Source organism: Halobacillus shinanisalinarum (assembly GCF_022919835.1).
In the GTDB taxonomy this organism is placed as follows: Bacteria; Bacillota; Bacilli; order Bacillales; family Halobacillaceae; genus Halobacillus_A; species Halobacillus_A shinanisalinarum.
This window is the reverse complement of sequence record NZ_CP095074.1, coordinates 1,383,550-1,614,235: the sequence shown is the minus strand read 5'-3', so window position 1 is coordinate 1,614,235 and position 230,686 is coordinate 1,383,550. Positions and strand designations below refer to the sequence as shown.

Sequence of the window (230,686 nt, the reverse complement as noted above, 5' to 3'; positions counted from 1 at the left end):
CAAGTTGACTCATGGTTAAGTGGATATTCACCTGAGTTCTCCCAAAAGTTAGGAAAAAAAGGCTGGATTGGGATGACTTGGCCAAAGCAATATGGTGGGAAAGAGAGAAGTTCCCTAGAACGGTATATCGTTATTGAGGAATTATTAGCGGCGGGTGCTCCAATAGCTGCACATTGGTTTGCTGATCGACAGACTGGTCCGTTATTTTTAAAATTTGGAACCGATGAACAAAAGGAGTTTTTTCTGCCTAAAATTGCAGAAGGCACTTGTTATTTTTCCATAGGTTTAAGTGAGCCAAATGCTGGTTCTGATTTAGCAGCCATAAGTACAAAGGCAGAAAGGACAGAGAATGGTTGGGTTTTAAATGGGATGAAGATATGGACTAGTGGGGCACATCTTTCTGATTATATGATCGTCCTCTGCAGAACGTCACCAAAAAAACCAGACAGGAAACATGAGGGGTTAAGTCAATTGGTTGTAGATTTGTCCAGTCCCGGCGTTACTATAAGACCCATCAAATATTTAACAGGAGAAGAGCATTTTAATGAAGTGTTTTTTGAAAGCGTTATCATACCTGAGGAGAACATTGTCGGGCAAGAAGGGAATGGATGGAAGCAAAGCATGGCGGAGCTTGCTTATGAGAGAAGTGGACCTGAAAGAATATTGAGTACATTTCCTTTGTTAGAGGAATTGATCGGAACTTTGAGAGAAAATAAGGATGTTCAAGGCATGGGAGAATCTATGAAACTGCTGTCCCAATTATATAGCTTAAGACATATGTCAATCGGGATTGCCCAATTATTAGAGGAAGGAGCGGATGTAAATACAACAGCTGCTCTAGTTAAAGATATGGGAACAAAGTTTGAGAAAAATGTGGCTGAGGTTGCTCGGTTAATTATAGCTAGTCACCCATCGATGACGTCAGATGTCCGATTTGAAAAGTTGTTGGCTCAGTCGATTTTGCATGGACCAGGGTTTACTTTACGTGGAGGAACCACAGAAATCTTAAGAGGGATCGTTACGAAAGGGGTGGTTGCTGAATGAGTGATATGCAAGAAATTATTCTGGATTCCACCAATAAAATGTTTAAATCTTTATGTTCAAAAGAACTGATTGATCAATTAGAAGAAGGGATATTTGCCGAAGAGCTGTGGTCGGTGTTAGTTGAATCCGGAATCACTTCTGTCGGTGTTCCGGAATCTTTAGGGGGAACCGGTGGAGATTACAATGACGCCCTTCATATCTTACAGTTATATGGGAGGTTTAGTGTTCCACTTCCTCTATCAGAAACTTTAATGGTTCAGTGGTTGCTGGCGGATCATAGGGTACCAGCATCCAGAGAAATTTTCACCCTCTCTGTGAATCTTAAAAACAAGATTGAGATAGAAGAAACAACCAAAGGGTATTCCATACGGGGAAAGGCAGTACATGTACCATGGGCTAGACATGCAAAAAGTTTACTAGTACTAGTTAATTTTGAAGGTGCTTCCAAGGTCGCTTTATTGCCATTAGAGCAAGCCGGTGTTGAATACAATAGCAATCTAGCTGGGGAGCCATCGGACACGGTAAACTTTGAAAGTATTGATGTGGAAAATATTTTCTTAGAGGATGTTGAGGAAGAGAAATTCAGGATGAAAGTCACCAATCTAGGAGGGTTAATAAAGACCGCAATGATGAGTGGTGCTATGGAAGCTTTATTGGAATTAAGTGTTCTTTACTCTAAGGAACGTGAACAATTTGGTCGACCGCTCCATCGCTTACAAGCTATTCAACAGCACATTGCTGTATTATCTGGTGAAACAGTTGCCTCTGTGACCATTGCAAATAAAGCCATTCAAGCTTTTGGCAAAGGAATGGTAGATCATGAAATTGCTGCAGCCAAACTAAAGCTAAGTGAATCGGCAGGGAAAGTAACTGAAATTGCTCATCAGCTCCATGGGGCCATAGGAGTTACCCATGAACATCGATTGAATCAAGTGACACGAAGGCTTTGGGCCTGGAGAGATGAATTTGGAAATGAAAATTATTGGGCAGATCAATTGGCTGAAAAAGTCATGAGCTCTAACAAAGAAAGCTTATGGGAAATGATTACGGATCGTCCGGTAACAAAGGTACCTTTAGGGGAGGGAATAAAATGAGTGATTTGATTTTTAACGTGGAGGATCATATTGCAAAAATTACATTGAATAGGCCAGATCGTTTAAATGCTTTTAGTGAAGAAATGATCCATTTATGGATAGAAGCACTGGAAACAGTCCGGGATTCGGATCACATACGTGCCGTGCTGATTAAGGGGAATGGTAAAGGCTTCTGTTCAGGCGGAGATATTAAGGAAATGATGGCTGGAAATGGATTTTACAAAAGTGAAGAGGATATGACAAGTACAGGTTTAGCAAGAAAAAATTCATTGTGGAAAAAGGTGCAAAGAATTCCTTTATTATTGGAAGAAATCGATCAGCCTGTCATTGCTCAAATGCATGGTGCAGCGTTTGGTGCAGGACTTGATATGGCACTAATGTGTGATATTCGGATTGCATCAGAAGAGATCAGATTATCTGAAAGCTATGTGAATGTAGGGTTGGTTCCAGGGGATGGGGCTGCCTATTTCTTACCCCGATTAGTAGGTAAGGATAGAGCGCTAGATATGTTATGGACTGGGAAAGTAATCGAAGCAGAAGAAGCGCAGCAAATGGGCTTGGTGACGTTCGTAGTACCTCGGGATGAGATTGAGACTTTTACAGATGATTATTTACAAAAGATTGTAAATGGGCCTCAGCAAGCCATTCAATTAACTAAAAGAGCGGTTTATCAAAGTGAGAATATGAGTTTACGTTCATCGCTGGATATGATTTCTTCTTCTATGGGATTAGTCACTGAGTTGGAAGATTACCAGCAAGGTGTGCAAGCGGTTAAGGAAAAGCGAAAAGCTACTTTCAAGTAAGATGATGTTAGATGTTGTGCCCTTTAGTATCAATAATTAGTGGAGAGGGAGAGTATATTATGAAAAAGATCAGCAGGTTCGGTTTGGTATTAATAGCTATTGTTCTTATTGTAAGCGGTTGCAGTGGTGCGGCTGGAAACTCGAAAGAGAAACCTCTAGTACTTTCAACAGGAACAACCACCGGGGTCTTCTATTCATTGGGAGCCTTATTATCCACTACTTGGACTAATGAACTGGGTACACAAGTGACGTCACAAGGTTCTAACGGAAGTGTTGATAACTTAAACTTAATGAGCCAAGGAAATGTCACTATGGGTTTTTCAACCGTAAATATGATGTATGAAGCCTATAACGGGACTGGGAACTTTGAAGGGAGTCAGTATAAGGACATCCGTGTATTAGCAAACTTGTACCCAAACGTTAGTCATGTCATAGCGTTAGAGGGCTCTGGTATTGAATCACCTTCTGATATTAAAGGCCATTCATTCGTGTTTGGTGCTCCGGGAAGTGCTACAGCCATAGAATCCAAATTACTATTAGAAGCACATGGGGTAAGTGTTGATAATGTGAATGCGAACTATGTTGGATTTACAGAAGCCGTTGATTTATTAAGAAATGCTCAAGTAGAAGCGGCAAATATTTATACTGGTGTACCTTCCTCGGCTGCAACGGAGCTCATCTCTACTGTTGATTCAAAAGTACTAAGCTTTTCAGAAGATGCGATCAAAACATTAACGGACGAATCAAAGTATCCATGGAATTTTAAACATACCATCGAGGCTGGAACTTATGATAATCAATCAGAAGATGTTATTACGGTTGGACAATTTAGCGGGATCGCTGTTGATGCTAATGTGTCCGAAGAGAAAGTTTATGAGCTGACGAAAGCATTATGGGAAAACCTGGATAAATTGAAAGAGGGTCAGGCTGTTGCCGAGCAATTTGATCCTGAGTTAGCTGTGCAGGGCACCGCAGGCGTTCCGTTACACCCGGGTGCAAAAAAATATTATAAGGAAATTGGCGTCCTTGAATAAGCTCTATTTTGACATGACTATGAGGAGGAGGGGGAAAGGATGAAGTTCCTGCCTAAACGAAGGAAGGTAAAAGACTCTGAAGAGCTTGATCATGCAGTTGATGGTGTGAAACAGGTGAATTATTTAGGTCTTATGTCTAGAGTCATTTTACTTCTATGTATTATCTGGACTGTATTTCAGTTATACACGAGTAGTTATGGAGTTATGGAGACGGTCAAGTTTAGGGCCTGGCACTTAGGATTTTTGCTTGTATTAACTTTTTTACTCTACCCTGCCTCGAAGAAAAGTAGTGGAAATAGAGTGGCGCCGACAGCCTGGGATATCATTTGTGTCATTCTGTCGGTTGGATCTATTGGCTATTTTATTTCCATGTATGACAACTTTATCCTTGAAAGAAATGGTATTAATACAACACTCGATTATATCGTGGGTGGGGTTGCCGTACTCTTATTATTTGAGGCGAGCAGAAGAGTTGCCGGAAAAGGGCTAACCATCATTGCGGCGATGTTCCTCCTGTATAATTTTTTCGGAGCTTATATACCTGGGATATTAGGACACTATGGATTTACTGTCGAACGAGTGATTAATGTCATGTTCTGGGGAAGCCAGGGGATCTTTGGTATTGCCCTGGGTGTGTCAGCGACATACATTTTTGTCTTTGTCCTTTTTGGGGCTTTTCTTAAAAATAGTGGTTTTACTGATTTTATCAACGATCTAGCCTTAACCATTGCAGGACGTTCAGCAGGAGGCCCTGCAAAGGTTGCTATTTTCGGCAGCGGCTTCATGGGGATGATTAGCGGGAGTGCTGTTGGAAATGTTGTCACTACAGGTACGGTTACGATCCCGATGATGAAGAAAACCGGATATAATTCTAAATTCGCTGGAGCCGTAGAGGCGGTAGCATCTACAGGAGGATTAATAGCACCTCCGATCATGGGAGCCGCGGGGTTTATCATGGCCCAATTTTTAGGTGTACCGTATACAGTGGTTATGATGGCAGCGTTAATTCCAGCAATCCTTTATTATGTAACGCTATTTATGGTCGTTCATTTTGAAGCGAAAAACATGGGATTATCCGGTTTATCCAAGGAAAACATCCCCAATGCAGTGGAGGTCTTAAAAAATGGTGGGCATTTGTTAATTCCACTGATTGTACTGGTTGGAGCTTTATTTTCTGGGGTAACTCCATTGTTTGCAGCGATCTGGGCATTAATTTCGACCGTAGCAGCTAGTTGGTTAAGAAAATCAACGAGAATGAACTTTAGAACGATATTACGTTCTATTGAGGAAGGTGCTAAAGGAGCTATAAATGTAGGGATTGCATGTGCCATTGTAGGCGTTGTGATAGCAACAGTAAGTTTGACAAGTTTAGGGCTCGTAGTAGGTAATAACGTTATTAATCTAGCTGGGGATAGTGTGTTCCTAGCGGCGTTATTAACAATGGTTATAAGTATCATTCTAGGAATGGGTGTCCCTGTGACGGCTGCTTATATTATTGTTGCTGCCATTGCTGTTCCTATCCTGATTACTATGAATGTCGCACCGTTAGCTGCCCATATGTTTGCTTTCTACTATGCAGCCTTATCCAGTATCACACCTCCAGTAGCTTTAGCTTCTTATGCAGCAAGCGGAATTGCTGGCACTGATTCTGGAAAAGTATCGATGGAATCTCTGAAAATAGGGTTAGCTGGTTTTATTGTCCCGTTTTTCTTCTTGTTTAACCCTGTGCTCCTTTTTGATGGAGGCTCTACATGGGATAGTCTGCGTGCTGCTGTAACAGCTATTATCGGGGTTATTGCCCTTGCCTCAGTGTTAAAAGGGAGGCTTTTTATAAAAACCAATCTAGTCCAGAGAGTAATTATGCTAGTGGCAGCTTTCCTTTTAATCTTCCCAGGGATCTTGTATGGATTGCTTGGGGCGGCCTTGATCGGAGTCGTTGTAGTGATGCAGAAGCTTAGTATCAAGAAAGATGATGAAACGGCTAAAACAACCTCGGGTAAACGACTTACCTTATAGGGAGAGATGAACATGAACCAACCATTAAAAGATATAAGAATCCTGGATTTGTCCAGGGTATATGCTGCTCCAGCGGGATCAATGATTCTAGCAGACTTAGGAGCGGATGTGATCAGGGTTGAATCGTTAACAGGATCAGATAGTATGAGGGAATGGGGACCTTTTGTAAATGGGGAGAGTACGTATTATTTTTCATCTAACCGTAATAAAAGGTCCATTACGTTAAATTTAAAAGAGGAAAAAGGGAAAGAAATATTTCTGGATTTAGTAAAAAAAGCAGATGTCGTTCTAGAAAATTTTAAAACAGGGACGATGGAAAAGTTGGGGTTAGGCTATGAAGATTTGAAGATGGTTAACGATCAGTTAATTATGTGTTCTGTTACAGGATTTGGTCAGACTGGTCCTGATAAAGGCGCTCCGGGTTTCGATCCAGTGATTCAGGCGATAAGTGGTTTAATGGATGTTACGGGAGATGCTGATGGAGAACCGACTAAAGTTGGTGTGCCTATAGCGGATATTCTAACTTCTAATTATGTCGCGATTAGTATTTTGTCGGCAATTAGAATGAGAGACTTCAATAACCAGGGGCAGCATATTGATTTATCTTTACTGGATGTGCAAATGAGCAGTCTGGCTAATGTATCGAGCAGCTATTTAAATGCTGGGAAAATCTCTAAGCGATTAGGGAATAGTCACAATAATGTCGTACCTTATCAGGTTTTCAAATGTAAGGACGATCCGATTATGTTGTGTGCTGGAAACAATGGTCTGTACGTTAAATTATGTAAGTTATTAAAACATCCGGAGTGGGCTGCAGATCCAAGATATTGCACCAATGATAAGCGCTTAGAAAATGAAGAAGAGTTAGTTTTCATGATTCAACAAGTGCTGAAAGAAAAAACGGCTGATGAATGGATGGAATTGCTCTCCCAGGCAAAAATCCCTGCTGGTAAAGTGAATACAATTGATCAAGCGTTTGATCACCCACAGGTTCAGGCTAGAGAAAGTGTTGAAGTGCTAACACATCCGGTCATTGGGGAGATTAAAATGACCAAAAATCCAATGAGATTTTCAAACTTAAATGTCTCAAGTAAATCTGCACCTCCCCTATTAGGAGAGCACACGGAAGAGTTATTAATGGAGGAATTGGGGTACAGTATAGAAGAACTTGAGGAATTAAGAAAGCAACATGTTATTTCATATCATGTTTTTGATAAAATAGTGGATGGATGATACTAAGCTAAATAGGTGATAAAAATGAATAAAGACAACTTCGAGAAGAATTACTCCATGCAGACTGTACATCGGGCTGTACAGATTTTGAGAGCTTTTTCGAGACACAATAAAAGACTTACCTTAACTGAATTACATTCACTTACCGGAATTGGTAAATCAAGCCTCCAACGGCTTCTTTCTACATTGACTATGGAAGGCCTGCTCCAAAAAAATGAGCAAGATAAACGGTATCAGCTTGGATTGGATTTTATCTTTTTTGCAGAGTTAGTAGAAAAAAGCTCAAGTCTCTTGACCATTGCCCAACCCGTGATGGAACGAATTTACTCCGAAACGACAGAAAGCGTTAGTTTAAGTGTAATTGAGGATAATGAAAGAAAGTGTATTCACAACATTGAAAGTAAGCATGAGTTAAATGCGTTAACGTTTGTTGGTCAAACTTCTCCTTTATATGCAGGTGCTTCTGCAAAGGTTTTATTGGCACATTTTAACCAGGATATATTAGAAAATTATCTAAACGATGTTTCCTTAGAGGGTATAACTGAAAATACGATATCAACAAAAGAAGCCCTCATCGAGGATCTGATAAAAATAAGAGAAAATGGTTTTGCTACAAGTCATGGGGAGAGAGTAAAGGGAGCGGGTTCGATAAGTGCACCAATATTTGACCCTTTTTCAAATGTTTTTGCAGCATTAACTACCATTATCCCTTCTGCGAGGGTAGATGATTATAACTTTGATGAATTTACAGATAAAATAGTAAAGGGAGCGGAGGAAATTACGAATAAATTAAGAATGTAGTTGATTCTTAGTATCCTAGGTGAAATAAGGGAACTGAGAGGCCTTGTGAATAGATTCTTCACAGGGTTATTTTTTTGCATATTTTCAAGAATACATGTAAAACTTTAGCTAATTGTGGTTAATAGGATAGCAAGGTCTAAACGGCAATGTCTGCTTATTATTCAATCTTACCGCCAAGAACATGTCTTTTTCAAAAATGATCGGTAAATATTTAGATGCTCTTCCACTACTAAATAAACCGTTTTCTACAGTCCATATCTAAAAATATTTAATGTAGAAATTTTAGCCAATGCTAAAATAAATAACTTTTGTGGAGGTACATTAACATTATGGAACAAGAGGAAAAACTGAAAACTGCTGGCATTTCCATGGGGAGCGATTTTCTTAATGGCAAAGCTGTCTCCTACTTAGAGTCAGCCTACCTAGCAGGGGCCTGCCGACTATCACTGTTTGTTAATGAATAATAATGCAACAATAAACCAAAATTGAATAATGCGTTTCTGAATCCTTTAGCGAACATGACGGACACCTCGTTTATATAGGGTTTGGGGTTCTAATCATTATTGCTGAATGTGTTGGTTTTAATACATCGTTCGCCGCGAATCATGATCGTACAAACTACAAGACGTTTCGTTTGTGATGGGACATCATTCATAGTATTATTTTCAGAGAATTACAATATTTAAAAAGTTACTGGAGGGGAGACCATGAGTCAAGATGTCTTGTATCAACAATCTAATATCAACCGGCTTGGGGAGTTCGAGCAGCTCGCACCTGATGCCTTTCGTGCTTTTGTCAATTTTGACAAAAAAGCTTTAGCTGCTGGAGAGCTCTCGGCGAAGGTAAAGGAATTAATCGCTGTTGCTGTGGCACACACGACAGGCTGCCCGTACTGTATTGATCTCCATGTAAAAAATGTAAAAAAGCAAGAGGCATCCAAGGAAGAAGTGGCTGAGGCGATTATGGTCGCGACAGCATTGAAAGCTGGGTCTGCCATTGCCCACGGAGTGAACGCACTAAATACATATGATGAAAATGGCCAAGAAGAACTTTACCGTAAAGCTTATTTTGATAGGTTGAAGGAATTCTCCGATTTGAATGGTGATGCGTTTAAGGCGTTTGTTAATTTTGACCAGCAGTCGATGAAACCTGGATTAATTGGGGCGAAAGAGAAGGAACTCATTGCAGTCGCGGTTGCTCATACGACAGGCTGCCCGTATTGCATTGATATCCATACAAAGGGAGCAAAAAAACAAGGGGCTGCTAAGGAAGAGGTAGCTGAGGCTATTTTTGTTGCCACTGCACTGAAAGCTGGTTCTGCGATGGCTCATGGTGTGAATGCTTTACATGCTTACGATGACGAATAGAACCTAAAACGATAAGGAGAAAAGGTATTTTATAATAAATCCCACTTCATGATTAATGCCTAATCATGAAGTGGGATTTGTACGTCGATGAATTAATTAGGGTCTGGAAATGTTTCCTGACCATATACCAGTTTACCGTCAATGATTGTTGCCATTACATTAATATCTTTAATCTTGATAGGGTCTATAACCGTTGGATCGGCCTCAAGAACCGCAAAGTCTGCTAGTTTTCCAACTTCTATACTGCCTGATTTATCTTCATCAAAATTTAACTTAGCCCCGTCTATAGTCATGGTCCGCAAAGCTTTTTCTACACTAATTGTTTGATCTTCTCCTAACACTTCACCCTTCATCGTTTGGCGATTAACTGCTGCCCAAATTGAAAATAGTGGAGAGATGGGAGTGATCGGGCAATCGGAATGTAGTGTGTAAAGAATGTCCCTTTCTAAAGCATCTGCTAAAGGGTTGATTTGTTCTGCCCTGTCAGGTCCTAAAAAGATTCGTTTATGCCTGTCACCCCAGTAATAAACGTGGTTAATAAAGAAAGACCCTGCCACATCTAATGCTTTCATTCTGTTTAAGTCTTCGGAAGTTCCCGTCTGTATATGCTCAATGCGGTGACGATGGTCCGTGCGCGGTTCAGCTGTTAAAGCATATTCGTAGGCATCTAGAATAGACTCAATGGCTCGATCGCCATTCCCATGGATGGCAATCCGAAATCCTCTTTTGTGCAGATCCAAAATTTCCCCGTTAAAATCCTTTTGGTTATGCAGGAGTTCTCCATAAGTTTCTGGTTCACAGTAGTAAGGTTCCCTAAGGGCAGCGGTAATTCCTTGAATGGAGCCATCCTGAAATAGCTTTGCACTGTCCAATGTAGCACGGTTTTTTGATCGGTTTTGAATTTCTTCCTCTAACTGTTTGGCAGAATAGTGCTGAAAAGGTCCTTCCTGATTCAAGAGATGGTGCAGAACCATAAACCGCATACGTAGAGGATTATTCCCTTGTTCTAGTGCTTTTAAATGGGCATCAAATTCAGCTATTCCTAAATCCAATCCAACACCTGCATCTGAATTGGTAGTAATTCCCTGGGCAAGATAATCGTTGGAAGCCTCTCCTATTAAGGAAGCCATTTCTTCTACGGAAGCGGTCGGGATCGCAGCTTGGACAGGTGCTAAAGCTGGCAGCTCATGTAAGACTCCATTTAATCGTCCCGTTTCATCACGCCCAAAACGTCCGCCCTGTGGATCCTCTATGTCTTCGGCAATCCCGGCTATTTCTAATGCTTTCGAATTCACGGCAGCAAAGTGGGAGGAAATATGACGAATGAATACTGGGATGTCCGGTGCTATCCTGTCTAATTCCTTGCGTGTTGGGTGTCGTTCTTCCGATAATAACGTATTATCGTAACCCCATCCGAGGACCCATTCTCCTTCAGGTGTAGCGGCTACTTGTTCTTTTACTTTTTCCAAAATATCAGGAATGCTTTCGTTTGGTGGTGTACTGCAATTGACTTGTTTTCGAAATAGAGAGTACATTAAAAGATGGTTATGGGTGTCAATAAAGCCTGGAATTAACGTGGCTTCCTTCAAATCAATCACTTTCGTCTCCGAAGTTAGATTAATTTCATCTTGGGGTGGTTCGGGCGCTGTCCAAATTTGACTGATAACGCCGTTTGAAACGGCTAAAGAACGTGCACGGTTATTTTGTTCATCAATCGTTACAATGTTTGCATTTTTTATGAGTAAATCAATTGTGTTCATTTCATGTTCTCCTTTTAAAGACAGTCATTTATTCTTCACTTGGAGGATCTGCAGAATCTAAATCTTCCCAATAAACAGCTCGAACCTGTTCTGTATTGCCATGTTGAGTGAGTAGACTGATGACAAGTAAGCTACTAACGGAAACTAGGAAACCAAAGATGGTGTGGTTGATGCCAATATTGAAAAATGGCCATCCAAGTGTGGCGATTAACGCCAAGGTCATGCTCCAGAGTACGCCAGCTTTTGTGACCTTTTTCCAAAACATAACGGCAAGAAACGGAAAGACTAGGACAGTTGCTGATAACCTAAGAGCCCACTGGTAGGCACTGGCTATATCTGTAACAAAATAAGAGACGACTAAACCTAATACTGAAATAATGGCAACGGTTAGTCGTGAAGTCGTCATGAGTTGTTTATTGTTCGCATGTGGTTTCATTAATCGTTGGTATAAATCTCTCGTTAAGTTGGAACTTCCTTGCAATATAAACGAAGTCGCACCTGTCATTAATGCTGCCAACAGACCAACGAAAACAATTCCACCTATGGCCGGATGTAAAAGTTCTGCGGTTACATAAGAAAACAATAAGTCAGGGTCCGTGTCTGAAGGAACATATTGACGAGCAATTACCCCAATGGAAAAAGGTAAAATAGAAATCGCACCCGCAATAACAAACCCAGTCACACCAGCCCTCTTGGCAACCCGTTCACTTTTTGATGCAAAAATACGCTGCCACGTCGATTGCCAAACCAGATAAAATGGACCAACAGATAAAGCGTATAACAACACTTCCCCTAACCCTTCTGGGCCTAAAGGACTGATGTACTCAATCGGTGTATTAGCCAAAATCATATCAAACCCGCCAGCATAAACGACACTCGTTATACATAAAATGACAATTCCGATAATAACAATAATGGATTGAAGAGCATCTGTAATAATCGTTGCCGGCAGTCCGCCTAATATAGTAAAGCCTAGTATTAGTGCAAACGACAGGGCCACACCAACACTTGTGTCTATCCCTAATGTGATATTAAAAATGGTGGACATTCCGACCATTTGCAGAGCTAGTGTTGGAACAGAATAAATAAAGGCGGAAAGGACAGAAGGAATGATTCCTGATTTCCCACCAAATCTCTCCCCGAATAAATCAGCTAATGTGTACAGCCTTTGTCTTCTTAATGGCCCAGCGAACGCAATGATTAATAAAAGACAAAATAAGATTCCAGGCAATGCAAATTTAAAAAATCCCGATAGACCTACTGTAAAGCCCATTCCAACCCAGCCAATGAAGACGGCAGCACCACACCATGTGCTGATGATGGTTCCGACGATTGGCCAGAACGCGGTGTTCCAGCTTCCGATTAAGTACTCATCGTAGGTTTTTATTTTGAAGAAGTAATAGAATCCCATTGAAAACATGAGAATGAAGTAAATCACTATGTAACTTAAGTACCATGTCATATAAAATATAGTCTCCTCTTTTTTGGATATATTGAGTTTTTAATTGGAGATAATAGATGAAGTAATTTTGGAGGTAATAATAATGATTAGTTAGGAGGTGCCTCCTTGTTTCTTGACTTGGATGATCTAACTTCAATGATGGATGTGTTCATATAATAGTAAAGCAAAATTCTCCGTGATTCAAATTGTTATTAATATAGAATATCTATACAGGGCATTCAATAACTTGTACATATTACTTATGTTTAGATGGTCGGAAATTCATTTAAACCATAAATCCGACTTCACACGGAAGGAATCAATACACCGATTTTCTACCTATGGTGAGGAGATGTTTGTTTCTGACGACAATTAGGGCAAGGCATTATGGGGAAGTGGTCGAATCTGCTAGTTTTGTAAGCTCTCTTAATTATCTAAATAATATAGACAAGAAACCTTTATGAATGCTATCTATCATATTAGCGATTGAAGATAAGCATGAACCACTCTCTGCCTATTCTAAGGAAGGGAGTGGTTTTTTTGTTTATATTAAGTTCATGGTAGTATGGGCGGTCTCGTACTAGGGGAGAAAGTAACCCGTTAGTAGGTTAATATTTACAACCGAACATTAATATGCCTATATTAATAGTTTAATGGAATTATTTTTTGTGATGAATATTGTAACCAATTGCAGGAAATTGTTACAATATTGTGGCGAAGATGGAACAAAAATGTAGGTAAAAAGGAGTGAATGGTCTGTTTAATCTATTTAGAAACTCTATGTTTATGCTAGTTTGCTTCAGCCTAATCATGTCTCTATTCGGGCCGACTCCGACGGTTTCCGCGGAACAAGGTACTACATATCGTGTGGATGCTACGTCTTTACAGGTGCGTAGTGAACCAAGCATGGATGCTTCGGTCATTGGATCTCTTGAGGATGAGACCATAGTTACGGTTTATGAGAATCGGTTTGGTTGGGCAAGAATCAATTACAATGGTCAAAGCGGATGGGTAGCCGCTTATTATTTGCTAGAGTCTGATTCCACCTCTCCCCATAGTCAACAAGTGAAAGTTGCAGGGGATGCTGCCAATATACGGACGGGGCCTGGGACGGGCTATGATAGTCTTGGCCTCGCTTATCGTGGTGATTCTTTTCAACTTTTAGAAAAGGCCAATGATTGGGTGCAGGTGAGGTTGTCGGATGGAGGTACAGGTTGGATCGCAGGCTGGCTTGTCACTAGTGATTCATCTCAGGGCACGAGTCACTCCTCGTTAGAAGGGGTGAACATTGTCCTTGATGCAGGACACGGAGGGTATGATCCGGGTGCTATAGGCTATTTTGGAGGATATGAAAAGAATCTGACATTACAAACGGCTCACACCATCTCTGATCAACTGCAGCAAGCGGGAGCCAATGTGATTATGACAAGGTCAAATGATCGCTATTTAGCTCTTGAGGAAAGAGTAGATATTAGCCATGCTTATGACACAGATGCTTTTATTAGTCTCCATTATAACTCCAGCCTTTACCCAAGTGCTCGAGGCATAAGCACTTATTATTATTCGAATGGTGACAAGGGGCTTGCTGATCAAATTCAAGGACAGCTTATAGCGCACACGAATCTTCAAAATGATGGGGCGCAATTTGGAGACTACCATGTATTACGAGAAAACAATGATGCAGCGGTTCTTGTTGAACTTGGGTTTCTATCAAATCCGAGTGAAGTTGGGAAGTTAAAGACAGGTAGTTATCAATCTAGTGTGGCAGAAGCGATTACCCAAGGTCTTATTGATTATTTTTAGAGGGAAGGTATAAATTGGAGAGCGATTGGAGAGGGCGTAGAGTCCTTGCCACAACTAATACGTGCCTGTCACTCAAATAGGGTTTAATTAGAATTGTTCACAGGGTCTACCCTCACTCCAGAAAAGTTCATGATGCTGTTAATCAATTATCAATTTTAAATACTTTCCACTTCTATTTTGACCGCCAACTTAAAGCAAAAACAAATCCCCTCTAGGGTCCACATTGACCTTTGAGGGGATTTTTTGATCTTACCTTGAGCTTGAGGATCAATATTATTGTTCATAAATATCTGTATTTGGAAATTGTTCTTTTATCAACTTGATAAACGTTAAAACAATTGGAGGTAAATACCGATTTTTATTCATAGTTAAATACACCGTCCGTGAAATGTTGTTTGGCTTCTGTATTTGTTTGATTTGGAAATGATATCTCGGTGCGTTTTTCACATAATTCTCTGGAACAACTGTAATACCTAACCCGTTCTCAACTAAACTGCATGCTGTTTCAAATCGTTCAATTTCAAATTGTAGATTTGGTTTAATACCAGCTTTCCGGAAAGTGTTTAAAATATCTTCTCGTGTCTGAAATCCCTCTCTACAAACTATAAATGCTTCTGTTTCCAATTCATGAATAGTAAGATACTCTTTGTTTGTTAAGTTATGCGACTCCGGTATAAGTGCTACTAGTCTTTCCTCATAGATAGGGATGGATTTGATTTCCGAATTGTCGATAAATTGATTCGTGATAGCAAGATGAATTTTATAGTTATTAAATGAATTTATGACTTCGTGTGAGCTTAGAAGATCGAATATTTTCACGTGTATATTAGGATATTGCTTTTTGAATTCACATAATACCTTTGGTAGCCAAAATTTAGCCGACTCAATTAATCCGATTGAGATATCGAGGGGGCCGTCTTTTTTTAATCGCTCCATTTCATCTAGTACGTGTTCGAAGTGATTTAGTAATTTTCTCGCCTCATAGTATAAAATGGATCCTTCCTTCGTTAGACGTATATCACGTGCACTTCTGTCTAACAAAGATAAACCAACTTTGTTCTCTAGCTTTTTGATTGTTGCACTTAAAGAGGGCTGTGAAATATGCAGTTTAGCTGCAGCCGCAGTGAAAGTGGATTGTTCCACAATTGTTACAAAATAACGTAATTCCCTTATTTCCATACATATTTTCCCTTCCCATAGCCAAAACCTATTGAATTATTAAAAACATGTATTAGTAATTATACACAGTATTGCATTAGTATAAAAATATGCATTATTTTGAAACCTTAACGTGTAAAGAAATGGAGGGGGTTCTCATTTATAGATTGGCGAGTAAGCAACATTGGAAGGGAAGAGTCGATAGTCAACAGGATTTTGAAAAATTTCGTTTTCATCAAGTTGTTCAACTTGAGCAAGTAAATCAATTGGAAAAAAGTAAAAGTGGTTTTAGCATTATCGGATTTGAAAGTGACGAAGGGGTGAAACGGAATAAAGGACGTATTGGGGCCAGAGAGGCGCCAAATGAAATAAGAAAGGCTTTATCTTCAATTCCGTTTACAATTAATAATGAAAAGAAAATATCGGATGTTGGTAATGTTGTATGTGAAGGTGAAGAACTCGAAATAGCACAGCAAGAACTTGGACAAGACCTTAACTTATTATATCAGAACGGTGAGACACCTATCATTCTTGGGGCGGTCATGAAACCTTATATGGTCATTATCTAGGAGCGAGGAATTATATTGGTCCAGATGCGTCACTGGGAATTATTAATATTGATGCGCACTTTGATATGCGGGACGATGAAATTACTTCGTCAGGTACTATGTTTAGACAAATATTAGAGCAGGATCAAAACTCTAAGTATTTATGTCTGGGTATCCAGGAATTTGCTAATACAAAATCATTATTTAAGACTGCTGAATATTACAACTGCAAATATATTTTGGAAGAAAACATCACGTCGGATCATTACAAGAACACATTTAAGATAATTGATGAATTTTCTCAGTTTGATTATGTGATATTGACTTTATGTACTGATTCGATTGTTGCTTCTGCGGCTCCTGGTGTTAGTGCCCCTTCGCCATTTGGACTAGATCCAAAAGTAGTGCGAACATTATTACGATACATTGTAGCTAAGAAAAATGTTATTAGTTTTGATATGTCAGAGGTTAATCCGCAAGTCGATGAGGATGGTAAAACAGTTAAATTAGCAGCTTTTCTGATAGCAGAAGTAATCAAATATTTTAATGCTCAAGAAAAATAATCTAGAAAGGGTGACAAAATGGGCCTGGAAATTAATCAGCTGACTACTATTTTTTTAGCTGTTGCGGTTTTTATGTTGGGAAAGTATCTAAATACAAGAATACGTTTTTTAGATAAATTCTGTATCCCTGCACCTGTAGTAGGCGGTCTTTTGTTTGCAATTATTACTACGGCACTTAGAAGTATGGGCGTCTTGAACTTCACATTGGATACATCGTTACAAGGGCTTTTTATGTTGACGTTTTTTACAACGGTCGGTTTGGGTGCCAGTTTTGGGTTAATTAAATTAGGTGGAAAATTATTAGTTATCTATTGGTTGTCATGCGGGTTTCTTGCGCTTGTTCAAAGTATTATAGGCGTGTCACTTGCTAAACTTCTAAATATAGACCCCTTGATTGGCGTTGTTGTAGGGGCTGTTTCAATGGAAGGGGGGCATGGCGCTGCAACAGCGTTTGGTACTACTATTGAAGAGATGGGTATAGATTCTGCTTTATCTGTAGGATTAGCTGCAGCGACTGTTGGCCTTGTAGCTGGGGGCTTATTGGCGGGCCCATTGTTAAATATTTGGTCAATAAATATAATTTACAACCCACTGAAAAAGATATTGAAGATGATAATCCGCTAATAAATAATAAGGATAATACGACTGTGAATTCCAAAACATTTATGGTGCAGGTGTTTATTATTACATTTTGCATGGCATCGGGTTCTTATTTAGGGGACTTATTCACTCAGTTAACCGGATTTTCTCTGCCTAACTATGTTAGCGCCATGTTTGTTGCTGTTATCGTACGAAATATAATAGATCTGTTTAATGGAAATATAATTCAGATGAAAAGCATTACAATTATTGGAGATGTCACTTTAGGTATTTTCTTATCGATGGCACTAATGAGCATTAAATTGTGGGAAGTTGCAAACTTGGCATTACCATTGCTAGCGATTGTGTTTGTCCAAGTATTGTTTATTGCTTTATTTGGCATATTTATTTTGTTCCGTTTACTTGGAAAGAATTACGACGCTGCTGTTATGGTAGGTGGATTCACGGGGCATGGTCTAGGGGCAACACCAAATGCTATAGCTAATATGGATGCTATCGTAAATAAATTCGGCCCGTCACGTAAAGCATTTTTAGTCGTGCCCATTGTCGGCGCTTTCTTAATTGATGTATTTGCGATGCCTATTATTATTACCACTATTAATATGTTCAGTTAAAAAAATCGACCCACAATACTGATAATAGTACAGATCACCAAAACTAGATATTGGGGTCTGACCCCAGATGTGGATTATTTTTAGGGAAAAGGTAGTGAGGGTCTTTGAGTTGGGCTGTGCAGTCATGAAATGGAGTATGTTTGGAGAGTTCGTAAAATCCTTACACAACTAATAAGTGCCTGCCACTCAAATAGGGTGACAGGCACAGATAGAATCAGGGAAATGATCATGATTAGAAAGAATATGAATTTTATCAGGCGGAACACTGGATTAACTATGGTCCTTCTGCAAGATTTACATCTGAAGCGATTCACCTTTTTGCAGACTGACGTCTACAAGGCTGGGATCAAGCTCTTGATCCGAGTGAAGAAATCGAGATGTAACTAGGGCAAGGCTATTCGTAAAAATAGACACCCCCGTTTTTTGTCAGACAGGGTGTCTATTTCTTATGTGTATGCTAAAGGCTATAGTAACCATCAATGCTTCATAGACACTCGTGCCATCACCCTCTTTTTATCTGGCATGGGGATTAGCCGACCTAGTAATACTTCCAAGGTATTGAGAAAATCCAGCAATACAAAGCTATTATAAAAGTACCAAAGGCAGAAGTTTTAAATATAGGTAGGTAAACGTAAAATAGCCCTTATCTATGAGTAAGGTGAGGGAACGTTTATGCTTTATAATTAGTTGGATTTGGAGCACAGCAAATCTGAGGTAATGATAAGCCAATTTCCCCATAAGCAATATCAAAGAAAAAGCCAGGTTTCATCAGCTAATTTTTAGCATATGCATTATGCTTTATATTCTTCTCCAGATTCAAGGTAGTAAGAGACGAACTCGAACGCTTGCTTAAGAGTGCGAACGTTGTAATTTTCTTTTCTTTTTTTCCTATCAGTTGGATCGTAATGATGATGATGGGGTTCTGTTTCGATTTTATATTCGTCAGGTGTCCATTCTGCATTATGTGGATCATTCCCCCACCCTGAAATGTGATTTAGCTTTTACACCAGTTTTGGGCAGAATTATCTTCCAATGGTATTGGTAACGCCTGACATAACCCGCTTCATCATAATTTTCTAGTGCATGTAAACCCGTAACTCCATGGACAGGATGCTCTACTAAAGGGAACAAAACTTCCATTCTCTTTACCGTTCTTTTATAATTGGCGAAAATTGATTCTTTGTCTCTCAATTGGGAGTAGGCCTTCAAAAGATGACCGTAATCATCGAGGATAGCGTCTACATCAGCTGGAAGTAATATTTTAGATCTATTCGTAGACAAGTTTGAGTGTCTCTTTCTCAAAATTAACTTCCCCCAATGTGCTTTAAAATCTCCTCTTTGTCATCTTCTAAATCTCGCCATAAATAATAATCAGCTGGATCGTCAAGGTTGTCTCCATTTAGATGGCCAAATGCTTCTTTAAAATTAGGTTTTTTATATTTTATTTGTAATTTAGAAAGCTCATTATTTATTTCTTGTAATCGTTCTAAAGGGGTCTGTTTTCCCATTTTCCTTTGTTGAGCAATCATTTGCATCCGAATACAATATACGGGGTCATTCCATAAATCAATAACATACAAGGGGATTTTGTGATGAGACGAAGTATCTAAAGACTCTAATCCCTGTTGTATATATTTATTTAAGGTAACTCTAGACACGCCCAAGCGCTCTGATGCTTCTTTAGGAGTTAAAAGATAATCATCATGATAGTGGAAGTGAATCTCTTCTCCTCCCATTTTATAGTACCAGTTCTCAAGATCTACTTTTAGTTTGCCAAATTCTATATCTGAGGAAGGGTATTCAATTTCCATTAACCGCTTAAGCCACTTCAGTAAATTCTCTTGATGTTTTTCTGAAAGCAAATATTCACTTTTTAAAATTACACCATAATGATCAAAGGTAATCCCTTCAATTTTGTCAGAAAATACTGTGAGCATCACTGTTACAATCTTGTTTAAAATGAAATCAGTTTCTTTTTCAATAAGGTGGTGATCTTTTTCTTGAAAGCCTAAATTAATTTGTTTTGCGGTTAGATCATATACGGCTTTACTCATTATTCTCATCCTCCTACCTCCATTATAGACAAAGTTAACGATTTGTCAATATTGTTAATTTATATTTTATCCATATCGTTAATATTATATTCATTGAGTGTGCTGTGATGACTAAACTTAGGGGGAATTCTATATACTTTGAGATAATATTCTGGAGGGGTTTAACTATTGCAGGGCTAATGATGTTTGGCGAAGAAAGATCTATAGCTGATTTATTTCCAAACTACTTTTTAGATAATAGGGAAATACTCTCTGAAATTCCTGGCGAGCGGTGGTCCAATAGAATTACCTCACAAGATGGAACTTGGTCTGGAAACTTATATGACTTATATTTTAAAGTTATTGGAAAAATAATATCAGACATTGATATCCCATTCCAAATACAAGGTAACGATTTTATACGCCAGTCTGTGAGTCAATCGTACATAAAGCTCTTAGAGAAGCAGTTCTTAATACGTTAATTCATGCTATTTATTCAGGTGATGTAGGTATCGTAATCGAAAAAAGGAAAAGTTTTTTCCAGTTCTCTACCCCTGACATATTAAGAATGCCTTATGACAAGGCTATCGAGGATGAGAACAGCGATTGATCCACTAAATCCATTTATTTTCAAGATGTTTGCACAAATTGGTCTGGGTTGGGATAGAAGTATCCATACTACATGGAAACGACAAAAATGGAAAAACACGGCATTAACGGAAGGGTTCCAACCGGGAAGAACTACTCTTGTTACTCCGCTTCAAGAGAAGGGTGTTACAAATGCCGTTTGCAGGAATTAACTATTGGTTCAACTAACCATCAGTGGGATGAAGAAAACTCCCACTGATGGAAGTTCACTTTATGAGAAACGAAAAAGAACCGATAGCTAAGCGTAGAATGCTCAGCTATCGGTTCTTTTAAGGATTTTTGGGGCATCCTTCTGCAAAAATTTCTGTTTCTCCCACCAAGCTCCTTAATGCTGGGAAAAAAATTCTTCTAAAATCAATACACATGCACCATAGGCAGAAGCATTTTCTCCAAGGCTTGATAATACAATCGAGGTGTCCCTGGCTTGTTTCGTCAATCCTTTTGACTGAATGGTTTCTTTTATCCCTTCCATCAAAAAGTCTCCTGCGTTAGCCACTCCACCGCCGATAATGATTCGTTTCGGGTTTAACGTGTGCATGAGGTTGACGAGACCTATGCCCAAAAATCTTCCCGTTTGATTTAATAATTCAACACTGAACTCATCTCCATCACAAGCGGCTTGATAAACCATCTCTCCGTCTATCTTCTCGATATCATTCTCGACTAAGTCTAGAATACGTGATGTTTTGCCCGTTTTTAATTGTTTCTTGGCTCGTTCTGCAATCGCCGGACCTCCGGCTAACGTCTGTAGACAGCCATAATTTCCACAGGTACACTTCGGCCCTGACAGGTCGATGGTGACATGTCCGATTTCTCCTGCAATGTTATTTTCCCCATGAAAAAGTCTGCCATTGATCATGATACCTGCACCGATTCCATGGCCGACGTTGATCCCTACAAGGTTATCGGTATCTTTTCCATTTCCAAACCAGGATTCGCCAAGTGTCATGGTGCGGGCATCATTTTCTATTTTGACAATCATCCGGAACTCTCTTTCCAACTCTTCCTTTATGGGAATATTGTGAAGGTCGAAGGAAGGGGCGAAGAGTGAGATTCCCTTTTCTACATCAACAATGCCGTGCATACCTACGCCAATTCCTAGAAATTTTTCTGTATCAATCGTGCTTGATTGTAACAAGGAGTGGATACCTGTTTTCATCGTAGCAAGAAGGTCTTCCTCAGTCGGATATTCTTTAATTCCTAAGATGGTTGAATCTTTTAATTCACCAAACAAGTTTGTGACCATGAACTTCATCTTGTAGCGTCCGACGTCGATGCCGATGATGTAGAAATGTTCGGCATTGATGGCTAGCAATGTCGGCTTCCTTCCGCCTTGTGAAGCACCTTGTGTGGTTTCGATGACGAATTCGCTGGTAATCAATTCTTTGACGATATTACTGACGGTGGGAGGGGTGAGTTTTGTTTGTTTGGCAATCTCAGCTCGGGAAATCGGGCCATCTTTGCGAATCATATTCAGGATGATGGAGCGATTGATCGATTTCATTAATTGAAAACTTCCCCTATTGTACTTCGAAGACATACTTTTTCCTCCCACAATTATAATACATTTATCATAACATAGGCTTAAAACTAAGGAAAATTATTTAATAAAGATAGCGGGCTGTTTAACGTACTCATTACTTTTTTCAAAAAAATATAGGTCAAAAAAAGTGTTGTTCAAACAGATGAAGGGAGAGCTCAATTCATAATAAAGGGTTTTCATTTTTCTGTTTCTTGTGATAAGTTGTATGTAAATTAATTAATTAATTTTACTAACTATATTGCAAACGCATTCAAACCAACTGTGCAAGGAGAGACAACTATGAATCTATTTACGATTGTATCTTTTCTATTTTTTACTGGACTAGTAGCACTTATCTCATACTTCCTAACTCGTAAAGAGAACTTAGCCACCCAGGATGGTTATTTCCTAGGTGGAAGGAGCTTAGGGGCGTGGACGATTGCCGGTTCTCTCATGCTTACGAATTTATCTACGGAACAATTGATTGGATTAAATGCGCAAGGGTATTCTGATACCCTTGCGGTGATGGGCTGGGAAGTCGGGTCTGCTATTGCGTTAGTGGTTGTTGCCTTATTTCTTTTACCAAGATATTTGAAAGGCGGCATTACGACCATCCCTGATTTCTTAGAAGATCGTTATGACTTTGGGACAAAACAAATTGTCACCATTCTTTTCTTGTTCGGGTATATTTTTAATCTGCTTCCACCGATCCTCTATTCCGGAGCGGTCGCCATTAATGGTTTGTTCGGTATTCCGGAAGCGCTAGGGGTAAGCCGCATGACAGGTTTATTTATTACGGTATTTGCGATTGGAATTGTCGGTTCGATTTACGCCATTTTTGGTGGGTTAAAGGCTGTTGCCGTGTCTGATTCCATTAATGGCATTGGTCTTCTGATCGGGGGATTGATGATTCCGGTTATCGGGTTGTTTGTCTTAGGGGATGGTTCGATAACAAATGGGTTGAGTACAATCGTTCAAGAATCTCCGGAAAAATTGAATTCAGTCGGCGGTTCCGAAAGTCCGGTGCCCTTTGGAACCATGTTTACAGGGATGCTTTTAGTCAACCTATTTTACTGGGGAACGGCCCAGCATATTATGCAGCGGGCGATTGCGGCGAAGAATTTGAAGGAAGGTCAAAAAGGGGTGTTGATTGCCGCTTTTTTGAAACTGTTAGGACCTGTCTTCCTGATTCTTCCGGGAATTATCGCTTTCAACATGTTCGGTCCGGGGCTTGAGCCGACGAATGCTTATCCCAGACTGGTCAAAGAAGTATTGCCAACGCCTTTGGTAGGTTTCTTTGCCGCTGTCCTGTTCGGTGCGATCTTATCCTCCTTTAATTCAGCATTGAACTCATCCGTTACGTTGATTGCACTCAATATTTATAAGCCGTATTTCAAGCCAGAGGCACCTGATCGTGAGGTTGTCCGTAAAGGGAAATATATTGGTATCGTACTCGCTTTGTTTGCGATGTGTATCGCACCACTGATTGATCTGGTGCCTCAAGGTTTCTTTCAATACTTACAAATCGTTAACGGTTTTTATAATGTGCCAATCTTCACGATTCTTATTGTTGGCTATCTGACTAAACGTGTTCCAGCTATAGCAGCGAAAATATCGTTGTTTGTATTTATTTCGATTTATGCCGTCACTCAGCTAGTTTGGGACACAGGAATCCACTTCCTTCATATATTAGCGATTCTTTTCGTATTATGTTCAGGGTTAATGCTGCTAATCGGCAAGCTTCGCCCTCGCGAGAAAGATTTCACTTTAGAAGAAAAGTCGAAGGTCGATATGACCCCGTGGAAACTTGTATTCCCTGTCGGAGTGGCTGTGACATTGGCGATGATCATTATCTACACGTTGCTATCTCCAATAGGTATTCTATAAATCTTATAAGGGTAAGGTGAAAAGATGGAACAATTGAAAAAGGAATTTATGCATCAGTTTGGGGATCATGGAGAATGTGTATCTTTTTTTGCTCCAGGACGTGTCAACCTCATAGGGGAGCATACCGATTATAACGGAGGCCACGTTTTCCCGTGCGCGCTTAGTGTGGGGACGTATGTTGTCGTCCGCAAACGACAGGATCAAAAGGTTCGACTGTATTCCAAGAATTTTAACGAATTAGGAATCATCGAAACCAAAGTAGACGGTCTGACTTATGAACAAGTTCACGACTGGGCGAACTATCCGAAAGGTGTGGCTGCTGTATTCCGGCAAGCTGGTTACAAGATCCCCACTGGTTTCGATGCCGTTTTTTATGGAAACATTCCAAACGGGGCAGGTTTGTCCTCGTCAGCCTCGGTTGAATTGGTTACAGCTGTTATGCTGAAGGAGCTATTCCAGCTTGAGATCGATCGGATCGAGATGGTGAAGCTGGCTCAAAAGGCGGAGAACGAATTTGTCGGTGTAAATTGTGGAATCATGGATCAATTCGCTAGTGGAATGGGGAAGAAAGATCATGCGATTCTATTAAACTGTGATACATTGGATTATCAACACACTCCGATTTCCTTAACGAATGAGCAGCTGATCATAGCCAATACCAATAAACGAAGAGGTCTGTCTGAGTCCAAGTATAATGAAAGAAGGCTGCAGTGTGAAACAGCCGTAAGTGATCTGCAAGCCAAGCTCGATATTAGTCAACTCGGTGAATTGACAGGAGATGAGTTTGAGGCTTATAAAGGTTTGATTCATGATGAGATGGTGCGAAAACGAGCGAAGCACGTGGTCTATGAAAATCTCCGTACAATCAATGCGGTGGAAAAATTAAAAGCTGGCGATGTTGAAGGCTTTGGTAGGTTAATGAATGAATCCCATGTGTCATTACGTGATGATTATGAAGTGACTGGAAAGGAACTGGATGCCTTAGTCGAGGCAGCATGGGAAGAAGGAGCCATTGGATCGAGAATGACTGGGGCTGGTTTTGGCGGCTGTACGATAAGTATTGTACCAAACGAGATGACTAGTCGCTTTATTGATCGCGTCGGCCAAAAGTACACAGAAGCTACTGGTTTAGAAGCGGATTTTTATGTAGTCAATATTGGAGATGGCGCAAAAAAATTATAACAGGAGGGTACACAATATGGCGGTATTAGTATGTGGTGGAGCTGGGTATATTGGAAGTCATGCCGTAGCTCAATTGTTGGATCGAGACGAAGAAGTCGTGGTGGTGGATAATCTGCAAAAAGGTCATTGTGAAGCTGTAGTAGAAGGAGCTGCCTTTTACCAAGGTGATCTTCGTGATGAAGCGTTTTTAAACGACGTCTTTGAATCAAACGACATCGATGCGGTGATTCACTTTGCAGCCGATTCACAGGTTGGGGAAAGTGTCGAGGATCCATTGAAATATTACGATAACAATGTGTACGGGGCTGTATGTTTACTGAGGGTTATGGCTGCCCATCAGGTGAAGAAAATCGTTTTTTCATCGACTGCCGCAGCCTATGGAGAAGTGGAACAGGTACCGATTCAGGAAACGGATCCAACCATGCCGACGAATCCATATGGAGAAACGAAGCTTGCGATTGAAAACATGCTGAAATGGGCTGAGCAGGCTCACGGCATTCAATCGGTAGTCTTACGTTATTTTAACGTGGCTGGGGCGGATCCCAAAGGCCGGATAGGCGAAGACCATGATCCGGAAACTCATTTAATTCCAATCATCCTGGCAGTAGCCTTAGGAAAACGAGAGAAAATTCTCATCTTTGGTGATGATTATCCTACCAAGGATGGGACATGTATCCGAGATTATATCCATGTATCTGATTTGGTCGATGCCCATTTGTTGGCTATTAAAAAATTGAGAAGTCAAAGCGGCAGTGCTACTTATAATCTGGGTAATGGCCAAGGTTTTACAGTCAAAGAAGTAATCGATGCAGCAAGAAGGATAACAGGCCGTGACATTCCGGCAGAAATAGCTCCCAGACGGGCAGGAGATCCAGCACAACTCGTTGCCTCTTCTGCAAAAGCGATGAATGAACTAGGCTGGGAACCGCAGCATTCTGACTTGGATAACATGATTCAAACGGCCTGGACCTGGTTTCAAAATCATCCGGACGGCTACGGTAATTAATTAGAAATGAGGTGAATGATCATGACCGTTAACATATATAAAGAGATTGATCGTTTGATTCATTATGGTTTGCATAAAGAAATGATGGCTGTGTGGGACATCGATTATGTTCGTAATGCTTTGTTAGAACTCTTCCAATTAGAGGAGTATCAGCCGACAAATCTGCCAGAGGAGCTGCTTGAGACTCCGATTGACATGTTAGAAAACATGCTTGATTATGCAGTCGAGAATCAATTAATCCCTGATAATACCGTCATACAACGAGATTTATTTGATCCGAAAATCATGGACAAACTGATCCCCCGTCCTTCAGAAGTGATTCGAACCTTTTACCATCTCTATCAGTCGGAAGGACCGGTGGCAGCAACGGATTATTTCTATCAACTAGCTAAGTCCTCTCATTATATCCGGACAGATCGTGTGGCCAAGAATGTTCATTGGTACAGTCCGACTTCTTATGGCGATTTGGAAATCACGATCAACCTGTCCAAGCCAGAGAAAGACCCGAAAGCGATTGAAGCAGCCAAAGCCAAGGGGCCTGTTTCTTATCCGAAATGCTTGCTATGCAAAGAAAATGTTGGCTACGCAGGCCGGATGGATCACCCAGCCCGTCAAAACCATCGGATCATCCCGATGGAACTGCAAGAGGAGAGGTGGTTTTTACAATACTCCCCTTATGTTTATTACAATGAGCATGCGATTGTCTTTTCTGGTGAGCATCGGCCCATGAAAATCTCATGGGCAGGCTTTGAGCGCCTCCTTCACTTTGTTGAACAGCTGCCCCATTACTTTGTCGGTTCGAATGCGGATTTACCAATTGTGGGGGGCTCGATTCTAAGTCATGATCACTTTCAAGCCGGCCACCACGAATTTCCCATGGCGCAAGCACCAATGGATGAAACATTCAACGTAAGTGATGACCCTGAGATGACTGTCGGTATCGTAAACTGGCCGATGTCCGTGATACGGCTTCAAGGAAATAACCGTGAAAAATTGGCAAGACTAGGCGAAAGAATTTTACAGACGTGGAAAGGCTACAGTGATGAACGTGTGGGCATTTTTGCAGAAACAGAGGGGACGCCGCACAATACGATCACGCCGATTGTCCGCATGAGGGATGGATTATTTGAGCTTGACCTCGTGTTGAGAAATAATCGCACGAATGAGCAGTATCCCATGGGCATTTTCCATCCTCATCAAGAAGTTCACCATATCAAGAAAGAAAATATCGGTTTGATCGAAGTCATGGGGCTTGCTGTATTGCCTGGACGCTTGGTAGAAGAAATGGATGTGCTTAGTGAATACATGCTTCAAGATGCCCTGGATACGAAAGGGACTGACGATGATCGTACCGCTAAACATGTGGATTGGGCCAAGCAGATCAGAGCCCGTCATGAACAGTTGAACAAACAAAATATAAAGCAGCTATTAAAAGAGGAAATTGGAAGAACGTTCTCAACGGTGTTAGAACATGCCGGCGTATTCAAACGAACGACAGAAGGACAGGAAGGGTTCCGGCGCTTTCTAAGTGAGATATTGTAATTTGTATTGTAGGAGAGGTCTTGATGATCAAGTATGGCACATTCAAAGGGATAGATTCTATTATTTTGGAAAATGAACACATTCGGTGCACGATCCTGCCTGCTTATGGTGGTAAAATGGCAAGTTTGTTTGATAAAAAGGCAGGCTATGAATGGCTGTATCAAACAGAAGCCGACAAGATGACCATTCCTACTTATGGGCAAGATTTTTCCAAATTTGATTCCAGTGGGTTTGATGAAATGTTCCCTGGAATAGATGAAGGACCGCACCCTCATGATTTTTTGCGCATTCCTGATCATGGGGAAGTATGGGCGATGCCCTGGCAAGTGACAGAACGTTCGTACGGACTGGATTTAGAAGTGTCCAGTCCGGTTTTTCCTTATTCTTTAAAAAAACAAGTATCTCTTAAGGAAGACCGTGTTGAACTGAATTACCAAGCGATCAACTTGTCCAATCAACCGTTTCCTTTTATTTGGGCGGCCCATTCCCTGCTAAATATGAATCAGACGACAACCATTCGCGTGCCATCGGATCTGAGTGAAGTCATTAATGTGGAACAAGCATCTGATCATCTTGGAGAGTGGGGAACCGTCCATCGTTATCCAGTCACCCAATCCAGGCGAACAGGGGACTCCATCGATTTATCAAAAATGGAAGACGAAAAAGCGAACAATATAGAGAAGTTTTATTTTACAAAACGGCTAAGCCAAGGATGGTGTCAGGCTGTTCAGAATAACATCGGAAGGACGTTAACGTATACGTTCCCTTCGGATAAAGTGCCTTATTTAGGAATATGGAAGACGCAGGGCGGCTATCGCAGTGAGTATAATTTTGCTTTAGAGCCCTGTACGGGGATGTATGATGATGTATATGTCGCAAATAAAATCAATAAGGTATCAAAAATCCCTGCACGAGGAACGTACTCATGGGATTTAACGATGCAAGTAGGAGGTTTGTAAGATGACCTATCTTGGGGTAGATTATTATCCGGAACACTGGCCAAAGGAAATGGTGACAGAAGATATTCAAGGAATCAAAGAGATGGGGGCCAATATCGTACGAATCGGCGAGTTTGCCTGGCACCTGATGGAAAAGAAAGACGGACAATTTAATTTTTCTTATTTTGATATGGTGATTGACTCATTGAAGGAGAAGGGGTTGGATGTGATGTTCGGTACGCCGACTGCAACCTTCCCCGCTTGGCTGGCGGATAGAGACCCTTCGATATTATCTGAAGATGAATATGGCCATAAGCGAGTGTTTGGCGGCCGCCGCCAATATTGCTTTCATTCGGATACCTACAGGGAACATAGTGCCCGCATCACGAAGGAATTAGTCAAACACTATCAACATGAACAAGCGATTGTGGTATGGCAAGTCGATAATGAGTTCGGCCATGAGGGAAGTGACCAATGCTACTGTGATCAGTGTCATGCTAAGTTCCATGAATTCCTGGCTGAGAAATACCATGATATTTACAGCTTAAATGAGCGCTGGGGAACGGTCTTTTGGGGACAGACGTACAATGATTTTACTGAGATTCCCGTTCCAAAACCAACCATCACGACACATAATCCCGGGTTAAAATTGGATTGGGCCAGGTTCCGTTCAGCTTCCCTCAATCGCTTCGCCCATGACATGACAAATATCGTAAAACAATATAAAGGAACGCATCAGCGCGTGACCACGAACGTCGCAGGAGGATTTTTCAACAAATGGTTCGATCATGCGGAAAATCTTCGCCCCATGGACTTTGTTTCCTACGACAATTATCCGGTGTGGGGTGGACTGGAGGAACCCATTCCACCAGCTGAGATTGCGATGACACTTGATTTCAACCGGGGCTTATTAGATAAAAACTTTTGGATCGTCGAGGAATTGATGGGAGCTCAGGGACACGATGTGATTGGTTACTTGCCGCGTCCGAACCAAGCTAAAATGTGGTCTTATCAGGCATTTGCCCATGGTTGCAATCATATGCTTTATTTCCGTTGGCGAGGAATGACAAAGGGAGCGGAGCAGTTTTGTTATGGAGTAATTGATCAAGATAACCAGTATGGAAGGAAGTATAAAGAAGTCCAATCGTTATTCCATGAGATTTCTTCATATGAAGATGTGCTTGAGTCACCTATCAAGTCCGAGATTGCCGTCATCTATGATTACGACAATATTTGGTCTTGGCGTGCACAAAGTCAGAGTAAAGATTTCGATTTTAAAGAAGAACTGATGCGTCTGTATCGGCCGTTTTATTCCTTGAATACCCATATAGATGTTATTCCTTGCGACAGAGACCTTTCAACATACAAAGTTGTCCTTGTACCGGTTATGCAAATCATCGATCAAAGATTGGCAGATCAGTTAGCTGCCTTTGCGGAAAAAGGGGGAACAGTAGTCTTTTCGTTTCGAGCTGGCTTAAAGAATAAAGATAACAACATTCATTTCAAACAGCCACTCCCAGGCCCGGTCCGTTCATTAACAGGAATAAAGATCGAAGAAGTTGAATCTTTAACAAAGGAAAGAACCGTACCCGTCGAAGGAACGGGCGACTATAATGGAGAAACTTCGCGCGTAGCGGTTTGGAGAGATTTAATTGTTGCTGAAACGGCGGAGGTTCTTTTTCGATATCAGGACGGGCTCTATGGACAATATGCTGCCGTAACCCGAAATACGTATGGAAAAGGGAACGTCTATTACATCGGCGGAGGACTTGGGGAACAGACGATGGATGGTGTAGCCATGGAGATTATTGGGTCTAACGATCTTTCATTTGTTGAATCGGATGAAGACGTTGAAGTTTATCGCCGTCATACAGTGGAAGAGACTTTTACTTTTATTATGAATCATAGTGATCAAATGAAATCCTTTCAAGAGATTTCCCTTCAACCTTTTGAAAGTCGAATTATTAAACACTGACTGCTGTTTCTGTACGTCTTAGATAGCTAATCCAAAACCTCATCTTTCAGAAGGGGTAAGTAAAACAAACCATACGATAACCGAGGGGGGATACATGCCCCAATTATCGTATGGTTTTATGTTTCCTTCTCTATAATTCTAGGAATTTCATTTCTTTAATTCTTAAAAAACTCTACGTCGTCCACATTAATCCAATTATTTGTATTTGCATCCGTCCAAAAACCGAATTCAGCTTGCCCGTTTGTAACATGAATATCTGTTATACAAAGGTCATTTCCCAATAGGGTTAAATTACCAAAAATATACAGAAACAAAGCCCGTCAAACTTCTGAGGAAATTAAAAAGCTCGGAGTAAGCTGTATGATTTACTAGGCAGGAGTAAACGATGGTAAGCGATATGGACAAGCGGAACTTGCTTACAACTAGCACAACGCCATTTACAATAATTCCTTAAAACATGGGTTTATAGACTCCTTTTTGGTTTCGAATCGCTGGGCGATATACTCTTGCCAAAATATCGAATAACCTTCATATTTAGTAGAGAAGGAGGATCGAAATGCGACACGATATAAAACCCAATGAACGAGCTTTCTCTACCAAAGAGGTGGCAGAAGAATTGAACATTGCAACACCGACAGTCCGAAAATATGGACAAGTCTTAGAGCGAAATGGATATGAGTTTTTCAAGGATGGTCATCGGCGTATATTTGTGCGATCTGACATAGAAGCGCTTATAGCGTTACGCGATACGGACAATCCCTTTGACGATACAGCTAAAGACCTTGCGAATCAACAAAAAGCAAGATTAGAAGGGTTTAGTGAAACACAAGTGGCAATACCCGATACATATGACAACTCATTCCATGATCCTCATCAATTAAAAGACTTCTTAATGTTTATATCCCAAGAACTTGCAGCCTCACGTGAGATGAATGTCCAACTGACAAATAATGTTTCTGAACTTCAATCAACCGTTGCCCGACTACGGCAAGATCATCATGCTATCAGTTCTGGTGTCGGAAATTCTACGCAAAAAATGAATACCAAACTTGAGAAATTAATGGAACAACAAAAGACTCAATATGAAAATTTGCTGCAACAAGAAAAAGAGAAAAACGAATTCTTACATAGTGAAATACAAAATATGCGGGACGAACAGAAACAAGAATGGCGGTCACAAAATGAGTTTAACAAGCGTTTAGAAGAATCGGTGAAAAAACCTAAAGGAAATTGGGGCTGGCTTTTCTCCATTTTCCGTAAGTAGGTGCTTTTTATCTTTTCCTAAAAAGAATTTCGGTGACTTACCCCCAGTACGAATTCAGAAATATGCGATACCACACTAAAGATTTCTACAAACCCTAAAAAGCTTCTAACCCATAAGGACCAGTAGGTTGTTGAGAATGATAAATACATACTCGATGCTGCCAAAAACTCTGGAACTATTCTTTTGTATGGGGAGAAAAATACTGTTCGATTAGAGCAGAAGTTTTGGAAATGTTGAATGAAAAACGAAAAATGGCAAACATTTTCGTCATCCTCTTTATCTTAAGAAAGACCTCAATCCCATCATAAAAATGGACACTCTTTTGCGTGACGAAGGAGTGTCTGTTTTTTGTGCCTTAAAGATCAACTATGTAGATTGACTTATCCTGTGTTTTCCATAAAAAGGTATATGTCATATGTGATAAAAAGTTGACGTTGGCGCTACCGCAAGTACAAAACCTATAAAATCCCATATAGAGTTCCACAGGATTTGATCGTAATAATATACAGTTTTTCGCAAAGAATAAATCCATACCTATTCTTTGGAGGAATTTAATTATGACGGAAAATCGTACAAAGCTAACTTCTTCTGAATTAGCTTCTATTTGGAGTTCGTATATGAATGATAGTATGTCCAAATGTGTATTAAGTTATTTTCTCAAACATGTAGAAGATGATGAAATTCGATCTATTGTTCAGTTTGCTTATGACATTTCATCTACTCACATAAAGAAGCTAACAAGTATCTTCCAGCTTGAAGAGCTACCGCTGCCGACAGGTTTTACAAAAGAACATGATTTAAATGGAAATGCCCCTAAACTTTTTACTGACATGTTTATGCTACATTACATCAATCATATGGCTAAGGTGGGATTACTTGCCTACAGCAGCTTTATGGCTATGAGTGCTCGAAAAGATATAAGAGCCTATTTCATGGAAGGACTGCAAGAAACGTCTGATTTGTACGATAATAGTTCAGACGTACTCCTTTCAAAAGGCTTATTTGTTAGAGCGCCATATATTGCCTATCCCACAAGAACGGATTTTGTAGATTCAAAGAAATATTTAAATGGGTATTCTGTTGTCGGTAAGCAACGGCCATTAAACACAGTTGAAATATCTCATTTATTCATGAACATTCAAACCAACATGATAGGAAATAAATTAGCTCTTAGTTTTGCTCAAACTTCACCGAATGAACAGGTTCAAAAATGGATGTTGAGAGGAGCAGATATTTCAAAAAAACATGTTGAGATCTTTATGAAGGCGCTTATGAACAACAACATACAGCCACCTGCTTCATCTGATGTGAGTATAACAGATTCAACCACGCCACCATTTTCAGATAAACTAGCTCTTTTTCATATGGGTTTATTAAGTGGGGCAGGGACTGGGAATTACGCAACCGCAGCAGCTGCAAGTCAAAGAAACGACCTTATGGTAAATTATGAACGGCTCTCTTTAGAGATCGCTCGCTTTGCGAAAGATGGGGCCGATCTCATGATTAGTAATGGATGCTTAGAACAACCACCGGGAACGATAGATAAACATAAACTCGCTAAAACAAAAGATCCGGAATAAGTTTCACTTTCACTTCTTACACACCTTATAGCCGTACATTTACTAATTCCTGATGTTTTTATTATTCCGTATTTTCCCATTTTGAAAGGGGTTTGTTACTCCATGGTATAACTTAACGTCGTATTTTACTCGTACCTTGGAGTAACCCTAAGGAGCAACTATAAGTGATCTCTACTCCTATGACATTTTCAAAAAAACGTTAAATACTTCATCAGGTGAAAACCAGTATAAAAGCCATCATTGATTTGGAGGATTCCTTTAATGGACAAGATGAGGCGATTCGAACGTTTCCATGAATCAATACATTGAATCCGTTGCTTTCCAGTTCGGGGCTTGATGGTATTCGTATTGACGGTTATCAAAGGGGGCAGCTTCAATCAAATACGGAATGGAATCTATCAAACAAGTGATGTGATGTCAGTTTCCTCGGGTGAAGTGAACCGTTTTATGTAGATTTGGAATAAAGTTGCGATGCTTTACCTCTTTGGATGTAATTTGTCTAAGGGGTTTCTTGTGGTAAAGGTAATATACGGTTATACCGCAAGCGGGCCAGATTCTTGAGTAATGCATTGTGAGAAATGACGAAAATATGGTAATAACGCTATTCCATAATACCAGCTAATAGCTGTCAACATTTAAAGGCTTCGTTTGTCAAAATAAGCTAGACAACCTGCCTACATCCATATAGCTCATAAATACTTCCAACGGTGTCTGGTAGTCCAAGGACTTTTTGGGTACGTGGTTCCGCCTGTCGGTTGCTGAAGTAACGAAATGCTGATCTACCCTGTTGAAATCCATATGCTTGGGGAAGCTTTATTTCCGAAACAGACCATTGGAATGCTCGTTCAGTCTTGCGCCCCCTGATGGCGAAGTAAAATAGAGACATCATTGCGATTGCTCATTGCTCGCCAGTTCGAAAACTCTTTTTATGCTCTAATTTGTGCCGGCTCGAATGTATAAAATGATTTATTACGAAGAGGTCCTCACTCCATCAATCAGTTACGATTAGTGGTGTAGGATTTTTTTTAATTGGGTATATTAATTATGGACTTCTCAGTTAGAGATGAAATGAAACACTGTAATGTGATTGAGCTTGACGATTGACCGGCAGCTACTTTAACCGGGACCACTGTTTGGTGAAGACAGCCTGTTGGTTTTATATTGGCAGACGTGAAGGAAATATCTTTTTCTATCATTATCAACTTACATTATAAAGGTTTTAAAGGAGATGTGACTTTGACTATTGGTAATAACAGTTTTATTCTAAATGATGGCTCAGTGCTTCCACTTGTGGGATTAGGCACGATCGGCATTAACGGTGATCAGGGTACATTTGAAATTTTAAACGCCTTAAACACAGGGTATCGTTTAATCGATACTTCAACAAACTATGATAATGAAGGTATTGTCGGTGAAGCTGTGCGTCGATCCGCACTGCCCAGAGAAGAAATTTTAATCAGTACGAAATTGCCTGGCTCTTACCATGAATACGATAAGGCGTTTATCTTTATTCAGGAATCTTTACGCCGCACTGGATTAAAATATTTTGACAAGTATTTAATTCATTGGCCTAATCCCAAAGACGGCAAATATGTAGAAGCTTGGAAGGCTTTAGTGGATGCTCAGAAACAAGGATTAATCAGAACTATCGGTGTTTCAAACTTTGAACCAGAACATCTGGACAACATTATCGCAGAAACAGGTGTGACTCCTGCTACAAACCAGGTGGAGCGTCATCCGTATTTTAATAATAACCGTATGGTTGAAGAAGATGAAAAACGGGGTATTCTTACTGAATCCTGGAGCCCTTTTGGTCGGGGTTATCTGAATGATGTGCTGCAAAATGCCACAATTAAAGAAATTGCGGATAAATACGATAAAACTCCGGCACAGATCATTTTAAACTGGAACTATCAGGCCGGCGTATTTGCTGTTCCAAAATCGAGTAATCCAAAGCATCAAAAAGATAATATCAATAATACCAACTTTGAATTAACCCCTGAGGATATTGAAACAATTGATTCATTGGATAAAGGGGAAGCCGGCCGTGTAGAAGGGCAGGACCCCAACGAATATCACGAATATGTATAGACAGGCCACTATATGAAACGGGGTCTGGTAGTCCAGGGACTTCCTGGGTATTTACGGTGGGATGCTATAAACTTAAAAACACACTATCAGAGTTAGATATTTTTGAGCAATAGATAAAAGGCGGGTCTGTTTTAAGCAGACCCGCCTTTTATTTTTAAAAATTGTTCCGTTACGGGCGCTTATCTGGAATAAGGATCGGCGGTCATTCTTGAGGAATAAGGCGATCATCTAGAAAAATACTTTTGAAAGTAGATTACAAAAAAATGTTGATTACGAAAGAGATAGTGGTTTTGCCGTTCCTGAATTATCTGAAATAATCAATCCGTTTAATTGAGAATTGTTATCACTTATTGTATATTAGATAGTAACGATACATATAATTGAGTAAGGAGAATATATAATGCAAATATACTGGACTAAAATAAATAAGATTATTGAAGAAACACCTGAGGTTAAAACGTACCTGCTCGACTGTCCGGAAGACTTTACATGGGAAGAAGGTTCCCACACCCACTTCGCACTGGAAGGCTTTAATGCCGGAGATAAACCAAACCGCAGCTTGATTCGCCATATGTCAATCTCCACTTTACCGCACGAAAATTCAATCGGTATCACAACACGTATCAGAGAGCAGTGCTCTGAGTTTAAAACGATTTTAAGAAATCTTGAAGTCGGCAATGAAGTTGCAATATTTAAAACTCATTCGAATGTACCGCTTAAAAGGGAAGACAAAAATGTTTACCTGTTGTCATCAGGTGTCGGCCTGGCAACTTTCAGACCGCTTGTACTTGATTATTTCGAACGTGATGACAACGTCAATCAAATTCATTCCCTGAACATCGATTCATCAAAAGATTTCTTATTCACTGATATTTTTGAATCCGCACCTGACAAGAAGTTCGTATCACAGTTCGTCGATAACCGTAAAGACTACTATGAAGAAGTGAAAAATCTTGCTGCAGACAAGGATGGACTCTTCTATGTTGTCGGCAGCGACGAATTCCTCGTGCAGAACATTGAAGTACTGCGTGAGCAGGGCATCAAGCCGGAACAGATTATGCTCGACAAGCATGAACAAGAACTGCCTGAGTTTTTATCATTTGATTTGTCAATTTAAGTGAGACAAAATATTATCTTGGTAAATACTAAATAGATGTTCCGTTAAAGGGTGCTTTCCTTGAATATAGGTAAAGCGCCCTGTTTGTGGTTACAAAAGTTATTCAGTAAACGTAAATGTTTCTTTTAAAGGCCTGCCTTCGCTACCCTTTTCGGTCCATACGATTACAACTTCTAGTTCCGTAGCCTTTTTCTCATGCGGTATACAAAGCATGCTCATAATAATTGGGTTGCATTGTCCATTATGAGCATGAGTGCTTGTGCTATTTCACTATTTTTCCAAATTTTCAATAGCTATAATCGTGTAAAGATTGAGGATTGGTCTGCTCTTATGGACATAATGGGTGTTAAGGTGTTCGTCGCAGCAGTTCTTCTCATCGTTACTATTATTCTAAATGTAATTACTCTGATTGTATATTGTAATTTTGCAGAAACAAAGTCACAGGAAAATGTACAAGGCTTAAATAAAAAAGATCTGTTAAAGTAGATGTTATAAGACTATTTTCAATTATCGGAGCGCAATTCTGGGGCAAAGGATTGCGCTTTTATTAATGTATACGATCGGGCCATATAATGGAATAAGACTTCCAAGCCGAAATGGTTATTTATGTTAAGGTTGGTATGGTATTGTGAGGAGATATAACCTATAGGGCAGATAAAGATAAGAAAGGGATTCAAACAATGATGAAAATAGTTCCTCCCAAGTCTTTTTACTATAAAGGTGGAGAGAAAGCCGTACTACTATTACATTCGTTTACTAGCAATACGAGTGATATGAAAAAGTTAGGGAGATATTTACAAGAAAATAAATATTCTTGCCATGCACCGTTATATCGTGGACATGGTTTAACAGCAGAAGAACTTATCACATATGGACCTTCAGATTGGTGGAAAGATGTACTAAATGGCTATCAATTATTGAAAGACGAAGGTTTTAAGAAAATAGCTGTGATTGGCCTTTCTCTCGGTGGCGTGTTTGCACTAAAGGTTGGACAAGAGTTGAACGTAAATGGTGTTGTGACAATGTCTGTCCCAACCCATCGGGAAGTTGCTGTATTACAAGAGCGCGTTTTCCATTACGCAAAGAGATACAAACAAATTGAGGGGAAAAATGGAGAACAAATAAATCTAGAAATGACACAGATTCAAAATATGTCTGTAGCTTCATTAGTCGAGTTTCAACAGCTAATTGATGCGACAATAGCTAAATTAGCTCGTATTACTTCACCGATCAGTATATTTTATGGTGAATTAGATGAATTACTGTACAAAGAGAGTGCAAATTTTGTATATCGAAGTGTTACATCGAGTCAAAAATCGATTAAAGGTTATCCTAATTCCACCCATTTGATGACAATAGGTTCAGACATCGAAGAAGTGAACAAAGATATTCTTACATTTTTAAATAATTTAATTTGGTAATTAAAATAAATATTCAATTAACGGGCATTTTCGCGGAGTAAGAAATGCGTCCATTGATGTGATTATTCATCTCAAATAACAGAAGTGTAGTTAAATTACCAGCAAAAAGGGGTAGGTGATTTTTAAAAATGGATATGAAAGAGTTTATAGATTTTTGTAGAAAAGGAAACCCAATTTCTGGCGAGGATAAAGAATTACATGGGCTATTAGTTCAATGTAGTTTTGAAGCCCAAAGAATAACTATGGAATTGAATACATCTTATCATTCTAAAGGGAAAATCGTAGAGATTTTTAGTGAATTGACAGGTAACAAAATTGATTCATCTTTTATGTGTTTTCCGCCATTTTATACGGACTTCGGCAAAAACATCACTATTGGGAAAAACGTATTTCTTAATACAGGTTGCTCCTTCCAAGATCGAGGCGGAATTAGTATAGGCAACGGTTCACAGATCGGTATGAATGTCACGATCAATACACTGAATCATGGATTATCTTTAGAAACAAGAAGCACAACATATCCCTCACCTGTCATAATCGGGGAGAATGTATGGATTGGGTCAAGCGCTACTATTCTACCTGGGGTGACTATTGGAGATAATTCTGTTATAGCAGCAGGGGCAGTTGTCACTAAGGATGTCTCAGAGAATACTGTGGTTGCAGGAGTGCCTGCCAAAGCTATAAAAAACATTAATGATAATTCAAGGTGATTTTGATTTGATTGGGTAAAACATAGGCAGTTGAACAATGGTGATTTTTCCTCAGCTTGATTGTAAAGAAATGTATTTAATCAAAAGGGGCGCGTTTATCGAATAACGCGTCTTTTTTACATTAAAGGGACATTTAACTTAATAAGGTATTTCTTAGAACTCAAAACAACTTCAGTTAAGATATTCGTCTAGATAATCCTGTGTATCAGAAAATGCTTAAAGGTCAAGTCTTGAAAAGGAACGTGTGTTCCTTTATGTTTGTATCCAGAGACCTTATAAGTGAATTAAATTCCTTTGAAAGTAGGTAGGTATACAGTGAAGATTGACACACCCAAGATCCCTGAAAATCTAACGGAGAGAAAATTTACAGATATTTTTTATGAAGAAGATCCAGAATTTGAAGTGTACCTCGTTACAGATTCTCAATTTGATAACGAGTCCATAGATCGATTACAACTTTATCGAACGGTTATCAAAAACTGTAACTTTGTTAATACCGACTTTAGCAGGATTGATCTTACCGATGTGCGCTTTAAGAATTGTGATTTATCCAATGCTAATTTGGGTAATGCCTCGATGAATCGAGTTGAATTTCTTAATTGTAAGTTGCTAGGCAGCAACTTAACAGAGTCTTATATCGGTAATACAAGATTTAGGGGATCGATTCTTAATATGGTTATGTTCGGTAACTCAAAACTTGAAAAGGTGATTTTTGATGATGCAGCGTTAGAAAGCGCTGACCTTTTTGACTGTAAGCTTAAAAAAGTAGAATTTCTTTCATGCAATCTTAATGGCGCGAGCTTTGAAGAGACACCATTAAAAGGAATTGATATAAGCTCATCCAATTTTGATTCTTTAACTGTTTCAATAGAGAACTTAAAAGGATGTATAGTATCAACGTCTCAAGCGATACAATTTGCTTCGTTATTAGGTCTGAAAATTCGACAGTATTGATACCGTTTAATCCTCTTTAACTTCGTATTTTGATCTTAAGTGGCTTAAAATGACTTATGAAGGCTTTGTTTATCATAAAAGGCAAAATTAAATTTTGATGATATTTATGCAAAGTTTTATACATGCTGTAGCTGGTAAGACAGCGCTAAAATGCTGTCTTACCAACAATGTAGTGATATTATAATTGAATATATTAAATGAGAGGTTGAAATAGGTGACAACTTATCAAGTCATTGATTTAGAAAGTTTTCCAAGAAGAAACTATTATGATTATTTTATGGCGACAGACACAACGTTTGAAATGACAGTAAAAATTGATGTTACTCGAGCAGTTAAAAAATGCAAAGACGAATCTATAAGTTTTTATGCTTACTCTATTTTTAATTTGACTAGATCGGTTAACAAGATTCCGAATATGAGGTATGCCCACATAGATAAGCAATTAGTAGAATGGCAAGAATTAGTACCAACGTTTACGAACTTTAATCAAGAAACAGAATTATTTTATAGTTTATGGTTGGAAGGATTAACAGATTACAAATCAGTTGACCGTGAGTACAAAAAGCTTATAAAAGAGTATGCAAACACAACAGATATCGCACCAATGGGAGTTGTTCCACCCAACGTGGTTAATATTTCATCAATTCCTTGGATGCATTTTGAACATTTTTCATCTCAACCAGGAGCTAACAAAAATAAACTAACACCAATGATTACCAGTGGAAAGTACGAAAAAGTTGGTTCACAGTTGCTGATGCCAGTGAATATTAAGGTTCATCATGCAACAGTAGATGGCTATCATGTGACGTTATTTTTTGAAATACTGCAACGTGAAATGAACCGCTAACTTTTAGGAGAAATAGGGCTGTAGGGCAAGTAACTGGAGTGTGCTCTCGCTATAAACGTTTTTATAATTTACTTCTTTGAACGCTATTTTATCAGGGGTTTAGAAAAGTGCATTTTCCCCATACAGGTGCATAGTTTGCATTTCCTAAGAAACATTTTGGAGGTTAATTGGTAAATATATTAATAGTTTTGAGGGAGGTGAAAATATAAAACTAGAAATTGAAGTTAGAGCATTTAGAGAAGTTCAAGGTACAGAAGATGCTTATAAAGGTGTCGAATTTAATGCGTGTACATAATGAGATTCTTATCGATTATATAAATGGGTGTTACAGAGTCCAAGCGAAAAAAAGAAAGTTTTTCAAAAATGAAAGGCTTTAAGCATAGAATTTATATGGAATTGTTTGTCGCCTAAGTAGACAGAAAGAATTAAAATATGGCTTCTAACAAAAATGCTTGTTCCACTATACCAGCTAATAGAAGCTTGATGCTCATTCTTAGATAATTTATCTTGAAATCAAGTCTTCTGTATAAGGGCGCGTTTGTGGAATTAAGAGTTAGCGATGTTTAAAAAGGAAGTGACCCAGTAATGGTTCGAAGTTTCCCTTGGATTGGAATAGGTCTACAAGGATTTTTCTTAATCTTATTCTTTGGAGCTCTTCTACCAAAAATGAATAGTGTTACTGGTGCTGTTATTTGCCTAATGTTAGGATTATCAAGTTTAATTGTTGGTCTTCATTCGTTCAAAAACGATCGAATGCCAACCTTATCTATAGCAGTTATTATTATTGCAGTTCTTATATTAAGTTTTACAGTATTCGCATATTTTTTTGGTGAAGGTGGTAACCCTCCGGCAATAATGCAATAAAATTTTTTTCGTATTTCCTAGATTTAAGATATTCATGAAAGGGCGCAAATCTGGAATAAGACTTGCGCTCTTTCTTTGTGATAAGGGCGACATAACCCTCATAACTTCGCATGGTGATGAAACACAAAAAAACCCATGTTAAGATTTACCTAGTTAAACTATAAAGGAGAGTACATAGTGAGAAACTTAGTGATAATCGTTGGAGTAAGCGTTTTGGTTCTACTGTCCGCTTGCAGCGACGGAGCAACGAAAGTGGCGCCGGAGAAAGATCCGAAGATCAACAGCGAAAAGGTCAACAAGATAATGAAAAACGGCATACCTCACCATATAGGGGTTTACGATAATCTTCCAGAGGATATTAAAACGTATCTTAAAAAACACCCTGAAATGCTGAAAGAATTGATTGTAGGACCAGATCCACGTTTTATGGGGACTTTGGATGCGGCCGATGAGCATTTGGGCAAAGTTGATAAAAAAGATGTGAAGTTTATATATGAACATGAAAATTTTATGTTTACACATCTAGAGCCGTGTGGAAATGGTGAAGAACCACCTGCTTATAAACCGGTACCAAACAAAGATATAATCAAGAAGTTAAAAAATAATTGATTAGAAAGCCACCTTTCGAGGCAGTTATCACTAAACTCGTCATAATTCGATTGAAAGTAAGTTAAGAATAGTTCCACAATACCAGCTAATAGAAGTTCTCTGCTTGTTAACATGAGGGCTCAATAGTAGGAGAACAGTATTATGTCTTTTAAGATTATCTTGAAATCAAGTTTTCTGCTAAAGGGCGCGTTTTTCGAATAACGGACTGTCTAAGTGCAGTCCGTTTTGCTGTTTTTATTCAGCTTTAGGGCAGGATAGTTATACAAGACTTCCTACCCAAAATTAATTATAAGAAAATGAAATCTTTAAAATCCTTTACTGTTTCAAAGTAATAATTAGACTCTGCTTTCATCCATTGCTTTATTTCAGGGATACTGTGAGACCATCCGGCAGCTGCAAAATCTAAGTTGCAACTTTTGGCCATCAACATTCCTGGCTTAAGATCATCTAGCACAAGGGCATCTGTTTCTTGAAGATCAAAACGGGTTAAAATTTGTTTGATCGGGTAAGGATGTGGCTTTCTCTGATGGTCTTCAAGTTCCCAGCCGAAGATTGCGTCAGGTAAAAACCCGCAATGTACTGAGTAGTCTCTTTCAATTCGGCTTCTTTCTGAATGGGAAACAACAGTCACGATACCACCTTGTTTCTTAAATTCTTGAATGGTTTCAGGAAACATCTCATAAAAATCTGGTACCGTTGATTCGGTGTACTTTTTCCATATTTCCTGCTGATGTTGTTGTTCCATTTCTGTGAATTGAATAATGTCCTTACATAAAGAAGAAAACCCTGGATTAAAACAGTATCCAACGAATTCTTCAAATGTAATGGATTTATCATTAGGTCTTAACTCTTTTAAAGCTTGAACAAAGGATGGATAATGTATATCAGGTGTACTTTTTACTGCTGTGTCATCGTGGTCAAGTATTAAACATTTATATCTTAAAGTCATGTTATCCCCCTATGAATTTGAAAATCCCTTTCATTCTATCACCTTTTTCTAAAAGGCACATTACATTTTCTTCAGCTAAAGGGCGCTTTAGTGGAGCAATGAAAAAAGCCTAATTTCTCAAATTTATTATTACCGGAATGTTATCGGTGATATCATTCGAGATGTAGCGATTGAACAAGACATGTCATTGAAGGAATTCTATAACATCGTTAGAGAATTTAATATGATCATGGACCAAGCCGTACAGATCGTTAGTCGTTCCTATATGAGGGATCACCAGAGTATTGAAACAGCTAAATACGCCATTGATGAGTTATCAGTTCCTGTCGTACAGCTTACAAAAGATACAGGTATTATCCCTGTCATTGGGGAAATTGATACCAATCGTGCTCAACATCTTATGTTTAATGCTTTAGATAAATGTTCTGAAATGAAATTAAAATGTTTAATCTTAGACCTGTCGGGGGTTAGTATCATTGATACGATGGTTGCTGCGCAAATTTTTAAAGTAATGGACTCCTTAAAACTCATTGGGGCCGAAGCCGTGCTCAGTGGAGTAAGACCTGAAGTTGCCCAAACCATGGTAAATTTAGGGATTCAATTCAATGAAAAGGTCTATGCAGGCTTGCAAGCAGTGATTGACAGTAAAGCCCTTTTGAGTCATGGGGCTTATATAGTATAAAATAATTGATAGTTGCAGGAGAGGTGAAGATATGAGCAAATCAACCAAAATGTTAGGATTAATTACAGCACCGGGATACCCGAATAAATTAGGAAAAGATTTAAAAAGTGAACTACCTGATTTGCTCAATTATTATGTGAGTGAGAAATACAAATGGAACGTGGAATATATAGAGGACGCTCTAACTGGGGGAACGAAAAATTCATTGGAAGTACTGGAGTCCACCTTAGATAAAAGGAGAAATAAGGAATGGGATTTTGCGGTCTGCCTCACTGATTTACCGTTATTCAAAGGAAAGAAGCCGATTGTCGCCGAGGCGTATGAAGAGGAGAATGTCGCCTTGATCAGCCTTCCCGGTCTTGGGTCTACCCCGATGTACAAACGCATACGGGAAGCGATTTTACAATTAGTGAATGAGATGTACTATGGAAGTTCAGAAGAGGACCGGGAGCAGGCAGAACAGCGAATTCAGGCTAAAGACAGTGACAAACACGAAGAGTTGAAAAATAAAAAATCTACGAGGCTAGTCGGGAAACGGGCATTTGAGCTTCTGTCTCCCATTCAGCGGGAAACGCCGGCAGAGCATGAATCGAAGATCGATGTTCGATTCACCATAAAGTCACGAGTGAGCGGTGCCTTACGAATTTTGACGGGGATGGTGCGTGCTAACCGTCCATGGGCTATGTTTCCAGCTTTTATGAAGGTCATCATTATTGCGTTTACTACAGGTTCGTACGCCCTTGTTTTTCCGACATTATGGCAGCTCAGTAATAATTACAGCACATGGCGAATGTTCATGCTTTCGGTCATTTCTATATTGGCCATGGTCGTTTGGATCATTCTGGTGCACCGGTTATGGGAAAGAAAGGCTGATGGAGAGACCGATTATTTAAGAAAGTTATACAATGCTGCGACTTTTTTTACACTGTTTTTCACAGTTACCATGTATTATTTCATATTATTCCTCCTGTTTTCTGTCGCCGTCATCCTCCTGATTCCAATAGGTATGCTGGAATCTCAGCTATCCGGAAGTATAGGGTATATCAACTACTTCTACATTGCTTGGACGGCGACAAGTATATCTACCATTATCGGCGCGCTAGGGTCTGCCCTTGAAAATGAAGAGGTCGTCCTGGCTTCCACATATGGCTACCGACAGCGCCAGCGTTATAAAAAGATTAAGGAATCAGAAGAAGAGAAGAAAGAAGCAGAGGAAGAGAAGGAAGAGGCAGTTGAAGAAAAGAAAAAAGCAGCCCAAGCAAAAAGGGAAGCTGAAGAAAAACAAAATTGAACGTTACGCAAAAGCAATTAGAAGATGAAAGTAAATCGTTATTGAAAAATAGACTATATTCCATAATATGAAAAATAGGTCAGCCAGTTATTTACTGGTTGACCTTATAATACGAATGGGCACAAGAACGGAATAAGAAATGTATTTGACAGCGGTTGTCAAGGAGGGGATATCATGATTAACGTTTACAATTACGTGTTGGATGGATTATCAGATTGGGAATTTGGATATGTGACGGCAGAACTTCATTCCAGACGATACTTTAAAAAGCAGAGTTCTAATGTTTCTGTGAAAACTGTGGGTCCAACAATGGAATCCATAACAACGATGGGTGGTTTAACAGTTACGCCTGACATAACTGATGATGAAATTATTTCTGAGCCTTCAGCTGTTTTATTGTTACCTGGAGCAGATACTTGGGATGATCAGAAGCATACTCCGATTATTGAAAAGGCTATGGAATTGTTAGAATGTGGGGCAACAGTCGCTGCAATATGTGGAGCAACAACTACTCTTGCCGAAGTCGGAGTATTGGACGCACGTATTCACACTAGCAATAGTCTTGAATTCCTTAAAATGGTATGTCCAAATTATAAAGGTGAGCAATATTATAAAAATGTGAAGGCAATTGCGGATGGAGGTTTGATTACAGGTAGTTCAGCAGGTGGATTGCTTTTCGCTAGAATTGTATTAGAGAAGTTAGGTGTATTTTCTGAAGATACCCTTGAGGCATGGTACAACTACTTTAATACTGGTGATGCAAAATATTTCTACACCTTAATGCAGACTTTAGAAAATTAAAAGGGGACTCTTCAATACGAACCAGCCTCAAACATGTTTCTACAAGTAGGGGGTGGACAGTATTCATGACGGGATCAAGTCCCACGGGCGCAAACGTCCTACCCCGGCTACCTCAAGAATAAAACCTATTAAACATAGGTCAACCAGAAATATAAAATGTCCTTTACAAAGGGTACACTTTAATAACTGGCTGACCTTATAAAACGAACGAGCGCAAGAGTTGAATAACGGACTGCTTAGATACAGTCCATTTTATTGTTTTTATACGGCTGTCGGGCAGTTAAGCAGAACAAATTAGATCAATCGAGGAGGGGGCTTATGAGTGTAAAAAAGCGTATCACTATAAGCCTTTCAACTGCGACTTTTTTGGCTTCCTTCTCATTTTTACTAAGTACACTAATAAATAATGAGGGAATAAACATAAGCAATTTAGTGGGAAGTAGTATAGCAAGCAGGTATTGTCATAGGGTTTTGGTTAATACCTAGAATTTTAGAGAGGTCCCGACATAATGATAGATCTTCCTGAATATCAGCGATTGTAATCGTACATAAAGGGGTTGATGATGATGTTAATAGATTATCCAGTATGGCAACGAATCGCGAATCACTGATTATATTGTTCAAATTGCTTGACCAAGAAACAGTCTAACGAATTTTCGTTAGTGAACCGCTCCTTTCGCCTGCTGTATCGCTTAATTTTTCTTGTAGTGAAGAAGTCTAGTATAAGATGATTATTTAGAATTTCGGAATTTGTAAGATTGAACCCTCATATGTAGGTTCTGAAAAAGTGCCCAATACACTTGGTAACTTTCCATGGATTCTATTATGGGATGAGTAGTGAAGTTGGAGTGCCCAATGAAATTGAGACACTGCTTATAGCTATACAGTAAACGTAAAAGAATCCCTCCAGTGAAAAGAAGGGATTCCTTTATGATTTTTAAGGTTGGTGTACATCCTGAAGGGGTTTAAATTTAACAACCTACACCTATTATTCTGTTACAAGTTGCAGTTCAACAGGAATGAATTCATCCACACTTTCTCCGTTTGCTACTTTTCCAGCTGTCTCAATCGCTTGTTCACCGATCAGCTTCGGCTGCTGGGCGACAGTAGCATCCATGCGTCCTTCAGAAACAGCTGCCCGTGCATCATCCGTGGCATCAAAGCCTACAACCGTAACATCTTCAAGCAAATTGTTTGATTCTAAAGCTTGGACAGCACCTAAAGCCATTTCATCATTATGGGCAAAAACAGCGTCAATGTCGTCTGTACTCTGTAAAATGTTTTCCATAACCGTTAATCCTTCAGAACGGTCAAAGTTCGCTGATTGATTGGCAACGACCTCAATCCCATCGATGCCATCAATAATATTGTGAAAACCTTTCCCACGCTCACGAGTAGCTGATGCACCAGGGATCCCTTCTAGCTCAACAACGTTACCTTCTTCACCCAATTGTTCTGCAATAAATTTTCCAGCCATTTCTCCGCCGGCTACGTTATCAGAAGCAATGTGTGAGACGACATCACCACCATCAGCACTGCGGTCAACTGTGATGACAGGAACATCAGCGTTATTCGCTGACTCTATGGCAGAAACAATGGCTGCAGAATCCGTAGGGTTTACCAGTAGGACATCAATATTTTGCTGTAATAAGTCTTCAATATCACTAACCTGTGTTGCTGAATCATTCTGAGCGTCTGACGTTAGGAGTTCGAAACCGGCTTCCTTTGCAGCAGCTTGCGCACCATCACGCAATGAAACAAAGAACGGATTGTTCAAAGTTGAAATGGAAAGTCCTATTTTAACTGTGTCATCCTCAGATCCTTGGCTTTCTCCGCTGGAATCATCTGAGGAAGATCCTGGTGGTTCTGTCGAGCAGGCTGTAGCAACGATCAACAATAAAGCTAAGAGTCCAAGTGATTTGATCCATTTACTCATGTGTATTTCCTCCTTGAAATATTTTTATATCATCATGTTCATGGAAGAACATCATGTTTGTTAGTTAGACTTGCGATCAAGCAAGACAGCGAGTAGAATGACGCCACCCTTGACAATTTGTTGATAGAAGGATGATACGTTTAATAAATTCAGTCCATTATCAAGTACGCCAATAATTAAAGCACCGATCAACGTACCGACGATTCGCCCTCGACCACCCGCAAGGCTTGTCCCACCAAGCACAACGGCAGCAATGGCATCAAGCTCGTACATGGTTCCAGCTGTCGGCTGAGCTGAATTTAACCGACTTGTCAAAATGATTCCACCTAAAACGGACAGCATCCCGGTTAGCGAGTACACCCATATTTTCACGCGGTCTGCTTTAATCCCTGATAGGATAGAAGCTTCTTCATTCCCACCAACGGAATATACTTGTCTACCAAAAACAGTGTTACGCAAGATATAGAATAAGATGACGAAAACCACAAGCATTACTATTGCTGGAAAAGGGATGCCGAATACATAACCCCCACCGATCATTTCAAATGTGAAGCTGTCTGATAACCCTGTGATGGGGCGCCCTTCTGTATAAACTAGCGTAGCACCGCGGAAGATCGTCATCGTGGCTAGTGTGGCAATAAAGGGGGCAACTTTCCCTTTTGTAATAACAAACCCATTTACCGCTCCCATAGCAAATCCTGCTAATAACCCAATTAATACGGCAAGTAACGGATCCATGCCACTAGCAAGCATACCAGCTGTTAAAGCACTGCCAAACGCTAGGATGGACCCGACAGAAAGGTCAATTCCACCTGTTAAGATGACGAACGTCATACCAAAAGCAATCAGGGCATTAATAGAAATCTGCCTTAGAAGGTTGAGTAAGTTATCAATGGTAAAAAAGTTATCGCTTAAGAAAGATAAAATGGTTATAATTAACAGTAGACCAATTAACGGGCCAAGCTTAGAAAAATTGCTCATTAATGATTGCTTCATCGTTACTCCCCTCCTGTAGCTGCTGCCATTATTTTTTCTTGATCAGCCTCATCGCTGTCGATGATACGTGCGACTTTTCCTTCATGAATCACCATAATCCGGTCACTTACCCCTAGAACCTCTGGAAGTTCTGACGAAACCATAATGATAGCGACCCCCTGTTCAGTGAGTTCATTCATAATATGGTAAATTTCTTTTTTAGCACCAACATCTACACCGCGTGTAGGCTCATCTAGGATGAGAAGCTTTGGTTTAATACCGAGCCATTTGGCGATGACGACCTTTTGCTGGTTTCCACCACTTAATGAGCGAACCTCTTGCTCGCGCCCTGTCGTTCTTACGTGAAGCTTTTCAATCAACTCGTCAATCAACTTCATTTCATTAGAAGAAGAAATCCAGCCACCATTCGAAATCGCTTTCGTATTTGTCAATGCAATATTCTCCCGTATCGACAAATTAAGCACAAGCCCTTCATCTTTTCGATCCTCAGTTATAAAGCCAATACCTGAACGAATCGCATCCCGTGGGTGTTTAATCGTTAATGGTTCGCCGTTTAAGGAAATACTGCCATGCGTTTTCTTACGTGAACCAAAGATGGCTTCCATAATTTCAGTTCGGCCAGCCCCCATAAGTCCAGCTACACCGAGAATCTCTCCCTGATGCACGGAGAAATTGACATCAGTGAAAAGGCCCGTTCTGGCTAAATGCTTTACTTCAAGTACCACATCTCCGCGTTCGCCCGTTCGCTCAGGAAAACGTTCACCAAGTTCGCGGCCAACCATCATTTTTACAATCGCTTTAAAGGAGGTCTCAGAAATATTTTCTGTCCCGACGTATGAACCGTCACGAAGTACTGTAATTCGGTCACATATTTGAAAAATTTCCTCCATCCTATGGGAAATATAAATGATGCTGACGTTTTGTTCTCGTAAAGAGTTAACGACATCAAAGAGACGTTCGATTTCACGTTCAGTCAGCGCCGCTGTCGGCTCGTCCATAATGATCATTTCCGCATTTGTGGAAACGGCACGGGCGATCTCGACCATTTGCTGTTTACCAACGGAAAGATGGCCAGCTTCTTCATCTGGATTGATATTCGTTACACCGAGGCGTTCCAAGTTCTCAAGCGTTTGTTGGCGCATTTCTTTCATCTTTAGAATGCCAGACTTCCCGTAGGTCAGCTCTTTTCCAAGAAACATATTCTGGGTGACCGTTAAGTGTGGAATGATATTTAGCTCCTGATGGATGACAACCATTCCTTTATGTTCGGCTTGTTTGGGATTGGTAAACGTAACTTCTTCACCTTTTAACTGAATAGTCCCGCCGTCTCTTGGGTGAATGCCAGTTAACACTTTGATTAAAGTTGATTTTCCAGCACCATTTTCCCCCATGAGCGCATGCACTTCCCCTGGGTGAACAGTGAAATCAACATCCTTTAACACCTGGTTGCCAGCGAACGATTTATTAATCTTACTCATCTCAATAAAAGGTGTAGCCACCATATTTCTCCCCTCCTTCGTCTAGAAAATGACCCCTGACTGCAGAATGGCATTCGCATAAGGAGTATTTTCCCCTGTTCGAATCACTGCCTTGGCGTTTTTGGCTTGAGTTTTTAAATCTTCATGACTTGTATAATGGATCGACTTCGAATAGCTCAGAACGTTATCATGGATAGAGGCATTATGCTGTTTCATTTCTTCTGCTAGAGTAATCGCTTCAATTTCCATATCATCTGCTATTACCTGTAGGATCGATTCAAAGCTTGGCGATCCAAGAGTTACGGAGAGGTCAACACATTTTGTATCCTCGGGGATGGGCATACCGCAATCTGCAATGATAATGGTATCCGTATGTCCAAGTCTTGCTAGAATAGAAGCTAGCTCACGATTTAATATGCCTGTTTTCTTCATTGGTGATCAGACCTTTCTTGCAAAAACTGTTCGACCTCATCCTTGATTGGCATGCCGCTTTGAGCACCTAACTTCGTAACAGACATGGCTGCAGCTGCGTTAGCATAATTCACAGCATCCTCTAAACGTTTGCCGCTGGCTAATCGTGTCGCAAGCGCGCCATTAAAGGTATCACCCGCACCGGTAGTATCTTGAAGAGGCACATTGTATCCAGGAATCGTCATGTCTGAGTCGTTCCGGTGAATGACAACACCCGATCACCTTGTGTGATAATCATTTTCTCACGAAGAATATCAAGCACTGGATCTTTAGTTAAAGACTTCGCTTCGGTTTCATTTGGCGTTAAGAATTCGACTTGACTTAACAAAGCAGCTGGGAGCTTTTGATAGGGAGCAGGGTTGAGTATCACGGGCACCCCCAGGTCGTAAGCTAAGGCTGCTACGTAACTAATTGTCTCTATCGGAATTTCCAATTGTAATAGGATCACATCACTATTCTTAATGATAGATTTATGACTCTGAACTAACTCAGGAGAGACCATTCCATTTGCACCGGGGGCAACGATAATTCGATTATCTTGTTCAGATAAGATAATCGTCGCTGTCCCAGAAGGAACATGGTCTAATGTGTGCACAGCCGATGTATCGATAGTCTCGTTGTGAAGATGATGAAGTAATTCCCTTCCAAAAATATCTCCACCGACAGCGCCGATCATATTCACGTTCGCACCTAGCCTTGCCGCAGCTACAGCCTGGTTTGCCCCTTTACCTCCAGGGTACGTGGCAAACTTTTTTCCAAGAACAGTTTCACCTTGAAGCGGCATAACATCTGTCGAAACGGCTAAATCCATATTGATACTCCCGACAACGGTTACCGTCGGCTGATGGCTCATGGTGAACACCTCCTAGTGGATTGTCGTTCAACTAGTTTCACAGAGAATTCTTCGTTCGTCGTAGCAAGGTTCTGATTCTCAATTTGTTCAATAAGTATTTCTGCTGCTCTGGCCCCTGCCTGGTAAATGGGCTGTGCCATGGTTGTTAAAGCGGGGGAGGTGGTCTCCCCAAGGCTGATACCATCAAAAGCTATGATCGAGAGGTCCTCAGGTACGTTGATTCCCAGTGACTCGGCTGCCTTTAATGCACCAACACCCATAAGGTCATTCGCTACAAAAAGACCATCGATATCACGATGTTTGTTGAGGAGCTTTTCAGTTGCTGCTTTGGCATTTTCAAAATGATAGTCTCCTTGTTCTATATAGCTAGGGTGAAACCATTGCTCGTCTTGCACTTCTTCAAGATAGCCTTTCAAACGTTGTTTAGCGTTACTCACATTCTCTGGTCCTGAAACATGGGCGATCCTCTGACAGCCAATCGCCTTTAAATGTTGGACAGCTTCTCTAGCGCCAACACAATTATTAACAGTAACGGAAGATAGACTAGAACTAAGAATCCTATCGAGAGCCACAATCGGAGTTCCCATCCCGTTGATGTCCTCAGCAGTAATGGTACTCGAAACAATAATGATTCCGTCTACAGACTTTTGCTTTAATGCATCTAAATAAGCCATTTCTTTATCGATATCATCATCGGTATTACATAAAACAAAGGTGAAATTATGTTGTTTGGTCACATCTTCCACAGCCCTGGCAAGTTCAGGGAAGAAAGGGTTCATTATATCTGGGACAAGAAGAGCAATCATTTTTGAACGCCCTTTAAAAAGACTTCGAGCCACATCATTAGGTTTATAGTTTAACTGTTTAATCGCATCAGCAACACGCTTTTCCGTTTCGGTATGGACATAGCCATTCTTGTTTAAAACCCTGGAAACAGTAGCTACAGAAACCTCAGCGAGTTTAGCGACATCTTTAATTGTTGTCATCTTTTAAATCACCTTCTTGCCTTAATGTGTAACCGGTTACACATTAATCAAATTAAAAAGGGTTTTATGTAACCCGTTACACATATAGTAAAACGCTTACATTTGTATGTCAAGGGTGTACTATCAAATTTTAGGGTTGCTAGGCTGAGATAATGCTCACTCATGGAGGGCCCTCGACAAGCAGGGGGCGCAGCCTATTAGTTGTCTGAAGAATTTAGAGTAGCTGAGCAAATTTTAGCTATATTGAAAGACTAGTAAAAAGTGACCTTTAGCAGGTAGCGAAGTTTATGCTCTTTATTGCGATTGCTATCTGTTGTACTTTAGAAGTTATCTTTGGTTTAAGAACGTATCAACAAAACGACAATTTGAAATGTTTAGGGCTCTCCATCTCTGTTGGCAGCCTGTTCGTTGGTGTTTTTGGAGTCTCTTTTTCGGGAGTGGTATGATTTAATAAAAAACAGCTTTCATCTATAATCGGTCTCCTATGATATACAGGCATCCGGTTATTTTTTATTGAAACGGATGGTCGTGATTATCCGTATGTCATAGAAGAGTTTTTACGAAGGGAGAATCTTAGAACTATTCTTCCAGAAGGTCAATATGTTCCTCGTGCTACGGGAAACATGTTGATTTTTTTCTAAGAACATACATCGCAGGGTAGGTTTTGAATTTTGGTATTTGTGGAAATACGAAACATGTAAGGCTGAAAGGCAGATTTTATGGGTGGCTGAGGATGTCACAGTAAATGTCTACAAGGCTTTAGGCCATCCTACCCGTTGCAAATCGTGAAAATGTTGGCCAAGCGTGAGGAACTGAGCTGTACAGAAATGGGGATTCGCTTAAACGTATCAACCGGTTTTAAGTCCCTTGGTGGATTGTGGGCTGCTCGATCTTAGAAAAGAAGGAAGGTTCCAATATTAACGGGGAGTTCTTGTACAATATGCCCCTACATCAAGAATAGAGCAAAAATTTAATTCCGGGTGGTTATGCAACTTCCCGGCAAGTGATATAGAGAAAGGTGTGTTTTGAAATGTCCAACAATATCGAAGGAAAAATTGTCGTCTTAACAGGTGCGTCCAGTGGAATTGGGGAGGCAACCGCGAAGGAGCTTGCTGGTCATGGTGCCAAACTCGTCCTGGCTGCTCGCCGTGAAGAACGACTGCAGGAATTACAAAAGGCTATCGAAAACAAAGGTGGAGAGGCTCGATACAAAGTGACAGATGTTGTTTCCACAGAACAAATGCAGGAACTGGCACAATTTGCGCTTGATACCTACGGGAAAATCGATGTGATGGTGAACAATGCTGGTTTAATGCCGCAATCGCTGTTGCATAAACTGAAGACTGACGAGTGGGATCGTATGATTGATGTTAATATTAAAGGCGTTCTTTATGGAATCGCAGCGGTACTACCGCATATGCGTGAAAGAAAAGCAGGGCATATTATCAATGTGTCATCCGTAGCGGGTCACGAAGTTTTTCCTGGCAGTGCGGTCTACAGTGGAAGTAAGTTTGCCGTCCGTGCAATTACCGAAGGACTGAGAAAAGAGGAAGCAGCGAACAATATTCGAACGACGATTCTTTCTCCAGGTGCGATAGATACTGAATTAACTGAAACCATTACCGACAGTGACGTAAAACAGGGTGTGGACGAGCTTTACAAACAAGCAATTCACCCTGATTCTATGGCTCGAGCAATTCGTTATGCCGTGGCAGAACCTGGCGATGTATCCGTTAATGAATTGATCGTTCGGCCTACTTCGCAAGAGTTATAAATAAAGGATTAGAGAGTGCGAGTGATCATAACTAAACGATTTCACATGTAATTTTATGCTGGCATTCTTAAGTGAATTGAACTAGCTCAGGAACAATTCGTTCAAATAGGAATCGGTTCAAAATAGGATAGTATAAATTGCATGAAGGGGCTGTCCCAAAAGGTGGGGCAGCCTCTAACTTTTTGAAATCAACCATATATGCGAAACGGCCAACTCAAACCGGGGGCGGGACGTCAATTCATTACCTGCTTCAACATCCATCAATATGCAGGGGGACGACCTGTTTACCCGATCACTTTAAGTTGGGGTGAAGGTAGCATCTGTCGATTTTGCCGCCTTTTTCCCTCAGCCATCATTTTTAACAGTATGACCCGGCACAAAAAAGCATTTCAATAAGCTACATACTCTTTACTCTTTCATATTCCTTCATTATTTTATAAAAAGTGTTTTTCTTTAGTTCTAACATTACCATAAACATTACGTCTGTTATGTCTCCGTTTCTCCGTCTTGAATGGTTTTTCTTCTATTATTTGCGGCTATTTCTTGCTCAGCAACATACGAAAGCAAAGATAAAAATTGATCTTCCATTAAACGTCCCATGTCGCCCATTTCACGGAATCTTCGACTGTCAAAAAAAGATTCGTTTTCTAGTACGATGACGCACGCTTTTAATTCTCTTGTGATGTACTTCCATTCTGCAATAACCTCATCATAGTTAAGGCCCATACGATCAAGGGCTTCCATATAGACAATGTTCCCTTCAGTGAGGACCTTACGCAGTAATTGGTATTACGGGCGTTCGAAGTTTTCTCCGCTTGCTCTATCAACAAAAATGTTGTATGCCTCTACACCTCTCTCCATCATTTTGTGTAACTGACGCTGTTCATTCTGATCTTTGGTACTCCCCCGTATGTATCCATAGTTATTTGCCATGTTCATCACCCTATTGCTTTTTCTACATATACCAGCTTGAGTCGGAAAAAAGTACAGTAATCATAAAATAAATATAGCTTCAGGGTTCAATAAATAGAAAATGAATATCTTCCTCAAAAGATAATGCTACATTTCATATATTTATCTCCTATAATTTAATTATCTGTATCTTTATAATTTTAAGTATATTATGAAGAGAGGATTTAGAGGACAGAAGAATAAAACTATTTAATGAAAGCACTATTGTATTAAATACTGCCACTTTTTTTATTAAATAGTAGAAGGAGGAATCGAAATGTCATTGGCAATGAAGGAAGAGACTGAACACCAAAAAAGTCCAAAGAAGAAAACGCGTAGAGGAGTATTTATCCCTGCATTTGTTATTGTCGGAGGAGGGGCCCTTCTAGGGATTGTAAACAATAAGTTGTTGACTGATATATCTATGAAAGGATTTATTGGTTCTTTACAAGGACTTGGATGGCTTTATCAAATCATATCCATTGTTGCGTTAATTACTGTAAGCATTGTGACATTTTCTAAAATCGGAAATGTTAGGTTGGGAGGATCGGAAGCAAAACCTAAATTTCCATTTGCTTCTTGGTTCGCGATGGCCCTAACGGGTGGAATTGCAACTGGAGTCATTACCTACGGGGTAAACGAGCCAATTATTTATTTTGGTAGTATCTATGGGGAAATGGCGCAAACAAGCATTGAGCCAGGGACTTCCATGGCTGCAATCTTTGCGATGGGACGTTCTTTATATAATTGGACGTTTATCCCGTATGCTATGTATTCGTTAAGTGGATTGGTAGTTGCTTACATGTATTTTAATCGAAAACAACAGTTATCTGTTTCGGGAACCCTGACTCCGTTGTTTGGAAATAAAATAACAAAGGGGATATGGCCTAGTATTATAGATACACTTGCTGTTTTAGCAATTGCGCTTGGCTTAGCCTCCTCTTTAGGTGCAGGATTGGCATTGATAGGATCGGGTATTGAAACAATTTATGGTATTAATCAGGGACCTGTAGTTTGGTTAGTGTTAGTCTTCATTATTACTGGTATGTTCACGCTTTCTGCTTTAAAAGGTTTAGACAAAGGGATCCGTAAAATGGCAATCTTCAATGTAAATATATTTTATATACTATTAATTTTGCTATTGGTTATCGGTCCAACCTTATATATACTACAATCTACCACTACAGGTTTTGGATATTGGCTACAGAATTTCTGGGTATGGGGTCTTGATTCAGGTACTATTGGCGGGGATGCCCTTGTTATGTGGTGGACGTTGTACGACTGGACAATTTGGGTTGCATATGCACCATTAATGGGGATTTTTCTTGCCATAATTTCATATGGTCGTACGATTCGTCAATTTATGTTAATAAATTGGATTTTACCGGCTGTATTTAGCATCCTATGGTTCGGTGTCTTTGGAGGTACAGCTTTACACTGGCAGCAGAACAACACTGTTGACTTAGTGTCGACTATTAAAGAGAGTGGGGCAGTGGCAGCATTATGGACATTCTTAGCCAATTTACCTTTGGCAGCAATTATCATTCCTGTGGTGATGATTGCTCTAATTCTATCTTTTGCTACTGCTGCGGATTCAATGGTTCGTGCAATTGCAACATTATGTACTGTTAACATTCGTTTTGATGAAGAACCACAAAAATGGAAGATGCTTCTTTGGGCCATATCAATTGCAATTATAGCATACGTTATGGTTGCTTTCGCTGGAGGAGCGCAAGGCGTTGATGGTGTTAAATATCTGGCAGCACTTGGTGGATCTGCTGTTCTATTGGTCTTTGTTCTTCAGGTGATTTCTGCGATTAAAATGTTTTTTATAGATAAAATTGAAAAATAATCTTAATAAAAATGAGGGAAGTTATATGGCGGATCAAATGGGAGAAAAGGTAATTCTAGGTAGTACGATTACCCTTGATATGTTTGTTTCGGTTGCGCGTAACAATGCTTATGTAGATTTTTCAACTGACTACTGCGAACGTGTGAGTAAATCCTGTCAACTTGTAAATAAGGGAATAGAAAAAGAAAAGGTAATGTACGGTGTCAATACAGGTTTTGGTGCTCTATCTACACAATTAATATCCTCAGATCAAACAAAACTCTTACAAAAAAATATTCTTCTATCCCATGCTACATCAGTGGGAGAGCCACTAGAAGAGGAATGTGTACGAGCAATCATGTTGATGGTCCTACAAAATTTAGGCCAAGGATATTCAGGGGTGAGGCTTGAGACTTTGGAAATGTACCGTCAACTTTTAAATCATCGTATAACTCCTTATGTTCCTAGAGAAGGTTCTGTCGGATATTTAAGTGTGGAGGCTCATATAGCATTAGTTTTGCTAGGTGAGGGGAAAGTCTATTTAGATGGTGAGTTACTTCCCTCTTCGGAAGGTCTATCAAATGTGGGACTGGAACCACTCAAACTTGCTGCTAAAGAGGGGTTGGCTCTCATAAATGGGACAACTAGCCCTACGGGTATTGGAGCGTTAGCACTTTACGACATGCTGAGAGCTGCTAAAACTGCTGACATTATTGGTGCTATGTCTCTTGAGGTCCTAAGAGGAACCCTGCGGGCGTATGACGATCGTTTGATGAGTGTTCGACTACATGAGGATCAAAGGAACACCGCTGCAAATGTAAGAAACATCTTATCAGACTCTATGATTGCCAAACAGTCTATTGATTATCGCCTACAAGATGCTTTATCTTTACGTGCTATTCCCCAACTTCATGGAGCAGCAAAAAAAACACTCCTTGACGCGTTGAGAACCTTTGAAATTGAGGTGAACTCTTGTTGCGATAATCCTATTTTGTGGCCAGATGAAATAGATGGTGGTGCCCTATCAGGCAGTAATTGTGATTCTTCATACCTAGGCATCGAATTAGACTCGGTTTGCATTGCCGTAACGGCAATAGCAAAAATGTCAGAACGTCGGAATAACCGCCTTATCCACAATCAGCATTCAAATTATCCTTATTTTCTTATTCAGAGAGCAGGATTAAATTCAGGACTAATGATTCCGCAGTATACGCAAGCAGGTCTTTTAAATGATATGAGAATGTTGTCTCACCCTGCCACGATTGACAGTATTCCAACCTGTGCTGACCAAGAGGACTATGTTGCAATGGGATATAATTCGGCTAAAAAAGCGAGGGAGGTAGCGAACAAACTCGAATATATATTAGCGATAGAGTTATTGTCCGTGTACACTGCCCACCAATTCGTGGAGGATAACCTTTCACCTGGGTCTGCTTCAAATGCTGTAATTGAATTTATGGCTCAGTCTATCCCTGTAATGGAAGAAGATATGTATTTGTACCCTTTTATAGAAAAAATACAGGATATGATCCACTCAGGTGAGATTATCCAAATTGTAGAGACTAAAATAGGAAAACTTCTGTAGTACGCTTATGGGGTCTCTTTCGTAAGTAAGTGAGGGGTTAAAGTATAAATTTAAAGTGTAACCAAAAGAAAAGCAAGCAGTCTCTATGAGAGGGAGCTTGCTTTTTTGGATACGTCTTAGATGGGGAGTTTTATTGTTGTTTTATCTTGTTTCTAGTGCCATTCTTCTGAGTCGACTCTCTCTCTATCAGCTTCGCCGGAAGCAGAACCTCCTGGTGAGGCGCCTCCGGATTCCCCATCCGCGAGAACAATTTTTCTACAGCATTCTGTCCAAAAGCCTTGAAATCAATATCCATCGTAATAATAGAAGGAGTTGAAAGCTGAGACAGCTGGCCATTGTCAAAGCCGCAAACGGAAGCATCATTTGGGACCTTAAAGCCTTGAGCCTGCAAGCCGGATGTTACCAGGTAACTTAACCCGTCGTTCACACAAAACCAGGAAAAGATGATTCCCGAGGATTTACGTGCACTTTCTCCTTAAATTATAACCATTTTACCCCTTATGGACGATTTGAGGTGGATTTGGATAAAAGACTGTCACTATGATGTAAGCCTGTCTTTAAGGCGGGCTTAATTATGTTTAACGACAAATGGCGACAAAATCGACAGATGCTACCTTTACCCCAAGTTCTTTATTTGAGTCAGACACCTTTAAAGTAAATACCAGGCTTTTAATGTATCTGTTGCAGACATTGGAGACTATCTTAACCAGCATCAAACATGTTTCTACAATTAGGTGGTGTACAGTATAATGGGCGGGATCAATGTCCCAGGGTGCATAGTTGAAGATCAATGAGCTGTTCCCCGGCTATTTTCTTATTCAAGACTTGGGCAGTTTAGTTCTGTGGTTCTTTATTTTTATACCAATAATACTTAAAGGAACACATGCTATACTCATAAGTCATTGCGGCTTCCTTTAAATTACTTGTGCGCAAATTACTTGTGTACAAATCATCTTTAATATGCTATATTCACATTGATCGGAAAATTCTGAATAATAATAGTGGGTGGGGGATCATGGAAAAACTCGATATCTGTGTACAGTTTCTTCTAAGAACAGCTTTGCAAAAAGTAAATCAAATAAGTAAATCCAAATTATCCTCGTATGGAGTAACACCCGCTCAATATGCGCTACTTCGTTTTCTGTGGAAAAAAGATGGGCAATTTAGTTCTGTATTAGGGGAGAAAGTTCAACTAGACAGTGCTACTGTAACGGGCATCATTGACCGAATGGAACAAAATGGATTTATTGAACGGCGGTTTGATCCAAAAGATCGCCGCAACAGGCTAATTTTTCTAACTGAAAAAGGGAGATCTATGGAGGGGCCTTTATGCGAGAAGATGGATGAAATGAATGAAGAAGTAATGTCTAACTTTGATGGTGAGGAGTTTCAGCAATTTAAGAAAGTGCTTTTCGACATTGGCATCAAAAAATAAGAGTAGAGGGGGTGGATTAGAATGATTGTTTCTCAAGAAGGGTTAGATTTGTATGGGTGAAGGGTGAGGAGGTTTTTGTGGAGCAAATACAGTCTCGCAGCAAACTTAAAATTGAGTATGTGGAGCATGGCGGCTGCTGTCAACATAGATCCCCAAAGATTTAGCCCGGTGGGGATGGAAATTAATGCAAACGATATCCGGAGTAAGAGCGATGGCGTCGTCACCCTTTGGACTATGGAAGTTATTGGTGAAAGGTGAAAATCATGACTAAAAGGTGAAAGGAGAGTGAACGAAAGACCATGATACATGTGTATGAGAAAGAGGACGTTATTTGTGTAAAGGGGAATATCGAAGGATCAGGCAGAAAAGGACGCACCGTATATGTTTTTTTGGTTGACGGCATGTTAATTGATACCGGACCCAAATGCCTTGAGTCCGATCTTATTCCTTTCTATGAAGATCATTCGATTGAGCTTGTCACATTAACGCACAGCCATGAGGATCATACGGGAACAGCTTCATGGATTCAAGAGAACCGAGAGATTCCAATTTATATTCACGAAAAAGGGATCAATATATGTGCTCAATCATGTCCATATCCAAAGTATCGCCAGATGGCTTGGGGGATAAGAAAAGAATTTACAGCTTTGCCGCTTGGAGAGACTATTCAATCTCGAAGTCAGAAGTGGAAAGTGATTTATACACCAGGCCATGCAGATGACCACATCTCCCTTTTCCATGAAGAAACAGGCAGATTATTTTCAGGTGATTTATTTGTGGATCCGAAGACAAAGGTCATTATGGATAGTGAATCAATCCCGGTAATTATGAATTCAATCCGAACGCTGCTCTCCTACGATTTCGAATCAATGTTTTGCTGCCATGCGGGATACATACAGGATGGAAAAAGGATGTTGAAACAAAAGTTGACTTATCTTGAGAACCTTTGTAGTGAGGTGAATAGTCTACATAAAGAAGGGCTCTCAATTGATGAAATCAATAAAAAGCTGTTCCCGAAAAAGTACCCAATTGTCGCAGTTTCCGGAGGAGAATGGGACTCTTTGCATATTGTCTCTTCCATTATTTCTGATGAAAAGCTTATTCAGTACCAGTAAATGGATAGATTACACTGGATTTGTTCCAATGCGTTCTTAATATCCAGGATTTTATCGATCTACAAAATGTTGATTCATATCGTTAAGGGGGTAAGACCATGACTAAAGGTGGCGGGCGTACATACTATGGGTGGTACATTGTTGCTTCGGCATCCGTGATTGTTCTACTCACCATGGGGTTACGGATGGGGGTCGGTCCGTTTGTTAAGCCGATCATGTTAGATTTGGCAATGTCTAGAACAGAGTTTTCACTCATCGTCGCAATTGGGATGATTGTTTATGGATTAGGAATGCCTTTAGCTGCGTCTCTTTTAAAACGTTACAACACCTGTTTCGTCTTGTTAACCGGCTTGATTACCGTTAGTGCATCGATATTATGGACAATAAGCTCAAAAGGGTTTTTTTCCTTTCTCCTTTCTTTTGGTGTTTTTCTCTCCCTAGGTCTTGCATTTTTAAGCAATATTACTTTGGCACCTATTATTAGCAAGTGGTTTGTTCAACAAAGGGGAAAAGCGCTCTTTTACTTGTCTACAGGTGGGATGGCGGGGATCGCTATTATGACACCGGTTTCAACCCTGCTCATTCAATTGGTCGGGTGGCAACAGACACTTTTACTATTTGCAGGGGTGTTCATTTGTGTCGTACTTCCGTCCGCAATTTTTGTCATGCGGGAACACGTACCGGAGGGGGCGGATGGTGCAACAGCTCTTCAGGGTAAAATCAAACAAGATATCCAACTGGAAATTTCATGGAAAGATGCTGTTAAGACACGAGCTTACTGGCAAATCGTCATCGGAATGTTTGCCTGCGGTTTTGGTATGAATCTAATAGGATCCCACGCAGTCCCTATGTTGGTGGATCATCATTTTGAGCCTATGACTGCCTCATTCGGCGTTGGGGTAATTGGAATTGTAGCGATATTTAGTACTTTATTCTTGGGATCAATCTCAGATCGCTACCCTCGAAAAAACATTCTCTTTTTAGTATATTTTGTCCGGGGTATGGGGATTCTCGGCTTAGTTTTAGTGATAACTCCCTGGCAACTTTATTTCGTGGCAGCTGCCGGAGGATTGGTATGGGCAGGGTCAATTGCCATGTCTTCTGCAATTCTGAGCGATTTATATGGGGTTCGTTTGCTTGGGATTTTGAATGGATGGGCTTTTTTCGGGCATCAGATCGGGGGAGCAATAGGTTCATTCATAGGTGGATGGGGATATGTGACGTTTGGAACTCATGTATTAGCATTTGGGCTAGCAGCTTTTATTTCTCTTATTGCTAGTGGTGCGTCCTATTACTTGCCTGAAAGAATTACATTTCCCAAGCCTATTAAAATAGGTCATGGGCGTTCTCTATAAAAGATAAAGTATTTTTGACTCTATCTTTATAGAGGGGAAATAAACGTATGACTATAAAAGGAGAAGATATCGTGAATCATGTAAGTTTTCGTTTAGACGAAAAAGTAGCATTGGTGACTGGGGCAAGTCGTGGCATCGGAAAAGCGCTAGCTGAAGGGTCAAATCATAAGGCTTTCCAAAAAAGTATTACGAATTAAACCAATTAAAATGAATGATTTTACAGTTTCTGCAGCATGCATTTACTAAAATTGAGAGTACATGTTCTTTTCAAATAATATGAGTACAAACTACTTGAATGGAGGAACAATGAATGTCAATACTTCAGAATTTGCGTATCCCTGTAATCGGATCACCGATGTTTATTATTAGTAATCCTAAGCTAGTGATAGAGCAATGTAAGGCAGGGATCGTTGGATCAATGCCTGCACTGAATGCTAGACCCGCCTCCTTACTTGATGAATGGTTGGCAGAAATCACAGAGGAGCTCGCAGCTTATAACGCAAAAAATCCAGATCGTCCAGCTGCACCATTTGCTATTAACCAAATTGTTCACAAGTCAAATAAACGGTTAGAACAAGACATGGAATTGTGTGAAAAGTACAACGTTCCCATTATTATTTCATCCTTAGGTGCCCGTGAGGAGATATTTGACACAGCGCATAGCTACGGAGGAATTGTTCTGCACGACGTAATCAATAACACTTTCGCGCACAAGGCAATCGACAAAGGTGCAGATGGCTTAATTGCAGTTTCAGCAGGAGCTGGCGGTCATGCTGGTGTGAAGAGCCCTTTTGCTTTCATTCAAGAAATTCGACAGTGGTTCGACGGTCCGCTTGCTTTGTCCGGATCGATTGCTACGGGAAATTCAGTTTTGGCTGCCCAAGCGATGGGGGCTGATTTTGCCTATATTGGCTCACCGTTCATTGCAACGAATGAAGCACGTGCTTCTGAAGAGTATAAGCAAGCAATTGTTGACAGTACGTCTGATGATATTGTTTATAGCAATCTTTTCACGGGTGTACATGGAAATTATCTGAAATCATCAATTCGAGCAGCAGGCTTGGATCCTGACAATCTTCCTGAAAGTGATCCATCCAAGATGAATTTTGGAGAAGAGACCGCCAAGCCATGGAAGGATATTTGGGGAAGTGGTCAAGGCGTTGGTGCTATTAAAGAGGTTACGAGTACAGCAGAATTTGTAAACAAACTTTATAAAGAATATTTTGAAGCAAGGGACAGTCTAATCGGCAGTAGTGGAGTTAGAAAGATCTGAATCTGATTTTAGCCTTAACATGAATAGCCGTGGTTTCGCTTGTGTGGTTTTTTGTCTAAATTATGTTAGCCAGTCAGAATAATCATTCATACACTTCTCTAAGTTTAAAAGATAAACTATTACACCTCTTGATGGATTTGGTCTACTGTGACCGGCGATGTTCCAGCATCGTCGTCCTAATCATTAACGGAGAGCGTGACCTTCAAGTAACAGTTCAGGAGGCTAAAGAGCTTCACGAAGCCAAAGCAGAGGCTAAACTGTTAGTGATGGATAAGATGAATCATGTCTTTAAAGAGGCTTCTGAAGACCGAAAAGGAAACGTAGAGACGTATTTCAATTCAGATCTGCCATTAGCAGATGGATTGGTATAAGGAATAGTAAGCTTTTTTAGGAATACTGAATTTTCAGAATAGGAGAAGAATCATGGAAAAATGCTAAGATTGATCAGGGTATTGCAAAGTCTCTAATATCTAGACGTAAAGCCACCAACCTTTGTGAGGTAAAAGAAAAGCTGTGTTATGATAAAAAAATCAATAGATCAGCTTCACGTGAGGGGTTAGGTAGCACCTGTTGGCTTGTCATTAGTCGCTTTTAGGAGACTTCCCAGGTCGGAGGTGTTGCCAGTGGATAGTGCTATGTATTACACCTTATCCTTAATTTAATTACTACTATAAGAAGTAGGTGATAACGTATCCAACGTTAAAACCTACTTCTTTTTAGTATCTTTATAAGCTATATAAATGTACTATAAATTTATAGTTTACAACGTTAATAAAGAATTTATAAATAGGGGGTAGCTTGGATGAAAGTTAAGGGAATTAAAGTTGAAGATAAGGAATGCTATATGCTTATTGATTCTTATGGGGAGCCTATTAATCCAGTAATTAAATACCTTAAATACCTGGATTTTACTGGGAAAGCAGAAAACACATTAAAGGCTGTAACCGCTAAGTAGAAATGAACACTTTCTTACCTGAAAATGCTGAATAAGACTGAACACTAATTTCCAGTAGAAACGTGCACTTTATTTGGAGAGGCGGGCATGATAGCCTACATCGGCTGAGCCAGATTCCTTGTAGCATCTGGCTTCATGGCTCATCATCTTTCCCGCAGAGGCTCCATGTAAAGTGACTTCGTACATGTTCTAATTTCCAGTAAAGTGTTCATTTCAATTTAGCAAAAAGTGTTCAAAGTTATCTGACGGTTACAGAAGTTTGAACAACATTTAAAAGCTCATTTAAGTAAGCTATATCAGGAGATCTAAGAGATATAAGTTACATATTCGAGTGACAATAAAATCACTGGGGAAAGTTGATCTTCAACAAACGGGCCATTATCTTGAAGACTTGATTTCGAGATAATGTTAAAAAATATTATTCCGACGGGCGCAAATCTGAAGCAAAAGGTTTAGCCCTAATGTATATTACTACGAGGCACGTAGTAACTCTGTTTAATCACTTAATTAACATTTAAAGTGAGTATGATTCTCCGTCTTCCGGCACCAAAATATTAGAGGAGATTCCTTTTTCAATTATAAAGTTTTTTAGTTCTTCTCTTGATAGTGTCCAATGATTAACAGCTTCCATATGACTAGCAATAATTTTTGCGTTAGGGGCAGCATTATGCACTTCATAAACATCATCTTTGCCCATTACTAGAGAACCCCCTTCTAGGAATTGATTATCTCCAGCATTTACTACAATGATTTCTGGTTTGTGTGTTTGGATTTCTTTCTGAACTTCATCATACCAAACAGTATCTCCACCTATATATAAAGTTTTCTCGTTTGAGTGTTTAAAGACAACTCCACATACTAGACCAGCAAGTTTTAGTATTTCCCCTCTGCCATGTTCGCCTTTTGTTTTAATTAACTGGATATCTTCAAAGACGGTGTCTTCTTGTAAAACTTCCACGTTTTTAAAACCACCGTTCTGGATTTCTGAAGCATCGTCTTCATTTTGGGCAAACAATTTTATATCTTTTGGAAGTACCTCTTTGGCAACATCATCCCAGTGATCTAAATGAAGATGAGTAACAATGACGGCATCAACATTATTAATAATATTATCAATGGAAGTCGGTAAGCTAACTAAAGGATTATTTTGATCTTGTCTTGCGGAATCCGGAAAAGGAGGGTACGTACCCTTTTCCGCTAAAAATGGATCTATTAAGAATTTTTTCCCCGCATATTTAACAATCAGAGTTGCATTGCGAATTTGTTGTATATTCATGGTTATAACTCCTTTGCTTTCATTTACATTTTATTTTATATTATCCTCAATGAAGAAATACATGGATGAAATCAAGTCTTTTTGCCGTTCGACTTGATATCTGAAAGGATTTGAAAAATGTTAGATAGCACAGATATGCGTGTCCTAGATGAACTATCCATTAACAGTCGTATCACCATGAAAGAATTGGGTGAGAAAGTCCATTTGACTGGACAAGCTGCTTCAGATAGAGTAGCCAAACTAGAAGACAATGGTGTGATTGAGGGGTATACGATAAAGGTTAACCAAGTCAAATTAGGGTGTTTTGTACATGCCTTTATTACGATCATTACACAAAGTATTCATCATCAACCTTATATCTCATTTATAAAAACACAAGAACAATACATTATAAATAACTATAAAATTAGTGGAGATGGTTGTTACCTTCTTGAATGCAAATTTCCATCTAATGAAATATTAAATAAATTTTTGGAAGATTTAAATGAGCATGCAAACTATAAACTATCTATTGTTATTAATAAATAGTATTTCTAATAGAGTTTGTGAAGAAATACACTTAAACTATAGGGCGCGATCGTATTCTAAAACGCGTCTTCCTGTATTGGGCCAGACAATTGAATAATCAAGTTCTCTTTTATGAAAAAGAAAATAAAGGATTTAAGAGACTCATTAAAGAACCTATTATAAGGTCAAAGTTGTCTAAAAAGAATGGTGGAGGTAACATTGTTATGCTGAAATTATTTGAATACAATTGGCAAGTCAGAGCTGACTGGTTTACATGGTGTGAAACGGTTCCAGAAGAAGAATTATTGGAAAAAAGGGGAGGTGGAATTGGCAGCATTCTATATACCCTGTTTCACATCGTGGAAGTCGAGTACAGTTGGATTTGCGGCCTACAAGGCAAGTCAGAACCTGAAGAACCACCGTTTGAAGCCTATGCAAGCTTATCCAAAGTGAAGGCTCTTTCAAGCCAATATCATAGAGAAGTAGAATCATTTGTGACATCCTGGACGGACGAAATGGAAGAGCTGAAACTTGCGGAAACTGATTCCAATGGTGAAACATTCAGCTTCAAATACGGGGAAATTATGCGCCATGTCATCGCCCACGAAATCCACCACATCGGTCAATTATCTGTATGGTCACGAGAAATAGGACGCAAGCCTGTTACAGCGAATCTCATTGACAGAGGACTATTTGGATAGATGATCACTGAAACTTGTTCAAAAAATGGCGCAGGGACTGTTTTAAACAACCGGTAAAGCTGCTATGAAAGTTTACCTTGTTATCTCGCTAAAGGGCCATATTGTGGAACACCGGCTACTGGGTCAGGAGCTGTTTGTTTGTTAAATTAAGACAGGTTCGATGAAGAAGCGTATTTTTATTTCCAATCAAAAAAGGTTACCAATTTCGGTAACCTTCAAATAACTACTAATTACTCTAAAAACGCTTATTCAGGTTGCTGTTTCCCAATGAATCTAGCCCTATCTCCACGTTCTAATGGTCCATTTTTCATGATGAGGTAAGAGAGCAGCATGAATAATACTGCGATCCCTGCAAGAATGTGGACAAATAAGAGATGATCAACAATCACAAATTCTATAAATGGGCTAAGGTCAGCAAAAGTGTATGTTGTAATTAATACGATCAACAATATGGCTCCACAAATTAAGGTTCTTACATTGCCGAGGTTAAACCAAATGGTTTTAATCATTATCCCAACGCCAAAGAGAAAAAGCATCCATAATAGATCAATCCAGATATATAATAGCGGATGAGAGCCGTTAACGAGGTCGGCCATATGAAAGATTTGCCCTTGATCGATAAAAAATTGGCTTAATAGATGTAATCCATTTAGAATGAGCACGCTTAGCACCATATAGATGCTAACAGATGCAAAGGTTGCCATCATAAACTGTCTTCTCGTTCCGCCCAAGGAAAGAATATATTTGTACCCTTGAAAAAGAATAAATGGATAAATGAGAAAAACGGCATAAAAAGGGCCGAAGATTGAACCTAAATTTCCGTTCTCACCAGTTGAGTAACTTAAAAAAATATACAATGCCATTAAAGCGATCGTTATTCCAAAGTTGATATAAAAAGTCATCCGCATCTCTTTAAACATGAGTAGAAACGGTCCTTTAAGCGTGTTCATATTTTTTGCCCTCCTTTTTTGTTAGATTAACGAGATAATCCTGAAGTGGTGCTTTTTCGATGTTAACTCCAACCTCTTTTGCCCGTCTCTCCCAGTCTGCATTGAAAGGCTCATCAATCATGACATTCATTTGCTTCCCAAGTTTACGTTTGTCAATGATCTTGCTATTTCCAAACAGTGATTCCACTGACTCTACTGATCCCGACAAGTGAACGCCATAATTCTTCAATTTCTCTATTTCTTCATACCGAATAATCGTTTGCTGATCAACCACTGCAATTTTTTCACAGAGTGGTTCAAGTTCATCAATGTGGTGTGTTGACAGCATAATTAATCGGGGATGTTCCTCGTAACTATCGAGCAGTACGTCATAAAACTGCTTACGCATATGAGCATCTAGGCCGTTGGAAGGTTCATCCATGATCGTTACTGGTGATTTACTGGCTAGCCCAAGTGTAATCTTAATCATTGTCTGCATCCCTTTTGAAAATTGCTTGATTTTCTTTTTCCTTGGTAATTCAAACATATCAATTAATTCGTCGCCTAACTTCTGATCCCAGTTTTTATTGAAAAATGCACCAAAACGAAGGGCATCTTCTACGTCCCATAAGTCTGAAAATGGGTGGTTTTCTTGCATAAAAGTCACATGATTCATCGCCTCTTTGTTGTTATAGGGATTGATCCCGTTCACATTAATCTTTCCTTGATTGGGTTTTTCTAGTCCGGAAATCAATTTCATCAACGTTGTTTTTCCAGAGCCATTACGTCCCCACAATCCTGTAATAATCGGTTTGTCCTCCTGTAACGTAACCTTTTCGAGCGCTGTTACATCCCCATATGAAAACGATAAGTTGTGAATATCAATCATCGTTGTCCTCCTCAATAAATCGAATAATTTCCTCTTTCGTCATCTGAATTCGCTTTGCTTCTTCCAGCAATGGTTTGAGATATTGAAGGTGAAAATCTTTTTTACGTTCAGCAAGCAACCGGCTTTTAGCCCCTTTAGCTATAAACATCCCAACGCCACGCTGTTTATATGCATAACCTGCATCAACGAGCATTGATAAGCCTTTTTGCACCGTTGCGCGGTTCACTTGATAAAATTTAGAAATCTCTGTTGTTGAGGGAATTTGATCTCCTTCACGCAACTCACCATCAACAATATCATCAGCAATCATTTCTGAAATTTGCTGGAAGATTGGCCTGGAGTCATCAAAAACAGCTTTCACAAAAACCTCCTTCCTCCCATTTCGTTGATGGGTTGATTAGTTGTGTAATCAACTATATATTAATGAATCGATATTGTAAACAGTTATTTTTTTGTTTTCTTCTTATCATTTGTTTAAAACGCCTAGGCATCAAGGACATAAGGGGGCAGGAATTATGTGCTTAAAAACCAAGCAAAGTCTGCCAGCTATACAGGAATAGGGCGCATTTCCGGAATAGAGGATTTGCGCGAAAAGGTCCAATGGAATAAGGGGAAGGACTTTTCGAAAGTAAATAGAAATAGCATAAAGATATGAATTTTGTTCTGAAGAAGCCCTGTTTTGATGAAGGGAGTGAAAAAATGAGTACACCGATAAATATCTATCGTATTGCTGGAATTGTATTGATGTTCATATCCCTTTTACTGTTTTTTAAGAGATAGAAATAGTTCCTAGGGACGATATCTTATTCCGGAATACGAACGGGTGTTTTTGCGTTAAGAACATATTGGATTATCTTGAAATCAAGTCTTCCTGAAAAGGGCGCTATTCTTTAATAAGGATTAGCGCTTATTTTTCATTTATACGATAGGGCCATTATCTTGAAGACTTGATTTCATAATATTAAAAATTCCAAAATTAGATTCTATTGTTTCAAAGGATTGTAGGAAGCAGGGCACTTGTAAGAGTCAGGTGCCCATTTTTGTTTTAGGAGCTGTTTATGAAAATAAAAGTACACTTATTATGAAATAGATGTTGTTAACTGTTTATCCGTAATCCATCCTAGTGTCCCACCGTAGATGAGGTGTAAAATAAGAGTGGCTATAGCAATTTTTAAAGTCATTCCACTTCCAAATACACCCCAACCTATGAAGGGGAGGAGGATGATTTGCATCACAAACCATAGAATGATGCCTAACCCGATTCCTTTTTTAATCGTTACGGGCTTAAACAATTGAGTCAGCAAGGCTCCGAATATACCCCCATAAAAGAAATGGGAAAAGATCCCTAACAGGATGAGTAGTGGCTTGGGCCCTCCTCCAAAGATGTTTTTAACAGTAGCAATAGGTATTGGCTCCGGCATAGGAGCTAAACCAGTCGCTTTTCCGATAATCATCACTATAGACATCACAAAAGTTGCTACAATCCCCCAACCGAATCCTTTCCATAATCGTTTGGTTTTCATGTTCCAACCCCCATTAAGATTTCTTCTTTGTATTTCATGAACTTGAGCAATTACAACTTGAATTACTCTTACAGTTTTTATTCCTGCTTGTGACTAGAAATATAATAAAGGATAAGAAAAGGAGTAGAACTCCCCATTTCCAAAATCCAGTACTGATTCCTATCATTCCTGCGAGTCCTATAAATATGGTAGGAAACGCACAACATAACACGCACAAACTTGCGCCACTTACGCCTGCTATTGTTCTCTTCAAATGTAACTCCCCCTTTTCTTTTGCTAAAGCATAATACTTAAAGTAAACTTTAAGTCAAGAGGTGATAAAAAAATGAAATCTAAACTGTCTATTGGGGAGCTTGCAAAAGAATCAGGTGTTAGCTCTTCAGCTATTAGATACTACGAGTCTATAGGGGTCCTACCTGAACCTGAGCGCTTAAGTGGTAAAAGGCGTTACATCCCAGATGTTGTTCATCAATTAAAATTCATTAAAACAGCCCAATTGGTTGGCTTTAACAATAAGGAGATTGCTGCGCTAGTAGAGGGGTTTAGTGACCAACATCCACCATCAGAAAACTGGAAACGCATGGCGGAATGGAAACGTTCAGAGTTAGAGGAAAAGAAGAGACAAATGGATTTAATGATCAATATTTTACAAAAGGGACTATCCTGTAAATGTCTAACATGGTCCGATTGTTATGATAAAATTCAGGAAAGTGGTACCTGTAGTTAAGGGAGGTGGGGTGACGAGTTGTTTACTAGAGAGAAACTTGAAAATAATCAAGTGTGGCTATATATTGGGATGTTGATTATGGCAACCATATTTGGTTTTCTCATGCCTGGCTATGCCGAAAATTTAGGGTCGGTCATTTCTATGATTATTGCCTTGTTGATGTATAGTATGTTTTCTCAGATTCCATTTACATCATTGAAAAAAGTATTTGGAGATCCAAAATACTTTAAAGCCTTACTAACGATTAATTTTATCATTGTACCCATTGTGGTCTGGCTGTTAGCTCAATTTTTGCCTGGGAATCCAACGCTGCTGATCGGATTTTATTTGGTATTATTAACTCCGTGTATTGACTACGTCATTGTGTTTACATCCTTAGGTAAAGGAGATGAGAAACTAGTTTTAACATCTACTCCCATTTTGTTTGTGGCGCAAATGTTACTTCTACCCTTGTATTTGTGGATGTTTATGGGTAGAGACGCTGTCGGAATAGTGGAGCCTACTCCATTTTTTGAAGCGTTTTTTGGTTTGATTATTATACCTCTTGTGGTTGCGTTGTTATTACAAATCGTAGCGAAGAGGGGGGCTTTCGGAAAAAAGATATTGGATGGCTCTGCTTGGTTACCTGTCCCATTCATGGCATTAACCCTTTTTATCGTCGTGGCTTCTCAAATTATTAAATTGCCTACTTATGTAGATCAAATTATAAAAGTGATTCCTTTATACATAGTTTTTATGGTGATTATGCCGTTTATAGCTAAATATGTAGCAAAATGGTTTAAATTAGGAATGAAGTCAGGTAGGGCTCTTATTTTTAGTGGATCAACAAGGAATTCGCTAGTTGTACTACCACTTGCTTTAGCTTTACCTGAGATAGGGAATGTGGTTGCAGCTGTTATTATTACCCAGACGATCATAGAGCTAATAAGTGAACTTGTTTACATACGCGTTGTACCCAATTTTTTGTTGCGTGATAAATAAAGAATAGATGTACAATCCTTTAGAAGGGAATAGGGGTTTGATTTCCCAATAACAAGTACAACACTTTTGTTATTTTATCTTGATATCGAGTCTTGAAGAATAGGGCGCTTTCCGGAATAAAGGATTTGTGCTTTTTATGCATGAATAGGGCCATTATCTTGAAGACTTGAATTCGAGATAAATGTGAAATTTATTCCAGATAAGGGCAGGTTTATTGAAGACATGATTTCGAGATAAAAGACAACTTATGTAGTATACCGATTTAATTATCTCTTTAATTTGAAAACATTAAATTATGTTACTATTAGAGTTGTTATTGATTACATAATTCTGTAAAAGGGAGAAGAGTGATGATTGATATTTTAGTGCCTATTGCGGCGTTGGCTATGGGTTACTTATTAGGCAGCCTTAATACAGCGGTGATTGTAGGGAAAATATATGGTAAAGACATAAGAAGCCATGGAAGCCAAAGCGCAGGGCTTACTAATACTTTGAGGGTACTGGGGAAATCGGCTGCGACGTTTGTTCTCGTGGGAGATATAATAAAAGGGGTAATTGCTTGTTATATTGGGTTGTTCCTTGATGTAAACTTTTATTCGGGAGAGGCTAAAGATTCCTTATGCCTTTTAACGGCAGGTGCAGGAGCAGTAATAGGGCATAACTGGCCGGTATATTTTCGGTTTGAAGGGGGTAAGGGAGCTCTTACAGCGGTGTCAGTGGTGTTTATGGCTGACTGGTTTATAGCCCTTTTAGGTCTAGGTTTTTTTGTGATAATAGTCGTTTTAACACGTTATGTTTCTTTAGGTACAGTATGTGCTACATTGGGTATTGTGGCTATTTCGTTTATTCCTGTTTTTGGGCATTCTGTATATTTTAATATATTTGCCTTCCTAATGGCGATTATGGTTATTTTCAGGCATAGGAAAAATATACAAAGGATACTCTCAGGTACAGAAAACAAACTCACTTTTTGATTCTTAACTGTTAAAACAGAAAGTCACATGAAAACAAACATGATTGAATACTTGCTTTTTATATAAAATTCGAAGGTGAAATAGAAAAATGACGATGAGGTTAGACGAAATGAATTCAGATGAATTCCAAGCATTTTTAAGTTTTGCAATTAAACATTTTGCAGACGAACAAATCAAGTGTGGTAATTGGAAGCCGGAAGAGGGAATTAGCAAGGCAACAGAAGAGTATGAAAAGTTGCTCCCAGAAGGAAAGAACACGGAAAACAACCACTTATTTACAATTCGGGATGAAAACCAAGAAGTTGGCATGATTTGGCTCGCGAAAGTAACTGATGAAAAAGGGTTCATTTATAGTATCAACATTTGGGAAGGAAACCAAGGTAAAGGTTATGGTAAAAAAGCTATGCAAGAAATTGAAGTCTTAGCTAAAGAATTTGGATTGAAAAATATAGGCCTACATGTCTTTGCCCATAACCAATTGGCACGAGATTTATATGAAAAGTTAGGATACATAGAAAAGAATATTAAAATGGAAAAATCGTTATAAGCCAAAAAAAATTTTCAACTAGAGTACGATATATCTCGAATGCAAATCTTCAATTATTGGATGCGTTTTATAAGTTTATTGGTGGTTCTGGAGACATAACTAATATAGTACATCCAGTCGGACTAATAGGAGAGTGTTCGCTGTTTGGAGGATAGTATAAGTAAGTACCAGGACCATATTCAGTGTCCATATCCTTATACACTCCATCAAGTACGAAAACTTCCTCACCGTCAGGATGGCGATGAGGAGCATAGCCTTTACCTGGAGCAAATCGTAGTAAAGTACGTACTTCGCCAGGTTCAAAACGTAGAACAAACATTTCAACCCCGTCACCTACTGTTTTCCACTGAATGGATTTCGTATCAATATGATTGACTGTATTCATAATATCCCTCCATCTTATTATCTGGTACTAACACCTTATACTAAATATTAATTCGAGGTTTAATAACAAATTCCTTCCATAAACATAAAAAAAATATTTCTTGAATTAACGAAGCACTTATTATACTTTGTTAAGCAAACGGGCGCTTTTATCCAATAAGGATAAACGACAAATCGGAGGGATTTTAATGGCATTCGATTTAAAAGGTGAATCAAATATGGAATCAGTTGTTGGGATCTTATATTCAACTGTCAAGGAAAATTTTCAACGATTAAAATCTGTTACTGAAGAGATGGAGCAAGAGGAATTAGATTATCATGGCACAGATGGAAAGTTTAATAGTGCCGGACAATTGATAAGACATTTAGCTTATGTTGATCTTAACTGGGTTTATAGAATTAAGGATGAACCTTTACCAGGTGTTTTGGAAGAGAAGTATGGACCAGCTTTAAATGAAAATGATCAACTTCCAATGGTTAAAGGAGTCTCTCTACAAGAACTTTTATCTGATTATGAGAAAGTGTATGAAATGTTTAGATCTGAATGTACTTATCTAACTGACAATGATCTAGATAAAGTTGTCACTTTTGGAAATGAAAACGAAAAGCAAGCAACCATTCGCTGGGGAATATGGCACATCTCAGATCATAATAGGTACCATCAAGCCCATATAAACCAGCTGCGTAAATGGTATAAGGGAGAACATTAATATTCCATAATACCAGCTAATAGAAGTTCTCTGCTTGTTCAATATAAGGGCAATAGTAGAAGGTCAGTATTATTGTCTTTTAAATATTATCTTGGTACCAAGTCTTCTGCTACGAGGGCGCGTTTATCGATTAACGCGTCCTTTTGAATAGGGCCATTTTCTTGAAGAAGAGATAAACAAAGAACATGTCAAAAAAATTTTAGATTAAACTTGACAATAAGAAGATGATATTATACATTAGTGACAGTCACTGATGACTGACATTAATTTAAGAGGTCGAGGTTATTCAAATGAATTTTAATAAAAAACAGGACACTGCTGATAAAATTATGACGGCTGCCATAGATCTTATGGCAGAAAGAGGCTACAAAGGCGTAACGACTGAAGAAATTGCAACAAAAGCTGGATTTAGTGAAAAAACGTTGTTTAGACACTTTAAAAGCAAACAAAATTTGTTAGAATCAGCTTTTCATCGTTATCATTATGCGGAAGAGATGAAAGATCTCTTTGACAAGAAAATAACATGGGACCTTCACACAGACTTGATGATGATTAGTCAAAACTACCATCGAATCATGTATCAGAATCGAAAACTGATCCAAATTAGTGGAAGAGAGCGTGAGAATCTTCCTGGCTTTCAGGAATCTACCCACAAACACCCTGAGCAGTTAAAAGCATTCTTAACCGAATATTTCGATGAGATGTATAAAAAGGGAAAGATTATTCAAACCGATTCCGAAAGAAAAGCTGTTGCCTTTCTGTACTTGAATTATGGTGCGGCTATGGGCGGGATAAACAATGATCCAATACTCAATACCTTTTCGATCGAAGCCTTTATTGAAGAAAGTGTTTCGATTTTTACTAGGGCTTTAACCCCCTAGTTATTTTTTAAAAGTATAATGTCAGTCAGTGGTGACTGTATATAACTTGGAAGTTACCACTATCTTAACTGAAAGGAGAAATAAAAATGGAGCAGGAAGTACAAGAACAAACGGGAGAAAAATTAATGCGTATTTTGATGTTCACGCTTGTCCTATCCGTCATGAGTGCAACGATGTTTAATATCGTGCTTCCCGAGGTCGCTTCGGATCTTGACCTTTCTTTTGCCCAAGTGAGCTGGGTTTCAACAGCCTATATGCTGATTTATGGAATCGGAGCGGTCATCTATGGAAAGTTGGCCGACACCTGCAAGCTCAAAAATTTGTTGACGTTCGGACTGATCTTTTTTTCACTTGGTTCAATAGTTGGTCTGATCGCTCAAGCCTATTGGATGGTGCTTCTTGGCCGTATCTTACAGGCTGTGGGGGCATCAGTCATTCCGGCAACGGCTATGATCATCCCCGCCCGCCATTTTCCGCCGGCGAGACGCGGTAGCGCTTTGGGGATGGTCGCTGTCGGGTTGGCGCTTGGAAGAGTATTGGGTCCGATTGTTTCTGCTTTCATTGTCAGCATTGCTGATTGGCGATGGTTGTTCTGCCTCCCTCTTTTAACGCTATTCCTGCTGCCGTTTTACCGTAAATATTTGGATGACGAACAGATGCAAGGAAGTAAAGTCGATTGGCTTGGCGGTGGGCTATTAGCCGGGACAGTAGCGCTATTGCTTTTGTCTGTTACGAGAGGGGGATGGATGTTTGCCATCGGCTGCCTGACTTTGTCTGTCTTGTTCATGATACGCATTCGCTATGCAGCAGAACCATTTATTAAAGCTCGTCTGTTCCAAAATAAGCGCTATTCTTTTGGGTTAGTTATTACTTTTCTTGTCAGTGGGACCAGTTTCTCGTTCGTTTATCTAAGTCCGTTGTTGTTATCCGATGTCAGTCATTTGGATCCACAGCAGATTGGCATAGTGATGGTTCCAGCCGCCATCATTTCGGCCATTCTCGGGAAAAAAAGCGGAAAATTAGCGGATGCGAAAGGAAATCCATTCTTATTCTACTTGTCATCCGCGTTAATGTTCATCGCCTTTCTTTTATTATCTACCTTTGTGGGAAGTTCGCCGATTTTCATCGCTGTCTTTTTAACCATCGGTGATGCCGGGGCAGCGTTCATACTCATTACACTGTCGAACACGATTTCCCAAACATTACCGAAGGAACAGATTGGGGTTGGCATGGGCATTTTCTCGCTGTTGAACTTTATGGCAGGCAGCGTTTCAGGAGCCGTATACGGCAAGGTGGTTGACCTGGGGGCTGTTTTGAACTGGAATCCCGCCAGATTGTTTTCGAACGGGATTGTTTACAGTAATATTTACATCTCCCTTGCTCTTTTGCTTGTGAGTATTATATTGCTTTACTACTTTCAGTTTCAGAGAGCGACAAGCACGCGCTTTAAAATGACGTATAAACCAGGTCAGACTGAGCAGAGTCCATAATACGATTCATTGATAAGTAAGAAACAGCCACTAAGTGTCAGCAACAATAATCTAATTGATCTGAGGAGGAGTAAAAAATGCCGACAATAGATGAAAACCGATTCTTTACGGTAATGGTTGAGTTCGATGTTGAACCACAATACCAACAGGTATTGATTGATGAAATTACCGATCAAGTTGAACAACACTTCACCCATTTTACTGGATTTGTATCCGCAAGTTTTCATGCGAGTGATAATGGACGCCGGGTGGTGAACTATGGTCAATGGCTGTCAAAAGAGGCCTGGATGGGAAGTTCTTCGGCAACTGGTTTTGACGCAGCCAAAGCGACAATCGCTGAGGTTATTAAGCGCTGTGGGGCAAGGACCACGAAGGTCGATTTCTTTCAAGTTGCACGAGTGATCGAAGGCGCATAAAGGGGTGTGAGGCTCCTTATTTAAATATTTAAGTTAAGTTACTTTTGAGGGCGTTGCCCTAATGATCCCACAATATATTTTTACTAGGAGGAATGTAACATGAGTATGATAGCAATTATTATTGGAAGTACACGTCCGGGTCGCAATGGCGAGGCTGTTGCCCATTGGGTATACGAGATAGCCAATCAACGCAGTGATGCTGAATTCGAAATCGTAGACATTGCAGACTACGATTTGCCACTGCTTGATGAACCAAAGGGGGCAGCCTCAGGGGAGTACACGAAGCCGCATACGAAGGCTTGGTCCAAAAAAATAGATACTTTTGATGGTTTTATTTTCATCACGCCAGAGTATAATCACGCAACGTCACCTGCCCTTAAAAACGCCATTGATTTCTTGTATAAGGAATGGAACAATAAATCGGCTGGTTTTGTCGGATACGGGGCTGCCGGGGCTACGACAGCAGTTGAAAATCTTAGGATGATTATGGCCGAATTGGAGGTTGCCGACGTGCGTGCTCAGGTTCGACTTTCGCTCTTCACCGATTTTGATAATTTCAGCGAGTTGAAGCCAGCTGCCTTTCAAGAGGAATCGGCTAATGCCATGATTGATCAAGTCATCGCCTGGGGCGATGCATTGAGTGTAGTTCGAAATAAATGATTAGGGCCGATGAAATTTTTGGTATCGAGATATTTGGAGAGTCGTCATGCCCTGTGAAAGATTCGTAAATTTATAACTTAACGAAAACCACCTCTTAAAACGAAATTCAAAACACTTGTGCTATGCTTATCTCTTGCGTTGTAATGCCGGTTAAGGCGATTAAAAGTTGTTTTTCACAAATAAGAGTGTCTTCAAGTATACGATCGGGCGCTTTCTTTGAGTAAGGGTGAGCGCCCTTCTTTCGTATTTGTATGATTTATCATATTGACATATCGGGAAAAACCGATTAACATAACAGTATGGAGCATATTGATTTTTTTAAAGCGTTATCCAATGAAACTAGATTAGAGATATTGAGATGGTTGAAGGAACCAAAAAAACACTTTGACAATCCTCCTGGGAAGGGTCCAGAAAATATTGATGAGAAAGGTGGTGTCTGTGTAGGTGTTATTCAAAAGAAAGCACAATTGTCACAATCAACGACGTCTCAATATTTATCCATGATGCAAAAAGCAGGTTTGTTGAAAGCTGAACGCAAAGGGAAATGGACTTATTACCGAAGAAATGAAAAAATGATTCAGGATGTATCCGAATACTTAAAAGAGGAGCTATAAGCCTTTTTTTGTCTATTCATATCGTCATATCCCGATATGAAGATTTGTTGTTTGGTTTAGTCTATTTTTCAATAATTTAACAAAAACGCTATAATAAAGGGAGGAGAATTATAATGAACGTATTGACAGTTGTTACGCATCCAAGAGAAAATTCTTTGACTTTTAAAGTATCGGAACATTTTATTCAGGGGCTTAAGGATGCAGGTCATGAAACAGAGATATTAGATTTATATCGCAGCAGTTTCAGCCCTGTACTTTGGGAAGAGGATGAGCCCGAATGGTCTGCTGATTATCAACAATATTCTTCTGAGGTCGAGATGGAGATGGAACGAATGAAAAGACACGATGCGTTGGCTTTTGTTTTTCCTCTATGGTGGTGGAGCATGCCGGCTATGTTAAAAGGATATATAGACCGCGTTTGGAACTGGGGATTTGCTTACGGACCTAAAAAGCTTGATCATCAAAAAGTGTTGTGGCTTAGCCTGGCCGGGGCTCCAGTCGAACGTTTTGAAAAGAGGCAGTACGACAAGATGATGATGCGGTATTTCAATGTTGGCTTAGCGGATTATTGTGGAATACCGAATTCACAATTCGAACTTTTTTATGAAACCATAAATGAGCAGCCAGGATATATGGAAGAGTGGTTAACTCGAGCTTATAATTTGGGATTGAACTATGCCAAATAGTGAATCTAGAGGCTTGACTGTTTTTCCTGATTACAAGTTAATAGAAGCTTGATTATCATTTTTAGATAATTTATCTTGACATCGAGTCTTCTGCAAACGGGCGCATTTCAGGAATAAAGGATTTGCGCTTTTTGCATGAATGGCAGTATTCTGGAGTAACATATTGTGCAATTGATAGGAATTTGAAATAATTGTTATTAAGAAAAAATAAGAAAGAGTGAGATTATTACATAATTTCAGCAGGATTAGTTAGGGTGATTTTTATTGAATTGATTATTAACGTATTGATAGGTGTTGGTATTGTTATATTCTTATTATTTTCCTTTGCGGTCTTTATTACTTTTAAAGATAGAAAATAAAGGGGTACGGAAACGATTCGAAGAATGAAGGCCACTATGGAAAAACGAAAATCAAGAATTACATGTTTAATGTCAAATGGAGTTGTTCCAGAAAAGGGGCGCATATCTCGAATAATTACGAAGGTCAAAGACGTTTTGGCTAACTAAGGCTTAAGATTTTCATAAAGTAGGAGGGAAAATAATATGACTAACGATGAAAACATTGTACTTATGAAAGCAGACCTAGATCAAATAGATTTAGTTGCCGACCTTTTTGACAAATATCGGGTCTTTTACGAACAACCATCAAACTTAGAGGAAGGAAAAAAGTTTATTCGTGAAAGAATGGAAAATCAACAATCTGTGATTTTTTTAGCAATCGAAAAACAAGCAAGCTCTGTAAGACCATTAGGATTTGTTCAGCTTTATCCATCCTTTTCATCAGTCAATCTAGCAAAAATATTGATATTAAATGACCTGTATGTTGATCAATCTGCGAGGCGAAGTGGAGTAGCTAAGAGCTTAATGCAAAAAGCAAAGGAACACGCCTTAGAAACAGGTGCAAAAGAATTAACACTTGAAACAGCTAGCGACAATCACAAGGCACAACATTTATATGAATTAATTGGGTATGAGAAAGACGCGGAACATTTTTATTATAATTTATTACTCAATTGAAGATTATCGTTTATGAAACGACCTACCTACTGGAAATAATACCAGCTAATAGAAGTTTGGTAATTGCTTTGAGGAAAATTATCTTGAAACTGAGTCTTCATGATAAGGGCGCAATTCTGGAGCAAAGAATTGCGCTTTTATTAATGTATCGGGCCATTATCTTGAAGACTTGAATTCGAGATAAATGTGAAATTTATTCCAGATAAGGGCAGTTTAGTGGAAGACTCAGTTTCGAGATAATATCTTATTTTGAAACGATATCCGTTCACAGTTCGTAGGTAAATTAAAGTACATTTTAGGAGTGGTAGTCATCTTGGACCTTGGGATATTTGGTGTATTTGCTTTTGGGGATGGAATCATTGCTCTATTGGGGTTTTTGGCCATATTAGGTAGAAGAGTTACCGAACCTAATGAGGAATTACAGCAAAAAGTCGAGGGATACTTCTTCTATTAACATTCAGAGGGGAAGAAAGAATTATCCCCTCTGATTGAAGTTTCATTTTACTTCTTCCAGCGCCTGAGATAAATCTTCCTTTAGATCATCCACATGCTCGAGTCCGATTGATAGACGCAGGAGATTAGGCGGAGCCATCGTTGTGCTTCCTTCAACTGAAGCACGGTGCTCTATGAGGCTGTGCGTTCCACCCAGACTTGTAGCACGGGTAACCAATTGTACTTTTGCAGCAACAGCCATCGCTTCACGTTGACCACCTTTCACCTGAAAGGACAACATACTACCGAATGAGCTCATCTGCCGTGCTGCAATATGATGTCCTGGATGGTTAGAAAGACCAGGATAATGAACGGCTCCGACATTCGGATGATAATCTAAAAAATCTGCAATTTCCGATGCATTTGCACAATGGGTCATCATACGTTGGGCAAGTGATTGTACGCCCCGTAGTGCAAGCCAACAGTCGAAAGGGGAAGGCACCGCACCTTTTGAATGTTGCCAAGCTCGTAGATTAGTCAACATAGGACTATCTGATCTTGCGACAACTGCACCAATCATTAAATCACTATGTCCCCCAATATATTTCGTCACGGAATGGATTGAAAAATCAACTCCAAGAGTGAGGGGACGTTGCAGAACTGGAGTGGCCCACGTATTATCAGCAACGGTGTATGCCCCGGCCTGCTGTGCAATTTTGGTAACAGCTTCAAAATCAATAACTTTCAGTAGTGGATTAGATGGCGTTTCGATCCAGACCAGACCGGTTGGTGCGCTTTTTATCGCTTTCTCAACCTCATGAAGATTTGTCATGTCAACAATCACAATGTCAAACTTTGACCCAATATCCGTTTCCGAAAGAAGGGAACGAATACCAAAATACATATCGTTTGGCATAATAACCCGTCGTGGTTTATCGGCAGGAAGTGCCTCGATTAATGAAGTGATTGCTGCCATCCCTGATGCGAAAGTGACGCAATCATACCCTTCCTCGAGCGAAGTGAGGCAGTCTTCTAGAGCATGGCGATTGGGATTGCTTTCACGGCTATACACGAATTCATTTGGGTATGAACCATCTGCAGCTCGTTCGAATGTTGTAGAGAGATGGATTGGCATGGTAACCGAGGACGTTGATTTGTCAATTGAACGCCCGGAGTGAATGGCTTTTGTTTCAAAACGCATACATATTCCTCGCTTTCAAAGATTTTTGAAATGATCTTTTATCCATAAGCTTTGTCTGCTTTGATTGAGATATTTTAATAAGTTTTGTTCATCAAAGAGTACATTTGAGTACCTTCAAGATTTCTTTCTAAGAATTGTTTTCATATGAGATGCAATTTCCCTCTCATCTTCACTTGGGGATTGTTCAAGTTGTGAAATAACAAGCTTTAGTCGTTCAGGGGAATGATTTTGACTCAACTTTGCCTTTCCTTCAATTTTATCGATCTCGATTTTGAACCCAACAATGCCTTTTGCCTGTCCTTCTAAAAAATGGGCATCCAAGTGGTCCCATTGATAAGAACTATTTGGATCTTCATATTTCGATACCATATGATGAAGGGAATCCATCATTTGTCTCCCGTCTATGATCTCAACCTTTCCGTATACATGAGCAGCTACGTAATTCCATGTCGGAACGGCTTTATTCGTTTCATACCAGGAAGACGAGATATAACAATGCGGCCCCTGAAAAACGGCAAGTACCTCCTGTTCTTCTATATCTCTCCACTGCTTATTCGGTTTTGCAAAGTGACCGTACAAATATCTTTTTTCTTTATCTAAAATCAAAGGAAGGTGGGTCGCATACGGGTGACCCTGATGTTGGGAAAATAGCGTAGCGAAGCTGTTTTCCTCAATAATCTCATAAATCGCTTTTTCATCTTTGATTTCAAAGTGCTTTGGAATATACATTATTATCACTCCTCATCTAATTTCGTGCTTGAAAAAATGTTAACGTTCATATAAAAATATACTATGATATAAACTGACATTTAAAAAGATACAATATGAAATAATCAAGCATGTCAGGAGGGATATAATTATGAAGAATTATCTTTTTGCCTTAAACGAAAGCTCTCCCAAATACAAACAAATCTACGAGCAGTTTAAATCATTTATTGAACAAGGCAATATGAAAGCTGATGAACAACTACCCTCTATTCGAAAACTTGCTGATTCTCTTCAAGTAAGTCGTAATACAACCCTAATGGCATATAACCAACTTGTAGCGGAGGGTTATATACGCGGAGAAGGACGAAAAGGTTATTTTGTCAATTTATTAGAGCCATCTTTATACCAGGAATCACCAATCCTCCCTAACAAAAAAAGGGGGAGAAAGAAAGAATCCGTTCGTGTCGATTTTAGGACAGATGCTGTTGATCAATCCCATTTTCCCTTAAAAATATGGAGACGAATAGCGAATCAGGTCTTAACGTTACCTGAGAGCTTTCGGTATGGAGAATCTTTTGGAGAGGTGAGTCTGCGTGAACAAATTGCCGCATACTTACTACAATCACGTGGGGTAAAAACCGATGCAGATGCCATTATTATAGGTAGTAGTACACAACAAATGCTTATTCATCTAGGCCATATATTAAAGGAAGATTACTCAGGTATTATCGTAGAAGATCCAGGGTTCGATGGCGCCAGGGAAGCTTTTAAATTCCATCACTTTTTGCTTGAATATTTGCCAGTATATGCAGCGGGTATAGACCTTTCGCAACTTAACCAACTGGATTCAGCCTTAATCTATGTAACACCCTCTCATCACAGTCCATACGGTGTAAGCATGCCTATTCAACAACGACAAACGCTCATTCAATGGGCAAATAAGGTACAGGGATACATTATTGAAGACGATTATGATAGTGAGTTTCGATATACACAACGGCCTTTTCCAGCGCTCGCTTCTATTGATTCAACAAGGGTCATATATCTGGGGAATTTCTCAAAGTCTTTTCTCCCAGGACTACGTTTAATCTATATGGTGTTACCAAAGCAGCTTTTAAATCGTTATAAAAATCAGTTCCTGAACTTCGAAAGTTCAACTTCACTTTTTAGCCAACTTACAATGGCTAGATTTATGGAAAATGGGGAATGGAATCGGCACATTAAGCGAATGCGCCTTGTTTATAAACGAAAAATGGAACACCTTGTATCTTTATTAAAAAAACATTTAGGGCAAAGTATATCCATTATTGGCGAACAGTCCGGTTTGTACGTATTAATTAAGGTAAATCTGGAGTGTTCAGAAGAATGGCTAGTCGAGCAGGCTTTCCTTTATGGGGTTAAAGTACGGCCAACTTCAATCTATTTCATAAAAAACCAATCGGATAGACCTATGATTAAACTAGGGTTTAGTGGTCTTTCTTATGATGAAATCGAACTTGGTGTAAAACTTTTAAGAAAAGCGTGGTTATAGAGGAGTTTTTATTCTTAAACTAACGTGTATTAACAGGTATTTGGTACCTGTACGTTGTTTTTTTCTTGGTAGTTTTACTGCAAAATCTAAGGGGGAACCTAAACAAAAAAATCATAAAGTGAAGAATTGAAGAAGTAGAGGGAGGTCTATCATTATTTCAATGGTATTTATTCAAGTTATCTTGAATTCGAGTATTATAGAAACGGGCGCGATTACGTAATAAGAAGACCCTGTCGTTATTATTTCAAAAAAACACAGACCAAAATTTTTGTTTGGTCTGTGTTTTCGTGTTAAGTCTCATCTTTAGAAGTGATATAAGTCTTTACTTTTGGCGGTTCATAGGAATAAAAGTGGTCTAACAAACTAGATGGGTTCGGTTCTGATAAAGCTATGGACAGATACTTTTCATTTAGAAATTGCTCTTTAGTCATATGCTTAAATAAAGCTAAAAGAGGATCAAAATAACGATTAACATTCAAAAGACCACATGGCTTTTGGTGAAGTCCTAATTGCGCCCAAGTAAAAATTTCAAAGTACTCCTCCATAGTTCCTGGACCACCTGGTAAAGCAATAAATCCATCGGCTAGATCTGACATTTTTGTTTTTCTTTCATGCATAGATCCAACGACAATAAGTTCAGTTAGATCTTTATGTGCTATTTCTCTTTTTTCTAGAAAGTCAGGCATAACACCAATCACGTGTCCACCTTCTTCTAAGATCGTATCTGCAAGGGCTCCCATCATGCCTACGCTTGCACCGCCATAGACGAGAGTGATATCTCTTTTAACCATTTCTTTCCCTAGCTTTTTTGCCCCCTCTATATAAGCATCAGATGCTCCGGGGCTTGATCCACAGAATACAGCTATTTTTTTCATCTTATCCCTCCTGAAATCATCATGAGTATTATACAAAATTTAGAATCCTTTGGTAAACTATGGCTAATGTAAGGAGGAGTAAAAATGGATGTTACCGAATTTCAACAATGGATTAAAGAATATTATGAAGCCAGAGGGTGGTCTGAGTTAGATATTTTTATACGGATTGGCTTTTTAGCTGAGGAAACAGGAGAGGTAGCTAGGGCCATAAGATCCCTTGAGATAGGGAGAGGTCGTCCAGACGAAAGGGATGAGTCTTATGTAAAAAATAAACAAGAGTTAACGGAAGAATTAGGGGATGTATTAGGAAATCTAGTCATTATTGCGAATAAATATAATATTCCCTTAGAAGACGTGTTCCAAGCACATAAAGAAAAACTTTCAAAACGATATAACGTTTAATATAGAATATTGCATGATATACTTCAGATTACCTTGAATTCGAGTCTTCGGTTATAGGGCGCGTTTATCGAATAACGCGTCCTTTTTACATTTAAGGGCCATATTCTAGAATAACTAATTTATAGGTAATTCCGTACTTGGATGTTAAAATTGATGGAGTTTGTAAAGAGATGTACCTAAACTAACGAAGCGGTTTAGTTTAATAAGCAGATAAGTAAACGGAGGCTTTCTAGTTGAGAACTGATGCAATAATTTTTGTTTCATGTACTATTGTATTTATTGCGATTGCAATATTTTTGTCCAGATACCTTACAAATAAAGGGGCTAAAAAAGGTGCATTAATTATTCCGAGTCTTCTTATGGGGATAGGGTTCGGACTTGTTATAAGCATTATGGCAAACGGAACATTTTTAGAGTCTTTAGTTGTTATTGGGGTAATGATATTAATTTCATTAGGCTACACTTTAGGGTTAGCAAGAATGAGAAAAACATATCAATCATTAAGGAAGAAAGGCAAAAAATAAATAGCTTCTTTCTTCAACTAACGGGGGCAAAATCGAAATATCGTTATTAATATTATCTTGAAATCAAGTCTTCATGAAAAGGGCGCAATTCTGAAGTAAGGATTGTGCTCTTTATTTATGAAAAGGGCCAGGTTAAAGGAATAATGAGTTGGATTAGTTGGAACGCCGTATGCGGTGAAAGTCGCACGCGCGGTGTGAACAGGGGGAAAAGGGGGCGATAACTTCAAATCCTTACCTATTTGTATAACAATAGTCGTTGACTAAACCTATTGCTTTGGATATAATGCTTTATTAATAAATACAGAATATACATACGGCTGTGAAGAAAAGAGTAATTTTGATTTATTATTTCCATATAATTCCGGTAAGTGGGAAGGGGTAATTATTAATTTAAAATAAACAAGGAGAGGGAAAATCAAATGAATCCTTTGTTATCAGATATTCCTTTACAATTAGAAACAGAAAGGTTAATCCTTCGAGCACCACTTCAAACTGGAGACGAAGAAATTGTACACCAAGCAATTAGGGATTCCTTTTGTGAATTAAAAGCGTGGTTGTCACTTTTCCAAGAACTTCCTACTGTTGAAGAAACAGAGATTTTGTTAAAGAATGCTCATATAAATTTTTTAAAAAGAGAAAGTTTTCGCTATCTTATCTTTGATAAAGGTGGCGGCAAGGACTTTATTGGAACTACGAGCCTTCATGGTATTGACTGGGACATTCCAAAATGTGAAACGGGATACTGGATTAATACAAAATATAGCGGTAATGGATATATGACAGAAGCAGTAAAGGAGTTAGCTAACTTCGGATTAAATCACCTCGCATTTAAGAGAATTGAAATAAGATGTGAATCAAGAAACTTTAAAAGTCAATTTATACCGGAAAAGCTTGGCTTTGAATTTGAAGGTACTTTAAGGAATGAGGCTCTATCCGCAGATGGCAGCAAGCTGACTGACACTTGTATTTATTCCAAAGTAAATTAACATTACTTAAATTAAAGGCAGCTAAAAAGAATTATCTCAATTCAAGTCTGTCAAGATAAGGGTGCTATAGTAAAAACAAGGGGTAGCGTCAGGAAAATGCAGATTTACAACGTTAAGGAAGTTAAAAAACCTAATTTCTCAGCATTAAATGAGAAATTAGGTTTTTTCATTAATAGAAAAAGACTTATAAGTATTTATCACTAATCACTTTCATATGGTGTAACTCGTGCCCGACAATGCCATATGCAAAGGTACCTATCGAAACTGGGTTGTTCATTACAGTTCCATTACGATCCCACGCTGCCTCATCAATGGTTGAAATAAGACTTAACGTGTTGGAGCGTACCGTGTCTAAACCAGCTAGTAGCTGCTCCCAGGATAATTTGTTGAAGTTTGCCGCAGAAACGTATTGATCCTGATCCATTGCTGGGAGTGGTGCACTTTCATTTCGTGCAATGGCAAGCATTCGATACGACATCACACGTTCCGAGTCGGCCATATGCCCAATCACTTCTTTTAAAGTCCATTTCCCTGGTGCGTACGCCTTCCTTGCTGACTCCTCTGATATGCTGCTCAAGAGGGTAATGGTCTTAGTTCGTTGCTTACTAAGTATTTCTTCAATATCTCCATCTGGCACAAGACTAACATACCTATCATACTCTGGATTTTCAATAGATAATGGTCGTGGACGCACAAGAATCCTCCTCATCGAAATAGTTAATTATGGTTCTAGGCTAATATTCGACTGTCAAGAAGATATTTCCTTTATTTGAAATTAGGCTATATTATGTCTTATAAGACTTTATATCAAAATGCTTATCGTTGTAAATGCGCATTTTCCTGACGCTATCCCTACACATATTGTAAATAGTGTTGACGAAATCAAAGACATTTTATTAGCAAGTAAAGTTGAATAAATCAAGATATATTTTTATTCAATTAAAGGGGCGCAATTCTGGAGCAAAGGATTGCGCTTTTCTTAATGTGTAGGGCCAAATTGTTGAACATCAAATCGTACACAAAGGGTGAGCATAAACACTTCTCATTGTACAAGCTTCTTCCCAAAAGATTTGAAGCAATGCACTTGTATTCGGTATTAAAGTTGGTTATTATGTAATTGATCAATCAATAATTAACTGAGAGAGGTGTTACGTATGGTTAGACCAAAAAAGGGAAATCGTAAGGAAGATATTCTAGAGGCGGGGTTGGAAGTTTTTGCGAAAAGAGGTTATTATAATACAACTACTGCACTCATTGCAGAAAAAGCCGGCATATCTCAACCTTATGTCTTTAAATTCTTTAAAACAAAAGAAGAGTTGTTTATCGCAGCTTTAGATAGAGCATTTGAACGAATCATTCAAACTTTTGAAAATGTAGAGGCTAGCCAAGACCATCTGGTCACCAAAATGATTGACGCATATGAAGAGTTGTCTGAATCAAATCCTAATGAAATTGCGTTACAGGTTATAGGTTTTTCAGTGACGGAAGAAGCAATACAACAATCTATAAGGAAAGGATTGTCACGTATTAGAAGTTATACACTGGAAAGGTTTCAATCGGCAGGAATTCCAAATGCGGATAGAGAAGTCACGACCTTTTTGGCAAGGGGGATACTCTGTAATATTTCCTTTTTCATAGATTTACCTGAGCTTATTGACGGTGAACAAAGCCGATGACGGATTATCATCGGTTTTTTCACTTAAGTTTATTTATTGATTGATCACTAACTAAAAGGGGGATGAGATTATGAAAACTGCGATTGTATTAGGGGCAACCGGTGGAACGGGTCAGGTTATCGTTTCAGAATTACTGGAGAGGCAGATAGAAGTCATTGCTTTCGGGCGTTCCGAAAATAAATTGAAAACATTAATGGAGGAGCACGATTTTGATCAACGTTTGTCATACAAACTGGGTGATATATTTGATTACCAAACTATTGTTGACGCAGCAAGAGACGCGGATGTTATATTCCAATGTGCCAACGTTAAATATCAAGAGATGGAGGAAAAACTCCATTTGCTTGGAGAAAGTGTAATGAAAGCAGCAGATATTCTGGGGAAGAAGATTGTTATTGTAGATGGTATATATGTTTACGGACATCAAATTGCAAAGGGCGATGAAAATCATCCACAACAGCCACACACGAAAAAAGGTGAGTTACGAGTAGAATTTGAGAAATTAATATTTAGTAATAAATGGGAGGATGCAAAAGCATTAATTGTAAGGCTGCCGGATTATTATGGTGTGACTTCACAGAATTCCTATTTACAGCCCACTTTGGAAGGGATGGCTTCTCAGAAAGTTACCATTTTTATTGGGAATTTAGTAACACCACGGGAATATGTATATTTACCAGATGCAGCTAAGATGATTGTAAATATAGCAGAAAAAGACGATGCTTATGGAGAAAATTGGAATATACCTGGAGCAGGATTGATATCAGGTAATGAAATTACCCAGATAGCTCGTAAGGTAACTGGAAATCGAAAGATGGTCATCCCTTTAAATAAAAGTGCTATTCGTTTAATTGGGTTGTTTGACCCGTTTATGAGGGAAGTGGTTGAAATTATGTACCTCACTAAAGAAGGGTTTGTTTTGAGTGGGGAAAAATATGAAAAACGTATCGGCCCCGTACCAGCAACTCCCTTCCAAAAAGGCCTTGAAGAAACGTTACGACTTTTAATGCATAATAAGAATTAGCGGTTCGATGATATCAAACTAAATATGTTATAGGTTAAAAATGTGAAATGACATCATGTGTTAAACCTTGTTCAAGAATACGATCGGGCGCAAATCACGAAAAAGTATTTAGCGAGTGTAGATAAGAGGGGAGGCACGTTAAACGTGTAAGATCCTTTGCACTTCTCCTCTTGGTGTTCTATTTAATAAGATGAGTCATTTTTTAATCTTTTTTTGATTCAGTTACGATAGTTTAAAATGAGAACTCTTTGAATACTTTCCATCAGAAACTTATTATCTAATATACTGTTACAGATCAATCTCTCCTTGATGTTGATAGGCAAAACAAAGACGTACACGATTCAATCTACTGCCTCACCTTTTATTCTGTTGTTTGTACTGAATATTTGGATTTTAAACCACAACCACAGGTGATAATCTTAAAATATTTCTGAAAGGAGTGGCCGACCATCATAATAAGACGGTTTCACAAATTATTTTGCGTTGGCATTATCAACTGGAACCCATCCCAATTCCTAAATCTTCATCTGTCGAACGCTAAATTTAAAATATATCCATTTTTGATTTTTCATTAGACGAGTCTGAGATGAGTATGATCGCAGAGTTGACCCACCAGGATGGCAGAAATTAAAGATCAAGATCCTGCTACTTATGAAGAGTTTTAACGATTTACAGATACATGAAATAACCAGTATCAAAATTATTCTGACACTGGTTATTAGTTTTAATATAAATTTGAAATTATTAGAGAGGTAACTTTTCGGCAGAAGCCTTATATTCTTCCCATTGCTCCTGTAAAATCCTTTTCCCCTTCGCCACGTCAGGATGAAATTGAATGTAAGCGTTTTTTCTCGTGCTTTCAATAGACTGAATGGACTGCTTGACCTCGTATTCCAAATCCTTTACCCCTGAATTCTTCGCTATCGATAACCCTGCTGTAACCCCTTGAGCTACAGCAACCTTTGCGCCTTCAATGCCAGTAATATTACCGGCAACGTATAATCCACTTACTGTCGTTTCCATACGTGTATTGTGTAAAGGAACATAACCTCCCAATTCTTCAATCAAATAAAATGGACAGCCAGCAACTGCAGCTAACTCTGTTAGAGGATATAGACCGCCAGCGATGCATACGAAATCACAGGCTATATGTTCTTCGCTTCCTTTTAAGACTTCCCCGTTCGTATCAATTGTAGCCAGAGTTACTCCTTCTACTTGACCATTCCCATATATATTAATAACTGCTTTTCTAAGCTGGATTGGAATATCCCACATCTTTACTCCTTTTTTAGGGTAGAAGGTGATCCCTAATTTTTTCATCAATTTATTTTTCATGAACTTACTGCCCATACGTACAAGGGGAGATGGTGCCATATGGGATACATGAAGAAGGGACTCCATGACATTTCTGGGCTGTGCCGCTTCTTCAGTTAGTTGATTGTTCTTTGGCAATGTAAGACAAGCCACGTCAATTCCAGCAAGTTTCAATTCCATAGCAATGGCGGCGGAGAGAACATTGACGCCAATAATGACGCCTTTTTCACCCGGTTTTACACGGTGTACATTTGTCATGACTTGTGCGGCCCCAACGGACATCACGCCAGGTAAAGTCCATCCTGTCACGGGAACAGGTGATTCTGCAGCACCCGTTGCCAATAATAAATGCCTTGTATAGAATGTAGCGTCTTCTGTATAAATAACCCAATCTTCCTGGATTCTTTCGATGTTGTTTACAGGTATGTTCATAAGGAATTGCACACCTTTATTTAGCGATTCTTCATATAACTTAGCTGACTCATGGATCCCATTCCACCATGTTCCATCCGGTTCTTCATAAAGTTGTCCAAGCAGCCTTCCACCTGGCTTTAAGTATTCATCAATGATCAATACGTCTAATCCCTTGTTCGCACAGGTAATGGCTGCTGATAATCCTGCAGGCCCCGCTCCGATAATAATCACATCATTCATGTTCAGCACTCCAATCTTTGACAGGGGTAGGAAGTTTTCCACCGCTTTTAACGATCATTCCTTCCTGAAGGGGGTGAGGCATGCTCGGACCCCCTGCTTTCCATTCACTGTTAATCTGCACTCGAAACAGTGACCGATATTACAATAAATCCCCGTGAGGAGCCGCTTTCTTCATGATATCGAAGGGTACGTATCCCGTTGGCTAAGAGTGCTGCTGCAAGGGGTTCATTTTCCAAACCTTTATAGGCTTTATGATTGAAGGTAAAAGAGACATCATCATTTTCGTTTAATTTTCCGAGTACAGGGTGTTCTAAGATGCGACGGTTCATTTTTCTTGCCCCCTAAATCCTCGAAACGAATCGGACGTATAGGCGGTTGATATTTTAAAGTGATTTGGGTGCGCTTTTGGCTTTCCGCATTTGAAGCCATCTTGTCTACCATACTTCGACACGTTCTGCCACCGCAGTAACCCATGCCTGCTCTAGTTCTAAGTTTTAGTTCTCTAGCGGAGCAATTGTATTTGGCAGCTGTTTCCATGAGATCTTTGTAAGTAACTTCTTCACATCTGCAAACCATCATTTCGTTTTCTGTCAACTGTATCACTCCTGAGCAATATTGTACCTTTTATAGATGCAAGAATGATGCCAGTTATTTTTGATCAGGTTTTAATATCCAGTTTATTTAATCGGTTATATAGGGTTGCTCTTGTAATCTGAAGGTTTTGGGCACACGATAATTTATTTCCGTTTACCTTTTTCAATTCTTTAAGAATGATCTCTTTCTCTACTTCTTGAAGCCTCTTGCTTAATGAACGATCGTCGTCTCTTGAGAGTGTCCGGGAATGGGGGATGGCTGCTTGTGGTTTAGCCGTTTCGAAAGGTATATCATCCACTTTTATTTCTCCGTCTTCTGAAAAAACAACGAGTCGTTCGATCACATTTTTAAGCTCCCTAATGTTTCCATACCATTCATGGCGAAGAAGTGCTTGCATCACGGTTTGCGATATTCCATGGATGGGTCGGTTGTACTTTATGGAAATTTCGTGAAGGAAGTAGTGCGTTAATTCTATGATATCTTCCGGACGTTTTCTCAGTGGGGGAACTTCTATACTTACGACATTTAACCGATAATACAGGTCTTCTCTGAACTGACCATCATGTATAAGTCCTTTTAAATCACGGTTTGTTGCTGCGACTACTCTAAAGTCTACTTCTATTTCTTTGGTTCCACCTACAGGATAAAATCTCTTTTCTTGAAGCAGTCTTAATATTTTTACTTGCATCTCGAGTGGCATTTCGCCAATCTCGTCTAAAAATAATGTTCCACCTTTAGCTAGTTGTGCTTTCCCTTTTTTGCCTTTTTGATCTGCTCCTGAAAAAGCACCTTTCTCATACCCAAAGATTTCACTCTCAAAAAGTGACGATGGTATCGCCCCGCAGTTGATGGCTACAAACGGTGCCTCTTCTCTTTCACGTATATTGTGTACAGCCTTTGCGAAAAGTTCCTTCCCTACACCGCTTTCCCCGTGAATGAGAATATTCGTATTCGTAGAAGCGGCCTTTTTCATTTTTTTGATGGTCTTCTTTAAGGCTGTGCTGCTTCCTCTTATTTTGATAAAAGGATCCTCTGTAGAAGTTAATTTATTCACTTCTTTTTCTAAACGAAAGATCTTTTCCGTCGCGTGATACAGTTCTTTGTTTAATTTGATTTGGCTCGTGATGTCGGTTTCTGATACAACGGCTCCAATAATTGCGTCATTAAAGTAAACCGGGTTTGAGTTAATTAACACTACCTGATTTTCTCTTGCTTTATGTTGTCTATGATGGACTGAAGTACCGTCCTTCAATGTTTTTAATATCTCCAACAGATTGTTATGGAAAAACTCAGTAATGGGTTTCCCGACGATTTCTTCCTGTTTGAAGGAGAAGATTTGTTCCGCACCTTTTGTCCATCCAATGACACTTTCATCACTGTCAATGACTGTGCATGATTCTTCTGTTGTATCCAGAATAGTAGAAATGTATGCCTGCAGATGCTGATAGGCGGTAAATAATTTTATACATAACTCGCTGGAATCTACATAACCAAGAATATTTCCCTTTTTGTCCTTAACAATCAGTAGTTCATAGTCTTTTAATCTGTCTATAAGACTAGAAATTTTTTCATTAGCAGAAACTTCACAGCATGTCAGATGAAAGAACTGGTTGGTCTGTTCGGAAAATCTGATATGGTGGATGTTTTCTTCGTTTATGATAAAAACTTTTCTAGGATGATTGGCCTTTACTAGAGGATACATTTCCTTTTTGGTCAAGTCTTTCTTGTTAAGGACAAGGGCATCTGTATTTATAAATTGTTTTAAGTCTGAAAAAATCGAAAGCATTAAAAAGCACCTCCTGGGATGTAAAAAAATATTGACACTTTAAAAATATCTTTACACATTGGTGTTCTGAATTCAATATTATTCTGAATCTTATCTCTTTTTATTGTTGGCATGGAATTTGCATTATTATTTATGAATTCTTTTTGAAGGGAGGAGGTTTAATGAAACATGCAACCCACCGAGATGTTGTCATAATTGGCGGCGGCATAATGGGAGCGGCCATTTCCTACTATTGTTCGAAAGCGGGATTGGATATAACGGTTCTTGAAAAAAAAGAGCTGGCAAGCGGAACGTCGTCTAAATGTGATGGCAATATTTTGGCGATTGATAAAGATCCTGGTTTTGATAGTCAAATGTCATTAAAAAGCCAACAACTAGTACATCAACTAAGTAAAGAACTTGACCTCTCATTTGAATACCGCAATCCGGGCAGTATTCTTGTTTGTGAAAATGATCGTGAATTGGAAGCGGCGCAAAAGTGGGTGCAACAGCAGCAAAATGCTGGTCTTGACTTTAGGATGCTTGACCGCGCGGACTTACGAAATGAATCGAGATATTTTGCTGATGATCTGTATGGTGGATTGGAGTGTAAAACGGATTCAACGGTTAACCCGTATATGTTGACCTATTCGATGTTTTACAGTGCTCAAAAAAATGGGGCGAAAATTCATACGCATACAGAAGTCAAGAATGTGTACAAGGATTCAGCAAATGAATTTGTAATCGAAACAACCAATGGAGTGTTTACAGCTAATAAGGTTGTCAATGCATGCGGGGTGTGGGCTCCCTATATTGGTGAAATGCTGGGCGTCGATATCCCGATTAAACCTAGAAAGGGGCAACTAATCGTCGCTTCTAGACAACAGCCAGTCGGATTGAGAAAAGTCATGGAATTTGGTTATCTCATTTCAAAGTTTGGTGGGGAGCGGGTAGTGGGTCCGGAAATGGAGAAATACGGAGTTGCCTTAGTATTCGAGCCGACAGAAAGTCAAAATTTCTTAATCGGGAGCAGCAGGGAGTTTAATGGATTTGATACCAAAGTAAGTCATGAAGTTACAAGAAATATCGCTAAAAGAGCTGTACGTTTTTACCCTGAAATGGCGGATATGACTGTGATCCGGACATACGCTGGTTTGCGGCCGTGGACAGAAGATCATCTTCCTATCGTTTCCCATGTTGATGAAGTGCCAGGATTCTATGTAGCTGCTGGTCATGAAGGGGACGGAATCAGCTTGGCGGCGATAACCGGAAAAATGATAGAAGAGATGATATCCGGAAAGGAACCATCTATACCGATTGAACCATTACGTCATGACCGTTTTAAGGAGAGGGTGAAGAGTTGAATGAATTTCCAACGGCTGTTTACAACCATTGATACACATACCGGCGGAAACCCAACAAGAACTGTTTTAAGCGGTCTTCCTGTGCTGAAAGGCGATACGATGTCTGAAAAGATGCTATACATGAAGGAGCATTATGATTGGATAAGAAAGTTCCTGATGAATGAACCAAGAGGGCACGATGTCATGTCCGGAGCTTTAATGGTCAACCCTTGTCATCCTGAGGCAGATATAGGTGTCATTTATATTGAGACAGGCGGCTATTTGCCGATGTGCGGTCATGATACGATCGGCTTTTGCACGGCTCTTGTTGAAGCGGGACTCATTGAAATAACCGAGCCCTATACAACCATTAATTTGGATACGCCAGCTGGTTTGGTCAAAGTAAAGGTTAATGTTAAAAATGGAAAAGCAAAAGAAGTTACTTTCGCCAATGTACCTTCTTTTCTACTAAAAACAATTGAAATCGCTGTAGAGAATATGGGCCATGTCCAATGCGATATTGCTTATGGTGGTAACTTTTACGGAATTATTGATGCCCGTAAACTAGGGTTGAATTTGAGTACAGAGAATGCGTCAACTATTGTTGAACAGGGCATTACGATTCGAAATGCTATCAATGCTTCAGAAGAAGTGGCTCACCCTGAACACCCATTTATTAAAGGGCTTACACATATTGAATTTTTTACCGATCCGGGCCATTCTGAAGCAGATCTTAAAAATACAGTTGTGGTTCCGCCTGGTGGCATTGATCGTTCGCCGTGTGGCACAGGGACCTCTGCCAAACTTGCTGCCATGTTTAGTAAAAATCAGATAGGAAAAGATGAATGGTTTGTCTATGAAAGCATCGTCGGTACGCTGTTTAAAGCTAGGATTTTGGAAGTTACAGCTATTGAGAATTATGAAGCGGTGATCCCGGAAGTGACGGGTTCAGCTTGGGTTATGGGGATGCATCGCTTTTTCTATAACGACAAAGATCCATTAAGAGAAGGATTTTTATTGATTCCACCGATGGAAGGTCATTAGGGCAGGAGGTGTATGAAGTGAATGTTGAGAAAATGTTTACCACCATTGATACGCATGTTGCGGGAGAAGCATTCAGAATGATTGTACACTCTTCAATAACCTTAAAGGAAGATCGTGTTGAATTAAATGGTGCTTTGTTAGAGAAGAAATTTGTTCGCGAGAAGGAATTATTATTAAATGAGCCCCGCGGACATCGAGGAATAAATGGATGCATGGTAATCCCTTCAAAAATAGCTGATTATGGTTTGTTATTTATCACCCAAGAAAATGAGGCTCCATTCAAATATAGTGGGTTAGTTGCATCTATAACAGCCTTATTGGAAACAGGAAACTTGCCAGCAAAGGAAAATAACCTCTATGACATTGAAACCATCCATGGGATCCAAACCGTTTGTGCCACATACGAAAATCAAGAGGTTCATAACGTTCGCTTACAGAGTGGAGAATGCCGGGTTGTTGAAACGACGGAAGATTATAGAGCGGTAGAAATAGATCATTTGCGACGTTATTTCATTTTTGATTTACCTGAATTAATCCCTAGCATTAAAATGGAGAATTTATCATCGATCATGAAGTGGGGAAGGCAGACGACAGAAAAAATGGGTCATAAACGTTTTCTATTTGATGGCATGATCATGATGGAACCTATTAGTGAAAATGAAGTTCGTTCTGTGACATTTGAAAAGGATGGAAATCTGCTGCGGTCTCCTGGCATGGACAGTACGTTTGCCATTTTTACACTGTTAAGAAATGGGACAAAGCTTACCAATCAAAGTATTTTTGCGAGTAAGTTAACGGCACATTTACTAGATGGAACAAATAAAAGCTATTCTGTGGAAACGCAGGGGTTTGTAACAGGGGTGCATCAATTTATCTATGATCAGGAGGATCCATTGAAAAACGGTTTCCTATTAAAATGATGGCGACAAAATGAAACCGTTTTCTCGATGCTTACTATTAAGATGGGGAGAGTGAACTATGGATAAAAGGCTGCCTACATTATCAGAAGTCCTTTTTGTGTTAGTCACATTTACGTTAATCATGTTTTTATTTGTCGTCCAATTTGGTATACCTATTCAATTAGCCTTACTAACGACTTGGTTCATGATCATGTTGGTAGGATGGCGAATTGGATACACCTATAAGGAAATGCAGGATGGGCTGTTGAAAGGAATCTACGATGGGTTAGAAGCTGTACTGGTACTTATATCTGTAGGGGCATTGATTGGAACGTGGATAGCTGGAGGAATTGTGCCAAGTATTATTTACTACGGACTCTCTATCATTCATCCAAGTATATTTCTGTTAGCTGCCTTCGTTATTTGTACCATTACTTCGATTGCTACAGGAACATCATTCGGATCAGCAGGGACAGCAGGTATAGCCATGATGGGGATTGGAGCAAGCTTCGGACTTCCGATTGCTTTAGTGGCCGGGGCAGTGATTTCCGGTTGTTACGTCGGAGATAAACTCTCGCCTTTATCTGATACAACCGTTATGACGGCGTCTTTATCTAAAGTGAATTTAATTGATCATATCAAGTCGATGTTAGTTGTGAGTGGACCAGCGTTCCTCATAGCTGGAACGTTATTTTTGATCACCGGGTTCTTTTTAATTGATGGGAGTGGGAATCTAACCCAAGCGGAATCAACGATGGGGCATTGAGCGAGTACTTTAATATCGGGTGGTATATGTTGATCCCAGCCATTTGTGTCATCATCTTACTGGCTATGAAAATGCCATCTATACCCGTGATTCTGTTTGGAGCCTTATTAGGTTCGGTATGGGCTTTCTTATTCCAAAGTGCAGGTCCATTAGAAGCTTTCAATATTTTGTACACAGGAGGTGAGATTTCGTCAGGGGTAGAATTTATCGATAATCTATTAAATCGTGGCGGTATTACCTTCATGATGGATGTGATTGTGTTAATTCTATTTGCTCTTGGAGTTGGTGGTCTAATGGAGAGAACAGGTATTTTACGAGTTATTTGCCTAACGATGTTGTCCTGGGCAGACAATGCAGGAAAGACAACACTCACAACACTTATGTCAGGGTTTTTTGGGAACTTTTTTGGTGGAGCGGCGTATGTGTCGATTATTACCGCAAGTAAAATTACGGAGGAAAATTATGATCGTCTGAACATTGATCGACGAGTACTTTCTAGAAATACTGAGGCCGGAGGTACGGTTACCACGCCTATGGTTCCATGGTCTGATGGCGGCGTATTTATGGCTGCAACCCTTGGTGTATCCACATTAACTTATTTACCGTTCTTGTGGTTCAACTTTTTGGTTATCATTTTATCCATCCTTTATGGATTTACCAATACATTTATTTGGTACACAAAATCAACCGATGGATCTGACAACAGAACAGATACAAAAAAGGAAGTAGTCAATTAAATAAAATTCAAGGAGGATTTTAAAATGAAACAACTAAAAGGCGCATTTCCGGTTCTTATCACACCGATGAATGAACATGGTGAGATTAATTTTAGTGGGTTAAAGCAAAATATTGAGCATTTTATTAATCAGGGTGTAGCGGGCATTGTTGTGAATGGAAGTACCGGGGAGTTTGTTAGTTTAACGCAAGAAGAAAGATTTAAAGTTACTGAAACAGCAGTTGCGCAAGTTAATGGGCGTATTCCATTGATTGTAGGTACGGCTGCTGAAACAACAGCGGATGCTATAACTTATACCAAACAGGCCGAGGACGCAGGGGCTGATGCAGCGCTTTTGATCAATTCTTATTATGCACACCCAAAAGATGAGGAGATTTATGAACATTTTAAAACAGTTGCCGAATCTGTAAGTCTACCCATCATGATCTATAATAATCCATTTACTTCAGGAGTGGATATTGGTCAGGGCACGATCTTGAAGGTAGCTCGTGATGTTAACAATATTACACACATCAAAGAATCCAGTGGGGAAATTCGTAAAGTACGTGATATTACTAGACAAGGGAAAGGTTTCTTACAAACCTTTTGTGGTGCAGACGATCTCGTATTGGAATCCCTTTTAGTAGGAGCAACCGGCTGGATTTCAGTCGCAGGCAATATTGCGCCACAATTAGCAACAGATTTATTTAATTGTGTACAAGAAGGTCACTACGAGAAAGCATGGGATCTGTATGATAGAATCCTTCCGCTATGTAACTTTCTTGAAGGATCAGGAAAATATGTTCAAATTGTCAAACGGGCTATGGATCTGCAAGGGTTGGCAGGTGGACCTTCTCGTAAGCCAAGACTTTCACTAACAGAAGAAGAAGATGCCACTTTACAAGAAATTTTGAACAGCATGTTTGCCTTTGAAAAGTAAAAAATATAACTTGGGAGGAATTTGAATGATTACTTCACAAACGACTTTAAAACCAAAAGTAAGAGCGTTCTTGGAGGGAAGAAAGGAGTTATATATTAATGGAGAATTTGTTCCTTCCATTAGCGGGAAAACATTTAATGTCTATAACCCAGCTACGGAGGAAGTCTTTGCTGAGGTGAGTGAGGCTCAGGCAGAGGACGTTGACCAAGCCGTAAAAGCAGCTCGACAAGCATTTGAAGAAGGGGAATGGTCGAAGTTAAGCGCAGCTGATCGCTCGCATCTTATTTATAAACTTGCTGATTTAATTGAGCAAAATAGGGAAGAACTTGCTCAATTGGAATCCTTGGATAATGGGAAGCCTTATGCTGTTGCCCTGGAAGACGATATTGATGGGACTGCAGAACATTTTCGATATTATGCAGGATGGGCTACTAAAATTCTTGGCCAGACAGTACCTATCTCTCCCGATTATTTAAACTATACACGTCACGAACCAGTCGGTGTAGTCGGCCAGATCATTCCATGGAACTTTCCCTTGTCGATGGCTTCCTGGAAGTTAGGTGCAGCCTTAGCTACTGGGTGTACAGTTGTATTGAAGCCTGCCGAGCAGACCCCTCTTTCTTTACTTTATGCAGCTAGTCTATTTAAGGAAGCAGGGTTTCCAGATGGAGTGGTTAATTTTGCACCTGGATTTGGTGACATAGCAGGTGCAGCTATTGTAGATCATCGCGACATTGATAAATTAGCCTTTACAGGTTCCACAGCTGTAGGTAAATCCATTATGCGTAAAGCAGCGGAATCTATCAAACACGTCACCCTGGAACTTGGAGGCAAGTCTCCCAATATTATTTTAGAAGATGCTGATATTGAAAAAGCGATAGAAGGTGCTTTTGACGGAATTATGTATAATCACGGACAAAATTGTAGTGCAGGTTCCCGAGTATTCGTTCACCGTAAGCATTATGATCGAGTTGTTGATGAATTGGCTAAACGTGCTGAAGAAGTGAAGCTAGGTAATGGACTAGATCCAGAAACAGATATGGGACCACTGGTTTCAAAGGAACAATTTGATCGTGTACTACATTATATCAGAATAGGTAAAGAAGAGGGAGCTAGACTCGTTGCAGGCGGGGAAAGCGCATTTGATAAAGGATATTTTGTTCAGCCGACCGTATTTGCCGATGTAGAAGACGATATGACCATTGTAAGAGAAGAAATCTTCGGACCAGTCGTGGCCGTTTTTCCATTTGACACCACAGAAGAAGCAGTCAGACGGGCAAATGATAGTTTATATGGGTTAGCTGCGGCCGTATGGACGGAAAATATTAAGAGAGGTCATCAAGTAGCTCATGACCTTAAAGCAGGAACCGTATGGATAAATGATTACAACTTGGAAAACCCGGCTGCTGCATTTGGCGGCTATAAACAATCTGGTATCGGAAGGGAAATGGGAAATTATGCGCTAGATAATTATATGGAAGTGAAGAGTGTGTGGGTGAATTTACAATAGGATGAAAGTGCATTAAAAGGGCTAATAGAACTACTATGTCTTGATGGCAATCACTTGAACGAGTCCTGAAAAATGAGACAAAAAACGCTTAGGCTGCCATGACCTTTTGTTTTGAGATAGATTATGAATATAGTTTTTATGCTATAAAAAGAAGTACAGAGCTATGTATTTGCATAACTCTGTACTTCTTCAACAATATATTCTAATATCAGTCGAGAAAATTAATCAACAGGAATTAACTTAAATTTTCCATGAGTTTCTATAAAATTTCCTTTTTATGTTAAAAACACTTAGTTCCACCTAGTCAGGGGCTAACTTAACAGCTTGGACGTTAAAACTGTTTTTGCTCTTGGCAACGTTCTTACTTCTCAAAAAGAAGTGAGGATGTTTTTTTATTGTGTAAAGAACTGGGCGATGGGTATGAAAAAAAACTTTATTTCTCACATCTTCTGCTAGAATGTAATGATAAATTTCAGATGTACTTGTCCATCAATCCCTCTAGGGTTCTATGCTACAATGAAAGGAAAATGGAAACGGTAAAATAGTGATTGCTATGGCTTTGCGTTACTTTAATTTAAATCCTAAATAAGACGTTCTAAAGAGAGAAACAAAATCAAAGTTTGACATAGATATTGTTGTACTGGGAAAACCGGTCAATATCGGCACTCAAATACATATGAAATCTCTTAACCTATAGCCTATCAACTTCTAACCAGAGGTGAAACATAGTGCGCCAACCACGATTTAAGTTAAGTACAATCATCATGCTATTGGTCTGTCTCGTTGTGTTAGTGTCTTTGTTACTTACTGACCTCCTCATTACAGACTCGACGAGTGAGAATATTCACAATCAATTAGAGGAGAAGGCTTCGATTGTCTCCCGTACGGTTGCGCAATCTCAAATTGTTAAAAAGGGTTTGCAGGGGGAAGTGGATCAGGATAGGATCCAGGAGTATGCCATGACGATACAGGAGGAAACGAATGTCTTATTCGTTGTGGTGATGGATATGAATGGGATTCGCCAATCGCACCCTGAGCCTGATCGAATTGGGAAACACTTTGTAGGCGGAGATGAGGGGCGTGTGCTTCAGGGGGAGGAGTATATTTCTTCATCAACTGGTACGTTAGGAAAGTCTTTAAGGGCTTTTACACCGATCTATGATCAAAGTCAGAATCAAATCGGTGCTGTCGCTGTCGGCATTTCTTTACAGGCGGTCCAGGATTCGATTCAACAAGGTCATAAAAGTGTGATCATTGGTTCGATTGTTGGTGTGCTGGTGGGGATCATTGGAGCGTTTCTATTAGCTGATTATATTAAGAACAGTCTGTTTGGCCTTGAACCCCATGCGATTGCACGTATTCATGAAGAACGAAATCGAATGCTGCATTCTGTTCGTGAAGGAATCATAGCGATTGATAAAGAGGCGACGATTGTCCTTGTCAACAAGTCTGCCCGGCAAATTTTCCAAAAGGCAGGGTTGATGGATCAGGAACCGGTGGGAATGAAAATCAACGACTTTTTACCAGGTACGATGCTGCAGCATGTATTAGAAGAAGAAGTATCTGAATTGGATGAGGAGCAAACGATTAATGGCGTGTCGATCATCACGAACCGTGTTCCCTTAGTGGTGAAAGGTCAAGTGGTTGGCGCGATTGCCACTTTTCGTGATAAAACGGAAGTGAATCAGTTGGCGGAACAACTGACGGGTGTGCAGATGTATGCGGATACACTAAGGGCTCAATCTCATGAATTCATGAATCAGCTCCACGTATTACTCGGGCTAATTAAGATGGAGGATTATGATGAAGTAAACCATTTCATTAGTAAGTTGGTGAATCATCAAGCTCATGAAGTGGGGAGTGTCACGCAGGATATAAAGGATCCAGCCCTTGCCGGATTCATGATTGGTAAAATGAGTGCATCTAGGGAATCCCATGTACTTTTGACGATCGAATGTGAAACCGAGATTCCGCAGCCGAAAGATCTTGAGGTGACTCATGAGCTGATCACGATACTTGGGAACATCATTGATAATGCCATTGATAGTGTATGGGAGAGTACTCAGAAACAAATCCATGTTAGCCTCTCTTATGTGGATGAACTGTTGACCATTATAGTGACGGATACGGGAACTGGAATCGCAGAGGACAAGCATGAGGAAATTTTTCAAAAGGGAGTGTCTACGAAGGAAGGAAATCATCGTGGGTTCGGTCTTTATCTCACCAAGCAAAGTGTTGAGAAGAGGGAAGGCTCGATCGATATGGATTCCTATCCTGAGAAAGGTACAATCTTTACGTTGATTATCCCGTATGAATCAGGAGGTGGGCGAGAGTGATTAAGGTTCTAATAGTAGAGGATGACCCGATGGTAGCTCAATTGAATAAAAATTACATCGAGCAAATCGACGGGTTCACACTTAGTGGAATCGCTGCAAATACGGACGAGGCCATTGAGCAGATGTCCCAAGTAAAAATTGACCTGATGCTGCTGGATGTTTACTTGCCGGGTTTGAATGGAATCGACTTTTTGAAACGTATCCGTGAACAAAATCAGGATATCGATGTGATATTGATTACCGCTGCGTCTGACATTCATCAGATTCAGCAATCATTAAGGCTGGGTGCCGTAGATTATTTAATCAAACCGTTTGAGTTTGAACGTTTTGAGAAATCGCTGACTCAATACAAAAACAGTCATTATAAATTGACGGACATAGACAAAGTCAACCAGCACGAAATTGATCGATTGCTCCATACATCAAGTCCCAGGCCCGAGGGACCGAAGATAGAAGGATTACCGAAGGGCCTTACGAAAAATACATTGGCGACTATCAATCATATTATTCTCTCTAAGGCACCTGATCTTTTTTCGACGGATGATATGGCAGACGCTACCCAGATCTCAAGGGTCTCTGTAAGAAAGTACTTGAAATTCCTTAGTGAAATCGGGTATTTGGAAGAAACATTGACCTATGGTGTCGGGAGGCCAATCTACCAATATAAACTGAATGATACAAAGCGTGATCAAATCGATCACTACCTGTAAAGCAGCCCAGACCGGCTGCTTTTTTTAATTACAATAACATCATTAGTTACGTAATGTGTGAATGTTTTGTGAATTTAATTAAGATGGGATTAAGAAAATGAAAGCGTTTACCGACGCTCTGAGCATTTATCCTTCATTTTTATTACGAACGAAAAGGAGTGGATTAAGATGTCACAAACAGCTCAAGAGCTGAATTATGACAACCAATCAAACGGACAAGCCACAGAATTTCAGGACAGGAAGAAAGGGTTTACGATATTTGAAATTCCTGTTTTATGGTTCGCCATTTTTACGGCGATTACACTGATCAGTCTGTACACAGGGAATCTGCCAGGCGGTATGATCGGCAGCTTGCTCGTGATGATCGTACTGGGAGAGCTATTCGGATGGATAGGAGATCATACACCGATCGTCAAGACATTTTTGGGTGGGGGAGCTATTATTGCCATCTTCGGAGCGGCGTTTATGGTGTACGCAGGTTGGCTGCCGGATTCTTCGGTGACAACGATGACTACATTTATGAAAGATGGAGGCTTCTTAAACTTTTACATTGCTGCACTGATTACAGGGAGTATCCTTGGAATGAATAAACAAATCCTCATGAAAGTAGGACTGCGCTACTTTTTACCTATTTTCGGTGCGGTTATCGGGGCTATGGTTATTGCTGGTCTACTAGGATCTCTAGTTGGATTCTCTTTACGTGATGCCGTTCTTGTCATCACGATGCCCATCATGGGGGGAGGCATGGGAGCAGGTGCTGTTCCGATGAGCCAAATCTATTCAGAAATGATGGGAAATGACCCGAGCTATTATATCTCTATGCTCGTTCCTGCTCTTGCCTTAGGTAATGTGTTCGCTATTGTACTCGCAAGCATGCTCAATCTGCTCGGAAAAAAGGTGCCTTCTCTGACTGGGAATGGTCAGCTGATTCACGGTTTTCAATATAAAGAGGAAAAGCAGACCTATGATATTCAAAAAATGGGGATCGGTTTACTAGCTGCTATTTCATTCTTTGCGGTCGGGACTTTACTCGGAGACTTCATCCCTCTTCACCCTTATGCCTTAATGATTATCATTGTCGCCGTTGCGAAAATTGCTGATGTCATTCCACATAATGTGATTGAAGGGGCGAGCCAATGGTATAAATTTGTGGCCAATAACTGGACACTCGCCTTGTTATTCGGAATCGGAATCGCTTATACCGATTTGAACACGGTCATTGACGCCTTGACCCTGCAATATATTCTGACTGTCTTCGGTGTTATATTTGGGGCGATCCTCGGAGCGGGTCTGCTTGGTAAACTTGTTGGTTTCTACCCGATTGAAGCGGCCATCACGGCTGGATTGTGTATGGCAAATATGGGAGGAACAGGAGACGTCGCTGTTCTTTCTGCTTCAAGAAGAATGGAATTGATGCCTTTCGCTCAAATTTCTTCTCGATTAGGCGGTGCCCTCATCTTATTGTTAGCTGGGCTAATCATCCCGTTTTTTAACTAAGTTTTACGGAAGTAAGAGCTGTCTCCACAAGGATAGATTGACTCTTTACATCTTGAGTCGTCAGGAGCAGCCTTTTTGAAAAGATAGATGACTAGAGAACTAAATCATCTGCGCTGCCATGGCGGATGATTTAGTTCTTTTAACAATCGTGCACATATGGTGCCAATAACAAAGGTAAGCAACTTACTAATATGGAGGTTGATGCTCATGTTGCCATTAGAAGGAATCACAGTCGTCTCGTTAGAACAAGCTGTAGCAGCTCCATTTGCTACAAGGCAGCTTGCTGATTTAGGGGCTCGTGTCATTAAAGTAGAGCGCCCGGAAGTAGGGGACTTCGCAAGGCATTATGATGAAACAGTGCAAGGAATGTCGAGCCATTTCACATGGCTTAATCGATCAAAGGAATCACTTGCTCTTAATTTGAAAGAACAAGAGAGCCAAAAGTTGATTATGATCATCCTTCAGGAGGCTGACATTTTCATCCATAATCTAGCGCCTGGGGCTGTCGATCGTCTCGGCTTTGGATCCAATGAGCTCAGGGGAAAATTCCCACACTTGATCACGTGCAGTATTTCTGGCTATGGAGAGAATGGTTCTTATCGAGATAAAAAAGCGTATGATTTGTTGATTCAGTGTGAGGCAGGAGCTGTCTCCGTCACGGGTACAGAGGACACGCCATCGAAAGCGGGCATCTCCATTGCTGATATTGCTGCAGGTATGTATGCCTACAGCGGAATATTAACAGCACTTATCGCTCGTTCGAAGTCAGGAAAAGGAACGCATTTGGAAATTTCAATGCTGGAAGCCTTAGGAGAATGGATGGGGTATCCCCTATACTATGCCGGTTATGGAGGGGAAGAACCAAAAAGAACCGGAGCGAGCCACGCGACCATTTACCCGTACGGACCTTTTAACACAGCTGAAGGTAAGCCAGTATTTTTAGGCATACAGAATGATCGAGAATGGCAGAAGTTTTGTGAACGAGTAATTGAAAAGCCGGAACTCAAAGACGACCCGCTTTTTCACACGAATGCAAATCGCGTAAAGAACAAGGAGACACTGGCGCCAATTATAGCAAAGGTGTTTGATCAAATGTCGGCCGACAAACTAGTTGAAAAACTGGATGCTGAAACGATTGCAAATGCAAGGTTGAATACGATGAAGGAATTTATGAACCATCCGCAATTAAAGGAACGGAATCGCTGGAGAGAAGTGGATACACCGGCAGGCATGATTAAGACCCTCGTCCCGCCTGTAACTTCTTCAGATTTGGACACCGTGATGAACCCGATCCCGCGTGTCGGAGAGCATACAGAACAGATTCGAAAGGAATTTGCTCAAGAAGTGAAACTTAGATGATTACGGACCGCGATCATTCAATGCAAGCTATCGAAGGGAACCCCGTTCGAAAAGGTGATCAGGAAAGAGATTTTCCCGCATCCAAGCTAACTCAAAATATAGAAAAGAGACAACTTAGGAAGGTGGTGCTTCACTATGAAAAAACGCTCCTATCTTTTTGTGCCTGCACATTCAGATAAAATGATAGAAAAAGGGCTTAGCTCCGAAGCAGACGCTGTCATTTTTGATCTGGAGGACGCGGTAGCCCTTTCCGAGAAAAACATCGCCCGTGCCAAACTTTTGCATCAGTTGAAAACAGAGAAATGCCATCCCCGGCCTTTTATCAGAGTCAACAGTACGGAAAGCGAGTATTTTGAAGAAGATGTGCGTACTTTTGCCGCACTCGATAACATTGGAATGATGCTGCCAAAAGCAGAGACAAAAGGGGATATTGCAAGGCTTGAAACTCTGCTTGAACAGGAAGGTGTCATGAATAAACCGATCCTCCCGCTTATTGAGACGGCTAAGGGAGTGTGGAATGCGGCTGAGATTGCCTCAGCATCCCCAAAAGTTGGGGCCTTGGCGTTTGGTGCCGTTGATTTCTCACTCGACACTAATATCGCCCTCACAGATTCAGGAGAAGAATTGCTGTATGCACGGTCTCAGCTGGTGATTGCTTCTCGTGTAGCAGGAATAGAAGCTCCAATTGACACGGTCTATACAAATTTCAAGAACTCTGAAGGGTTTTTGCGAGAAGCAAGGCAATCCAAGGGGTTAGGATTTCAGGGGAAGCTATTGATTCATCCAGCGCAAATAGCTTTAGCCAGCGAGATTTTTACTCCGAAAGAAGAAGAAGTCGAGAAAGCCAAGCGCGTTATTGATGCCTTCCGTGAGGCTGAAGAAAAAGGGATTGCGGCGATTGAAGTAGATGGGGAAATGGTTGATTATCCTGTGATAAGGCAAGCAAAGAAAATTGTTAGTTCGTACGATGCTTAGTTGGGGGAGATTGGGCAAAAGTCATGGGAAGGATATCGCCGTACCCATGACGGTGTTCCTTTTTCTTGATGACGGCCGAATTTCGAAGGAAACATTGACATGTGAAGGGCACTTTTAGAAGTAAGGCAGCTAACGATTAATAGAGTAGGGTGGGGGCATACCCGGAGCATTTTGGTATGATTCAAAAAGGAACGATTAATGTTATACCAAGAAAGTGAGTTGTTCGCTCATGTACGGAAGCGAATATTCCAACAATAAAAACTGCGAAAGCTAGTAGGATTAGTCAGAATCTAACGCTATAAAGAAATAATTTCCCGTCTATATAGAAGAATAAATAAAGTTATTTTTGGCCAGTGCTCATAAGCATTTTATCGACACATCAGTTTTCCTTTTCTAATCTTTTAAACATGAAAAAATCGTTATTCCAATCCATATTAGTAGGATATTAGATATAATATATATAATGGAGGATAATGTTATATTACAACATACTAAACCCTTTATTTTCCTTAAAAATGGGTTCAAGGCCCAAAGATGTTAAGGATAAATTGTAAATCCAATTGATAATTTCTTAGGTCTAGGTAGTTTTTACCTGTATTTGAAAAATTCTGAAATTTATGTGTAATATATGCTACAATGACAGTGCATGTCCTATGCACAGAATGAGTAATTCTCTCGTAGTGAGGTGATTACTGTGACTCCGTTTGAAGCGATAAGCATAATGTTGAGCTTTGGTATGCTGATAGCGTTTCTACAACAAAAGGGCCGGTAATATCTTTTCAAGCTCATTCTGTTTTTATCCAAGGTGCCCCAACACCTTGGTTTTTTTATTGTCTAGGAAATTATAAAAATATTTGCCTGTGGATAAGCTTACATGAAGTTAGCCACATCTAGCTCCAGCGCCCAGACACTCGAGACATAAGTCAACCGCCTCCGTGGAGAAATACGACTCCACTGCGCCGCTTGTCTTATGCTTGTCGTGTCTACCGCGGCGCTTGCGCTTTTGTTCTTGTTTCAAGATATGTCCTGATTATGTCTGTGGACATTTTGCTCTTCATTTATGTCATGAAGTTGGTTCGGTTACTTTTACATTTATTTTTTCTCATGAATTTAATTACCTTAGTTAAACAAAAGACAACAAATAACAGTATACTGGTTTTTTGAAAAGGTGGGACAGTTTAGTCAAATAAAGTCACCATCTTACAAAAAGTTACAATATAATTCTTTTGGTATGGGGAGCATAACGATTTATAAGTATAAGCTGCAAAAAGAGGCTTCATGTCAAGTTCATCAAAGTAGGATTAACAGCAAAACCAACAATCTTCTGTTTCTTTCACTGGATTGGTTTTCTCACAGAAGAAGACTACTGAAAAATGACCTGTACGGTCCAAGACTTATTGTCCCATGGATAAGCTGGATAGGGGGTGAACTCGTACTTCTTCTTTTAGGGCGAAGCGATTTTCGATGGATTCTGTTACTCGTTGATGCGTGTAAAAGAATGCCTCCAATAATTTGTCTGTTTTATCTTTTCCCTAATAACAAAAGTATTAATCCTTAACTTTTAAGTTGGGTTGCTAAGGCCCACGAGTAGGAACAGAATCCATCCTTCTCTTCCTTTTTATTAAAAGTATTCAATTACAGTACACCTCCCCCGATCCCCCGTCGATGGACCGATAGATTTATGCAGAAAGATCAAAGTTTACAACGTGGGAGCAAACCGAACAAATCGTCAAAATGAATGCCGTATTGGCTACGATAAAGCCGACTTCACGATTACATACGAAGACTGCTTCGAATTAGGCGGAAGGATAAGGAAAAAAGAAAAAGCCATTTTATAAGAAACTTTGGTATGGGCAGTAGCATTATATAGCTGTCGAAGTAAACCTGGAGGCGGTGAGACTGGAACGTCTAGCACCGATTTCGATATATCGGCTTCAGTAATTTTAATCGAGGTTGTTTGGATGGCAAAGTAGTTGTTCCAAATAACGAAATCAAGGTTTTGCTTAAAAAATGATGAAAAATGAGGTCGGATTCCCGGTTTATTAAAAAAAACGTCGATAAATGTAAAACGATTACAGCAGGAATTTTGCTTACTTTGTAGAAATCGATAGTAAAAGGTACTGTATAAAAAACTAGCCACAAATAAGGAAGGTGAATAATGTGTTCAAGATTGGTTTATTCAAGAATGCTCTATTCAAATGGATGCCACACAAAGAGCAATATATTTGTGAAAGAAAGCTTATGAGGGTTATTAAGCGTTTAAAAATTGAAGATTACAATTTTAATTGGGATCGCAATAGTTGCTTTATTGAATTTCATTATCAAACAGAGTCTTATAGGTTGGAACACTCTATTGAAAAAGCAAAAGAAAAAGGGATTATCTTAAGAAACGGATTGGATTGTTTAAATGAGTTGACCCAATCCCTTGAGGATCTGTGTGTAATCATTGATAGAGGAACTTATAAATTTGAAGCGTGGATATCCGGAATGAAACAGTCATCTCCAGAACAAGAGATACAGATACCTGAATTTCACGAAGAGTTTCATATAAGATATAAATCATTGGGGATACAAAATCATTCCAAATATAATAAGAGTGAGGAGTTTATTCCCAATGCTTCCGAATCATCTTTAAGAGATTTTGATCGAAATCAGTTCATCCAACGACCTCAAGATAAATAAAGGCTTATTTGAAAAAGTGTTATGAAGTCATTAGACCTGCCATTATCTTACACCCCGTTAAGAACAGTCAGGGGGTTTCTTACCATAATACATTTTGATAAATGTAGGCTGAATCAAAAATGAGCTTGGGGATACTCCCCAAGCTCATTTCATTTGAGAACCCAACCTTAAATATGGATTTCTCCGCGATATTCCCTTCCATATCAAATCTAGAATCGCCTTCTTGGAATGTTTGTTGAGGTTTAAAACAAATAAATGACTTAACAGTTTCTATCCTAGAGCCCAAGAGTTGAGGACTACACAAACAGAACCGATCGCCATTGCTGCCCTTGTAACCAGGAGATAAGAACCTAAACATCGCAAGAAAGATACAAATAAACGGTGGCTTATCGTTTGAAGATAGATACTATTATTACCGTCTTCGATCTTGTTCAAACTTTGTATTTGATTTATGGAATGAAAGGCTTGTTCTTAATAACATACTGAAAGGGTATATTAAATGCCCTAATATACTTAGGGATAAACAGTACTTTAATGTTTGATGTTATTTCCTTTGTAAACGACCTTCCCGTCAACAATAGTGTAGACCACCTGAGTATCAGAGATGTCCTTAGGATCGGATTTGGTAATGTCTTGATCAAGAATTACCATGTCAGCCTTCTTGCCAACCTTCAAGGAGCCCAAATCATCTTCGCGGAACAATTGATAAGCAACATTCTTTGTGAATGACTGGAGCATTTCCTCAACGGTAAGCGCATAAGCACCATTGCGAATCATATTAGTTTCCTGTTCTTCGGGATAAGGACTATTTCGAGTGATTCCGATCTCTATACCATTAAGTGGGCGGTAGTCAGGAGTTGGAGGATAGTCACTGCTACTAGCAATAGTTACCCCTGCATCCCACAGTTTCCGGGCTGGATACATTTCCAGCGCACGGTCCTCACCGATCATTGCCTTCTCTAATTGATAGTACTGATCCTTGTAAAACCAGAAGGGCTGCAAACTTGCAATGACATTCATTTCAGCCATGCGTGTGATATCGCTATCTTGGATAGATGAGATGTGGGTAATGGTATGACGTGAATCACGTTCCCCGTTAACTTTACGGGCATGTTCAAAGGCATTGAGACTCGTGTTAACAGCTCCATCACCAATTGCATGAATATGCAGTTGTATGCCCTCTTTGTCTAGCGACGAAACCATTTTATTGAATGCTTCAACTTTCCAATTCGCTTCACCATGATGGTGCTCACCCATTCCGGCATCCTCAGTGTAAGGCTCAAGGTAAAGGGCAGTTTTGCCTTCAGTTACACCATCGGCGAATAGTTTCGCGGTATTAATTTGAAGCCAATCCGAATTGTACTTTTTATGAGCATCAAGTACTGTTTTAACTGCTTTACCTGGATCGGTTCCTGGCCTGAATCTGAAGGCGTTGGCAACTCGCATCGTCAATTTTCCTTCCTTTTCTAACTCTTGCATTATACTCATGTTTTCAGGGCTGCCAGACATGTTCAGGATACCAGTTATACCAAAGCTATTCGCTTCTTCTTGATATTTCAAGAAAGCCTTTTTATATTGCTCCTTAGTTAGATCAAATAAAGACTGTACATCGGCGAGTAAATCAGTTGCCCTTCACGTAAAACACCGCGGGGGAATCGTCAGGATTACGCTCAATCATGCCACCTTTTGCAACCTGTGTCTCATCGGTTATTCCGGCCATTTCAAGTGCTTTGGAATTTACCCATACAGAGTGGCCATCAATAGAGTTAAGAATGACTGGAATATCGGAAACTACTTCATCCAGATCCTCTTTCTTAGGACCGGGGTTTGTACCATCCGCCTGTTCATACGGCCCATTTTTCCAACCACGGCCAGTAATTATTTTGGCATCAGGGTGGTCCTTCCTAAAATCAGCAACAGCCTGAATGTAATCTTCATGACTTTTAAGATTTGTAAGGTCGACTTCAAAAAGCTTAGTAGTCCATTGGCCTGGAGGATGTGTGTGCCCATCCATAAAGCCTGGGGAAACCATCTTCCCCTTCAAATCAATCACCTGAGTGTCATCACTTATATATTTTTCTACATCGGTGCTGCTGCCAACAAAGATGATTTCGTCATCACTGATGGCCACTGCTTCAGCAGTGGGACGGTCTTCTTCCATGGTATATACGCTGCCGTTTTTAAGAACTAGAGTGGCCTTTTCTTCAGACAACTCAGTGGTTTTCTCTTTAGGCACTTCCGTATCCTTTTCCTTAGTCACATCAGACTCTTGGGTACAGGCATTTAATAGTAGTAAAACTGGCAAAAGGATTGCTATCAAACATGTTAGCTTAGAATAACGTAAGACACTAGTCATAACATTCGCTCCCTTCATAATGTTCCTTATTAAATTTAATGTTTTCACTTTGCTACTCTCTGTCTCCCTAGTACTTATTTTACATGTAAACATAAGGATCCCGATTCTCCCTTTTACCGATCAACTAGTCCTATAAATCCCCCTTCAGTTTAAAATTCTCTCATCCTCAATTCTGAATTCTCCTAACATTAAAGACTCCACATGTTTCTCCTCGCTAATTTTAAATGCAAGTTCCGTGCCAAGTGAATAAGTGATGCTAAACATATAAAATCGGGTATTAATCAGAAAATTAGTAATATATAAAAAGATTAAGAATTGATTTCGCATCGAAATGAATCAAACTCGATTCGGATTGAAATATGGACTACATCAGTCAAAAGAACAGATTTTTATAGTTCCTATAATAGAGGCTTTCTCCTTTGGATGAATGATAAGAATGCGAAACAGGTGGGGATATCTGGGAATTGACTTCTTCACTTAATCTGGAACATCTACCTAAAGTGAGGGAGTATTTGATTACCGGCAAAATTATCCTTATTTTAAGTACGATATTTAGTGTGATCAGTGCGTGCTGAATAATAAATCGATTCGGTATCAATTCAGAATTAGCCTGATTATAAAAAGTGTACCCTTAAATTGCGCGACTCGTTACAACTTACTTACCTACGTACCTACACCCGAAAGAGTGGTAAAGAGGGTCTGTTCAAGTGATGGTTTGGTTTTGAGGGGTGGATTCGATATATTGAGAATTTGGTTATTTGTTTTATAGGGTGATGACGTGATTTTTATGAGGTGGAGGTGCTTTTTCCGCTGGCGAGGATCAGTCCACGATGACCTTCTAGAATGGCCATCAATGTTGGAAACGAAGGGGGAGGTATTTTAAATCCCCCTTGATTCACCTATAAGCATTGTTCCATCCTCTATAATTAAATCAAAGAGCGAACAATGATCAAAAAGGTACAGGGTATAAGTCAACACCACTACATACTTTGACTTCCACTTAAGCATTTTACTGCTCTTGTTATTGCCTCTTGTTTTCCCATTTGAAAAAATGACTGACCTTTCAGTTCTTTCATTAAACAAATAGGTTTCTATGTTTAGCTACTGATATTGCTTTAGCCATCTTATTTAGCTATAGAAAGCATTGGGTATAAACCCCCTATAGTAGGTCAACAATTCTATTATTGAGGGGGTTTCTTATGTTTTTTCGATCATCCAAAGGAAAAAAACAAAATGATCAGGGGAGTTCAAGTCAAGAAGACTTTTACGTTCGATGAAAGTGGTCCTGCATGCGCGATTATTTATATAGATGGATCGTAATTCATATTGTTCATTTAAAAAGCTATGGGATTCCTTAATCCACTTCCTTTGCTCCAGCAATTAAGGGGGATTGGAAAGACCTGGTCTTACGTGTTCCAGTCACTATGATGAACAGAAGGCCTAGGTTCTTGCAGACAGAGGACGAAAAAGCATCGACAAGGAGGACAAATCATGAAGTCATTTGAATACGCAGATGAGGAGATTGGCGGTAATGAAGTTGGATTTGTTATCCCCTCTGTTGTGATTGGTGCTGGTGTCCTTTCGTTTCCGCGAACCTTATCAGAAGTCACAAAGAATGCAGACGGGTGGGTCTCCATTCTTTTAGGGGGAATGCTGGCGATCATTTTTACTTGGGTGGCCACTACACTGGCAGCTCGCTTTCCAAAGCAAACTTTCTTTGATTATAGTTCCTTACTTGTTTCAAAACCTATCGCTTTTATCATGACAGGATTTATAGGATTGTATTTTACTACTTTTGCTGCCTATGAAATACGCTTCGTTGCCACTGTATCTCAACAATATTTATTCGCTTCGACACCCAAAGAAGTGTTATCCTTAGTTTTTCTCGTTGTGGTGATATATGCGGTTGCAGGGTCGAGGGCAGCATTATTCCGTTTACATCAGTTATTTTTACCGATCATTATAGGTATTTTAATTATTGTTCTGTTAATGACCATACCTTTGATGGATGTAAACCATCTATTCCCTCTTTTTCAAACCGATTGGATGGGATACATGAAAGGGGTAAAGACCACTTTTCAGTCATTTCTGGGTTGGGCGGTTCTGTTATTCTACACAAGCTTAATGAATCAACCTAACCATTCATCTAAAGCGGGGATGATCGGTATGTCCATCCCGATCATCTTATATGTACTTATTTATTTAGCAGCCATTGGTGTTCTGTCAAATGTCGTGACTGCTAACCTCACCTATCCTACCAATGAATTAGCAAAGGTGGTTGAGGTCCCGGGTGGTTTTTTTGAGCGTATGGAAATTGTATTCTTTACCATATGGGTGATGGCTCTCTTTACAACAGCTATTGTATATCTTGATATTACTGTTATGGCCCTAAGTTCACTTTTTAAGAATACAAAAAAAATCACCTTCATTTTTATTTTAGCCCCCATGATTTATCTGATCAGTATGCTGCCTCAAGGTCGATTGCACGTCAATCAGTTAGGTGAGATTCTTGGTTATGTGGGAATCAGCATATCCATGCTTATCCCAACAGTATTATTAATTGTGGCGAAATTGAGGAGGCTTAAAGGGGATGGGTAAGATCTTTTATTTGTTTTTCGCTTGTTTATCGATTGTATTCCTAATATTTGTTAGTGGGAAGAATTTTAGCCATTCCAGTCATATCCATGTCTGAAAAAGGCAAACCTAAGATCGATCGGGCAGCTGTGTATCATTGTCCTTCCCACGAAATGGTGGATGTTCAATTAAGGGATAGGTACAGGGCGGGTCGTTAACCGTCAATGTTAAGGGTTCCTCCGTGGTTTATGAAATTAGCCGTGCGAAAGCGAATGTTAAAGTAAAAGGGAAAGATGATATTCAATTTACCATAACCATCGAAACGGAAGGAAAGGTAGCTGAGTCATTTGCAAATATCGACTATAAGAATCCAGCTAATGTTGCAAAAGTAGAAAAAAGCAGAAGAAGACTACCATTACTGTTCAAATAGATGCTGTTGTGAGAGGTGAAGGATCTGTCATTAAAACATAAAATTGATTGAAATGAGGGAGTGTCATATGTTGGAATATATTTTTGGGCGTTTTCCAACAATCATGATCTTTGATGTGTATAAAGCCGGCCAAATTTTACATCACTATGGATCTCCCCTGAAAGAAAAATAAAGGATCAATAATCGAATTTGAGGAATTTCCCAAGAGTACCTATTAAAGGTCACTCCGAGATACGTGTATCAACATTAGATTTGGTGGGGGAAGTAAAACGCTGTTGTATCAATGGTTTTTGAACGTCCGATAACCAAGACTAGCGGATATCCTATACCTGAATTCTATTAATTAATATCCGAGGCAGAGGGACTTGTAGCAACAGCTGTGCCTTTGGCGGTGTTATTGCTTGTTATGTGTTATTCGACGTATAAAGGCCTTCAAGATGAACTGCGTCAGCCTTTAAAAAGTAAAGAAGTTGAAAAAGAAATAGAGACGGCCGACGAGCGGGCACAATAAATGAATGAGGGGGATTCGAATTATAGGAATTCCCTGTTTTTTGTCTTTTAAAATATAGGGGTTCTCCAATATTGTGTCGGATATAAGTAGTTAAGTAACTTTATATTACTTTGGCAGTCACTACTATTTCTTGAAGTTCAAAAGAGGTTTTAAAACTGAACCCAACCCTTAAAGAACAGATGAAGATAAAAGGTGGCTTGAAATACATCCCTATTACTATCCTTAAGGGATTTTCTCGAACGATTTGTTCGAAGTTCATGGTCATTGGTTATATTCTCTATTTTATACATTTGTATTGCCTGCGTTTCCCTTCTCATGGGAGAAACGCAGGCATTTTTTATGTGATTGAAAATTTTTGAGATTTTTTGACACCTGGATCGATTCCCGAACGATTATAGAACATGAAGGGGGTTATTTTCGGATTAGCTCAGATAGCGAAGCCCTTCGCCACATTCTAAGGAGGAATTTTTTATGAACTATGTTAAGGAAATTGATGCATTCTATGATCAGACCGAGGTAAATCCATTGTCTCATTCAGCGATCGCATTGTGGTTCGCAATGATGAACCTCAATGCCAAAACAGGTTGGACGGAAGAATTTAAGGTGGGCGGCCCGGCATTATGTGTGAAGTCCGGATTAGGAGAGACTACGTTCAAACGAGCACGTCAGGAACTGAAAGAAAAAGGATACATTATTCACAAATCAGGAAAGCCAAAAGAGATCCCCACCTATCAAATGGTCTCCTTGCAAAGAAAGGAGGTGAATTAAAATGAACTATCTAAAGGAAACCATTGCGTTCTATGATCAAGTTGATCTAAAACAGCTCTCCTCATCCGCTGTTGCCCTGTGGGGAAGTCTGATGTATATCAACAATAAGACGGGGTGGAAAAAAGAATTTACCGTACCTGCTTCGGTATTACGGGGGAAATCTGGATTGAGAGATAGTTCCTTCAAACTTGCACGAAAAGAATTGGATCAAAAAGGATTTATTCGTTACAAATCAGGAAATTGGAGTCAGGCTCCCAGTTATCAAATGGTTTCAATAAAGTCGATGATCGACCAGGAAACCGACTACCTTGCTAGCTACTCTACTGACGAGTCACCTGACCACCCAGGTGACCAGCTTGCTAGCCCATTATTTAAACAAAACAAAATAAAACAAAAAGAAGTAGTGGTAGGTGCACGGAGTCCACATGCTTTTTACGAACAAAATATAGGCATGTTGACGCCATTTATTGCTGAGAAGATCACCCAGTGGTGTAAGGAGATGTCGGATGATCTTGTTGTAGAGGCGATGAAAATGGCTATTGGCCGAAATAAGTTGTTTTTCCAGTACTGTGAAGGGATTTTGAATCGATGGCAAAAACGAGGGGTGCGGACGTTACAGGCTGCTAAAGCGGTAGAACGAGATTCGAGAAAAAGACCGCCTCGTCTGTCTAAAAAAGAGGAGAACCGCAGTATTTTTGACAAGCTGAGGGAGGAGGAAGACGTATGGATCACGGAGAAGCATTAGAAGTGTTGGAAACCATCAGTGAACTGTACCCGAACAAGTTCGAGATCACAGAACGGGTTGCGCGTATGCTAATTCCTCAGCTTAGGGAAATGGATTTTTCAGCTGTAATGGACAAACTTTCGAAATTTGCTGTTCGACATCCTTTTCCCCCGACAATTGCTGAAATCGCTGTGTACTTGCCTGAGGAAAACAAGCACTTGATTAAAATGCGTGAATGGGAGAAGGAAGCGGCAAGTGTGTCAGAGGAAACGAAGCACCGTTTTCGTGAGAGGATTCATCAGCTAGTAAAGGAAATGTCTCGTGATTCATAACCGTGAAGCCGAACAGGCCGTGCTTGGAACCATTCTTTTCGAGGGTTCTCTGATAAAAGACATATTCCTACGGGCTGAACATTTTGCTAGCCCGGATCATCAGACGCTTTTCCAAGCGATCAAAAAAGTTTATGAGAGTGATCAACCGATCACGATCGTATCCGTAACGACAGAATTGGGGGAGCTTGTAGGGAAGGTCGGGGGCGTCAGTTACCTGCTCTCACTGGCCGATTCCGTTCCGACAACCACGATGATCAAGCATGATCAACGGATGGTATTGGATGCCTATCGAAATCGAAAAACGAGAGAAGTCGCATTGAGGTATGCCGAAAAACCTTGCGATGAAGCATTGGATGAACTTATGGTTCAGTTGGAGGATCTGCGCAGTGTTGGGATGGAGCAGAGCCTGCCATCCACGTATGATCACTTGATCGAAATTGCCAATGACATGACTGATCCTCCCAAGAATGGTCAAACCGGTTTTTCGACAGGCTACATAGAACTCGATCAGATGACAGGTGGGACACAGCGAGGGGATCTGATCATTGTGGCTGCCCGTCCTTCGATGGGAAAAACGGCCTTTGCCCTGAATATGGCCGCTCACCATTGCAAGAACGGAGGGGCAGTCCAATTGTTTAGCTTGGAAATGGGCACGAAGTCGCTTTTGAAGCGGATAATATCGATGGAGGCGGAAGTCGATGGGCAAAAATGGCAAACGATGATTTTTTCGGACGAGAATTATGAACAGGCGATGACTGCCATTGGAGAGATCGCCTGCTGGTCACTGAACATTTATGAACAGGAGCGCACAGTCCATGACATCCGAGCAAAAATACGCCAATCGATGCAGGAAGACAAGGAACGTGACCATATGGTGATTATTGATTACTTACAGCTCATGACAGCGAAAGGGCGTTACGAACGTCGCGATCTGGAAGTCGGCGCGATGACGAGAGAACTCAAGCTACTTGCCCGGGAGCTAGACGTGCCGATCATTCTGTTATCGCAATTATCGAGAGGTGTCGAGCAGCGACAGGACAAACGCCCGATTATGTCTGACTTGAGGGAATCAGGAAATATTGAACAAGATGCGGATGTGATTGGGTTTTTATATCGAGATGACTATTATAATAAGGATTCGGAGGATCGGGGTCGGGTTGAGATTTTGTTAAGTAAGCAGCGGAATGGGCCGGTGGGGAGTGTGAGTTTGAGGTTTTTGAAGGAGTATGGGAAGTTTGTGGGTGGAGGGGGAGAGGGTCTTAGTATAGATCACTATCATACAGGACAGCTTCAATCGAATGCGAAGTAGAAATCTATCAATCAAGCAACGGACGCGATGTCAGCTTCTCAAACGAAATGAGCCGTGTCTCATCATGGAACAGAAGAATCATGCTCCTGTATCGCTGCAGTATGAATTCACGTCTCTATTATAGGTGGGGGATATGTTAAACTGGCGGGTATAGGTGCTAAGGTATGAATAATACTGATAGACTTATCCCTGCCCCCCCCCCCTTTTTTAGCCTGTGAAATGATAAAATTAAGCAATATAATGTTGCCTTTCTTGCCAGGTTAGTTGTATGAAATAAGTTAAACTTTAAAATTACACCCTTGCAAAAGAAACCGCTATCATATATAATGAAAACCAATTAAAGGATTGTTACTGTTAAGCAGGCAAAACCTGGATTGATTAAGCTTCCATAGAGACACTTCTCTATAAGTTTAGCCAATTCAGGTTTTTTAATTTCTATTTGAAGGAAAAGTGATAAGGATGGAAATCAAGAAAATCTTCAATAATAATGTCGCTTTAACTGAGGACCCCACTCAAACTGAGATGGTGGTTATGGGAAAGGGGCTTGCTTTTCAGAAGAAGGTTGGCGATCAGATCGATGCGGATAAAATTGAAAAGACCTTTATCACGCCTTCTGAAAGCTTTGCGGACAAACTTTATGAGCTGCTAGATGAAATTCCATATGAAATTATATCGCTTTCTAAAGATATTACAGATATGGCAAGCAACGAGTTGGACACTACATTGAATGATTCGCTCTATTTAGCTTTATCCGATCATATCCACTTTGCAGTTGGGAGGTCAAAAAATGGTCTGCCTATCAAGAATGCGCTCATGTGGGAAGTGAAAAAGTTTTATAAAGCGGAGTATCAGGTGGCACGTAAGGCTTTGGACATGATTGAGCATACTACGGGTGTGTCCTTACCCGAGGATGAGGCGGCGTCGATTGCTTTGCATCTTTTCAATGCCAGGCAAGATAGTTCTGGAATGGAAGAGACGATGGCGATGACAGCGATTGTCCATGATGTAACATCCATTGTTAAATACCATTATGGGATTGATTTTGATGAGGGGTCGATGAATTACAATCGTTTTATTACTCATCTCCGTTATTTCGCGTACAGAATACTTCGTGGTGAACTGAATGATGATGGCGGAAATGGCGAATTATATGAGCAGGTGAAAATGCAGTATCCCGAGGCTTATGAATGTTCGAAAAAGGTCCAGGCTTACATGGAGAAACGCTATCAAAAGCAAATGACGAAGGATGAGTTGACGTACTTTATGATTCATATTCATAGGGTTTCGGTCCGGGAGCAAGCCAAATAAATAGAGTTCTTGAAGGATTGTTACTGTAAGGCAGGCAAAACCTGAGGGGAACGGTGAATAGGCATCAGTCTATTTGCGTTCTTTTCAGGTTTTTTTATTTTATAAGGGGAGTTGAACGTGATGGATAATAAGCAATTAGGAGATCAAATTGTTGAATCAGTCGGGGGAGAGGAAAATATTAATTCGCTCGTTCATTGTGCGACACGTTTACGGTTTAAGCTCGTGGACCATGGTGAAGTAGATAAAGAGACCTTACAAGATAACCCTGAAGTTCTGACCGTTGTTGAAAAAGGCGGACAGCTTCAGGTGGTCATCGGGAATAACGTAGGGAAGGTCTATACAGAAATTATGGGTCACCATCATATCCGTACTAGAGAAGACGATGACGGTAAGGGTAATCATGAGAATGTCGGCGTTATAGCTAAAGTGTTTGAATATATTTCTGGTACATTATCACCACTGATTCCTGCACTTGCGGGAGCGGGGATGATCAAAGCGTTACTAGCACTGCTCTCTATATTACATCTAATCGATCCGGAAGGGACCACTTATTCCGTATTAAATGCAGCGGCGAGCGGTTTGTTCTACTTCCTGCCAATTTTTGTAGGGATTTCGGCTGCCAAACAATTGAACGCCAATTTATTCGTTGGTGGTGCAATTGCGGCAGGCTTATTAGATCCAAACTTCACGGCGCTCATGGAACAATCAGGCGACGTAAGTTTTATGGGGCTTCCTTTGGTGGTCACAGATTTTAGTTCGACCGTGTTTCCGTTGCTCATTGCGATGGCGATTTATGCTCCATTGGAACGTCTCATTAAACGATATACACCTGACACCATTCAATTATTCTTTGTTCCGATGCTTGGTATTTTGATTATGGTACCACTGACCGCGCTTATTTTTGGGCCATTTTCAGAATATATAAGTTCGGCGATTGCCAATGGGATTACCTACATGTTTGATGTATCGGCCATTATTACAGGAATTATTATTGCTAGTGCGTGGCCATTTTTGGTTATCCTTGGTGTTCATTGGGGAGTCGTCCCGATCATGATTGCGAACTTCTCACGTGGAGGCGATTTGATTAACCCGATTACAGCGGCTTCTGTATTTGCGCAAATAGGGATTGCGTTTGGTATTTTTCTTCGTGCCGGAAAAGACAAACAGTTACGCTCCCTTTCGTTTGCTGCTACTTTGTCAGGATTGTTTGCGGGGGTAACGGAGCCGATTCTTTACGGGTTAATTTTAAGATATCGAAAACTTATGCCGCTGGTGCTGATTGCTGGTGCGATTGGCGGGGCGATCATGGCCACCTTTGGGGTGAAATTATACACGTTTGTCTTTAATAGTATCTTTACCATTCCGGCCTATTCTCCGATGTTTGGCTATGTTGTAGGGATTGGTATTTCCTTTATTGCGGGTACTATACTAGCCTTTATTTTTGGAACGACCGGTAAGAAGAAGCAAACTGAATCTAAGGAAAAAGAACACGAAGGAGAATCACCTGAAGGAACATCTTCACAGGAAACTGGAAAAAATGACTCGTTGCTAACACCGCTATCTGGTGAAATGATTCCTTTAGAAGATATAGATGATCCCGTATTTTCGACTGGGGCGATGGGAAAAGGTATTGGCATTGAACCAGACGAGGGGATTGTAGTGGCACCCTTTGACGGAAAAGTTTCCACACTGTTTCCTACTAAACATGCCATTGGGCTAGTGAGCGAAGAGGGGGTGGAAGTATTAATTCACATTGGGCTGGATACCGTTCAGTTAGAAAGTAAATACTTTGAAGCACATGTTAAACAAGACGCAACCGTGAAAAAAGGGGATCAGTTGGTCACTTTTGATCCAAAAGGCATTCAAGAAGCTGGTTATCACGTCACAACTCCTGTGATTGTTACGAATACCGCAGATTATTTAGATGTGATACCAGCTGCATCAAGGCATGTTGAAATGGACGATACGATACTCACTATCGTTAAATAATAAATTTGAGGAGAGATAACATGACACAATTTAAAGCAAAATTTCCGGCTGATTTTTACTGGGGTGGTGCAACAGCTGCCAACCAAATTGAAGGGGCTTTTGACGAAGATGGCAAAGGTTTATCGGCAGCCGACTTTGTAGAATATATTCCGAAAGAACAACGAACGAAAGATAATTCCATGGAGATTACGGCGGAGCAAATCAGAAAGACGCTGAGTGGTGAATCGACAGCGCGTCATCCGAAACGTGAAGGGAATGATTTTTACCACCGTTATCAAGAGGATATTGCCTTGCTTGCGGAAATGGGCTTTACTGCTTTCCGGATTTCGATCCACTGGTCAAGAATTTTTCCAAATGGCTATGATGAAACACCAAATGAAGCAGGCTTGCAGTTTTACGACAATGTGTTTGATGAATTGGCTAAGCACAATATTGAACCGGTGGTGACGCTCTCCCACTATGAAACCCCTTATGGATTAACAGAGAAATATAATGGCTGGGTAGGTCGCGAGGTGATTGATCATTTTGTCCGTTATGCGGAAACGGTCTTTACGCGCTATAAAGATAAGGTGAAATATTGGATCTCGTTCAATGAAATTAATGTGATTACAATTAGCCCTTATACAGGGGGCGGAATTTTATCCGATCAGGAAGACAACCCGATGCAGGCAAAGTACCAGGGGCTGCATCATCAATTCGTCGCAAGTGCCCTGGCCACTAAAAAGTTACACGAAATTATTCCGGAGGGGGAAATGGGATGTATGCTGGCCAAAATGACTCACTATCCGCACACCCCTAACCCTGAGGATGTCTTAAAGGCCCAGCAGGACAATCAGAATAATTTATTTTTCACGGATGTACATGTGCGTGGCGAATATCCCGATTACCTGAATTGTTTCTTCAAGGAGCATGAGATCGAAATCGTTAAAGAAACTGGGGACGAAGAAATTATTAAACAGTATCCGGTTGATTATATTTCCATCAGTTACTATATGTCGTTGTTATCTTCTGCTTCACCAGAAGGGGAGCAGACGGAAGGTAATTTAACCAAAAGCTTGAAAAACCCTTATTTGGAAGCTTCAGACTGGGGCTGGCAAATTGATCCGGTTGGGCTGCGTGTTTCCTTAAATGAAATGTATGACCGTTATCAGAAACCGATCTTTATTGTGGAAAATGGGCTAGGTGCCTACGACAAGGTGGAAGAAGATGGCTCCATTCATGATGACTATCGGATTGAGTATTTAAGGAAACACATTGAACAAATGAGAGAAGCCATTGGTGATGGTGTGGAATTGATGGGGTATCTGGCTTGGGGACCTATTGATTTAGTATCGATGTCCACAAGTGAAATGTCGAAGCGATATGGCTTTGTTTATGTCGATAAGGATGATGAAGGAAACGGGACTTTACAGAGAAGTCGCAAGGATTCATTTGCCTGGTACAAAAAGGTGATTGAAAGTAATGGGGAAGATTTATCTTCTTAACAGCAGGATCCCGTACCACCTGGGCAAGGTGGTATGGGATCTTTTATTGGAGCTTATTAAATTTGGAAAATCATATTGATTCCCATTGCTATAACCAGAACAGTCAGTAGCCGAGTAATTGTTGTCCCGTTCATTTTTTTCGATAGAATGGCTCCGGTTTGTGCCCCGATAAGCACACCTATCCCGCTCCAGGCTACAATCGGCCATTGAACAGCTCCATCTGCAATGGAAGGAACCAAGCCAACAAGCGAATACAAGGCGAGAGAAAAGATAGAAGTAGAGGTTGCTGCTTTGATAGAGAGGCTGAATCCATAAGTTAAAATAGGCACCATCAACCATCCCCCTCCAATTCCGAAAAAGGAAGAGACAACTCCAAGAATGCTTCCAACTCCTAACAGTTTCCAATGATTTATTCGATCTTCACTCTGTTTTTGTGGTAGTAACGCGCCACTTTCTGAGGCAGCTGCTACCTCGTTTTTTTCCTGGGATGGTTTTTTTAAGCTTAGAAATAAACCGAGGCCAATGAGAAGACAAGCAAATAAAGAGTAAAATACCCAATCAGGACTGTATTTGACTAACTCACTTCCAATAAATGTCCCTGGAAAAGCCCCAATGGCAAGTAATGTTCCAGTTCGAAGCAAAACACGTCGTTGTTTTAAAAACATCGGTAAACCCGCAGCTGCATTTAAAAAAACAACGGCCAGACCTGTTGCGGCAGCGGATTGTGGGGAAATATCATAAAAGGTCACTAAAACTGGGACAAATAAAAATCCGCCGCCTGCTCCTATGATCGTACCGTACGTACTGGCAGCAAAGCCTAATAAAATGAGTCCTGCAATAATCAACTTATCCCCTCCTTGCTTCTTTATTAGAAGTATTGTTGGCAGAAGGGGACAATGATCCTTACTACCACTCACTTATAACCAAAATGATATTAAGTAATCTCATTTTACACTATATAATAAAATAAAAAAGAATTTATTTCAAATTTAAAAAATCTTTTGACTAAATTGGTTTAAAGATTTATAATTCAACTAATCAAAAAATTAATGAGGGAGAATACATGCTACAAGAAATACTCAATTCCACAACACAAAAAGGCAGTAATTTGAAAGCGCTTTACAATTACGTAAGAAAAGAAGGACCTGTAACAAAAGCTGAAATAGCCAAACAGACTGGTTTGAAGCTTAGTACATGTGCCAGGTTACTTGATGAACTATTGGAAAATAACTTATTGTTTGAAAGTGGTGAAGCAGAGTCTAGGGGAGGGAGGAAACCAAAAAAATACGCGATTCATACCGAAGTGAATTGCATTATCGGGATCGACATTTCGCGCTTCTATTCAAAGGTTCTTTTATTAACGTTGGATTCAAGAATCTTAGAAGAAGAAACATTTAAAATGGATCACACTAGTACTCCCGATAAAATGATCAAAGACTTTATAAACACAATCCATTTGATGTTAGAGAGACAAAATTTCCACTCAGCACTTTTGGGAATTGGAATCAGCTCTATAGGTCCGCTTGATACCAAGGAAGGAATGATCAAAACACCACTCCATTTTCCAGCACCAGGATGGGAAGATGTCCCGATGGTAGAGAGGTTAAAGGAGCAGTTTAATGTCGAAGTGATTCTCGATTATGGGGAAAACACAGCCTTAATTGCAGAAACCCGGCATGGGGCAGCGAAACATCTTAAAAATGTCGTCCATATAAACAAAGGAGTAGGAATCAGACTTGGTCTTATGGTGGATGGACATATTCTCCGTTCCCAAGGCGGGGATAAGGTAGGAGCTTTTGGGCAAGGTCATATGGTAGTGGATATTGATGGAAGGAAATGCGATTGCGGCAGTTATGGCTGTTTGAACGCCTATTCCACCATTCCAGCTTTGATTGAAGAAGTTCAGAGAAGATTAAAGAAAGGACATCCATCGATTTTAAGACAGAAAGTAGAAGACTTTTCCGATCTAACTTTTGCGCATATCGCTTCTGCCCTTGAAGAAGGGGATGAATTGTGTGAATACGTGATAAAAGATACGGCTTATTATTCTGGGGCTGGTCTTTCTAATCTGATTAATATATTCCATCCAGATAAAATTATCCTAAACGGACCCATGTATAGACAAATCGATTTGTTCTATAAAACAGCCATCGAGGAAGCTGAAACGAGATACAAAAGGCTTTTCCCAGATTTAGCAGTATCATTCAGTCAAGGGGAACTAGGTGGAGATGCTGCAGCTATTGGAGCAGGAACCTTAATAGTAGACACTCTTTTATCTTAGTGAAGTGCCAGGAATTCTTTGATATATCAAATATAATGGAGGTTTTACTTATGTTAGATTGGAAAGTCACGATGCTAGGAACGGGGAGTCCACGTCCGGATTTGGATAGATCTGGACCTTCTCAAGTTCTCCATCTAGGTGATGCCCCAGTTTTAATTGATTGTGGGGAAGGAACAACCGCGCAATTACAGAGGGCCGGAATTCCCCCTCAATCTATCACCACCTTATTTATGACCCACCTTCACTCCGATCACTTATTAGGGTATGGCCAATTTCTACTTGGCGGTTGGGGGCTTGGCCGCAGACAACTTCGAATTGTCGGCCCAAAAGGAATGAAGCACTATCACGAAACCATTCTTTCCTTGTTTAAAGAGGACATCGACTATCGTATATCGCTAGGAAGGTCACCAAAAGGCGTCAGGGAAAATGTCGAGATCATAGAAATTGAGGAACCAGGGGAGATTGAACAATTTTCAGAAGATATCCCGGCACGAATCTATACGGAGAAAATGATTCATAACGTTCCGACTTATGGTTTTCGATTTGAAGGGGAAGAGCAGGTTATTGTTCATTCAGGTGACACAGCTCCTACCGAAAACATAATTAAACTAGCAAAAGGAGCAGATATACTTATCCAGGATGCGTGCCTGGCCGTTAACGAAACATATAAAAACATAACGGATCCCGAGTTACAAAAGATTTGGGACAATTTACAAAAAGAACATTGTTCGCCTGCTCAAGCAGCAGATATTGCTGAAAAGGCAGGAGTGAAAAAGCTGGTGATGACGCATTTCCTTCCAAATATAGATGAAAAACGGGCCTATGATGAAGCAGTGGCTGTTTTTGATGGGGAAACGATTGTGGCGCAGGATCTGCAAACGATTGGGCTGTCGGTTTCGGTTACCAAATAATCATTACAATAATTCAGGAAACTTATTAAGGAGGAATCATTTATGGGGTTTAATGTGAAAGAGCAGCAAAGTGTGACGGATCAATTGATGGAGTGGGATCGTAAGCATTTTCTGCATCCAACCTCTTCATTAAAAGTTCAACAAGAGAATGGACCCGAACATATTTTTACCTCCGGAAAAGGAGTTCGTGTAACAGATATTTACGGTAAACAATATATTGATGGTTTATCATCGTTATGGAATGTGAATTTGGGTCATGGAAGAACTGATTTAGCAGAAGCAGCTAGAGCACAAATGGAAACGCTGCCATTCATGTCCTCCTTTAACAATTATTCTAATGAACCTGCTATTAGAGTGTCGCGTAAGATTGCTGAGTTGGCACCTGGAGATTTGAATGTTTCTTTTTTCACATCTGGCGGCTCTGAATCGAATGAGACAGCCTTCAAGATTATTCGCCACTATTGGAAGTTGAAGGAGCAAACGAAGCGTACCAAAGTGATAAGCCTGGCCAAAGCCTATCATGGTGTAACAATGGGGGCGACCAGTGCGACAGGGATGGATACCTTTAGGACCTTTTCTACTGCAAATTCACCAGATTTTATTCAAGCCCAACCTTATTTGACAGCATGTGAACAAGGAGACGAGAATCATCAGGACTACGATCAGTCGATTCGCGGGATTATAGAGCGCGAGGGAGCTGATACGATTGCTGCAGTCATTATGGAACCTGTACAAGGGCGGGTGGTGTAAATATTCCTCCTGATGGATATTTACAAGCCGTACGAGCTTTGTGTGATGAATACGGGATTTTTATGGTTGCCGATGAAATAATTTGTGGGTTTGGCCGGACTGGAAAGATGTTCGGGGTGGAAAATTGGAGCATTATTCCTGATTTTATGACGGTGGCCAAAGGGATAACAAGTGGATATATCCCTTTAGGAGCTGTCATCATGAAGGAGTCGTTTCGTGATGAATTATCAGAATTGTCAGATGGTGTTTTGTTCCATGGATTCACCTATAGTGGTCACCCTACTTCCTGTGCGGTTGCATTAAAAACCTTGGAAGTAATCGAAGAAGAGAATATTGTAACCCATGTCAAAAACATGGAATCTATTGTGCTTGAGGGATTCAATTCTTTAAAAGAACAACATCCACATGTCACAAATGATCGTTCGAAGGGGCTGCTTGGTGCATTTGACGTTTTTAAAGACCCTTCGACACATACACCATTTTCACCGAAAGAAAATGCAGCTGCTATTGTTGCTGAGGAATGTAATAAGCGGGGGCTTATTGTTCGACCTATCATTTATCAAGGAGCTAATTCCATTGTATTTGCCCCGCCACTTGTGATGAATTCGTCTGAAATAAACGAAGCTATGAATATCTTTTCTGATTCACTAACTGCATTTGAAAAGAGAGTTTAATCAAGCTGGTACGGCTCAAATTTTGAATTCTTCACAAAAGATTCGGATCATTACAAGATTTGCATCATCTGCCCTTATTCTCTCTATTAAATCTAGTAAGGAGAGAAAAGGGGTAGCGAAAATACAAAAAAGAACGGGTGAGAGTCAAGGAAAAGATGGATTCTTATATAGTTAAATTTCGGAATATTCCGTCTATGGTTTTGGTGAAAGGGAGTGAAAATAATTAGGAAACCAAGCATTTTATTAGCGGCTGTACCATTGGTAATATTAATAATCGCAGCTATAGGTGCGATTTTCTTCTGGGATGTGGCGATGTTTATCCCGTTAATTATAGGTATTTTTACTACAGGATTAGTAGCAAAATATTTAGGTTATGAATGGCGTGAGATTGAGGAGGCAATGACTGAGGGAATATCGAGAGCACTTCCAGCTGTGTATATATTAATCATTACCGGTACCATCATAGGATCGTGGATTGCCAGCGGGATTATTCCGACGATCATCTATTATGGATTTTCAATAATTGATCCCGCATATTTTGTCCCTATGGTGGCGTTTTTCACAGCATTACTAGCTATGGTTATTGGTTCGATTACCTCCCTTGGAACAATAGGATTAGCCTTTATGGCCATAGGACAGGGGATGGGATTTCCTCTTCCTTTAGTGGCAGGTGCTGTCATTTCTGGTGCTTTTTTTGGAGATAAACTCTCCCCTTTATCAGATACCACAAATGTCGCATCTGCAATTGTTAATGTCCCTTTATACACTCATGTGAAGCACATGTTATGGGATACTCTGCCTGCCTTTATTATCGCCCTTATCTTGTATTGGTTCGTAGGAAATCAATACGTAGGAAATGTGGCTACTCCAGAAGAAGTAAATATCATTTTGGGGGGGTTAGAAGAAAATTTCACTATACATTCAGGGTTACTTACGGTTCCTCTTATAACGATAGTTATGATGATCAAAAGAGTTCCAGCCGTACCTGCTCTTGTGATTACCAGTATTTTGGCTAGTGTATGTGCTGTTATCTTCCAAGGAAGTACTGTTTCCGCCATTTTAAATGCAATGACGGGTGGATTTGTAATCGATTCTGGTATCCAATCAATAGATGCCTTATTAAATACTGGCGGGATTCTGTCTATGCTTCGACCTATTGGAATGTTGATGATAGCTACAGCGTTAGGCGGACTTTTAGAACGGACGTACATCTTTCAGGTTTTTGTTGATTACGTCATTGATTTATCAAAAACAACAGGCTCTCTTATAAGTTCAACATTGTTACTAACGTTTGTGGTTGGATTGTCCAGCGGGGCGCAATATTTGGCTTTAATTCTCCCTGCAAGAAGTTTTCTGAAAACGTTTAAACAAAGAAATTTACATCCGAAGAATTTGTCCCGCTGCGTTGAGGCGACAGGGACTGTAGGGATTAATTTGGTCCCTTGGTCAGTACCAGTCATTTTAAGTTCAGTCATTTTGGGAGTCAGCCCCTATCAATTTATACCATTTGTGTTTTTTGCAATCCTCGTTCCTGTCATAAATGTCATTTACGGATTTACTGGCTTTACAATTGCTAAGTTAGAAAGCAGCAGTGGAGATGATGAGGTAAGGAGTAGCAGGAGTGTATCGTCCTGACTTATCTAATTACTTTTTTGAAAGCGGTTTCTATTTGAACCCTATAGCTTGAATGATGAGGATTTATCGATCACCAAAGGAGGCTTTCTATGAGCTTGAAAACAGGATTTATATATGATGAAAGTTATTTTTGGCACGATACAGGTAACGGAGCATTGGTTATTCAGTCAGGCGGTATGGTCGAGCCAGATACTCATGCAGAAAATGCAGAGACAAAACGGCGTGTTAAGAACCTTTTAGAACGAAGTGGGTTTATTAAAAATTTACATTCCATCTCCCCAAGGCTCGCAACAGAGAATGAGATTGAGTTAAATCATACTTCCCACTATGTCGAGAAGATCAAGGAACTGAGTGATACAGGTGGTGGAGATGCAGGCAAAATGGCTGTAGTTGGCCCTGGTTCATATGAAATTGCCTTGTTATCGGCTGGTGGGGCATTGACTGCCGTTGAGGCAGTGATGGAGGGGGAAGCCCAGAATGTATACGCATTAACGAGGCCCCAGGACATCATGCGGAAGAAGAACTTGGTATGGGGTTTTGTTTATTTAATAATGCTGCTATTGCTGCTAACTATGCAAAGGAAAAATATGGTTTAAACCGTATCATGATTCTAGATTGGGATGTTCATCATGGGAACGGAACTGAAAGTGCATTTTATTCTGATCCCGATGTGCTGTTTGTTTCCATCCATCAAGAGTATGTGTTTCCAGCTGGAAGAGGTTTACATGAACACACTGGTGAGGAGGAGGGACAAGGATATAACGTTAACATACCTTTACCAGCTGGAACCGGTGACGATGGGTACCTATATGCTTTTGAAAAAATTGTTGTTCCGATTGCAGAGCAATTTGACCCTGAATTAATAATCGTATCAGCAGGACAGGATCCTAGTAGATTTGACCCTTTAGGACGAATGCTTATGACAGCTGATGGTTTTGGCAAAATGACTTCAATCGTCAAAAAAATGGCTGAACGCCATTGTAATGGACGGCTTATTGCCCTGCATGAAGGTGGATACAGTACTTCTTATGTACCGTTTTGCACACTGAGAATAATAGAGGAGTTGACTGGGCTGAAAAGCGGTGTCGATGATCCGTTCCCTAGTGATGTTCATGGGGCACCGGTTTATAGCAACCAAAAGGATGCGATCGCTAAAGTGGTTCACACGCAATCAGAGTTCTGGAAATTAGAAAGCGAAGTTAAAATTGAAAGTTACTAAATCAAAGTGAATGAGGAGGATACCATAATGACAGTTCAAGCAAATGTTCAAACTTACCAATTATACATCAACGGGGAGTGGAGGGCCCTATCTCAAATGAATGTTTTGATGTAATAAATCCAGCCAATGGGGAAGTGGTAAGCAAAGCCGCAGCTGGGCATGAAGGTGATACACAGGAGGCAATCGAAGCGAGTTATGCGGCTTTTCAAGATTGGGCGGCAACTCCAGCTACTAAGAGAGCGGAGATTCTGATCCGTATTTACCAGCTAATGCTTGAAAGACAGAAAGAATTAGCCCAAACCATCTCTCTTGAAATGGGAAAACCATTGAAACAAGCAATGGGTGAAGTAAAGAATGCCGCTGACTATGTGCTCTGGAATGCTGAGGAAGGGAAAAGGATTTATGGAAAAACAATGCAAGCTTCTGAAGAAAATAAAAGGTTGAAAGTAATTCAACAGCCAGTAGGTCCGGTTGGTGCGATTACGCCATGGAATTTCCCACTCGCGATGGTAACGAGGAAACTATCACCTGCTTTAGCTGCTGGTTGTACGGTCGTTTTGAAACCAGCTGAGCAAACACCTGGAAGTGCTGTTCAATTTTTCAAATTGGCTGAGGAAGCAGGGATTCCAAAGGGCGTGCTCAATTTAGTTACGGGTAATCCTGCAAAAATTGGTGATGCTTTGCTAAGTGATAAACGAATCCGTAAGATTGCGTTCACAGGCTCTACAGCCGTTGGAAAACACTTACTAAAAAACGCTGCAGAACAAGTGAAAAGAGTTTCAATGGAATTGGGTGGACATGCTCCATTGATCGTATTTGAGGACGCTGATTTAGAGCAAGCCGTTACAAATATACTGAGAGCCAAGTTTTTCAACAGTGGGCAAACCTGTATTTCACCGAATCGAATTTATGTACAGGAATCCGTCAAAGAGGAATTCTTGACACTTTTCAAAGAGAAGGTGGAAGGTCTGAAAGTTGGAAATGGCTTAGAAGATGATGTAGATTTAGGACCTGTCGTTAACAAAGCAGGTCTGGAGAAAGCGATAGAACACGTCGAAGATGCGGTAAGGAATGGAGCGAACCTCATCTATGGCGGGAATGAATGCAAGGTTACTGGATGCGAAAATGGCTATTTTTATTCACCAACTATATTATCTGATGTGGATGAGGCGATGCTCATCTCCCATCAGGAGACTTTTGGTCCTGTAGCTTCCATATTTACATTTGATGATGAGCTGGAAGTCGTCAATAAAGCAAATAACACGGATTACGGTCTTGCCGCTTACATTTTTACTCAAAACTTATCACGATCCGTTAGAGTTTCTGAAGGGTTGGAATATGGAATGGTAGGAATCAATGATACGGTTCTAGCTCAAGTTCAAGGTCCATTTGGTGGAATGAAAGAAAGTGGAATGGGGCGTGAAGGTGGCCCGGATGGATTAGCTGACTTTCTAGAAACGAAGTTTATTTCTACTATTATTTAACATTCATTTTCTTCCATAAGGGACCTTGAAATTACTTTCTAAGGAAAACACCGTGTCTTCTCGATACTTCCTTATGGGAGATTTTATCAACTTGTTCGTCAGCTCAGAAATTAAGGGAGGGTATAACTTGAGCAATTTATCAGTGACTATGCTTGGGACCGGTAGCCCAAAACCGAACTTGGAAAGAAGTGGACCAGCACAAGTAATTACGATTGTTGACATGCCAATTTTAGTAGATTGCGGAGAAGGGACTGTAAGGCAGTTAATGTCAGCCGGATACAGTCCAGCGGACATCGAATATTTATGTTTTACTCACTTACATTCCGATCATGTTTTTGGTTATGCGCACTTTTTGTTAGGCGGTTGGTCTCTAGGACGGAACAAGCTTACAGTAATCGGTCCCAAGGGAACAAAACGATTCCACCAAAAGGTTTTGGAAATGTTTGAAGAAGACATTGCGTATCGTACAGGTGACCTTGGAATACCGAGTGATGGATTAACAGATGTAAATATTATTGAATTAGAGGATGAGGGAGGTTCAGTCATAAGCGGTACACCTGCCAATATTACAACCATACCAGTTATCCATAATGTAAAAACATTTGCGTTTCGATTCGAGGTTGATTCGAAATCGATCGTGATTTCCGGTGATACCGCACCGATTGATTCACTGGTCGAATTCGCTAAAGAGGCAGATATTCTCATACAAGATGCCGCTATTAATTCTTCGTCGATAGGTACAAATAGTCAGGATGAAAACTTGAAAAATATATGGAGCAAGCTGCAATTGGAACATTGTACACCTGCACAGGCTGCGGAAATTGCCAGCAAAGCAGGGGTCAAGAAAATGGTAATGACACATTTTCTACCAAGTGCAAATGAAGAGAAGGTATCTCAAGAAGCTTCTGCAATTTTTAAGGGTGAAGTGATCGTAGGAGAAGATTTGCAACGGATATCGGTAGCTGAATGATGCTTGTCTATAGCATCAAATAAATGGGGGATAATTGATGAAATATCGCTGGATAATGTTGATGTTTATTATGTCAATCTTTTTCATTCAATTTGTGGACCGCGTTATTATTTCTCTAGCAACTGAACCAATTATGGAGGAGTATGGATTTAGTGCGACACAATGGGGATTTATCCTAAGTGCCTTTTTTTGGGGGCTAGTACCATTCACTATTATTGCAGGAATTGCTGCGGATAAGTGGGGTTCAAAGAAGGTGTTTATATGGGGAGGTGCGTGGTGGTCTATTTTTACGATGGCTACAGCAGGCGCGTTCAACTATGTTTCGTTTCTAATTGCTCGGATTCTATTTGGCGTTGGAGAAAGTCCCTCTCTGTCTAATGGAGTAAGGATTGTAACAAATTGGTTTAGTCCACGGGAATATTCTACTGCTTTGGGGGTTGCTTTTGCAGGGGTATACCTTGCTCCTGCGTTAGGGACCCCTGTAATTGTTTGGATGATAGATAGCTTTGGATGGCGTTCCCCCTTTTACCTTATGGGTGTCATAGGGGTGATCTGGGTCTTTTGTTGGCGTAAGTGGTTTACTGATCGGCCTGAAGACAATCCTTACATGAAAGATGAGGAGAAACAATGGATTCTTTCGGAGCAGGAGGAGTTAATTGAAACTGAATCCTCAAAAGAAAGAAAATCTTTAAAAGAATTATTGACCATTCCTAGAAAGGTTCGGGGACTATTCTAGCTAACATGTGGGGGTTATTTTGCGTCGGATACACACTTTACTTTTTATTAACATGGCTTCCAGGATATTTTACTATCCAAAGAGGGTTGAACTTGCATGCAATGGGGTTTGCAGCAGCTATTCCTTGGGTCGGTGCTGCTATAGGTCAGTCATTAGGGGGAAATTTAGTGACTTAATCTATATCCGAACGGGAAGCAGACGTATTGCAAGAGCCTATTGGTCAGCAGCTTGGTTTGGTGTGTTGGCCATCTGTCTTATTTTTGTAGTTACCGTTAAGTCAAGTGTTGGTGCAGTCATTTTGCTTACATTAGCCTCCTTCGCCCTAGCCTCTGCCGCTTCACCTTTAGGGGCAGTAGTAGCTGAAACTGTTCCTGATCAGGCCGGTTCAATAGGGGGCTTCTCACAGTTAGCACAGACACTCCCCGGGATTTTTGCACCAATCATTACTGGTTTTATCGTTGATGCAACCAACAGTTTCGATAATGCTTTTTACTTAACATCGTTAATTGTTGCCTCAGGCGTGGTTATTGTAGGTGTTTTCTTACGTCCTCCAGAAAGAACTACTAAGGAAGAAATAGACTCGACAGCCAAGGTTACTATTCATTAAAGAACGGCTTTAAAGGGGAAGAAAACAAATCTTTTCAAAAGGAGAATAAAAGCATATGAAGACTATAAATCAGGGTACGATTCCGACTATGAACTTTTCTGTCTCTGTTGATATAAAAATAGGAGCCGGGGCCTCTAAAGAAGTTGGTGTTATCAGCAAGGACCTTGGAGTTGAAAAAGTACTATGTATCTATGATGAAGGAATCAAAAGTGCGGGCATTTCTAACAACATAGTCGACTCATTACAAAACGAAGGTATTAAGGTGTCGACGTACGATAAGGTTACCCCAAATCCACCTGATTCGATTGTAACCAATGCTGCTGAATTTGCCCGTAAACAGGAAATAGATGGCATTGTCGCTATCGGAGGTGGAAGCTCAATTGATTGCGCGAAAGCCGTAAATATTCTATTAACGAATCCCGGTCCTATCCATCAGTATGAAGGAAAGGATCAAGTAGAGCATGAGGTTAAACCAATAATTGCGATTCCAACTACAGCTGGAACAGGGAGTGAGGTAACCTCAGTCACGGTCGTTACCAATTCAGAAAAATCCAGGAAAATGATAATTGCTGGACAAGGCTGTGGGGCAACAACAGCCTTACTAGATCCTGAGCTAACTGTTGGCCTCCCAGCTAACGTCACTGCAGGTACGGGGATGGATGCACTAACTCACGCACTTGAGGCCTACATTTCTAAAGGAGCTTCTGTCCTAACGGATATAAATGCATTAAAAGCAATTGAGCTCATTTCAAAGAACCTTTATGAATCCACTGTAAATGGGACGAATCTACAGGCACGATCCAATATGTTAATAGGGAGTTTGTTAGCCGGAATAGCATTTAATTCTGCAGGTTTGGGCCTTGTTCATGCTATTTCTCATCCTATCAGTTCCCATTGTGGTGTTCCACATGGGATTGCAAATGCCACTCTTTTACCACATGTATTAGCTTTTAATGGAGAAGATGAGAAAGTTCAAGATAGATTAAGGGATGTAGCTTCTATCATGGGGATATCCATCGTAAGTAAGGGTGGCAAAGAGACAATAGAACATGTGGTAGAGAAAGTGAGTGAGTTATGTGAAAAGGTTAATATACCTAGGTTAAGAGACGTGGGAGTTGAAACAACAGAATTTAGTCAGATTGCTGCAGATGCTTTAAAAGAAAAAAGTATGACTTTTACCCCACGAAAAGCAATGAAAGAGGATATTGTAAGAATTCTTGAAAGTGCCTATTAATTTGTGAGGATTGTTACTGTAATAAATCTTTTTATTCCTCCTACACTGCCAATACAATCATATAAATACATTTTTTAAATTCTCCACCATCGAATTTGTAGGTATTGGGTCTGGTAATTTAGCTTAAAGGTTTACCTCTAATATCAAGCCTTATTGGAAAGTTTCTTTATTTAATAAGTGTGTATCAGTGGTCGCAAGGTTGCTTTGTAAGCGGATTCAATCGATGATACTAGTACTATTGCAAGAATAAGTCTTCAATATCAGGTTTATAAACTTTACTATAAGGAGTAATTCTGCATGAAACAGATTTCCTTAAGCTGCAAGATTTATAGTGTTGTTGTTATTGTTTTGTCGTGCCTTATTTTAGCTGGATGTGGAAGTAAAGAAGCTCATTCAGGGTCCAAGTCTGATTCAGTGGATCATCTTATCAGTATTGGAGCCCATCAACCCGGCATTGCCTACCATAGTACAGCCTCGGGTATCGCTACTGTTGTGACTTCCCATTCAGATTTAAAAATGACGGTTAAACCTTTTTCTGGTTCAAATGCTTGGATGCCCTTATTAAATAGTGGAGAGATCGACTTTGGTATTCTCTCTTACCCAGATGCCAAATGGGCATTGAAAGGGATAAACGGGTACCCTGAAAAAAGCAAAAACGTTCGTTTATTGGTTAGGGGAAATAATATTGTTATTTCTGGTTTTACCGTAAGGGCTAACTCCGGAATTGAAAAGGTGAAAGATCTTAAAGGCAAGAGAGTGGCGGCGAATTATTCAGGTAATCAAATTATACCAAGAGTTCTTGAGGCGCATATTGCTTCTGCCGGATTGACATGGGATGACGTTCAAATGGTTCCAGTTACCGGGGTAGGAGCAGGGGTAAATGCACTGCGTGAAAATCGAGTGGATGCTGCTTTTACAGGGACACCTACTGTTTCTACATTTCTTGAGGCTGATACGGCCATTGATATAGACGGCTTAAACTGGGGAGGCGTATCACCAGAGAATATTGATGAGTTTCCAAAGGATGTTACTCGAGAAATGCAATCCCTCGTACCAAATATTAAACCAACTGTGTTTAACAATGGATTTCTGAATGAAAAGACAATTCTGGCTCAATACCCAATTGCTTTAATTGGTTCATCAAAGGTCTCGGAAGAAACTGCATATCGTTTAACCAAAGTACTTTGGGGTCATTATAAAAAATTGCATTCTCAGTTTACCTGGTTGCAAACTTGGACTCCTGAGCAAATGTTTGATCCAAATCCATCTGTACCTTATCATCCCGGAGCCATTAAGTTTTTTAAAGAACAAGGTCTTTGGACAGAAGAAGCTGAACAAAAGCAGGGAGAATTGTTGAAATCAATAAAGTAATGAATTCTATTTTCTTAAGGATGTTTATCCATTGTTCAGACTTTTATTATAAAAATAGGAGGGAACAGGTATGGCTCAACAAGAGAAAAGCCGGTTTCGGACTCTAAACGGGGTATCTCTAATTATTTGGAGGTCGCTTTTATTCGCAATTCCCGTATCAGGGATCCTGTATATATTAAGTGTACATCAATATTTAGGTATCGCATTATTCCTTGAACAATATACAGGTCTATTTTTGGCTTTCATCTTAGCTGGGGTATTTATCGGGGTTCCGGCAGCTTCATCTTGCAGTTCTAACAGAGTGCCCTGGTACGATTGGATCTTGGCGGCCGCTGGATTTAGTGTCGGGTTCTATATTTCAATCTATTACCCCGACATTGTTCTAAGGTTTGGTTATGTTACAACAGATAGATTCATTGTTTCGTTACTTGGAATTACCCTTATTATGGAATCCTTGAGACGGTTGTTCGGTTGGTCTTTGGTTATAGTTGTTGGGGCATTCATGTTCTATGCGTTAGTGCCTTCTATTTTCCCAGGTCCACTTAAAGGAGAAAGAGTTTCCCTGGATCAGTTTTTTAACTACTTATTTGTAGATGCTAATAGCTTGCTGTTCATGCTTAACATCGCTTCAACCATTGCGTTGGCGTTTATTTTATTCGGACAGGTCTTGCTTAAATTTGGTGGCGGAAGTATGTTTAATGATTTTGCATTTGCGGTTTTCGGTCGATACCGTGGTGGGCCTGCAAAAGCTTCTGTTGTCGGTTCAAGCCTAGTAGGAAGTGTTTCGGGCGGTCCGGTTTCGAATGTCGTTTTAACAGGAAGCATGACGATTCCCTTGATGATTAAAAACGGATTCAGTCGAAGGGAAGCTGGTGCGATTGAATCGGTGGCCTCAACTGGAGGGATCATAATGCCGCCTGTGATGGGGATTGCCGCCTTCATTATCGCGCAAAATTTAGGAGTGCCTTACGTGGAAGTAATGATAGCTGCCATCATTCCCGCTCTTTTATATTATCTCTGCATTTTTGTCCAAGTGGATTTAAGGGCTGCTAGTAAGGGATTGGTCGGTCTTCCAAAAGAACAGTTACCCTCCATTAGGAAGGTATTAAAAACAGGATGGATGATCGTACCTATATTTGCCGTGCTGCTCTATCTTTTATTTGTTGCTGGGTATACACCTACAACGAGCGGTGTCTATACTGCATTTATAGCGCTTCTCATTTTATTGTTGCAACGTAAGTATCGAAAAAAGCTATGGAAGCGGATTTGGGATACGCTTATTGGAACGGGGGAAACGTTACTTGAAATTGGTATCATTCTTGGTGCTGCAGGATTAGTTATTGGGATTGTAGGAATTACTGGTTTAGGATTTAATTTAGCCTTGTTATTAACACAAATTGGTGAATCTAACCTCATTCTTTTGTTAGCCACGAGTGCGATCGTTTCGATTATATTAGGTATGGGGATGCCCGCGGTTGCAGCATATGCCCTTGTAGCTACATTGGTTGCACCATCGCTTGTAGAGCTGGGCGTACATCCAATGGCTGCCCACTTGTTTGTTTTCTATTTTTCTACTGTTTCTAGTTTTACACCGCCTATTGCTGTTGCCGCTTTTGCGGCTGCTTCCATTGCCAAAGAGAGTCCTTACAAGATTGGTTTTTCCGCGATGGGACTAGGTATTGCTGCATTAATTGTTCCATTTCTATTTGTTTACTCTCCGTCCCTCTTGTTAGGAGTAGGGGATGATATTAGTGTGTTGACGAGAGTAATTTCAATCTTAACGGCGATACTAGGGTGTTTTATATTGTCAGTTAGTGTGGCAGGCTTTTTATTTAGTTCTCTTCATGCATTAAAAAGAGTTTTGGTAGCGGCTTCAGGATTGTTTTTGCTTTTCCCGGTAGTAGAAGGTCTCCAGTATACATGGGTTTTAAATGTAGCTGGGTTTGGGCTGTTTACGATTCTATTATTGGCAGAATTAAGGTTTCGAACCAACGATAAGAAACATCATAGCGACCAATCCCGGAGTCCTGAAAAAATTATATAACTAAATAGTAGGGTTAACTGTCGATGAATATAAGAAAAACTAGGTCCTGATTTTGAGATCACTTCACATCAGGGCCTGTTTTTAAGCTTTAAACTCCTCCTGTTCCTCCCAATACTTAATCAATTTATTCTTAGCATGCCGCCGCCAATTCTTCATCGCATCCCTCGTGACGCAGCGCTAATGCTCTCCAAAGGACATAGGACAATCATCCTGGCTCATTATCTTTTAAAAACATCAAGAAAAGACATGAGGGAATGACGAAAATTGATTTTTTTAAAGCCAATGAGATTAAAATAAGGCATCAGTATCTTCCGCAAGAAGGGAAAAGGCAATTAAAAAGTATGGGGCACTCATGAAAACAAATGGAGCTCTGATGAAGTTATGCAAAAATGAAGATGATGAACTTCTCTTATTTTAGTGGGCTAGATGCATATAACGCTCTAACGGTCATTACTCCTGAAAAGAGTGTCCCATGTTATTTATTTTCTTATTCAGTTGATCCATTAGATTGGACACATAATTTACTTAATAGCTGCTTTGTTGAAAATTTCTACTTTCAGATGAGGTATGAATACATTATGCTTTTATTTTAAAAAACAGGTGATGACGCAGAAAAGATTGCTACAATAGCTGGATGCTCTAAAAAATAAATTGAGAAATACATTATTGACGATAAAGTACCCGACCAATAATAAAGAATTAGCTTATAAGTATGGTAAACAATCATTCGTTAACGAAGTATGTAGTGATACCGTTATTTTGCTTGCTTATAAACACCTCATTTATGAAGCAATTTTTAAAGATACCAACCCTCTTTAACTAAAAGAAAAGTTTCGTATCTTTCGAAAATATATTAAGGATGGCTTTCAAATAAATTTAAGGGTAGATGTATCCTTTGATTCAATTAAACAAAATTGTTGATAAGAATCAAGCATGGAAAGTTTATTGGGATCAATTAGAGAGTTTTAGTCACCCTACAAAAGAGAAACATTCCTCTAGTTATACTATCCGAGGATTCGATAACAGGTCTCAAATTAATATTAAAATGAATCACAAGAACTGTTAATAAATATAATGTTTCTGTCCATTGCCTGGAAACCTGATAAGTAATGGAATACGGAACTGAATAAAAGTTAAAATGAGTGGAAAGCGCAGAAAAGGAAGATTGCCTACGGGACCTGAACGGCCTGAATAACGGCGAATTAAAGCTTTAAACTAATTTTATTTGAAAAAGTACACAAAAGGTTCAGTAGCTGAGTGATACATGCTCAGTTATTGGATCTTTTGTTAGCTGATTAGATGTAGAAAAAACTTATGAGAGTTTTGTGATTTTTTTCACAAACTATATTGTTTTATTCAATCGGCCTATGCTATAATTTGTTAGTCAAAATCACATCCTCGATTTTGACGTTAAACTCCCACCTTTATATGAGATCTTTCGTCACTTCACTACACCCTGTAGTCGACAGTGATATTCCTTATCATTTATTTAAAACCGGTTAAACAACAGAAAACAATGTATTTATTTTTGTTTGAAAATTATAGACGACAAAGGGGGAACATACACTCGTATTATGGATAACTCCTATTCGTCTAGCCCTTAGTTTACTAAGTTTTTTTTATGACCATACTATAAATTGCATTGAATATTTTTTACATTGGAAGATCGGGCCCGATCACTTTTTACTGGATTATAGTATCTCACAACGATTTCAAATCAAATGTGGTTTGATTATTTTGATTATGGAAATGAGGTGAATTCACGTGAAGCTAAACCCGGTTGAACAAGAAAAGTTAATGTTATATTTTGCGGGTGAACTCGCATTGAAGCGTAAGGATAAAGGTTTGAAATTGAACTATCCTGAGTCAATAGCTCTTATCAGCCGCTTTATTTTGGAAGGTGCCAGAGAAGGGAAAACGGTGGCTCAATTGATGAGTGAAGGAAAGCACGTCCTAACAAGCGATGACGTAATGGAAGGCATTCCCGAAATGATAGAAGACGTCCAAGTAGAGGCGACTTTCCCTGATGGCACAAAACTTGTAACGGTTCATACACCCATTCTATAACAGTTTACTGATCACATAATCAAGGAGGTAGCCCCTATTGATACCTGGTGAATATAAGGTTTCCAGTGGTGATATTGAAATTAACCCTGGACGACAAACGAAAACCATACGAGTTGCAAACACTGGAGACAGACCGATTCAAGTCGGTTCCCATTATCATTTCATCGAAGCAAATAAATATCTATCATTCCCGCGTGAAGAAACGGTCGGCATGCAGTTAAATATTCCAGCTGGCACTGCCGTACGGTTTGAACCTGGAGAGGAAAAAGAAGTCGAGTTAACCGAAATTAGTGGCCGGCAAAATGTGTATGGTCTAAACGACTTAACAGGTGGTTCAACCGACAATGAAGAGGAAATTATCGAAAAGGCTGATAAATCTGGATTTAAAGGAGTTGATGATGAGTGAAAATGTCCAGAGAAAATTACGCAAATATGTATGGCCCCACTGCAGGGGATAAGGTTCGCCTTGCAGATACCGATCTTTGGATAGAAATTGAAAAAGATCATACACACTACGGTGATGAAGGTGTATTTGGCGGAGGTAAGTCTCTGCGTGTCGGGATGGGACAGAATGGCACGCAAACTCGCCTTGAGGGTGTGCTGGACTCTGTAATAACAAACGTCATGATTGTTGATTACACTGGCATCGTAAAAGCTGACATTGGGATAAGGGATGGAAGAATTGCTGGAATTGGAAAAGCAGGGAATCCAGATACGATGAATGGCGTTGATCCGAATATGGTGATCGGTGTCGGAACAGAAGTTTATGCCGGCGAAGGATTAATTGCAACGGCTGGAGCAATTGATACACATATTCATTTTATTAGTCCCGACCAAGTGGATGTTGCGCTTGCTTCAGGAACAACCACCATGATTGGAGGAGGGACAGGTCCTGCTGCAGGTTCGAAAGCTGCAAGCGCTACTCCAGGTGAATGGAATATCTTCAAAATATTAGAGGCCTTTGATAATCTACCAGTTAATATTGGAATATTAGGAAAAGGTAGCAGTTCTACCCAACAGCCGTTGATCGAACAAATTAGAGCTGGGGCGATAGGGCTTAAAGTTCATGAAGACTGGGGTGCAACGCCCTCCGCACTTCATCAGAGTCTGACCGCTGCGGATGAATATGATGTCCAAGTTGCCCTCCACTCAGATACGTTGAATGAAGCGGGGTTTGTTGAGGACACGCTTAAAGCTATTGACGGCAGGGTCATTCATACTTTCCATACAGAAGGTGCTGGTGGCGGCCATTCCCCAGATATGTTGAAAATGGCAGCTTATTCGAATGTATTGCCTGCCTCCACTAACCCGACAAAACCGTTCACAACGAATACAATTGATGAACATCTAGACATGATGATGGTTTGTCATCACCTGTCACATAACGTTCCGGAAGACGTTGCCTTCGCGGATTCCAGGATTCGTCCAGAGACAATTGCCGCTGAAGATATTATGCAGGATCTTGGCATTTTAAGTATCATGTCATCAGATTCACAGGCAATGGGGCGTGTCGGTGAAGTGAATATCCGCACATGGCAGACCGCTGACAAAATGAAAAAGCAACGCGGGGCCTTGCCAGAAGATGAAGGAAAGGATCATGACAATTTCAGAGTGAAGAGATACGTGGCAAAATATACGATCAATCCGGCCATCGCTCAAGGAGTTGGGCATGAAATTGGTTCAATTGAAGTAGGAAAATTAGCGGATATTATTCTCTGGGATCCTAAGTTTTTTGGCGTTAAACCTGAGGTTGTAATCAAAGGTGGAATGGGCGCCTATGCACAGATAGGGGACTCAAATGCCTCTATCCCGACCCCACAGCCTATGATGAGCCGCCGTATGTATGCTTTCCATGGACAAGCAGCTTCGCTTACAAGCATGGTATTTTTGCCGAAAATTGCTGTTGATAATGCGGTTCCTAAACGTCTCGGTTTACAAAAACAAACCGGTGTCGTAAAAAACTGTCGGAACATTGGTAAAAGCGATATGAAATTAAACGGTGAAACTCCTATTATTGATGTAAATCCGGAGACATACGAGGTAAAAGTAAACGGTGAATTAGTAAGCTGTGAGCCTTTTAGTGAACTACCTATGGCACAACGCTATTTCTTATTTTAAAGCGAGGGGAAAGAATCATGTTTATTCAGAAAGTTGTAGGTAACATTGACGGTGAAAAAACAGTATCTAAGCGACTTGAATGGGTCGAATTAGATTGGGAAGAGTTGAACAAACGTATTTTGCGGAAAACAACGGATCAAGGGACGGATGTAGCGATTTCCTTGGAGCAGGAGCAACCACTACAATTCGGTGACCTTATTTTTGAAGATGAAGAGAGACAGATTGCTGTACGCACAAAGCTTGAAGAAGTGATCGTCATCCGGCCAAAAACAATCACTGAAATGGGGAAAGCGGCTTTTGAACTAGGGAACCGTCATACACCGTGTTTGATAGATGAAAGTGAGATTATTGTCCGATATGATCATACGCTTGGAAAATTGCTAGATGAGGTTGGTGTTGGTTATGAGCGGTCAGAAAGAAGATTCAAACAACCGTTTAAATACCGGGGGCATCAGCACTGATCAACAACTTCTTCACCTGTTTCAAATACATGACTCAGCGTTTCCAATCGGATCGTACACACAATCCTTTGGTATGGAGACATATATTCAGCAGAATATGATTAAGACGAAACAGGATCTCATCGAATATTGCAAATCCTACCTTTATTATAATTTGGCTTGTGGTGATGGAATCCTTATTAAGGAATCATATAAGGCAGCGGAGAATGAGGATTTTGATAAGCTAGCTAAATTAGAGCAAATTTGCAATGGAATGAAACTGGCCAAAGAATCGCGGGATGGCAGTATAAAGATGGGGAAACAGTTCCTGCAAACTGTTTTGCCGTTAAGTGAATCTAAACTAGTAAATGAATGGAAAAACAAATTTGACAATAAAGTGATCAAAGGACATTATCCCGTTCTGTATGGAATTTATACAGCCAGCCTCGATGTTCATGTTGAACAAGCCGTATTGACGTTTTTGTATGCCTCCGTTAACGGACTGATACAAAATGCGGTACGAGCCGTTCCTCTGGGGCAAAACAATGGTGTACAAGCAATGTACGAGTTACTCTCGCCAATTGAAGAAGCATCACATATTGTAGAGAACAGCACATTAGATGATTTGCACAACAATGCGTTGGGGATTGAAATGGCCTCGATGCAACACGAATATCTATTTTCGCGTCTATTTATTTCATAAATTCTGGCGCTGTCACATAAAAAAGGAGTAGATGAACATGAAACCAGTACTACTTGGCATTGGCGGACCTGTTGGTTCAGGAAAGACATCTCTTGCAGATCGACTAACGAGCGAACTTCATAATCAGTATGAGTTAGCAGTCGTTACAAACGACATTTATACAAGAGAAGACGCAGAATTTCTAATAAAGAGTGGTGTCTTGGAAGAGGACAGAATTGTTGGGGTCGAAACAGGCGGGTGCCCTCATACGGCAATCCGTGAGGACGCTTCAATGAATTTTGAAGCTATCGACCAGTTGAAAAATAGGTTCAACAATTTGGATATTATCTTTGTGGAAAGCGGCGGCGATAATTTGTCGGCGACATTCAGCCCTGAATTAGTCGATGCGTATATCTATGTAATTGATGTCGCAGAAGGGCAGGATATTCCCAGAAAAGGTGGCCCCGCATTAACTCGTTCGGACTTGCTCTTGATTAACAAAATTGACCTTGCTCCACATGTTGGAGTGGACTTGGATCAAATGGAGAAAGACACAGAAAAGATGCGTGGTGGGCGTCCATATGTATTTACCGACTTAAAAAGTAAAAAAGGACTTGATGATGTGATTGGTTGGATTAAAAGCGATCTATTGTTGGAGGGGGCGGATTCCGCTGGAACAAATACTTCAGCATAAGATTAACCACCATGGAAAACTTTCGATGGAATTTCAGAAAAGAAACAATCGAACACTTTTAACAAACTGCTTTCAGCAACCACCGTTAAAGGCAAGCCGTGAATTATATCTTTCTAATAAGGAAAAGGCTACTGTTTACATTATGGAGTCTTCGGGTGGTATGGTAGCCGGAGACTGTAATGAATTTGATGTCCACTTAATGAAAGATGCCAATGTTTGCCTTCGTCAACAATCGGCAACGAAAGTGTACCCGTCTTTAAATGAACTATCTTGCGTCCAGCATTTCTCTGTCAAGCTTGATGAGCGTGCGCGCTTAGAATGGACGCCCGAGGTGATTATTCCTTTTGAACATGCCAGATTTAGCGGAAATACGAACATTCAAATGAAACAAGAGTCCACGTTATTGTGGGGAGAGATTATAGCACCAGGCCGCGAAAAAAGAAATGAATGTTTTCACTATGATGATTTTCGTTCAAGCTTTCAAATATGGCTGGAAGAGGAGTGTCTAGCGTATGACACCCTTCACCTTTCTCCTGCGATGATGCCTTTACAGCAAATGGGATTGCTTGAAAATTCCCTTTACATTGGATCATTATGGTTCGTCTCTCCGGTTGTTCAAGAGGTCAACCTTAAAGATATACACGAACAACTGCAAGAGTCGGAACAACTTAAAGCTAGTGTTACATCCCTTGAGGGAAAGGGTGTTCACATCAGGTGGCTTGGTTCCGATTTATGGCTGATGAAGAAGGAAATCAATAAATTAGGCAAGAAGTTCATTGATTTGCAAAAGTAGAAAGGGTTAAAAATGTAACCCCCATAATAATCATACGAAACCCGGGCCTGTGTTATTGAAACCCCGGGCTTTGTACTGTGTTAAGACCTTTGTCAGTACCTAAAACATAGATTTATAAAAAGGTAGAAAATGTATGAAATACGTAGGAGGAGAAGAAGTTGAATTATAAATCTACTATTTTTATTTTTATAATAGTTGGCTTGCTGCTGGCTGCATGTTCCTCTTCTAGTGCCGATAACGCTGAAACAGAACAGGATAAAAAGGATCACTTAATTTTAGCAGTTGGTGGGGAACCAGAGGATGGATTTGATCCGACGACCGGTTGGGGACGTTATGGATCACCTTTGTTTCAAAGTACGCTCTTAAAACGTGATAAGGAGTTTACGATTCAGAACGATCTTGCAACTGGTTACGATGTCAGTGAAAACAGGTTAGTCTGGACAGTCAAGATTCGAGATGATGTGAGCTTTTCGGATGGCGAACCACTAACAGCAGAAGACATTGCTTTTACTTTTGAAACAGCTGCAACTAGTAGTTCTGTCATCGATTTAACTAATTTAGAAAAAGTGGAAATGGTTGATCCGTATACGGTTAAATTTTTTCTTAAACAGCCACAGTCAACATTTGTTCATTCGCTAGTTTCTACAGGGATCGTGCCCAAACATGTTTACAATGAGAATTACAATGAAAACCCAATTGGTTCAGGCCCGTATATGCTTGAGCAATGGGACAAGGGGCAGCAGTTGATCGTGAAAGCGAATCCTGAATATTATGGGGAAGAGCCTTATTTTAAGAAGCTTACATTTTTGTTTCTATCTGAAGACGCCGCATTTGCTGCAGCGAATGCAGGGGAGGTTGACATCGCTGCAATATCACCAGCTTTTGCAAATCAAGATGTGCCTGGTATGGATTTGAAGGCACTCGACAGTGTAGACAATCGTGGTGTTATGTTTCCAACTGTGCCTGAAGGTGGAAAGACCGAACAAGGGTTACCTATCGGAAATGATGTAACAGCCGATCTTGCCATTCGTAAAGCAATCAATATAGGTATTGATCGTCAAAGTCTGGTCGATGGGGTTTTGGCAGGGTATGGTACACCGGCTTATACGGAGAATGATGGACTGCCGTGGTGGAATCCCGAAACTGTGATCGAGGGTGGCAATCTGGAGCGTGCAGGGAAGATTCTCAAAGATGCAGGTTGGCAAAAAAGTGAAAAAGGTATTCTCAAAAAGAATGGTTTAGAAGCGACGTTTAAACTTTTATATCCAGCAGGTGATCAAATTCGCCAATCATTGTCAATTACACTTGCTGACATGATGGAACCACTAGGAATTATCATAAAGGCGGAAGGGAAAAGCTGGAATGAAATCGAAAGAATGCAGCACTCTACACCCGTCATGATGGGATTCGGAAATTATAATCCGATAGAGTCATTCAATCTTTTCAGCAGTAGCACCCAAGGGGAAGGCTGGCTCAACGCTGGCTTTTATTCTAATCCAACAGTAGATAAATATATGGAACAAGCGTTAGCAGCATCTAGTGAAGCGGAAGCTATACAATATTGGCAGAAGGCACAATGGGATGGAGAAACGGGTTACAGCGTTAAAGGTGATGCGGCATGGGCCTGGCTCGTTAATTTAAAGCATCTGTATCTTGTTAAAGAAGGCTTGGACATTGGTGAACAAAAAGTGCACCCCCACGGTCATGGTTGGCCGATAACAGATGTGATCACGCAGTGGCATTGGGAAAAATAGAGTAGGAGAAGGAGGCTGTAAAAGTGCGAACAAAATCAATCACGCTTTTTATCATTGGAAAAGTATTAAGGATGACAACATTGCTGTTTGCGCTAAGTTTGATCTCCTTTTGGTTGATAAGTCACTCGCCAATTGACCCAGTCCAAGCGTATGTAGGTGCTGATATGACTCGGGTAAGTCCTGAACAACGAGAACAAATTGCAGCTTATTGGGGCTTGAACAAACCGATGCTGGAACAATTTTGGATCTGGCTTACTTCCTTATTGAAAGGTGATTTAGGTACCTCCCTCATATACCGCAGTCCTGTTTCTAGTGTGATTGCTGAGCGCTTTATGGCTTCAGTGGCATTGATGGCATCCGCTTGGCTATTTTCTGGAATAATTGGATTCTCGCTTGGTGTGTTAGCCGCTATGAAACAAAGAACATGGGTGGATCGATTGATTAAATGGTATTGTCTTACATTAGCTTCAACACCAACGTTTTGGTTCGGTTTATTGCTGCTAATTGTATTTTCTGTATGGCTTGGTTGGTTTCCGATTGGTTTAGGAACACCCGCTGGGACGTTATCAGAAAATGTGACTCTTCTTGACCGGATAAGGCACTTGATTTTACCTGCCCTTACTCTAAGTGTACTAGGTGTTGCTAACGTGGCACTGCATACACGACAGAAGTTAGTGGGAGTGCTGGATAGTGACTATGTTTATTTTGCAAAAGCAAAAGGCGAAAAAGGCTTTATTCTATTTTGGCGACATGGCTTAAGGAATGTTGCTCTGCCGGCCATCTCCTTACACTTTGCTTCCTTTGGTGAGTTGTTTGGCGGTGCTGTTCTTGCAGAGCAGGTATTTTCCTACCCCGGTTTAGGACAGGCCACTGTTCAAGCCGGTCTGCAAGGGGATATCCCTTTATTACTTGGAGTTGTTTTGTTCAGTGCCATCTTCGTTTTCATTGGTAATGTGATTGCAGACCTTCTTTATAACATCATCGATCCCCGTATGAGAAAAGGGGAAACGGTATGAAAATCACGAATTTGCTGAAAGAAAGGACAGGTCTCCGTCTATTATCTATGAATCTCAGACAAAGGACCTTGCTATTTATAGCCATAGCCGTTTTCATATTAACTGCTATTGTAGTGGGCGGCGCACTAATGGGGGAGGGACAGCTTGCCACAAACTTCTCCATAAAGAATAATCCTCCCTCACTGGGTAATTTTTTTGGAACCGATTGGATGGGAAGAGATATGCTGGCTAGAACTTTAAAGGGGCTTACCTTAAGTTTTGGCGTAGGTATGCTTGCAGCTTCTCTTAGTGTATTGGTCGCGTTAACACTAAGTCTTCTTGCTTCGACGAGCAGGCTTGCGGATCTTTTTGTGACTTGGTTGATCGATCTGTTTCTCAGTATTCCTCACTTGGTTTCACTTATATTGATTGCTTTTACGTTAGGTGGTGGGTTTAAAGGAGTAGTGGTCGGAATTGCCTTAACGCATTGGCCTAGTTTGGCACGTGTGCTTCGAGCGGAAGTACTGCAGTTACGTAACGCAGAATATGTTCAAGTTTCGCGACGGTTTGGGAAATCTCCTTGGTGGATTGCGTACCATCATGTTTTTCCCCATTTGCTGCCACAATTATTGGTAGGGTTCACTTTATTGTTTCCCCACGCCATTTTACATGAAGCAGCTGTTACTTTTTTAGGCTTTGGTTTATCACCGCAGCAACCTGCTATCGGTATTATTCTATCGGAATCTATGGCTTACTTATCAACTGGTATGTGGTGGCTTGCTTTTTTCCCGGGTCTTTCACTTATTATCATGGTGCGGGCTTTTGATATACTTGGTGACCAAATTCGAAAACTAATAGATCCGAATCACGCTCATGAATAGGCAATTCAAATAGAAAGGAGGAGTACTTATGCATCACACGGTTCAAAAGCCGGAACTGAACATAAATAAGAATTGTGCCTTTGATAGTGTGAATGAGGAAGAGAACGTGCTAATGGAAGTCAGAAATCTATCTATCTCGTTTACGCAATATATGAAAGGATTACGACATTCTACTATGCAAGTGATAGATAATGTTAATCTGACTATTGGAAAGGGAGAAGTTGTCGCCGTAATTGGAGCTAGCGGTTCCGGGAAAAGCCTGCTTGCCAGTGCTATTCTTGGGATATTACCAAAAAACGCTAATTTGACAGGATCGATTTATTATGAAGGAAAAGCATTAAATGCTGAAGAAACGGCACGACTGCGTGGTAAAAGCATGGCTCTCATTCCACAATCTATCAATAGTCTTGATCCTCTGATGAAGACTGGAAGGCAAGTGCAGACTGTAGATAAGGAACGTAAGCGTGCAAAGATAAATAAGATACTTTCCAAACTTCGTTTACCACCTGAAACAGAAATCAAGTATCCTTTTCAGCTTTCAGGTGGGATGGCCAGAAGAGTGTTGACAGCGACAGCAATGGCTTCAGAGGCTCAGTTAGTCATTGCCGATGAGCCCACACCCGGCTTGGATGAGGAGTCGCTTAAAGAAACGATTGGTCATATCCGGCAATTTGCTGATGATGGACGAGGCGTCATGCTTATTACACATGATATTGATGCAGCATTAAAAATTGCTGATAGGATCGCCGTGTTTAACGCTGGGACAGTGGTGGAAGTTGCTCAAACGAACGGCTTTTCTGGTAAGGGAGAAAAACTAAAGCATCCATATACGAGGGCTCTCTGGAATGCCTTGCCTCAAAATAGTTTTATCCCAATCGAAAACATTCAGTCGATGGCAAACAGTAGATCAGATAAGCTTGCTCCAATAAGTGTTCAGGTGACTGGTCCCGGGGAAAAGGAAACTGACAAAAATAAGATGCATAGAGGCGTGGGAAGTTCTTACAAGCTTGAAGCAAATGACGTTGGTTTTCGTTATGGGAAGGGCCCTTGGATTTTTAGGAATGTAGATATAAATGTTCGCCCTGGGGAAGTAGTCGGTTTGTTCGGTCCAAGTGGTTTAGGAAAGACGACACTCGCACGAATTATAGCAGGCTATGAGAAACCAACGGACGGAAGTATCAAGATTGATAACAAGCCAATCCCTTTACGTGGCTATCATCCAGTTCAATTAGTTTGGCAAAATCCCGAAAAAGCCGTAAACCCAAGATGGCGTTTAGAGAAAACTCTTCGAGAAGGCTGGTGGCCAGATGACCATATCCTTGCCGATCTTAAAATTGATAAGTCTTGGTTGAAACGATGGCCTAACGAGCTGTCTGGAGGTGAGTTGCAGCGTTTTTGTCTAGCACGTGCACTTGGACCAGATACCCGCTATCTTATTGCAGATGAAATGACAACAATGCTTGATGCGGTTACCCAAGCGCAGATTTGGGATGTTATTTTAAAAACAAGCGAAGAACGCCAAATTGGAGTACTTGCCATTAGTCATGATCTACCCCTTCTAAAACGAATTAGTAATAGAATGATCGACTTCAGTGAATTGGGTTAATATTCTATGATCAATTAACTATTGCTATTTCAATATGTCTGAAAAATTAGTACCACATGATTTATGTACAGGATTTATGGGGGAATTTGCAACGAGCAAAATTTAGGGCGTCAGACTAGAGAAAAAAAGGCTTAATCCCCACTTTCTATTCAATTTATATGCTAGCATCAAATTTAAGTAGTGATAAATAATATAGCACCCGAAGCAATCATCCGAGATTGCAAGTGTGAAAAAATTTGAACGCTTGCAGGTCGGGAGGGCTTAGATCAATCCTCCGAAGATGTACCGCATAGATACTGTGATATAACTAAATAACGGATTTTGGAAAGTATTTAGAAAGCCCAAACTCTCTTTTTTAACACTGAGAGATTGGGCTATTTTAATTTTAAAACATCCTTAAACATATTAATGTGATACCTTTAATTTCCATCTATCAGGTTTGTCTTATCATTTTTTTATATAACAGCCATTATTGATCCGTATAATTTAGTGGCCATTTTCTATGGTATGGTAAAAAAAAGCGGGAGAGGAGATGTAGAAATTGCCCCGCCAACCATAATTATTCTTGGGAGGTTTTTTAGATGGGAAAGCAAAAATCATGGCTATTAGCCATACTCTTGGTGACGATAGTGGTTTTTGCAGCGTGTTCGGACGATAGCGAGGGTGCTGCAAACAAAAAAGAACAAACTGAAGACAAAGATGAAGTTACAGCAACAGGCCTGAAGGTAATGGAAAGTGAAAATGTCGGCAAGTATTTGGCAGATACGGAAGGCAAAACCCTATACATTTTCACAGAGGATAAAAAAGGTGTCAGCAACTGCACAGGAAAGTGTCTCAGTAATTGGCCAGCTTTTCACACCAAGGATTTCAAGGTGCCCGAAGGTTATAACAAAAGCGATTTCGGAACAATTACAAGAAAAGATACGGATGAAAAGCAAACCACGTACAAAGGTTATCCGCTATATTATTTTGTGAAAGACAAAGAAAAGGGAGACGTGAAAGGTCAAGGTGTTAAAGATGTCTGGTATGTCGCCAACAACCAGACCTTTAAAAAACACATAGATCAGGCTGCTTCGTTAACAGAGGGGATCGATAAGGTATTAACCTCCCTTCAAGATTTAAAAGACACAGTTCAGGCCGCACCTAATGATGCCAAGAAAACAAACAATAAAGGGAAAGCTCTGTCGGAAAGCTGGGAGCCTATCGAAAAAACGGTAGAAAAACGCAATACTGAGGCTTATGAAAATATCGAAAAAAGTCTGTATCCACTCATTGCTGAAGCGAAAAGAGATCATCCGGATATAGATAAAATGCAAAGGCTGATTGAAGAAACTACGTCCAAACTAAAAATGTTTAAGAAAAAGCTAGCTTCATCCTCTTAATAAGCTGGGGACCAATCGTAAAACCATCCATGTGATGGTTTTATTTTTTTAAGGGTTTTAAATAAAGAAGAGGGGTTTATAATGTCAAGCCGACGTGTTCACAACATAGTATTGATTTAATGGAGACGGAATTGTCAAATAGAGACAGTTCCTTTTTTGTATTGCATGAAATGTACTCCTATGAAGTAAATCCGTTTACACACATTGTGTCGTAAAAATTGGCTTTGACAGGCATCTGAAAAGGGGAATGGCGGTATTTAAGTGCGGCTGATTCGCTCGCATCTTATTTATAAACTTGCTGATTTAATTGAACAAAATAGGAAAGAACTTGTTCAATTGGAATCCTTGGGCAAACAGTACCTATATCCCCGATTATTTAAACGATTCACGTCACGAATCAGTCGGTGTAGTTGAGCAGATCATTCCATGGAACTTTCCCTTGTCGGTGATTCCTAGAAGTTAGGTGCAGCCTTAGTTGCTGGATATACAGTCGTATTGACCGCCGAACAAGCCCTTCTGCCAAATCAAAAAGCATCACGACCTACTAACGAATCGTGAAGAAAAAAACATCTTCTTATGAAGTTAAAATGTAAGAAGGTTTGCCTTTCACAATGAAAGGCAAATTCCTTTCTTTCGATTCGTCGGCTCCACCATGGTCTTACACCATTACATCTCATAATCCCTCTCTTTAAATTATTTTAATATTCACCTAATTCAGTTTTGTTTGACAAATGATCGCGATTCGTGTAGTCTCTTTTTTAGGTTACCTCGTCGGTGGTAACCTAAAAAGCAGAAACTAATTATTTTAAAGCAATCGATGTATTTAAGCACTTTTTGTGGGTTTGTGAAACCGGTTACATAATTTGAAAGGAGTGAGTAAAAAAGAGGTATCGGAAGACAGCTTATAGTTTCTGCTTTTACGGTTGCAAAGTTTGGCGCACACATTTCTGGAAAAAATGATCTAATTCAACAGATTACTTGTAGACACGTAAAATACATCCTTAAAAAATAACAGGGGGGAAAGACATGCAAATATTATGGGGGTTCGGAGGTGTGATGGTTCTTCTTGGCATCGCCTATTTGTTTTCAAAAGATAAAAAGGCGATCAATTTCCGAACTGTACTTGGTGCCCTGGCGATCCAGCTGACGTTCGCATTTGCCGTATTAAAATGGGAGCCGGGAAAAGCGGCGTTGCAGTGGGGATCCAACAAAGTCCAGCAATTGATCGGTTATGCAAGCGCCGGGATCAACTTTCTGTTCGGTAATCTGACAAACGGCAGTGTAGAAAAAATCGGATTTGTTTTCGCCTTTCAGGTGTTAACGGTCATTATCTTCTTTTCATCACTAATTGCCGTGTTGTACCGTCTCGGGATCATGCAATGGATGATTCGTATTATTGGCGGCGGGCTTTCCAAGCTTCTTAAGACGAGTAAAGCGGAGTCCATGTCAGCAGGCGCGAATATTTTTGTCGGCCAAACGGAAGCACCACTTGTCGTCAGACCTTTCATCAATAAAATGACGCAATCAGAGTTTTTTGCGGTTATGACCGGCGGGATGGCGTCTGTGGCAGGTTCAACGCTTGCGGGATATGTATTGCTTGGTGTTCCGGTTGATTATTTGATTGCGGCCAGTTTTATGAGTGCGCCCGCTGGTTTGTTAATGGCAAAAATTCTCGTTCCGGAAACAAAACACGAGGAGGTGAACAATTTAGTTGATGTTGAAAAGGATTCGGAAACAGTGAACGTCATTGATGCTGCTGCGCGTGGTGCTTCTGACGGGATGTCATTGGCTTTGAATGTCGGTGCAATGCTGCTTGCTTTTATCGGATTGATTGCATTAGTCAATGGCATCCTTGGCGGAGTCGGCGGCTGGTTTGGTTACGAACAATTATCGATGGAACAGATATTGGGTTTCCTTTTGGCACCGCTTGCATTTATTATTGGTGTTCCCTGGGGAGAAGCGATTCAGGCTGGAGCGTTTATCGGCCAAAAAGTTGTACTCAATGAATTTGTGGCCTTCTCCGCATTTTCTCCGCATATTGAGGAATTGTCCGATAAAACGGTAGCTATCGTATCGTTTGCACTGTGCGGATTTGCCAATTTCGGAACGCTTGCAATTCTTCTCGGCGGAATGGGCGGGATGGCACCAGAGAGGCGTCCGGAAATTGCACGGCTCGGCCTTCTCTCCGTTTTGGGAGGAACGCTCGCCAACCTGCTGAGTGCTGCGATTGCAGGTATGTTGATTTAAGTAAATTGGTGTTGAACTTAATGAATTAAAAGAAACATAGATCAGAGATTGAAACTTGTTTCATTAAAAAATAGTTTATAAAAAACTGGGGGATGGGTCTCATGGGCAAGTTGCTTTTATCAGTTTTACTTTTAATTTCTCTCTCGTTCACGCTTTTTCCATCACATTTAATCACTCAGGCAAAAGAGAATACCAACAACGATTATATACCTTTTCAAATACTTTCGATAAATGACTTTCACGGGAACCTTGATACGAAGAGCACATTGAATGGGAAAGAAGTTGGCGGTGCCGCTTATTTAGCCACACACCTTAATCAACGTCAGGCCGAAATGGAGGCACAAGCGGAAAAAGACGGAAAAAAACCTGTTACGCTCCGTTTAGAGGCAGGTGACGCTGTGGGTGCGAGCCCAACCGTTTCATCTTTGCTTCAAGATGAGCCAACTATGAAAGCATTGAATCAAATGGACTTTAAACTCGGTGTGCTTGGAAACCATTCATTTGACGAAGGAATTCAAGAATTCAAACGACTTTTACATGCAACCTCTGTTCATCCAAATGTAGCTAAATATACAGAGGGAACGGATTACAAATATCGTGGGGTTGATGATGACTTTAAATTCTTAGCAGCAAATGTTGTTGAAAAAGCATCAGGTGAACATATTTTTGATCCCTATACGATTAAACAGGTCGGCGGCGTCCATGTTGGTTTTATCGGTATTGTTACTCCGGAAACGACAACGTCCGCTGCGCCAAAACATACAAAATCATATCAATTTCTTGATATAACGAAGACGATTAACAAATATGCTATGGAGTTGGAAAAAAAAGGAGTGAAAGCCATTGTTGTGGTAGCTCATGAAGGTGCTTCTACAAATAATGGCGAAACAACAGGTGTTATGGCGGATCTCGCTTCAAAACTAGACGATCAAGTGGATATTATCTTTGCCGCTCACAGTCACGAAATCGCAAACGGTGTTGTTGATGGCAAGCTTATCAACCAGAACTATAATTATGGACAAGCATTCGGAGATGTTCGTACAAAATTGGATCCTGAAACAGATGACTTTGTCAAAGGTTCGACTAAAGCGGAAGTCGTACTAAATACACGCGATGTGACACCGGACCCTGAAGTTCAGGCCATTGTATCCGAAGCCAAAAAAGTGACAGAAAAAGCAGCAAGTGAGCCGATTGGACAAGCGGCCAGCGGAGAGTCGATCGGTAAACGAAAACCGGAAGACGGTGAGAATGAGCTCGGCAATCCTGTGACGGATGCCCAACGGATCATGACAACTGGTGCCGATTTTGCTATTACAAATTCAGGCGGTATCCGGGAAGCGCTGATTCCACAGACAAATGACAAAGGTAATCACATTATTACATGGGGAGCAGCCTATGCCGTTCAGCCTTTTAATGGCTATATGCAGCTCATCGAATTAACAGGCCAACAAATTAAAGACGGATTGAGCCAGCAGTGGCAAAAACCTGGAGAGATCATGTTTCTGCAAATTTCAGGTTTTAAATATACGTATATTGACGGAAGCAAGGTTCCTGACTGTAAACAAAAATATTGCGTACAGGATGTCTTTTTAGCAGATGGAAAAACAAAAATGGATATGAACAAAACCTACAAAGTTGCAATGAACGAATTTTTGGCTGACGGTGGGGACGGTTTTAGCGTATTTTCACAAGGTGAAGTTCTAAGAAATGCCCAAACTGATACCGAAACGTTTATTGCTTATATTGAAAAGTTAGCTTCAGAAGGAAAAAAAGTTGATCCAAAAATCGAAGGGCGCGCGACACTAGTTGAACCGTCAAAAAAAGATGTGGACGATGGCTCAAGCGGAACAGCTATTGATAAAAGTCACGGTAAAGCTGATGATGATAACTCAAAAACAGACAATTTAGGTGATAATACAAATGATTCGAATAGCGGACATAAGCTCCCGGAAACTTCCACCAATATTTACAAAAATTTATTGGTAGGCATCATACTCATTGGTGCAGGTTTCACAATTTTGCTCTATCGCAGGAAACGAATTTAATCTTTCTAGGGTAAGACTCCGAAATTCGGGGGGGGGGGGTTCCTATACTTAAATGGATGAAGGATTTACATGCTTAACGAAACTTGAAAGGGGTTTAATATGGGAAAAGGTATGAGACGTAATGTTGTTCTTCTTTTTGTATTGGCTGTGATTTTGGCTTTTATTCCGTTTAAGCAAAGCTATGCAGATGAAAAGCCAAACACACACAGCACGATAAAGCTGAGATTGATGGAGACAACAGATATACACAATCACATTGTCGACTATAATTATTACCAGGATCAGTCGACCGATGAATTTGGCCTGGCCCTAACCGCAACATTGATTAAACAAGCTCGTAGTCAAGTAAAAAACAGTATTTTGTTTGATAACGGGGATCTTATTCAGGGAAATCCCCTTGGGGACTTTACCGCACAGCAAGGTCTGGAGGAAGGGGACGTTCATCCTGTCTATAAGGCAATGAATTTACTCAATTACGCAGCAGGAAATATAGGCAATCACGAGTTTAATTACGGGATTACCTATTTGAAAGAAGCCATTGATGACGCAAAATTTCCGTATGTGAATGCAAATGTGTATATCGATGACGAGGATGATAATCCAGACAATGATAAAAACTTTTTCACCCCTTATAAAATTTTGCAAAAGCAAGTCGTAGACGATAATGGTAATCAACAAACTGTCCACATCGGCGTGATCGGTTTTGTTCCGCCTCAAATCATGCAATGGGACAAAACGAACTTAAAGGGAAAAGTGGTCGCCAAGGATATTTACAAAACCGCTCAAAAGTTTGTACCGCAAATGGTTGCGGAAGGAGCTGACATTATCGTAGCCATTCCACATTCCGGTGTAGGTTCAACAGAGATTAACGAGAAAGAGGAGGATGCAGTCTATGACCTTACAAAAATTGAAGCGATTGATGCGATTCTATTCGGTCATTCTCACCTTGTCTTCCCGAGCGGGGAGTTTGCCGGAATCCCGAATGTTGATCTAGAAAAAGGGACAATTAACGGGGTTCCTTCTGTTGAAGCTGGGATGTGGGGCGACCATTTAGGCATCGTAGATCTCACTTTGGAAAAAGATAGTAATGATTGGGATGTCATTGACTCAAGTTCAGAAGCACGTCCGATTTATGACGCTGAAACCGGCAAAGCATTAGTTGAACCGGATCAAAAAATACTAGATGCTGTTCGCAAAGACCACCAGGCAACACTTAATTATATACGTTCAAAAGTTGGTGAAACGACTGCACCCATTTATAGCTACTTTGCTCGCGTGAAAGATGATCCGTCTGTACAAATTTTATCTGATGCCCAAAAATGGTACACGGAAAAAATTGTTCAGGGAACAAAATACGAAGGGCTGCCGATTCTATCAGCAGCGGCTCCATTTAAAGCTGGCGGGCGCGGCGGACCTGATTATTATACAAGTATTCCGCAAGGCCCAATCGCAATTAAAAGTGTGGCTGACCTTTACGTTTATGCCAACACATTAAAGGTTGTTAATTAAATGGGGCACAAATAAGAGAATGGCTCGAAATGTCAGCCGGCCAGTTCAATCAGATTGAGCCGAATTCCACAGAAGAACAGCCATTGATTAATACCAATTTTCGAGCTTATAAATTTGACGTTATTGATGGAGTCACGTATCAAATCGATGTGACAAACTCTCGGCGTTACAACGGCGACGGTGAAATCATCAATAAGGACGCACACCGTATTGTGAATCTTCAATATAAAGGTGAACCGGTTGACGAGAATCAAGAATTTCTGGTTGCGACGAATAACTATCGCGCTGGCGGAGGAGGAGATTTTCCAAATCTGGATGGTAGTCAGATCGTTCTTTCACCACAAGCCGAAAACCGTCAAATCATCATTGACTATATTAAGGAAAAAGGGAAGATCGATCCATCCGTCGATAACAATTGGTCGATTGCATCTGTCGAAGGTGATGCGAAGGTGGTATTTCGATCTTCACCGGATGGTCGGGCATTTATTGACACGAAGGAGGCTATTACCTATGTCGGTGAAAGTACAGACGGCTTTGCAAAGTATAAAATAGATTTGAGCAGAACATCTAATGGTAAGGCTAGTCGCGACAATTCGACAGTAGACGGCGTGAATTCGGGAAAAGAGGATTTGAGTCCTAAGAAGCAAAATGAAAACTCAAGTAATGACTCGGGCCTACAGACAAAAGACAGCGGACATAAGCTCCCGGAAACGTCAACCAATATCTTCAACTACTTATTAGTCGGCCTCATACTAATGGCTGCTGGTTTTCTTATATTAATCTATCTGAGGAAAAGGGAAGCTTCCAAATAGCATATGTTTTAACTAATAATCCCAAACAGACAAGTTTCTATTCAAATTCTTGTATGTTTGGGATTCTTTTATGCCAAAAAATAATACTGCCAATTTAATAAATGCTATATACAGAGAAAGCGTCTGAACATATCTTTTGATGAAAATAAATGTTTGGAATTTAATGTATTCAGAAAATTATTGCTTTTAAGAATAATGAAGTTTAAAATGTACCTAATAAACATTAGGTGGTGAAGTTATGGGGCGACAGGAAGTGATTGATGCGGCGATTAACCAGTACGCTTTAAATGGGTATCACGGTGCTACATTACAAAAAATTGCACAGGAAGTCGGGATCAAGCCAGCTTCGGTTTATTTTTATTATAAAAATAAGGAAAGTTTGTTTACGGCTGCTTTTCAACGAATTTTGGACAGGCATTTCGCACAAATGAAAAAAATAATGAAAGAGGTGGAGGACCGTCATATAGAGGTGATATTCCATTCGCTATTGGATGGAACTGTAAGCTATCATAAGGAAAATACGACGGAGACAACGGCATATATATCGTTAGTTACCTCACCTATACCAGAGATCAAAGAGTTTATTCAGAAATACATGCTCACGTTTAATGATTGGTTGAAGGAGTCTCTCTATTCTAATGTGAAGCGAGACTATCCGCATATTTCAGAGGACGAAATAGCTAAGATAAACAAACAATATATCCTTATTGCGAATGGCGTCTTTTGGGGCATTCATTTGTATAAAGATGATGACTTTGCTGAACAGATACACTTGGCTAGAGAAATGATAGCTAACGTTTTACATCAAATCCCGGCTAAACAATAAGCATTTTTTACAAAGATAAAGAATGAGAGAAAACGACTGGAAACTACCTAAGAGAGGGAGGAATCACGGATGACAGAACGCTCCGAAAAGAAACTTGTCAAAGATTATGAGAGAGAGCCTGTACCACAAGAAAAACGAAAAGGCTGGCTAACGTTATCCTTTGTGTGGATGGGAGCTGTGATTGCCTTATCTGCCACTGTATTAGGCGGCACGTTAGGTGGCGGGTTATCTTTAGGAGCCAGTATTTTAGCCAGCTTTATTGGAACCTTTATTTTAGCAGTGCTTAGTGCATTATGTGGAATCGTAGGGGCAAAGACGGGGCTGTCCACTTCGTTGGTATCAAGGTTTGCTTTAGGTAAATACGGATCTTATGCGGTGTCTATAGTCATTGCGATTGCCCTGTTTGGTTGGTTTGGAGTTCAGGTGGATTTATTTGGTTCAAGCTTGCACTATATATTGGCTGAAGTTTTTTCCATTGATGTTCCGCCTAAAGCATTGGTTATACTAGGCGGGGTGCTTATGACGACGACGGCTGTTATTGGATACAAAGCCATTGAAAAACTTAGTTTACTAGCTGTGCCGTTATTAGGCTTATTACTTGTTTCATCACTAATTAAAGTCATGGGTGATACGTCCTTTACAGAGATTCGCAATGCTCCCTTAGTTGGCGATCCGCTTACTATTGGTGCTTCTGTTTCACTCATCATCGGTTCACTTGCGATCGGAGCGATTATCGGTCCAGATATTTCAAGGTATGCAAGGTCTACAAAAGACGCCGTTATATCCTCGTTCGTTGGGTTCTTTGGCGGGTTTAGTGTGGTGTTGATCATTGCGGCCATATTAGCCAAGGCTACCATGAAAGTAGATATCGTAGAGATTATGCTTGAGCTGGGATGGGGAACGGCTGCGATGGGCATTTTGATCTTAGCCCAATGGACGACGAATGATAACAATCTTTACTCATCGGCTCTAGGTTTTTCAGTGATTTTTTCCAAACTGCCGAAGTTTGTGTTAACGATTATGGCTGGTTTTATAGGAACAGCCATGGCTATCGGCGGTATTTATGAAAACTTTATTCCTTTCTTAGTGTTTTTAAGTGCTTTAATTCCACCTATAGGCGGAATATATGTGGCGGATTATTTGGTGAACCCAAGTAAATATAGTTATCGATATATCGATCGTATGAAGCGTGTGGATGTAATGAGCACGATTGTATGGGTTGCAGCGGCTGCCGTTGCATTTATGACGACCCCGGCGCCGAATGGTTTTGGGTTATTTAAACTGACAGGGGCTTCAGGTCTTGATGCCTTTATTATAGCGTTTGGGTTGCAACTCATTGTAGCGAAATTCTTGAGGGATAACCCTTCACAGAGGAACGACCAATATCGAAAGGTAGGGAGTTAGTGATGAGATATATAGGAAAGCAGGAAATAGAAGATATTGCGATTGGTGCTACATTGTTGGGGACTGGTGGTGGTGGTGATCCCTACATTGGAAAGCTGATGGCCTTGCAGGCAATAGAAGAATATGGTCCCATCCAATTGTTAAGTGTCGATGAAGTTCCTGAGGATGCCCTAGTGGTTCCTTCAGCGATGATGGGGGCTCCAACAGTAATGGTGGAAAAAATCCCGAATGGTGAAGAAGCTTTAGCTGCTTTTGAAGCGATAAAAAACTATTTAGGAGAAGAGATTTACGCCACGATGCCAATTGAAGCGGGTGGCGTGAACTCCATGTTGCCTTTTGCTTTGGCGGCAAGATTAGGATTGCCTGTTATTGATGCGGATGGAATGGGTCGAGCTTTTCCAGAGCTCCAAATGGTGACGTTTTATTTAGATGGAGTTTCTGCGACACCTATGGTTTTGTCTGATGAGAAAGGAAATAGTACATTGTTGAATACGGTGAACAACGTCTGGGCGGAACGAATTGCCAGGGCAGCTACGGTAGAAATGGGCGGATCGACCATGCTGTCTATTTACCCGATGTCAGGAAAAGAAGTAAAGTCAGCCTCTATACCAAATATCTTGTTGCTAGAACAAGAAATCGGACGCAGGGTTCGGGAGGCGAAACAGAACAATAAGGATCCGATCGCAGAAATTCTAGACGTGGCGAATGGCTATCGATTATTTACAGGGAAGGTTACGGATATTGATCGGAAGACTGAAGCTGGATTCGCACGTGGGATGGCTACGATACAAGGGCTTAAAGAGGACAAGAATGAAGAACTGTATCTTCACTTTCAGAATGAACATTTAATGGCTCGTACAAACAATGAAGTGAAATGTGTCACACCTGATCTGATAGCGGTACTGGACTCGGAAACAGGAATGCCAATTACTACGGAAGGACTAAGATATGGGGCCCGTTGCGTAGTGGTTGGAATGCCTTGTGACCCGAAATGGAGAAGTTCAAAAGGGATTGAGGCAGTTGGACCTCGTTATTTTGGTTATGACGTGGACTTTCAACCCATTGAAGAACTAATCGAAAAAGAGGAAAGTAACATGGGAAGTTACCGTATTGGAATTGATGTAGGAGGAACACATACAGATGCCATGGTACTAGACGAAGGCTATCGTGTCATTTCTGAAATCAAACAACCAACCACCGAAGACGTGAGTACCGGAATTTATCAAGCAATGAAAGAGGTGATTGCCTCATCAGGAGTACCTGCGGAAAAAATTAATTATGCGATGCTAGGTACGACACATTGTACGAATGCCATTGTAGAACGTAAACGTTTAAATAGAGTAGCTGTGATACGGATTGGTGCTCCTGCAACACTTGCCATAAAGCCATTAGTCGGAGTGCCTGACGACTTGAAAGAGATCCTTGATCAACATACGTATATTGTAAAAGGCGGGCACGAATTCGATGGGCGAGAGATTGTCGAATTAGATGAAGAACAAATTTACAAGATTGCCAGAGAGATTAAAGGAAAGGTAGATTCGGTTGCGATTACTTCTGTGTTCTCACCCGTATCGAGTGATCATGAAACACGTGTCGCCAAGATCCTGGCAGAAATCTTGGGGGAAGAACTCCCGATTTCATTATCTAGTGAAATTGGAAGTGTGGGTCTGCTTGAGCGCGAAAATGCTACGATTCTGAATGCTTCGATCGTTGACGTTGCAAGGACAACAGCTAATGGTTTCATACAGGCTTTGCAGAAAGAAGGGGTAGAGGCAAAGGTTTTCTTTGGACAGAATGATGGGACCTTAATGTCTGTAGAATATACAGTGAAGTATCCGATACTAACCATCGCGTGTGGTCCAACCAATAGTCTGAGAGGAGCGGCTTATTTAACAAACCGGTCAGATGCCTTAGTAATAGATGTAGGAGGAACAACGACGGATATCGGTGTTCTCGTAAGCTCGTTTCCCCGTCAATCTTCACTAGCCGTTGAAGTAGGTGGAGTGAGAACGAATTTCCGTATGCCTGATATTCTATCGATTGGCTTAGGCGGGGGGACAGTTGTCCATGTCTTAGAGGATGGAGAGATTAAAATAGGACCTGAGAGCGTGGGACATAAACTCTCTAAAGAAGCCATGATTTTTGGTGGAAATACACTTACGACTACAGACGTTGCAGTAGCTTTAGGAATTACTCATTTAGGAGACCCAGACAAGGTAGCACATCTCGATCAAGACATGTTACAAAACGTCTACTCCCGGATGGTAGAAATGGTAGAGGAAGCACTGGATAAAATGAAAACAAGCGGCGATCCAGTACCCGTGATTTTAGTAGGCGGAGGTAGTATCCTGTTTCCAAAAGATTTAAAAGGAGCTTCCGAAGTGATACGACCAGATCACTTCGGGGTTGCAAATGCGATTGGTGCAGCCATTTCTCAAGTAAGTGGTCAGGTAGAACGAATTTTTTCCATAGATGAACTTGGGAGAGAGAGGACTCTAGAGCTTGCAAAGGATATGGCACGTGAGGAAGCCATAAAAGCTGGGGCTGACCCATCTGAACTAACCATCGTTGACTTGGAAGATGTTCCGCTGGCTTATCTGCCTGGGAACGCAACGAAGATACGTGTGAAGGCTGCTGGTAAATTAATGAAAACAATGTAAGGAATCATCGAGTTCTTTAGCTTAATTTCATGGAACAAGCTGGTTTCTATTGGATTCTGAAGCCCTTTGTAACAGGAATCCAGGTTTTTTGTATTCTGATCCAGCATTGATATTAGCTTTGAAGGGTCTGGTGAATGCACCAAATTTAACCTGAGATAGAAAGTAATCACTTAGATATTCCATTGACAACAACTGAATGATCCTGACATAATAAGATCAACTTTATACAGGTACCTTTAAATCAGTCCCGTGAGGCTGACAAGGATGGCGAAGTAGAGATGAAGGACGGAAAGAGTACGTTTCGGTATAGGTGACGTCTACCTTTTTCTTCATACACTACCAAAGGGCTTCTTGTCGGGAAACGGCGGGAAGTCCTTTTTTTACCCGCACCTTTTCTTGCATGCTTACCCGGCACCGTATCATTATGGAAAAAACTAGAAGAATGGAGGTCATCACAATTGTTTCCGTAGGTCATTTGATCTTTGTTGTTTTAACTTGGATAAGAAAATTAAGCGCTGGAGGATCATTTTTTAATACGATTTGGAGGACTATATAATGGATAAGCTAAAATTTGGAGAAAAGTTGTTTCAGTTAACGCAAAATAAAACGGATGTGAAGACAGAAGCTATTGCGGGATTGACGACGTTTATGACGATGCTTTACGTGCTTATCGTCGTTCCGGGTATGCTTGAAGAAGCAGGGATGCCTAAAGGACCTGTAACGGTGGCTGTTATTTTAATGACTGGGATCGTAACCATAGCGATGGGAATATATAGTAATCGTCCTTTTGCACTTGCCCCGGGGTTAGGTTCGGTAGCCTTTCTTGCCGTAACGTTGGCGGTAGCGGAAGGAATACCGTGGCAAGTAGGGATGGGGATGGTATTCGTTTCCGGTATCCTTTTTGTCTTATTTACTATTTTTGGATTAAGGCAGCTGATCGTACGTTTAATGCCGCCAGCTATTAAATTATCGATTGGTGCAGGGGTAGGCCTTTTTATTGCTTTGATTGGGTTTAGGAATGCAGGTCTTGTCGTGGCAAGCGAAGAAGCGAATTCGCTTCAGCTGGGGGATATTGGCTCCCCTAATGCCATTTTGGCACTTATAGGCTTTCTAATTATGAGTGTCCTTTTGGCTAGGAATGTACGAGGCCACCTTTTGATCGGGATCGTTATAGTAACTTTGATTGGAATCCCAATGGGAATTACTCAATTGCCGAGTTCCATCTTTTCACTCCCTGAGAGTATGGCACCGGTAGCATTTGAAATGGATATTATGGAGGCTCTCAAACTTTCTTATTTTCCATATTTGCTGGCATTTTTCGTGCCTGACTTTTTCTCAAGTCTTGGGACGATGCTGGGGGTAGCGGGTAAAGGAAACATGCTGGATAAAAATGGGGACTTGCCACAGATTAACAAACCTTTTTTGGTAGATGCTGGAGGTACGACGGTCGGTTCATTCCTTTCGGTTCCTGTACTCACGACGTATGTTGAATCGGCAGCGGGAGTTGAAGCCGGAGGGCGAACAGGGTTAACATCTCTTACAACTGGTATTTTATTTCTTTTAACATTATTTGTTACGCCGTTAATCATGATCATCCCTACGGAAGCCACAGCTCCGGCACTGATTCTAGTCGGACTAACGATGCTTTCATCTGTTCGAAATATTAATTTCAATGATGTAACAGAGTCACTCCCTGCCTTTATGACGATAGTGATCACCATTTTCACGTTTAACTTTGGGAACGGGATCGCAGCCGGAATCATTATTTATGTGCTTGTGAAAAGCTTATCCGGCCGTTACAAGGAAATTCATCCTGGCCTATATGTTTTACTCATCCCACTTATTTTTTATTTTATTACATTAGCACATTAAGACATTATATGAATCGAAAGGGGTTAATTGATATGGCACATACACGCCAAGATATAGTTGCTGCTGCACGAGGGGATCTGCCGATGGACACAGTGATACGTGAGGCTAGTCTAGTCAATGTTTTCACTGCTGAGATATATCGTGCGGACATAGGGGTGAAGGAAAATCGCTTTGCGGCTATCGCACGCTATGAAAATAACGAGCCGGAGTTTTGGATGGAAGGTGACACGGAAATAGATGCGAAAGGCAAATATGCCGTTCCAGGCTTTATTGATTGCCATGTCCACATTGAGAGTACAATGATTCCACCCGATATGTTCGCAAGAGCCGTTCTCAGACATGGGACCACAGTGGCTGTTGTTGATCCACATGAGATCGGCAATGTTATGGGGGCTGAAGGAGTTAACTATATGGTGGAAGCAAGTCAAGGACTTCCTGTTCGAATTCTTACAACAATTCCTTCGTGTGTGCCAGCTGTTCCAGGTTTGGAGACTGCGGGAGCAGAATTCAACCCGCATGATATAGCCGAATTGCTGAAACTTCCTGATGTAGTGGGCATCGCTGAGTTAATGGATTATCCAGGCGTCATCAACCAAAGTCTGCGGATGGCAGGCATTGTGGAGAAGGGACTGGAATTTGGCGTATTAAATGAAGGACATGCACCAAGAGTTTCCGGTCGACCATTACATGCTTATTTAGCCGCCGGCGTGAATTCTGATCACGAAAGCCGCTCAGAGGAAGAAATTCTTGAAAAATTGCGAGCAGGAATGATGATTTATATTAGGGAATCCAGTGTGAGCCAGTTTGCCGATATTGCTGCAAAGGCATGGAAATCCGTACCTTATGTTTCGAATATAGCTATGTGCACAGATGATATAGAGCCTAATGATATGTTGAAAAACGGCCAGATGAATCGAGTGGTTCGCCGCGCGATTGAAGAAGGCATTCCTGCACCACTAGCGATTCGCTATGCCACACTTGGAGGAGCCATTCGTTACGGACTTCGAGATCGAGGAGCCATCGCTTCAGGGTATGTAGCGGATTTTTCCCTGGTCGATTCTTTGGAAACCATGGAAGTTCGTGATGTATTTGTACAAGGAACCCAAATGGTGTCAGATGGCGAAGTGACGGCTGACATTAACAGCAGCATCCCGCCATTACTAAAGAATACAGTGGTTCTTCCTCCATTAAAGGAAGAGGATTTTATGATCCATGCACCGATACAGAATGGTACAGCTACTCTGAACACAATGGAAATGACATCTATTGGGACAACGGCACAGGGAAGCTTAGATGTCGACGTAAGCAATGGAGAAATAAGTTCGTTACCTGATGATTATGTCTTTGCAGCCGTGATAGGCCGCCATGGACAGAACCGCAAACCTTTTGTAGGTGTTTTGAAAAATTCAGGTCTACAAAGTGGAGCGTATGCGACAACTGTTGCCCATGATAGCCACAACTTGGTAGTAGCAGGGACAAACGCCCGTGATATGCTGCTGGCTACGGAACAATTGCAGGCTTCTGGTGGAGGACTCTGTCTTGTGGAAGAGGGAGAGATTGTTGCACAAGTAGATCTTCCTTTAGCGGGACTAATGTCTCCTGAGACGATAGAAGAACTTTCTCCAAAAGTGGAACGATTTAATGAAAAAGCTCAATCGATGGGGGTTAAAGTGGGCAAGCGTTCCCCGTCAATGGCTCTATCTTCATTGACGCTGACGGTTATTCCAGAGGTTAGGATCAGTGATCTGGGGTTAGTGGATGTGAATGAGCAAAAATTAATTCCACTTTTTGTGAAGTAAATTTAATAAATTAATGTTGAAGGGGAAGGCTCCATTATCGTTCGTGTAAAAGCCCTTCAAGGATTATATCAAATAGTAAGAAGACAGGCTGATGAGTAATCGTCTATCTCAGGTCTAGGAGAATTTGATGTATTGGCTCCTTGTTGCGCAATTAAGCTTTATCGTTTCTGGAAATTAAATCATGGAAGAAAGCGGACCGTATCTCAATCCTGTGTACAGAAGCTTTTGTTATGTTTATTCTTTCGGATTAACTCAATTGGATGAAGATATCAAACAGTTATAATGGATAAATCATTTAGAGAAGACTTGTAAGATGCATATCGAAACAAAAAAGAATATGATCGGTTTAATATTACTAAGATCCATTGCATAAGAATTGCTGATATTGTTACAGCCTTATGACTGAAATCGGTGCCGACATATTCAAACAAAGAGAAAGAATATGCAAATGAGATTTGGAACACGTTGACTAAAAGCGAAAAAAATAATGCAGAACAACTTGTTGCTATCGCAAATGAAAAAGTCACGATCCGTTCTGAACAATATTTAGCAGAAGAAATCTACCCAAGATATAGCTCCAATGCAGTGGTACCAGGTTCATCGGATGTGGGCGACGTCAGTTGGATCGCTCCTACTGCTCAATGCATGATGACAACATGTGCGCTAGGAACCCCTCTCCATAGTTGGCAAATGGTCGCACAAGGCAACTCAACGATTGCTCAAAAGGGGTTGCTGCAAGTGTCAAAAATCCTCACATTGACAGCTATTAAGGCATTAGAAAATAAAGAAATTATAGAGAACGCCAAAGAGGAATTACTAGAAACACTGAACGGTACTCATTATGAATGCCCCATTCCTGCAGACGTACAACCATCAAAAGTAAATTAATACTAACTTTTTATTTTAGCTAAAGTAAGGGCTTAAAAAAGAGTTATTATATGAGAGTTAAAGGGGCTTGTATTATAAGGTTAACCGGTTCAGCTGGTTAGCCTGTTTTTTTATGGGTTATTCATTAGGTAGTCGGGGGAGGTCGTTAGGACGAGTGAGAGTTATCGGATCTTTTTTGTTAGTTGATTAGAAGTAGAAAAACTCGACAAACTATATTGAATGAAAACCCAATTTCTCTTAAAGATAAGGGAAATTGGGTTTTTTTAGTTCGTCGTTTCCTTAGACTTAAGATATATTCAACTTTTACACAAACTACCGTACGTCATCCTAACGTTTTTCCTTATGTATTTATATAATTGTTGTGATACATTACTTTTGAAGATTATAGTGCAATGCTATTTAGAAAAGGAGATTAAAGTTTATGTCAAAAGAACACTGGGATAACAGTTTTTCAAATCAAGATTTTGTTTATGGTGAAAGCGAAAATGTATTTATAAATAATATAAGTCATATAATTCCGGAGCATTCAAAGGTTGGTTGTTTTGCTGAAGGTGAGGGTCGGAATGCAGTTTATTTAGCAAAACTTGGTCACGATGTAACCACTTATGATCAATCAACGATCGGTCTTGAAAAAACGAAAATATTGGCCCGTCAAAATCATGTTGACGTAGAAACGTTTGCGATGGATTTGACTAAAGAAAAAGTTAAAACAAATCAATATGATGCCGCAATAATGGTATTTGGACACGTTCCCAAAAAAGATCAGCCATTTTTTATGGAAAGTATGATTAACTCAGTGAAACCAGGTGGGTATATCATCTTTGAAATTTACTCCGAAGCTCAACTTAAATATCAAACAGGTGGTCCAAAATCTGTTGATATGTTATATGATCCAGTAGATATCCTAAATTGGATTAAAAATTACAAATGTATTCATTTTTATTACGGTGAAGCGGAGCGGGAGGAAGGAAAAAGACATGTAGGTCTAGGGCATGTTATTCAGGCCGTTATAAAGAAATGATAAATAGAGATCATCCCGAATTGATCAGATATTGGGGCGCGTTCGCTGAACAATGCTGAATTATAGTTAGAAAAAATCTTGTAATTAATGACTGATTGTTGATGAATTTAAAAAGGAGTGTTAAACATGGCATATATCTTACAAGTGGATTTCAAAATGGATGGACCATTCGGTGATGAGATGGTTGAAGAATTTTCTGATCTAGCAAAAAGTATTAATGAGGAAGAAGGGTTCTTATGGAAGGTTTGGACGGAAGATAGGGAGGCAAAGGAAGCTGGTGGTATTTATTTGTTTGAGTCAAAAGAGTCAGCTCAAAACTATTTAACGATGCACACAGAGAGACTAAAGGGCTTTGGTATTGAGCCAGTTAACGGTAAAATATTCGAAGTGAATAAAGGATTAACTCAGATCAATAACGGCCCGATTAAATAATTTAGGGGCTAGATTGGAAAAGGCCAAACATAGGCGATCCCTATGTTTGGCCTTTTTAATTTAAGTCTAGGGTGCAGCGACGATTATTTTTAAAATATATGGTCATTTGGCTGAGGCTCTTTTTACGATCTAAGGTGGGACCTGCAACCTTTATCGTTCGATTATGAATTTGCCTATTTTCATTAAACTTTCATATTCCAGTTTTATAATCTAACTAGAATCTATTTTATACAGGAGGAGCTGCTGCTATGCCATCAGCTTGGATCATAGGTCCTTTCGTGATAAAAAGCTCAATCATAATAGTTGTGGGGAGCTTTATAGTGGGCTTTATCTTTTTTCGGCTTTCAAGCCCTTTTTCAAAGTTAGAAACAAAGCAACGATCAGATGAAATGATTTCCCTTCTCATTGTGTTTGTCATTTCACTGTGGATTGGAAAAATCTTAGTCAATTTCTCAACATTCTTAAGTGATCCACGTGCCATTTTAGCTTATCCAAGTGATTCAAGAGCCTTTTATATCGCCGTATTATTTACTATGGTATATGGCGAATTCAAAATGGTTGATCACTATCAGAAATTGCTAGATCTACTCTTCTCCTTTATGTATATTTTTTTATCTGCTTCCTTTGTGTATGAATTTGTTCAAATTACTTGGGGAGGAGGAGAAGATGTGTGGGGATACTTAGGGTTACTCGTTACCCTTCTTATCATTCTTATACTGCTCCAGAGCAAAGCGACAATTGCAAAACTTACGTTTGTCAGTATATTGGGATGGAGCTTGGGGCAATGGGTTTTATCCACTTTTTATCAGACAAGTGTTTTTCACTACTACTTAGATCAGTGGTTTTATAGCGTTATTTTTATTAGTAGTCTATTTCTGATTCTTTATAGAAAGAGGGTTAAATAATGAATGCTGCAGCGGATATTACGATATGGGTGGCATTAGGAGCAGGGATTCTGTCATTCCTTTCTCCATGTACCTTGCCTATTTTTCCGGCATACCTGTCTTACATTACGGGGATGAGTGTGAAGGAAATCCAGAATCAAAATGAATGGAAGGTACGTAGAAAATTATTGCTGCACGCCGTTTTTTTCTTACTCGGTGTTTCGATGATTTTTATTAGCTTAGGTGTAGGTGTTTCCTTTCTAGGGCAATGGATTCAGGGTGTGTTATCAGGTGAATCAGGGCTATTCCTTCAACGGATTGCCGGTATATTCATTATCATTATGGGATTCTTCGTAGCGGGCTGGCTTCAAGTGACATGGTTTATGAAGGAAAAGCGTTTTCACTTCACTAAAAAACCTGTTGGCTACTTAGGGACCATTTTTGTTGGCATGGGTTTTGCGGCAGGGTGGACACCTTGTATTGGTCCTATTTTTGCATCCATTCTAGTTGTCGCAGCTAGTAATCCAACGCAAGGAGCCTTATATACGATCATGTATGTCATCGGTTTTGCGATCCCATTTCTCGTACTTACTTTTTTCCTTGGTTCCACAAAATGGCTTGTTCGTTATAGTCAAACAATCATGAAGGCAGGTGGAGCCATTATGATTGTTATGGGAGTGCTTCTGTTTACAGGACAAATGGCTCGTTTATCTAACTTCTTACTGAGACTTGTACAAGATAGCTGGTTTTCTAACTTAGGATAACAGGAGGTATTTATTGATGAAAAAAGCGATGATCATCATTGTTATCGTCGGAATGTTTGGATGGGCGGTGTATGACCTTGCTTTTCAAGCGAATCATACATCAAGTCCAGATATGAATAAAGGGATTGAGCAAGGAGAGCGCGGTTCGGATAGCGATAAGGTGAACGATACTTCTAATGATAAAGAGAATAAAACAACTTCAGAAGCTGCTGTAGGCCTGAACATAGGTGATATTGCTCCCGACTTCCAGCTTCAGACATTAGAAGGTGAGAATGTAAAACTATCGGATTACCGGGGCCAACGCGTCATGGTGAACTTCTGGGCTACTTGGTGTCCCCCTTGTCGTGCTGAAATGCCGGATATGGAAAAATTCTATCAAAATAAAGATGTTGTGGTTTTAGCCGTCAATTTGACTCAAACAGAGAGTAATCTTCAACAAGTGAAAGATTTTGTGAACGAGTTTACCTTAACTTTTCCTATATTATTAGATAAAGAAAGCAAAGTGGCTACGAATTATGAAATACGTCCTATTCCATCTTCCTTTATGATTGATTCGAATGGAATTATTCAATACAAGGCCTTAGGTGCGTTAAATTATGAACGTATGATCCAAGAATTTGAAAAGATGAAATGAGTCCCTCTTATTGAGTACAATAAGGAAGAGGTGATCCCGTGAAACAAACCATATTAGTTGTAGAAGATGATCCATTAATCCGTGAGCTTGTCAGCATTTATTTGAAAAAAGCCGACTATGATGTAGTAGAGGCTGCTGACGGGGAAGCGGCAAAGGATGTCTTTTTAACTTACCATCCGTGTTTAATTGTTCTTGATTTAATGCTTCCTAAGATTAGTGGAGAAGAATTGTGCAAATGGGTACGAGAACAGGAACGTAATGAAGTATCGATTATCATGCTCTCGGCTAAAGCACGTACAGATGATAAAATTAGTGGATTGAAATTAGGCGCCGATGATTACGTAACAAAGCCGTTTGATCCAGAGGAACTTGTAGCCCATGTTGAAGCAGTTCTGCGGAGAACGGGACAGTTTTGTCAAAAGATTGTTTACGAAGGTTTATGTATAAAGCCGCGAAAAGGGGAAGCGCTGCTTTATGATCAGCAGATTTGCTTGACGAAACATGAATTCAATCTTCTCTATCATTTTATGGAAAATCCAAATGTGGTACTCTCGAGGGAAGATCTTATTCGTCAACTATATCCTTCGGCTGATAAAACGGTTTTGGATCGTACTATTGATGCACACATAAAAAAGCTTCGGGAAAAAATTGAGGATCATCCTGCGGTTCCAAAACGTATCTGTACTGTCCGCGGAATGGGGTATAAATTTGTTTATTAAGAGGTCTTGGCTTCCAAAACAGTTCTTGTGGCGTTTAACACTTTTAAATATAGCGGTTATTTCTGCTTTTATCGTCCTTAGTAGTTGGGCCATTTATAACACAGCTTGTTTTTTAGTCGATGGAATGGCCACGATGAATGAGTATAAACAGTCCCAATTTAATTCGACTCTCTCTCATTACTTATGGATTTTCAGCCTTATCGCGATTGTGAGCGGAAGTATGATTCATTTTTATTTAACAAAAAAACTGATACGTCCGTTAAGGGAGTTGATTGAGTCTACGAAAAGTATGAAACGAGGCCATTATCCAAGCCCTATCGAAAGCAAGTCCGAGGATGAAACCGGGCAATTAATCGTTCAGTTTAATGGGCTGGTTCAGCAACTGCAGAACAATCAACAACATCGGCAAAAGCTAGTATCTGACTTATCACATGAATTTCGCACGCCCTTATCTAATTTAAATGGATATCTTAGTGCATTAAAAAATGGTGTGATAGAAGGGGATCAACACCTGTATCAATCGCTTTATGAGGAGTCCAAGCGTCTTACGAAGATGCTTGAACAACTGGAGCAACTAAAGGAATGGGATTATGTCTCAGCCCAGACTTTTTCTAAAAAAGAAGCTGTGGATATGGCCTTATTAATTGATCAATCCGTAGAGATGTTTCGTTGGTCCCTAAAGACAGCAAGGATTTCCGTAGACGTTCAAGCAGATCATGAGATGGTGAGTGTCTATAATGAAGGGATCCCCCAGGTTGTCAGTAATTTGCTGGACAATGCCATTCGCTACTACTGGGGTACTGGACCTATTTTGATAAAAGGAGAATCATTAGAGTCGGAATACAAAGTTTCCGTCACAGGTCCAGGTCAACCTATACCCACAGTGAAACAGGAAAAAATCTTTGAGCGATTTTATCGTATAGATTCCTCCCGCAATCGTGAAACAGGAGGGACAGGATTAGGCCTGGCGATAACAAAAGAAATTGTAGAACATCATAATGGAAGGGTTGGCATCAGGTCACAAGGTAATCATCATACCTTTTGGTTTACTTTGCCTCTGTCCGGTACTGACAGGGCAAGGACTTGACCTTTGATGATAGTGACAAGATACGGATACTTACGAAATAAGTGATGAAACGTCATCGATCTAAACGGAAAAATGGTATTGCCTCCTTATGTCGAACCACACATTCATCTGGACTATGCGCTTACTGCAGGAACTTCCTAGATGAAATGACGATAAAACTTCGAGGGTTGTTGCAGGGTACCACCATATAGATTTTGCAAGAGAATGTTTATCAATGATGGCAGAGAGGGTAGATTCCCTCTCTGTTTTTTAATGTGGCGTACAGCCAGCCTCTACAAAGGATAGATTTGGAATCAATTTGACAATTGTTAATCATTACTTTTTAATCATTGAAAGTTACGTGTCATAATGTTACTATTTTTCTGACAAAGTAAAATTTTCCTTTTTGGAGAGGGAGGAGACTTTAGGATATTTGTAAGTCCATCATCAAAATCGAAAGGAGATCATTAATGTTTAGAAAAATGGGTTTGTTCGGTCTGTCTATCCTTTTGACTCTTATTACCTTTCATCAAACTTCACAGGTAAACGCCGAGTCCTCTGGAAAACCAGAACCGATCGTACGTGTAGAAAATCAGCAGATTAGTGATGGGAACTATACGAATTTGAATGCGAGGGTAGATGAGCTGAAAGAATTAGAAGAAGGGACGATTATTGTAAGGTTCCGTTATACAGGATCCTCCATTATGTCACTTTTTTCATTAAGTAATACGAACTTAGCGGATAGTCATTTCCATCTATACATTACCCCTACAAGTGTTGGAAGCGAAAATCGTTATGAGAAACCGGGGGAGGAGAAAGAGAACATCCATATTAAAGCTACCCCTGTGGATTTGAAAGAAGGTAACGTCCATACATTGGCTATGGTTGTAGATAAGGAAAAGGGTTATAAATACTTTCTAGATGGTGAATTAATCAAAAAGGATACAGAGTCACCAAGAAAGTTTCTGAGTAATATTTACAATCCGAACAACGCACAGTTAGGGCGTACAGAAAGGGCATCCGGGGGAAACCCTTATCTGTTTAGCGGGATATCGGTTTTTTTGAAATTTACAATGAACCCTTTTCAGAAGATACACTGACCACCATCACAGACGTCACCTCAGCTGATTCATTAGTCACTCCAATGCCTGAGGATGCCTATGTTTCAGATCCTCAAAGCCTTTTTTATCCAGGATTTATGGATTCCAGTAACTATAGAATCCCCGCACTGCTTCAAACTGAAGGCGGCACGTTAATTGCCGGAATAGATCGCCGTATGGAGAGTGGTGCTGACTCGCCAAATAATATTGATGCCGTCATCCGAAGAAGTTTTGACGAGGGGAAAACGTGGGAGGAAGATGGCATTGTCATCAACGACTACCCTGATCAAGCCTCTAACATTGACTTGTCTTTCTTGCAGGATCAATCGAATAAACGAATCTTTGCCCTCGTAGACGGGTTTCCTCATGGAGCTGGATTGATGGGCGGTTTTGGTACGAATGCCTATAAGGGAACAGGTTTCAAGACAGTAAATGAAGAAGAGTATATGTTTCTCACTGACGAAAATGAAAACGATTACACAATTAGGGAAGAAGGCAAGGTGTATGATGATTCAGGAGAAGTCACTTCATATACCGTCGATGAGGACAGGAATTTGTATCTAGATGGGGAGAAAGTAGATAACATTTTTAGCAAAACATCTCCTTTGAAACCATTTAAAACGTCCTATCTTGAGTTGTATTACAGTGATGATGAAGGGGAGGCGTGGCAAGGTCCTATTGATCTAAATGCTCAAGTAAAAGAAGAGTGGATGATTTTTCTAGGTACAGGTCCTGGGAACGGCATTCAATTAACCAAAGGGCCAAACAAAGGGAGACTTGTGTTCCCGGTTTATTTTCTCAATGAAAATAATCGACAGGCAAGTGCTGTGATTTACAGTGATGACCAGGGGAAAACCTGGTACCGCGGAGAATCCCCTAATGAAGGTAGGGTCGTAGAGGGGGGCAAGGTGATTGATGAGAAAACCTTTACCAATCGTGAGTATGAAATTACGGAATCGCAAGTTGTAGAAATGCCGGACGGCCAGCTCAAAATGTTTATGCGGAATCATTCTGGCTATGCACAAATTGCAACGAGTTTTGACGGTGGCGAAACCTGGCATTCTAAAGTGGTAACAGAGAAAGAGTTAGTTGCCCCATACAGTCAAATGTCGGCTATTCGGTATGACGGACAGGTCAATGGGAAGGAAGCCGTTGTTTTCTCAAGTGCGAATGATCCAAGCAGTCGTATAAATGGCACCGTAAGATTAGGTTTAATTGAGGAAGTCGGGACCTATGAGAACGGGCATACAAAGTATACGTTTGACTGGAAGTATGAGCAGCTAGTCAAGGAAGGGCATTATGGATATTCCAGTCTCACCAATCTATCAAATGGTAAAATCGGGCTGTTTTACGAGGGAACGGCGAATACAGAAATGGATTTTATCAGGTTTAACACGGATTTTGTGAAGTGGAATAAGTATAAAGACGAACCGGCTCCTAAATTAGACTCGTTCAATGTAGTATCAAAAGAGTCAAATGTGTACCGCCCGGGGGATACCATTGAGGTGGAAGTGACTTTTGATGATTATGTGATGCTGATCGGTAATCAACAGCTTAGCGGGGAGATTGGGGAGCAGGAGATTAATTTTACCTTAGTAGAACAAACAGGGCCGAGTCGATTCATATTTGAAGGGACTGTTCCCGATCTGGCTCCTCGATCATATACGATGGAATTAGAGTTTGATAAGCAATTAGATATTTACAATGTGTACGGAGAAGTATTGGATAAGGATGCTGCTAAACTGATAGGTAGAGTGAACGTGGCAAAAGATGTACGATCATTCTCTCAACATTAGATTGTATAAGTTGACTAAACCCTCTACCTCTTTGCAAAAGGGGGAGGGGGGTTTGTGTGAATTTATCCACATGTATCTGTGCAATAGTATTACTTATTTATTTGATCCTCCTTAACCAAATATGCTTGACATTGAAAAAGATTTAATCCTGCATCGATAAACGCTTATAATGATAAGCGATATTGGCTAGCTCAAAAAGCAAATTCGGACTCCTGCCGTGATAACGATAATCCTAGAAAAAGGGGGGAATCTGACCTTATTCTGTTAAAGTGGCGCTTATCCTTATAAGGAAAGCGTCTTTTTAGTGCGTCTGCATTTCTTATAGGTTCTGGCAGTCTGACTTTTAATAAGGTTTGCTGCCGATAAATTTACGTGGCCTTAAAAGTGTGATGGTATACTTAGCAGTAGTAATGATTATTTTCTGTTAGAAGTGAATATCATATCTGTACTTAAAATAAGGATAGTCTTATGGAAGAAGAACGAAAAGGAGTGCAGCATTATTGTTTATTCGCGAAGTAAAAAATCTTCAGTTTTATAGTCAATTGTCCCTGAAACATGTAGAGGACCGTCTTTTGATCAATGCAGACTTTCCTAAAGACTTCCTTTTAAAAAATCGATTAGACCATCCTTTTTTATACGTGACTTTGTATGTTCGCGGTGGTTCTAGAATCAAAATCATCGATGAAGGTACAGCAAAACTTTACACTCCGTCTAAAAAGGAATTTGCAGCTAAAACTTATAATCAAATTGTCAAATTCGCAATGAAGCACGCACCACAATTTAAAAACCTATCATAAGAAGGTCATGTTTAAGCAAGAGCACGCTTATTGGATACTGGAGGCTTAAGATAAGTGAAGCCTTCAGAGGGTCGAAAAATAGACATAAGAACTCAGGTGTTGCGCTTTGTGGTTAAAAAGGAGAAGACAGGGATGAGAGGAAATATCGAAATTATTCTTGGCGTGATCGGCAGCATTTTAAATGTAGTCATTTTTATCTCTATCCCCTGCCTCGACTCTATCGTATAATCTCTGATCTGTATCATGCCAGTACTCAACCTGGCATGTCAGTATTTATCATAGTCGTGTTATTATTGGTTGTTCTGGTAGGTGTAATGGTTATTATTATACCGATGGCAGGCGTAATTTTCGGGATCATCGCTACAATACTTCTAATTAAAAATAGGAGGTCAAATAGGGCTGGAGTTTTTTTCTTTTATCTGCCGCAGTAGCGTGTATTCTTACATGCTTTTTTGCCGGACAAGCAACAGCAGGGAACTTATCCTTTTTTCCTTCTTTGTTCATGATTATTTTTCCATTTTTTCTAGCAGTATTGGCTTCGCTTCCACATTTGGTTGGTGGTATTTTGTGCATGGCAAGGAAATAGGTGGTGAACTGGCGGACATTTTTTGGTAGAAAGAACATTACAAAGAATAATAGTTGTATCAAAAACACAAACGTAAACGTGGATGTTTACGTTTGTGTTTTTTTGGTCTAGATGAGAATCAAGCGGGAGATTAGTCTAGACAGTACACAGCCTTCTTTCAATTACCCCATCCCCGGGTCCCCAGGATCTTTAGCTAAAGCATGAATAGAGATATAACTAAATGGTTTCAGTACCAAAGTTTGAAATGATTCCAAACAATATTTTTTCATCAACATTTCTCCTCGTATAAACACTCCAAGAGTAGGTTAAATATGCAAAAATACTCCTTGATCCAACCGTCTGTTATGTGAATTGTCTTAAGACAACGCTCAATAACCTTAACCCACTGATAATTATATAGGATAAAAAGTAAAAATATCGTCGTTTTTTGTAATTTTTTTAATATTTATATATTTTTTTAAAACCTGTAGAAGGTATTCCGTGAATTTGAGATCAATGATGGAGTTAATCATGTTTTTTGTATGATCGAGAGGAAAAAGTAGACAATAAGAATAATGGAAAAATATGAGTGGTGTTCAAGATAGCGGATCATTTTGTCAAAAAATAGATATGGATTTCCTTTTCGGTAAAATTGGGACAAGTTTACTTAGGGGAATATATACATATCCATCGCGTTCACAATTAATAAAAGAAGGGGTGCTGTTATGAAAAATCACGGATATCCTGCTCCTCAAGGTTTATATCATCCGGAAAATGAACATGAAGCATGCGGAATTGGGATGATTGCCAATATTAATGGAAATAAATCACATGATATTGTTCAGGATGCGATTACTATTCTATGTAACCTCGAGCATCGCGGCGGACAATCGGCCGACACAAGCACTGGAGATGGGGCCGGTCTACTAACGCAAATCCCTCACACTTTTTTTGAAAGGCAGTGTGATAAAGAAAACATTGTTCTTCCCGCAGAAGGAAAATACGGGGTTGGCATGGTCTTTCTCCCACAGCGTACGGAAGGTAGGAAAAAGGCGGAGGAATTAGTGAAAAGTGTGATTGATAGTGAAGGCATTCCGTTTCTTGGATGGCGTACCGTTCCTGTCAATGATTCCTTTGTCGGCGACCTTGCGAAAAAGACAAAACCTTTTATTCGTCAAGTATTTATTGGACGATCTGATCAAATAAGGGATCAAATGACGTTCGAAAGAAGATTATATATTCTGCGAAAACGGTTGGAAAAAGAAATGTACGCCTCAGAGATTGAAGAAGCTGAGGATTTTTATATTTGCAGCTTATCAACTAGAACGATTGTGTATAAGGGGATGCTTATCCCTGAGCAGCTCGATTCTTTTTATCGAGATTTAAATCATCGTGATTTTAAATCTGCTTTAGCGGTGGTGCATTCTCGTTTTAGTACGAATACCTTTCCGAGCTGGCAGCGTTCCCATCCGAACCGTTTTACAATTCACAACGGTGAATTTAACACAGCAAGAGGCAATGTCAACTGGATGAGGGCGCGAGAGTCCTTGTGTGAATCTGAATTTTTCAAAGGGAGGAGCTTAAAAAAGTGCTGCCTGTTATCGATACAGATGGCAGCGATTCCTCCATTTTTGATAACTGTTTTGAATTCCTTCATTTGTCCGGCCGGTCGCTTGCCCATACAGCCATGATGATGATCCCCGAACCGTGGGTGAACGATGAAAATATGAAGAAGGAAAAACGAGCTTTTTATGATTATCATAGTTGTTTAATGGAACCGTGGGACGGACCGGCGGCGGTTGTCTTTACAGATGGCCGGCAAATCGGGGCTTGTCTCGACCGAAATGGGTTAAGGCCGGCGCGCTATTATGTCACAAAAGACGGTAAGATCGTTTTAGGCTCGGAGGTCGGTGCGCTAGATATTGACCCCGAGGATATTGAGGTGAAGGAAAGGCTGGAACCAGGAAAGATGCTGCTAGTTGACTTGGAAAAGGGGAGATTATTCCTGATGAAAAAATTAAACACCAAATTGCGACAGATCACCCTTATCAAAAATGGTTGTCCAAACACTTACTTCATTTAGATGATATGCCGGGACCTAAAGAGAAGCAGCCTGAGAGTTCTCCACTAAATGTTGATGAGCTCGTTGAACAACAGCTGGCATTTGGCTATACAACAGAAGAGTTAAACAAATTGATAAAGCCAATGATCACGGATGGAAAAGATCCGATCGGTTCGATGGGGTACGATTCACCTCTCGCTGTTTTATCGAAGCGCCCTCAACTTTTATACAATTATTTTAAACAGCTTTTTGCCCAAGTAACGAATCCGCCCATTGATGCGATTAGGGAAAAAGTTGTGACCGCTATAGCAACGACAATTGGCGGGGAAGAAAATCTAGTGAACCCCGAGCCAGAAAGCTGCCAACAGATTCGTTTGGACACACCAATTTTGACCAATCAGCAGTTGGAAAAGCTGCGCAGTTCGCAGTTAGAAAATTTTCAAGCCAAGACATTATCCATCCTGTTTGAGGCCGCTGACGAGAGCGGTCAGTTGGAACAAGCATTAGAAACCCTTTTTCAACAAGCGGATGCAGCGATGGATGATGGAGCTTCCTTGTTGATTTTGTCTGATCGCGGCATGAATGCCCACTATGCTGCCATTCCCGCTCTGCTTGCGGTGTCTGGTTTGCATCATCATTTAATTCGAAGGGGCATGCGCACGAAGGTTAGTCTGCTGGTTGAATCCGGGGAACCGAGGGAAGTCCATCACTTTGCGGCCTTACTCGGGTTTGGGGCAGAAGCGATCAATCCTTATCTAGCGTTTGAAACACTGGGCGAGCTTATTCGGAAGGGAGAGCTCCGTGAAGTATCTTTTGAGGAAGCTATAGAAACGTACATCAATACCGCGACCGAGGGTGTCGTAAAGGTTTTATCAAAGATGGGGATCTCAACGATTCAAAGTTACCGCGGGGCTCAAATCTTTGAGGCGATCGGGCTTGACGCAGACGTCATTGAAAAATATTTTACCCGCACGGCGTCGCGTTTAGGCGGAATTGACCTGGAGACGATAGAAAAGGAAGTATTAATCAGGCATAAAAGAGCGTTTGAATTCAAAAGGGGCGGCGTCAAAACATTGGCTTCCGGTGACGACTTTCAGTGGCGTAAAAACGGGGAGGATCATCAGTATAACCCGGCAACGATCCATAAGCTCCAGCAAGCCTGCCGCTCGAATAATTATCAAATGTTTAAAGAATATTCCGCGATGCTCACGGATACTAACCGCAATTTACAATCGATCCGCGGCCTGCTTTCTTTTAAGAAGAGAGACGGGATTCCCATAGAAGAGGTCGAATCCGTCGAAGACATTTGCAAGCGGTTTAAAACTGGGGCGATGTCCTACGGTTCGATCAGCCAGGAAGCCCACGAGACACTTGCCATTGCCATGAATCAGATTGGAGGTAAAAGCAATTCGGGTGAAGGCGGGGAAGACCCGGGGCGTTTTACCCCGGATGCCGATGGAAATTGGCGCCGAAGTTCCATTAAACAGGTAGCTTCAGGCAGGTTTGGTGTCAATAGTCATTTTCTTGTGAATGCCGATGAAATTCAGATAAAAATCGCGCAGGGAGCGAAACCAGGGGAGGGAGGCCACCTTCCCGGGAAAAAGGTGTACCCATGGATCGCGGAGGTGAGAGGGTCCACACCAGGGGTTGGACTGATTTCACCGCCGCCGCATCATGATATTTACTCGATTGAAGATTTAGCTGAATTGATTCATAACTTAAAAAATGCAAACCCGAAGGCGCGAATTAGCGTCAAGCTCGTTTCGAAAGTTGGGGTTGGCACTATTGCAGCAGGTGTGGCAAAAGGAAGGGCGGACCTTGTCTTAATCAGTGGTTATGACGGCGGGACTGGAGCAGCCCCTCGGACCAGTCTTAAGCATACCGGGCTGCCATGGGAAATTGGTCTGGCTGAAACCCACCAAACCCTGCTTATGAATCGTTTGCGTGATCGCATTGTTGTGGAAACAGACGGCAAAATGATGACAGGCCGTGATGTCGTCATTGCCACTTTACTTGGCGCAGAGGAATACGGTTTTTCAACCGCGCCGCTCGTTGTCCTGGGCTGTATTTTAATGCGGGTATGTCACCTTGATACGTGTCCAGTCGGTGTGGCCACACAAAATGAGGAGTTGCGAAAAAAATTCATAGGTGAAGCTGATCATGTAGCCAACTTTATGCGTTTTATTGCTGCTGAAGTACGCGAATTGATGGCTGAGCTAGGGTTCAGAACGTTGAATGAGATGGTTGGAAGAACTGATGTGCTAGAAGCCAACCAGGCGATTGACCATTGGAAAGCCAAGGGTCTTGACCTAACCCCGCTTCTTTACCAGCCTGATGTCCCAGAAGGTGTTAGCCGCTATGCAACTACCGAACAAGTCCATGGCTTGGATAAATCTTTGGATGTGCAGGAACTTATCCCGTTTTGCCAGACGGCAATCGAACATCAGGAAGCGGTCGAAGGCACATTTTCGATCAGAAACATCAATCGTGTTGCCGGAACGATGCTCGGACAAGAAATCACGAAGTGCTATGGCTTGCGAGGACTGCCTGACGATACGATACGCTTGACGTTCAAAGGTTCGGCCGGTCAGAGCTTCGGGGCCTTTATTCCTGCAGGATTAACGCTGAAGTTGATCGGCGATGCCAATGACTATGTAGGGAAAGGGCTGTCAGGCGGAAAAATCATTGTCCGTCCATCAAAAAAATGTACGTTTAAAGCAGAAGAAAACATCATTATTGGGAACGTGTCCTTTTACGGGGCTACGGCGGGCGAAGCTTATATCAATGGAGTGGCCGGAGAGCGCTTTTGTGTAAGAAACAGCGGCGCCTATGTCGTCGTGGAAGGCATCGGTGACCACGGTTGTGAATATATGACCGGGGGACGGACAATTGTGTTAGGGTCAACCGGAAAAAATTTCGCTGCCGGCATGTCAGGCGGAATTGCCTATGTGCTTGACGATGCTGAACAACCTTTCCGCATAAATTGCAATATAGAACAGGTTCACCTGCAATCGTTGACAGATAAAGAAGAAATGGAAGAGGTCTACCAGCTGATCGAAAAACATGTCCACTACACGAACAGTGCCCGTGGAAAAAAAGTGTTAGATCATTGGAAGACCTTGCTGCCAAAGTTTGTTAAGGTCATCCCTAAAGATGATTTAGAAATGAAGAAAAGAATTAAAAATCTGGAAGCAAGCGGGCTAAGTAAAAGCAAAGCAGCACTGGCAGCATTTGAGGAAAGCAAAAAAGCAGTAGAAGCATTGAAATAATCGGGTAGGAGGCTGAGCAAATGGGAAAGCCGACTGGTTTTATGGAATATGAGCGTGAGCCAAGGCCTGAGCGCGACCCCCTAAAACGAACGAAGGACTGGGAAGAATACACGCTTCCCATGCCGGAAGAAGAGGTGAAGGAACAAGGGGCACGCTGCATGGATTGCGGGGTCCCGACTTGCCAAACGGGAGCTATGATTGATGGGATGACGTCCGGTTGTCCCGTCTATCATTTGATTCCGGAGTGGAATGACCTCGTTTATCAAGAACAATGGCAAGAAGCGCTCAAACGGGAACACCAAATGAACAATTTCCCGGAATTTACGGGAATGGCTTGTCCAGCGCCGTGTGAAGGAGCCTGCGTCCTGGGCATTAATGAACCTCCTGTAGCCATCCGGACGATTGAACTTTCTATTATTGAAAAGGGGTTTGCGGAAGGATGGGTGAAACCGGAGCCCCCTTCCGTTCGAACCGGAAAAAGGCTAGCTGTTGTCGGCTCAGGTCCAGCGGGATTGGCGTGTGCCGCCCAGCTTAACAAAGCCGGGCATCATGTCACCGTATTTGAACGCCATGACAGGGTTGGCGGGCTGCTGACATATGGGATCCCCGACATGAAACTTCCTTATCGCGTCGTTAAACGACGGGTGAATCTTCTCAAAGAGGAAGGAATTACTTTTATTACAAACACCGAAGTGGGCCAAGATTATCTGTTAGAACAATTACAAAAGGATTTTGATGCTGCCGTTCTTTGCGGTGGGGCCACACAGCATCGTGACTTAGAAGTAGAGGGCAGGGAGTTAAAAGGCGTGCACTACGCGATGGACTTTCTCCACCAAAACACGAAAAGTCTATTGGACTCCAACCATAAGGACGGTAATTTCCTCACCGCTGAAGGGAAAGATGTAATCGTAATCGGCGGCGGGGATACAGGAACCGATTGCCTCGCCACATCCGTTCGTCACGAATGCAAAAGTCTAACGCAATTTGATATTTACCCTGAAAAAGGTGACGTTCGCGAGGAGGATAACCCCTGGCCGCAGTGGCCGATCATCCACCGAGTTGAATATGGTCAAAAGGAAGCGGCTGCGGTATTTGGCCAAGATCCCCGTGCCTACGCTGTCATGACAACCAAATTTGTCGGTGATGAAAACGGCCACGTGAAGGAAGTCCATACGATCAACGTTGAAACCTATACAGATGAGCAGGGGCAGCGCATAAGAAAAGAGATCCCCGGCACGGAAAAAGTTTGGCCAGCCCAACTCGTTTTATTGGCGATCGGGTTCAGCGGACCAGAACAAGGTTTTCTTAAGCAGCTTGGCGTCAAAACCGATAAAAGATCAAACGTCAAAGCCGACTATGGAACGTTTACAACAAATGTCGAAGGAATTTTTGCTGCTGGCGATATCCGGCGCGGCCAAAGCTTGATTGTATGGGCAATCAACGAAGGAAGGGCAGCCGCAAGGGAATGTGATCTCTATTTAATGGGAGAAACAGAATTATCATAAATGATATAGAGGGCTGTCCCAAAAGTGATTTTCACTTAAGGGGCAGCCTCTTTTTGGGTAGGCGGGATTTGGGGTTGCTTAGAAGAATAAAACAAAAAATAAGAGTTAGATAGTTAACAGATTATTGTCAATTGCGGTTTAATATTTTTCGTACGAGAGGGAGCTTTAGAATATTTCTTTTTAACAACAAAAATGGTTTGACTATAGAAGCAGTAAATTGATATTCTAAAGATGAAAAGGTCGTTCTATCTAAATAAAGGAGAAGTGGATGACATGAGTCGATCTATAAAAAAAGATACATTACTTAAAGTAGCTGAACGGTTATTTTATGAGCACGGATTTCATGGAGTGGGATTGAAGCAAATCATCAGTGAAGCGAATGTAGCTACGATGACGCTTTATAATCATTTCTCTTCCAAGGACAATTTGGTCGAAGAAGTACTTAAGCAGCGGGAAGAACACTATTGGTCTTATTTGGATTCACATGTAGAAATGGATTCAGATTCGCCTTTCATCCTTGCTGTTGAAGCTCATGGCCGTTGGTTAAAAGAACAATCTTACAAAGGATGTATGTTTTTAAGAGCGATAGAAGATTATGCGGGAACGAATAATGAGATTGAAAACATTGCAAGAGGGCACAAATCCAAATTGCTCAAATATTTTCAGCATTTGGCTCAAAGGAAAGGGAAAGATAACGAACGAGACTTAGCTCATCGATTTACATTGCTGCTTGAAGGAACCACTTCCATGACGACATTAATTGGTGCAGAGAAAGCAACAGAACATTCTATTGCGATGGCGAGGACACTTGTCCAACATACATCGTAATTTTTTTACCTGAAAATTAGAAAGGTCGTTCTATATAATTTACAGTTAGGATGAATACCATGAAATTTTCAAAATTAGTTTTACCTGGAGTTACGATGATTGCTGTTACCTATGGATTGGCGAGGTTTAGTTTTGGGTTACTTCTCCCGGCGATCAATGAATCACTGGAAATGTCCGAGTTTGTATCAGGGATGATTTCTTCTCTGTTTTATTTAGCCTATTGCTTCACGATCATTCTATCCACTGTGATTACCACAAAAGAAGGACCAAGAAGGATGATTATCTCAGCTGGACTGTCAGCCTTTGCTGGATTGCTGTTGATAGGTATCACTCCAAATGTATGGGTGCTTGCGTTGGGAGTGTTATTGGCTGGAGGGAGCACAGGTTTGATCTCTCCACCTTATGGCGCGGCGATATCGCTTTGGATGAAAGAGGATGTACAAGGAAGAGCGAACACATGGATCAATTCAGGAACAAGTTTTGGCATAGCCCTTTCTGGGATAGGAGCGATTTTATTAACACCGAATTGGAGACTGACCTATTTGATCTATGCGATCTTGACATTCCTGATATTGATATGGAATTTCCGAGCGATTCCGAAAGCCGGGACGAGTTCGAGGTTGATGTTTAAAACAGGGGACCTATCTATACGAGGAGTAAAAGGAGCCGCCCCTTTGATTTTAGCATCCCTTACCCTGGGAATTTCCACAGCGGCCTTTTGGACATTTTCCAGATCTTTTATTGAAGTGGCTGGTAATTATAGTGATTGGCAACTTTCTGGATTTTGGGTCATCATAGGACTATTTGGTGTACTAGGAGGGTTTTCAGGTTCTCTAGTTGAAAAGGGGGACTGTCTTTAGCTTATAAGTTAGGGAGTTTGTCGATTGCTTCAGCTTCGATCGTTCTATCTTTTTCACCTGGAAATTTGTTAATGACTTACTTATCGGCTGGACTCTTCGGTTGCTCCTATATATTTTTAACCGGAGTTCTTCTTGTCTGGGGAATCCGTGTATTTATTACGAATGCATCATTAGGTATTGGCGTTCCATTTTTACTCTTGGCGGTGGGGCAAGTCATAGGTTCAATACTCGCTGGCTGGTTTATTGGGACATGGGCTATGTTACTTCTTTTATAGTTTATGGATTGATCGGTATTGTGGCTACCCTTATAGGCCCACAAAAAAAGAGTTAGAGAGTCCATTTGAAAGTGGCCGAGAAAACGTGAAAGACTGATATTGTACGAGCAGTCATTTATGCTGTGACTCAGCCAGATCACGTAAATGTAAATGAAATTACGGTTAGACCAGCTTAATAGGATCTATTCTAAAATGATCAGACGCCATTTATCTAACGCCAGATAATATTTTTGGAAGTGAATCCGAAAGATAGTATCATGCATGAGATTGCTTGGATTTATGGTTATGTTAATATGAAAAATATCTATGTCTATCAAACAAATGTAAAGTAAAAAGGATGAACTTCATTATGAATTAAAAAAGCAAACAATTTTCCAGCGTATTCACTTACGCATCCATAATTGTCGGAATACTAGTACTTGTCGGTTCTGCCAGAAGCTTCTACCTCCCTCATTCAAGATGCAACAGCCTTGAACGAGAATTAGCTTAAATTAAGGAGTGGTTTCGACGACTCCTTTTTTACTATAAAAATAATTCAGTGTGTTGAACGATCTTACGACAAAATTACTAGGTCAGGACGTAACAACCTTATCTATTATTCTATCTTATTTAATACCGATAGCGATTGCATTTATTACAGGGATAATAGTTTACCATCTCATTGGGCAAAGCAAATGTATAGAAGTATTGGAGGGGATTAGATGAATGAAACTATATTATCGGCTTTTTCCATCCCTGAATTAGATGTAGATGCCGGAGTCCGGGTGAAAAGCTATGTAGATTCGCTCACCGTACCGCATGGCAGTTTAGGTCGGCTTGAGGAGTTGATCATCGAATTAGCCGAGATAACAGGGAGTTCATTTCCAGAAGTCTCTAGACCGGGTGTAATTGTATTTGCAGCCGATCATGGTGTGACGGCAGAAGGGGTTTCTGCTTATCCAAAAGAGGTAACCGAACAAATGGTCAGGAACTTTTTAAATGATGGGGCAGCCATAAATGTTCTAAGCAGATCCATAGATGCTTACTTTAATATTGTCGATATTGGTATTGATTCGGATATCACATTGGAAGGATTAACTGTTAAAAAGGTTCGACGCGGGACAGGAAATTTTGCAAAAGAAAATGCCATGACACGGACTGAAGTCATCGAAGCGTTGGAAATAGGTTATGAACAAGGACTGAAGATGATTGAACGAGGCGCGAAATGCCTGATTCTCGGTGAAATGGGAATTGGAAATACGTCAGCTAGTTCGGCTATTATTTCAGTAGTAAGCGGTGAACCTATTGACACTCTTGTTGGCAGTGGAACAGGTCTCACAAAAGAGAGGGTGATACATAAAAGGAATATCATTGAAAAGGCGATTTTAGACAGAAAACCAGATCCAAATGACCCGATCGATCTATTATCTAAAGTTGGTGGTTTGGAGATTGCTGGTATGGCAGGGGCAATGCTTGCTGCAGCCAGTGATCGTACGCCGATATTGGTGGATGGCTTTATTTCGACCACTGCGGCAGTTGTTGCAAAATTGATTTCGCCAAGAGTGGTGGATTATATGTTTGTCGGCCATGAGTCTATTGAACCTGGTCACAAAAAAGCGATTGAATTAATCGGGAAACAACCACTGATCAATATGAGGATGGGTGTTGGTGAAGGAACAGGTGCAGCGGTTGCATTCCCTATCTTAAAGTCGGCCACCTTATTGTTGAAAGAAATGGCCACATTTGAATCGGCAGGTGTTTCTTCTAAGACAAAGACATAGCACGTAAAATGGTTGGTTCTAAAAGGTTCAGGGACTCATGAGAGTGTAGGCTTGGTTAGTAGGTAGGAGGTTCATGTCAGAATACGTATAGAAATTTGTAATGAGGTGGTTATACTGACTCAAAAACATGCACTTATCATAGGTGGAACAGGTATGTTGGCAGGTGTGTCTCTTTGGCTAACGGAAATAGATTATAAGGTTTCTGTAATAGGAAGAAGTAAACAAAAACACTGCCATTTAGTTGAGAAAGCGGCTGATCCTTACTTATTCCACAATTTAATCGTGGACTACCACAATCATTCATTATTAGAAGAACAGGTTAGAAAAAGCATTCGGCAAAACGGTGCTATTTCATTAGTAGTAAGCTGGACACCTTCTCTTCAATCATTAGAGATTGTAAATAGGATCGTTTCTGAACAGAATAATGATTGGAAGCTGTACCAGGTAAAAGGGAGTAGAAGGTATTTCAATGATGACAACTTACATGTTCCGTCAAATTGTACACATAGCAGTATTTATTTAGGCTTTATTATAGAAGGAAACCAATCCAGGTGGTTAACGAATGACGAAATTGTAGAAGGTGTAATTAAGAGTGTTCAAGAAGATAATTCTGAGTCCATAATAGGAAGGCTTTATCCCTATGAAAGGCGACCAGATTAGTAAAAAAAGCAACCTCATTTTAGGACCAATTTTCAAAGGAATGCTTTTGGGGTAGCTACTATGATTGGATTTAGTCAGGTTGCAAAATCAATGGGAATTAGCAGGGTAGACTTAGAGAAAAGTATAAAGATGGAGGGCTTAACAAGTTGTGATTCCTGAGTATATTTGCTATTACTAGAAAGGTACATCTACAGCATGTTTAACAATATACAGCTACATACTGAAACCTAACATTTAACCAACCTTGGATGATTTAGCCTCTTCTTTGGCATTGTCATATTCACAGTAATGTTTTACTGTCATCCACTTGATGAGCTCCCTCTCATCTTTGGTTAAATCTCTATCTAGTTTCCGCTGAAAGTCCTCAACTAAGCTTTGCTCTATCTTATCCATGTGGATTAAACCTCCTAATAGCTTTTAATTCATTATACCTAATTTTACTGAAAAATCAAACAATTATTTAATGTTTGATTACAAGTGTATAGACATAATGCGGCCTTTAGAAGGAATACAATCCCAGTAGCATGTATCCTCACGACAATTTTATAAGGGAAAATGAAAAAGGAGAAACCTTTATAGAAGATACCATCAGGCTTGATTTATCGAAGTAGATAACCCTAGACATTGAAAGGGGATTAGGCTGTTTATCTTTCAAAAACCTTATCGTTATGAATCCGTTTCATCCTGACGCTCAATAAATACTTCATTCAAACGTGTTAGCAATTCGCCAAATAATTTTTTTTCATCACTTGACCAGTCCTTTAACATGTTATGATAGCGCTCGAGCCTCATTTTTTTGTCAGCTATTAATTTTTGCCTGCCTAGTTCCGAGATTTTAAACAAACTAACTCTTCCATCTGAGGGATCTGAACAACGGAAGATTAGACCTTTTGCTTCTATAGCAGAGGCTTGTCTAGAAAGAGTTGAAATATCTAATTTAAATGAGTCTGCCAATGTTTTCACGCGAGCAGGGCCAAATTCATCTAGCTGCCTTAACAATAAATAGACGGGTCTCTCTAATTCCCCAATTTTATTTTCTGAGTTATCTACGTAAACAGCTCGTCGAATAAAAGTCGTTAGTTCATATTCAATCATTTCAGTTGTTTTATCATTTCCTCTTTGCAAAATACTTCCCCTAGCTTAGATATACTTTAACTGTTCGTTGACAAATCGTCATTTGTTTGTATAATGCAAGTATATAGTTGTATCGTACAATTAAATGAATGAAAAGTAAAGGGAATATCTGTTAACATTGTGTTTAACAAAAGGAAGGAGACAAGTTGTTCTTAATGAGGATGTTCAAAAAGTCACCAAATGATCAGCGGCGAAGGTCTTCGTTGCTCGGTTTTCCCGGCCCTCACGTAGGGAAGTCATACGCTGTGGTCCTCAAAACTGTCGCGCCTCGACCTTCTTGAGACGCACAAGGAACGTGCTCGTGTCGACGTTCTCATTCGTCAACTTTTTGAACACACACTTTTAATGGAAGGCTGCTTTCTCAAAATTTGTGGCTATTTTTAAAACATAGTAAGCACTTCGTTCCTATTACTTATGATCAGAGTCATAGATAGGACTAGAAATAACCTTGCTTAAACAATGTCTTTTAAATTTAAGAAGCAACAAATTCTTAGAAAAGAGCCTAAGGGAAGGAACAACATAGGGTGATGAGAGGAATACGAATTATTTTACAAATCGGCATTTTATATGTTTTTTCAATGATTGGAGATGCTGTTCATAATATCTTTCACATCCCAATCCCAGGAAGTATTATTGGCTTAATTTTATTGCTTATTTGTTTATTATACAAAATCGTTCCGCTTAAAATAATTGAAGATGGAGCAAGTTTTTTATTGTCTTTTTTACCTTTATTATATATTCCAGCTATGGTAGGGATTATGAAGTATCCATCGCTAATCTCGAGTAGCGGGGCAATCTTATTTTTGGTTGTAGTGATGAGTACAATTGTGACCATGATAGCTGCAGGAATCACCAGTCAATTTTTAGAACAGAAAGCAACAATGCGAAAGGAGAAAAAGAAGTGTACCAACCCCTTATCGCAATCATTATAATTTTGGTAACTGTTGCTGCTTATTTAGCGATGACCAAGTTATACTTGCGTTTTACTTACCCAATATTAATTCCGGTCCTAACGACAACGGTTCTTATTATCCTGCTTCTCTTCATGTTTCACATCTCTTATGAAGATTATATGGTTGGCGGTCAGTGGATAAATTCATTACTAGGACCTGCCATTGTTGCCTTAGCGTATCCGCTGTATAAGAATCGTCATATTTTAATTGAGTATATTTTCCCAATTATCTGTGGTGTGTTTATTGGGTTGTTTTCTGGAATGATAAGCGGACTTTTATTTGCGGAAGTCTTTGGATTTGACCGTGACTTGATTCTTTCGATCATTCCAAAATCAATCACTACACCTGTAGCAATTCAAATTGCAACAGGTATAGGAGGGGTACCTTCCTTAACCGTGGTATTTGTCATGATTGCTGGTTTTTCTGGTGTCATTCTTGGACCAATGATTTTAAGGTGGGTGCGCATCAATAGCTCGCTTGGAAAGGGAATTGCGTTTGGAAGTGCTTCTCACGCCCTCGGTACTTCAAAAGCATTAGAGTACGGTGAATTATCAGTTTCGATGAGTTCTGTTTCCATGACATTATGTGCTGTACTTGGATCGGCGTTTGGGCCCATTGTAGTGTGGGCTTTTAATGTTTAGTCAGCTGAATGAATTTCATAAATTAAATCCTTTGTGCCCCAGGGGATTCAAAACCTAAAAAAGGAAGTACCTCCCCAAATCTAGTCAAGTAGGAAATTTGAAATCATTTTTATTAGGTAAGGGCAGTGATCTGGAAGGCTCAATCTCGAGATAGGTTTCCGTTTCCTTGGATGGAGAAGGAGGCCCGGGAAATCACTCGCTTTCCATGGGCATGCGCTGAGCCTCCTCGGACTCTTTCCTCCGGGGTCTCACCTGTCATGTTTATCCCACAGGAGTCTCGCAATCCCCCGGGCCTCCTTGTGTTTGTGAGAAGAACGGAAACACTCCAGGTTCATAAGTCACCCAAAACGACAGAAGAACTTCCTATCAGAGAGCTGAAAATCTCTCTGTGACGCGGTTATTATGCCACATCATGATGGATGAAGCCCTCTGAACATGGGAGACTCATTCGGAATACGAATGGCTCCGTTCACACAAAACAGGTGGGGTGGCTGGAGAAACGGCGAGACTCCCGCGGGAGAAGGAGCGAGGCAAGCCTCCTCAGGCTTCGCCTGAGGAGGCTTGCTGTTTAGAGGAAGTTCGACTAAGTTCGGCACGTCCTGTGCCAACGTCGAACGACCCCACGTCCTGTGGGGCCGCAGGAAAGCGAGTCGTTTCCCAGCCACCCGAGCCCTCATACCGTAACGGACCTAAGTGTCTCGGAGCTGAGTCTCCAGGATAAGGGGGCGATGTGAAGCAACATGGATAGAAAGTGATCAAACTTCTTTATAAAACGGAAACTAAAATTTGGCTGGATAAGAATCCATTTTGAACCTTTTCGGAAAAGACCCTTATATTCTGCCAGTCTTTGGCGTTTTAAAAAGAGCAATTATGAAATTGGTTCAGGTAAGATGTAATTTTTTTAAAGGCTGTACTTCTAAAAAAACCTATTACCCCTTCTGATGTTGGACAGTGAGTGGAGATATTAGAATGGATATTGCTGCACATAGGAGCAATGTGAATGCTCTATTGATAAATTGTATCGCGTTGAGATAATTAATAAAGAAAAGAGGTTTTGATAAGTAGTGCGATGAATACATTTTTTATATCGCAAGGTACCTGATCCCAGAAAACCCTGAGTATATGCTTTGGAAATGTCAGCTTGAGACGCTTTCTTTGAATAAGAAGAGCCAATATTTTTAACTTATTTCTTCGACTATTATCAATATAGTTTTGCAAGAACTTACCCTCCGCGGCATCTCGAGTAATATTTTCTTATCGTAGAGAATGGATTAAAATGGAATGTGTGTATTAAATGAGGTATAATTCTATCAAAATCCCTCTGCGAACTTAACACAACTCTATTGAAAAAGGTGCGTGGACATACATGATTGAATCTCAAACGACTCCTTTAAAATTCTATCCAATCTCAGTCCCTACTCAGGGTAGTTTAAAAACGGTGAACTTCTATCTTCTCTTAATTAAAGACCAGTTACTATTATTTGATGCGGGCTGGACAGGGGATTCATACTGGCAAGCTCTAAAGCAAACTTTAAAAGAAAATCAATTCGAGCTTGAGGATATATCAGGTATTGTTCTCAGTCACCACCACATCGATCATTGTGGGCTGGTGAATCACATAATTGAACAACATGATATCCCTGTCTACGCTCATAAAAAGGCCTTTCCTCGATTACAAAGAGAGGAAACCTTTTTAAGGGAGCGAATCCAGTTTTTTGAGGCCTTATACGGAAAATTTGACTGTAGAGATAGAGGAGAGGATCAGGTCGAATATTTAAAACGTTCTTTAGAGAAGAATCGTCATCTTGCTGTAAAAGCAAACCTTTTACCGATTGAGGAAGCTCCCCTTAATGGGTTAGACGCTCTTCACTTCCCGGGACACGCCCCTGACCAAATAGGGCTTTGGGAACAAACAAAAGGGATTTTATTTGGAGCTGATGTACTCATTCAGCATATTTCCAGTAATGCGTTAGTTGAGCCAAATGAAAGTGGCGAACGGCTGCCCACACTTCACCAGAGTGTCGAGTCACTTAAGACTATTGCTTCCTTACCTGTTCAACTTATCTATTCCGGGCATGGATCTGTCATTCGCGATCCCCAGGCTTTAGTTAAGAAACGGCTGGACCGTATTGATCAAAAAGGAGATAAAATCATTTCTCTAATTGAAAAAGGCGCTTCAACTGGAAAAGAAATCGCCCAAAGTTATTACGGTTCTACATACGATCAACAGTTTTCATTAGTTATGTCAGAAATCATCGGCCAACTTGATTACTTAGAAATCCAAGGGAAAATTGATAAATCGATAAAAGACGGTATTTATCATTACTCGCCAGTAATTTAAACGTATTAAAAAATTCGGCTAAAAAAACCTCTACACCGTTTATTAAACGATGTAGAGCTTTTACTTTGAAAGCAGCATTTGGCAAGAAAGGTATGAACGATTTGCAATGATATATGCACGATTAAAAGCTGTATATGCGTATTTGAAAAAAAAGAGGCTTGCCCCTGCCTTTTTGGAACAGCCCCTTCCTATTAATCTATATAAGCTCTTTCACACCCTGTTTTTGTTCATGTCTAATAGTGGCTTGTGCCGCTGCAAGACGGGCAAGGGGGACGCGGAAGGGGGAGCAGCTTACGTAATCCAACCCTACATCATGACAGAATTGTATCGACTGTTTTTCTCCTCCATGTTCCCCGCAAATTCCTGTTTTTAACCCAGGCTTTGTTGCTCTTCCAAGTTTGACACCAGTTTCTACAAGCTTGCCGACACCTTCCTGATCAAGGGAAGCGAATGGGTTTTCTAATAGCACTTTGTTGTCAATATAGGTTTGCAGGAACTTACCCTCTGCGTCATCACGACTATATCCAAAGGTCGTTTGAGTTAAGTCATTGGTTCCAAAGGAGAAAAAGTCTGCCTCTTGAGCAATTTGGTCCGCAGTGAGCGCCGCGCGTGGAACTTCAACCATCGTACCAACGAGATAATTGTAATCCTGGCCTTTCTCTTCCTTAATTTGCTCCCCAACGTTGAGGACCAATTGGCGCATTTCCTTCAACTCATTGACATGGCCAACCAACGGAATCATAATTTCCGGTTTTACATCCATTCCTTTTTCCACCATTTTGGAAATTGCGTAGAAGATGGCTTTTGCCTGCATGAGGTAAATTTCAGGATAAATCATTCCCAGTCGGCAGCCACGGTGCCCAAGCATTGGATTCGATTCATCTAATAGACGAACTTTTCTTAAAAGGTCTTCCTTTTCCTTTAATTCCTTAGACTTTGGATCTAAGATTTGTAGCTTTGTCACATCGACGAGCAGTTCTTCCTTATCAGGCAAAAACTCATGAAGAGGGGGATCTAGTAGACGAATCGTAATAGGGTGTCCTTGCATCGTTTCAAAGATTCCTTCAAAATCTTCTTGCTGCAGGGGTAGTAGTTTTGTGAGAGCTTTCTCTCGCTCTTCGTATGTTTCAGCAAGGATCATATCCTGAACAAGTGGGATTCGGTCTACATCCATAAACATATGTTCTGTCCGGCACAATCCGATTCCGCCAGCCCCGAATTCAATAGCTTTTGCGGCATCCTTCGAGTTGTCAGCATTGGCCCTTACGCCAAGTTTTCTCTTCTCATCTGCCCAGGTAAGTAATAATTGAAACTCCTCCGAAAGCTGCGGCTCGATCATAGGTACTTCACCTAACATGATGTCACCCGTTGAACCATCAATGGTAATTCGATCGCCCTCGTTCACGATGACATCTCCTACTGTAAACTGCTTTCCTTTTACATCAATATATAAGGCTTCACAGCCACAAATACAAGCCTTGCCCATGCCTCTGGCAACTACAGCCGCATGGCTTGTCATTCCGCCGCGGCTAGTGATCGTTGCTTGGGAAGCAACAATCCCATGGATATCGTCAGGGGTGGTTTCTGGACGAACAAGAATCACCTTTTTGCCATCGTTCGCTAATCGTTCGGCTTCATCCGCATCAAATACGGCCTGGCCTGTTGCTGCTCCGGGAGAGGCTGGCAATCCTTTGGCTAACTGCTTCCGTTGATAGGAATCATCAATTCGATGATGGAGCAGTTGATTAAGCTGGTCAGGGTCGACACGCAGAAGGGCTTCTTTTTTACTAATGATGTTTTCTTCCGCTAAGTCAACGGCGATGGTAATTGCTGCTTGCGCTGTTCTTTTACCTGTCCGTGTTTGAAGAATAAATAATTCCCCACGCTCTACTGTGAATTCAATGTCCTGCATGTCTTGATAATGCTCTTCTAGTAGATTGCTAGTTTCAACAAACTGTTGGTAGACTTCCGGCATTTCATCTTGGAGGGTAGCAATCGGTTGAGGGGTACGAATGCCTGCAACCACATCCTCGCCTTGTGCATTTATCAAATATTCCCCATAAAGCTTCGATTCACCTGTAGATGGGTTACGCGTAAAGGCAACCCCCGTACCGGAATCGTTGCCCATATTCCCAAAGACCATGCTTTGAATGTTCACGGCTGTTCCAAGGTGACCGGGAATTTTTTGAAGGCGGCGGTACACGATAGCTCGCTGATTATTCCAAGAATCAAAAACAGCTCGAATGGAAAGGAATAATTGTTCTTTCGGATCCTCAGGAAAATCCCTTTTCGCATGTCTTTTGACGATACCTTTGTATCCTTTAATCACTTGTTGCCAATCCTCTGCGGACATTTCAGGATCTGAATCATATCCTTTTTCTTCTCTAATTTCTTCTAAAAATTGCTCAAAGTAAAAGTTATCAACATCAAGGACAACGTCACTAAACATTTGAATGAATCGGCGGTAAGAATCATAGGCAAAACGTGGATTTTCTGTAAGAGTTGCCAATCCTTCCACTGTTTCATCATTCATCCCAAGGTTTAAAACGGTATCCATCATTCCTGGCATCGAATGAACGGCACCGGAACGAACGGAAACAAGCAGGGGATCTGCGGGATCTCCAAGTTTTTTTCCTGTTTTTTCTTCAAGGATTTGAAGGGCTTCTACTACTTGGAATTCAATCTCCGCAGGGATCGATTCACCAGCATCATAATAGGAATTACAGGCCTCTGTTGAAATCGTAAACCCGTAAGGAACAGGTAAACCAATGCGGGTCATTTCCGCCAGGTTAGCTCCTTTACCTCCTAAAAGCTCCTTTTTTCCGCTGCCTCCTTCATCGAATGTATAGACAAATTTATTCATAGTTTATAGCTCCCCTCTTTTTTAACATGGCTAATATTAAATCAGCCGTCTCTTCTACGGCTTTATTTGAGACATTAATAATTGGACAACCAATTCGTTTCATAATCGTCTCAGAATAATCGAGTTCCTCAAGAATCCGTTCTAAGTTTGCATAATTCGCATGGGTGGTTAACCCTAAACTTTTCAATCGTTCCTCACGAATTTCATTCAATTTATCTGGTGTGATCACTAAACCAACACACTTACTTTTCGGAATATCGAAAAGTTCATCCGGGGGGTTGATTTCCGGCACCAAAGGAATATTTGCCACCTTAAATCTTTTATGGGCCAAATACATGGAGAGTGGAGTCTTTGATGTTCTGGAAACGCCCACTAATACAATGTCTGCATGTTTAATCCCGCGTATGTCCTGGCCATCATCATATTTAACTGCGAACTCAATGGCTTCCACTCTTCGGAAATAGTTATCATCCAATTTCCTCATTAACCCTGGTTGGCGTTCGGGAACTTTATGAAATTTTTCAATAAATGCTTCCATAAGCGGATTCATTAAATCCACTGCTATAATTCCTTGTTCTCGTGCTTTCTGATCAAGATATTGCTTTAAAGCGGGAATGACGATCGTGTAGGCAATGATGGAGTTGCTATATTTCGCTACAGCCAAGACATTATTAAGATCCTGGATCCCTTCTACATAGGATATGTGTTGGATTTCAACATCCGCTCCATTAAATTGACTTGTCACGGCTTTTACCATCAACTCGGCTGTTTCGCCAACTGAATCAGAAACTACATAGACAATTTCTTTTTCATTCACATCCGATCTTCCTATCCTTTAGGGTTTAGTTTTGCATGATTACTTTAGCCGTTCTTGATTTATCGTTGTTTGCTCGCCCGCATGATGGTCACCTCATATGTACCATTCACTTGAAAAAAGGTTAGCCAGTGATTTGCTTAACAATAGTTCCATCCCTTCTTAAGAATTTGTTTTGTTAAAGTATTGTGTCATACTAAAACTTTGATTTCATGACAATGTGTTATACTTTTTAGTTGAATAGTATATTATCATTGATTATAAATATATACAATCCTTTTTTTTGTTTCTAGTGTCCAAACGATGATTTGGTTCTACGTTAATATTTGACGTTTGGTCTAACTTAATCATATGCGAAATTATTTCTACCTAGAGACTTGATCGTTTGTGGTAGAAAATTTTTTCTCCTAGTGTTCATTACATATAATAGATTGGCGGGGGCTGAAAACTTTTAGAAAAATCCCGTATCATCTTCCTGTTGGCAAGTGAGAATACTGTATAATGTGTTTCTCTATTGCCTTTATCCCTCTACAACATTCCTTAACTTGAATATCTTCAATAGGGGGTTACAATCTTGAATATATTGTTCACTCGAGTTTTACGCCTAATTTTTCTCTGCTTATGGGAGAGGAATTGGGCTTTTTTATCTTTAGTTCTTAGAATGGATTTCTCATCAGGGCGATCTCAAAGGACGTTTCTGCCTCTAATTAAGTCATTTTAAGATTAGCAAATCAGACGAAAAAAAGAGTACATATAATAATTTTTTAAAAAACAAAATTTTCTGTTTTAATAGCGCTTTCATAGTGTTATAATTTACTAAACCGATTTAGAGAACCGGTTTAGTAAATCGTTTTAGATAAGGGAATGAGCAAAATGAAGATTAAGAAACCGACAATTAGTGATGTTGCAGAACATGCACACGTCTCAAAAAGTACAGTATCACAGTTTCTGAATGAACGATTCGATTATATGAGAGAGGAAACTCGTGAAAGGATAGAGAAGTCGATTGCTGAACTCAATTATCAACCAAATGTGGTAGCAAGAAGCTTAAAATTAAAAAGCACTGCAACAATTGGTGTAATCGTAGCGAACATTCTTCATTCATTCTCTACCCAAGTAGTTAGAGCCATTGAGGATAAATTAAATGATAATAATTTTTCTACTATTATTTGTAATGCAGATGATGATCCTATTAAAGAAAAAAGGTACATAGAAACTTTATTGGCCAAACAGGTAGACGGCTTAATTATTTTTCCTACAAGTGGAAATATAGCAGTGTACCAGAGATTAGTTGATGCGAACTACCCTATTGTCTTTGTTGATCGTTGTGTAAGCGGTTTATCCGTGGATACGGTAAAGTTGGAAAATCACGAAGCTGCTGGTCTAGCTGTAGAGCATTTAGTAATGAATGGTTACGAGGACATTGCTATTATGACAACTTCATTAGATGGGGATATTACCCCAAGGGTAGAGCGCGTAGATGGGTACAAATGTGCACTTGAGAGATTTCAAAAACCAGTTCAAGAAGAATATATTAAGGGAAAGGATCGGAAATTTTTAAAACAAGAACTGGCGGAGCTCTTTTCACTACCTAAGCCGCCACAGGCGATTATTTCGGGAAATGATCTTACATTAATGGAAATTTTAGAATATGCGACAGAAAATGGTATTAAAATTGGGACCGATATCGGTTTGGTAACGATTGATGAGGTAGCATTTGCGCAAGTTTATCATCCTTCTTTGACAACTGTTTCTCAGCCAACATTTGAAATGGGAGAAAAGGCGGCAGATTTACTGTTAAACAAGTTTAATTCTGAAAAAAGCATTAAAAGCCAAATTTATAATTTCACACCATCACTGATAGTTAGAGATTCTTCTAAGGAAGTAGGTGTTAGTCATGAATGACGTAATTACCATTGGTGACGCCATGATAACTTTTGACCCTTCTACTACGGGTCCACTTAGATTTGCTGACTCCTTTAAAAGAAAGGTGGGAGGAGCAGAACTAAATGTGGCTATCGGCTGTTCTAGGCTTGGGCTTAATACAGGGTGGATTGGCCGCTTAGGCAAAGATGAATTTGGTCGTTTTATATACAACTTTGCTAGAGGTGAAGGAATTGATGTTTCGGAAGTTCAGTTGATAGAAGGGTACCCAACATCGCTGAATTTTAAGGAAATTAGAGCGGATGGTTCGGGTAAAACAAATTACTACCGTGATAAGTCACCAACATCCACACTAACACCAGAATCATTAAACGAGTCTTTTTTCCAAAAGGCTAGATTACTTCATATAACAGGAGTTTTTCCTGCAATTGGAGAACAAAATGTCAGGACTATTGAGAAGGCCGTATTATTAGCACGAAAGTATGACTTGAAAATATCGATGGATCCGAATATACGGTTGAAACTTTGGAATGAACAACAGGCACGCTCAACCTTACTTCAATGGATGCCTTACGTTGACTACTTATTGATAGGACAGGAAGAAGCAGCGTTATTATTTGGCACAAGTGATACCCAAGAAATTGTCGAACATATCAAGCATTATAATGTCTCGCATTTGTTCCTGAAACTAGGGTCGGAGGGTTCAATTGTCTGGACAGAAAATAAACAAATAGAGGCCACGTCTGAAAACGTGGAGAAAGTTGTAGACACAGTTGGCGCAGGAGATGGATTTGACGCAGGCGTTATTTATGGATTGTTAAATCAATGGGATCCGGAACGAATTCTAAAATTCGCGAACTTTATTGGCTCTATGGTCGTTAGCGTTTACGGAGATAATGAAGGGTTGCCATATTTAGATGATGTCTTAGAAAAGTTTGAAGGAAAAGCGACAATTGAAAGATAGGTAGGCATATTCCTTAAAAATCTCATTTTAAGTACATAGGGTTAGATATAAACCAATGAAGAATATAAGCCATACAAACATCAAGGTGAGGGAGATAATGGTATGTCAGAAGTCATAGTTCAAGCAGAAGATCTTAAGTCTTTAGTCGTGAAGAAACTAACTGAGACAAATGTAAGTGAGGAACATGCAGAAGTTGTAGCAGACGTCTTAATTCATGCAGATCTAAGAGGGGTGAGTTCTCATGGTGTATTAAGAACAGAGCATTATGTAAAACGAATGTTGGAAGGGGGGATGAACTCGGATCCACAATTTAACGTTGAACAAAAAGGGGCTTCTGCTGCTTTGTTTGATGGCGATAACGGGATGGGGCATACCATCTCTAAGGAAGCAATGGATCATGCTATTAAACTATCAAAGGAAAATGGGATCGGAATAGTTGGGGTTGTAAACAGTAGTCACTGTGGTGCATTGTCCTACTATGCAGAACAAGCGGCTAAAAAGGAAACTATCAGCATGATCATGACTCATACTGATAGTGCTGTAGTCCCTTTCGGGGGAGCAGAACCTTATTTCGGAACAAACCCTATTGCTTACGGTTTTCCGGCTAATAAACATCGGCCAATAGTTTTGGATATGGCAACTAGCAATGTCGCATTGGGAAAAGTTCTTCATGCTAAAGAAACTGGTGATCGTATTCCGGATAACTGGGGTGTAGATGAGAAAGGGGCCCCGGCTACAGATCCGAATCTTGTTAAGCACTTATTACCAGTAAGCGGGCCTAAGGGGTATGGTCTCGGGCTAGTAGTTGACGTGTTAACTGGAGTTTTGACTGGCTCTGCTTTCGGACCAAATATTTCCACTATGTATGGTGAATATAACAGTTATCGAAGGTTAAGCCACGTGATTGTAACAATAAATCCAGGGCTGTTCACTAATAAGGATGAGTTTCTCGAAAACATTGACAAAGTGATTGACGAGTTGCACGATGTCAAACCAGCTGAAGGGTTTTCTTCGGTAATGGTTCCGGGTGAGCCGGAACAACTAAAAGAAGAATCCCGTACCAAAGAAGGTATTCCGGTACCACAAGGTATCTATGAATATTTGAAATCTTAATTAAGGGTTAAATGCCTTTATTAAAATTCAGGGAGGTTTATTTAATGAAAAGGAAATTAAGCATTCTATTTGTTTCAATGTTGGCATTAGTTTTAGCGGCATGTGGTGGTGATGAGGGAGCTTCAGGTTCGGGGGATTCTGGAAACTCGGGAGAGACAATTACATGGAAATTGGGACACCTATCTAACGAAGATCACCAGTGGCATAAAACCGCAGAGAAATTTGCTGAATTAGTTAATGAAAAAACGGAGGGTAAATTAAAAATAGAAATTTATCCAAATGAGCAGTTGGGTAGTGAAACTGATATATTAAATGGTATTGAAGCAGGAACGGTAGATATGACTATTTCGGGAGAGACGATGCAAAACTGGGCACCTGAGGCTGCATTAATGGCAGTACCATATCTTTTTAAAAATCAAGAACATGTTAAAAAGGTAGTAGAAGGTGAGATTGGTAAGGAAATTAAAAGTGCAATCAAAGAGAAAGTCGGCGTAACACCGCTTTATTATCATTTAAGGGCCCCACGTAACTTGACATCAAATGAACCAATTAAATCACCTGCCGATTTAGAAGGGTTTAAAATGAGAGTACCTAACGTTCCTTTATTTATGGAATCATGGGAAGAAGCTGGAGCCCGTCCGCAAGTAATGGGTTTTAGTGAAGTATTTACAGCTTTACAACAAGGGGTTATTGATGGGCAAGAAAATCCAGTTGATTTAATCCACAGTGCTAGCTTTTATGAAGTTCAAGATTATGTGAACAGAACGGAACATGTTCGTAGCTGGATCTATGTAGTGGTTGGAAATGAACAATTAAAATCATTGGATGAAAATATGCAAACTGCCGTTAAAGAAGCTGCTAAAGAAGCGCAGAAATTCGGTATGGAACTTTATGAACAAGAAACAAGCAAATATGAGCAAATGTTAAAGGATGAGGGCATGGAATTTGTTGATGTTGATCAAGATGCTTTTGCCGAGGCAATGAAACCAGCTGTTGAAAAGAGTCTATCTGAAGAACAATTAGCATTATATGAAAAAATTCAAAACGCAGCAGAATAGTGATTGTTGGAACATCTCTAAATGGGGTGTTCCTTCCCTTAATCTTTAAAAGAGGTGAAATCATGATGAAAGCGGTAAATGTTCTTAGTAGGACATTGGAAACATTAACGGTTCTTGCTTTTTCTGGGTTAATTGTAGTGGTTATTATTCAGATATCCGGCAGATATTCACCGTTAACCTTTGTATGGACAGAAGAATTATCAAGGTATTTGTTTATTTATTCTGTTGCTTTTGGTGCTCCAGTGGCAATGAAAAAAAGAGAATATATATCAGTGGATTTACTTGTTGGATTTTTACCTGAAAAAGTTAAGAAGTACTATAATGCATTCATTTATCTTGTTCTAGGTTTATTCTCCTCGATGTTAGTCATACATGCATATGGCTTTGCACTACTAGGAGAGAATCAAACTTCTGCAACACTAGGGGTCGAGATGTATTATATCCACTTTAGTATGGTTATTACACTTATATTTTTGGCGATATATAGTTTCTTAAATATTTTTCATATTCTTACGGGAAATACAGGTGAGAAGGGAGAGGGTGTTGGATTATGATGGCACTCATTTTATTTTTGTCATTTTTGGTGTTGATTTTCGTAGGCATGCCGATTGCGTTCAGTTTAGGTTTATCATCATTAATATACCTTTCCTTAGCTGATATACCACTAACAATTATTCCGCAAAAAATGTTTGAAGGGATTAATTCATTTGTTCTACTTTGTATTCCAGGTTTTATTTTAGCCGGTAATTTGATGAATGCCGGTGGTATTACAGATAGAATAATAAATTTCACCAATAATTTAGTAGGTCATATTCGTGGAGGCCTAGGGTTAGCTAATGTTGGTGCATCCATGGGCTTTGCTGGAATTTCTGGAACAGCTTTAGCAGATACGGCTAGTATTGGTTCGGTTATGATTCCCTCTATGAAAAAAGAGGGGTATGATGCGCCTTTTTCTGTAGCTGTTACTTCATCATCGTCAACTATTGGTCCTATAATACCCCCGTCCCTGCCCATGATTATATTAGGTACTTTGGCAACCGTTTCGATAGGGGATTTATTTATCGCCGGTGTAATTCCTGGGATATTACTTGGTGCAGGGCTGATGATTGTTACATATGTTATTTCAGCTAAACGTAAGTATCCACGCGCGGAACGACAAAGTTTTACTACTATATTTAAGTCATTTTGGGGCGCCTTTTGGGCATTAATGATGACGGTAGTGATTTTATTTGGGATACTAAGTGGTTATTTTACTCCAACAGAAGCATCAATTGTAGCAGTTGTTTATGCAATTGTAGTAGGGTTATTTATTTATAGAGATTTAAAGATTCGTGAATTACCTAAAATCATTCTGGACTCCATGGTAAGTGCAGCAGGAATTATGATCCTCGTTGGATTTGCGAATTTATTTGGGTGGATTTTAGTTAGTGAACGTATACCCCAGCTAGTTGCTGATGTCATTTTATCTATATCTGAGAATCCAATCATCATAATACTATTAATTAACTTGTTACTATTGTTTGTAGGTACATTTATGGAAACAATTGCTGCTATTGTTATTTTATTTCCAGTACTTTTGCCTATAGCGACCCAAATAGGAATGGATCCCGTTCATTTTGGTGTGATGATGGTATTGAATTTAATGATAGGACTATCTACACCACCAGTTGGCGTTTGTTTATTTGTAGCTTCTAGTATTGGGAAAATATCGATAGGCAGAGCATCGTTGGCATTACTGCCTTTTCTAGGTGTTAGTTTAATAGTACTATTGCTAGTTAGCTTTATCCCAGAAATCACGCTATTTCTACCAAGTCTCTTTAAATAATAAGAAGGGGGTATTTACCATGAAAGCAATACAAGTCACTGAGCCTCATGATTTGCGAGTGGTTGAAGTGGAAGAACCAGAGTTGAACACATCCAATGATGTAAAAATTCGTATGAAAGCAATGGGGATTTGTGGCTCTGATATGCACATCCTGCATGGAGAAAATCCATTCGCCAGTTACCCAAGAGTCATTGGGCACGAAGTAGCAGGGGAAATCATTGAAACTGGAGATTCTGTTTCCAATCTTTCTGTTGGTGACAAAGTTGTTGTAGAGCCAATGACTTCCTGTGGAGAATGTTACGCCTGTAAACATGAACGCCCAAATGTATGTGAGAACGTCCAAGTATATGGTGTGCATCGTGAAGGTGGGGGTCGTGAAGTAATGATAATGCCGGATCATTTAGTGCATCGGGTAAATGATTCGCTTAATTGGTCAGAGATCGCACTGATTGAACCTTTTACAATTGGCGCTCAGGCGAACTATCGTGGTCAAGTGCAAGAAGGTGACTATGTTTTCATTATTGGGGCTGGACCGATTGGTTTGTGCTGCCTAAAAATGGCGAAACAAGCAGGTGCAGTAGTTGCTATTTCAGATTTCAATGAAGAGCGATTAGCCTTTGCGAAAGAGTGGGGAGCAGATATTTCTATCAATCCCATGACATCTGGTGTTGATGAGCAAGTATTTGAGTGGACAGGAGGAATGGGTGCAAATGTTGTGATTGATGCTGTAGGTACCCCTAAAACAGTCGAGCAAGCCATCGCTGTAACATCTGTTGCTGCTAGAGTAGTGCTGCTCGGTTTTGATACGAACATATCTGAAATAGCACAAGTGAATATTACCAAAAAAGAATTAACCATTTGTGGCTCGAGGCTGCAAACTCATCGTTTTCCAAAAGTAGTCGAATTATTTAATTCGTTACAATTTGATGTAAAAGATTTAGTTAGTCACCAATTCAAATTAAGCGAAGCGAAAGAGGCCTTTCAATTGATGGAAGATGCACCTTCAGCGGTGCGTAAAGTTGTAATTAGGATGTAAGAAGGCTAAGTCAATAGCTGACTATAAGAACTTTCAAAAAGGAAGGGGCAAATCGTATGAAAATGACGATGCGCTGGTTTGGAGAGGGAAATGATCAAGTTCCTTTAGAATATATTAAGCAAGTTCCCGGTGTGGAAGGGATCGTTTGGTCCTTGCATGACGTTCCGGCAGGGGATGAGTGGCCCATGGATAAGATTTTAGAGGTGAAAGAACAAGCGGACCGACATGGATTAAATATAGATGTGGTCGAAAGTGTCAACGTTCATGAAGATATTAAGTTAGGACTCCCAACTAGAGATAAATACATTGATAATTATGTTAAAACGATCGAAAAGCTCGCTAAGGTTGGTGTAAAGGTCATCTGTTATAATTTTATGCCTGTATTTGACTGGACGAGAACCAATTTATTTGAAGAAATGAATGATGGTTCTACAGCACTTTTCTTTGAGAACGAGAAGCTGAAGAATATTGATCCAATGGAGCTTGTGAACACTATATCGGAAAACTCTGAGTATACGATGCCTGGCTGGGAACCAGAGCGACTCGAGCATTTAGCTGATCTTTTTGAAAAGTATAAACAAGTAACGGAAGAAGATCTATGGTCAAACTTGCAATACTTTTTAGAGAGAGTTATTCCGGTTGCAAAAGAAAATGACATTAAAATGGGGATACACCCTGATGATCCCCCTTGGTCTGTGTTTGGATTGCCACGAATCATTACCCATAAAGAAAATCTTCAAAGGTTCTTAAACCTAGTAGATGATTCATATAACGGCCTGACATTATGCAGTGGGTCATTGGGAGCTCATCCAAATAATGATGTTCCTGGAATGGTACGGGAATTTGCCGACAGAATTCATTTCGCCCATATTAGGAATGTGAAAACTTATGATAATGGTGATTTCATAGAAACATCGCATCGTACAGAGGATGGATCCGTAGATGTTTATGAGGTAGTAAAGGCTTATCATGATAAAGGATTTACTGGATATGCTAGACCCGATCATGGTAGACATATTTGGGGGGAGAAGTGTAGACCTGGTTATGGACTTTATGACAGAGGATTGGGCGTTATGTATCTATGGGGAATTTGGGACGCATTGCAAAGAATGACAAAGAAGGTGAGTAATTGATGCTGATGCTTAATGATAACTTAGAAGGAAAGGTAGCGGTCATTACAGGAGGCAGTGGTGTTCTCTGTAGTGCAATGGCTAGGGAACTCGGTAGACAGGGAGTAAAGATAGCCATATTAAACCGTAATGAAGAGTCTGGGAAGAAAGTCGAACAAGCCATCAAAGATGCAGAGGGAGAAGCTTTGGCTGTCCCTTGTAATGTGCTAGATGCAGATAGCGTTCGCAAGGCTGAAGAAATTGTCACTGCTGAGTTGGGGGTGTGTGACATCCTAATTAACGGTGCAGGTGGCAACCACCCAAATGGTACTACAGAAAATGAAACGCTAAGGGAGGAGGACTTGGACAAAGAGGATTTGTCTACGTTTTTCGATATGACGACAGAGGGCTTCCAATTTGTGTTCAATTTGAATTTAGTAGGCACTTTTATCCCGACACAGATTTTTTCAAAAAAAATGATGAATCGAAAAGGTGCCACAATTATTAATATGTCATCGATGAGCGCCCCATCTCCAATGACCAAAGTACCTGCTTATAGTGCTGCAAAAGCAGGTATCAATAATTTTACCCAATGGTTGGCCGTTCACATGGCAGACGTTGGTATTAGAGTAAATGCAATTGCGCCTGGTTTTTTTCTTACAGATCAAAACAGAAACATGCTAACGAACGAGGAAGGTTCGTTAACGGAGCGTTCCCATAAAATTATCGACCATACACCGTTACAAAGATTCGGCTCACCAGAAGATTTACTAGGTACCCTTATGTGGTTGGTTGATGAAAACATGTCAGGATTCGTGACAGGAATTACAGTCCCAGTAGACGGTGGCTTTTTAGCTTATTCCGGCGTATAAAGGTATTCCCGTAAAGTTTGAGGTAATGGGATAAATAAGGAGGGGAAATAATGAGTCATTACACTACATTAGATAAACTATTATCGTCAGGAATCGTAGCTGTAGTTAGAAAAGTCGAATCAGATAAAGTGGAATCCCTTGTCCAAGCACTTGTAAAAGGTGGGGTTTCCGGAATCGAAATCACGATGGATTCCGATGACTCTGCCAATACGATTCATGAATTAAAACAGCGTCATGGAAATGAAGCTGTTATCGGAGCAGGAACAGTGTTCAATAAGGAGCAAGCAAAAGAAGCTATTGCTGCTGGAGCAGATTTCGTTTTTGCTCCTATCCTCGATAAAGAGACAATAGAATATACAAAAGACCAAGGGGTCATAATGATTCCCGGGGTGTTTACCCCTACAGAAATTTATCAAGCATACCATTGGGGATCTGATATGGTAAAAGTATTCCCCGCCAGTGTGTTAGGACCGCAATTCTTCAAAGATGTGAACGGTCCTCTTGACCAAATACCGAAGATGCCGACCGGCGGAGTAAATCTTGAAAATATTGGTTCATTCATTAAAGCTGGTGCTATCGGGGCAGGTATCGGCGGATCACTTGTTAATAAATCACTAATTGAAAAGGAGAATTGGCCAGAGTTACAAGAACTAGCGCAGAAATATGTAGAAGAAGTTGCCAGGGTAAGACAGGTGGTGATTTCTCAAGAGACTCAGGTATAAAAGTGCTTAAGTAATAGGTGGATATAAATAAGTCTTGTTGGAATTTTCCTCAAGGCTTATTTTTGATTTAATACTTCAATGAAAGATAGGGGTGTCAAATCAACATCAGGGGGGTATCAAAGGAAATTGAAGGAGGAGAAAACTGAACATGTCTAGAAGAAAGACTTAATACAAGGAGAAGGTGAGCGCTATGATCTATGAATTATTTAGCTTTAATTAAGAAAACATACACTAATACTATAACAATGAGCCATGAATGGAGACGATTCATATTCCAACAGATCAAGCAGCCCGAATTATAGATGATATGATGCAAAAAATTATGATGAAGTCATTTGAGCCCGGGGCTAAACTTCCTTCTGAAAATGCTCTTGCAGAAGAGTACCGAGTCCCAAGAGCGACAGTAAGAAATGCATTAACAAAATTAGAAGAACGGGGTTATATTTATTCAAAGCAAGGGAAAGGTCGCTATTTAAAAGAAGAGTCGATTCAAATTGAATTGCATTTGACAGGTAAAATAAGTTTTACAGATAAGATGAAGCGATTGGGATATGATTTGAAAACACGTAATATTTACTGTGAAAAAATCAGCTATGATGCTAAAATCTATCAACTTTTACAGGTGAAACAAGGCGAAGATGTCTATAAGATTGGTAGAATGCGATACATTCAGAATGAACCGATTGCTTTACACAATTCATTTGTTAGTACAGCGAGGTTTCCAATGGTTGCGGAAGACGGTCCGCACATTACGTCCATGTTTTCTTACTATCGACAGCACGGTTATAAAGAATTCGATAGTCATAAGACGCTGCTAAGCACCACCTTTCCAACTCTTTATGAACAGGAGCTGCTTTCTTGCAACAGTATGGTACCGCTTATTATTGTTGAAAGTGATTGTATCGATCTGAACTCAAAAAAGGTATTGGAACATACGAAAATTTTATATCGAAGTGATCGATTTAAATATGATATTACGAGTGTTTAAGAACAGGCTTGAAGCCCTTTATGGTTTCTTGCCTGTTTTTATTATTTGTAAATAGTTACTTAAAAACCATTCCATTTTCCACATTTAAACATTATAACGTTATGTTTACTTTTAGAATATTCCATGCTATGATGCGTATATGAAAAATGAAAGCGCATTTAAATAGAGTTTAAAATAGAGTTTAGAAAAAGGTGAAGTAAAAATGGAAGACCGTTTCGTATTGCGCAATGTAAAGCGTATTAACGAGGAAAAAGTGGATATTGTGGTCGAAAATGGACATATTGCTGAAGTGACAAAGGCTGGGTATGGACGTGGACAGCAAATATTCGACTACTCAGATGTGTATGTGTCAAGTGGTTGGATTGACTTACATGTTCATGCCTTTCCTGAGTTTGACCCTTATGGGGATGAGATCGATGAAATTGGAGTGAAACAAGGTGTAACGACGATCGTGGATGCTGGGAGCTGTGGCGCTGATCGAATAGCAGATTTGGTGGCGAGTAGAGAGCAAAGCCAAACCAATCTATTCGCCTTTTTGAACATCTCCCGAATTGGTTTAAAAAGGGTAGACGAATTATCAAATTTAGAATGGATAGATAGAGAAAAGGCCGTAGAGGCCGTAAAAAAATATAAAGATGTCATCGTTGGATTAAAGGCTCGGATGAGTAAAAGTGTTGTCCATGACAGTGGGATAGAACCTTTACGTATAGCTCGGGAGCTTTCGAGTGCAACGTCCTTGCCATTAATGGTGCACATCGGTTCTGGTCCCCCTGATATTGAGGATGTCGTTCCGCTCCTAGAGAGAAAGGATGTCATTACGCATTATCTTAATGGAAAATCAAATAATCTTTTCAATAAAGACGGGGAACCTCTTGACGTGCTTCTAGATGCGATCAACCGTGGGATCCATTTGGATGTCGGACATGGGACGTCAAGTTTTTCATTTGCGTTTGCAGAGGCAGCCAAACAGCATGGAATTGGTTTGGATACCATCAGTACCGATATTTATCGGGGCAACCGTCTAAATGGTCCGGTCTATAGCATGGCAAATGTCCTATCCAAGTTTCTCTACTTAGGGTATTCGCTTGAAGAGGTTATCCAGGCAGTCACGACTCATGCAGCCAATTGGCTCAACAGACCCGAGCTAGGACGTATCAAAGTGGGCGATGCTGCAAATCTAACCCTATTTACAATTGAAAACGATCCGATCCCCCTTACTGATTCTGAAGGGGAGCAGCGTGTATCGGATAGAAGAATAGAAACAAAAGGAGTGGTTTTGAATGGCGAAATCATTGAGTGCTAAGTACGGCCTTAAGCGGGTCGTGAATGCTAGTGGGCGAATGAGTATTCTCGGTGTGTCCTCTCCGACGGATACAGTCATGGATGCAATGAAGCATGGTGGGCAAAATTATGTAGAAATTGCAGATTTAGTGGATAAAGCAGGAGAATACGTAGCGGGTATTCTTGGTTCAGAGGCTGCCGTTGTTGTAAACTCCGCATCAAGTGGTATGGCCCTCTCTATTGCTGCCCTTATCACAGAGGGGAATCGCCGCAAAAGTGAGCGTCTTCACCAGGAGGACATTCCAAAGAGTGAAGTCATTATGCTAAAAGGTCATAATGTCCAATATGGAGCACCTGTTGAAACGATGATTTATTTAGGCGGTGGTAAGCTCGTTGAAGCTGGCTACGCTAATGAGGGTAAAGCACAGCATATAGAAGAGGCTATTTCTATGAACACGGCAGCCATCCTCTATGTGAAGTCACACCACGCTGTTCAAAAAAATATGATTTCTGTAGAGGAAGCTTGGGAGGTTGCTCTAAGGAATGGTGTTCCGCTTATCGTAGATGCGGCGGCAGAAGAAGATATTCAAAAGTATGTAAACTACTCAGATCTCGCCATTTACAGTGGTTCAAAGGCTATTGAAGGACCTACTTCAGGGATCGTTGGCGGGAAGCGAACGTATATTGAATGGATAAAGGTGCAGTTACAATGCATTGGACGAAGCATGAAAGTCGGTAAAGAGACCACCTTTGGTTTACTTCAAGCAATAGAGGAATATGGTCACAAAGAAGATAAGAGTGAACAAGAAAAACAAACTTTACACGTTTTAATGACGCTAAGTGAACTAAAAGGTGTCCAAGTTTCCATCGTACAGGACGAAGCGGGCCGGGCCATATTCCGTGCACGTATTCAGATTGACCCTGAGCAAACAAACACAACCGCTCAGGAAGTCGTAGACAACCTGCGTGAAGGTGATATTGCCATTTACACTCGAGATTATGGAGTCAGACAAGGGTATTTCGATATCGATCCGCGTCCGCTCCAAGGTGATGATATTCACGTGATTCAATCTAAATTACAAGAAATTTTGGGTGGGAAATAATATGTCAAACATTACGAAACGTTTTTATAAAGATCGTGTTGCTTTAAATGTTTTAGCCAATAGTATAGAAAATGCTAAAGAGGTCTTTACCGCTGCAGAAGGACATGTTTTGATCGGCGTTTTATCTAAAGACTACTCAACGGTTGAGGAAGCTGTGGGGGCCATGAAGGAGTATGGACAAGAGATTGATGAAGCTGTATCGATTGGATTAGGTGCTGGGGATAACCGTCAAGCTGCAGTTGTAGCTGATATCGCAAAACACTATCCAGGCAATCACATCAACCAAGTGTTCCCGGCTGTTGGTGCAACAAGAGCGAATCTTGGTGATAAAGAAAGCTGGATCAACGCGTTAGTATCCCCTACAGGATCTGCTGGCTATGTGAATATCTCAACGGGTCCTATTAGTGCAGCGCAAGAAGAACAAGCGGTTGTACCCGTTAAGACAGCCATCGCTCTCGTACGTGATATGGGTGGTCATGCATTGAAGTACTTTCCGATGAAGGGATTGAGCCGTGAAGACGAGTTTCGAGCCGTTGCCAAAGCATGCGGAGAAGAAGGATTTGCATTAGAGCCAACAGGTGGAATTGATAAAGAAAACTTCGAAACGATTTTGAGGATAGCTCTAGAGGCTAATGTACCAAAGATCATCCCTCACGTGTATTCCTCTATTATTGACAAGGACACAGGAAAAACACGCATCGAGGATGTAAAAGAATTACTTGAAGTCACAAAGAAATTGGTTGATCACGATGGTTAAACGGATCGCAGCTTTTGGAGAGGTGATGATGCGGCTGCAGGTGCCAGGCTATGAGTCCTTAGCGCAAGGAAGAACATTAAACTATTCCTTCTCTGGTACGGGAGTCAATGTCACCTCAGCACTGACACGTTTAGGACATGCAGGGTACATCGTGTCCACCTTGCCAACAAATCCAGTCGGCGATGCCGCTCTTTCCTATATTCAAAAATTGGGGATTACCCCCTCATTCATTACTCGAGGCGGAGATAACCTTGGGATGTACGTTTTGGAAAATGGCTTTGGTGCACGGCCTAGTCGTGTCACGTATTGCAACCGCCAAGACAGCAGCTTTAATACAGCTCCTAAAGGCACGTATAACTTCGAAACGATTTCAGAGAAGATAGATATCGCCCATTTCTGCGGAATTACCCTTGCGATGAATGATCAAGTTCGTCAGTACATGAAGTCTTTTGCCAAAGCTGTAAAAGAAAGCGGCGGTACAGTCATTTTTGATTGCAACTACCGGCCATCACTCTGGGGTCAGGAAGGGTATGAAAAAGCGAAGCCACATTATGAGGACATGTTACATCTGGCTGATATGGTGATGATGAATGAACAAGACGCTAGATTTGTCCTTGGTATGGAAACGGAAAAACGGGACCGCAAAGATCAGCTCATGGATTTAATTCCAGCTGTTGCAGAAACATATAGCATCCCTGTTATAGCGGGTACTCATCGATCTATCAATGACGACGATACCCATTCATTGCGTGGCTTTATGTATAAGAATCATTCCTTTACATTTTCAAAAACCATGACCTTCTCTGTGCTTGATCGAATCGGTGCAGGGGATGCCTACGCTAGTGGTATGTTGCATGGTGAAATAAAAGGATATTCATCCGAGAAAACAGTTGCCTTTGCGGCTGCAGCAGGAATGCTTGCCCATACCGTTGTAGGCGATACCCCGACGGCAACGGAGGGGGATATTCTTCGCGCCATGACCGAATCATCGAGTGATTTAGACAGGTAACAAGGGGCAACAAGTGAAATAACGAAAAATAGAAGTTCAAAAAGGACAGTAAATGTTGCAGATCAAATATACCCCACATTCGTGACAGCTGCCTCTTTCATTTATTTGACTCCTTTTTGAGCAATTATTTCATATAAATTGGAAGCGTTTACTAAACAAAGAAGGAGTACATGAACTATGGAGATCTATTTATTACTAATCACATTGCTCTCGATTGTGATCGTTATTTTGGGAGTTTCGTGGTGGAACTGGCACGCATTCATTAGTTTAACGGTAGCGAGTATGTTCTTGGCAGTAATGTCCGGCTTATCAATGGATAGCATTGTGCACGCTTATGAAACGGGAGTTGGAAGCGTTTTAGGCCATTTAGTTGGCATTCTGGCCCTGGGTTCTATATTAGGGAAGATGATGTCAGACTCAGGAGCAGGCGTGCAAGTCGCTGACTTCTTTGTTCGGATTTTTGGTGAGAAAAAGTTGCCATGGGCCATGCTGCTCTCAGGTTTTATTATCGGAATCCCTGTATTCTTTGAAGTGGGGATCGTCATTCTATTGCCGTTAGTGATTGCCATTCGTGAAAAGACAAACCAAAACATTTTATTAATCGGTATACCCGTGATTGCAGGGCTGTCGATTGTACATGGGATCGTCCCGCCACACCCAGGGGCAATGACCGCCATAAGCATATACGGTGCTGATTTAGGGAAAGTCCTCCTCTATTCACTCATTATTGCGCTGCCTCCGGCCATCATAGCCGGACCATTGTTTGCCAAGTGGGTGCATAAGCGTGTCGTACCAGTTGGAGAGCCTAAAGTAGTCCGACCTGATACACCATCCCAATCGGTGCCAAGCGTAGGGATCTCATTTTTTGTTATTCTATTACCTATTCTATTAATCTTGTTATCTGTTTTTGCACCATATCTGGCACTTCCTAGTATATTAGCAGATGTCCTTATATTCATAGGCAGTCCTGTTATCGCTCTTTTAATCTCCTGCTTTGCTGCTTACTATTTCCTAGGGTTTCGTCAAGGTATGGATAAGAAGCTCATTAAAAAATTAACGGACGAATGTATCCTTCCCCTAGGCTCCATTATTTTAATCATTGGTGCTGGCGGCGGATTTAAACAAATTCTCATCGAGAGTGGTGTAGGGGACTCTATTGCTCAGATGTCCCAGCAATTATCCCTATCTCCCATTGTTTTAGCTTTCGTGGTAGCCGGATTAATTCGGGTTGCGACAGGTTCAGCAACTGTCGCCTTAACAACAGCTGCCGGCATTGTCTCGCCGGTGATCGCTAATCTATCAGGGGTAAACTTGGAATTACTCGTGATTGCTACGGGGGCAGGATCACTCATGTTATCACACGTGAACGATGCTGGTTTCTGGCTGGTGAAGGAATATCTCGGGTTAACCGTTAGAGAGACGTTTAAAACATGGACGGTACTGGAAACCTTGCTTTCCTTTATCGCCTTTGGACTGGTTTTAGTTGTCGATATGTTTATTTAGAAACGGCAAACCATGAAGATGATATGATAGTTGGAAGGGATAAGGTGGTTTCGTCATTAGCGAAACCACCTTATATTTTTGATTCGTTTTAACTGGTATCATAGTGAAAAGTTTGGATCCTTTGGTCGCTAATTGAATGGTGTTGATCCGTGCTTTATAGAAAATCTAAAGAAAAGATGACCGCTTTGTCTCAGGAAATATATATAGTAGAATAAAATGTAGTGGGAAACATGAATAAAATCTTTACAGCTCATGCTTAAAGGTATAATAGCAGCATAAGTTTTCACCAGTAGATGACACTACCTCCATTTAGAGAGAAGCAGTCTTTGTATATGGACGTCAGAAAAGGATGGTTTTTATGAAAATTACCTCTAAAAAAGGACCTTTATATTTTCAAGTGAAAGACATTTTAAAAGAGCGTATCATCAGTGGTTTTTACCCTAAAAACTCCTTAATTCCATCTGAACCAGCTTTAGAAAAAGAATTTTCTGTGAGTAAAATCACCGTAAGAAAAGCAGTGGAACAGTTAGCTATAGAAGGGTACGTAGAAAAACGGAGCGGAGTAGGTACAAAAGTTCTTGATAATAAAGTCACACCCAAGATATCACGAGGGCAGAATTTTTCTGACCAATTAGTAAAGGAAGGTTTTGAGTTAAGAAAAGACAACATAAATATTTCAGTGGTACGTACAGAGGGGAATAACATATTACAGGCAAATATGGGGAGTGAATGTTATTGTTTAGAACGGTTGTATTTGCTGGATAATGAGCCTTACATCTACTTCACACACTACATTCCTCTCGAGGCACTTCTTCCCCTGAAACCAGAGTTATTTAAAGGATCGCTCTATGAATTACTGTTCCAAAAAGGTATGGCGATGAACCATTTCAATGATGAGTTCGATGTGGAAATTCCCGAAGAAAAAGTCGCATCAACCCTAAATACGGATCAAAAGCCGCTTTTAAAAAGAATCAGATCTTCCTTTGATATTGATGAAAAACTTGTTGAATATTCCGTTGCTTTTTATCATACAGACATGCATAAGTATGTTGTTCAATATAATGTGTAAGAGATTAAATGAAAATTAGTGATCAGGTAATAACAGGCTGGGAGCCTTCTATGGGGCCTAGCCTGTTTTTTTATTTTCCCTCAATTCAATCAATTTCTTATTCATTGAATCCTCCTCTGCTTGTACTACTCTAATGGTGCCTCCTAATCTTCTACCCCCAATTTAAAAATTTATAACTGAATCAATTTCATAATTGCTTTTTTAAAAACGCCAAAGACTTGTAGAATACAAGGCTCTTCTCCGAAAAGGTTCAAAATGGATTCTTATCCAGCAGTTTTTAGTTTCAGTTTTATAAAGAAGTTTCGGTCACTTTCTATCAGTGTTGCTCCACAATCGCCCCTGTTTGTTGAATTTGAGTAAGGTTCCGGGGCGGCAGCCTGAGGAAGCTCACTGTACTCCCTCGGAAAGCGACTCCTTCCCCATCTCCACTTAGATATCTCGGAATCGAGCCTTCAAAAGAACTGCCCTTAACCTAATAAACAATATTTCAAACTTCTTACTTGACTAGACTTGGAGAGGTACTTCCTTTTTTACGTTTTGAATCCCTCGGGGCACAAGAGTCTTAAATTATGAAATTCATTCGATTGTTAAGAAAATTTACAAAGCTTAACAATACCTTATCACACAACAACTTGGCGCCAAGTTACGATGGTTTTGTAAAGGAGGTTGCATCTCACAATGAAACGACGTAGAAGAACGGAAATCCTTATCCTAGAACATTCCGGTTTGGCTCAAAACTTTGCAGAAACGATTATTGAAAACTATCCATGTCAGGAAATTGTTGCCCCCAAGTACGGGTTAACGATGATTAAGATGAGGGAATCGGCAAAGAATTCTCTGTTCTATATGGGAGAAGTCCTTGTAACGGAAGCAAAAGTGGAGATTAATCAATGTATCGGCATCGGTATTGTGGCAGGCATGCAGGAGGAATTGGCTAAATATTTAGCGATAATCGATGCAGCTTATAAAGCTCAACTTCTCGAAACGGAGGAATGGGGCTCGCAATTATTGGAAGCGGAGCAGCAGATTAGGCAAGAGAAAGCACAACAGCAGGCAGAGCTGTTTGAAACGAAGGTTGATTTCGAAACGATGGATGTATAGTCCAGACAAATTTACTAGATCAGGAGAGATCATATGGCAATTGATCAAGTACATGATTTGCAGAAGGTCTACAGAAAGTTACTAGAAAGTATGTCGCGGCCAGGAAAGATTTCTTCCCTTCAAGAGGATTTAGTAGATGGTGACTACAAACTCTCTTGTTATGATGCCACCCTGCTTAGTGCGCTGACACTTCTGGATGGAGAAGTAACGTTTCATATTATTTCAGAGAACGATCAAGATCTAGCTGTGAAAATTTCAGAATACACCCTGGCAAGATGTTGTCCTGTTCACGAGGCTGATTACGTTATTGTGTTACGTGATGCGTCTGAATCGGAGATGATACGTGCAATGGAGAATTGTAAAAATGGAAGTTTGATAGATCCTCAATCTTCAGCCACATGGATCATAGAGAGTGCACCTCTATCCAATAACGGTAGTATTACGTGTACGGGTCCAGGGATTAAAGATTTATCACAGCTTGATGTCAGTTTTAGCTCATCTTTTTGGCAGGCAAGACATGAACGGACAAAGGAATATCCACTAGGGGTTGATGTCATTTTTACAGATGAATATTCACAAATCGTCTGTATACCTAGAACAACTTCGGTAACGAATGCGGGGGTGAAATAGATGGGTTATGTCGCAGTAAAAGGTGGAACGATGGCGATTGATGCTTCGATTAAACGATTGAAGTATGAACGTTTGAAGGACGAGGAGATCATTGAAATCAACACCATTCTGTCTACTATGAAGGCGATGGTCGATCAGGTAATGTCTGAGAGCAGCTTGTATTCGCCCTTCTTGGCAGCATTGGCTATTAAGCAGGCGGAAGGAAGTATGGAAGAAGCGGTGTTCTTAATGCGTGCTCATCGTTCAACTCTACCTCGACTCTATTACAGTCAGCCCGTCGAATCACAAACAATGCTGGTTGAACGTCGGATTTCAGCAAGTTTTAAAGATATTCCAGGAGGACAGCTGTTAGGTGCTACATATGATTACACGCATCGATTACTAGATTTTCATCTAACAGAAGAATGTGCAGAGGAGAACGAACAGTGGTTAAAGGACTATAAAAATGAGTTGCAATCGGTCGAGGCATCAGTGAATGTGCAGTACTTTCCAAAGGTCGTGGAGTATTTACGGGAAGAGGGACTGTTTGAAACGTATGAAGCAGATAACACCCCTCCTAAGGATATTACGAAGGAAAGTTTTCAGTTTCCGGCATCGCGAAGTGAACGGCTGCAAGTGTTAACTCGCGGTCAGACAGGAGCTGTCACCTCTTTAGGCTACGCTTCCCTAAGAGGATATGGTCAGGTCCATCCAACTGTCGGCGAGGTACGTGTCGGCGCCTTACCGATTTACGTGGAGCATCCCAATGAATTAGAAACAGATGAGGAAGACCATTTTTATATTGGAGACTTTAAAGCAACCGAAGTCGAATCGTTTGTTCCTGTGTCGGTGAAAAATGACAAGAATGAGGAGGAACTGGAGTTTGAAATAGGGTATGGGGTTTGCTACGGGCAAAACGAAACAAAGGCGATTGCGATGAGTATTCTGGATCAATGCCTGGAACACCCTGAGTCGGATTTTCCAACCCATGATGAGGAATTTGTTTTATTACACATTGATTCTGTTGAGTCGACAGGGTTTATTTCTCATTTGAAATTACCTCATTACGTGACGTTCCAATCGAAGCTGGACAGTATCCGTCAAGTTAAGAAAGGAGTGCAGGAGGATGAAAACTAACACACACTTTGCGTTTTTGGATGAAGGGTCCAAAAAGGAAATCCGCCGCGCCATGTTGAAGGCTGTTGCGATTCCAGGCTATCAGGTCCCCTTTGCCTCAAGAGAAATGCCGATTGCTCGCGGCTGGGGAACCGGCGGATTGCAGATTACGCTTTCGGTCATTGGTACAGAAGATGTGCTGAAGGTCATCGATCAAGGGGCCGATGAGTCGGTTAATGCGGTCAGTATTAAGAGATTAGTCCATGAGACAACAGGTGTTGAAGGAACCGAGCGAACAGAGGAGGCCTCCGTGATTCAGTCACGGCACCGCATTCCGGAAGTCCCACTGTCGGAGGAGCAAATTCTTGTCTTACAGGTGCCAACGCCGGAACCGCTTCGTAATGTGGAAGCCAGCGAGTATGTGACGAAGCGGCTCCATTCAGAGGATGAGTACAGCGGTGCCTGGCTGATGCTGTTCGAGCAAATTATGAAATACGGGAAAACAGCGACCAATGCCGATCATCCCGTCTATGTGAATGGCCGTTATGTGATGGCACCGAGTCCGATTCCAAGATTTGATAATCCGAAGATGCATCAATCGGAAGCCTTAATTTTACTTGGGGCAGGGCGGGAAAAGAAAATCTATGCGGTCCCACCTTATACCGACGTCGAATCGCTTGCCTTTGAAGATTATCCATTTACGGTGGAATCTTTTGATGGACAGTATTGTCACCTGTGTGGGGCGACGGATGTGTTTATGGATGAATTAATCGATCCAGTTACAGGAGAAGCCACCTATCAATGCAATGATACAAGTTTTTGTGTGGAGCGATTAAACGACAAGGAAAAAGCGGAGGTAGAGACGAGTTATGCATGAGAAACCACTATTGCAAGTGCAGCATTTAAACAAACAATTCGGTCCCGGTTGTTCCCGTTGTCATCCATCTGAATCAAAAAATTTAGAGAAAAACTACTGCCCGCATTGCGGCACCGTTTATGCCTGTCAGGATGTGTCCTTTGATTTATTTTCCGGGGAAATTCTCGGGATCGTTGGAGAAAGTGGAAGCGGAAAGTCAACCATGATGCAATGTCTGTATTTTGATGCCGATGTGACATCAGGAGCGGCTTATATCCAGGATCCTGAGCTTGAAGGGGAGAATGTTTTTGCCTTATCTTCCCAGAAAAAACGTTATATTCGTAACCATAAATACGGGATGGTTTATCAAAATCCTGTTCATGGATTGAAAATGAATTTCTCTTCGGTTGGTAATATCGCAGAGAAGCTAATTGCTGCCGGTAACCGCAATGTAACGGACATGGAGACAACAAGTAAAACATTACTCGAAGGTGTGCATATTCCCCTTTTCCGGATGAAACAAGAACCGCGAAACTTTTCAGGGGGGATGCAGCAGCGGGTTCAAATTGCCAAGGCTTTATCCAATAACCCGCCGATTCTGTTTCTTGATGAAGTGACGACAGGGCTTGATTTATCGGTCCAAGCCAATGTGCTCGATTTAATTAAAAACATTCAAAGAGAATTAGGCATCAGTATGATTGTCGTCTCTCATGATTTGGCTGTGATCCGAATGCTGGCTGATCGTACGGTTGTGATGTTGAATGGTTCGGTGATTGAAGAAGGGTTGACGGATCAAATCCTAGAGGATCCGCAGCATGCGTATACGCAGGAATTAGTCTATTCATTACTATAGGAGGAACGTCACGATGTACGTTATTCATAATGGGCAAGTTGTCACAGAAGAAACCATCCTCGATGGATATGCGGTTGTTGTTGAAGGCGAGATGATTCAAGCCGTTATCCCTGAAGAGGAAGTGGCCAGTTATTCACATGCACAGCTAATCGATGCAAGGGGAGGATATATTTCACCAGGATTTATCGATATTCACTCCGATTATATCGAAACCATCGCATCCCCAAGGCCGACAAGTATGATGGATTTTAACATCAGCTTACGAGAGGCGGAAAAGCATTTAATCAATCATGGCATTACGACAATGTTTCATTCGCTTTCCTTTTACCGGGAAGATGCGTTTTCACATAAGCCGATTCGTTACCCGGAGAATGTGCAGCGGATGGTTAATGCGATTGATGAGACGCACGAGGAACTGCATATGATCCGGCATCGCCTGCATGCCCGGTTTGAAATTGACAACATCGATGAGGTGGACCGGCTTGTTCAAAATATCGAAGACGATAAAGTCCATTTATTATCGTTTATGGACCATACGCCTGGACAGGGGCAGTATCGCAATCTGGAAGTCTACCGGGAAACTTTGCAGGGGTACCGTGATCTGACCGATGATGATGTGCAAACGATTATTGTTGAGCGCCAAAATACGGAAGTTATGACGATAGAAAAAATCAAACAGGTAGCCGACATGGCCATCGAAAAAGGTATTGCAGTCGCTTCACATGACGATGATGATGTGCATAAATTGGAGCTCGTCAAGGAGTTTGGGACGACGGTTAGTGAATTTCCTATTACGTTAGATGTGGCGAAAAAAGCGACAGAAATGGGATTGCAGACGATTGTAGGTGCGCCAAATGTGCTGCTCGGCGGCTCCCACTCCGGAAATTTATCAGCTGCTGAAGCGGTTGAGCATCATTGTGCCGATATTCTTTGCAGCGACTATTATCCGGCGGCTTTACTACATGCGATCTTTGATTTAAGTGAGCAGCATGGGAATGATTTGCACCACATGTTTATGATGGTCACCCTAAATCCAGCCAAAGCCGTCCGGATGGATGAGGAGATAGGATCGATTAAAGCAGGGAAAAAGGCTGACATGATTATTATTGAGAAAATGGATGATGGCTATCCGATGCTAACGAATACGATGGTCAATGGTGCCTTAATTACGACCACCAATTATCGCGTTAAATAAGGGAGGGAACAGGATATGTCCATGCTCGAAATTAAAAATTTTGGCAAGCGATTTACTATTCATCATTTAGGAAAAACGATGCAGGCTGTGGAGCACATTGATTTTTCACTGGAAACAGGGGAGTTCATCGGTATCGTCGGGAAAAGCGGCAGCGGGAAGTCGACGATCTTAAAGAGTATTTATCGTACGTATTTACCGGATGCAGGCCGTCTTCTCTATTATTCAGAGCGCTTTGGTTCCATCGATTTAGCCGAAGCAACCGAAAGAGAGATCCTTTATTTGCGTCAATATGAGATTGGCTATGTCTCCCAGTTTTTAAATGTGATGCCGAGAACAACATCAAGACAGCTTGTTGAAAAAGCCCTTCTTGAAATGGGGGAGGCAGAGGAAGTCGCGCGAAGAGAAGCAGAACAAGCCTTAACTCACTTTGAACTTGATCCGAAATTGTGGGACACCTATCCAACGACCTTTTCCGGCGGAGAAAAATTACGCTTAAATATTGCGATGGCCACCGTGAAAAAGCCAAGGTTATTATTGCTCGATGAACCGACCGCGAGTTTGGATCAGCAATCTAAGGAGAAGGTGCGTGACATTATTAAGAAGTTAAAGGCAAATGGCACCACATTGGTTGGCATTTTTCATGACATTGAATTTATGGACGGGCTATGTGACAAGGTTTTTGATATGAAAAGGAGATCATTCATTATGGAAAAGCAAGGTGTTGCCCATGAAGGCTGATTTGCATGTTCATAGCCACTATTCCGACGGCTCTGATTCAGTTGAAGAAGTGATAAAGCAGGCGAAGGCCAATGGTGTGACGCATATCAGCTTTGTCGATCATGATACGGTCGATGGATTGCCAGAGATCATTATGCTGGGTGAGAAATATGGATTGGAGATCATCCCCGGGATCGAGATTTCCGCATACGACTACAAAAGGGATCGGAAAGTACATGTGCTCGGCTATCATTATCATCCTGAGGCGCTCCATATCAAATCGGTATGTCAGCCGATTCTGGAAAGACGGCAGCAACATTCACTATGGCAAATCCGTCAGATTAACAAAGCTGGTTATAAGCTGAATGCCGAAGCGATTATGGAAACGGCTTGGCCATGTAGAACAATCTATAAGCAGCACATCATGAACCATTTAACGGGTGATGCCTACGCTTCCCCTGAATATAAGGAATTGTATAAACGTTTGTTTAAAAACGGTGGAGTGGCCTCGGGTGACATTAAATACGTTGATGCATTTGCGGCGGTTGAGGCGATTGTGGCGGATGGGGGAATGGCAGTCGTTGCCCACCCCGGTCAACTGGAATCCTATGAGATGATCCCTGAGCTTGTTGAAGCGGGATTAGAAGGGGTGGAAAGAAACCATCCAGACCATGCTGAAGAAGATCATCAGAAGGTAGAAGCTCTAGCCAAACAGTATAACCTTGTAATGACTGGCGGCACGGATTATCACGGTTCATTTGGAGCTTCTATTGAAATTGGAAGTCTTACAAGTCCTTCCCTTTGGTCACAGATAAAAGAGGTCCGCTAGTTCTCGATATGTATGGCTCATGTAAACCGTTTAAAGATACCGTTAAAGTATCATGAATATAGGCTGTTTTGGGAAAGTTATATGTTTCAATGGAACTAGTTTACTAGGTTTTTATAAGTCAAGTCGCACAGGTTACAAAATGAAGGTACACGAGGGGAGAGTTTTTAATGAAAAAGAAAGTATCATTACTGGTCATGTTTGTCGTATTCGCGGTATCTTTGACTGCATGCTCTATGGGAAGTGCTGGTGGCAGTACAAAAGCTGATGATGTGATCGATATCGTTTGGTACCCTAATGAATCTGGTTCAGATATGAAATCCTCGCGTGATGAAATGGCCAAGGTTATCGAAGAAGCGACAGGCAAGAAAGTCGAACATCATTTAACGACGGATTACGCGATTGCGATTGAAACGATGGTGAACAATAACGCAGACCTTGCCTTTATGGGCGCCCAAGGGTACATCGAGGCACATAAAGGTAATGAGGCCATTAAACCGCTAGTAGTAGCTACTGGCCCATCAGGTACATTAGACGATGCTGTCTATCATAGCTGGTTAGCTGTCAATCAATCTGATCAAGAGAAGTATAAGGTGGACGGAGAATTCTCGCTGGATACGATCGAAGGGAAAAATATGTCCTTCGTATCCAATAGCTCAACATCTGGGTTCAAAGTGCCTGCAGCTAGTATTCTTACCCATTTTACAAAACAAGAAAAATATTCCAATTTAACGGAAATGGATTTGATGAAGGGCGGATCCTTATTTTCCAAAGTATTATTCGGAAACTCCCATCAGGGTTCAGCGGTCAATCTATTAAAGGGAACGGCTGATGTGGCTGCCTTCTGTGATACGTGCGTCGAAAATTATGTGGAAGTCGTTGAAGGAGAGGGAAATACGGAGGGTGCTGTTTACAAGGTTCAAGATGATGCTGCGGAGCCGTTTAATCAAGTAACAGGGAAGAAGTTTACCCTTATGAGTGTTACACCTGTATTAAATGCCCCATTTGTAGCGAATATAGATGTGCTGGGGCAAGAAGATTTTGACAAGTTGCAAAAATTATTTACTTCAGATGAGGTCGCAAATAATGAAGAGATTTTCGTTCCTGAGAATTCTGGCAAGTCGGGCTTATTCTTTAAAACAGATAAAGAAAGGTTTGCGGCGGTTAAAGATTCATGGTTTGATCCAATCCGTAAGCTTTCCAACTAGCTGAAATATCCTAAGAGGTTGGATTATGTACCATGTGTTCGTGCATACTCTGCCCCTTTAAATATCCTAACAAAGGAGACGATGAACATGTCATTGTTACAGGTTGAAGGAATGGGTAAATCGTATGGTTCAGAAACGAAAGTGCTGAAAGACATCAATTTTGAAGTGGAAGCGGGAGAATTTGTTTCCATCATTGGCCCTTCAGGCGCAGGGAAATCCACGCTTTTACGGTGCATGAATCGAATGGTTGAGACCAATGAAGGTCGTGTTATTTTTGATGATTCTGATGTCGGTCTTTTAAAGAAAAAGGAACTCCGAAAGTTGCGTACGGAAATCGGGATGATCTTTCAGCATTATAACCTCGTCCCACGCTTAACGGTTATTGAAAATGTACTGCATGGGCGTTTCGGCTATAAAACAACGATGCAAGGAATTCTGGGCAAATTTACGGAAGACGAGAAGGAGCGGGCTTTTTCTCTACTGAAGAAATTAGGTATCGAGGAACATGCGTATAAACGTTGCGATCAGTTGAGTGGGGGACAGCAACAGCGGGTAGGAATTGCCCGTGCGCTTATCCAGGATCCTAAACTTGTGCTTTGCGATGAGCCGATTGCATCTCTTGATCCGAATGCCTCGAAGGTGATCATGAACCATTTAAAATCGGTGACGTCTGAACTGAATATTACCTGCTTGGTTAACTTACACCAGGTCGACGTTGCTCAGATGTATTCAGACCGAATTATTGGGTTGAACAATGGAGAGGTCGTATTTGATGGACCCACTCACAGGCTCACGAGTGAGCGTATTGACAGCATCTATGGAACAGAGACAAGAGAGTTAATCACAGTATGAGGAGTAGGTAACGTGAATGAACAAATCATGCGGAATCGTAGCTTGAGTACGACCATTTTTCTGACAGTTATTATTGTCATCACCTATTTATCAGCCCAGATCACGAACTTTAACATTTTGCATGGGATGGCGACCGTTCCTGCTGCGATCGGCTGGATCGTTTCGAACTTGTTTATTACACAGGAATCGCTTGAGCAACTTCCGGCGATCTTAAAACAATTAAACGAAACGATCTTTATGTCGATCGCAGCTACAACTACAGCGGCAGTTGTCTCAATCTTTTTAGGATTAATGGGCTCGAAAACAACGAAAGTGAATGGATTCTTGAGTATGTCAGCCCGTCTGGTTGCCTCCGCTTCAAGAAATATTCCAGTGGTGGCCTGGGCCTTAATCCTGCTGCTTTCCTTTGGTCAAAATTCTGTGACAGGATATTTAGCCTTATTCGTAGGAACAGTAGGATTTTTAACCAGAGCGTTTATAGAATCGATTGACGAAGCGAGTCAAAGTTCTGTAGAGGCCTTAACAGCAACGGGGAGCACCTATTTTCAAATTGTCAATAAGGCTGTTATCCCGCAAAGCATGCCTCAGATGATCAGCTGGATTTTGTTTATGATTGAAACGAACATTAGAAGCGCGACACTGGTCGGGATCTTAACGGGGACAGGGATTGGCTACACCTTTGATTTGTATTATAAGACAATGGATTATAATACCGTAGCCCTGATTACATTTAGTATCGTCCTCGCTGTGATTATCATTGAGCTGATGTCAAACTCGATACGGAAGGTGATTCTATAATGGAAGCCATATCAACGACCACGTACATAAAAAGGAAAAAAGATGGTCGAATTCATATCAAATCCGGCAGTAAAGCAGAAAGGGTAATGCGCTGGACCATCGTCTTGTTCATTGTATTAACGATCATGGCTTTTATGTTCTTTGATTATGGACAGCTAAATCTCATGAGTGCGATTACAGAAACGGCCTATAACTTAAAGATTATGTTTATGCAGCCGGCTTTGAGTCATTTTACCTGGGGAGAAGCCTTTTATCAGGTAGGGATTACGCTTGGCCTGGCTGTCTTATCCACTGTACTTGGAGCCGTGATGGCCTTCTTTTTATCATTGATGGCAGCAACCAATTTGTCTAAGGACTGGGTGTCGAAAACCGTTCGAATTATGGTTGCCTTTATCCGTGCTGTTCCAACGGTATTATGGGTGCTGATTTTTGCGATTGCAGCAGGATTGGGCAGTGAAGCGGCCGTCCTTGGGATGTTGTTCCATTCTGTTGCTTATTTAGTTAAAGCTTTCTCAGAGGCCTTTGAAGAGGTAGATGCGGGGATCATTGAAGCGTTACGAGCAACTGGATCGAGCTGGTGGCATATCGTGACACATGCCGTTTTGCCTTCCACCTTCACATATTTACTGTCATGGACGTTTCTAAGATTTGAAATAAATTTCTCAGTAGCTGTAGCGATGGGAGCGGCAGCTGGGGCAGGCGGGATTGGATTTGAACTGTTTATGGCATCTGGATTCTACTTTGATTTGAGTGAAGTTGGATTTATCACGTATGCGATTCTAGTCATTGCAATTGTTTTAGAAGTGCTTTCGACGCGACTGAAAAATCGTTATTTTGCAGCATCTGCTGGGGAGTAACTGCCTGCGGAGGATTGACTCATCTATCTTAAACTCAACAAATAAAACTTAATTCTAAAGATAGCCCTTTTTCCATCTAGTTTTTTGTACAGGGAAAAGGGTTTTTTGTGCAAATTAATCCATTTGTATCTGTTCTATAGTCCTTATATTTGTAATATTCAGTCTATTAATTTATATAAAAGTAGATTGATGGTATAATTTGCTAGAACATTCAAAAAATTTAAAGGAGGAGATTATTTGAGAAGGGTAAAAAAGCCGTTCATCGTTTTCGTTAGCTTTTTGCTGGTGATGACTATGGCTACACCAGCTTTAGCAGCAAAACCAGGATTGGATTCATTTCCTGAACCAGTAGATTCACAAAATTGGATTCTACCAGAGGATATGACGTGGGAAGACTATCAACCAGTTCCTGGGATTGACTGGCGGGAGGCTGATGTTGAACCAGACAGAGTACTTAAGGGGGCACTTGTCGTAGTAGATTTCCCTGATCAAGAGTTTATTATCAGCCAAGAAAAAGGGTCTGGAGTAGCGGGAAATCCAGTAACTGATGGAAGTATTCCTAGAGAGGAGGTACCTGAATTTTGGGAGAGTTTTTTGACGGAACCTCAGCCGTTGAATAATCATCGGTCGATTGATGAGTTTTGGAGGGAGAATTCTTACGGTGAATGGGCGGTAGAAATTGATGCTTTCGGTACGTATCGCATGGATCATAATGAATTTGAGTACGGAATGGGCGAATTTGGACAAGAAGAAAACCTGCCACCTGGATATGAGACTACATACGATCTAAGAGAAGATGCCTTGGAGAAGGCACAAGCTGACATTGAAGCATCAGGGAAGGAGTATGATTTCACATTTGTACTCCATGCAGGTTATGACGAATCCGGTGTTTGGCAGGAATTTGGTGAAATGATGTTTGAAAGTCCTGAAGCAGTTACTGATGAATTTGGCCCGCCAGCTGAGTATACAGACATGCCGAATTCGGCTAATACACGCTATGTGGATTGGACATCGTGGCTTGCGGCCAGCAGTCTTTGGTCCAGAGCAGGAGATGGTATTTCTATTCAAGGTGAGAACGCTGGGATGGGCACTTTCGCTCATGAATTCGGTCATATTATGAACCTTGGTGACAACTACAACAATCCTTACGGTGAGCCAGTATCCCGGTCATATTCAGGGCCTTGGGAGTTGATGAGTCGAGGCAGTTTTAATGGTCCTGGGGGGCCGCATACTCGTTGGATGGTAATGCCTACGTTAGGTGGATCAGCGCCAGCTCACCATATGCTGCGGAATAAGATTAAACAAGGTTTTTTAGAAGAGGATCAATA

The 230,686-nt window shown here is 40.5% G+C and carries 198 protein-coding genes and 15 pseudogenes (2 of these 213 running past the window's edge); 174 read left to right on the top strand and 39 right to left on the bottom strand.

The window, feature by feature from the left end:
* From MUO14_RS08035 to MUO14_RS08000, 9 genes are all read left to right on the top strand, one after another.
* A protein-coding gene (locus MUO14_RS08035) for an acyl-CoA dehydrogenase family protein (protein ID WP_244754720.1) crosses the window boundary here: on the top strand, positions 1 to 1,044 show its 3' portion. The gene continues 105 nt to the left of window position 1, outside the view; 1,044 of the gene's 1,149 nt are visible here — the last part of the coding sequence; its start codon lies beyond the left edge, outside the window; it ends in the stop codon at positions 1,042 to 1,044.
* Positions 1,041 to 2,138, top strand: coding sequence for an acyl-CoA dehydrogenase family protein (locus tag MUO14_RS08030; protein WP_244754719.1), 1,098 nt, complete (start codon positions 1,041 to 1,043; stop codon positions 2,136 to 2,138). Before MUO14_RS08035 ends, MUO14_RS08030 begins: the two co-directional genes overlap by 4 nt.
* Positions 2,135 to 2,941: an enoyl-CoA hydratase/isomerase family protein gene (locus MUO14_RS08025; protein ID WP_244754718.1), complete on the top strand. Its 807-nt coding sequence runs from the start codon at positions 2,135 to 2,137 to the stop codon at positions 2,939 to 2,941. Before MUO14_RS08030 ends, MUO14_RS08025 begins: the two co-directional genes overlap by 4 nt.
* Before the next feature lie 59 nt (positions 2,942 to 3,000).
* On the top strand, positions 3,001 to 3,975 hold the full coding sequence (locus MUO14_RS08020) for a TAXI family TRAP transporter solute-binding subunit (RefSeq protein ID WP_244754717.1): 975 nt from the start codon (positions 3,001 to 3,003) through the stop codon (positions 3,973 to 3,975).
* A gap of 39 nt (positions 3,976 to 4,014) precedes the next feature.
* Positions 4,015 to 5,991: a TRAP transporter permease gene (locus MUO14_RS08015; RefSeq protein ID WP_244754716.1), complete on the top strand. Its 1,977-nt coding sequence runs from the start codon at positions 4,015 to 4,017 to the stop codon at positions 5,989 to 5,991.
* 12 nt (positions 5,992 to 6,003) lie between these two features.
* Positions 6,004 to 7,224, top strand: coding sequence for a CaiB/BaiF CoA transferase family protein (locus MUO14_RS08010; RefSeq protein ID WP_244754715.1), 1,221 nt, complete (start codon positions 6,004 to 6,006; stop codon positions 7,222 to 7,224).
* A gap of 24 nt (positions 7,225 to 7,248) precedes the next feature.
* A complete protein-coding gene (locus MUO14_RS08005) occupies positions 7,249 to 8,025 on the top strand; it encodes an IclR family transcriptional regulator (protein WP_244754714.1) in 777 nt (258 codons plus the stop codon).
* A 329-nt stretch (positions 8,026 to 8,354) separates the two neighbouring features.
* Positions 8,355 to 8,489, top strand: coding sequence for a hypothetical protein (locus MUO14_RS24260; RefSeq protein WP_255822171.1), 135 nt, complete (start codon positions 8,355 to 8,357; stop codon positions 8,487 to 8,489).
* Positions 8,490 to 8,732: 243 nt separating this feature from the next.
* Positions 8,733 to 9,392: a carboxymuconolactone decarboxylase family protein gene (locus MUO14_RS08000; RefSeq protein WP_244754713.1), complete on the top strand. Its 660-nt coding sequence runs from the start codon at positions 8,733 to 8,735 to the stop codon at positions 9,390 to 9,392.
* A gap of 92 nt (positions 9,393 to 9,484) precedes the next feature.
* Here the strand turns inward: MUO14_RS08000 and MUO14_RS07995 are convergent, their stop codons facing one another.
* Both MUO14_RS07995 and MUO14_RS07990 read right to left on the bottom strand, forming a co-directional pair.
* Positions 9,485 to 11,152 carry an amidohydrolase gene (locus tag MUO14_RS07995; protein WP_244754712.1) on the bottom strand — a complete coding sequence of 556 codons (1,668 nt, stop codon included), beginning with the start codon at positions 11,150 to 11,152 and terminating at the stop codon, positions 9,485 to 9,487.
* A gap of 28 nt (positions 11,153 to 11,180) precedes the next feature.
* Positions 11,181 to 12,614: a sodium:solute symporter family protein gene (locus tag MUO14_RS07990; RefSeq protein WP_244754711.1), complete on the bottom strand. Its 1,434-nt coding sequence runs from the start codon at positions 12,612 to 12,614 to the stop codon at positions 11,181 to 11,183.
* 726 nt (positions 12,615 to 13,340) lie between these two features.
* Between MUO14_RS07990 and MUO14_RS07985 the strand changes: the two genes are divergently transcribed.
* The gene (locus MUO14_RS07985; RefSeq protein WP_244754710.1) at positions 13,341 to 14,396 is read left to right on the top strand and encodes an N-acetylmuramoyl-L-alanine amidase family protein; all 1,056 of its coding nucleotides are present in this window, start codon (positions 13,341 to 13,343) and stop codon (positions 14,394 to 14,396) included.
* A gap of 273 nt (positions 14,397 to 14,669) precedes the next feature.
* Here MUO14_RS07985 and MUO14_RS07980 read toward each other — a convergent pair whose 3' ends face one another.
* On the bottom strand, positions 14,670 to 15,575 hold the full coding sequence (locus tag MUO14_RS07980; RefSeq protein WP_244754709.1) for a LysR family transcriptional regulator: 906 nt from the start codon (positions 15,573 to 15,575) through the stop codon (positions 14,670 to 14,672).
* An 89-nt stretch (positions 15,576 to 15,664) separates the two neighbouring features.
* On the opposite strand from MUO14_RS07980, the pseudogene hutG reads away from it, so the two are divergent.
* Both hutG and gltS read left to right on the top strand, forming a co-directional pair.
* A pseudogene (gene hutG / locus MUO14_RS07975) lies at positions 15,665 to 16,665 on the top strand (formimidoylglutamase).
* A gap of 18 nt (positions 16,666 to 16,683) precedes the next feature.
* A pseudogene (gene gltS, locus MUO14_RS07970) lies at positions 16,684 to 17,879 on the top strand (sodium/glutamate symporter).
* Positions 17,880 to 18,848: 969 nt separating this feature from the next.
* On the opposite strand, the gene MUO14_RS07960 reads toward gltS, so the two are convergent.
* Together MUO14_RS07960 and MUO14_RS07955 are read right to left on the bottom strand one after the other, a co-directional pair.
* Positions 18,849 to 19,160, bottom strand: a complete 312-nt coding sequence (locus MUO14_RS07960) for a hypothetical protein (protein WP_244754708.1) — start codon at positions 19,158 to 19,160, stop codon at positions 18,849 to 18,851.
* 23 nt (positions 19,161 to 19,183) lie between these two features.
* Positions 19,184 to 19,933, bottom strand: coding sequence for a MerR family transcriptional regulator (locus tag MUO14_RS07955; RefSeq protein WP_244754707.1), 750 nt, complete (start codon positions 19,931 to 19,933; stop codon positions 19,184 to 19,186).
* 107 nt (positions 19,934 to 20,040) lie between these two features.
* Between MUO14_RS07955 and MUO14_RS07950 the strand changes: the two genes are divergently transcribed.
* Entirely contained in the window at positions 20,041 to 20,394 is a 354-nt protein-coding gene (locus MUO14_RS07950; protein ID WP_244754706.1) for a hypothetical protein, read from the top strand.
* A gap of 111 nt (positions 20,395 to 20,505) precedes the next feature.
* Complete coding sequence (locus MUO14_RS07945) at positions 20,506 to 20,712, top strand: hypothetical protein (protein ID WP_244754705.1); 207 nt, start codon at positions 20,506 to 20,508, stop codon at positions 20,710 to 20,712.
* 173 nt (positions 20,713 to 20,885) lie between these two features.
* Here MUO14_RS07945 and MUO14_RS07940 read toward each other — a convergent pair whose 3' ends face one another.
* A complete protein-coding gene (locus MUO14_RS07940; RefSeq protein ID WP_244754704.1) occupies positions 20,886 to 22,100 on the bottom strand; it encodes an ROK family transcriptional regulator in 1,215 nt (404 codons plus the stop codon).
* Positions 22,101 to 22,382: 282 nt separating this feature from the next.
* On the opposite strand from MUO14_RS07940, the gene MUO14_RS07935 reads away from it, so the two are divergent.
* From MUO14_RS07935 to MUO14_RS07900, 8 genes are all read left to right on the top strand, one after another.
* Entirely contained in the window at positions 22,383 to 23,969 is a 1,587-nt protein-coding gene (locus MUO14_RS07935) for a solute:sodium symporter family transporter (protein ID WP_244754703.1), read from the top strand.
* Between the two features lie 24 nt (positions 23,970 to 23,993).
* The gene (locus MUO14_RS07930; protein WP_244754702.1) at positions 23,994 to 25,151 is read left to right on the top strand and encodes a galactokinase; all 1,158 of its coding nucleotides are present in this window, start codon (positions 23,994 to 23,996) and stop codon (positions 25,149 to 25,151) included.
* 16 nt (positions 25,152 to 25,167) lie between these two features.
* Positions 25,168 to 26,157 carry a UDP-glucose 4-epimerase GalE gene (gene galE, locus MUO14_RS07925; RefSeq protein WP_244754701.1) on the top strand — a complete coding sequence of 330 codons (990 nt, stop codon included), beginning with the start codon at positions 25,168 to 25,170 and terminating at the stop codon, positions 26,155 to 26,157.
* A 21-nt stretch (positions 26,158 to 26,178) separates the two neighbouring features.
* Positions 26,179 to 27,699, top strand: a complete 1,521-nt coding sequence (gene galT, locus MUO14_RS07920; protein WP_244754700.1) for a UDP-glucose--hexose-1-phosphate uridylyltransferase — start codon at positions 26,179 to 26,181, stop codon at positions 27,697 to 27,699.
* A 23-nt stretch (positions 27,700 to 27,722) separates the two neighbouring features.
* On the top strand, positions 27,723 to 28,658 hold the full coding sequence (locus tag MUO14_RS07915) for an aldose epimerase family protein (RefSeq protein ID WP_244754699.1): 936 nt from the start codon (positions 27,723 to 27,725) through the stop codon (positions 28,656 to 28,658).
* 1 nt (position 28,659) lies between these two features.
* Complete coding sequence (locus MUO14_RS07910; protein ID WP_244754698.1) at positions 28,660 to 30,612, top strand: beta-galactosidase; 1,953 nt, start codon at positions 28,660 to 28,662, stop codon at positions 30,610 to 30,612.
* A 556-nt stretch (positions 30,613 to 31,168) separates the two neighbouring features.
* Complete coding sequence (locus tag MUO14_RS07905) at positions 31,169 to 31,876, top strand: helix-turn-helix domain-containing protein (RefSeq protein ID WP_244754697.1); 708 nt, start codon at positions 31,169 to 31,171, stop codon at positions 31,874 to 31,876.
* Between the two features lie 557 nt (positions 31,877 to 32,433).
* Entirely contained in the window at positions 32,434 to 33,456 is a 1,023-nt protein-coding gene (locus MUO14_RS07900) for a DUF3231 family protein (RefSeq protein ID WP_244754696.1), read from the top strand.
* A gap of 651 nt (positions 33,457 to 34,107) precedes the next feature.
* Here MUO14_RS07900 and MUO14_RS07895 read toward each other — a convergent pair.
* Positions 34,108 to 34,382, bottom strand: a pseudogene (locus MUO14_RS07895) (IS30 family transposase); the annotation flags it as partial.
* Positions 34,383 to 34,692: 310 nt separating this feature from the next.
* On the opposite strand from MUO14_RS07895, the gene MUO14_RS07890 reads away from it, so the two are divergent.
* Positions 34,693 to 35,547 carry an aldo/keto reductase gene (locus MUO14_RS07890; RefSeq protein WP_244754695.1) on the top strand — a complete coding sequence of 285 codons (855 nt, stop codon included), beginning with the start codon at positions 34,693 to 34,695 and terminating at the stop codon, positions 35,545 to 35,547.
* A 400-nt stretch (positions 35,548 to 35,947) separates the two neighbouring features.
* On the top strand, positions 35,948 to 36,664 hold the full coding sequence (locus tag MUO14_RS07885) for a dihydropteridine reductase (RefSeq protein ID WP_244754694.1): 717 nt from the start codon (positions 35,948 to 35,950) through the stop codon (positions 36,662 to 36,664).
* 99 nt (positions 36,665 to 36,763) lie between these two features.
* Here MUO14_RS07885 and MUO14_RS07880 read toward each other — a convergent pair.
* Positions 36,764 to 36,853, bottom strand: a pseudogene (locus tag MUO14_RS07880) (hypothetical protein); the annotation flags it as partial.
* 491 nt (positions 36,854 to 37,344) lie between these two features.
* Here MUO14_RS07880 and MUO14_RS07875 point away from each other — a divergent pair.
* The 6 genes from MUO14_RS07875 to MUO14_RS07850 all read left to right on the top strand — a co-directional run bounded on the left by MUO14_RS07875 (position 37,345) and on the right by MUO14_RS07850 (position 42,069).
* Positions 37,345 to 38,085: an alpha/beta hydrolase gene (locus MUO14_RS07875; RefSeq protein WP_244754693.1), complete on the top strand. Its 741-nt coding sequence runs from the start codon at positions 37,345 to 37,347 to the stop codon at positions 38,083 to 38,085.
* Between the two features lie 128 nt (positions 38,086 to 38,213).
* Positions 38,214 to 38,795: a sugar O-acetyltransferase gene (locus tag MUO14_RS07870; RefSeq protein ID WP_244754692.1), complete on the top strand. Its 582-nt coding sequence runs from the start codon at positions 38,214 to 38,216 to the stop codon at positions 38,793 to 38,795.
* 315 nt (positions 38,796 to 39,110) lie between these two features.
* Positions 39,111 to 39,749, top strand: a complete 639-nt coding sequence (locus MUO14_RS07865; protein ID WP_244754691.1) for a pentapeptide repeat-containing protein — start codon at positions 39,111 to 39,113, stop codon at positions 39,747 to 39,749.
* Positions 39,750 to 39,963: 214 nt separating this feature from the next.
* Positions 39,964 to 40,596, top strand: a complete 633-nt coding sequence (locus MUO14_RS07860) for a CatA-like O-acetyltransferase (protein WP_244754690.1) — start codon at positions 39,964 to 39,966, stop codon at positions 40,594 to 40,596.
* Between the two features lie 585 nt (positions 40,597 to 41,181).
* Positions 41,182 to 41,460, top strand: a complete 279-nt coding sequence (locus MUO14_RS07855; RefSeq protein ID WP_244754689.1) for a hypothetical protein — start codon at positions 41,182 to 41,184, stop codon at positions 41,458 to 41,460.
* Positions 41,461 to 41,637: 177 nt separating this feature from the next.
* Positions 41,638 to 42,069, top strand: a complete 432-nt coding sequence (locus MUO14_RS07850) for a hypothetical protein (RefSeq protein WP_244754688.1) — start codon at positions 41,638 to 41,640, stop codon at positions 42,067 to 42,069.
* A gap of 286 nt (positions 42,070 to 42,355) precedes the next feature.
* Here the strand turns inward: MUO14_RS07850 and MUO14_RS07845 are convergent, their stop codons facing one another.
* Positions 42,356 to 43,018: an HAD family hydrolase gene (locus MUO14_RS07845; protein WP_244754687.1), complete on the bottom strand. Its 663-nt coding sequence runs from the start codon at positions 43,016 to 43,018 to the stop codon at positions 42,356 to 42,358.
* A 223-nt stretch (positions 43,019 to 43,241) separates the two neighbouring features.
* On the opposite strand from MUO14_RS07845, the gene MUO14_RS07840 reads away from it, so the two are divergent.
* The 3 genes from MUO14_RS07840 to MUO14_RS07830 all read left to right on the top strand — a co-directional run bounded on the left by MUO14_RS07840 (position 43,242) and on the right by MUO14_RS07830 (position 45,792).
* Positions 43,242 to 43,700 carry an STAS domain-containing protein gene (locus tag MUO14_RS07840; protein ID WP_244754686.1) on the top strand — a complete coding sequence of 153 codons (459 nt, stop codon included), beginning with the start codon at positions 43,242 to 43,244 and terminating at the stop codon, positions 43,698 to 43,700.
* Between the two features lie 31 nt (positions 43,701 to 43,731).
* Positions 43,732 to 44,991: a hypothetical protein gene (locus MUO14_RS07835; RefSeq protein ID WP_244754685.1), complete on the top strand. Its 1,260-nt coding sequence runs from the start codon at positions 43,732 to 43,734 to the stop codon at positions 44,989 to 44,991.
* Positions 44,992 to 45,165: 174 nt separating this feature from the next.
* A complete protein-coding gene (locus MUO14_RS07830) occupies positions 45,166 to 45,792 on the top strand; it encodes a DJ-1/PfpI family protein (RefSeq protein WP_244754684.1) in 627 nt (208 codons plus the stop codon).
* A gap of 988 nt (positions 45,793 to 46,780) precedes the next feature.
* On the opposite strand, the gene rbsB is transcribed toward MUO14_RS07830, so the two are convergent.
* Genes rbsB through MUO14_RS07800 form a run of 7 tightly spaced genes read right to left on the bottom strand, consistent with a single transcriptional unit; the run spans position 46,781 to position 52,512 of the window.
* Complete coding sequence (gene rbsB, locus MUO14_RS07825) at positions 46,781 to 47,728, bottom strand: ribose ABC transporter substrate-binding protein RbsB (protein WP_244754683.1); 948 nt, start codon at positions 47,726 to 47,728, stop codon at positions 46,781 to 46,783.
* A gap of 60 nt (positions 47,729 to 47,788) precedes the next feature.
* Positions 47,789 to 48,724, bottom strand: a complete 936-nt coding sequence (rbsC, locus tag MUO14_RS07820; protein WP_244754682.1) for a ribose ABC transporter permease — start codon at positions 48,722 to 48,724, stop codon at positions 47,789 to 47,791.
* A gap of 2 nt (positions 48,725 to 48,726) precedes the next feature.
* Positions 48,727 to 50,226 carry a sugar ABC transporter ATP-binding protein gene (locus MUO14_RS07815; RefSeq protein WP_244754681.1) on the bottom strand — a complete coding sequence of 500 codons (1,500 nt, stop codon included), beginning with the start codon at positions 50,224 to 50,226 and terminating at the stop codon, positions 48,727 to 48,729.
* Between the two features lie 18 nt (positions 50,227 to 50,244).
* Positions 50,245 to 50,634, bottom strand: a complete 390-nt coding sequence (rbsD, locus tag MUO14_RS07810; RefSeq protein WP_244754680.1) for a D-ribose pyranase — start codon at positions 50,632 to 50,634, stop codon at positions 50,245 to 50,247.
* Entirely contained in the window at positions 50,631 to 50,858 is a 228-nt protein-coding gene (locus tag MUO14_RS24560; protein ID WP_318036024.1) for a PfkB family carbohydrate kinase, read from the bottom strand. Before MUO14_RS24560 ends, rbsD begins: the two co-directional genes overlap by 4 nt.
* Positions 50,855 to 51,526, bottom strand: a complete 672-nt coding sequence (locus tag MUO14_RS07805; RefSeq protein WP_318036023.1) for a ribokinase — start codon at positions 51,524 to 51,526, stop codon at positions 50,855 to 50,857. The genes MUO14_RS24560 and MUO14_RS07805 overlap by 4 nt, the downstream gene beginning before the upstream one ends.
* Positions 51,523 to 52,512, bottom strand: a complete 990-nt coding sequence (locus MUO14_RS07800; protein ID WP_244754679.1) for a LacI family DNA-binding transcriptional regulator — start codon at positions 52,510 to 52,512, stop codon at positions 51,523 to 51,525. Before MUO14_RS07800 ends, MUO14_RS07805 begins: the two co-directional genes overlap by 4 nt.
* Before the next feature lie 1,030 nt (positions 52,513 to 53,542).
* Here MUO14_RS07800 and MUO14_RS07795 point away from each other — a divergent pair.
* Positions 53,543 to 54,286 (top strand): SDR family oxidoreductase, encoded by a 744-nt coding sequence (locus MUO14_RS07795; RefSeq protein ID WP_244754678.1) that lies wholly within the window; start codon positions 53,543 to 53,545, stop codon positions 54,284 to 54,286.
* A 397-nt stretch (positions 54,287 to 54,683) separates the two neighbouring features.
* Here the strand turns inward: MUO14_RS07795 and MUO14_RS07790 are convergent.
* Positions 54,684 to 55,219: pseudogene (locus MUO14_RS07790) on the bottom strand (recombinase family protein).
* 295 nt (positions 55,220 to 55,514) lie between these two features.
* Here MUO14_RS07790 and MUO14_RS07785 point away from each other — a divergent pair.
* Both MUO14_RS07785 and MUO14_RS07780 read left to right on the top strand, forming a co-directional pair.
* A complete protein-coding gene (locus tag MUO14_RS07785; RefSeq protein ID WP_244754677.1) occupies positions 55,515 to 57,089 on the top strand; it encodes a BCCT family transporter in 1,575 nt (524 codons plus the stop codon).
* Between the two features lie 25 nt (positions 57,090 to 57,114).
* Positions 57,115 to 58,653 (top strand): HAL/PAL/TAL family ammonia-lyase, encoded by a 1,539-nt coding sequence (locus MUO14_RS07780; protein WP_244754676.1) that lies wholly within the window; start codon positions 57,115 to 57,117, stop codon positions 58,651 to 58,653.
* 130 nt (positions 58,654 to 58,783) lie between these two features.
* Here the strand turns inward: MUO14_RS07780 and MUO14_RS07775 are convergent, their stop codons facing one another.
* A complete protein-coding gene (locus tag MUO14_RS07775; RefSeq protein ID WP_244754675.1) occupies positions 58,784 to 59,080 on the bottom strand; it encodes a substrate-binding domain-containing protein in 297 nt (98 codons plus the stop codon).
* Positions 59,081 to 59,668: 588 nt separating this feature from the next.
* Between MUO14_RS07775 and MUO14_RS07770 the strand changes: the two genes are divergently transcribed.
* The 7 genes from MUO14_RS07770 to MUO14_RS07740 all read left to right on the top strand — a co-directional run bounded on the left by MUO14_RS07770 (position 59,669) and on the right by MUO14_RS07740 (position 64,786).
* Complete coding sequence (locus MUO14_RS07770; RefSeq protein ID WP_244754674.1) at positions 59,669 to 60,088, top strand: MarR family winged helix-turn-helix transcriptional regulator; 420 nt, start codon at positions 59,669 to 59,671, stop codon at positions 60,086 to 60,088.
* Positions 60,089 to 60,387: 299 nt separating this feature from the next.
* Entirely contained in the window at positions 60,388 to 61,203 is an 816-nt protein-coding gene (locus MUO14_RS07765) for an MBL fold metallo-hydrolase (protein WP_244754673.1), read from the top strand.
* A gap of 98 nt (positions 61,204 to 61,301) precedes the next feature.
* A complete protein-coding gene (locus tag MUO14_RS07760; protein WP_244754672.1) occupies positions 61,302 to 62,558 on the top strand; it encodes an MFS transporter in 1,257 nt (418 codons plus the stop codon).
* A gap of 47 nt (positions 62,559 to 62,605) precedes the next feature.
* On the top strand, positions 62,606 to 62,755 hold the full coding sequence (locus MUO14_RS07755; RefSeq protein WP_244754671.1) for a hypothetical protein: 150 nt from the start codon (positions 62,606 to 62,608) through the stop codon (positions 62,753 to 62,755).
* 113 nt (positions 62,756 to 62,868) lie between these two features.
* Entirely contained in the window at positions 62,869 to 63,831 is a 963-nt protein-coding gene (locus MUO14_RS07750; protein ID WP_244754670.1) for an NAD(P)H-dependent flavin oxidoreductase, read from the top strand.
* Positions 63,832 to 63,893: 62 nt separating this feature from the next.
* On the top strand, positions 63,894 to 64,202 hold the full coding sequence (locus MUO14_RS07745) for a hypothetical protein (protein WP_244754669.1): 309 nt from the start codon (positions 63,894 to 63,896) through the stop codon (positions 64,200 to 64,202).
* A 431-nt stretch (positions 64,203 to 64,633) separates the two neighbouring features.
* Complete coding sequence (locus tag MUO14_RS07740; RefSeq protein ID WP_244754668.1) at positions 64,634 to 64,786, top strand: hypothetical protein; 153 nt, start codon at positions 64,634 to 64,636, stop codon at positions 64,784 to 64,786.
* A gap of 514 nt (positions 64,787 to 65,300) precedes the next feature.
* On the opposite strand, the gene MUO14_RS07735 is transcribed toward MUO14_RS07740, so the two are convergent.
* Positions 65,301 to 66,062: an MBL fold metallo-hydrolase gene (locus tag MUO14_RS07735; RefSeq protein ID WP_244754667.1), complete on the bottom strand. Its 762-nt coding sequence runs from the start codon at positions 66,060 to 66,062 to the stop codon at positions 65,301 to 65,303.
* Positions 66,063 to 66,179: 117 nt separating this feature from the next.
* Between MUO14_RS07735 and MUO14_RS07730 the strand changes: the two genes are divergently transcribed.
* Both MUO14_RS07730 and MUO14_RS07725 read left to right on the top strand, forming a co-directional pair.
* A complete protein-coding gene (locus MUO14_RS07730; protein ID WP_244754666.1) occupies positions 66,180 to 66,590 on the top strand; it encodes an Lrp/AsnC family transcriptional regulator in 411 nt (136 codons plus the stop codon).
* Between the two features lie 203 nt (positions 66,591 to 66,793).
* Entirely contained in the window at positions 66,794 to 67,270 is a 477-nt protein-coding gene (locus tag MUO14_RS07725) for a DinB family protein (RefSeq protein WP_244754665.1), read from the top strand.
* Between the two features lie 245 nt (positions 67,271 to 67,515).
* On the opposite strand, the gene MUO14_RS07720 is transcribed toward MUO14_RS07725, so the two are convergent.
* The 4 genes from MUO14_RS07720 to MUO14_RS07705 all read right to left on the bottom strand — a co-directional run bounded on the left by MUO14_RS07720 (position 67,516) and on the right by MUO14_RS07705 (position 70,611).
* Entirely contained in the window at positions 67,516 to 68,220 is a 705-nt protein-coding gene (locus MUO14_RS07720; RefSeq protein WP_244754664.1) for a hypothetical protein, read from the bottom strand.
* Positions 68,207 to 69,088: an ATP-binding cassette domain-containing protein gene (locus MUO14_RS07715; RefSeq protein ID WP_244754663.1), complete on the bottom strand. Its 882-nt coding sequence runs from the start codon at positions 69,086 to 69,088 to the stop codon at positions 68,207 to 68,209. Before MUO14_RS07715 ends, MUO14_RS07720 begins: the two co-directional genes overlap by 14 nt.
* Complete coding sequence (locus MUO14_RS07710) at positions 69,081 to 69,449, bottom strand: GntR family transcriptional regulator (RefSeq protein ID WP_244754662.1); 369 nt, start codon at positions 69,447 to 69,449, stop codon at positions 69,081 to 69,083. Before MUO14_RS07710 ends, MUO14_RS07715 begins: the two co-directional genes overlap by 8 nt.
* Positions 69,450 to 70,167: 718 nt before the next feature.
* Positions 70,168 to 70,611: a DUF6789 family protein gene (locus MUO14_RS07705; RefSeq protein WP_244754661.1), complete on the bottom strand. Its 444-nt coding sequence runs from the start codon at positions 70,609 to 70,611 to the stop codon at positions 70,168 to 70,170.
* Between the two features lie 325 nt (positions 70,612 to 70,936).
* On the opposite strand from MUO14_RS07705, the gene MUO14_RS07700 reads away from it, so the two are divergent.
* The 4 genes from MUO14_RS07700 (at position 70,937) to MUO14_RS07685 (ending at position 73,840) form a co-directional block, all read left to right on the top strand.
* Positions 70,937 to 71,338, top strand: coding sequence for a MerR family transcriptional regulator (locus MUO14_RS07700; RefSeq protein ID WP_244754660.1), 402 nt, complete (start codon positions 70,937 to 70,939; stop codon positions 71,336 to 71,338).
* An 18-nt stretch (positions 71,339 to 71,356) separates the two neighbouring features.
* Positions 71,357 to 72,319 carry an arsenic resistance protein gene (locus MUO14_RS07695; RefSeq protein ID WP_244754659.1) on the top strand — a complete coding sequence of 321 codons (963 nt, stop codon included), beginning with the start codon at positions 71,357 to 71,359 and terminating at the stop codon, positions 72,317 to 72,319.
* Between the two features lie 350 nt (positions 72,320 to 72,669).
* Positions 72,670 to 73,293, top strand: coding sequence for a glycerol-3-phosphate 1-O-acyltransferase PlsY (gene plsY, locus MUO14_RS07690; protein WP_244754658.1), 624 nt, complete (start codon positions 72,670 to 72,672; stop codon positions 73,291 to 73,293).
* Positions 73,294 to 73,381: 88 nt separating this feature from the next.
* Entirely contained in the window at positions 73,382 to 73,840 is a 459-nt protein-coding gene (locus tag MUO14_RS07685) for a GNAT family N-acetyltransferase (RefSeq protein ID WP_244754657.1), read from the top strand.
* A gap of 67 nt (positions 73,841 to 73,907) precedes the next feature.
* Here MUO14_RS07685 and MUO14_RS07680 read toward each other — a convergent pair whose 3' ends face one another.
* The gene (locus MUO14_RS07680; protein ID WP_244754656.1) at positions 73,908 to 74,225 is read right to left on the bottom strand and encodes a cupin domain-containing protein; all 318 of its coding nucleotides are present in this window, start codon (positions 74,223 to 74,225) and stop codon (positions 73,908 to 73,910) included.
* 187 nt (positions 74,226 to 74,412) lie between these two features.
* Between MUO14_RS07680 and MUO14_RS07675 the strand changes: the two genes are divergently transcribed.
* The 9 genes from MUO14_RS07675 to MUO14_RS07635 all read left to right on the top strand — a co-directional run bounded on the left by MUO14_RS07675 (position 74,413) and on the right by MUO14_RS07635 (position 81,151).
* Positions 74,413 to 74,934 carry a DinB family protein gene (locus MUO14_RS07675; RefSeq protein WP_244754655.1) on the top strand — a complete coding sequence of 174 codons (522 nt, stop codon included), beginning with the start codon at positions 74,413 to 74,415 and terminating at the stop codon, positions 74,932 to 74,934.
* 290 nt (positions 74,935 to 75,224) lie between these two features.
* The gene (locus tag MUO14_RS07670) at positions 75,225 to 75,815 is read left to right on the top strand and encodes a TetR/AcrR family transcriptional regulator (RefSeq protein WP_244754654.1); all 591 of its coding nucleotides are present in this window, start codon (positions 75,225 to 75,227) and stop codon (positions 75,813 to 75,815) included.
* An 86-nt stretch (positions 75,816 to 75,901) separates the two neighbouring features.
* Complete coding sequence (locus MUO14_RS07665; protein ID WP_244754653.1) at positions 75,902 to 77,305, top strand: MFS transporter; 1,404 nt, start codon at positions 75,902 to 75,904, stop codon at positions 77,303 to 77,305.
* A 77-nt stretch (positions 77,306 to 77,382) separates the two neighbouring features.
* Positions 77,383 to 77,721 carry an antibiotic biosynthesis monooxygenase gene (locus MUO14_RS07660; RefSeq protein WP_244754652.1) on the top strand — a complete coding sequence of 113 codons (339 nt, stop codon included), beginning with the start codon at positions 77,383 to 77,385 and terminating at the stop codon, positions 77,719 to 77,721.
* 99 nt (positions 77,722 to 77,820) lie between these two features.
* Positions 77,821 to 78,381, top strand: coding sequence for an NADPH-dependent FMN reductase (locus MUO14_RS07655; RefSeq protein ID WP_244754651.1), 561 nt, complete (start codon positions 77,821 to 77,823; stop codon positions 78,379 to 78,381).
* A gap of 299 nt (positions 78,382 to 78,680) precedes the next feature.
* On the top strand, positions 78,681 to 78,995 hold the full coding sequence (locus MUO14_RS07650; RefSeq protein WP_244754650.1) for an ArsR/SmtB family transcription factor: 315 nt from the start codon (positions 78,681 to 78,683) through the stop codon (positions 78,993 to 78,995).
* A 113-nt stretch (positions 78,996 to 79,108) separates the two neighbouring features.
* A complete protein-coding gene (locus MUO14_RS07645; protein ID WP_244754649.1) occupies positions 79,109 to 79,681 on the top strand; it encodes an NAD(P)H oxidoreductase in 573 nt (190 codons plus the stop codon).
* 542 nt (positions 79,682 to 80,223) lie between these two features.
* Positions 80,224 to 80,697, top strand: coding sequence for a GNAT family N-acetyltransferase (locus tag MUO14_RS07640; protein WP_244754648.1), 474 nt, complete (start codon positions 80,224 to 80,226; stop codon positions 80,695 to 80,697).
* Positions 80,698 to 81,010: 313 nt separating this feature from the next.
* Complete coding sequence (locus tag MUO14_RS07635) at positions 81,011 to 81,151, top strand: hypothetical protein (protein ID WP_244754647.1); 141 nt, start codon at positions 81,011 to 81,013, stop codon at positions 81,149 to 81,151.
* Positions 81,152 to 81,193: 42 nt separating this feature from the next.
* On the opposite strand, the gene MUO14_RS07630 is transcribed toward MUO14_RS07635, so the two are convergent.
* Entirely contained in the window at positions 81,194 to 82,330 is a 1,137-nt protein-coding gene (locus MUO14_RS07630) for a trans-sulfuration enzyme family protein (protein ID WP_244754646.1), read from the bottom strand.
* Between the two features lie 114 nt (positions 82,331 to 82,444).
* Complete coding sequence (locus tag MUO14_RS07625) at positions 82,445 to 83,059, bottom strand: FMN-binding negative transcriptional regulator (protein ID WP_244754645.1); 615 nt, start codon at positions 83,057 to 83,059, stop codon at positions 82,445 to 82,447.
* Positions 83,060 to 83,189: 130 nt separating this feature from the next.
* Here MUO14_RS07625 and pdxR point away from each other — a divergent pair, with 130 nt between their 5' ends.
* Positions 83,190 to 84,569, top strand: a complete 1,380-nt coding sequence (gene pdxR, locus MUO14_RS07620) for a MocR-like pyridoxine biosynthesis transcription factor PdxR (RefSeq protein WP_244754644.1) — start codon at positions 83,190 to 83,192, stop codon at positions 84,567 to 84,569.
* A gap of 290 nt (positions 84,570 to 84,859) precedes the next feature.
* Here the strand turns inward: pdxR and MUO14_RS07615 are convergent, their stop codons facing one another.
* A complete protein-coding gene (locus MUO14_RS07615; RefSeq protein ID WP_244754643.1) occupies positions 84,860 to 85,444 on the bottom strand; it encodes an LOG family protein in 585 nt (194 codons plus the stop codon).
* An 84-nt stretch (positions 85,445 to 85,528) separates the two neighbouring features.
* On the opposite strand from MUO14_RS07615, the gene MUO14_RS07610 reads away from it, so the two are divergent.
* From MUO14_RS07610 to MUO14_RS07600, 3 genes are all read left to right on the top strand, one after another.
* A complete protein-coding gene (locus MUO14_RS07610; protein WP_244754642.1) occupies positions 85,529 to 85,846 on the top strand; it encodes a MazG-like family protein in 318 nt (105 codons plus the stop codon).
* A 233-nt stretch (positions 85,847 to 86,079) separates the two neighbouring features.
* Positions 86,080 to 86,370 carry a hypothetical protein gene (locus MUO14_RS07605; RefSeq protein ID WP_244754641.1) on the top strand — a complete coding sequence of 97 codons (291 nt, stop codon included), beginning with the start codon at positions 86,080 to 86,082 and terminating at the stop codon, positions 86,368 to 86,370.
* Positions 86,371 to 86,789: 419 nt separating this feature from the next.
* On the top strand, positions 86,790 to 87,356 hold the full coding sequence (locus MUO14_RS07600) for a GNAT family N-acetyltransferase (RefSeq protein ID WP_244754640.1): 567 nt from the start codon (positions 86,790 to 86,792) through the stop codon (positions 87,354 to 87,356).
* Between the two features lie 184 nt (positions 87,357 to 87,540).
* Here the strand turns inward: MUO14_RS07600 and MUO14_RS07595 are convergent, their stop codons facing one another.
* On the bottom strand, positions 87,541 to 88,050 hold the full coding sequence (locus tag MUO14_RS07595) for a DinB family protein (protein WP_244754639.1): 510 nt from the start codon (positions 88,048 to 88,050) through the stop codon (positions 87,541 to 87,543).
* Positions 88,051 to 88,510: 460 nt separating this feature from the next.
* Here MUO14_RS07595 and MUO14_RS07590 point away from each other — a divergent pair, with 460 nt between their 5' ends.
* The 3 genes and pseudogenes from MUO14_RS07590 to MUO14_RS07580 form a co-directional block, all read left to right on the top strand.
* Positions 88,511 to 89,032, top strand: a complete 522-nt coding sequence (locus tag MUO14_RS07590; RefSeq protein ID WP_244754638.1) for a TetR/AcrR family transcriptional regulator — start codon at positions 88,511 to 88,513, stop codon at positions 89,030 to 89,032.
* A 70-nt stretch (positions 89,033 to 89,102) separates the two neighbouring features.
* Positions 89,103 to 90,056, top strand: a complete 954-nt coding sequence (locus MUO14_RS07585) for an SDR family NAD(P)-dependent oxidoreductase (RefSeq protein ID WP_244754637.1) — start codon at positions 89,103 to 89,105, stop codon at positions 90,054 to 90,056.
* Between the two features lie 439 nt (positions 90,057 to 90,495).
* Positions 90,496 to 90,721 (top strand): annotated as a pseudogene (locus MUO14_RS07580) (aldo/keto reductase); the annotation flags it as partial.
* Between the two features lie 79 nt (positions 90,722 to 90,800).
* On the opposite strand, the gene MUO14_RS07575 reads toward MUO14_RS07580, so the two are convergent.
* The 4 genes and pseudogenes from MUO14_RS07575 to MUO14_RS07560 all read right to left on the bottom strand — a co-directional run bounded on the left by MUO14_RS07575 (position 90,801) and on the right by MUO14_RS07560 (position 94,404).
* On the bottom strand, positions 90,801 to 92,024 hold the full coding sequence (locus MUO14_RS07575) for an NAD(P)/FAD-dependent oxidoreductase (protein WP_244754636.1): 1,224 nt from the start codon (positions 92,022 to 92,024) through the stop codon (positions 90,801 to 90,803).
* Positions 92,017 to 92,353 (bottom strand): annotated as a pseudogene (locus MUO14_RS07570) ((2Fe-2S)-binding protein). The gene MUO14_RS07575 and the pseudogene MUO14_RS07570 overlap by 8 nt, the downstream one beginning before the upstream one ends.
* A complete protein-coding gene (locus MUO14_RS07565; RefSeq protein ID WP_244755510.1) occupies positions 92,301 to 92,603 on the bottom strand; it encodes a (2Fe-2S)-binding protein in 303 nt (100 codons plus the stop codon). The pseudogene MUO14_RS07570 and the gene MUO14_RS07565 overlap by 53 nt, the downstream one beginning before the upstream one ends.
* 79 nt (positions 92,604 to 92,682) lie before the next feature.
* Positions 92,683 to 94,404 carry a sigma-54 interaction domain-containing protein gene (locus MUO14_RS07560; protein WP_244754635.1) on the bottom strand — a complete coding sequence of 574 codons (1,722 nt, stop codon included), beginning with the start codon at positions 94,402 to 94,404 and terminating at the stop codon, positions 92,683 to 92,685.
* Positions 94,405 to 94,565: 161 nt separating this feature from the next.
* On the opposite strand from MUO14_RS07560, the gene MUO14_RS07555 reads away from it, so the two are divergent.
* From MUO14_RS07555 to MUO14_RS07500, 13 genes and pseudogenes are all read left to right on the top strand, one after another.
* Positions 94,566 to 95,747, top strand: coding sequence for an NAD(P)/FAD-dependent oxidoreductase (locus MUO14_RS07555; RefSeq protein ID WP_244754634.1), 1,182 nt, complete (start codon positions 94,566 to 94,568; stop codon positions 95,745 to 95,747).
* Positions 95,748 to 96,770: a proline racemase family protein gene (locus tag MUO14_RS07550; RefSeq protein ID WP_244754633.1), complete on the top strand. Its 1,023-nt coding sequence runs from the start codon at positions 95,748 to 95,750 to the stop codon at positions 96,768 to 96,770.
* A 17-nt stretch (positions 96,771 to 96,787) separates the two neighbouring features.
* Positions 96,788 to 97,690 (top strand): proline racemase family protein, encoded by a 903-nt coding sequence (locus MUO14_RS07545; RefSeq protein ID WP_244754632.1) that lies wholly within the window; start codon positions 96,788 to 96,790, stop codon positions 97,688 to 97,690.
* A gap of 58 nt (positions 97,691 to 97,748) precedes the next feature.
* Positions 97,749 to 99,172: pseudogene (gene nhaC / locus MUO14_RS07540) on the top strand (Na+/H+ antiporter NhaC).
* Between the two features lie 24 nt (positions 99,173 to 99,196).
* Positions 99,197 to 100,090: a 4-hydroxy-tetrahydrodipicolinate synthase gene (gene dapA, locus MUO14_RS07535; protein ID WP_244754631.1), complete on the top strand. Its 894-nt coding sequence runs from the start codon at positions 99,197 to 99,199 to the stop codon at positions 100,088 to 100,090.
* Between the two features lie 25 nt (positions 100,091 to 100,115).
* On the top strand, positions 100,116 to 101,600 hold the full coding sequence (locus MUO14_RS07530) for an aldehyde dehydrogenase family protein (RefSeq protein ID WP_244754630.1): 1,485 nt from the start codon (positions 100,116 to 100,118) through the stop codon (positions 101,598 to 101,600).
* 728 nt (positions 101,601 to 102,328) lie between these two features.
* The gene (gene dcuS / locus MUO14_RS07525; protein ID WP_244754629.1) at positions 102,329 to 103,936 is read left to right on the top strand and encodes a DcuS/MalK family sensor histidine kinase; all 1,608 of its coding nucleotides are present in this window, start codon (positions 102,329 to 102,331) and stop codon (positions 103,934 to 103,936) included.
* Positions 103,933 to 104,646: a response regulator gene (locus MUO14_RS07520; RefSeq protein WP_244754628.1), complete on the top strand. Its 714-nt coding sequence runs from the start codon at positions 103,933 to 103,935 to the stop codon at positions 104,644 to 104,646. Before dcuS ends, MUO14_RS07520 begins: the two co-directional genes overlap by 4 nt.
* Positions 104,647 to 104,814: 168 nt before the next feature.
* Entirely contained in the window at positions 104,815 to 106,143 is a 1,329-nt protein-coding gene (locus MUO14_RS07515; RefSeq protein ID WP_244754627.1) for a 2-hydroxycarboxylate transporter family protein, read from the top strand.
* A 207-nt stretch (positions 106,144 to 106,350) separates the two neighbouring features.
* Complete coding sequence (locus MUO14_RS07510) at positions 106,351 to 107,502, top strand: CaiB/BaiF CoA transferase family protein (RefSeq protein ID WP_244754626.1); 1,152 nt, start codon at positions 106,351 to 106,353, stop codon at positions 107,500 to 107,502.
* A 135-nt stretch (positions 107,503 to 107,637) separates the two neighbouring features.
* Complete coding sequence (locus MUO14_RS07505; RefSeq protein WP_244754625.1) at positions 107,638 to 108,477, top strand: HpcH/HpaI aldolase/citrate lyase family protein; 840 nt, start codon at positions 107,638 to 107,640, stop codon at positions 108,475 to 108,477.
* A 685-nt stretch (positions 108,478 to 109,162) separates the two neighbouring features.
* Complete coding sequence (locus tag MUO14_RS24710) at positions 109,163 to 109,249, top strand: putative holin-like toxin (protein ID WP_396265835.1); 87 nt, start codon at positions 109,163 to 109,165, stop codon at positions 109,247 to 109,249.
* A 1,388-nt stretch (positions 109,250 to 110,637) separates the two neighbouring features.
* Positions 110,638 to 111,159, top strand: a complete 522-nt coding sequence (locus tag MUO14_RS07500; protein WP_244754624.1) for a hypothetical protein — start codon at positions 110,638 to 110,640, stop codon at positions 111,157 to 111,159.
* Positions 111,160 to 111,690: 531 nt separating this feature from the next.
* Here the strand turns inward: MUO14_RS07500 and MUO14_RS07495 are convergent.
* Both MUO14_RS07495 and MUO14_RS24255 read right to left on the bottom strand, forming a co-directional pair.
* Positions 111,691 to 112,719: an amidohydrolase gene (locus tag MUO14_RS07495; RefSeq protein ID WP_255822170.1), complete on the bottom strand. Its 1,029-nt coding sequence runs from the start codon at positions 112,717 to 112,719 to the stop codon at positions 111,691 to 111,693.
* A 61-nt stretch (positions 112,720 to 112,780) separates the two neighbouring features.
* Complete coding sequence (locus tag MUO14_RS24255) at positions 112,781 to 113,515, bottom strand: amidohydrolase family protein (RefSeq protein WP_255822169.1); 735 nt, start codon at positions 113,513 to 113,515, stop codon at positions 112,781 to 112,783.
* Positions 113,516 to 115,006: 1,491 nt separating this feature from the next.
* Between MUO14_RS24255 and MUO14_RS07490 the strand changes: the two genes are divergently transcribed.
* From MUO14_RS07490 to MUO14_RS07450, 9 genes and pseudogenes are all read left to right on the top strand, one after another.
* Entirely contained in the window at positions 115,007 to 116,113 is a 1,107-nt protein-coding gene (locus tag MUO14_RS07490; RefSeq protein WP_244754623.1) for a GerAB/ArcD/ProY family transporter, read from the top strand.
* 190 nt (positions 116,114 to 116,303) lie between these two features.
* A pseudogene (locus MUO14_RS07485) lies at positions 116,304 to 116,519 on the top strand (Ger(x)C family spore germination C-terminal domain-containing protein); the annotation flags it as partial.
* 982 nt (positions 116,520 to 117,501) lie between these two features.
* Positions 117,502 to 117,798, top strand: a complete 297-nt coding sequence (locus tag MUO14_RS07480; protein ID WP_244754621.1) for a helix-turn-helix domain-containing protein — start codon at positions 117,502 to 117,504, stop codon at positions 117,796 to 117,798.
* A gap of 1 nt (position 117,799) precedes the next feature.
* A complete protein-coding gene (locus tag MUO14_RS07475) occupies positions 117,800 to 118,543 on the top strand; it encodes a DnaD domain-containing protein (RefSeq protein WP_244754620.1) in 744 nt (247 codons plus the stop codon).
* The gene (locus tag MUO14_RS07470) at positions 118,522 to 118,854 is read left to right on the top strand and encodes a replicative helicase loader/inhibitor (RefSeq protein ID WP_244754619.1); all 333 of its coding nucleotides are present in this window, start codon (positions 118,522 to 118,524) and stop codon (positions 118,852 to 118,854) included. Before MUO14_RS07475 ends, MUO14_RS07470 begins: the two co-directional genes overlap by 22 nt.
* Entirely contained in the window at positions 118,844 to 120,163 is a 1,320-nt protein-coding gene (dnaB, locus tag MUO14_RS07465; RefSeq protein ID WP_244754618.1) for a replicative DNA helicase, read from the top strand. Before MUO14_RS07470 ends, dnaB begins: the two co-directional genes overlap by 11 nt.
* A gap of 459 nt (positions 120,164 to 120,622) precedes the next feature.
* The gene (gene licT / locus MUO14_RS07460; RefSeq protein WP_244754617.1) at positions 120,623 to 121,471 is read left to right on the top strand and encodes a BglG family transcription antiterminator LicT; all 849 of its coding nucleotides are present in this window, start codon (positions 120,623 to 120,625) and stop codon (positions 121,469 to 121,471) included.
* A 120-nt stretch (positions 121,472 to 121,591) separates the two neighbouring features.
* Complete coding sequence (locus tag MUO14_RS07455) at positions 121,592 to 123,460, top strand: beta-glucoside-specific PTS transporter subunit IIABC (RefSeq protein WP_244754616.1); 1,869 nt, start codon at positions 121,592 to 121,594, stop codon at positions 123,458 to 123,460.
* A 20-nt stretch (positions 123,461 to 123,480) separates the two neighbouring features.
* On the top strand, positions 123,481 to 124,944 hold the full coding sequence (locus tag MUO14_RS07450) for a glycoside hydrolase family 1 protein (RefSeq protein ID WP_244754614.1): 1,464 nt from the start codon (positions 123,481 to 123,483) through the stop codon (positions 124,942 to 124,944).
* Between the two features lie 56 nt (positions 124,945 to 125,000).
* Here MUO14_RS07450 and MUO14_RS07445 read toward each other — a convergent pair whose 3' ends face one another.
* Entirely contained in the window at positions 125,001 to 125,789 is a 789-nt protein-coding gene (locus tag MUO14_RS07445; protein WP_244754613.1) for a sulfite exporter TauE/SafE family protein, read from the bottom strand.
* Positions 125,790 to 126,007: 218 nt separating this feature from the next.
* On the opposite strand from MUO14_RS07445, the gene MUO14_RS07440 reads away from it, so the two are divergent.
* From MUO14_RS07440 to MUO14_RS07170, 54 genes and pseudogenes are all read left to right on the top strand, one after another.
* A complete protein-coding gene (locus MUO14_RS07440; RefSeq protein ID WP_244754612.1) occupies positions 126,008 to 127,225 on the top strand; it encodes an ROK family protein in 1,218 nt (405 codons plus the stop codon).
* 50 nt (positions 127,226 to 127,275) lie between these two features.
* The gene (locus MUO14_RS07435; RefSeq protein ID WP_244754610.1) at positions 127,276 to 128,136 is read left to right on the top strand and encodes an MBL fold metallo-hydrolase; all 861 of its coding nucleotides are present in this window, start codon (positions 127,276 to 127,278) and stop codon (positions 128,134 to 128,136) included.
* A gap of 42 nt (positions 128,137 to 128,178) precedes the next feature.
* A pseudogene (locus MUO14_RS07430) lies at positions 128,179 to 129,560 on the top strand (aminotransferase family protein).
* Between the two features lie 213 nt (positions 129,561 to 129,773).
* Entirely contained in the window at positions 129,774 to 131,195 is a 1,422-nt protein-coding gene (gene nhaC, locus MUO14_RS07425) for a Na+/H+ antiporter NhaC (protein WP_244754609.1), read from the top strand.
* An 89-nt stretch (positions 131,196 to 131,284) separates the two neighbouring features.
* A pseudogene (locus MUO14_RS24705) lies at positions 131,285 to 132,414 on the top strand (class II histone deacetylase).
* Positions 132,415 to 132,491: 77 nt separating this feature from the next.
* A complete protein-coding gene (locus tag MUO14_RS07415; protein ID WP_318036020.1) occupies positions 132,492 to 133,898 on the top strand; it encodes an NAD-dependent succinate-semialdehyde dehydrogenase in 1,407 nt (468 codons plus the stop codon).
* Between the two features lie 127 nt (positions 133,899 to 134,025).
* Positions 134,026 to 134,868, top strand: a complete 843-nt coding sequence (locus MUO14_RS07410; protein WP_244754608.1) for an MBL fold metallo-hydrolase — start codon at positions 134,026 to 134,028, stop codon at positions 134,866 to 134,868.
* A 37-nt stretch (positions 134,869 to 134,905) separates the two neighbouring features.
* Positions 134,906 to 135,604, top strand: a complete 699-nt coding sequence (locus tag MUO14_RS07405; protein ID WP_244754605.1) for an MFS transporter — start codon at positions 134,906 to 134,908, stop codon at positions 135,602 to 135,604.
* 19 nt (positions 135,605 to 135,623) lie between these two features.
* Positions 135,624 to 136,211: an MFS transporter gene (locus MUO14_RS07400; protein ID WP_244754604.1), complete on the top strand. Its 588-nt coding sequence runs from the start codon at positions 135,624 to 135,626 to the stop codon at positions 136,209 to 136,211.
* A 55-nt stretch (positions 136,212 to 136,266) separates the two neighbouring features.
* A complete protein-coding gene (locus MUO14_RS07395; RefSeq protein ID WP_244754603.1) occupies positions 136,267 to 137,445 on the top strand; it encodes an iron-containing alcohol dehydrogenase family protein in 1,179 nt (392 codons plus the stop codon).
* Between the two features lie 297 nt (positions 137,446 to 137,742).
* Positions 137,743 to 138,816, top strand: coding sequence for a TAXI family TRAP transporter solute-binding subunit (locus MUO14_RS07390; RefSeq protein ID WP_244754601.1), 1,074 nt, complete (start codon positions 137,743 to 137,745; stop codon positions 138,814 to 138,816).
* Positions 138,817 to 138,886: 70 nt separating this feature from the next.
* Complete coding sequence (locus tag MUO14_RS07385; protein ID WP_244754597.1) at positions 138,887 to 140,860, top strand: TRAP transporter permease; 1,974 nt, start codon at positions 138,887 to 138,889, stop codon at positions 140,858 to 140,860.
* A 1,764-nt stretch (positions 140,861 to 142,624) separates the two neighbouring features.
* The gene (gene ureA, locus MUO14_RS07380; protein WP_244754595.1) at positions 142,625 to 142,927 is read left to right on the top strand and encodes an urease subunit gamma; all 303 of its coding nucleotides are present in this window, start codon (positions 142,625 to 142,627) and stop codon (positions 142,925 to 142,927) included.
* Between the two features lie 37 nt (positions 142,928 to 142,964).
* Positions 142,965 to 143,333, top strand: coding sequence for an urease subunit beta (locus tag MUO14_RS07375; RefSeq protein ID WP_244754594.1), 369 nt, complete (start codon positions 142,965 to 142,967; stop codon positions 143,331 to 143,333).
* A gap of 2 nt (positions 143,334 to 143,335) precedes the next feature.
* Positions 143,336 to 145,045 (top strand): urease subunit alpha, encoded by a 1,710-nt coding sequence (ureC, locus tag MUO14_RS07370; RefSeq protein ID WP_244755509.1) that lies wholly within the window; start codon positions 143,336 to 143,338, stop codon positions 145,043 to 145,045.
* 17 nt (positions 145,046 to 145,062) lie between these two features.
* The gene (locus MUO14_RS07365) at positions 145,063 to 145,506 is read left to right on the top strand and encodes an urease accessory protein UreE (RefSeq protein ID WP_244754589.1); all 444 of its coding nucleotides are present in this window, start codon (positions 145,063 to 145,065) and stop codon (positions 145,504 to 145,506) included.
* Positions 145,448 to 146,188 carry an urease accessory protein UreF gene (locus tag MUO14_RS07360; RefSeq protein ID WP_244754588.1) on the top strand — a complete coding sequence of 247 codons (741 nt, stop codon included), beginning with the start codon at positions 145,448 to 145,450 and terminating at the stop codon, positions 146,186 to 146,188. Before MUO14_RS07365 ends, MUO14_RS07360 begins: the two co-directional genes overlap by 59 nt.
* 37 nt (positions 146,189 to 146,225) lie before the next feature.
* Positions 146,226 to 146,861: an urease accessory protein UreG gene (gene ureG / locus MUO14_RS07355; RefSeq protein WP_244754587.1), complete on the top strand. Its 636-nt coding sequence runs from the start codon at positions 146,226 to 146,228 to the stop codon at positions 146,859 to 146,861.
* 25 nt (positions 146,862 to 146,886) lie between these two features.
* Complete coding sequence (locus MUO14_RS07350; protein ID WP_244754586.1) at positions 146,887 to 147,654, top strand: urease accessory protein UreD; 768 nt, start codon at positions 146,887 to 146,889, stop codon at positions 147,652 to 147,654.
* Positions 147,655 to 147,812: 158 nt separating this feature from the next.
* Positions 147,813 to 149,408, top strand: coding sequence for an ABC transporter substrate-binding protein (locus tag MUO14_RS07345; RefSeq protein WP_396265813.1), 1,596 nt, complete (start codon positions 147,813 to 147,815; stop codon positions 149,406 to 149,408).
* 23 nt (positions 149,409 to 149,431) lie between these two features.
* The gene (locus MUO14_RS07340; protein WP_255822168.1) at positions 149,432 to 150,424 is read left to right on the top strand and encodes an ABC transporter permease; all 993 of its coding nucleotides are present in this window, start codon (positions 149,432 to 149,434) and stop codon (positions 150,422 to 150,424) included.
* On the top strand, positions 150,421 to 151,284 hold the full coding sequence (locus MUO14_RS07335; protein ID WP_244754585.1) for an ABC transporter permease: 864 nt from the start codon (positions 150,421 to 150,423) through the stop codon (positions 151,282 to 151,284). The genes MUO14_RS07340 and MUO14_RS07335 overlap by 4 nt, the downstream gene beginning before the upstream one ends.
* Positions 151,285 to 151,312: 28 nt before the next feature.
* Positions 151,313 to 152,890 (top strand): ABC transporter ATP-binding protein, encoded by a 1,578-nt coding sequence (locus MUO14_RS24545; protein ID WP_318036019.1) that lies wholly within the window; start codon positions 151,313 to 151,315, stop codon positions 152,888 to 152,890.
* A gap of 581 nt (positions 152,891 to 153,471) precedes the next feature.
* Positions 153,472 to 154,272, top strand: a complete 801-nt coding sequence (locus tag MUO14_RS24540; protein WP_318036018.1) for a COG4315 family predicted lipoprotein — start codon at positions 153,472 to 153,474, stop codon at positions 154,270 to 154,272.
* A 273-nt stretch (positions 154,273 to 154,545) separates the two neighbouring features.
* Positions 154,546 to 154,791: pseudogene (locus MUO14_RS07315) on the top strand (aldehyde dehydrogenase family protein); the annotation flags it as partial.
* A 507-nt stretch (positions 154,792 to 155,298) separates the two neighbouring features.
* On the top strand, positions 155,299 to 156,519 hold the full coding sequence (locus tag MUO14_RS07310; RefSeq protein ID WP_244754584.1) for a NupC/NupG family nucleoside CNT transporter: 1,221 nt from the start codon (positions 155,299 to 155,301) through the stop codon (positions 156,517 to 156,519).
* A gap of 101 nt (positions 156,520 to 156,620) precedes the next feature.
* On the top strand, positions 156,621 to 158,564 hold the full coding sequence (locus MUO14_RS07305) for a bifunctional metallophosphatase/5'-nucleotidase (protein ID WP_244754583.1): 1,944 nt from the start codon (positions 156,621 to 156,623) through the stop codon (positions 158,562 to 158,564).
* A 99-nt stretch (positions 158,565 to 158,663) separates the two neighbouring features.
* Positions 158,664 to 160,073 carry a bifunctional 2',3'-cyclic-nucleotide 2'-phosphodiesterase/3'-nucleotidase gene (locus MUO14_RS07300; protein WP_244754582.1) on the top strand — a complete coding sequence of 470 codons (1,410 nt, stop codon included), beginning with the start codon at positions 158,664 to 158,666 and terminating at the stop codon, positions 160,071 to 160,073.
* A gap of 29 nt (positions 160,074 to 160,102) precedes the next feature.
* Entirely contained in the window at positions 160,103 to 160,885 is a 783-nt protein-coding gene (locus MUO14_RS07295) for a 5'-nucleotidase C-terminal domain-containing protein (protein ID WP_244754581.1), read from the top strand.
* A gap of 238 nt (positions 160,886 to 161,123) precedes the next feature.
* Positions 161,124 to 161,711, top strand: a complete 588-nt coding sequence (locus MUO14_RS07290) for a TetR/AcrR family transcriptional regulator (protein ID WP_244754580.1) — start codon at positions 161,124 to 161,126, stop codon at positions 161,709 to 161,711.
* Between the two features lie 69 nt (positions 161,712 to 161,780).
* The gene (locus MUO14_RS07285; RefSeq protein ID WP_244754579.1) at positions 161,781 to 163,115 is read left to right on the top strand and encodes a cytosine permease; all 1,335 of its coding nucleotides are present in this window, start codon (positions 161,781 to 161,783) and stop codon (positions 163,113 to 163,115) included.
* A gap of 2 nt (positions 163,116 to 163,117) precedes the next feature.
* Positions 163,118 to 164,197, top strand: a pseudogene (locus MUO14_RS07280) (DUF917 domain-containing protein); the annotation flags it as partial.
* A 12-nt stretch (positions 164,198 to 164,209) separates the two neighbouring features.
* The gene (locus tag MUO14_RS07275) at positions 164,210 to 165,775 is read left to right on the top strand and encodes a hydantoinase/oxoprolinase family protein (protein WP_244755505.1); all 1,566 of its coding nucleotides are present in this window, start codon (positions 164,210 to 164,212) and stop codon (positions 165,773 to 165,775) included.
* A gap of 555 nt (positions 165,776 to 166,330) precedes the next feature.
* Positions 166,331 to 167,647, top strand: coding sequence for an NCS2 family permease (locus MUO14_RS07270; protein ID WP_244754578.1), 1,317 nt, complete (start codon positions 166,331 to 166,333; stop codon positions 167,645 to 167,647).
* A 32-nt stretch (positions 167,648 to 167,679) separates the two neighbouring features.
* Entirely contained in the window at positions 167,680 to 169,446 is a 1,767-nt protein-coding gene (ade, locus tag MUO14_RS07265; RefSeq protein ID WP_244754577.1) for an adenine deaminase, read from the top strand.
* A 465-nt stretch (positions 169,447 to 169,911) separates the two neighbouring features.
* Positions 169,912 to 170,334: a zinc-binding metallopeptidase family protein gene (locus MUO14_RS07260; protein ID WP_244754576.1), complete on the top strand. Its 423-nt coding sequence runs from the start codon at positions 169,912 to 169,914 to the stop codon at positions 170,332 to 170,334.
* A gap of 421 nt (positions 170,335 to 170,755) precedes the next feature.
* Positions 170,756 to 171,355, top strand: coding sequence for a class I SAM-dependent methyltransferase (locus MUO14_RS07255; RefSeq protein ID WP_244754575.1), 600 nt, complete (start codon positions 170,756 to 170,758; stop codon positions 171,353 to 171,355).
* A 126-nt stretch (positions 171,356 to 171,481) separates the two neighbouring features.
* Positions 171,482 to 171,787 (top strand): monooxygenase, encoded by a 306-nt coding sequence (locus MUO14_RS07250; protein ID WP_244754574.1) that lies wholly within the window; start codon positions 171,482 to 171,484, stop codon positions 171,785 to 171,787.
* Between the two features lie 248 nt (positions 171,788 to 172,035).
* Positions 172,036 to 172,692 (top strand): hypothetical protein, encoded by a 657-nt coding sequence (locus tag MUO14_RS07245; protein WP_244754573.1) that lies wholly within the window; start codon positions 172,036 to 172,038, stop codon positions 172,690 to 172,692.
* Positions 172,692 to 173,435, top strand: coding sequence for a cytochrome c biogenesis CcdA family protein (locus MUO14_RS07240; RefSeq protein WP_244754572.1), 744 nt, complete (start codon positions 172,692 to 172,694; stop codon positions 173,433 to 173,435). The genes MUO14_RS07245 and MUO14_RS07240 overlap by 1 nt, the downstream gene beginning before the upstream one ends.
* A 16-nt stretch (positions 173,436 to 173,451) precedes the next feature.
* Positions 173,452 to 174,069 carry a peroxiredoxin family protein gene (locus tag MUO14_RS07235; RefSeq protein WP_244754571.1) on the top strand — a complete coding sequence of 206 codons (618 nt, stop codon included), beginning with the start codon at positions 173,452 to 173,454 and terminating at the stop codon, positions 174,067 to 174,069.
* Positions 174,070 to 174,107: 38 nt separating this feature from the next.
* Positions 174,108 to 174,788 carry a response regulator transcription factor gene (locus MUO14_RS07230; RefSeq protein ID WP_244754570.1) on the top strand — a complete coding sequence of 227 codons (681 nt, stop codon included), beginning with the start codon at positions 174,108 to 174,110 and terminating at the stop codon, positions 174,786 to 174,788.
* Positions 174,778 to 175,875 carry a HAMP domain-containing sensor histidine kinase gene (locus tag MUO14_RS07225; protein WP_244754569.1) on the top strand — a complete coding sequence of 366 codons (1,098 nt, stop codon included), beginning with the start codon at positions 174,778 to 174,780 and terminating at the stop codon, positions 175,873 to 175,875. Before MUO14_RS07230 ends, MUO14_RS07225 begins: the two co-directional genes overlap by 11 nt.
* A 449-nt stretch (positions 175,876 to 176,324) precedes the next feature.
* The gene (locus MUO14_RS07220) at positions 176,325 to 176,954 is read left to right on the top strand and encodes a sialidase domain-containing protein (protein ID WP_244754568.1); all 630 of its coding nucleotides are present in this window, start codon (positions 176,325 to 176,327) and stop codon (positions 176,952 to 176,954) included.
* 98 nt (positions 176,955 to 177,052) lie between these two features.
* Positions 177,053 to 178,750: a sialidase family protein gene (locus MUO14_RS07215; RefSeq protein ID WP_244754567.1), complete on the top strand. Its 1,698-nt coding sequence runs from the start codon at positions 177,053 to 177,055 to the stop codon at positions 178,748 to 178,750.
* A gap of 500 nt (positions 178,751 to 179,250) precedes the next feature.
* Positions 179,251 to 179,547 (top strand): hypothetical protein, encoded by a 297-nt coding sequence (locus MUO14_RS07210; RefSeq protein WP_244754566.1) that lies wholly within the window; start codon positions 179,251 to 179,253, stop codon positions 179,545 to 179,547.
* 1,290 nt (positions 179,548 to 180,837) lie between these two features.
* Positions 180,838 to 185,443: pseudogene (gene gltB, locus MUO14_RS07205) on the top strand (glutamate synthase large subunit).
* A gap of 20 nt (positions 185,444 to 185,463) precedes the next feature.
* Positions 185,464 to 186,948 carry a glutamate synthase subunit beta gene (locus MUO14_RS07200; protein ID WP_244754565.1) on the top strand — a complete coding sequence of 495 codons (1,485 nt, stop codon included), beginning with the start codon at positions 185,464 to 185,466 and terminating at the stop codon, positions 186,946 to 186,948.
* 273 nt (positions 186,949 to 187,221) lie between these two features.
* A complete protein-coding gene (locus MUO14_RS07195; protein WP_244754564.1) occupies positions 187,222 to 187,776 on the top strand; it encodes a TetR/AcrR family transcriptional regulator in 555 nt (184 codons plus the stop codon).
* 59 nt (positions 187,777 to 187,835) lie between these two features.
* Positions 187,836 to 188,636, top strand: coding sequence for an MFS transporter (locus MUO14_RS07190; protein WP_244754563.1), 801 nt, complete (start codon positions 187,836 to 187,838; stop codon positions 188,634 to 188,636).
* 17 nt (positions 188,637 to 188,653) lie between these two features.
* Positions 188,654 to 188,911 (top strand): hypothetical protein, encoded by a 258-nt coding sequence (locus tag MUO14_RS07185; protein ID WP_244754562.1) that lies wholly within the window; start codon positions 188,654 to 188,656, stop codon positions 188,909 to 188,911.
* Between the two features lie 95 nt (positions 188,912 to 189,006).
* A pseudogene (locus MUO14_RS07180) lies at positions 189,007 to 189,087 on the top strand (oxidoreductase); the annotation flags it as partial.
* A 525-nt stretch (positions 189,088 to 189,612) separates the two neighbouring features.
* On the top strand, positions 189,613 to 190,671 hold the full coding sequence (gene cobT, locus MUO14_RS07175) for a nicotinate-nucleotide--dimethylbenzimidazole phosphoribosyltransferase (protein WP_244754561.1): 1,059 nt from the start codon (positions 189,613 to 189,615) through the stop codon (positions 190,669 to 190,671).
* A 153-nt stretch (positions 190,672 to 190,824) separates the two neighbouring features.
* Positions 190,825 to 191,331, top strand: coding sequence for a Rossmann-fold NAD(P)-binding domain-containing protein (locus MUO14_RS07170; RefSeq protein WP_244754560.1), 507 nt, complete (start codon positions 190,825 to 190,827; stop codon positions 191,329 to 191,331).
* A gap of 234 nt (positions 191,332 to 191,565) precedes the next feature.
* On the opposite strand, the gene MUO14_RS07165 is transcribed toward MUO14_RS07170, so the two are convergent.
* A complete protein-coding gene (locus MUO14_RS07165; RefSeq protein ID WP_244754559.1) occupies positions 191,566 to 191,724 on the bottom strand; it encodes a hypothetical protein in 159 nt (52 codons plus the stop codon).
* A 273-nt stretch (positions 191,725 to 191,997) separates the two neighbouring features.
* Positions 191,998 to 192,426: a MarR family winged helix-turn-helix transcriptional regulator gene (locus MUO14_RS07160; protein WP_244755504.1), complete on the bottom strand. Its 429-nt coding sequence runs from the start codon at positions 192,424 to 192,426 to the stop codon at positions 191,998 to 192,000.
* Between the two features lie 566 nt (positions 192,427 to 192,992).
* On the opposite strand from MUO14_RS07160, the gene MUO14_RS07155 reads away from it, so the two are divergent.
* From MUO14_RS07155 to MUO14_RS07145, 3 genes are all read left to right on the top strand, one after another.
* Positions 192,993 to 193,397: a CidA/LrgA family holin-like protein gene (locus tag MUO14_RS07155; RefSeq protein WP_244755503.1), complete on the top strand. Its 405-nt coding sequence runs from the start codon at positions 192,993 to 192,995 to the stop codon at positions 193,395 to 193,397.
* The gene (locus MUO14_RS07150; protein WP_244754558.1) at positions 193,367 to 194,059 is read left to right on the top strand and encodes an LrgB family protein; all 693 of its coding nucleotides are present in this window, start codon (positions 193,367 to 193,369) and stop codon (positions 194,057 to 194,059) included. The genes MUO14_RS07155 and MUO14_RS07150 overlap by 31 nt, the downstream gene beginning before the upstream one ends.
* Positions 194,060 to 195,425: 1,366 nt before the next feature.
* Positions 195,426 to 196,400: an MBL fold metallo-hydrolase gene (locus tag MUO14_RS07145; protein WP_244754557.1), complete on the top strand. Its 975-nt coding sequence runs from the start codon at positions 195,426 to 195,428 to the stop codon at positions 196,398 to 196,400.
* A 196-nt stretch (positions 196,401 to 196,596) separates the two neighbouring features.
* Here MUO14_RS07145 and ppdK read toward each other — a convergent pair whose 3' ends face one another.
* Together ppdK and MUO14_RS07135 are read right to left on the bottom strand one after the other, a co-directional pair.
* Positions 196,597 to 199,263, bottom strand: coding sequence for a pyruvate, phosphate dikinase (ppdK, locus tag MUO14_RS07140; protein ID WP_244754556.1), 2,667 nt, complete (start codon positions 199,261 to 199,263; stop codon positions 196,597 to 196,599).
* Positions 199,256 to 200,080 (bottom strand): pyruvate, water dikinase regulatory protein, encoded by an 825-nt coding sequence (locus MUO14_RS07135; protein ID WP_244754555.1) that lies wholly within the window; start codon positions 200,078 to 200,080, stop codon positions 199,256 to 199,258. The genes ppdK and MUO14_RS07135 overlap by 8 nt, the downstream gene beginning before the upstream one ends.
* An 876-nt stretch (positions 200,081 to 200,956) precedes the next feature.
* Here MUO14_RS07135 and MUO14_RS07130 point away from each other — a divergent pair.
* From MUO14_RS07130 to MUO14_RS06985, 30 genes are all read left to right on the top strand, one after another.
* Positions 200,957 to 201,982, top strand: coding sequence for a LacI family DNA-binding transcriptional regulator (locus tag MUO14_RS07130; protein ID WP_244755502.1), 1,026 nt, complete (start codon positions 200,957 to 200,959; stop codon positions 201,980 to 201,982).
* The gene (locus MUO14_RS07125) at positions 201,975 to 202,925 is read left to right on the top strand and encodes a sugar kinase (protein ID WP_244754554.1); all 951 of its coding nucleotides are present in this window, start codon (positions 201,975 to 201,977) and stop codon (positions 202,923 to 202,925) included. The genes MUO14_RS07130 and MUO14_RS07125 overlap by 8 nt, the downstream gene beginning before the upstream one ends.
* A gap of 102 nt (positions 202,926 to 203,027) precedes the next feature.
* Positions 203,028 to 204,038, top strand: coding sequence for an ureidoglycolate dehydrogenase (allD, locus tag MUO14_RS07120; protein WP_244754553.1), 1,011 nt, complete (start codon positions 203,028 to 203,030; stop codon positions 204,036 to 204,038).
* 44 nt (positions 204,039 to 204,082) lie between these two features.
* Positions 204,083 to 205,096, top strand: a complete 1,014-nt coding sequence (locus MUO14_RS07115) for a TRAP transporter substrate-binding protein (protein WP_244754552.1) — start codon at positions 204,083 to 204,085, stop codon at positions 205,094 to 205,096.
* Between the two features lie 62 nt (positions 205,097 to 205,158).
* On the top strand, positions 205,159 to 205,650 hold the full coding sequence (locus MUO14_RS07110) for a TRAP transporter small permease (RefSeq protein WP_244754551.1): 492 nt from the start codon (positions 205,159 to 205,161) through the stop codon (positions 205,648 to 205,650).
* Positions 205,647 to 206,921, top strand: a complete 1,275-nt coding sequence (locus MUO14_RS07105) for a TRAP transporter large permease (RefSeq protein WP_244754550.1) — start codon at positions 205,647 to 205,649, stop codon at positions 206,919 to 206,921. The genes MUO14_RS07110 and MUO14_RS07105 overlap by 4 nt, the downstream gene beginning before the upstream one ends.
* A gap of 19 nt (positions 206,922 to 206,940) precedes the next feature.
* Positions 206,941 to 207,957: a zinc-binding alcohol dehydrogenase family protein gene (locus tag MUO14_RS07100; RefSeq protein WP_244754549.1), complete on the top strand. Its 1,017-nt coding sequence runs from the start codon at positions 206,941 to 206,943 to the stop codon at positions 207,955 to 207,957.
* A 56-nt stretch (positions 207,958 to 208,013) separates the two neighbouring features.
* On the top strand, positions 208,014 to 209,090 hold the full coding sequence (gene uxuA, locus MUO14_RS07095; RefSeq protein ID WP_244754548.1) for a mannonate dehydratase: 1,077 nt from the start codon (positions 208,014 to 208,016) through the stop codon (positions 209,088 to 209,090).
* Positions 209,090 to 209,938 (top strand): SDR family oxidoreductase, encoded by an 849-nt coding sequence (locus MUO14_RS07090; RefSeq protein WP_244754547.1) that lies wholly within the window; start codon positions 209,090 to 209,092, stop codon positions 209,936 to 209,938. Before uxuA ends, MUO14_RS07090 begins: the two co-directional genes overlap by 1 nt.
* A gap of 50 nt (positions 209,939 to 209,988) precedes the next feature.
* Positions 209,989 to 210,660 carry a bifunctional 4-hydroxy-2-oxoglutarate aldolase/2-dehydro-3-deoxy-phosphogluconate aldolase gene (locus tag MUO14_RS07085; protein ID WP_244754546.1) on the top strand — a complete coding sequence of 224 codons (672 nt, stop codon included), beginning with the start codon at positions 209,989 to 209,991 and terminating at the stop codon, positions 210,658 to 210,660.
* Positions 210,661 to 210,916: 256 nt separating this feature from the next.
* Positions 210,917 to 211,648: a GntR family transcriptional regulator gene (locus MUO14_RS07080; protein WP_244754545.1), complete on the top strand. Its 732-nt coding sequence runs from the start codon at positions 210,917 to 210,919 to the stop codon at positions 211,646 to 211,648.
* Between the two features lie 202 nt (positions 211,649 to 211,850).
* Positions 211,851 to 212,951 carry an amidohydrolase/deacetylase family metallohydrolase gene (locus tag MUO14_RS07075; RefSeq protein ID WP_244754544.1) on the top strand — a complete coding sequence of 367 codons (1,101 nt, stop codon included), beginning with the start codon at positions 211,851 to 211,853 and terminating at the stop codon, positions 212,949 to 212,951.
* Complete coding sequence (locus tag MUO14_RS07070; RefSeq protein ID WP_244754543.1) at positions 212,929 to 214,032, top strand: DgaE family pyridoxal phosphate-dependent ammonia lyase; 1,104 nt, start codon at positions 212,929 to 212,931, stop codon at positions 214,030 to 214,032. Before MUO14_RS07075 ends, MUO14_RS07070 begins: the two co-directional genes overlap by 23 nt.
* Before the next feature lies 1 nt (position 214,033).
* Positions 214,034 to 214,789, top strand: coding sequence for a 2-dehydro-3-deoxy-phosphogluconate aldolase (dagF, locus tag MUO14_RS07065; RefSeq protein ID WP_244754542.1), 756 nt, complete (start codon positions 214,034 to 214,036; stop codon positions 214,787 to 214,789).
* Positions 214,782 to 215,798 carry a sugar kinase gene (locus MUO14_RS07060; protein WP_244755500.1) on the top strand — a complete coding sequence of 339 codons (1,017 nt, stop codon included), beginning with the start codon at positions 214,782 to 214,784 and terminating at the stop codon, positions 215,796 to 215,798. The genes dagF and MUO14_RS07060 overlap by 8 nt, the downstream gene beginning before the upstream one ends.
* A gap of 177 nt (positions 215,799 to 215,975) precedes the next feature.
* Positions 215,976 to 217,301 (top strand): GntT/GntP/DsdX family permease, encoded by a 1,326-nt coding sequence (locus MUO14_RS07055; protein ID WP_244754541.1) that lies wholly within the window; start codon positions 215,976 to 215,978, stop codon positions 217,299 to 217,301.
* Between the two features lie 397 nt (positions 217,302 to 217,698).
* Complete coding sequence (locus tag MUO14_RS07050) at positions 217,699 to 218,370, top strand: GntR family transcriptional regulator (RefSeq protein ID WP_244754540.1); 672 nt, start codon at positions 217,699 to 217,701, stop codon at positions 218,368 to 218,370.
* A gap of 678 nt (positions 218,371 to 219,048) precedes the next feature.
* Positions 219,049 to 219,471 carry a phosphonate C-P lyase system protein PhnG gene (gene phnG / locus MUO14_RS07045; protein ID WP_244754539.1) on the top strand — a complete coding sequence of 141 codons (423 nt, stop codon included), beginning with the start codon at positions 219,049 to 219,051 and terminating at the stop codon, positions 219,469 to 219,471.
* A gap of 33 nt (positions 219,472 to 219,504) precedes the next feature.
* A complete protein-coding gene (phnH, locus tag MUO14_RS07040) occupies positions 219,505 to 220,101 on the top strand; it encodes a phosphonate C-P lyase system protein PhnH (protein WP_244754538.1) in 597 nt (198 codons plus the stop codon).
* Positions 220,102 to 221,217: a carbon-phosphorus lyase complex subunit PhnI gene (locus tag MUO14_RS07035; protein WP_244754537.1), complete on the top strand. Its 1,116-nt coding sequence runs from the start codon at positions 220,102 to 220,104 to the stop codon at positions 221,215 to 221,217.
* Positions 221,207 to 222,073, top strand: coding sequence for an alpha-D-ribose 1-methylphosphonate 5-phosphate C-P-lyase PhnJ (locus MUO14_RS07030; protein ID WP_244754536.1), 867 nt, complete (start codon positions 221,207 to 221,209; stop codon positions 222,071 to 222,073). Before MUO14_RS07035 ends, MUO14_RS07030 begins: the two co-directional genes overlap by 11 nt.
* Positions 222,066 to 222,905 carry an ATP-binding cassette domain-containing protein gene (locus MUO14_RS07025; protein WP_244754535.1) on the top strand — a complete coding sequence of 280 codons (840 nt, stop codon included), beginning with the start codon at positions 222,066 to 222,068 and terminating at the stop codon, positions 222,903 to 222,905. Before MUO14_RS07030 ends, MUO14_RS07025 begins: the two co-directional genes overlap by 8 nt.
* A 13-nt stretch (positions 222,906 to 222,918) precedes the next feature.
* Complete coding sequence (phnM, locus tag MUO14_RS07020) at positions 222,919 to 224,100, top strand: phosphonate metabolism protein PhnM (RefSeq protein ID WP_244754534.1); 1,182 nt, start codon at positions 222,919 to 222,921, stop codon at positions 224,098 to 224,100.
* A 15-nt stretch (positions 224,101 to 224,115) separates the two neighbouring features.
* Positions 224,116 to 224,838: a phosphonate C-P lyase system protein PhnL gene (gene phnL, locus MUO14_RS07015; protein WP_244754533.1), complete on the top strand. Its 723-nt coding sequence runs from the start codon at positions 224,116 to 224,118 to the stop codon at positions 224,836 to 224,838.
* Positions 224,828 to 225,646: a PHP domain-containing protein gene (locus MUO14_RS07010; protein WP_244754532.1), complete on the top strand. Its 819-nt coding sequence runs from the start codon at positions 224,828 to 224,830 to the stop codon at positions 225,644 to 225,646. Before phnL ends, MUO14_RS07010 begins: the two co-directional genes overlap by 11 nt.
* A gap of 167 nt (positions 225,647 to 225,813) precedes the next feature.
* Entirely contained in the window at positions 225,814 to 226,851 is a 1,038-nt protein-coding gene (locus tag MUO14_RS07005; RefSeq protein WP_244754531.1) for a PhnD/SsuA/transferrin family substrate-binding protein, read from the top strand.
* A gap of 87 nt (positions 226,852 to 226,938) precedes the next feature.
* A complete protein-coding gene (gene phnC, locus MUO14_RS07000; RefSeq protein WP_244754530.1) occupies positions 226,939 to 227,703 on the top strand; it encodes a phosphonate ABC transporter ATP-binding protein in 765 nt (254 codons plus the stop codon).
* Between the two features lie 12 nt (positions 227,704 to 227,715).
* The gene (locus MUO14_RS06995) at positions 227,716 to 228,501 is read left to right on the top strand and encodes a PhnE/PtxC family ABC transporter permease (protein WP_396265812.1); all 786 of its coding nucleotides are present in this window, start codon (positions 227,716 to 227,718) and stop codon (positions 228,499 to 228,501) included.
* Positions 228,501 to 229,358: an ABC transporter permease subunit gene (locus tag MUO14_RS06990; protein ID WP_244754529.1), complete on the top strand. Its 858-nt coding sequence runs from the start codon at positions 228,501 to 228,503 to the stop codon at positions 229,356 to 229,358. The genes MUO14_RS06995 and MUO14_RS06990 overlap by 1 nt, the downstream gene beginning before the upstream one ends.
* Before the next feature lie 237 nt (positions 229,359 to 229,595).
* Positions 229,596 to 230,686 carry the 5' portion of a M6 family metalloprotease domain-containing protein gene (locus MUO14_RS06985; RefSeq protein ID WP_244754528.1) on the top strand. The gene runs 901 nt beyond the window's last position, so the window shows 1,091 of its 1,992 coding nt (coding positions 1–1,091); it begins with the start codon at positions 229,596 to 229,598; its stop codon lies beyond the right edge, outside the window.

Bases quoted from the DNA above. Each gene is read 5' to 3' on its own strand.
- MUO14_RS08010 (WP_244754715.1), top strand. From the start codon at position 6,004: ATGAACCAACCATTAAAAGATATAAGAATCCTGGATTTGTCCAGGGTA.
- MUO14_RS24540 (WP_318036018.1), top strand. From the start codon at position 153,472: ATGGGAAAGCAAAAATCATGGCTATTAGCCATACTCTTGGTGACGATA.
- MUO14_RS07835 (WP_244754685.1), top strand. From the start codon at position 43,732: ATGAGCAAATCAACCAAAATGTTAGGATTAATTACAGCACCGGGATAC.
- MUO14_RS07190 (WP_244754563.1), top strand. From the start codon at position 187,836: ATGAAATTTTCAAAATTAGTTTTACCTGGAGTTACGATGATTGCTGTT.
- MUO14_RS07670 (WP_244754654.1), top strand. From the start codon at position 75,225: ATGAATTTTAATAAAAAACAGGACACTGCTGATAAAATTATGACGGCT.
- MUO14_RS07350 (WP_244754586.1), top strand. From the start codon at position 146,887: ATGGAATTTCAGAAAAGAAACAATCGAACACTTTTAACAAACTGCTTT.
- MUO14_RS07905 (WP_244754697.1), top strand. From the start codon at position 31,169: ATGCGACACGATATAAAACCCAATGAACGAGCTTTCTCTACCAAAGAG.
- phnG (WP_244754539.1), top strand. From the start codon at position 219,049: ATGAAACGACGTAGAAGAACGGAAATCCTTATCCTAGAACATTCCGGT.
- MUO14_RS07630 (WP_244754646.1), bottom strand. From the start codon at position 82,330: ATGCGTTTTGAAACAAAAGCCATTCACTCCGGGCGTTCAATTGACAAA.
- MUO14_RS07295 (WP_244754581.1), top strand. From the start codon at position 160,103: ATGTCAGCCGGCCAGTTCAATCAGATTGAGCCGAATTCCACAGAAGAA.
- MUO14_RS07575 (WP_244754636.1), bottom strand. From the start codon at position 92,024: ATGAATGATGTGATTATTATCGGAGCGGGGCCTGCAGGATTATCAGCA.
- MUO14_RS07950 (WP_244754706.1), top strand. From the start codon at position 20,041: ATGACTAAACTTAGGGGGAATTCTATATACTTTGAGATAATATTCTGG.
- MUO14_RS07275 (WP_244755505.1), top strand. From the start codon at position 164,210: ATGGGAAGTTACCGTATTGGAATTGATGTAGGAGGAACACATACAGAT.
- MUO14_RS07245 (WP_244754573.1), top strand. From the start codon at position 172,036: ATGCCATCAGCTTGGATCATAGGTCCTTTCGTGATAAAAAGCTCAATC.
- MUO14_RS07720 (WP_244754664.1), bottom strand. From the start codon at position 68,220: ATGAACACGCTTAAAGGACCGTTTCTACTCATGTTTAAAGAGATGCGG.
- MUO14_RS07115 (WP_244754552.1), top strand. From the start codon at position 204,083: ATGAAAAGGAAATTAAGCATTCTATTTGTTTCAATGTTGGCATTAGTT.
- MUO14_RS07700 (WP_244754660.1), top strand. From the start codon at position 70,937: ATGAAATCTAAACTGTCTATTGGGGAGCTTGCAAAAGAATCAGGTGTT.
- MUO14_RS07270 (WP_244754578.1), top strand. From the start codon at position 166,331: ATGGATAAGCTAAAATTTGGAGAAAAGTTGTTTCAGTTAACGCAAAAT.
- MUO14_RS07195 (WP_244754564.1), top strand. From the start codon at position 187,222: ATGAGTCGATCTATAAAAAAAGATACATTACTTAAAGTAGCTGAACGG.
- MUO14_RS07995 (WP_244754712.1), bottom strand. From the start codon at position 11,152: ATGAACACAATTGATTTACTCATAAAAAATGCAAACATTGTAACGATT.
- MUO14_RS07770 (WP_244754674.1), top strand. From the start codon at position 59,669: ATGGAAAAACTCGATATCTGTGTACAGTTTCTTCTAAGAACAGCTTTG.
- MUO14_RS07745 (WP_244754669.1), top strand. From the start codon at position 63,894: ATGTTAGCCAGTCAGAATAATCATTCATACACTTCTCTAAGTTTAAAA.
- phnH (WP_244754538.1), top strand. From the start codon at position 219,505: ATGGCAATTGATCAAGTACATGATTTGCAGAAGGTCTACAGAAAGTTA.
- MUO14_RS07780 (WP_244754676.1), top strand. From the start codon at position 57,115: ATGGCGGATCAAATGGGAGAAAAGGTAATTCTAGGTAGTACGATTACC.
- MUO14_RS08020 (WP_244754717.1), top strand. From the start codon at position 3,001: ATGAAAAAGATCAGCAGGTTCGGTTTGGTATTAATAGCTATTGTTCTT.
- MUO14_RS08000 (WP_244754713.1), top strand. From the start codon at position 8,733: ATGAGTCAAGATGTCTTGTATCAACAATCTAATATCAACCGGCTTGGG.
- MUO14_RS07940 (WP_244754704.1), bottom strand. From the start codon at position 22,100: ATGTCTTCGAAGTACAATAGGGGAAGTTTTCAATTAATGAAATCGATC.
- MUO14_RS07255 (WP_244754575.1), top strand. From the start codon at position 170,756: ATGTCAAAAGAACACTGGGATAACAGTTTTTCAAATCAAGATTTTGTT.
- MUO14_RS24545 (WP_318036019.1), top strand. From the start codon at position 151,313: ATGCATCACACGGTTCAAAAGCCGGAACTGAACATAAATAAGAATTGT.
- MUO14_RS07365 (WP_244754589.1), top strand. From the start codon at position 145,063: ATGTTTATTCAGAAAGTTGTAGGTAACATTGACGGTGAAAAAACAGTA.
- MUO14_RS07550 (WP_244754633.1), top strand. From the start codon at position 95,748: ATGAATTTCCAACGGCTGTTTACAACCATTGATACACATACCGGCGGA.
- MUO14_RS07440 (WP_244754612.1), top strand. From the start codon at position 126,008: ATGCTACAAGAAATACTCAATTCCACAACACAAAAAGGCAGTAATTTG.
- phnM (WP_244754534.1), top strand. From the start codon at position 222,919: ATGTACGTTATTCATAATGGGCAAGTTGTCACAGAAGAAACCATCCTC.
- MUO14_RS07480 (WP_244754621.1), top strand. From the start codon at position 117,502: ATGAACTATGTTAAGGAAATTGATGCATTCTATGATCAGACCGAGGTA.
- cobT (WP_244754561.1), top strand. From the start codon at position 189,613: ATGAATGAAACTATATTATCGGCTTTTTCCATCCCTGAATTAGATGTA.
- licT (WP_244754617.1), top strand. From the start codon at position 120,623: ATGGAAATCAAGAAAATCTTCAATAATAATGTCGCTTTAACTGAGGAC.
- MUO14_RS07675 (WP_244754655.1), top strand. From the start codon at position 74,413: ATGGCATTCGATTTAAAAGGTGAATCAAATATGGAATCAGTTGTTGGG.
- MUO14_RS07765 (WP_244754673.1), top strand. From the start codon at position 60,388: ATGATACATGTGTATGAGAAAGAGGACGTTATTTGTGTAAAGGGGAAT.
- MUO14_RS07610 (WP_244754642.1), top strand. From the start codon at position 85,529: ATGGATGTTACCGAATTTCAACAATGGATTAAAGAATATTATGAAGCC.
- MUO14_RS07305 (WP_244754583.1), top strand. From the start codon at position 156,621: ATGGGCAAGTTGCTTTTATCAGTTTTACTTTTAATTTCTCTCTCGTTC.
- MUO14_RS07250 (WP_244754574.1), top strand. From the start codon at position 171,482: ATGGCATATATCTTACAAGTGGATTTCAAAATGGATGGACCATTCGGT.
- MUO14_RS07760 (WP_244754672.1), top strand. From the start codon at position 61,302: ATGACTAAAGGTGGCGGGCGTACATACTATGGGTGGTACATTGTTGCT.
- MUO14_RS07910 (WP_244754698.1), top strand. From the start codon at position 28,660: ATGACCTATCTTGGGGTAGATTATTATCCGGAACACTGGCCAAAGGAA.
- MUO14_RS07560 (WP_244754635.1), bottom strand. From the start codon at position 94,404: ATGCTTTCGATTTTTTCAGACTTAAAACAATTTATAAATACAGATGCC.
- MUO14_RS07955 (WP_244754707.1), bottom strand. From the start codon at position 19,933: ATGAGTAAAGCCGTATATGATCTAACCGCAAAACAAATTAATTTAGGC.
- MUO14_RS07805 (WP_318036023.1), bottom strand. From the start codon at position 51,526: ATGAGCCATCAGCCGACGGTAACCGTTGTCGGGAGTATCAATATGGAT.
- MUO14_RS07990 (WP_244754711.1), bottom strand. From the start codon at position 12,614: ATGACATGGTACTTAAGTTACATAGTGATTTACTTCATTCTCATGTTT.
- MUO14_RS07490 (WP_244754623.1), top strand. From the start codon at position 115,007: ATGAAGTCATTTGAATACGCAGATGAGGAGATTGGCGGTAATGAAGTT.
- MUO14_RS07035 (WP_244754537.1), top strand. From the start codon at position 220,102: ATGGGTTATGTCGCAGTAAAAGGTGGAACGATGGCGATTGATGCTTCG.
- MUO14_RS07235 (WP_244754571.1), top strand. From the start codon at position 173,452: ATGAAAAAAGCGATGATCATCATTGTTATCGTCGGAATGTTTGGATGG.
- MUO14_RS07855 (WP_244754689.1), top strand. From the start codon at position 41,182: ATGGTTCGAAGTTTCCCTTGGATTGGAATAGGTCTACAAGGATTTTTC.
- MUO14_RS07585 (WP_244754637.1), top strand. From the start codon at position 89,103: ATGAAAACTGCGATTGTATTAGGGGCAACCGGTGGAACGGGTCAGGTT.
- MUO14_RS07455 (WP_244754616.1), top strand. From the start codon at position 121,592: ATGGATAATAAGCAATTAGGAGATCAAATTGTTGAATCAGTCGGGGGA.
- MUO14_RS24255 (WP_255822169.1), bottom strand. From the start codon at position 113,515: ATGACTAGTGTCTTACGTTATTCTAAGCTAACATGTTTGATAGCAATC.
- MUO14_RS07945 (WP_244754705.1), top strand. From the start codon at position 20,506: ATGAGAACAGCGATTGATCCACTAAATCCATTTATTTTCAAGATGTTT.
- MUO14_RS07685 (WP_244754657.1), top strand. From the start codon at position 73,382: ATGACGATGAGGTTAGACGAAATGAATTCAGATGAATTCCAAGCATTT.
- rbsD (WP_244754680.1), bottom strand. From the start codon at position 50,634: ATGAAGAAAACAGGCATATTAAATCGTGAGCTAGCTTCTATTCTAGCA.
- MUO14_RS07680 (WP_244754656.1), bottom strand. From the start codon at position 74,225: ATGAATACAGTCAATCATATTGATACGAAATCCATTCAGTGGAAAACA.
- rbsB (WP_244754683.1), bottom strand. From the start codon at position 47,728: ATGAGTAAATGGATCAAATCACTTGGACTCTTAGCTTTATTGTTGATC.
- ureG (WP_244754587.1), top strand. From the start codon at position 146,226: ATGAAACCAGTACTACTTGGCATTGGCGGACCTGTTGGTTCAGGAAAG.
- MUO14_RS07385 (WP_244754597.1), top strand. From the start codon at position 138,887: ATGGCTCAACAAGAGAAAAGCCGGTTTCGGACTCTAAACGGGGTATCT.
- MUO14_RS07930 (WP_244754702.1), top strand. From the start codon at position 23,994: ATGGAACAATTGAAAAAGGAATTTATGCATCAGTTTGGGGATCATGGA.
- MUO14_RS07005 (WP_244754531.1), top strand. From the start codon at position 225,814: ATGAAAAAGAAAGTATCATTACTGGTCATGTTTGTCGTATTCGCGGTA.
- MUO14_RS07735 (WP_244754667.1), bottom strand. From the start codon at position 66,062: ATGAATATACAACAAATTCGCAATGCAACTCTGATTGTTAAATATGCG.
- MUO14_RS07515 (WP_244754627.1), top strand. From the start codon at position 104,815: ATGTCACAAACAGCTCAAGAGCTGAATTATGACAACCAATCAAACGGA.
- MUO14_RS08025 (WP_244754718.1), top strand. From the start codon at position 2,135: ATGAGTGATTTGATTTTTAACGTGGAGGATCATATTGCAAAAATTACA.
- MUO14_RS07145 (WP_244754557.1), top strand. From the start codon at position 195,426: ATGATTGAATCTCAAACGACTCCTTTAAAATTCTATCCAATCTCAGTC.
- MUO14_RS07080 (WP_244754545.1), top strand. From the start codon at position 210,917: ATGGAGACGATTCATATTCCAACAGATCAAGCAGCCCGAATTATAGAT.
- MUO14_RS07555 (WP_244754634.1), top strand. From the start codon at position 94,566: ATGAAACATGCAACCCACCGAGATGTTGTCATAATTGGCGGCGGCATA.
- MUO14_RS07055 (WP_244754541.1), top strand. From the start codon at position 215,976: ATGGAGATCTATTTATTACTAATCACATTGCTCTCGATTGTGATCGTT.
- MUO14_RS07615 (WP_244754643.1), bottom strand. From the start codon at position 85,444: ATGAAAAAAATAGCTGTATTCTGTGGATCAAGCCCCGGAGCATCTGAT.
- MUO14_RS07010 (WP_244754532.1), top strand. From the start codon at position 224,828: ATGAAGGCTGATTTGCATGTTCATAGCCACTATTCCGACGGCTCTGAT.
- MUO14_RS07075 (WP_244754544.1), top strand. From the start codon at position 211,851: ATGGAAGACCGTTTCGTATTGCGCAATGTAAAGCGTATTAACGAGGAA.
- MUO14_RS08030 (WP_244754719.1), top strand. From the start codon at position 1,041: ATGAGTGATATGCAAGAAATTATTCTGGATTCCACCAATAAAATGTTT.
- MUO14_RS07310 (WP_244754584.1), top strand. From the start codon at position 155,299: ATGCAAATATTATGGGGGTTCGGAGGTGTGATGGTTCTTCTTGGCATC.
- MUO14_RS07655 (WP_244754651.1), top strand. From the start codon at position 77,821: ATGAGTATGATAGCAATTATTATTGGAAGTACACGTCCGGGTCGCAAT.
- MUO14_RS07915 (WP_244754699.1), top strand. From the start codon at position 27,723: ATGATCAAGTATGGCACATTCAAAGGGATAGATTCTATTATTTTGGAA.
- MUO14_RS07170 (WP_244754560.1), top strand. From the start codon at position 190,825: ATGTTGGCAGGTGTGTCTCTTTGGCTAACGGAAATAGATTATAAGGTT.
- MUO14_RS07590 (WP_244754638.1), top strand. From the start codon at position 88,511: ATGGTTAGACCAAAAAAGGGAAATCGTAAGGAAGATATTCTAGAGGCG.
- MUO14_RS07240 (WP_244754572.1), top strand. From the start codon at position 172,692: ATGAATGCTGCAGCGGATATTACGATATGGGTGGCATTAGGAGCAGGG.
- MUO14_RS07025 (WP_244754535.1), top strand. From the start codon at position 222,066: ATGCATGAGAAACCACTATTGCAAGTGCAGCATTTAAACAAACAATTC.
- MUO14_RS07470 (WP_244754619.1), top strand. From the start codon at position 118,522: ATGGATCACGGAGAAGCATTAGAAGTGTTGGAAACCATCAGTGAACTG.
- MUO14_RS07475 (WP_244754620.1), top strand. From the start codon at position 117,800: ATGAACTATCTAAAGGAAACCATTGCGTTCTATGATCAAGTTGATCTA.
- MUO14_RS07875 (WP_244754693.1), top strand. From the start codon at position 37,345: ATGATGAAAATAGTTCCTCCCAAGTCTTTTTACTATAAAGGTGGAGAG.
- MUO14_RS07565 (WP_244755510.1), bottom strand. From the start codon at position 92,603: ATGATGGTTTGCAGATGTGAAGAAGTTACTTACAAAGATCTCATGGAA.
- ade (WP_244754577.1), top strand. From the start codon at position 167,680: ATGGCACATACACGCCAAGATATAGTTGCTGCTGCACGAGGGGATCTG.
- MUO14_RS07285 (WP_244754579.1), top strand. From the start codon at position 161,781: ATGACAGAACGCTCCGAAAAGAAACTTGTCAAAGATTATGAGAGAGAG.
- MUO14_RS07155 (WP_244755503.1), top strand. From the start codon at position 192,993: ATGAGAGGAATACGAATTATTTTACAAATCGGCATTTTATATGTTTTT.
- MUO14_RS07510 (WP_244754626.1), top strand. From the start codon at position 106,351: ATGTTGCCATTAGAAGGAATCACAGTCGTCTCGTTAGAACAAGCTGTA.
- MUO14_RS07660 (WP_244754652.1), top strand. From the start codon at position 77,383: ATGCCGACAATAGATGAAAACCGATTCTTTACGGTAATGGTTGAGTTC.
- MUO14_RS07125 (WP_244754554.1), top strand. From the start codon at position 201,975: ATGAATGACGTAATTACCATTGGTGACGCCATGATAACTTTTGACCCT.
- MUO14_RS07220 (WP_244754568.1), top strand. From the start codon at position 176,325: ATGTTTAGAAAAATGGGTTTGTTCGGTCTGTCTATCCTTTTGACTCTT.
- MUO14_RS07215 (WP_244754567.1), top strand. From the start codon at position 177,053: ATGGATTCCAGTAACTATAGAATCCCCGCACTGCTTCAAACTGAAGGC.
- dagF (WP_244754542.1), top strand. From the start codon at position 214,034: ATGTCAAACATTACGAAACGTTTTTATAAAGATCGTGTTGCTTTAAAT.
- uxuA (WP_244754548.1), top strand. From the start codon at position 208,014: ATGAAAATGACGATGCGCTGGTTTGGAGAGGGAAATGATCAAGTTCCT.
- MUO14_RS07740 (WP_244754668.1), top strand. From the start codon at position 64,634: ATGAAAGTTAAGGGAATTAAAGTTGAAGATAAGGAATGCTATATGCTT.
- galE (WP_244754701.1), top strand. From the start codon at position 25,168: ATGGCGGTATTAGTATGTGGTGGAGCTGGGTATATTGGAAGTCATGCC.
- MUO14_RS07030 (WP_244754536.1), top strand. From the start codon at position 221,207: ATGAAAACTAACACACACTTTGCGTTTTTGGATGAAGGGTCCAAAAAG.
- allD (WP_244754553.1), top strand. From the start codon at position 203,028: ATGTCAGAAGTCATAGTTCAAGCAGAAGATCTTAAGTCTTTAGTCGTG.
- MUO14_RS07800 (WP_244754679.1), bottom strand. From the start codon at position 52,512: ATGACAACAATTAAAGATGTCGCTAAACTCGCTGAGGTTTCTGTAGCT.
- MUO14_RS07645 (WP_244754649.1), top strand. From the start codon at position 79,109: ATGAACGTATTGACAGTTGTTACGCATCCAAGAGAAAATTCTTTGACT.
- MUO14_RS07830 (WP_244754684.1), top strand. From the start codon at position 45,166: ATGATTAACGTTTACAATTACGTGTTGGATGGATTATCAGATTGGGAA.
- MUO14_RS07640 (WP_244754648.1), top strand. From the start codon at position 80,224: ATGACTAACGATGAAAACATTGTACTTATGAAAGCAGACCTAGATCAA.
- plsY (WP_244754658.1), top strand. From the start codon at position 72,670: ATGATTGATATTTTAGTGCCTATTGCGGCGTTGGCTATGGGTTACTTA.
- MUO14_RS07730 (WP_244754666.1), top strand. From the start codon at position 66,180: ATGTTAGATAGCACAGATATGCGTGTCCTAGATGAACTATCCATTAAC.
- MUO14_RS07070 (WP_244754543.1), top strand. From the start codon at position 212,929: ATGGCGAAATCATTGAGTGCTAAGTACGGCCTTAAGCGGGTCGTGAAT.
- MUO14_RS07785 (WP_244754677.1), top strand. From the start codon at position 55,515: ATGTCATTGGCAATGAAGGAAGAGACTGAACACCAAAAAAGTCCAAAG.
- phnL (WP_244754533.1), top strand. From the start codon at position 224,116: ATGTCCATGCTCGAAATTAAAAATTTTGGCAAGCGATTTACTATTCAT.
- MUO14_RS08015 (WP_244754716.1), top strand. From the start codon at position 4,015: ATGAAGTTCCTGCCTAAACGAAGGAAGGTAAAAGACTCTGAAGAGCTT.
- MUO14_RS07980 (WP_244754709.1), bottom strand. From the start codon at position 15,575: ATGGAAATAAGGGAATTACGTTATTTTGTAACAATTGTGGAACAATCC.
- MUO14_RS07885 (WP_244754694.1), top strand. From the start codon at position 35,948: ATGCAAATATACTGGACTAAAATAAATAAGATTATTGAAGAAACACCT.
- MUO14_RS07100 (WP_244754549.1), top strand. From the start codon at position 206,941: ATGAAAGCAATACAAGTCACTGAGCCTCATGATTTGCGAGTGGTTGAA.
- MUO14_RS07165 (WP_244754559.1), bottom strand. From the start codon at position 191,724: ATGGATAAGATAGAGCAAAGCTTAGTTGAGGACTTTCAGCGGAAACTA.
- MUO14_RS07705 (WP_244754661.1), bottom strand. From the start codon at position 70,611: ATGAAAACCAAACGATTATGGAAAGGATTCGGTTGGGGGATTGTAGCA.
- MUO14_RS07435 (WP_244754610.1), top strand. From the start codon at position 127,276: ATGTTAGATTGGAAAGTCACGATGCTAGGAACGGGGAGTCCACGTCCG.
- MUO14_RS07300 (WP_244754582.1), top strand. From the start codon at position 158,664: ATGGGAAAAGGTATGAGACGTAATGTTGTTCTTCTTTTTGTATTGGCT.
- MUO14_RS07665 (WP_244754653.1), top strand. From the start codon at position 75,902: ATGGAGCAGGAAGTACAAGAACAAACGGGAGAAAAATTAATGCGTATT.
- MUO14_RS07900 (WP_244754696.1), top strand. From the start codon at position 32,434: ATGACGGAAAATCGTACAAAGCTAACTTCTTCTGAATTAGCTTCTATT.
- MUO14_RS07840 (WP_244754686.1), top strand. From the start codon at position 43,242: ATGATCATGGACCAAGCCGTACAGATCGTTAGTCGTTCCTATATGAGG.
- MUO14_RS07085 (WP_244754546.1), top strand. From the start codon at position 209,989: ATGAGTCATTACACTACATTAGATAAACTATTATCGTCAGGAATCGTA.
- MUO14_RS07650 (WP_244754650.1), top strand. From the start codon at position 78,681: ATGGAGCATATTGATTTTTTTAAAGCGTTATCCAATGAAACTAGATTA.
- MUO14_RS07090 (WP_244754547.1), top strand. From the start codon at position 209,090: ATGCTGATGCTTAATGATAACTTAGAAGGAAAGGTAGCGGTCATTACA.
- rbsC (WP_244754682.1), bottom strand. From the start codon at position 48,724: ATGAAGCAATCATTAATGAGCAATTTTTCTAAGCTTGGCCCGTTAATT.
- MUO14_RS07815 (WP_244754681.1), bottom strand. From the start codon at position 50,226: ATGGTGGCTACACCTTTTATTGAGATGAGTAAGATTAATAAATCGTTC.
- MUO14_RS07360 (WP_244754588.1), top strand. From the start codon at position 145,448: ATGAGCGGTCAGAAAGAAGATTCAAACAACCGTTTAAATACCGGGGGC.
- phnC (WP_244754530.1), top strand. From the start codon at position 226,939: ATGTCATTGTTACAGGTTGAAGGAATGGGTAAATCGTATGGTTCAGAA.
- MUO14_RS24260 (WP_255822171.1), top strand. From the start codon at position 8,355: ATGGAACAAGAGGAAAAACTGAAAACTGCTGGCATTTCCATGGGGAGC.
- MUO14_RS07505 (WP_244754625.1), top strand. From the start codon at position 107,638: ATGAAAAAACGCTCCTATCTTTTTGTGCCTGCACATTCAGATAAAATG.
- MUO14_RS06990 (WP_244754529.1), top strand. From the start codon at position 228,501: ATGGAAGCCATATCAACGACCACGTACATAAAAAGGAAAAAAGATGGT.
- MUO14_RS07105 (WP_244754550.1), top strand. From the start codon at position 205,647: ATGATGGCACTCATTTTATTTTTGTCATTTTTGGTGTTGATTTTCGTA.
- MUO14_RS07290 (WP_244754580.1), top strand. From the start codon at position 161,124: ATGGGGCGACAGGAAGTGATTGATGCGGCGATTAACCAGTACGCTTTA.
- MUO14_RS07200 (WP_244754565.1), top strand. From the start codon at position 185,464: ATGGGAAAGCCGACTGGTTTTATGGAATATGAGCGTGAGCCAAGGCCT.
- MUO14_RS07870 (WP_244754692.1), top strand. From the start codon at position 38,214: ATGGATATGAAAGAGTTTATAGATTTTTGTAGAAAAGGAAACCCAATT.
- dapA (WP_244754631.1), top strand. From the start codon at position 99,197: ATGAAACAACTAAAAGGCGCATTTCCGGTTCTTATCACACCGATGAAT.
- MUO14_RS24560 (WP_318036024.1), bottom strand. From the start codon at position 50,858: ATGACGATTCCTGGATACAATGTGCCTCTTCAAGATACTACCGGTGCG.
- MUO14_RS07160 (WP_244755504.1), bottom strand. From the start codon at position 192,426: ATGATTGAATATGAACTAACGACTTTTATTCGACGAGCTGTTTACGTA.
- MUO14_RS07395 (WP_244754603.1), top strand. From the start codon at position 136,267: ATGAAGACTATAAATCAGGGTACGATTCCGACTATGAACTTTTCTGTC.
- MUO14_RS07390 (WP_244754601.1), top strand. From the start codon at position 137,743: ATGAAACAGATTTCCTTAAGCTGCAAGATTTATAGTGTTGTTGTTATT.
- MUO14_RS07405 (WP_244754605.1), top strand. From the start codon at position 134,906: ATGAAATATCGCTGGATAATGTTGATGTTTATTATGTCAATCTTTTTC.
- MUO14_RS07530 (WP_244754630.1), top strand. From the start codon at position 100,116: ATGATTACTTCACAAACGACTTTAAAACCAAAAGTAAGAGCGTTCTTG.
- galT (WP_244754700.1), top strand. From the start codon at position 26,179: ATGACCGTTAACATATATAAAGAGATTGATCGTTTGATTCATTATGGT.
- MUO14_RS07795 (WP_244754678.1), top strand. From the start codon at position 53,543: ATGTCCAACAATATCGAAGGAAAAATTGTCGTCTTAACAGGTGCGTCC.
- MUO14_RS07845 (WP_244754687.1), bottom strand. From the start codon at position 43,018: ATGACTTTAAGATATAAATGTTTAATACTTGACCACGATGACACAGCA.
- MUO14_RS07625 (WP_244754645.1), bottom strand. From the start codon at position 83,059: ATGTATATTCCAAAGCACTTTGAAATCAAAGATGAAAAAGCGATTTAT.
- MUO14_RS07450 (WP_244754614.1), top strand. From the start codon at position 123,481: ATGACACAATTTAAAGCAAAATTTCCGGCTGATTTTTACTGGGGTGGT.
- MUO14_RS07335 (WP_244754585.1), top strand. From the start codon at position 150,421: ATGAAAATCACGAATTTGCTGAAAGAAAGGACAGGTCTCCGTCTATTA.
- MUO14_RS08005 (WP_244754714.1), top strand. From the start codon at position 7,249: ATGAATAAAGACAACTTCGAGAAGAATTACTCCATGCAGACTGTACAT.
- MUO14_RS07935 (WP_244754703.1), top strand. From the start codon at position 22,383: ATGAATCTATTTACGATTGTATCTTTTCTATTTTTTACTGGACTAGTA.
- MUO14_RS07600 (WP_244754640.1), top strand. From the start codon at position 86,790: ATGAATCCTTTGTTATCAGATATTCCTTTACAATTAGAAACAGAAAGG.
- MUO14_RS07755 (WP_244754671.1), top strand. From the start codon at position 62,606: ATGACTATAAAAGGAGAAGATATCGTGAATCATGTAAGTTTTCGTTTA.
- MUO14_RS07715 (WP_244754663.1), bottom strand. From the start codon at position 69,088: ATGATTGATATTCACAACTTATCGTTTTCATATGGGGATGTAACAGCG.
- MUO14_RS07060 (WP_244755500.1), top strand. From the start codon at position 214,782: ATGGTTAAACGGATCGCAGCTTTTGGAGAGGTGATGATGCGGCTGCAG.
- ppdK (WP_244754556.1), bottom strand. From the start codon at position 199,263: ATGAATAAATTTGTCTATACATTCGATGAAGGAGGCAGCGGAAAAAAG.
- ureC (WP_244755509.1), top strand. From the start codon at position 143,336: ATGTCCAGAGAAAATTACGCAAATATGTATGGCCCCACTGCAGGGGAT.
- pdxR (WP_244754644.1), top strand. From the start codon at position 83,190: ATGAAGAATTATCTTTTTGCCTTAAACGAAAGCTCTCCCAAATACAAA.
- MUO14_RS07750 (WP_244754670.1), top strand. From the start codon at position 62,869: ATGTCAATACTTCAGAATTTGCGTATCCCTGTAATCGGATCACCGATG.
- MUO14_RS07110 (WP_244754551.1), top strand. From the start codon at position 205,159: ATGATGAAAGCGGTAAATGTTCTTAGTAGGACATTGGAAACATTAACG.
- MUO14_RS07725 (WP_244754665.1), top strand. From the start codon at position 66,794: ATGCTGAAATTATTTGAATACAATTGGCAAGTCAGAGCTGACTGGTTT.